Genomic DNA, 230,686 nt, shown 5'->3' with positions numbered 1-230,686 from the left:
TAACATATCCTTAGGATATACCATACCGTTTGAAAAAATAACTTTACGAGCCTCTTTAATTGGACAAAATTTATTTACAATTACCAATTACACAGGATTAGATCCTGAAATATCAAGTGGTATTGACAACAATGTTTATCCTAAGCCAAGAATATTCTCTTTGGGATTAAATTTTAATTTTAAATAAAAAAATGAACTATAAAAGAAAAAAATTATGTTAAACAATTTTAAAAAAGTAGTGTTTTTGTTTTGTTGTGTTTCTTTCATTGTTTCATGTACAAGTGAAATTGATGATTTAAAACCAATAAATCAAGAAACATCTGTTTCGGTTTTTGATAATCCGGACTCCTATAAATCTTTTTTAGCTAAAATTTATGCGGGTATTTCCATAAGCGGTCAGCAAGGACCTGCGGGAAATCCTGACCTAGCTGGATTAGATGAAGGTTTCTCCAATTATTTACGTTTATATTGGAAACTGCAAGAACTAACAACGGATGAAGCCGTTATAGGCTGGAATGATGGAACCATAAAAGATCTTCATTACCAAAACTGGACCCCCGGAAACGAATTTATTAGAACCATGTATGATAGAATTTTGTATCAAATTGGTTTAGTAAATGAATTTTTAAGACAAACCTCTGATGATAATTTAAATGAAAGAGGTGTAGATGCAAGCTTAAGAGAAGACATTCAAACGTTTAGAGCTGAAGCTCGATTTATGAGAGCACTTAGTTATTATCATGCCTTAGATTTTTACCGTAATATTCCATTCACAACGGAAGCAGATCCTATTGGAGCGTTCTTACCAAAGCAAACTAATGCCCAAGATTTATTTACTTATATAGAATCTGAATTAATAGCGATTGATAGTGAGTTAGTTCCGGCAGGCCTAAATGAATATGGACGTGCCGATCAAGCAGCTGGGTGGATGTTATTATCTAAATTATATCTAAATGCTGAAGTTTACCTTGGCACTGGAAATGGAAGATATGCAGATGCGAGAATTCAGGCAGAAAAAGTAATCAACTCAAATGTTTTTAGTTTAGAACCTAATTATGAATATTTATTCTTAGCTGACAATGATCTTTCCAATGAAATTATTTTTCCAATTCTATTTGACGGATTATATACACAAGCTTATGGCGGTATGACCTTTTTAGTGCACGCTCCTGTTGGTGGTAGTATGTCACCAAGTGATTTTGGAGTAAGTGGTGGATGGGCCGGTGTTAGAACCACCAGCGCTTTTGTTCAAAAATTTCCTGGAATGGAAAATTCGGCTGATGGTAGAGAATTATTTTACGCCGCTGGACAAACTTTAGAAATTGAGAATATTTCTAAATTTACAGATGGTTACGCCATTGCAAAATATAAAAATGTAGACAGATCAGGGAGTGCTGGTTCTGACCCATCTGGTGAATTTCCAGATACAGATTTCCCTTTATTCAGACTCGCTGAAGCCTACTTGATTTATGCGGAAGCTAGTTTACCCTCAAGAGGTGGGGGTGGTGATGCCAATACAGCTCGTGATTATATCAATCTATTAAGAGTTAGAGCTTATGGAGATACCTCCGGTAATATATCAACCTCTGATTTAACAGAAGATTTTATTTTAGATGAAAGAGCCCGTGAATTGTATTGGGAATGCCACAGACGAACAGATTTAGTTCGATTTGGAAAATTCACAACAAATTCAATTTGGCCTTGGAAAGGAAATGTACCTGGAGGAACAACAACAGAAGCTTTTAGAAATATTTTCCCCATTCCAACTTCGGATTTAAGTGCCAATCCAAACTTAAAACAAAACCCTGGTTATTAATTTTAAAAAAAATACAATGAAAAAAATAAAAATTTTATTAGTCTTGATTGTAGCTGTTTTAGGCTTCAATTCTTGTGAAAAAGATGAATTAGTATTCACGGCTAAGGCTCCTGGTGAGTTCGCCTTTACTAACAATTTTTTACCACAATATGTTTTAACTTCTGCAACCTCAGCTAATATTGGTGAGCGTTTTACTTGGGAATCGCAAAATTTTGAAGTACCTACTGCCGTAAATTATGAATTACAAGGGTCTGTTTCTGGAGATTTCACAGATTTAATTGTCATTGGAAGTACTTCTGGAAATGATCAAGCAGTTACTGTTGGGAAATTATTATCAATGGCTGCTGATGCAGGGCTTGATAACGACCCAAATACTGAAGACCCAAATACTGGAGATGTGTATTTTAGATTAAGAGCCTATTCTGGCGCCAATGCCATTGAAACTCTATCATCAGTTCAAACCTTAACTTTATTCTTACCAGAAATTGTTGATACTGGTGGAGGATTTGCTATTTCTTCATGGGGCGTTGTTGGTTCTGGTTATAATGATTGGGGCGGTGCTGGACCTGATGGAACATTCTACACAACAGCAGCGGCAGGAGTTATAGTTTCATACGTTAATTTGGTGACTGGAGATATTAAATTTCGTGAAAATAACGAATGGGTAGGTGATGTAGGTGATGCTAACTTAGATGGTATTTTAGATTCAGATCCAGACAATAATATTGCTGTAACTGCCGGAGATTATAAAATAACAATAGACACCAATGACATGTCTTATACCATTGAACCATTCTCATGGGGTGTTGTAGGTTCTGGTTATAATGATTGGGGTAATGCTGGTGATGATGCTAAGTTTCATTATGATTATACTACAGATACATTTAAAGTAGGGGTACAACTCATTGATGGTGATATCAAAATAAGACCTTTAAATACCTGGTCTGGCGATTTAGGTGATGCTAATTTAGATGGCATTTTAGATGCAGATGCCGACAATAACATAGCTGTAACTGCTGGTCATTATCTTATAACAATGGACCTTAAAGATAATTCATATTCTATCGTTGCTGCACCTGTTTGGGGAGTAGTTGGTTCTGGCTATAATGATTGGGGTAATGCTGGTGCAGATGCTGCACTAACTGAAATACAGCCTGGAGTAATGTTTGGAGATGATATCACTTTAATAGATGGTGAAATTAAATTTAGAGCTGATAATACTTGGGATGGCGATTTAGGTGATAACGCCCCAGCAGATGGTATTTTAGAGGCAGGTGATAACATCCCTGTGACCGCTGGAAACTATGTGATCTCAATTGATTTTAACGACCCGGATGGTCCTAGATATCATTTAACTAAAAGATAATTCTTTTAATTTTAAGATTCAAAAGGAGTTGTACTTATTTGAACAACTCCTTTTTTCCTATTTAATAAATACCCGTTATGAAAAAACTTTTACTTATACTTTCCTTAGCTTTATTTTCTATTCCCAACTATGCCCAAATATCCTGGCAAGGAGGCTCTATCCCGGAAGAAACAAATCCTGCTACCATATTATTTGATAAAACAGGAACGGGTTTAGAATCATATTCAGGTACCATTTACGCTCATACTGGTGTAACCATTGATGATAATATAGCCTGGCAAAATGTTATAGGTACTTGGGGTAACAATGCTACACAACCCGTACTAGAATTAGTTTCTGGTAATATTTATAAACTAGATTTAACGTCTTCAATAAAAGACTATTATAGCTATAGCGGTACAGGTGCTATAACTGCTATAAATATGGTATTAAGAAGTGCTGATGGACTTCAACAAACAGGTGATTTAGACTTACCTGTAGGTGCTTTTCAATTAATATTAAACAGCCCTGCTCAAAACTCGACAACTTTAATAAATTCAGGTGAATCACTCAATGTTTCCGCCTCTAATACAGGTGGCAATGCTAATTATGTTTTAACCGCAAATGGCACGGTAATAAACACTCAAAATAATACCTCATCCTACACATATACCCACTCTAATATTACTCAATATCAACATTATGAGCTTCAAGTCACTCTTGTGGGAACAGGTGTAAAAACCAAAAACTTTGATGTTTTAATTAATCAAACCACTGCCACGGCTATTATGCCAACATCCTATCAAGATGGAATTACCTATTTAAGTGATACGGAGGCTGTATTAGTGCTTTATGCTCCTGGCAAGGATTATATATATGTGGCGGGCAGTTTTAATAACTGGCAACCAAATTCAAGCTATGCCATGAAGTATGATTTTACAAGAGGTAAACACTGGATTACTTTGTCTGGCTTAACATCTGGGCAAATTGAAACCTATCAGTATTGGGTGGTTAAAAAAGAACCATCTGGCTCAGCCTTATCATTAGTTAAAGTAGCCGATCCTTACTCAACTTTGATTTTAGACCCTAATGACGACCAATACATTCCAGCGTCAACCTATCCTAATTTACCAGCCTATCCTTCAGGTCAGAAATATGCGGTATCTGTTTTACAAACGAATCAAGCAGCCTATAATTGGCAGGTCAGCAATTTTAATAAACCCAAAAAAGAAGATTTAGTAGTTTATGAAGTTTTATTGCGGGATTTTGATGCCGATAGGAATTTCCAAGACCTCATTGATAGAATATCTTATTTTAAAAATTTAAATATTAATGCCATTGAACTCATGCCTGTTATGGAATTTGAAGGTAATGAAAGCTGGGGCTATAACACCTCTTTTCATTTGGCTTTAGATAAATATTATGGCACAAAAGATAAATTTAAAGAACTGGTTGATGTTTGTCATCAAAACGGGATTGCCGTTATTTTAGACCTTGCTCTTAATCATGCCTTTGGCCAAAATTCCATGGTTAGAATGTGGAATGACAACCGATATGGTGACAGTTATGGAGAACCTACAAGTGAAAACCCATATTTTAATACGGTTGCAAAACACACTTACAGTGTGGGTAATGACTTTAATCATCAAAGAACTGCTACCCAAAATTACACCAAACGTGTCATCAAGCAATGGATTGAAGAATTCAAAATTGATGGTTTTAGATGGGATTTAACCAAAGGATTTACCCAAAATTGTACAGACAGCAATTATTCTTGTACAGATAGCTACCAGGCTGATAGAGTAGCTGTTTTAAAATCTTATGCTGATTATTCTTGGAGCTTAGACCCAAATCATTATGTCATTTTTGAACATTTAGGTAGTGATGCCGAAGAACAAGAATGGGCTAATTATAAAATTAATGAAGGAAAAGGGGTTATGATGTGGAGCGAAATGTGGAACAGTTACAAAGAACTTGCCAACGGTAATGCCAGTTCTTTTGACAGAATGGGACATGTTGCTCATGGTTTTACAGAAAAACGCACTCTGGGTTATCCTGAAAGTCATGATAAAGACAGAATCATGTATGAGATGACCACTTTTGGCAAAACCGGAACCGAATATGATATTAAAGATTTAAATACGGCCTTAGCAAGAATGTCAGCTTTAGGTGCCGTGACCTTAACAATTCCTGGCCCTAAAATGCTGTGGCATTTTGCTGATTTAGGCATGGATGATTCTATCTGGTTATGTTCAGATGGTGTTACTGTAAACTCTGATTATGATGCTACCCCTGGCGATTGCAAGTTAAGTACCAAACCACAGCCTCAATGGTCTGAAAACTGGCTTGGAAATCCCAACAGAAAACAAGTATATGATGACTGGTCCAGACTCATTCAATTAAAAACACAGGAAGCGGTTTTTGAAGGTGATTACACCATAGATTCAGGAACCTTAACTCCTAAAATTTATATTTTTGATGATACGCTTCCTACTTCAAGTTTAAAGAATGTGGTGATACTGGCTAACTTTGATGTGATAGCGCAAAACATCACACCAAATTTCCCTTACCCTGGAACATGGTATGATTTAATGGATGAGACCGGAGGCACTTCGATTACGGTAAGCAATACCCCAGCAGCAATCAATCTTCCTGCCGGGGCATTTAAAATCTATGGAAATAAAGCATCTACGCTTTCGGTTTCTGATATTGAAAAACATTTATTTGCAATATATCCAAACCCAACTTCAACCAGTTTTAAATTAAACAATGCCGTTAATGATTTGAGAATATATAATATCACGGGTAAAATGGTTAAATCATTTAATGGAAATTTCCAAAAAGGATTTTCTTTTAATGTCTCAAACCTGAATCAAGGCATTTATATTATTAAAATTAAAAACCAATTAGGCCAATCTTTGACCTCTAAACTTGTAAAATTATAATTGTATAGAATCCCATCTTTTAAAAAGCTCCTTAAGTTTTATTTAAGGAGTTTTTTAATTACTACTAATTCGTTATTTCAAACTTACACTAATAATAGCTATTCCATGAGAATCAAGAAGCTCTTCCTTTGGAATTTCTGGACCAATAGAAAACTGAAGGCTTTCTACTCTACTCATATCAAAACCTGATGCAATATTATGTTCTAAATAATAAGGCAAAAAACTTGGATAAGGTCTTGGCAAAGTCACCGTTTTAACCGGCTTTAAATCATTTAAATTTAAAAAATAGTCTTTACTATCAGTCCCAATATCAACAACATGACCATAAGCAGATCCATCATCTAAAACAAAGGCTATTTGTAGTTTACAAGGTTTATTATTTAAAGCACGTCCTTTAAAAACTAAAGTCTTTTTTGAATCCAAATCTTCACTTCTGGCTGTTACTTTATCAATAATAAAATGTTTGAATGAATAATCATAAATGGGATTTGCATTCAAGTTTTCCTGATCAGGAACAAATAATTTATCAATATTCATTTGGTATTCTGCTTCTCCAAAATTTTCAGTAGGAACTAATTTAAATGAGCGCCTCCATGGCCTTACTAAATCGTCTGAATCCTTGGCAGCATTAAATAAATTTATAGGACTTTCTTTTGAGACAACAGCCACTTTGTAAGGTGTTCTGTCATAAAAATCCCAAGCATACAAATTGCCTTTCTTTCCTGTAGGAAAAGTCATTTCATGACCATCCTTTAGCTTTACAATAATATTATAGTTTAAATAGCCCTTTTGAATAAATTTAGATTCGATGATTGCTTGATATTTATAATTCCCTACATAGTTAAACTTTAAATTAAAATATTGACCATTATTAGATCCTGTTAAGGTTAATGCTTCTGGCATTTTTGAATCAATACATTGAACCTCTATAATTAAGTCCATATTTTCAGTAACTATTTCTGAAGGATCATGTTTAAAATATAATTTGTCCACGTTTGATTCTGGAGCATAAAAGTCCTTTAGTTTATATGTATTAAAATCATCAGTCTCTGACCATTTTTTCTGAAGGCCTTTTTTACTAACTATATAAGTTCCTGGCCTAATTTGAAAGGTGTTTTTATTCACTTCAGAAATAAATTCATTGCCCTCATTTATAGCTTCAATATTAAAACCATCGCCCAAATCTTTTAAATTAATTTGCATTAAATAAGTTTCCCAATTAATAACTGCCACCTTTTTACTTGGACTATTTCTTCCAAATAAATTATCTACCCAAACAGCATCAGGCATCACTTCCAATCGCCAAACACCTACAGCTATTTTATCCAAAAAATACGCTCCTAAACCATCATATTTTATTACTGATGAGTTACCAAAACCAGCAATTTCTTTGAGTTTTGTTTCATTTTTTACCGAAGCATTTGTTGAATTTGTATAATAGAATTTAGATGCTGTATTATATTCAGCTAAATCGTTATTATAGTCAACCTTAAACGCTCCAAAAGAGGTGTTTTTTGGATACGTACCAGAATTAGAATACATAGGGACTTCATGAAATACTTCTGAAGATATTTTTAATGCCAGGGCTTTTTGAGGGGCATAATTCAAATTCATATAATGCGTATTATACTCAGTATTAACAGGCGCCAAAAAAGTCGGATCATACGCAAAATGCGTTCCTATTTGAATCCCTGCAACTCTAAAACTTCTCGCTATAGCGGGATATATGTAAGATTTACTCACATCAGCGGCATCAAATTCATACACTAATTTAGCCCCTTGATACTTCTTAAATACAGTCTCAAACGGCATATCATAATCATTTACATTAGGAAGCAAGTTACCCGACAGCTCTTTACCATAGCCTAAGCCCGTTGGATACCATTGAAACGTTCCTCCTTGTACATCGCCTTTAAAATAATCATCCATATACTGAACCGCATGACTCATATTGTAAAATACCGGCTTTTTGGTTCCCGTTTTTCTTATAGCCTGAACCATTCCTTTTACAAATTCAGTCACTTTTTGTGCTTCACCTCTGTGATGAGGCTCATTACTGATTTCAAAGGCTATCATATTGGGATCATCTTTATACCCCAATCCGGTATATGGATTTACATGATTTATAAATTGTTCCAAATAGTTGTGTTGTGCCTTAATAGCATCAGGGTTTGTTAAACATTCCACTTTTCCATATTTATTGGAAAACCCGGGAGATTTAGTATCAGGCTCAGGCCATCCGTTTCCCCAAAAAGCAATGGGTGTAATGACATAATTAATCTTTGCCTTTTTTAACTTCCATAATAAATAATCAAAGGCATCCAAATGTTCATTTTCTAACAAATTACCAAGTGAATCACTTATTTCAGTATCCCAAACATGAATTCTATATAAATCAAATCCTAATCTGGAAAAATGATACACATCATTATCAATGACTTTTTTAAAATCAATGCCCATTCTTTTAGCAGAACGATAGGCATGAGCAAAAGGCACCGTATAATTTACTCCAAAACCTTTTACCTCTTCTTTTGAATTTTCCCAGCGCATAACGCCTTCACTATCAATTATAACATCTCCTTTAATTTTGCTCTGAGACAATACAGTGTTTACAAAAAAAAAGAATACTAAAAAACCAAATATAGATGTATGTATTTGTTTCATTTTCCGTGTTTAAAGTTGTAGATAATTTAATGAAATTATTAGACAATCTTCGCGTTAAATTGATTATTTTAATAGAACAAAATAGGCCTAACATAAAAATGAAAATTTTACCTTTTCTATTCATCTTATCTTTGATAGTTTCATGTTCTTCTGGCAATGACACATCAAATGAAAAAGAAGAAACACCAATTCCAGATGCGCCTATTACATTTTATTATGGAGCCGATTTATCTTATGTAAATGAAATGGAAGATTGTGGCGCCTCATATAAAGATGCTAATAGTGCTACAAAAGATCCCTACGCTATTTTCAAAGAGGCAGGCACCAATTTAATTAGAATACGTTTATGGCATAACCCTACCTGGACTAATTATTCGAATTATAATGATGTAAAAAAATCCATTCAACGTGCTAAAGTTCTAAATATAAAAGTCTTGCTCGATTTTCATTATTCAGACACCTGGGCAGACCCCAGTCAACAACAAATTCCTTCCGCCTGGCTGAGTTCAATTAATGATACGCCGGCGTTAGGTGACTTATTATATGACTACACATATAACACATTGAATGAATTATCCAGATCGAATTTACTGCCTGACATTGTTCAGATTGGTAATGAAATAAACCCTATGATCCTTCAAGACGGGGCTTTACAATGGCCCATTGACTGGGTTAGAAATTCATCGCTCTTAAATAAAGGCATTACAGCTGTTAGAGATATTTCAACTGCAAAAAATAAAAATATTGACGTTATGTTGCACATAGCACAACCTGAAAATGGCTTATGGTGGTTTGATCAGGCAACAAAAAATGGCGTTACGGATTTTGACTGGATTGGACTTTCTTATTATCCTATCTGGTCAGATTATAATTTAAATAACTTAGCGACACCTTTATCCACTTTAATAAATACTTATAAAAAGCGCTTAATGATTGTTGAAACAGCTTATCCGTTTACACTAATAAATGCTGATAGTGCCGGCAATATATTAGGTAGTGACGCGCTTATTGATGGGGATCCAGCCACTCAGCAAGGTCAATTAAATTATCTGAACAAATTAAAAACGATTATTGAAAACGCTGGTGGAGAAGGTTTAATTTATTGGGAACCGGCCTGGGTCTCAACAGGCTGCAGTACTCTTTGGGGTCAAGGTTCACATTGGGATAACGCCACCCTTTTCGATAATGACAATAAAGCCACTCTTGGTATGCAATTTTATAAAGGATCATTACAATAATAACTCATGAGATATTTTAAGCATATATTATTTCTTCTCTGCATTATAACTTCTTTCGGAACGCTGAAAGCACAAACCAGAGACATCATCACACTAAAAAAAGGATGGAAATTTAATAAGGGAAACCACCCTGAAGCCATAAAAAGTAACTTTGATGATTCTCATTGGGAAGATATTACGGTTCCTCATGATTGGGCCATTTACGGTCCCTTTGATAAAAATATTGATAAACAGGTTGTTGCCATTGAACAAAATGGTGAAGAGGTCGCTACAGAAAAAACAGGAAGAACTGGCGCTTTACCATATATTGGAGAAGCCTGGTATAGACATACGTTTTCTTTACCAAATTTCAATACCAATAAAAAAGCGATTATTCTATTTGAAGGTGCCATGAGCCAGCCAGAAGTATTTATAAATGGTCAAAAAGTTGGGGAGTGGAAATATGGTTATGCCTATTTTTATTTTGATATTACTGATTATATATCAACCACTCAAGAAAATACATTAGCTGTAAAGTTGTCCAATCAAGGGGAGTCTTCAAGATGGTACCCAGGAGCAGGTTTATATAGAAACGTTAGCATTATTATAAAAAACAAGGAAAGCATTGACCAATGGGGAACTTTTATTACAACACCCTTAATTACTCAAGAAATAGCTAAAGTTAATATTAAAACCAGAGTCTCTGGAAAAGATTTAAGACTAGTGACTGCCATTCTTGATGCTGATGGTAAACAGGTTAATTCTAATGAAACAGTTCAACTTTTCAACAATGAATTCGACCAAAATATAGCTATTAATAATCCAAATCTTTGGAGTCCGGAATCCCCGTATCTATACACATCTGTTTCTCGATTATATGCCGGAAACGACTTAAAAGATGAGATAACAAATCGTTTTGGTATTAGACAAATTGAATACAACCAAAAGACCGGATTTAGTTTAAACGGAGAGATTACTAAGTTTAAAGGCGTTTGCTTACACCATGATTTGGGACCACTTGGTACCGCTGTCAACAAATCTGCTTTAAGACGTCAATTACGCATTTTAAAAGATATGGGTTGCAATGCGATACGAAGCTCTCATAACATGCCATCTATCGAACAATTAGAGCTTTGTGATGAAATGGGTTTTATGTTTTTAGCTGAAAGTTTTGACGAATGGGCAAAACCAAAAGTAAAAAATGGCTATAACCTTTATTTTGATACATACGCTGAAAAAGATGTTGTTAATTTAGTGAGAGCTACCCGAAATCATCCATGTATTGTTATGTGGAGTTCCGGTAATGAAGTTCCAGACCAATGGGGAGCCGAAGGTGTCAAACGTGCCAAATGGTTACAGGATATTTTCCATAATGAAGACCCTACTAGACCTGTTACGGTTGGTATGGATCAAGTAAAAGCGACTATGGAGTCCGGATTTGGAGCTTTACTGGATGTTCCTGGTCTCAATTATCGCGTACATCTTTATGAGGAAGCCTATAATAAATTTCCCCAAGGGTTTATTTTAGGATCAGAAACCGCTTCTACTGTTAGTTCACGTGGTATTTATAAGTTTCCTGTTGAAAAAGCCAGCATGAAAACCTATGATGACTTTCAGTCATCGTCTTACGATTTAGAATATTGTAGCTGGTCCAACTTACCAGATGATGATTTTGTGTTACAAGATGATAAACCTTGGGTGATTGGTGAATTTATTTGGACAGGTTTTGATTACTTAGGAGAACCTACACCTTATGATGAAGCTTGGCCTTCTCGAAGCTCCTATTTTGGCATCAATGACTTGGCAGGTTTACCTAAAGACAGATACTATTTATATCGAAGTCGATGGAATACTAAAGACGAAACCTTACATATATTACCGCATTGGAATTGGGATGGTCGCGAAGGTAAGACAACACCCGTTTTTGTTTATACAAGCTATGATAGTGCCGAATTATTTTTGAATGGAAAGAGTCTGGGTGTACAAAAGAAAAATAATGACACCAAACAGAATAGATATCGCCTAATGTGGATGGATGTAAGATATGAAACAGGAACATTAAAGGTTATTGCTTTTGATAAAGATGGTAATCCCGCTTCTGAAAAAGAAATTAAAACTGCTGGAAAACCTCATCAAATAGTTCTTGATACTGATGTAAAAACCATTAAAGCGAATGGTGAAGATTTAAGTTATGTAACGGTTTCGGTAGTCGACAAAAACGGCATTCCGTGTCCAACGGCTACAAATCAATTAACATTCAAAGTAAAAGGAGAAGGCACGTATAGAGCTGCTTGTAACGGTGATGCTACCTCTCTTGAATTATTCCATTTACCAACCATGAAATTATTTAGCGGTAAACTGGTAATACTTATTCAATCTACCGAGAACGCAGGTAATATTGAATTATCTGTTTCTGGTAAAGGATTAAAAAAAGGAAACATTTCTTTGAGCTCTTTTAAATAAAAAAGCCTCTTGTTTCCAAGAAGCTCCTTTTTTATGAACTCAGAAATTTTTATGATTCATCAATCAATTGTTTTTCCAATTCTTCTAAAGTGATCCCTTTGGTTTCTGGCATCACATAAATCACCCAAATGAGTTGAAATATCATCATAACCGCAAATATCATAAACATAGCACCCGCACCAATATTCGCAATTAAAAGCGGCACAGAAGCGGGAATAATAAAGGCAAGTACCCAATGTGTTGAGGTTCCAATAGACTGGCCGTAAGACCGCACATGGTTAGGAAAAATTTCTGATATAAATACCCAAATCACCGAACCTTGTCCAATGGCATGAGCACCAATAAACACAAATAAAGAAATTGGCACTACCATACCAGACCAATTATAAAAGAACGCCAGAGACACAAAAAGCAATGAAATAATATAACCTATTGAACCGATGATCATTAATTTTTTTCTTCCTATTCTGTCAATAAAATACATTCCTAAAAGCGTGAATATTAAATTGGCCACACCTATTCCTATACTTCCTAAAAGCGCCGCTTGATCAGCTAATCCTGCTTCAACAAAAATGCGCTTTGAATAATAGAGAAAGGCATTAATTCCTGAAAATTGATTAAAAAGGGCAATAGCAAATGCTAACAATATGATATGCTGATACTTTTTTTGAAAAACGGATTCCTTAGGTTTACTTTTATCCAATGCCAAAATATTGGCAATCACCTCATCCGGATTTGAATCTGGATTAATGAGTTTAATGATTTTTCTTGCCTCTTCGGTTCTGTTTTTTATAATGAGCCATCTAGGGCTTTTAGGCACCATAAACACCATAATTGTATAAATAAAAGCAGGAACTGCTTCAATTCCTATCATCCATCTCCAACTATTATTTTCAATATAAATACTTATTAAATAGTTCGAGACAAAAGCTACTAGGATACCAAAAACAATATTAAACTGATAAGTAGCCACAAGTTTTCCTCTGTTTTTTGCTGAAGCAATTTCCGAAATATAAGCAGGTGCGGCTATTGTGGAGGCCCCAACACCTAAGCCACCAATAAATCTAAAAACTCCAAACACCCATGGATCATTAGCTAACCCAGAACCAATTGCGGATATTGTATATAGTATTCCAATCCATATTAAGGTGTTTTTTCTGCCAATCATACTGGTTGGATAACCCCCTAAAAGGGCTCCGAAAATGGTTCCGAAAAGTGCAGAACCAACTACTATGTATCCATGAAAATAATCATTACTACCAAAGAGCTCATAACTACCCCACATTTTTTGAAGTGTCTGCTCTGCACCACTGATAACAATGGTATCAAATCCAAATAAAAAGCCTGCAAGCGCCACTGTAATTGACCATACAATTATTTTGTTATTCATGATTTAATTTGGATTAGTTGGTTCGTATTCAACTTAAAAAAGCGCTTCAGGAGGCATCAGATTATTGAGTTTTTCTCTATAACTATTATGTAATAATGATAAACCATATTGGTAAGAGGCATTCATCCACCCAAATCCTTCCTGAGTAATATATTCAAAATCAGTCCCAACATTACCATATTCAGCAAAGACCTTATGGGTAGCTTCTACTACATCATATTTTTCAGGTATGGTTCCATTATAATCCACTGCATTTTTGGTAATCATGAATAGCCATCTATAAATTAATTCTTGTGCTTCATTAATATAGCCATAGTTAAACAGCCCTTTCCAAATCATCATTTGATGTGGTGCCCATCCATTAGGATAATCCCATTGCCGCTGTGGTCTGTTTTCACTAATTTCACCTCTACTTCGTTTTGTGCTTCCAGCAATTCCTCCCCTTTCCTTTAACATAGGGATTGCTTTATAAATAAGCCTTTCCGCTTGTTCTTCAGAACATAGTTTAGCCCATAAAGGTGCCAGAGTTGTTGCCGCTATAAAAAGAGATTGTGATTTTGTCTTTACATTATAATCAAAATACAATCCTTCTTCTTCATTCCAAAGATATTTATCCACAGCATTTCGTCTTACCTTTGATTTTTCTTCCCAATAAGATGGAGTATAACCTTCAAAAAGACCATTAAATTCGTGTTTAATGACTTCTTCAAAATCTGTTTCATATTTGTATAACATGGCATTGAGTTCCACAACATTTAAATCCGCACAAATCTTTTCAATTCTATAAGAAGTATCATGACCCGATTCACGTACTGTCCTGTCATGAACAAAATAGGCATCCAACTCCTTATTTATTATTTGCCCTTCAGCATAAGCCTTCTCAAAATGACGAATAGACATATCAACTTCATCAGCATAAGGTTTTAATATGGAGTCAAAATGACCAACCTCACATTCCGGTGGAAAACCTATACCTTCTGCAAGATATCTATTCAGACCATTTTCAGTCAGACGGTTTCCCTGTACCATCCAAACCGTTTCATATTCTTTAATAGCGGTTTTTAGATGATTTTTCAACCATATTTTATCCTGAGTTATTTCGAAAACTTCTCTGATCAAGCTGGAATAAAATGGTGGTTGTGTTCGGGTTAAATAATAGGATCTGTTAGCATTTAAAATTTTACCGTAATGTTCAATTTCATATTGAAAATTATCAGCCATGCCTTTAGCCAAATCTACTTTACCATCAATTAACAGTCCAATAGATTCAAAATAACTGTCCCAACCATACATTTCATTAAATCGTCCGCCAGGAACCACAAAAGGAACCCCTATAGTTTTATCTCCTGCCGAATCTAATTTTAATGATAAAATCCCAGGTTGAATATTAATAGACTTTACAAAGGCTGGCGTTATAGCTTCTGGAAGTTTAAACGTTTCAATAGGCAATTTAGCCTCTAACCCTTTATAATAATGATACGCGAACAGATCATTAAAAGGCACATAAATACGCAGTTTATCAGATGCTAAAGACTCATTTTTAGTATCATGAATAAGACTTACAATCCCTTTTTCATCCATCGTTCTGGTGAGTCCATTCCAATAATAGTTCTTAATCATTTGTGAAACTCTCTCTACCGGTCTTTCTTCAATAACCTCTGTATTTAATGAGGCTATTTTCAAGCCATTATTTTTAGCAATGACCAATTCCTGCAGTAAATTAGAAAGGTGATAGGTACCTGCTACAGTATATGATTCTCCTGAAATAGATGCCAGATTAAAAGTTTTTGGTCCTTTATCTTCAATAGTAATTTTTTTATCCTGATCCGTATCTTCCTGAGCAAGAAGCTGGTTTAAACAGATATCAATATTAACTTTTAAAATCATGATTCCTTTAAGGCATTTTTCTTTGAAATTTTATCAATTAACAACACAAAGATTATTAATAGCAGCATTGGAATTAAAAGAAAATAAAAAGCTTTGGCGCCTCCAATACTTTCAAATAATTCACCTACAATTCTGGAACCTATAGTTCCTCCTAGGGCAGAAAATATGATAATTAAACCTGACATTGGTGAATGCAAGTTTTTTGGTAATGAACTTAGAACTGTTGAATTTAACAATGGATAAATAGGCGCAATAAACAACCCGATTAAGGGCAAAATATAGCCCAACAAGGGCACATCTGCTAAACTTTTTATTTCAACTAAAGAATCTATTTCAACTTTTAATTGGGGCAACACGCTCAATAAAATACCTCCCGAAATGACAATACAGATGATAACAAGCGTCACCCATGACATAAATTTTGATAAATATCCAGCCAAAAATCTTCCCAAGGCTAATGACAAAGCTAAAATACTTGCCATTTGAACACTCAGAGTTACGCTGAATTTAAATATCTTTTCATTGAATCTTGGCAGCCAGGTCATGATACCCTGTTCTATCATTACAAAAAAGAAGGCTGAAGCTAAAAACACTAAAACTAATGGTACAATGATGAGTTTTAAAGATCGCGTTAAATCTTCCTTTAGGCTTGACCCAATAGCTTCTACTTCATATTCAATTTTAGAAAAAAGTAAGAAAATGAATGAAATTACAATTAAGCCAGAAAGCAAATAATATACATTTAACCAGGCATTTTCGTCTGTATCAGAATAGAATGCTGGAAACAAAAAATATGCAGAAGCAATACCCACCATAAAAAATCCTTCTATAGAACTCATCAAGGAAGAATGCTCTTTTTTTGACGAGGTTACAACGCCAATTAGAGAATACACTGATAATTTTATCAAAGCAAAACTGATCCCAATGGATAAGAACAATATCTTGGTATAAACGAACGAATTTCCAAAAATCATTACTAAACACCCAAAGAACACAAGTGCCAAACCACTTAACATGGCCTTTTTATAACCAAATCTTGGCAAAAATGAGGCTACTAGAAATGATACAATAGCAATTGGTAAATCTTTAAAAGCCTCAAGAAGCGACGCTTGAGATTCACTCACATGATAAACATTGATTGATTTGGCTATCACTATTCCCACACTATTGAGTAAAATAGCAAACACAAAATAGTTTAAAAAGATAGATATTTTGATTCCCAGATTCTTCATTTTTCCTGTTTTTAAAAAATTAATGACCTCCGCCAGCCGGCATCACAGAATGATCTCCATTATCTGATTTCGGTTCCTTCAAACGCAGCGCTAAAACCCCGGAAATAATAAAAAATACCCCTCCTAATAAAATAGCATTTACCGCACTATTCCCTAAAAGATTTTTTACAATCGGGCCAAAAGTTATGGTTTGAATGCCCATAGGAATTACGATCATCATATTTAATATCCCCATATATACGCCTCTTCTTTCCTGAGGCACAATTTTAGACACCATAGAATAGGGAATACCCATCATTGCGGCCCAACCAACACCAAATAAGATCATGGGTAATATCACTAAAAACGGATCTTGAATATGAGGTATGGATAACATGGCAATACCAGTTAAAAACAAACTGAACACATAAACCTTTTTACCTCCAAATTTCAACGCTAAAGGCACTAAAGCAAGTGCAACAACAATAGTAGACACATTATAAGTCGTATTCATTTTTGCGGCCTGACTCAAAGCCTGCGATTTATCAAAATTCATAGTTTCCTCAAATAAGGGCGCTATAAATTGCCAATAAACAAATAATGCGTACCATTGAAACAAATAAACCCCGGATAACTTCCACATAAAATTGGGCATTTCTTTAATGGCATCCACAATTTCAAAAAAAGGTGTCTTAATTCTATCTACAAATGGTAGGGCATTGTGCCTGTTTATATCTTTCAATTCTTCATCCGAAGGTGGTATTTCAGGTGTTTTTAATACCGACCACAATATGGTAGAAACAGACAATATTGCTCCAATAAAGAACGAATAATATAACCAGGTCGGTATCTTATCTGTAGCTTCAGCACCTCCTTCGCCAAACCAGTCCTGAAATAAAAATATAGACGCATTCGCTAAAACAATTCCGGCACCTACAAAAAGACTTTGCATTTGGTATCCAAAACTCAATTGCATATTTGGTAATTTATCACCAACAAATGCGCGATATGGCTCCATCGCCATGTTATTCCCTACATCTAAAATCCATAAAAGACCTACTGCAAACCATAATGCCGGGCTAAAAGGAAAGGCAAACAAACATAAACTTCCAATGATGGCCCCTATCATAAAAAAAGGTTTTCTTCTACCCCAACGAGGCGACCAAGTTTTATCTGAAATAGCTCCAATAATAGGCTGAATAATTAAACCAGTTACTGGTCCCGCCAAATTTAATAACGGTAAATCCTCATGATGAGCCCCTAAAAAAGAAAAAATTGGATTTACAGCCGTTTGTTGCAATCCAAAACTAAATTGGATTCCTAGAAATCCGACATTCATATTCCAGATTTGCCAAAAAGATAAGGTTGGTTTAGTTAACTTCATAGTCTATATTTTTCCTGTTTTAATATTTAGTTCGCTATCAATAATCATGGTTGAAAGTTTACAATGTTCCTAATATATCTGTACTTTTTTGAAAACTGAATAATAAGTTAACTTTTCCCCAATCATGGGCTTAAATAAGGCGCTATCTTTTTTTATATAAAATATTATAATTTAAGTTTTTCAGCTTCAAAATGCCCCAAAGCTTTTCCTTGTTTTAATCCATTTTCAATAGCTGCACGATAATGTATTCCTCCGTACAGACGGCTAATTGCCGCTTCACTTGACGCATTATAAAACGATTTAAAATTTCTGACAGGTAATCCAAAGGGTAATTCAGTATCATCTTCAAAATAGAAATTATCTCCAAATATTTCTGTTAAAACAACAGAGGCCGCTCCAGAAACGACAGAATGCCCGCTGGTATATTCAGGAAATGGTGGTGTTTGTAAAATGGGCAACCAATCCGGATCTATATTTTGATTGATAATAGTTTCTGGTCGTATCAAATTACTTCTATATTTTTCATCCCAACAACTAATAAAAGCATCCGCAATGGCTATAGATGTTTTTGTATACGCATTTACTGTTTCTTCAACATTTGAATTTGTTTTTCTTGACGCTATTTTTGTAATTCCTATCCAATGAGCGCCCGGAGATATTTTTTTGGTTGCAAACATAAAGTGTCCTCTGGTAACTGAAACAAAAGGATTACAATCCCAAAATCTTGCAATAGCAATTTCTTCTGATTCATCCCCGTTTTTAGTAATTTCTTGACTCACATTATACACCTCCATTAACTCTTCAAAGAATTTTGTCCCTTTCTTCAAAGAAAATTCAGGATGTGGTTCTGGTTTAAATTGTTGTGCAGAATCTAATAAAAAGGGTCTAATCTCATTCCAATGTGGCTCAATACCATCCATATAAGAAGGCGGTGTTGGTTGCCAGCGAGAAGGATCATCCGTGTCTACTGTAAATTTAGACATAGTACGGGTTTGATTGTAGTTGTCTTTAGCCATATATTTTTTCATATGATCTACTACCTCAAAGGCATATGCTTTTGATTGATCAAACTCTTGTTTGTTAGTTGTTCCCCAAGCCAAATACAAACTATCTTGTAAGGAAGACATTTTTTCTTCTGAAAAAATTAAGTTTTTACTGATTTCCATATGAGCTATGATAGCCGCTAATTCTAAATTAACCTCTTTAGATTTATCAACTTGAGGGATGGATTCAAACCCATTCAAAGTTCCTACAAGCGTTTTAAATTTGGTGCTTTTTTTTGCTAATATTTCATAGGCCGCAATGTTAGGATACACAAATATTCTACTGGCCACCGGAGGTGAAAAAATATCATGGATCTGAATTTCCATAACCCTGTCTATTGCCTGATGAAATAGTTCTGGGGATACTTTTATATGTTCTGCAGGTTTGCTACAACTAGCAAAAACAATAATAATCAGTAATAGATAAATTTTAGTTTTTAAATGGTTCATTGTATTCGTCTCTAATGTTTTATTCTTATTATATCCTATTTACTAATTTTCGCTAATACTTTGAGGGGTATTCACCTATTTAGTAAAATAAGTCTCTGTTTAGTTTATTGGCATATATATTTCTGTAACCCATTGAAGTTCATCTCCTCCATAAAATGGATTTGTATAGAAAAATTCAATAGGTCGATTGTTAATACTAATATCATGTCTTTTGGCATATTCATATAATCCAAACCAACCTCTATCAGAAGTCACATAATTCCCATTATATATAGCTTTCAGCGCAAGTTTTGATTTTTTAATCTTACCATATTTTATCTCTTCATTTAAAGGTAAAGAATCTCTTTCGTTAATAGGAAAACAAAATTTAAAATCAATTTGGTTGTTATTTAGATCCCAATTATTAACCATAACAAAAGGGTACTCTCCTTTTTTAAGATTATGCTCATTTAAAAAATTCATGAAAAACGAATTGCTATTCATCATTTCTTTAGCCTTATCTTCCATTTTTACATGCTTCAAATTGATATAAGCATATGATAATTCAGGAATCGTATCTAGGCCATAGATTTTAACCTTAAACTTATTTTTTAATTGATAGTCAATCCATTTCCTATAATCTTGTATTAAATCAATAGATTTCTTCCTAAAGGGGGTTTTAATGAAAGGTGCCGTTAAACGATTATAAATTGAACGACCCTTCTCTGTAATCCCAACCTTTACTTCAGAAATAGTATCGTCAAGAGCTTCAATTTTCCAATCTAGTTGTAATTTTAATTTATTGGCTTCAACAGTTTCTTCAAAAGACTCAAAAGGTTTTTTATCGTTTAAAACATAATTAAATGAATCTGTTTTTTGATTTATTATATTCCACTCTTCCAACCCTCTAAACAGCGTTCCAGGAGAAGTTTCGGCTTTAAATCTCACGATATAATCATGCGGTTTTATTAATAAATACCAAATTAACCCCCCTGAAAGAACTAAAACTATTATGTATTTGGTTTTCTTTAATTGCATCTATTAAAGTTTATTTTTTTAAGTTGCTTAATTCTGGATTTTGTAAATCTCCATTTTATCATTATTGATTGTTACTAATAAATAGTTTTGCCCTTTGAAGGAGATGATATTTAAACCTCTAACTGATTTTTGGGAAAGATCAATACCTAATTGCTCTGCTGGAATGTACCCTCCATTACTTTGTATAATGGCCCCTGAAAAACTATCAAATCTTCCTTGAAAAGGGATTACACCAAAATAATTACCTGCTAATAAAATATCATCTTTCCCATCAGCATTAAAATCAAATTTTAAAATTTCTGTAATAGGGGCTAACTGCAATTCAACTTCCGTAAATGGTTGAAATGAAAAGATTCCATGGTCATTTTTTAAATATCCAGATGCTAGTGTATTTACGGTTAATATATTTGCTTTTTTTAAAGCCTTAACACCAAAAATTTCTTCAACTGTTTGGCCTGCAAAATCCTTATAGGAGGTATATTTTTTTTTCAAATAATTTAATTGGCCAGCTAATTCATCCAACCCGTATAGAGTAAAATATTTTTTGTTTTTTTCAATAGCTACTATAGTTTCTATTGATTTATTGTTATCAAAATCACTAACGTACATTTTCATTGGAAACTTTTCAGTGGCTTTAAACTTTGAATTCAATCCAAAGTTACCCAATATATAATCTTCATCTCCATCATTATCAATATCAAAAGCGGCGATACTTTGCCATAACCCGTTCAAACTTTCTTTTAGTACCGTTGAAGAAATATCTGTAAAAGCACCATTTTTGTTTTTTAAGAACGTAGGATGCATCCACTCACCAACTAAAATCAGGTCGGTTAGACCATCGTTATTAAAATCTGTTGCAATAGCATCTGTAACCATTCCAAATTTACCCATTTGTGTTAAGGTAAAATGCCCTTTCTCATTGGTTAAAATATATGAATTTGGTAATTCTCCAAAATTTAATGCGTCGGCATGACCCCCAATAAAAACATCCAAATCGCCATCATTATCAATATCAATAGTCTTAACAACGGAGGCGTTTTCATAAAAGTTCGGCAACTTCACATTTTCAAAACTCAAATCTCCTTTATTTTGGTAAAGTACATCTTGCAATGGTTCGGCCTCATTATAAAATTCGCCACCAGCCGTGGCTATAAATAGATCATTTAACCCATCCTTATTAAAATCTGCTATAGATGCAGAAACATCTTCATTTAACTTTTTACTTTCAAAAACAGAAAGATCCTTTTTCACAAAACCATCATCTGTTTGAACAAACAATTCTGATGGTTGGTTCCGGGAACTTCCGAAGAAAATATCTTCCTTTCCATCATTATTTAAATCACCTACAGCCGTGGCAGGACCACGATCTGAAATTTGATATGGAATCAACTTATGACGGTTAAAATCAATATAATTATTTTCAACATGTCTAAAATGCAACCCATTTATACTATCTACTTTTGTTAACCAAGTCTTTATTTTTGTAGATAATTTGGAATAGTTAAACGCAAAACGCTTGGTAACAGGCTCCATTGTTAATGTTTGATTTACTTTGATATTTACAGCCGTTTGAAAAGTATTATCTGGCCAAATAATAGTCATAGAATCTACTATTTTAGTGTCACCATAACCAAAATGAATAATCGGTTCTGAAGAAGATTGAAACCCTTTTGTTGTAAATAATTGCTTATATTGTTTTATACCTTTATGATAGGATATCACCTTAGTACCTATACCAAAATTATTACCCTTATTATACTTGAATTTAAGTTTTAAATAATTTGAAGTAGAATCTATGTTATTTTGATAAAAGCTAGCAGGTGCGTTGATGTTGTTTGTAACAATATCTAAATCTCCATCATTATCTAAATCGGCATAAGCACTTCCATTAGAAATCAAAGTATCCTTTGAAATCCAAATCCCAGATTGATCCTTGAATGATAGATTTTTTCGACCTTCAAAAATACAGTTGGCAACTGCACCCGAAGGCATTAAATTTAGAGCTTCCTTATCTAGTTTATGAGATTGGTTCAGTGTTGCTTTTATTTCATCATTAGAAGTAAACTTTATATAATCTAAATCATTAGGCCTTTTTGGAATTCCGTTTGAAATAAACACATCCTGTTCACCATCCTGGTTAAAATCACTGAACAATGCTGACCAACTCCAATCAGTGGCTGATAAACCACTAAACAAAGCAGTTTCATAAAATTTTGTGCCATTATTTATCTGTAACATATTACGGGCATACTGATAATGGTACCCTAAATACTTTGTTCTCATGTTTAGCATGTCTACAGATTCATCACCCATTGAAGATTTTAAAACCTTTTCATCAGCAGGTTCCATATCCAAAGTTAAAATATCGGTGAAGCCATCGTGATTTAAATCAGCTACATCACTCCCCATTGAAAAACGGCTCGTTTTTCCAAATTTTTCTTTAAGCCGTTCTGTAAAAGTTCCATCTCCATTATTAAGATAATAATAATCATCCTCATGAAAATCATTACTAATGTATAAATCTACATAGCCATCATTATTAAAATCTTGAGTTGCAATACCAAGCCCATACCCATTTGCTCCACCAAAAATTCCTGCTTGTTCACTTACATCTGAAAATGTATCACCATCATTTCTTAACAATTTATCTCCACTTTTTAGATCTCGTTTATAGCGAATATCAACCTTGCCAAATGAGTTTTGGCTATGAACTGCATGGTTGAGCAAATACATATCGAGATCCCCATCATTATCGTAGTCACAAAAGGATGCCGTTGTACTGTAATTTTTAAAATTAAGTCCATACTTTGCAGCTTCTTCTTTAAACGTATTATCCCCGTTATTTATATAGAGCTCATTAGCTCCTTTAAGTCCATGAAGCCCTACAACAGCACATACATAAATATCCAAAAACCCATCTCCATTAACATCAGCCATCACGGTACCCGTGTTCCAGTCAGAATTACCTAGAACACCTGCTTTTTCAGAAATATCCTCAAAAACAAAATTTCCTTTGTTAATGTAAAGCTTATTTTTACCTTGATTTGCAGTAAAAAACACATCAACCAGATTATCATTATTAACATCTCCTAAAGCTACACCTCCCCCATTATAATAGTATAGATAATCTAGAATATTAAAATTATTATTTGGTTCTAATTTATTAACAAACTCTACTTTAGTGTGTTCTTTTTCTATACGCGAAAGCAGTTTTGGTGCTTCATTTTTGGAGCAACCAAACCCCAGCACCAAAACAATAATATACATGACTTTTTTAGTCATTTACCTTGAATATTTTTGGTTGTTCATTATTAATACCAACTAGTAAATAGCGTTTTCCTGATGTATTTGTTACCCACGCCATTTCTTTAATTTCACCATTAACCTTAAAACCTGTTTTAGATTGTTTAGTAAAACTTCCATCTTGATGTCCAAATAATATTAAACCTTGAATAGCATCTAAACGTGAAAATTGTGGTTTAAAACTAAAATTGTTTCCTCCTAGAATTAAATCGGTAATACCGTCTTTATTAACATCATCACATATAATCTTACAAATGCATGATAATTGTGCTTCGCTTGGAAGCCCTCTAACAGTAAAGTTTCCGTTGCCATTATTATAGGCTACATAACTTGAAAACATAGTTATATTTTTTACGCTAGAACTAGAAATAATATCTTTTGGAAAAAGTTCTTGAATTGATTTTGTAGCGTATTCACTATATTTTAAATTTTGCTTTTTTAATGACGTTATTTGACCTGTTAATTCTTTTTTAAGATGAATTGGTTTATCTTTTCCATCTACTGTTTGTGTAAAAATCTGCTCAATGGTTCCATTTGAATCAAAATCATTCACAAACATTTTAGCAGGATTCTCTTTATCGGCTTTGTAAATTGAATTTAAACCTCTATTTCCAAATATTAAATCAATATCTCCATCATTGTCTAAATCTTTAGCTTCTACAGTATTATACCAACCTGAATATTCTTTTAAATTAGTCTCAATCTCTTTAAAAACTGATCCATTATACTTGAATAGTCTGGGAGACATCCACTCTCCAACTACAATTAAATCTTTTATATTATCTTTATCAATATCTGCCCATATTGCACTAGTTGTCATCCCAATAGATTTAAGTTTTGGAGCTTTAGCTGAAGTCACATTATTAAAGTTTCCTTTTCCATCATTCTCTAAAAGTAAATTTTCCGGATTTACTCCATAAGTTCCAACAACACTCAAGCTTCCTACAAAAAGATCTACATCGCCATCATTATCAAAATCATTTGGTGCTATGGTCGAGATATTAGTATTCGTGCGTTCTACAATTTTATAGTCACTAAAATTTCCCTTACCATCATTTATATAAGCTCTAACACCCGTTCTGGCTTCTTGAAAATTTCCTCCCGAACCTACTAATAAATCCTTATCACCATCATTATCAATATCAACAAAGACGGCACAAGTATCTTCAAAAAGTGCATCGGTCGTAAATTTTGATGGTGTTAGTTTGCCTTTACTATTTTGTAAATACAATTGGCCTGTTTGTTTGAACGCACCGCCAATAAAAACATCGTCATTACCATCATTATTGACATCTCCAACGGCAAGTGCAGGACCTTCTCTAGACTGCATTTTTGGAATTAATCCTTCATAATTAAAGTCTATATAAGAATCTTCATGATGCGTTATTAAATCATTTTGAATTTCTTCAAAATATGTTATTGGTACTTTTTGCTCTTTAAAATTATAATGCTCCTGCGCTTGGTTTAAACTAAATTTTAATGATTGATTCGATTTAGTTTCTCCAATACGATGTACTTTTTTATTTGGCCAAATAATTTTTAGAGAATCTGCCTTTTGATTATTACCTAAACCAAAAGTCATTACATAATCCATTGACGACTGAAAACCTCTAGACGGGATAAGTTCTTGTCTAATAATTTGTTTATTTACATATACTTCAACAACAGTTCCAATAGCGAAGGTATTTGGAGCTTCTCCTATTAATTTTATTTTTAAATAATTATTTTTTGTATTATTTCTATAGACAAATGAGGGCATATTTAAATTATTGACTATGAGATCGAGGTCTCCATCATTATCTAAATCACCATAAGCTGCTCCATTAGAGAAACTAGGAACCTTAAACCCCCAATTATCGGTTTCATTTTTAAAGGTTAAGTCCATATTGTTTTTATATGCATAATTAGTTATTGGATTACTTGGCATACTATTTATAATGGAATCTTGTGATGTTTTAATACCAGAAATAGCCATGCCTTGGTATATTTCATTAGCAAAAAAATCTATAAAATCTTGATTTGTTAAATCGTGAACTATTCCATTTGAAATGTACAAATCCTTAAAACCGTCGTTATCCATATCAAAAAGCAAGGCTCCCCAAGACCAATCAGTTTGTGCAATACCACTAAAAAAAGCTACCTCTGAAAAAGAGTTGTCTCCATTATTTAACTGAAGTGTGTTTTGCATATATTGATTGTAAAAATCCCGATCTTTTTTAAGCTTGTAAACATCGTATCTTTCAAAATCACTTGTGTTTTTTAAACGTTCATCACTTTCAGGTAACATATCGGTGACAAATATTTCCGGCCTGCCATCGTTATTAATATCTGCCATATCTGATCCCATTGAAGATAAACTTAAATGAGACATTCTGTTTTTTATATCCTCTTTATAGGTTCCATCTCCATTATTAATATACAGATAATCGTGCTCATAAAAATCGTTTGACACATAGATATCTGGAAGTAAATCAGCATTAACATCTCCAACACTAACACCCAATCCAAAACCTATTAAACTACCATAAATTCCGGCTTCTTCACTTACATCAACAAATTTGCCATTATCATTTCTCATTAGCTTATCACCACCTCCTTTAAAAATTTCAGGTAAATCCCAGTCTTCCCCTCTCAGCTCTCTCTTATTTACATATCCCAAACTATTAACAGGTATGAAACTATTGTTTAAAATATAGGCGTCTAGATCGCCATCGCCATCATAATCAAAAAATGCTGTGTGTGTTGTAAATCCGCTATCTGCAAGATTATACTCTTCTGCTTTTTCTGTAAAAGTTAAATCGCCATTATTAATAAATAATTCATTTTTCTGATCATCACCTTGTATGTTTCCTGCGTTACAAACATATATATCTAACCAACCATCGGCATTGATATCTACCATGACAACACCTGTTGACCATGATTTGTTTCCTGCTGCATTTGAGGTTATTGAAATATCTTCAAACTTAAAATCTCCTTTATTTAGATACAGTTTGTTTTTAGTTCTATTTGCGGTTAAATAGACATCTGCAAGTCCATCATTATTGATGTCCCCGATAGCAACGCCACCTCCGTTATAAAAATTCCTGTATTTAAAAATGTTAAAATCACTTTCATTCTCAACTTTATTAATAAAATCAATTCCTGTTTCACTTGGTTTAGTTAAAACAAATAATTTATTTTTTAATTCATCTTCTAAAGATTGAGTTTTATTAGATTCATTGCAGGATATAACACTAAAACTTGCAATAATGATAAGTGAAAATTTGATCTGTTTAAAAAAATTTATCATTTCTAAGGTATTAATAATCGTTTGTTCTTTACTGTAAAATAAACATCAATTAGGACCGCATATTTTATAATAATCAATATTTATTTGCATCAAGAAGTTTAAAAAACAAATGAGATACAAAATAAAATATGGGTTACTTTTTAAAATCTATTTCAAATTATTAAAACAATTTGACTTTGACTAATAGTAACCCACATTTATTATATAACCAAACAAAGAGGATTGAAAAACGTCCTCTTTGTATTAGATTAAAACTTTAAAACCTCAATTAATATCCAGGATTCTGTTCTAAATTAGGGTTTGATAATATTGCATTTGTTGGTATTGGGAACAATCTTCTAGTATCATCCGTATTATCTTTAAATTCCCATGTAGCAGAAAACTTATTAAAGCGAATTAAGTCCGTTCTTCTTACATGTTCATCATATAATTCTCTACCTCGTTCTTCTAACATTTCACTTTCAGAAACACTTCCTAATTCGGCAGCACCTCTAAGCGATCTTAAGATATTTACCATACCTGTAACATCATTTCCGCTGCGCATCATAGCTTCAGCTTTCATCAAATAAGCATCAGAATATCTAAAAAGTAATAATCCAGAGTAATAAGCTCCGTTAGCGGGATCATTAGCTGGTGAATACTTCAACACACGAATACCAGTAACATCACTATTACCTATAAGTCCTGGTAGTTCTCTTGTAAATACCAATGGCGCATTTTTTCTGGCAATAAGAGGTGAGCCAGAAGCATTGTACTGTTGTCCAATTAAGAATCCATAACCAAAACCATTATTATCAGAATTAGCTGTTGACGCATCTGGAACCCAACCTCTGCGTTCTTCTTGACCATCACCAACATAATTTGAATTTGGATTACCTTCAAATAAATCATAGAAAGAGGCCAATGTTGTAAACCCATTCCAACCACCACCTGCATTTTGAGGGTGACCTTGGCTGTAGTGTAAGCCTTTCCACATTCTGCTTCCTACACCTGCATCACAATAGAAAATACGCTCATTGTTTGCAGTACCATCAAATAATTCAAAATAGCCATCTTGTAAACTATAACCCTGAGCTGTTATAGCATCTACTGCTGCAATAACTCCTGGCATATCTCCTGCTTCAGGACTAGTACCTCCTCTGTAAATACCCGCATTTAACAATACTCTTGCTTTTAAGAAGTATGCCGCCGCTTTATTGGCTTTATTTGTAGCTCCATTTGGACCTACTGATGGCAAGTCTGGAATAGCTGCCTCTAAATCTGCCAATATAAAATCTAAAGCTTCTGTATTACTTAGGACTCTAGGGCTAATTTCCGGACCTTCATCTACATCTCTAAAAGGGACTTTACCAAAATTATCTAAAATCACCCACATAGCATAAGCTCTTACAAATTTAGCTTCAGCAACCTGTTGGGCAGTAGAGTTACTTCTAGCGTCTATAACCTCATTACAATTGAATGACATTTGATTAAATGAGTTCCACGTATCCAATATGAATTTGTGTGTTGGATCCCAAGAATGCAAATGTAATTGTCTCCAAATACCATTGTCTCCCCAGTCTGTTCCACGAGTCGGAACCAAATATTCATCAGAAGTCACTTCAGCTAATGCATAAACATTTTCTTGACCTCCGTAAATACCATTAAATTGACCATAAATGTTACCCAAACTGGCAGCTGGGTCAGCTACACCAGAAAACCCTTCTCCGGTATCTGGCGATATAATTGAATCATCTGCGATCAATTCTAAATCTGTACAAGATGATAGTGCTACGATAGCCAAAAGGCTAAAAAGCAAGTTAATATTAATTGATATTTTTTTCATTTTTATTTTTTTTTAAAATTTAGCGAATAATCCTAAAGTGAATGTTCTTGGGTTAGGATAAGATACATAATCAATTCCTGCTGTAGGCAGACCATTCAATGGACCTTGTCCCTGAGTACTAACCTCAGGATCTGGGCCACTATAAGGTGTAACAACGAATAAATTCTGACCTGTCAATGATAAACGCAGCATTTTTAATTTGGCGTTCTCTTTTAGTTTGAAGTTATATCCTAAAGACATATTTTGTAAACGAACAAAATCACCACTTTCCAAGAATCTTGTTGACACCGCAGCTTCAGCCGCACCAGACTCACCAGAAGTTAAAACGTCTGGAGTGACATTACGTTGACCAGCAATAGCACCAGCCGTAAAGAATGCATTTCTTGTGTTATTGTAGATATATGCTCCAAATTGTCCAGAAAAATAAGCTGAAAAATCCCAGTTTTTATAAGATAAATTGGTTGATAATCCTCCAACAAAATCAGGTAATGCCGATTTACCGACAAACTTTTGAACATCCCCTATAGGTTGTCCATTGGAATCAAACCCTTCAAACTCTCTTAAAAAGTAAGAAAATAATGGTTGACCTTCAGCAAGCATTTGAGCGAAGGCATTACTTAAACCTTGACCAAAAATAGTTCCTGCTTGAACTTGCCCTTTAAAATTTTGCAATTCATTTTTGTTATAAGAAACATTAAAACTAGCATCCCAAGAAAAATCTTCTTGCTCAATGATACCATAGTTAATAGCAAATTCAACACCTTGATTTAATACCGTAGCATCTAAATTTTGAAAGAAGAATGGTTGAGGCGATGGTTGTGCAGCTGTAATTGATAACAATAAATCATTAGTTTCTTTTCTGTAAACATCTATACTACCACTTAAGCGGTCATTACCAAATCCAAAATCCAGACCAACACCATAAGACACTGTTTCTTCCCATTTTAAATCTGGGTTAGCAAACGCAACATTCACCAAGCCTGGGTTGTTGATATTTCCTCCATCTTGGATGTTTAGTGATCCGTAACGTTCTCTACGCAAATAATTACCATACCCTAAACCATCTTGGTTCCCTGTGATACCAGCACTAAGACGTAATTTAAGCGTTGAGAATGTATCACCCATAAAATCTTCTTCGTTAATTTTCCATGCAAATGCTCCTGAAGGGAAATATCCATATTGGTTATCTTTAGAAAAACGTGAAGATCCATCAGCTCTAATAGTTGCTGTAAATAAATATTTATTCGCTATGGTATAGTTAACTCGGGCAAAATATGACTGTATTTCATCAGTAGTATCAAAAAAATCACCATAAATACTAGTTACACCCAGATTTGATGGAGTAGTTAAATTATCTGTAGCAGGAGTAGGAAACAATCTATTAACAAAATTACCATTTGGTGCTATTGCATATTGTTGGTAACTACCAGTAAGGCCCGATTCAATTAAATCTGAAGCATTATTAACCACATCATACATCTCTGCAATTCCAGTGACATTAAATCCACGTGCTAAAACATTTTTCCCGCTTCTGTTAAAATCTTGGAATGAATATCCTGCTAATACATCTAATTTAGAATTACCAAACTCCTTATTGTAATTTAGTGTAGCCTCTAACAAATGGTTTTTAGAATCTACAGTTCCAAGAAAGCCTCTTCCAGCACCAGTAATATCATTTGCAAGATTTCTACCAAGCGAACTAGCTGCAATATTTCTGTCTGAGTTAGATTGGTCATATCCCAAGTTAACTTTTGCTGTTAATTCTGGAATTATTTTATATTCAGCATATCCATTTAAAAGAAATCTATTAACATAGGTTCTGTTTTTTACATAAGTAGCAAAAGCTGCTGGTGTAGCTAATCCTGCTGGATCTGCATAATCTGGATCTGTAGGCCATGTTGGGTTTGCAGAATAAGCAGCCCCTATAAGATCTCCACGGTAACCTGCACTTGAGCTTAAACCTGGCCCTCTATTATTTTCAAAAGAATATGTAGTTTGAATTCCTAATTTCAGTTTATTATCAAAAAGACGATGTTCAGCATTTAATCGAGAAGTAAATCTTTCTAAACCAGAACCATTAACAACACCTTTTTGATCACCATAGCTAACAGTGGCTCTTACTGAACCATTATCATAATTGCTATTGAATGCCAAATTGTTTGTAATTGATATGGCATCTCTAAAAATATAGTCTTGCCAATCTGTATCAGCTCCAGCATCTGCTGCTTCTGAATCACCACCAAATTGGTCAACTGCATCTAAAAACTGATCTCTTTTTAATAGTGTATATGTTTCTCTTATAGATGACACGCTAACATTAGAAGAATACTCCCATGATTGCCCTTGAACACCCTTTCCTGTCTTAGTTGTAATAATTACTACTCCATTTGCTCCTCTAGATCCATAGATAGCTGTAGAAGAAGCATCCTTCAAAACACTAATACTTTCAATATCATTTGGGTTAAGGAAATTTAAAGGGTTTGAAGCTCCTTTAGATCCAAATCCTAAATCTGCCGAACCAGCTGATGTATCATCACCTGCTAAAGGAACACCATCCACAACGAAGAGTGGATTGTTGTTAGAGCGGATAGAAGCCGTACCTCTGATACGTATGTTAATTCCTGCTCCAGGCTCACCACTCGTCTGAGCTATTTGAATACCAGCAGTCTTTCCTTGAATTAATTGTTCTGGAGACGAAATAACCCCTCTGTTAAAGTCTTCTGATCTAACTGAACTAACAGCACCAGTAGCATCTTTAACAGTAGTTGTTCCATAACCTATAACCACAACTTCATCAAGTTGCGCCGCATCTTCCGATAGAGTCACATTAAGGGTTGAACCAGAAACAACGATTTCTCGAGTTGAGTATCCAATAAAAGAAAACACCAATGTAGCACCGCTATTTGCAGTAATGGTGTAATTTCCATCAAAATCTGTTACGGTTCCAACAGACGTGCCTTTAACCAGCACGTTTACCCCTGGCAGTGGTCCTGATGCATCAGATACTGTCCCAGTAACTGTCTGCGCGTAAATAAAGCTTCCCAATAGCAAAGCCAGCGGAAGCAAAAGCTTCTTAAGTAATTTGTTTTTCATTTTGAGTTAGTTGATAAAATTAGTTTATTAATTATTTGACATTTAAGATAGTGTTAAAATAAAGTTAACTAAAGGGCGAATATGTCATTTTTTAAACAGAAAAAAAAAAAAAAGAGAGGAAAAACCCGCTTTTTTTTACCGAAATCGTTTTCGGAACATGTTAAATTATGAAAATGAGCCCCATATGGTTATCATTAATGGAAATATCATGCTAAGTAATTACTAATTATACAATTTCAACTTAATAAATCAATAATTTGACAATAGCCTTTTAGAAAATACATAATTCTTATGCAAAAAAAAAAGTCTTTTCATCTTCCTTTTTTAAAAAATTGTAACGTATTTTTATGCACACTTGAATCTACCAAAGTTTTATTTATTTAACCATAAGATGCCTAAAACCACATTAAAAAAATTAGCCGCAATTTTAGGATTATCGACAGCAACGGTGTCTAAAGCATTAAAGAATTATCCTGACATTAATGAAAACACAAAAAAAAGAGTTGTGGATCTGGCAACTAGTTTAAACTATCAGCCTAATTCTTTGGCTCAAGGGTTGAGGAACCAAGAATCTAAACTTATTGGTTTAATCATTCCTGAAATTGTTCATCATTTTTTTTCAAATATCATTTCTGGTTGTATCAAAGCTGCTGAAAAAAGAGGTTATTTGGTCATTGTGCTTCAAACCAACGAATCTTTTGAACAAGAAAAAAATCATTTAAAATTACTCATGAACAAAAATGTTGATGGTATTTTATTATCACTTTCTGATGATACTACGCAACACAAACATATTAAACAAGTTATTGACAAAGGGATTCCGATCGTGTTATACGATAAAATTTCAAAATTAATTAAATCATCAAAAGTCATTATTGATGATCAAAAAGCTGCTTTTAATGCCACTCAATACCTTATTGACTCTGGGTGCAAAAAAATTGCACATATTAGAGGTGATTTAAAGCCTCAAACTACCATTGATAGATTTATAGGTTATAAAAAAGCCTTGGCAAAAAATAATATCCCATTTGACAACGCTTTAGTTTATAGATGCAAAAACTTGACATATGGAGAAGGTTTTAGACTTGCTAAAAAAATAATCCAGGATCATGAAGATGTTGACGGTGTTTTTGCTTTTACAGATTTATTGGCCACTGGTGTTTTAAAGAGATTTAATGAACTTAAAGTTCCTGTTCCAGAACAGGTTTCTGTAATGGGTTTTAGTGATTGGTTTTTAACAAAAATTACCACACCCACATTATCGTCAGTGCATCAGCCAGGGTTTGAAATGGGGCAACAAGCTTTTGAACTTTTGTATAAAGATATTTGTACCTTAAAAAAAGGAGAGGAAATCATTCCCCAAATAATTGAAATACCTACCTATATTGTTCCCAGAAATTCTACCAGAAAATTAACAAAACAAACTAAATAATCTTTAATCTTTAATCTAAACCGAAAACGTTATCGGTTTATTATTCACTCTTTTTTAGGTATTTTATTTACCAATTCAGAAAAATATTATGAAATTGTTTTCGTATTTATCTGCTTTATAAAAAAAGCTTATTTACTTATTGTTACCCTAATTAGTGTTTAAACTTTTCAATAACAAAATAATGAAAAATATATTGATTAATTTTTTGATTGTATTAGTAATTATGGGATGTTCAAATAATAAACAAAAAGAAAAATCAATAGTTCCTGATAAAGCCTGGTGGAAAGAAGGTGTTGTATATCAGATTTACCCTAGAAGTTTTAAAGATTCTAATGGAGATGGAGTTGGCGATTTAAATGGTATCATAGAAAAACTAGACTATATAAAAAGTTTAGGAGTAAACATGATTTGGTTAAATCCAATCTATGATTCACCCAATGACGACAATGGCTACGATATAAGTGATTACAGAGCTATCATGAAAGAATTTGGCAGCATGGAAGACTTTGATAATTTACTAAAAGGAATACATGACAGAGGTATTAAATTTGTTATGGATGTGGTAGTCAATCACAGTAGTGATGAACATGAATGGTTTAAGCAATCACGTAGTTCAAGAGATAACCCCTATAGAGATTACTACCATTGGTGGCCAGCAGAAAATGGAAAACCTAATTACCGCTGGAGCTTTTTTGACGAAAAAGGTGAAGCCTGGAAATATGACTCAATAACTAATGCTTATTATTTGCATTATTTTTCACAAAAGCAACCCGACTTAAACTGGGAAAATCCAAAAGTTAGACAAGAGGTTTATGACATTATGAAATTCTGGGCAGATAAAGGAGTTGACGGTTTCCGTTTAGATGCTTTTCAATTTGTAAGCAAAGACACAACCTTTCCAAAGTTACCGGAAGGTTATCAGAAAGAAATCATTAAGTATTATGGTATGGGACCAAATTTGCACTCTTATTTAAAAGAAATGTATAATCAAGTTCTTAGTAAATATGATGTTTTCGCCGTTTCAGAAGGTGCTGGCAGCACTTTAAAAGACGCGCATGATCTTGTTGATGCCAGTAGAAATGAACTGCAAATGGCCTACCATTTTGAAAGTGTTGATTTAGTCAATTCACTAGATGGTTACAACTTAGCCAATTTAAAAGAAGTATTTACAAAATGGGATACATCATTTGCTAAAAACGGATGGATTTCCATATTTCTTTCCAATCATGATGTTGCGCGTATAGTCAGCAGATTTGGAAATGATAGTCCAGAATTTAGAGACGTTTCGGCAAAAATGCTTAATACTTTTTTATTAAGTATGAGAGGCACACCATACATATACTATGGAGATGAAATTGGAATGACCAACATTAATTTTGATTCTATTTCGCAATACAAAGATATTGCAGCGCTCAACGGATATAAAAAAGCGCTTTCCGATGGTGAAGACATGGCGTTATTTATGAAAAAACTCAACTTTCTTTCTCGAGATAATGGCAGAACTCCTATGCAATGGGATGATTCAAAAAATTCAGGATTTACTTCAGGAGAACCTTGGCTACCTGTTAATGACAATTATAAAGACATAAATGTTTCAGCGCAGAATAAAGACCCAAATAGTGTGCTCAATCACTTTATAAAAATGGTGAAACTCAGAAAAGAAAATGAGGTTCTAGTTTATGGCAAATATGACCTATTACAAGCCGAACACCCGGATATTTATGCCTACACCAGAACTTTAAATACTGAAAAAATACTCGTGTTGCTTAATTTTACGAATCACGAATCAAAAATTGAATTACCGGAAATTAAAATGATTCTTGAACCCTTAATAAATAATTATAAAACCGTTGATGCTACTGAAAACACGATCAGTCTTAAACCCTATCAAGCCATACTATTTAAGCTAAATTAATTTGAAATTATTTGAATTAGTCCAAATTAAACTTAAATAAAAAAAGCCAAGATTTCCATCCTGGCTTTTTCCTTTTTGGTGCGGGCGGGGAGACTCGAACTCCCACACCTCACGGCACTAGATCCTAAGTCTAGCGTGTCTACCAATTCCACCACGCCCGCAAAAGGATTGCAAATATAATCAAGATTTTTAAATTGCAAACACATACCTCTTAAAAACCTTCAAATTTTATTACTTTTGAAATAAATACCATTTTAAACATGAAAAACATAAAATCATACCTTCAAGAACATCAAGAGCGTTTTTTAAATGAACTTGTTGAGCTTCTTAAAATTCCATCAATAAGCGCTGATTCAGCCTATAAAAATGATGTTTTAAAAACTGCTGAAGCTGTAAAAATCAGTCTTGAAAAGGCCGGTTGTGACCATGTGGAAATTTGTAAAACTGAAGGGTACCCTATTGTTTATGGTGAAAAAATTATTGATAAAAACTTGCCAACTATTTTGGTTTATGGACATTATGATGTGCAACCAGCAGACCCATTAGAGCTCTGGACTTCTCCGCCATTTGAACCAGTGATTAAAAAAACGGACTCACATCCGCAAGGTGCCATATTTGCCAGAGGCGCTTGTGATGATAAAGGCCAGATGTATATGCATGTTAAAGCGCTGGAGTTTATGACAAAAACCAATCAGCTTCCATGTAATGTAAAGTTTATGATTGAAGGTGAGGAAGAAGTTGGAAGTGTCAATCTTTCAAAATTTGTGAAATCCAATCAGGAAAAACTTAAAAATGATATCATTCTAATTTCAGATACAGGAATGATTGCCAATGATGTGCCTTCTATAACGACTGGTTTACGCGGATTAAGTTATGTTGAAGTAGAGGTTACAGGACCCAATAGGGATTTACATTCTGGATTATATGGCGGTGCTGTGGCAAATCCAATTAACGTATTAACAAAAATGATTGCTTCACTACATGATGAAAATAATCATATTACCATCCCCGGATTTTATGATAAGGTAGAAAATCTTACTCAAGAAGAGCGGGCAGAAATGGCTAAAGCGCCGTTTTCATTAGAAAACTATAAAAAAGCTTTAGATATAGAGTCTGTTTACGGAGAAGCCGGTTATACAACCAACGAACGTAATTCCATAAGACCAACACTAGATGTTAATGGTATTTGGGGCGGTTATATTGGAGAGGGTGCGAAAACCGTCATTGCCAGTAAAGCACATGCCAAAATATCTATGCGTTTAGTACCACATCAAGACTGGGAAGAAATTACTAAGCTTTTTGCAAAACACTTTGAAAGTATCGCTCCAAAAGGCGTCAAAGTAAAAGTAACGCCACATCACGGCGGTCAGGGTTATGTGACGCCTATTGATAACATTGGTTACCAGGCGGCATCCATGGCTTATGAGGCAACCTTTGGAAAAAAACCAATTCCACAGCGAAGTGGCGGCAGTATTCCTATTGTTGCTTTATTTGAACAAGAACTTAAAAGTAAAACCATTTTAATGGGATTTGGATTAGATAGCGATGCCATTCATTCACCTAACGAACATTTTGGAGTTTTCAATTTTTATAAAGGCATTGAAACCATTCCATATTTCTATAAGTATTATGCTGAGCTTTCTAAATAAATGAAAAACCAGCATACCAACCACCTTCTTGAACTATTAATAGGCACCCTATTTATAAGTACTTCGGGCGTATTAGGTAAATTTATTGATTTACCTACACCAGTAATCATTTGGTGTAGAAGTGCTTTAGGAGGTTTGTTTCTCTATTTATTTTGCAGATACCGAAAGTTCGACATTAAAATTAAATCAAAAAAAGACTTTTCAACTATCCTATTAAGTGCGGTTCTTTTAGGAACGCATTGGATCACCTATTTCTATGCTTTAAAAATGTCAAATGTGGCTTTAGGCATGCTTTCCCTTTTTACGTTTCCTGTTATTACCGCTTTATTGGAACCATTATTTATTAAAACTAAACTAAATATTATTCATGTGTTTTTAGGCATTATTGTTTTAATAGGTATTTATATTCTCGCACCTAAATTTGACTTTGAAAGCAGTCAAGTAAAAGGCATTTTATTAGGTCTTTTTTCGGCCCTATGTTACGCTTTGCGGAATCTTACTTTGAAACGTCATATAAGTCAGTACAGTGGGACAGCGCTTATGATGCACCAAATTTTGATTTTATCCGTATTACTAATTCCATTTATGCTGACTATGGATATCAGTAATATCACCACCCAATACCCTTATGTTATTTTATTAGCATTAATCACGACGGCTATTGGTCATTCTATGTTTATTCATAGTTTAAAATACTTTTCGGTGAGTACCGCCAGTATCATTAATAGTTTACAACCCGTTTTAGGCATTATAATGGCTTACTTTTTCCTGAAAGAAATCCCTACTTGGAATACTTTTTTTGGTGGTTCATTAATACTAGTAACAGTTGTAATTGAAAGTATTCGATCTAAAAAAGCATAAGTTTTTATTTTAATCTTTACTCTACATTTGTAGAATTAAACTATTTGTTCTATGTTTGTAGAGTTAATTCTAATAATGTAGAAATGCAACTATCAAAAACTGAGGAAGATTTAATGAACTATTTATGGAAGCTTGAAAAAGCTTTTATGAAAGATTTACTTGATGCCTATCCAGAACCAAAACCAGCAACAACAACCGTAGCGACTCTTTTAAAACGCATGACGGATAAGGGTTTTATTGCCTATAAATTATATGGAAATTCTAGAGAATATTATCCGCTAGTTAAAAAGAAAGATTATTTCTCCAAGCATGTAAACGGTCTTATAAAAAACTTTTTTAATGATAGTGCTTCTCAGTTTGCATCATTTTTTACCAAAGAAACCAATCTCACAAAAGAAGAATTGGAAGACTTAAAAACTCTAATAGACAACCAACTTAAAAACAAATAAATATGGAAATCTATATATTAAAATCTGGTTTGTGCTTAGCTGTCTTTTACGGTTTCTATAAATTATTGTTGGAAAAAGAAAGTTTTCACAACTTTAAGCGCTTTTATTTAATAGCATCTTTAGTTTTAGCATTTGTCATTCCTTTAATTACATTTACAGAATATAGAGAGATTATCCCTCAAGAAGCACCTTTATTTTCTACTGAAATACCTCAAAATACAATAACAAAAACAACACTGGCAGCTTACTTACCCATTGTTTTATGGAGTATTTATGGTTTGGGCGTTTTCCTTTTTGGTTTCAAGTTTTTAAAAAACTTATTGGAACTAGTTATTAAAATTAAACGGAATCCTAAATTTAAAAACGAAAGTCTCATTAATGTTCTGCTACAAGATTTAGTAATTCCGCATACATTTTTCAGTTACATTTTTTTAAATAAACAGAAGTTTGAATCGCATCAAATACCTATAGAAGTTTTATTGCATGAAGAAACCCATGCAAAACAGAAACATAGTATAGATGTCGTGTTTATTGAAATATTCCAAATACTATTTTGGTTTAATCCGTTCATCTATTTAATAAAGCGTAGCATTAAATTAAACCATGAATTTTTAGCAGACCAATCCGTTTTAAATAAGGGTGTTATACCTTCTAAATATCAACAAATTTTATTGGCATTCTCATCAAATGCATCTGAAACCCAATTGGCAAATGCCATTAATTATTCATCAATCAAAAAACGATTTACAATTATGAAAACACAAACATCAAAACAGAGCTTATGGATTAAAAGTTTTATCCTATTACCGTTATTAGTTATTTTAACCTTTAGTTTTAGCAATAAACAAATTGTAACACATCAACAAAAAGCCACTCTTATAGAAATTACTGAATATAACCAACTTGCAAAAAAGTACAATTTAATGTCAGAAAGTAATGAGTTCATTGTGAAAAAAGAAGAAAAAGAGCGCTTAAACTATCTATATAACAAGATGTCTGTTACCCAACGAAAAACGGCTGAGCTCTTTCCTGTCTTTCCACCACCCCCACCTGCTCCAACAGCTCCCAGAGTGGTGCAAGGTGATGTTATGGATCTTCCACCACCGCCGCCACCATTCCCACATGAACCAAATAATCCTTCAAAAGGATTATTAGAAGCCAAGAAAAATTATGATGAAAAAGTAAAAACATATGCTGAAGCCATGCAAATTTATTTTAAAGAAAAAAAAGGAAACCTTCACGATCTTAGGAAAATGTATGACGACACAATGATTCTTTATAATAAATATTCAGACTTAGCTAAAAAAGAATTAGAACTTTCAAAAGATTAGAAAAATACAGCATTTAAAAAAACAGCCAAGTTTAGCTTGGCTGTTTTTTTATCAATTCATGTAACAAATCTCATACTTTAACGTTCTAATAGACAATCAATCAAAAATCAATCAAGTTATGTTAAAGCAATTTTTTATTGTCTGCTCAGGCTCTGACACCCAAATTTTAGAAAACTGTTCTGTTGGAGAACAAAATAAATACGCAGGTATAGGTGCTACTGTTTTTTTTACGGCTTTGATGGCCTTTATTGCTGCAAGCTATGCGCTTTACACTGTTTTTGACAATCTCTATACCGCCATTTTCTTTGGACTTATTTGGGGTTTACTCATTTTTAATTTAGATAGATTTATAGTCTCAACCATTAAAAAAACGGGGAATGTAATTGATGAACTGATACAAGCATCTCCAAGAATTTTATTGGCAATAATCATTGCTGTCGTTATTGCAAAACCTCTTGAATTAAAGATTTTTGAAAAAGAAATTAATCAGGTTTTATTAGAACAAAAAAACAACTTAACCCTTGCTAATAAGAATCAAATTGCCAATCAGTTCAATCCATCCATAGAAAATTTATATAAAGAAATTACTGCTTTACAACAACAAATTGAAGTAAAAGAAGCTGAAGTTAACGCCCTTTATGACACTTATATAGCTGAAGCAGAAGGCACTGCAGGTACGAAATTACTGGGAAAAGGCCCTGTTTATAAAGAAAAGAGAGAAAAGCATGATGCTTTATTAGCAGAATTACAACAATTAAAGATTGAGAATAAAGCTAAAATTACTTCGGCAGAAGCACAGATTGCCGCACTTAAAGGAGATTATGAAGTGCAGGTTGTAAATACACAACCCATCATTAATAATTTTGATGGTTTAATGGCGCGCGTTAATGCATTGGATAAACTTCCTTGGTTACCCTCGTTTTTTATTTTTCTGCTATTTTTAGCCATTGAAACCTCACCAATATTAGCTAAATTATTATCTCCTAAAAGCTCTTATGACTTTAAATTAGAAGATCAGGAAACAGCTATAAAAACCAATGTGCTTCAAAACAAACACCAAAGAGAGGCTATGCTTAAAGCTGACTATGCCATAAACGACCGCATTTATACTGATATAGAAAATGAAGACGAATTATATAACTACAAAAGGAAAAAAGCACGTGAGCTTATGCAATTACAGGCAGACGCTTTTTATAAACATCAAAAAAACGCTTTTTAATTAGGCGGTTGTTTGATATTTAAAATGATCATATAAATCTCTGCAACCCATACCAATAATAGATAATTTTTTGTTTTTAGAGATCGCCTCATTATGAAGTTCGGTCATAGCTTTTACGCCATAACGGTCCATCCATTCAACTTCTTCAATACTGATGGTAAGAGAATTTTCTCTGTCGAAGATATCATTGAATTCTCTATAAAATAAGGATAAATTTTTTCGATCTAGAATGCCTTTCAATTTAAAAAAATTGTTGCAGTGGGTAATTTTGAGGTTCATAATAACATAAATTAAAATGGTTAAACGATAAACTTGGGCTATTAATCATTTGACAACTAAGTAAATATATAAACTACAAATCGCTTAGCACTATTTAATCGATGAATAGAAATGAACTTTAGTTAAAAAAATATTAGTTGTCAAAATAATCGACGTTTAACATTTTTAAAATAAGATTTTGCTATTTTTACTCACATTAAAAAATAAATACAACCTCATTATAGCCATTAAAATCCATGAAAAAATATATTTTAGTTATTTGTACACTTATTTTAAGCCACGCAAGTTTTTCTCAAACTACAGAACAAGAAGATAAAGAGGCTATAATGGCTGTACTGAAGGCGCAACGCTTAGCCTGGTCTGAAAATAATATAGAAGCGTTTATGGAAGGGTACTGGAAAAGTGATTCTCTTAAATTTTATGGAAGTAACGGCGTTACTTATGGTTGGGAAAATACCTTAGACCGATATAAACAGGCTTATCCAACACCAGACCATACAGGCATTTTAAGTTTTAAAATAAACGATATTTCAAAAATAACAGATGAAGCTTATTATGTCATGGGAGAATACCATTTAAAGCGCACTGTTGGTAATGCCACAGGGATCTTTATGATTATTTTTAAAAGAATTGAGGGTGAATGGAAAATAATTGCAGATACCTCTAGTTAATCACTATGCATTATATCGCCAGAAAAGCTATTTTAAAAGATGTCCCCGCCTTACTAGATTTTGAACAAGGGGTCATTGAAGCCGAAAGGCCTTTTGACCCCACTATTAAAGAGGGTCCTATTACATATTACAATATTTCAGATTTGATCAATAATGAGGAATCCGAAGTCTTTGTTGTTGAACAAGACCAGCTTATTGTTGCATCGGGATATGCAAAAATAAAAGGTGACAGGCATTATTTAAAACATGATAAAATTGGCTATCTGGGATTTATGTTTGTGCATAAAGCCCATAGAGGTCAAGGATTAAACCAGTTGATCATCAATGAACTGTTGAAATGGTGCAAGGAAAGAAAGGTCTATGAAATGAGGTTAGATGTTTATGACGAGAACTTAGCGGCTATCAAAGCCTATGAAAAAGCTGGATTTAAAAAGCACATGATCAATATGAGGTTTAATATTAATGATTCATTTTAGGAAATTTAATATGAAAACTAAAACAATTAACTGGGGCATTATTGGCGTTGGCGATGTTTGCGAAATAAAAAGTGGTCCTGCTTATCAAAAAACGGAAGGATTCGTTTTAAAAGCCGTCATGCGACGTGATTTTGATAAAGCCAAAGATTTTGCAACACGACATGGTATTGAAAAGTATTTTAGTAATGCCGATGAGTTAATTAAATCTCCAGATATTGACGCCATTTATATTGCCACACCCCCTGACACGCATTTGGAATATGCCTTAAAAGTGGCAAATGCCGGCAAAATTTGCTGTGTTGAAAAACCAATGGCCGTAAGCTATCAAGAATGCCAAACCATGTTTTCTGCTTTTAAGGAAAGGAATCTCCCGCTTTTTGTAGCCTATTATCGGAGAAACCTGCCCAGATTTAATCAAATAAAAACTTGGATTGACACATATAAAATAGGCGATATCAGACATATTCACTGGTCATTAAAAAAACAAACAAACCACATTGATTTAACTAAAACCTACAATTGGAGAACGGATAAACACATTGCTCTTGGTGGTTATTTTGATGATTTAGCGTCTCACGGACTGGATTTCTTTCACTATATCTTAGGTGAGTTTGAATCCGTTTCTGGGCACAGTGCCAACCAGCAAAATTTATATTCTGCTAAAGATGCTATCTCAGCCTCCTGGAGACATAAAAACGGCGTAACCGGTTCTGCCTTTTGGAATTTCGGATCTTGGGAAAGAGAAGATACAGTAGAAATAATTGGGAACAAAGGGTCTATTAAATTCTCTGTATTTGATGACAACCCTATTCAGCTCATTAATGCGAAGGAAACCATCAGCTTGACTATTGCGCATCCAGAAAACATTCAGTTGTATCACGTTCAGGCCATGAAAGATCATTTGAATGGTTTAGAAACGCATCCATCCACTGGAAAAACAGGGCTTCATACTGCCTGGATCATGGATAAAATTCTTAATAGAATAAGTTAAAACCTTCTGTCTGGCTGAAACATATCCAAAGACATTGATAGCTTTTTATTTGAAATAATCTCAGAAACCAATTTACCGGTGGCGGTCCCCATACTCCATCCCATCATGGCATGACCAGTAGCAATCGTGAGATTATCACATTTTGAAGATTTACCAATATACGGTAAACCATCTGGTGACACTGGGCGTAATCCGCAAGTAGCCATACTTTTCTCTTCTGAAGTCAGATTGATATTAGGATAATATCTGGTCACTGCATTTGAAATGGCTTCAACCCGTTCTTTCCTGATTAGGTGATTAATTCCTGCTATTTCCATAGTGCCAGCAAAACGCGTGAATCCATGCATAGGTGTTACCGCTGCTTTGGCCTCCGCTAAAATGGCTGGAATTGAAATCCCTGTGTTTTGAGCGCAATTAATACGATACCCTTTTCCTGCCTGGAGCAATAATTTTAATCCTAATTTTTTACTTAACAAAGCACTCCAAGAACCTGCTGCCAACACAAACTCATCTGCTTCAAGCCTTTGTTTATCAGTTTCTATCGCCGTGATTTTGCCATTAGCAACTTCTAAATCTTCAACTTTTTCGTTGGGATAAAAAGAAACACCTACATTTTTTAAATAAGAAATCATCTCTTCCATAAATTCACCAGGAGTTGAATGAGAATCGCACTTAAAATAAGTGGCACCCTTAGCTTCTATTTCAACGATAGGCTCTAAAACTTTAAGCTCTTCTCTGTTAATTTCAATAACATCTAGTCCTTCCTGTTTGGCTAGATTAGCCATTTTGACCTCTTCTTCCAACATTCTCTCTGTTTGACAAAGCATCAATAAGCCTTTCTTCTCATAATGAGATTTGAACCTTTCTGTTTTATGAATATCTTCATACAAATCCTGACTCAACAACGAAATTTCCTTAATAACTGGAATTGCTTTATTGACGTGATTGGTATTACAAGACTTATTAAAAGCGAATGTCCATTGCAAAAAATCTAAGTCCAGTCGTGGTTTAATATATAGCGGACTCGCTGAATTAAACATCCATTTCAGGCCTTTTTTCATGACACCTGGGGCAGAAAGAGGAATGATATGACTGGGTGATAGGTACCCCGCATTTACATAAGAGGCTCCGGCATCCATATTTGACTGATCTACAACCCTTACCTGATGTCCCTCTTTATGAAGGTAATAAGCAGCACTTAAACCTATAATGCCACCACCAATAATAATGATATTTTTTGCCATATTAAATTACTTGAAAACCATATGCATAAGGATCATCTTCATCATCAATCGTAATGATGTTATGACCATATATTTTTGCCCAACCTTTAATACTTGGGATAATCGCTAACTTTCCATCTAAGATAGTTTCTTCTTCAACACGTCCAATAAATTTACTACCAATAATGCTTTCATGTATAAAATCTTCTCCTTTTTTTAGCTTGCCTTTGGCATATAATTGGGCTAACCTTGCAGAAGTACCTGTGCCACATGGGCTTCTATCTATAGCTTTATCGCCATAGAAGACAGCATTTCTACCCGAAGATGTTGGATCTATAGGTGTTCCTGTCCACAGCATGTGAGACACATCTCTGATGGTCTCATTTTCAGGATGGATAAAAAGGTTTGGGTATTTTTCGTTAATGCGCTGCCTAACGACCTGTGAATATTGAATGATTTTAGACGCCGAAAAATCTTGTACTCCAGAAAAATTTTTCTGGGGATCAACAATAGCATAAAAATTTCCGCCGTAGGCTACATCAAAAGAAATATCTCCTAATTCAGGACATGCTACTGTTAAATTTTCAGCCGCTAAATAGCTTTTTACATTGGTCAATTTTACCCAATCAACCTTTTTTCCTGTTTGCTGGTATTCAATTTCAACCAAGCCTGCAGGTGCCTCCATCTTAATCTTTCCTGGAATTTTTGGAGTAATTAAGCCTTCCTCTATGGCAATGGTAATGGTTCCAATAGTACCATGCCCGCACATGGGCAAACAACCTGAAGTTTCAATAAATAATATAGCAAAATCATTCTCCGGATTATGTGGCGGAAACAAGATACTGCCGCTCATCATATCATGCCCACGAGGTTCGAACATGAGGCCTTTTCGAATCCAGTCATATTCTTTTAAAAAATGTTGACGTTTCTCACTCATGGTACTCCCGATCAACTCTGGACCACCTTCTTTGATAACTCTTACCGGATTACCACATGTATGGGCATCAATACACACAAATGTACTAAGGGCCATTGCCTAGATTTTATCTTTAGTTAACATATTGTTCACTTGTCTTAATATTCTTAGTGGGTTTTCGTCTTTAAGTTCCTGAGGCAATAATTCATTTGGCCAATCCTGATAACTAAATGGTCTTACCCATCGTTTTATTGAATTAATACCAACGGCGGTAAAACGGCTATCTGTTGAGGCCGGATAAGGACCCCCATGAACCATAGACGGACACACCTCAACACCAGTAGGTACCCCATTAAAAATGATACGTCCTACTCTGTTTTGAAGTGCAGAAATAATCCTTGAATAATCATGCGCTTCCTCTTTCTCCTCGGCGATTAAGGTCGCTGTTAACTGTCCTTCTAATTTAGAAATGATCAATTCTAACTGATTGGCATCTTTACATTGTACAACCATTGAAAAGGGTCCAAAAACTTCTTGATGTAAATTGGTGTTTTCTAAAAATGTATGTCCTTCTACCGTGGTAATGGCTTGTCGTGCATAATTAGCATTCACTTCTTTTTTAACATCTGAAACTACGGTTAAACCTTTTTGAGCCATCATTTTAGACTTATTACTTTCATAGGCACCAATGATATTAGGATGCAACATACATGATGGTTCGATCTTAGCGATTTCATTAGCCAATTCTGAAACAAAATTTGATAATGCCTCACTTTTAATCGCTAATAATAGGCCTGGATTGGTACAAAACTGACCAGTTCCTAATGTAATGGAACCTGCATACGTTTTTGCTAAAGCTGCACCTCTATTCTTTAAAGCATTTGGTAATATGACTACCGGATTAACACTACCCATTTCTGCAAATACGGGTATAGGTTCTTCACGTTGTGCTGCTAAATCATATAAAGCGCGTCCTCCTCGAATACTTCCTGTAAACCCAACGGCTTTTATTTGAGGATGTTTTACTAATTTCGTTCCTACTTCAATACCACTACTGTTTAAATTTGAAAATACGCCGTTAGGCATGCCTGTTTTTTCAGCAGCTTTAATAATTGCTGAAGCAACCAATTCACCAGTTCCTGCATGCATAGGATGTGATTTAACAATCACCGGACAACCTGCAGCAAAGGCGGCGGCGGTGTCACCACCAGCCGTTGAATAGGCTAAGGGAAAATTACTGGCACCAAAAACGACAACAGGTCCTAATGGAATTAATAATTTACGTAGATCCGGTTTTGGCAAAGGTTCTCTATCTGGTTGCGCTGTATCAATGGAGGCTTCAACCCAAGACCCTTCTTTAACTAAATCTGCAAAAGAACGCAACTGAAAAACAGTCCTTCCCCGCTCTCCTTTAGCTCTGCCTTCTGGCAAACCGGATTCCATGCAATAGGTTTGAATAAGTTCATCATCCAAGGCTAAAATCTCATCGGCAATAGCATTAAGAAATAGCGCCTTTTGTTCACCAGAAACCGTTCTGAATGTTTTAAAGGCTTCTGAAGCTAAATATACGGCTTCATCAATTTCTTGCGGTGTAGCCTCAGTAAAAAGTATTTCATTTTCTCTGTTTAATTGCGGATTGAAGGTTTTATAGTTTTTACTTCCTTGTGCTGATTGCTTATTTCCAATATAGTTTTTTCCTATCATCATATTTTTTTGTGTTAGGGATTTCTCATAGATTTCTATTTTAATAAATTGGAAATCGTGAAAGCTCCACATTTGAGGTTTTGTTTGAGCTCTCCGCATAAGCGGAAGCGAGTACCGAAAGCCCGACCGCGCCAAAGCGTGGTAACTCCCTAATTATTTACATTTTTTTATACGCTGGCAACGTTGGTCTTGTTTTTAAACCATCTTCAATAATTTTTATGATGGTTTTACGTTCTTCGCCTTCTAATACCAACCGAGGAGCTCTTACATATTCTGAGCCTATTTTAGTGTATGCCGAAGCCAGTTTAATATATTGTACTAATTTAGGGTTTATATCTAACTCTAGCAATGGCATAAACCATCTATAAATAGCAATAGCTTCTTTTATTCTGCCCGCCTTTTGCAGTTCATAAATAGCCACAGTTTCTGCAGGAAAAGCATCAACCAAACCAGCAACCCAACCATCAGCACCCAAAATTAAACTCTCCAAAGCCAAGGTATCTACACCGGTCATAATGGCTAAGCGGTCTCCGAATCGGTTTTTTATTCTGGTAATGTTAGTCGTATCTCTTGTAGATTCTTTTACCGCTTGAATATTTGGACAAGTTTTAAGCAACTCAGCAAACATATCTAAAGTTACTTCAATTTTATAATCGACCGGATTGTTATAAATCATGATGGGTAATGATGTGCTATTAGCTACGGCTTTAAAATATTCCACTACTTCGGCGTCACTGGCTTTATAACGCATGGGCGGCAGCATCATCAATCCTTTGGCGCCATCTTCTTCGGCTGTTTTGGCCAAATTGATCGCAGCTTTGGTAGTTTGCTCGGCAATATTCATAAGTACTGGAACTTTACCTTTAACAAAGGCTACTGTTTCTCTTGTTAAAATACGTCGTTCATCATCAGTTAAAGTACTAGCTTCCCCAAGTGTACCACCTAAAACAATACCGTGCACGCCAGCATCCAGTTGTGCTTTGATATTTACTTTAAACAGCTCTAAATCCAATTCATCATTTGCTGTGAATTGCGTTGTAACAGCAGGCATGACGCCTTCCCATTTTATACTCATACTATTTCATTTTTATTTATGTAAAAATACTTTTAGTTAAACAATTTTAAACAGCTATTCTTATCCTATTTTAATACTATATTATCCTATATTTACATTTTATTAATTTATATGAATAGTATTCGTGAAAGTTTATCCTTTTAAAATACCAAAACCATTACATGATTCCTTAATATACCAGGTAGATCATGATATTATTTTTTACGATAAATTGCATCAGCATGAAGACATTCAATTAAGTTATATTGTTGAAGGTGAAGGGACTTTAATAGTGGGAGACAAAGTGAACCAATATCAAAAAAATGACATTGTTGTTATTGGAAGCCATTTACCTCATGTGTTTAAGAGCAACATAAATTATGGCAAAAAGTCACATATGCTCACCCTTTTTTTTGCTAAAGATTCTTTTGGAAAAGACTTTTTTGAACTTGAAGAATTAAAAGAGCTTACCGCTTTTTTTAAAAGAGCTGCTCATGGTTTTAAAGTAACCTCTTCTAAAAAAGCCATTGCCCTGTTGTTTATGCAGCTTGAAAATGCCTCAAAATTATCTCGGTTTTTAATTTTACTGGAATTATTAAAAAAAGCGTCCGTTTGTAATTACATAAGCTTATCATCCTTCATTTATGATAAAAAATATAAAGAAACAGAAGGCAAACGCATGCAGGAAGTTTTTGACTATACCATGTCCCATTTTAAGAATGACATTACATTAGAATCTATTTCAGAAGTCGCTAACATGACCAAGAATGCCTTTTGTAAATATTTTAAAAAACGGACTAATAAAACCTATTTTAGGTTTTTAAATGAATTGCGCGTTGAACATACCTGCAAATTATTAATTGATAAAAATGATTCTTCAATTGAAGACCTTGCTTATGAAAGTGGTTTTAGAAATATATCCAACTTTAACAGACAATTTAAAATCATAAAAAACATGTCTCCTAATAATTTCAGAAAAAGAACCGTATAATATGAAACCTAAATATCTTTATACAATTTTAATAATATCCCTTATAATTACAATAATAGGGATTGTGACAGGAAAATTCTTTTTTCTCCTTTTGATTTTACCAATTAGCTTTGGATTATTTAAAAAAGACAAAAATTCAAAATCAGATTAAGTCTTCTTAACGTACTTTGTAATGATTACTATTTGCTGTCCATCTACTTTTCCTTCTATATATTCAGCATTTTCAGGGTCCAAGCGAATGTTTCTAACGGCGGTTCCTTGTTTTGCCACCATACTGGAACCTTTAACCTTTAAATCTTTAATTAAAACAACAGAGTCCCCAACTTCTAAATTCACCCCATTAACATCTCTGTGAATAATTTTACTGGATTCATCTTCATGTTCTCCGGTTGCTCTTGCCAAGGCTATCGCCTCATCATCTAAATACATCATATCCAATAAGTCTTTTGGCCAGCCTTCATTGCGCAAGCGCTGGAGCATTCTCCAAGACATGATTTGTACTGCTACAAACTCACTCCACATGCTGTCATTTAAACAACGCCAGTGATTTGGTTCCATTTCTGATTCACCTTCAATCTGACTTAAACAGTTACTACAAACCAGTAAGCTGTTATCTACACTTTCATTTAATGAAGGTGGTATAACGTATTGTAACAAGCCTTCAAAAGAAGTACATAATTCGCAAGTGCTGTTACTTCTTTCTTGTAATGTTTGTAAAACGCTCATTGTTTAAAGTTTTAATTTTGGTGAAAGTACATTTTTATTAAATGCTCTACAAATAGAATATTGGCAATAAAAAAAGGGTGCCAGAAGGCACCCTTTAATAATGGGTTTATTATAAATATTATAATTTAATGGAAGTATAGACAGCGTCTCCATGACTTCTAAAGTATTTTCCAAAAGCTTTGCTTTCCTCTTCTGTAAAAGCTGCTTTTGATAACTCACTGTTTTTTTCAAACATTTTATCTAAATCGCCTAATGAATCAATCATAAAAAACTCAATAAAATCTCTTTTATCGTGACCCCATCCATGGACACCTGGCCAATAACCAATGATTAAATCATTCTTGTTGATTACATTTTCAATGTATTTTTTGTTTAATTCATCATATTCTTTATTATTGCCATCTTCTGGATAAGCCATCTTATTAGTTCTCATATAAAGAATCATATCTTTTGACATTTCTCCTTTTGGTTGTTTTGCGCCTGGTAAAGTAGCATAAATTTCATCTGAATGATAAGATGCATAGGCTGAATTCATTTTTTCTAAGAAGGTCTTTCTTGCATCGGCATCTGGCCATGCTTCTTTTTCAAGTTCAGCACTTCTTGCAGCAGCTTTATCTATGTCCTCCCACGTTGGATAGACTTGTATATACATAATCTCATTACTGTTCGGCGTTAACAAATGAGTATGGTAACTAGATCCCATAATATGCTCATTTTTTTTCGTTACTTTCTCCATGTATTCCTTTTCCGCAGCTTTCCATTCAGCCATAGAAGCATTATAATCTTTATTCCAGTACATGGTTGTCACTGACACATAATCTGGCCTGTCATCCTCTTGTGAGAAAGAAGGCATACTAATTAACAATGCCGAAACAGCTATTGCAGTAAAAAATCGGTTGGTTGTTTTCATCATTTTTAAAAATTTAAAGTTATTATATTGGTTAAAATTAAAATACGTATTACAGATTTGAGGTCATGAATACTTTATTCTTTTAAGATTTGGGAAATCTTATGACGCTATTATTTAATTTAAATATGGGAAACTTTTGATGAAATATACAATAAATTAATTAATTCTCTACCTTCAAGATATTTATGTCTATGATAATTTTTCGCGAAGTTTTTTCGTCATTCCCTTTATAACCATGTCATAAGAATGATCTATAAGGTCCAGAATAAATTGAAGCTGTAATTCACTTTTGTAAATAGCAACCGTATTCCAATGCTTATTACTTACATAGGGTCCAGCATAAATGCTTTCATATTGTTCTCTTAATTCGATGGTATAATCTGGATCACATTTTATAGTAACAGAGGCTTCACCAATGTCCCATTTATCTAAAGGAGCCATAACAAATATTTTACCCAATACTTTAAAAACCAACGTGTGTTCATCAAAAGGAAACTCTTCTGTAACGCCTTTCTTTTTTAGACAGTATTCGCGAAGTTGTTCAATATTCATAATAAATGTTGATGTTATTAAAAATAATAAAACGGATTCTAATTTTTAATCTAATAGAGATTTATTAAATTGGTATACTCTTGACTATGAAATATAAAAGATTCCATATCATACTTATTGCAATTTCAATACTATTGCTCATTCCTTTTGCCCAATAGCTAGCGGTTAAAAAATGATGAATTACTTCAACTTGAAGTTTACTTTTATCAGTAGAAATCTGAATCATTCCATTATTTTATATAAAACCGGCTTACTTGGCGTTGCGTCATTTTCAAAAGGGGCAATTTGAAGATTTAAAAAATAAGTACCGTCATCAACAGTATTAGGTACAAAAATAAACTCAGTAATGGTAGCCTCCATTCTTAGTTTTCCGGAAGTATTCCAAAAGGCGTTATGCGCTAATAACTCGCACTCATCTTTTTCTTTATCAACGCTCGGCAAATCTATAAGTAAATGATTGACCCCTTTTTCTTTTAAATAGATAGCAGCTTCTTCTAGTAAGTAGGTTGGATTTGTATTTGAGTATTGCATTGATAATTTATCCTTCATATTAGGAATGGTTCTGATTACAACGGCATCCCTTTTTTTGTTTCCTAAGGCAAATTGAATTTGTTTTTTTGAAATCACAAAATCACCTTTAAGTTTTTCAGGAGCTACGGTAATAACCTCCGCTAAAAAGAAAAACTGTTTTAAATTTTGATTGATAGAATGTACTTTTTCAGTAATATGACCAACACATTCTGTATGGGTTCCATGCGCATGCGGATTAAAAAAAATGTTGTTAAAATTAATACATGCGCCATCTTTTACAGTTGCAATCCATTCTCCATCTTTTACAGGCTCTATTATTGGAGGATCCACATACCAGGCATTTACGTTGCTTTTTGAAGCACGCATTGGAATAGAAATATCAAGAGATTGCGATAAATCAATTTGATATTTTTTTGAATTGTATTGTATTGTTGCAATCATTATAAATTTATTTTAAATAGATCTGAAGCTATACCATCACTCAAAAATTTGCCTTTTTTGGTGACTAATAATTTGTGATCTTTAAGATACAACAAATCATTTTTTAAATGAATAGTTGCCTGTTCTAAAAGATAGTTTTTATAGTTTACCCCAAAATCTCGTTCTACTTTTATAATAGAAACGCCCCAAATAGTGCGTAAACCCGTCATAACATACTCATTATACTTATCTGTCCTTGATAAGGTCTCTATTTCAATAGGCAATCTGTTTTCTTGTAAAGCTTTTATGTATTTTGCATTATTTCTAACATTCCAACCGCGTTCATTTCCATTAAAAGAATGTGCTGAAGGACCAATACCCAAATATGATTTTCCTTGCCAATAAGCCGAATTGTTTTTACTGAAATAAGCCACTTTTCCAAAATTTGACAATTCATAATGTACAAATCCTTTAGCTTCCAATTTTTCAATTAACATATAAAATTGTTGCTCGGCTAAATCGTCATCAACATTTGGAATAATGCCTTTTTTAATAAAACTATCCAATGCCGTTTTTGGCTCTACCGTTAAAGCATAACTGGATATATGTGGAATATTATATGATAAAACCGTATCAATATTTTCTAACCAGCGTTTATGACTCAAGCCCGGAATACCGTAAATTAAATCGAGAGAAATATTATCAAAATATTTTGTAGCTTCTTCTAAACATTCTTTCGCCTCAATAACGTTATGAGCGCGATTCATGAGTTTTAAATCATCTTCAAAAAAAGATTGGATGCCTATACTTAATCTGTTAATAGGTGTATTTGATAATCCCTTAATTCTAATCCCGGACAAATCATCTGGATTGGCTTCTAAAGTAATTTCCGGATTTTCTGAAACCTTATAATTTTTAAAAACGGCATCTATTAATAACTGTAATTCAGAATTAGATAAAAGACTCGGCGTTCCACCTCCAAAATAGATGGTTTCAACTGGTTGATTTTTAAATTCATCCTTTCTTAGCCCTAATTCTTTTACCAAAGCTAAAACCAGTTCATCTTTCTTTTTTAATGAGGTTGAAAAATGAAAATCACAATAGTGGCAAGCTTGCTTACAAAAAGGGATATGAATATAAATACCAGACATTACTTTTTAACTCTGCTTTCGTTTTGCTTAACAAAGGCACTCCAACCTGTATAGCTTTTACCAATCTCAACACGTCCTTCATTATAAAAATGACAAACCGCAGCCGCCAAACCATCAGTTGCATCTAAATTTTTAGGCAAGGTTTTCAAGTTTAATACACTTTGCAACATTTTAGCAACCTGCTCTTTACTGGCATTTCCGTTTCCAGTAATGGCCATTTTAATCTTTTTAGGAGAATATTCTGTGATGGGTATTTCTCTACTTAAACCGGCGGCCATTGCCACCCCCTGAGCTCTTCCTAATTTGAGCATACTTTGCACATTCTTACCAAAAAAAGGAGCCTCTATGGCAATTTCGTCGGGGTGATGCGTATCAATCAATTCAATAGTTCGCTCAAAAATCAGCTTTAATTTTAAGTAATGATCTTCATATTTTTTTAAATCCAGTTCATTGAGTTGCATAAATTGCATCGTTTTTCCAACTACTTTTATGAGTCCAAACCCCATAATAGTCGTTCCTGGATCAATCCCTAATATAATTTTTTCTTTACTCATAAATTACAGTATTGACATCCATTTAGTGATATCGAAATACCTAATGCAACATACATTAAATCATCGTTAAACGAAAAACCATCAACATTAAAATCATATTTGTTATTACCTGCTAAAGAATAGGCATAACCAAAATCCCCGTAAATTGATAAAGAATTTGAAAGTCCATAATGGATTTCCATTCCACCCAAAACGTTAGGATAGGTGTTTTTGTTTTCACGAAAATCACCTAAAGGTTGACTAAAACTTATTCCCGGTCCGGCATGTGCAACGGCCGTAATTCGTTCAGGTAAAAAGCTAAGTAATGATCTAAGGTTATAAACAATTTGAGCGTTCACACGCGTATAATTTAACTTAAACTCATTGGTAGACTGAATACCTTCAGAAGCCCTATTAAAACCAACATCTAGTTTGGCCCCTAGGCTTTCCGAAAACATATGCTGAATCCCTAAATTAACTGTTGGAAAATTTATATAATGTGTCCAATAGCCCGGATTTTCACCCGTATCAATAGGATTATTTACACCTACTGCTAATTGTAATTTCCATTTTTCTGCATTAGTCTGAGAAAAACCAAATGCTGTAAATAAAACTATTATGATCAATAACAGTTTTATATTTTGTTTTTTAAAATTGAACGTCATAAAATAATTATTGATTTAATTTGCACTATGTATTTCGAAGGTCTTTCATACAAAAATAAACAATTCTTTTTTGCACTTATTAAAATAAGCCTAGTTGTTATTGCTATTTATTTTATTTATCAAAAACTGACAAAAAACAGCACATTAGAGTTTTCTCATTTTATCCAAATTTTGTCAAAAAATAAGGCATTTACTATTAATACCGTGGTGTTTTTAATGAGTTTAACTTGTTTTAACTGGTTTTTTGAGATTTTAAAATGGCGACAATTAGTATCAGCCGTGCAGAAAATAAGTTTTAAAAAATCGCTTGAACAATGTTTAGGATCCTTAACTGTTTCGCTATTCACTCCCAACCGAATTGGAGAATATGGCGCAAAGGCTTTATACTTTCGTTCTACTTTCAGAAAACGCGTTCTATTAATTAATGTAATAAACAATTTAATTCAAATGCTTATTACGGTTATATTTGGACTCATAGGAATGCTCTTGCTTTCACAAAGTCAAAACCTTCAAATTAATGGATTAAAATTTATTAAAATACTGCTCATTGGTATTTCATTTTGTACATTAATTATATTAATTTTTAGAAAAACAAATATCAAGATCAGAGGGTTTTCATTAGAAAGCTTAAAATTATTCTTATTTAAATTTCCTAAAAAAATTATTACACTTGGTCTGTTATTTTCATTATTTCGTTATCTCATTTTTTCATTCCAATTCTTTTATTTATTGCTATTATTTGGAGTTGAGATCGGCTATCTTGAAGCAATGAAATTTATTACAAGTATGTATTTTTTAGCTTCCATTATACCTTCTATATTTTTATTTGATGTGGTCATAAAAGGAAGTGTGGCTTTATATCTATTCTCTCTTCTTGGTATTAATGAACTGGTTATTTTAAGTATTGTTACTTGTATGTGGATTTTAAATTTTGTGACTCCAAGTATAATAGGTAGTTTTTATGTATTACATTTTAAATTTCCTAAAAACAAAGACTGTTAATGACCCTAGTTATATCCATCATTACAATTATGTACTTGCTTTTAATAGCAGGTTTTATTTATGGGTTTGAAAAAGTAAAAGAATTCAAACTGGCCAATCTTCAATCAAAGACAACATTTTCAGTTATTATCCCATTTAGAAATGAAGCGAAGAATCTCCCTCAACTTTTAGATTCTATCCAATCATTAAAATATCCAAAACATTTATTTGAAGTTATTTTTGTTAATGATTTTTCAGAAGACGATTCTGTTAATATTATAAATTCAAATCTTTCTAATAAACCATCAAATGGCATTCATTTTTCAATAATAAATAATATTTCAAAGACCAATTCTCCAAAAAAAGACGCCATTACTGCAGCCATCGATCTGGCAAAATATGAATGGATAATCACTACTGATGCTGATTGCATGCTTCCAGAATACTGGCTTGAAAGCTTTGATGAATTCATTCAAAAAAACACGCTAAAATGTGTGGCAGCACCAGTTACTTATCACATAAAAACCACCTTTTTAAACAGATTTCAAATGCTTGATATACTAAGTTTACAAGGAGCTACCCTAGGAGGTTTTGGAATAAAAAAACCTTTTTTATGCAATGGCGCCAATTTTGCCTACCAAAAGGAAGCTTTTTTAGAAGTAAAAGGATTTGACGGGAATACTACCATTGCAAGTGGCGATGATATTTTTTTACTTGAAAAAATGGTGTATCGATACCCTGATCATGTGCAATTTTTAAAATGTCAACAAGCTATTGTAATCACAAATTCAGAAAATTCCTGGGAACAATTAATAACTCAACGTATTCGATGGGCCGCTAAGACAAGTAGTTATAATAATGGCTTTGGGAAAGTTACTGGATTTATTGTTTTACTTATGAACTTTATAGTTCTTTTAAGTTTATTAGGGTCTATTTTTGGTCTTTTAAAAACAAACATCTTACTTTATATTGTTTTTATTAAATTTAATATTGATATCTTATTAATATATAAAACCGCCACTTTTTTTAATCAAAAAGGAGTATTAAGAAGTTTTTTATTGGGCTTTTTATTATATCCTTTTTTCAGTGTTTATATTGCCTTTCTTTCTCTGTTTAAAGGTTATAAATGGAAAGATAGAAGCTATAAAAAATAACAACTTTTCTATGGAATTTATGATAGCTCCAATTTTATATATACCTTAATTTACAGATATAATTACCGGTAATTTGAATTCTGTTTTAACCTGCTGACCACGCTTTATGGCTGGAAATATTTTAGGCAAAGAGTCCAGTCCATGTAATAATAAGTCTTTTATATTTGGTATTTCCTGACTTGTTAGAGAGTCTACTTTTATATGTAACACTGATAACTCCCCTTTTTCAGATATTTGAAGCTGAAGTAATAAGGTGTCTTCAATATTTTGAGTCACTACAATAGTATCCTTTTGTAAAAACCTTGTGATATGTGTTGTTAAAACATATTCAAAACATTGTTTTCTTTTTTGTTTTGAAATGGCAGAATCACATTCTGGAAAGGAAGGATATTCATCTACTTCATTCCAATTAAAAGTTTGTAATTCCTCTTTTAAAATAGCATCAGAAGATGTTTTTTTTACATTAAAATACTCACATGACATGAGTATTAAAAAACCTAGAAAAACACAAATTTGTTTCATTAATGACAACTGAGACCGAAAAGTACAATTTTTTTATATTTTAATAACTTTTAAAATATAAAATGGAAGCGTTTTAATTAGTAATTTGTAACAATCACACTTAACTTTAGACCAATTTAAGTAGTATTTATAAATTCCTATGGACGTTATTCTGGTAATTCTTTCAGCTTTATTTATTGTAGTAGGTTTGTTTGGTAGTGTATTGCCCATTCTTCCAGGCCCCCCTTTAAGTTGGTTGGGTTTATTAATATTGCATCTTACAAAGACCGTTCAAATGAGCAGCAGCTTATTAATTATAACTGGAATCATTGCTGCTATAATATTTATTATGGATTATATGATCCCTGCCATGGGAGCCAAAAAATTTGGTGGCAGCAAATCTGGTATGATAGGAACTACCATCGGCCTGGCAGTTGGTCTGATAAGTCCTATTCCGGGCGGTATTATTATAGGTCCCTTTTTGGGTGCTTTTATTGGAGAAATGTTGAATAAAAATAATTCAAAAACCGCCTTTAAGGCCGCTATTGGTTCCTTTATAGGATTTTTAGCCAGCACCTTTATCAAATTTATTGTTTCAGTAATTTACCTAGGAATTTATATCAGTACGCTTTGGCAATATAAACATGAGTTGTTTACTTTTTAAAAATAAGCGACCCCATGGGTCTCTCACCTCCATGGGGTCAATGTAAATTGCTATTTTGTCAACAATAAATTGAGGGATTAATTAATTTGAAGAGTTGACAATACAAATTTATAAAGATACATTTAAACTGAGGTGCGGTAAAACCGTAAACCAATGAAATCAGTTATATTTTTGCGTAATTTCTGCTAAATAATCTATTTAAGGCGATGAAAATATTACATTTAAAAAAATGAATTTACAATATAAAACCTCTTTTTCTGGCCTCGTTAATGAGGGTCTCATCCTGACCATCATCCACTAAGAAAATTTCCTTTAAATGCTTTTTACGCTTTTCAATTGCGCTTAATGAAATATCCAAATGAGACGCAAGACTCTTATTTTTGGCTCCTTGCGACAGCAAATACAGTATCTTTCTGTTTTTATCATCAATGACAATATCACTTTCATTAGTTTTTCTTAAGTGGCTATTAACAGTCCCACTGTAAAATGGCGGATTATGAAGCACTGCCTGAAACGCGCTTGCCAGTTCACTTGAAGTTAAATCACTTTTAATTAAAAACCCTTCTGGGTCTATCGTTTTTACTATGTTATGAATCCGGTATGATTCATCAAACATGGTTAAAATGATAATTTTTGCTTTTGGTAAAATTTTACGTGCATAAATAGCTAAATCTTCTCCGGAATTCATCACACCGTCTTTAGACGGTGGCAAACTTATGTCGACAAACAGCACCTGATACGGCCTTTCTGTCTTAACAGATTTATTCATAAACGCAACAGCTTCATCACAGTTGTTAGCTATATTAATATCTAAAATCTGACTTTCCTTCTTTGTAAATTGAAGCGTATTTTGATATCCTTCAATAATCATAGGATGATCATCAATCATCAATATTCTTATAGTTTCAGTCATACCATTTAAAGTTAAATTGGAACTTGTATCTCTACCGTTGTTCCTTCTCCTTTTTTAGAATTAATTCTGATCTCTCCATTTATTTCATTAACTCTTGAGTTAATGTTTTTTAATCCAATTCCAGATTTAGCTTTGTTGACATCAAATCCAGAACCGTCATCTGTTATGCTTAATAAAATTACATTATTTTTTAAACGAATCCCAATCTTTATATAATTAGCATTGGCATGTTTATAAATATTATGTAAGGATTCTTGTATTATTCTATATAAATGTATTTTCTTTTTATTGGAAATATCTTCCCAATTAATGGCATCATCATGATTAAACTCATAATTTAATTTATAGGCCATGGTTTGACTATCTAATAATGTTTTTATAATATCTAAGAACCCTGAGCCGCCAATAAAATCGGCATTCAATTCATGAGAAACTTTTCGAATATCCTCTTCAATTTTCTTAAGATCCTGAATATATTTTGCTCTTGTTGTAATGGCTTCCTCACTTGCCGCCATATTTAAACTATCTAGACTCAATCTGGTTCCGAATAAGCGTCCTAAAACACCATCATGCAGCTCTTGTGAAATATTTTTCTTTTCTAAGACTCTTGCTTCTTCAATTTTTTCTTGCTGTGAAAGCATCAAATTATAAATTTCTTCGTTGGCTTCCTGCTGCTTTTGAACAAACCGAAGCTCATTGTTTTTTGAACGTTGGGTGATGATGATATAGATCAATAAAGCTGAAATCAATAAAATAATTGAAATAATAGTGAGCCATAATTTTTCTCTTGCAAATTGAATATTTTTCTGTTCAATTTCTTTGGTTTCAAAACGTATACGGGCAAATTTATTTCTTACATTTCTTTCATTTTTAACTAAACTATCATTTAGCTTAATGTATTTATTATAATATAATACTGCTAAACTATCTTCCTCTATTTTAGAAAGCAAAAGTAATGAGGTTAATAGTTCGTCGTTGTGATAATTTTCTGCAATATTTTTTGCTTTATGTGCATAATACTTAGCAGAATCAATATTTTTTATATCATAATAATACTCCGCTAAATGTTGATTAATTATAATAGAATTATAATTAGCGCCTATGCTATCACAAATTTTTAGAGCCTTTAAAAATAAATCTGGAAGCTCAGTCAAATCTTTTGCTAGATATAATGTATGTGCATAATTATCTATAACTAAAGCATAAAAGTCTGGACGTTCAATAATCAAATTTTTATCCTTTAAAATTTGACTATAACTAGCTATTGCCAAGTCATATTGACCTGATTTTTTATATGAAAGCGCTAGATTATTTTTAGAATTGTCTAATGTACGCTTATTATTTCCATTTAACTTTTCTTTTAATTCTATTGCTTTTTTATAATATAGAATTGATTCATTAAATTGTTCCAATTCTCCAAAAACAAGACCCAGATTATTATAAATAAATGATTTGCACTCATTAACATCATTTGTTTCCTTTAATTGATCTAGTAAGGACAATGCTTCTATTGATGTAACCTCACTTCCTGTAAAATCCTTTTCATTACATTGTATAACTGCTATTCCGTAAAATGTTTTTGCTAATTGGTATTGAAGATTTTTTCTTTTAAAAACTTTCTCAGCTTTATGATAATAAGCATAAGCACTATCCGCAACCAAAGAGTATCTATATAATTCTCCAATAGTATAATTAGCAATAGCTATTGTAAGTGAATCTTTATTAGGCTTGCTTAAAACATGCCTTTGAATAGAATCTATTTTTATAAAATTATCTTTTACTTGCCCCAAGACAGAACACAAGCTTAACAATATAAAAAAATAGGTGAGATTAAATTTCAAACTAAAGACATTAGAGACTAATACCTCAAATGTATTTAATATTTTTTAATTACCACAAAATAAAAAACTCTTTACTTAAAGTAAAGAGTTTTAGTGTATCAATTACTAATTCAATTATTAGTCATGTACTCCACCTCCAGTAAAAAGTGTTTCATTACTAGTTGGTGCTACTAACACATCATCTTCATTTAAATCTTGTTTAGTGCAAGAAGTAAAGGTTGCTAAAAACAAAGCTACTATTAAAGTAATTTTTAAGGCTTTCATATCTATTCGGTTTTAAGGTTATACAAATTTTTCTCTATAATTATTTTTAAATAATACAATTCATGTCAAGACTTTGAAACCAAAATCTTAATGAGGGAAAAAATGGATAATTAATTTAAAATCGAATGCACAAAAGCGCACGCGTGTTTTTCTATTTATTTTTTTGAGGGATATGACATTGCTGTCAATGAATGGATTAATTTTCTTAAAAAGCAGAGGGAATATAAATGCGCCTAATAAGAGCTGCTAATATAGGTTAAAACGCACTACTAAAAAAAAAATAAACGACAAAATGTCATTTTTTATCGATAAAAAGTAAATTATGTTTGATTAATTATCAAAATAATCGACGAAATACACAAAAACATCCCTTTAAAAAACTTAGGATAAAGTTGACCCACCATGTATTAAACTCGTTTTTATGATTTTAGTTGAATAATCCACGTCATTCAATGATTTGTTTTGAAGTCTTTTTATGAGTAATTGTGCAGCACAGGCACCAATATCTTTCGCATGCTGACGTATGGTTGTTAATCTAGGAATACAATGATTAGACATGGATTTACTGGTATACCCAATAACCGAGAGGTCTTTAGGGACTTTAAGTCCAAAACTTAGGGCTGTATTTATTGCAATAATACCTGATGAATTGTCCGCAGAAATGATACCGTCAATAGACCTATTTCCCTTTAGAAACTCGCTAATTTTTTGTTGCCCATCATCTAATCGATTTATTTTTAAAACAGACCCTTTTACCTTAGATTCTTCATTAATCGCCTTTAAAAAACCCTTTTCTCTTAACTTACCAACACTCAAATCATCTATGTTACTGATAAAAGCAATATGTCTTCTGTTTTCAACAATTAATTTTTTTGTAGCATGATAAGTAGCTTCAAAATCATCCACAATTACCTTATCACATAAAACATCATTGGCAACTCTGTCAAACATCACAATAGGTAGCCCTTGACTAATTGTTTTTACAAAATGCGCTGTTTCGTTCTTAACCTGTGTTTCTTTAGCAACGGCCAAAATAAATCCATCAACACTGCCATTTGCCAGTAATTGCAAACTACTGATTTCCTTTTCTAATGATTCATTAGAGATACAGGTAATAATGTTATAACCCTGCTCTGTGGCTTCTCTTTCTATTCCGAACAATACTTTAGCTAAAAAATGGTTCAAGACGTCTGGAATGATAACGCCTATGGTTTTTGTTTTGTTCTGTTTTAAACTCAAGGCCACTTTATTTGGTTTGTAGTTATATAAAGCGGCAAGCTCCTTAACGCGTTTAACAGTCTCTACCCCAATCTCCTCACTGTTATTAAGAGCTTTAGAAACAGTAGATATTGAAACGTTTAACTCTTTTGCTAATTGTTTTAATGTAACCATACTATTAACGCATTGATTTCCTGTGTGCAATTTACGAAAATAGCGGTTAAATAATTAAACGCAAAATTTTAAAATAATAATACCTAGGTTTTTAAAAAATGACTACAAAAAAAAGACGCTTAACTTATTAAGAAAGCGCCTTTTAGCTATTAATCATTTTGAGACTGACAGTCTATAACCAACCACTACAAAGGTAAAATCTTAATCATTAACAATGCGTAACAAATGTTACATAAGAGAAGTTAAATAGCTAGTTGATAATTAGCCTTTTATAAATCAGTCGTTTATCGGTTTCCGATGGTATAATATATATTTTTTTGTTGGTATCAATATTTTCAAGAGGAAGAAAAGTTTATTTTTAAAATAACTAAAAACTAGTGTCATAGTATTTAAACCATACACTTGATTCTATTTATGATTCCACAATGAGTTTTTTAATTTCTTTAATTCTCCTTTCCTTCGATGGTTGTCTGTGTTTTTTTGCAAAGTCAGTATGATATTTATGAGCCTCCAGAAATTTAATTTGAGCCTTATTCCAATCATTTTTATTAGAAATTACGGAAACCGCTTTCAATTCCTTATATAATCGATCACTGATTTCGTAAAAATCCTTTCTACCTAAATAATCTAAATCTGAATCACACATGATATGTTCTAATTCATTATTTGGAGACTGAGGTATCCGCGTTGCTCTAATGAGACCTTGAACAATCTTGATGTCATTCTTTGAAAAACCACAATCTAGCATTAATTCTTCTGCCATTTCCACGCTTTTTTCTTCATGTTCTACATTCGTCTCTGTAAACCCTAAATCATGCAGTAATGCGGCTATTCTGAGCAGGAAGGCGCTTTGTTTATCGATATTTTTTCTCCTGATATACTGATTCACTACCTTAACAACATCTAAGGTGTGTTCAACATTATGATAATAAAGTTTTTTTGATAATCTAGATTTTAAAATGCCTAAAGCTTTTCTTCTAAGTTTTAAATATCCTTTCATATTAATGACCATCTATTAATATGAGAGTGTTATTAACCAATATCCAATTATTAAAACAACAAAAACAAAACTTAATCCAAAAAAGAAAATGGACTTGTGGACGCATTTAAATTTAGCTTCAATAATTTTGCTTTCTACATGTATTTGTTCTCCAAGTTGTTCAAACAATTCCTCTTCTGTAGTGCAAACTTCAATTAATTTTTTGGTATATTCTTCTGCTGTACCAAAGGCATTCACTGCATCCCCAAAAAAGAACACGTTTTTTTTATATTTCAATTCTATTTGTGGCTTAAAACATTTAAAACAATAAAAAACAGAAAAAATTACACATACAAACCATAAAACAGTAAGGATCACAAAAACAGGACTTGATTGCAACAGCCCCTCAAGTTCTTCGAACCGGTCAAAGAATAGACCTAAAACAAGACCATGGAAAGAAAAAATAACACCTGCCTTAAGCTCTGAAGCACGAATGAGTTTTTCGAGTCTTTCCAATTGTTCCCAATAATTATTTGGATCATGAATAAGTGTCATGGCGTTTTTATTTTCAATTCAACATTTTAAATATAAAAATAAATATACAATTAATATTTATGTGTTTACGTTTTGAAATTGAAGTTGATCTAAATAGGCTTGGTTCTTTATGCCGTTTACAAAATACATTTTCATCATTCCTCTGTTTTTAACTTCAATTTCTCCGCGGTATTTGCATTGAAATACATCCTTGACCAGTTCATAAGTGTTTTCTGAGATATTTATTCTACCTGGGTTTGAAAGTGTTTCCATTCTTGAGGCCACATTGACTGTATCTCCCCAAATGTCGTATGCAAATTTATGTATCCCAACCACACCCGCCACAATAGGACCTGTATTGACACCTATGCGAATATCAAAATGAGTGATGTCCTTCTCCTCATTTTGCTTTGATTCTTCAATAAATTGCACTATTTCAAAAGCGGCCAATATCATTTTAAAAGGATGGTCATTTGTTTGAAATGGTAAACCCCCGGCAGCCATATAGGCATCTCCAATAGTTTTAATTTTTTCCATCCCATATTTTTCCATTATTTCATCAAACTTAGAGAAATAGTAATCCACACTATTCACTAATTCTTCCGGAGATAAGTTTTTTGCATATTCCGTAAATCCTTTAAAATCAGTAAATAGAACGGTTACCGAATCAAATTTTTTCGCCTGAACTTTACCATTTTGTTTTAACTCAAGAGCCGTTTCCTCGGGTAGAATGTTATGCAATAAACTTTCTGATCTATTTTTTTCTTCTTCAATGATGCGATTGGTTTGTCTAATAAAATTATAACGCCTATACAACCCTAATGCAAAAAGAAATACTAAAAATATCGCAATTACAGAAGCATAAATAATATCCTGCTGCTTCTTTTCTTTAAGTTGTTGTATTTGTGACTCCTTTTCTAAAAGACCAATTTGATCTTCTTTCTTTTCTAAATCAAAATCAAATTGAAGCCCACGTATTTTATCGTCTGTTGCCAAATTAAATAAGGAGTCTTTTTGCGCTACATAAAGCTCTTTATACTTATAGGCATTTTTATAATCTTTATTCAAGGCATAAGCCTTTGATAAACCTTGATAAATATCTCTTAATTCATCATTGGCCTTAATTTCCTTGGCAAGACTTTCTGCTTCGCTATAAGATTTTTGAGCCTTTTCAAAATTATCCTGAATATAAACCTCTCCAAGACCTTCCAAAGCCTGAACCATCTGAAGTTGTTGATTATTTAATTTTGCTATTTGATAAGCTTCATTAAGATATTTTATGGAGTTTTGTTTGTTATTTTTCTTTAAAAGTACCTTACTTAATTTAATTAAGTTATCTGCTCTATTCGTAATAATCTGATTGCTTGCTAATGCTTCCTGATAATAATTTAAGGCCTCATCATAAAGACCTTTTTTAAAATAAACTTCTCCAACGCCCTTTAAGTAACTATTGGTAGTTTGGGAATCATTTAAATCATTACGGTAATCGTTAAATTTATTATAATATTCCAAAGCCTTGTCATAATTGTTCATTTCAGCATATAAGCCTCCAATATTCAATAGCACTGAAGATATTCTCAGTGGATCCTTTGATTTTTCTGAAATATTTAAAGAACGTAAATAATAATCAAGAGCTTTGACATTACTACCTTGGCTGTAATAGATTGCACCCAAATTATTAACCAAATTGGCAATTCCAATAGTGTCATGTATCGATTCAAACTCTTTTAAAGATTGTGTCCATGAATCGAGTACATTTAAATAATCCCCTTGGTAATATTGTGCAAGACCTATATTTTTTAAAGAATATGCTTTCCCCCTCGTATATTTTAATTGAATAGCCAATGTATTAGCTTTTCTTGCATATTCTATCGATTGTTTAATGTCTTCTGTATTTAGAACTTCCTTACTAAGTTCATTTAACGCAACCACCATTGAGGTGTCTTTAACGCCTGTTTCAACAATTCTTTTTAAACTATCTATCTTATTGTTTTGCGCAAACATAAGACTTGATAGCATTCCAAAAAACGCAACTATAATTAAAGATACCTTACGGTTTATACTCATGAAAACATTATTCTTTTAAAATATTATAGGTTCGAACATCTGTGCTGCTGGTTATCCTAACAATATAAATACCGGTTGACAAACCGGACATATTTATTTCTTTTGTTGAAAACGGTTCAGCAAAGGTGCCTGCGTTAATAACTACAAAGCCATACATGTTTAAAACCAAAACGGACACATTATTTTCAACAACATTTTGTTTAATATTTAAAATCGTCTTTACCGGATTAGGATAAATTGAATAGGCTCCGTCAAGTTTCGCATCACACTTGCCGCTTTCACTGGTTGTAGCAGAAGAAATGGAACTTTTATGAGTACCATCATATGTTGTTAAACTCCACACTAATTGTTGACCATCAAATCTAATTTCAAAAGTGCCACTACCAGGCATAAAAACAGTTGGTAATTGTCCTTTAAACTGTGTTCCTGTTAAAAAATTATCTGGGCCATCATTAACATAAACCGGGTACTCATTATCATTCTCATATCTAAAAACGGCAGTATATATTAAACCGTCGATAGCATTTGGATTATAACTCACACAGTCAGCATAAGAGCGTACTTTTTTAGCATTTTCATCAGCAGGATTAATAAATAAATGAGCTTCATTAGATATAATGGTATAATTTTTCGGATCTGTTATTTGCACGTAATATGCACCAGGTAGGGTTGTGTCATAATATGCTACGCCATAATCATCAACAAAGTAATAAGGAATACCATTTTCAAAAACGGTAGTTCTATTTTCATCATTATATGCAAATGCTCCAAACTCAAATGAAAAAGCAACTGGTTCTCCTTGACCCACAATAACTGAGGTAGGCGAAATGGTCACACTTAATTCGGCAGGTACAATTCTTAATCTACTATGATTGGAACCATAACTATTAATCACATAATTTTGAGTTCCTTCTATCAATATATTGTAATCACCCACACTTAATTTATCACCTACTTCATAATATAGACCATCCTTTTCAAAAGAATATATAACACCATTTGGGTAGACATCAAATGCCGTTTCATCATAGGCAAAGCCTCCAAAATCAGTCACTAAATTATTGACATTAAAACTTCCATAAGGCGTTTCGTAATAATCAGTTTCAGGATGTAGTTCTTTTGGATCAATAGTTAATATGCCATGGTCATCTGCATAAGCTATCTCATAGTTTTCAGGAGCCATAACTTGAATAGCATACACTCCAATTGACTTCACATCATTAATATTGTAAGCAATATTATTCTCATCAATAAATAAATAAGGAATAGCGTTTCCAAAAACAGAGGTTATGGATTCATCATAAGCGAAACCGGAAATTTCAGTAGTAATAGTATTACTGATATTATCACCATACTCAAGATCTAGAGGTCCTGTTTTAATAGTCAAGAGCGCTTCAGAAATGGTTAATTTGCCTCTGTTAGGATCGTTTTCAATGATGTAATTATCGCCGTCAACATCTTCAATAAAGATATCATATTCACCAACACCCATTTTTAAAGCACCATTGATAGTATACTTTTCAACATCCCCTGCTTTCATAAAATAATAAGGAATAATTCCATTACTATCATTTAAAACATCTTGGTTTTCAACATCTGGATAGGCAAAACTTCCAAAATTTGGAACTATTACCGGCGTTTCTCCATATTTAACAATAACCGGATCAGGATTAAATGATAAGGTTGCTGGTATAATTTTTAATGTCCCATGAGTATCATCATTCGCGCTATTTATTAAATAGTTTTTAGGATTTCTAATCTTTATCTCATAATCTCCAAGTTCTTTCAGTTCAGATAGCTCAAATTCCACATCGTTTTTAACAAAATAGAACGGTACACCATCCGGGAAAACAACGTCCACAGATTCTTGAAATTCACCTTCAAAGGCCCATCCATCAAAGGTTGTCAATTCTAAAAGCTGAGCTTCAGTGATTGCCTCACCATAAGGAAGAATAATATTATTAGTACTTACACTTAAATCCTTTGGATTAATCACCACACGTCCTACACCATAGGTAATATTGAAATTTGCTGACATTGCATTTAAAAAGGCCCCAGGATATACATAATGTCTGTCCTCTTCAGAACCTGTTACATCAATTCCCGTTAGCATATTTAATGCATAAATCTCTGATATAACCCGCTCATTATCTGAACCATCCTCCGGTGGTGCATCTTCAGCATCAATAATTGTAAATACGTCTGCATAATCTTTGAATGGTCTCTCCGGATCATCACCGTTAACTATTGCTTGAAACTTATTCACAATCGCTTGAAACTTATTTTCTATACCTAATTCTACATCTCCTTTAAACAAATCTTCTGAATTAACTATTGCTTGAAACTTGTTCACAATTGCTTGGAATTTACTGGTTGTTCCATCATCAAAATTCTGACGGGCAGAGATATAGTTTGTGAAATTTTCATTATCTAAATTTACTATGTTCATACCATTAACAATCGCTTGAAACTTATTTTGAATAGTGCGCTCTGAGGCACTCCAACTACCACCATTTAAAAAACTTAAATCATAATCATTAACAATAGCCTGAAATTTGTTGACAATGGCTTGAAACTTATTAGGTATCCCATCTTTAAAGTCATTGGCATGTGTTTGATCAATTAGTGATCTAAAACTCGCTTCATCAGAAATTCCTGTGGAATCAAAAGCATAATTAAATGAGACATCTATTGGATCTCCATAAGAATAAACAACCTCAGGAGGCGTAATTGTTAAATCTTTTTTAGTAATTGTTAAATACCCGATTTTACCAATTTCTGGATTAGAGTCTACATAACCAGAAATAAAATTCACCTGATATTTATCAAATAGCTCTTGTGATAATGGTTCAGCAAATGAAGGTGTTACTACATAATCAAAAACAATAGGATAACCACCTTCAGCCAGTTTAGCGTCTGCACCAGAACTTAATTTTACTTCTGGAAATCCTAAAGACGCCATAATTTCAGCATACGTGAGCGATGTATCAATCTCTTCTGGAGGCAATCCTTGTACAAAATAAGATAAGCTAATATCTTGCCCGTATTCAAAAACCGCATTATTAGGGACAATATTAATCGCATATTTCCCGTCTGGTAATATTTTAACCGGATCAGAAAAACCACCATTACCCTCGGTTCCAGGCTTTGGTTGGGTATAAATAGTCACCTCCGGATTTCCTGTAAATTCAGGAATGGTTGCAATAATTTCCGTATCAGACACCACCTGAATATTGGTAAGCTCTTTACCATCAAAATAGACTTTCGCCGGATATGGTTCTGAATTTTGAGCAGGGAAAAACTCTCCAATAATAGATACCGAAATTGGTTCTGCACCCACGTTCCCACTTAAAATAGTTAAGGACGTAATTTTAGCCGTTTGTGCTGCAAGACTCTTAAAAGCATTTAACGTATTGATGAATTGTCCATTGGATCCATCGCGAGCAGTAAAATTAACAGAGGTATTTTTGAATTTTTCCAGTGTTTGATCTGCAGTAAATATGGTAGATCCTGAACCATCCGGATACCAGTATGGTAAAGCAGACCTTAATAAAGCCATAGCTGCTGCTGCATGAGGTGCCGCCGCCGAAGTACCATAAAAATTGAGTTTATCATCTTTATCACAGGTTTCACAGGTAGCTAATTGCCCAATGGTTGTTGAAGCCGTATTACCTCCATCAGGGGCATACAGGTCAACTAGAAGATTTGTTTGGTCCTTTAATAAGCCTCCATAACTTGAAAATGCTTCTGCTATTGGATTTGTTGCATACCGATAATCTACAGCTCCTACAGTAACAGATTCTGGAGTCATAGCATGTCCACTTACTGTTGGCACTCCATTGCCAAAATATTCAGGAAATTTAAGCCCATCAGGTGTTCCACCTTCTGCTGATGTTCTGAAGGCTATATATCTAAACGGCACATTAGTAGCTCCTGTTGCATTGGTAATTAAAATATTGGCATCGCCAGTTCCTGTAGACTTAAATACAATTATTTCAGTAGGATCACCGTTAACATTCACACGATTATTCCCAACCAATAATCGCCCTGCATTATCAACTACGTAAATATCTAAATCATTGCTGGCACCAACCTGATTTTGTTGTGAAGCAGCGTATTCCTTCCATTGTAATACTAATAAATAAGTACCGGGAACCACACTTATTTTTTGAAGATAATCTTGAGATCCATCTGCATTAGTTCCGAATACATGAGCGCGTGTTGGACTTCCGGCAGTAATAAAATTAGTTACCGGTAAACTTGAGGAACTATTAAAAGTAGCCTGATATCCCTTATTCGCGATATTACCGGCAGAGGTATAGTGAAATTTACCTGATTGACTCACATAAGATTGTATCTCTTCAGAAATTCGACCAATTCCAAAAAACGGCTCGGTAATAAATGTAATATCATCCACAATAATGTCACACCCTACCTCTTTTAATGCTTTAAATCCTACTTCAAATTGTCGCGGAGAAGCAGTCGCAGTATGAAAAGCCATTGCTGCACCCGGGGCCACATCATGAATAATTTGCATCATAGCCCTTCCTTCATCTGAGGATTTATATAAATTATCTTTTAAAACCTCTACTGCCTCGGGTAATTCACCATTGGCGATATCTAAGGCAGCAAAACCAGGAACACCCAAAGCCATATCATAGCTATCTGACAAAACACCTACTTTGATTCCTGAACCATCAACAGGAACAATATTACCATCACTTTTTATCACTCTAAAGGATTCACGCACCGTGTTTGATGTTTGGGCAGCATCACCTTGCGTAGACACTCCTCCAGAATTATTATAGGCGGGATATACAGGTCTAGCAAAATTGATAATATTGGCGTAATTGTTTAAAATACAAAGATCTTGGGGTTTAAAATAAACATCAATTGCTGCTAAATTAGTATACTCTGAAATATTAAGTAAAAAATCGGAAACTGCAATATTAAAAGGAGCGCCTTGTAATAAGTTAAGAACATTTTGCATTTGCCCCTCCTTAGGAACGATCTCAACAAGAACCTTACCTGCAGCTATTTGAAAAATTAATTCTGAAGGGGTCTCTCCTGCTACATTATCACAAAGAGAAGATAACTCCTGACCAATAAGATTGTAAGACTTTCCATTGTTCCCAATGACTGGAAAAATAAAACCGTCATTTGCTGAGCATTTTGCTGAATTTGCATTGGCATAAACAGTATGCACATTACCATTACTAATAATGGTCCACTCAACATAATCGTTCGGACCAAATTCTTTAGTAAAAACCTTATTAACGGAACCTGGTTTGAATATATTTAAACCTTTAGCTACTTTTTTTCCGTTATTATATTTTATCGTGCTGGCAGATTCATCTATAACAACCTCTTTATTTGAAGGGTTATAATAACTAAACGTTGCTTGATAAATTCCATTGCCTAAATCCTTTACACAATAAAGTACGGGCTCAATATCTTTACTTTTTTGTGCAAACGACTGCATTGAAATAAAAAAAAGAAACAAAATAACAAATAAGCCTGGGTAATTAGCGTGGTTGGTTTTCATAACGTGGTTGGTTTTCATAATTTCATAATGAGAGTAATAAAATTTTACAAAAAATCACTCTTATTTCTGGCCTTATTGCATAAGTAACAAACCAGAAATACTAAATCAAAAGAATCGTAATTTATAATCCCTTTGAAGCGCTATTAAAAAAATCAGAGATAGGCAAATGTATATTTTTAATTTGAGATAAAAAAATATTTATTAAAATATTGTTTTTCAACAATTTAGCAACAAATAACATATATAAAAAATGAAAAATTCGGTTTATTTTATCATAGAAGTTAATAAAAAATCTCCAATTTAAAATTACCAACATCATCCAAGAAGCAGGTTTTTTTATAGATTTAAAAACAAGTAGAAAAATTTATCTCAACAACGAATATTACCAAACTTGATATTTGTCATATTTTATTTAATTAAATAACAATAAATTTATGAATTTTCTAATAAGAAGTTAATATCAACCCTTAATATTATCAATATGGCAAAAGTTCAAGGCGCTATAGCAGTCAATACAGAAGTCTGTAAAGGATGTGAGGTTTGCATACCTGTTTGTGCTGAAGATGTAATCGGGATGTCTGATAATGTCAATCGCAAAGGTTATCATTATGCCTATATGAAAAATCCCGAAGCTTGCACAGGCTGCACAAATTGTGGCATTGTTTGCCCAGACAGAGCAATATCAGTGTATAGAATTAAAGTATCTGCTTAATTTTTTAAAAACTAAAAAATGTCAGAATTAAAGTTAATGAAAGGTAATGAAGCATTGGCTGAAGCGGCTATTAGAGCTGGAGCTGATGCTTATTTTGGTTATCCAATAACACCTCAATCTGAAGTCATTGAATATCTAATGACTGAACAACCTGAAAAAAGAACAGGTATGGTTGTTTTACAGGCGGAGAGTGAAATTGCAGCTATCAATATGGTCTATGGTGCGGCAAGTACCGGCAAAAAAGTATTAACCTCATCTTCAAGCCCAGGGATTTCTTTAAAATTAGAAGGGATTTCTTATATAGCCGGAGCTGAATTACCCGCGGTCATAGTTAATGTGGTTCGTGGCGGACCAGGACTTGGAACTATTCAACCTTCTCAAGCAGATTATTTTCAATCAGTAAAAGGTGGCGGTCATGGTGATTATAAATTATATGTATTAGCACCTGCATCAGTCCAAGAAATGTCAGATTTTGTTGAGGACGCTTTTAATATTGCCTTTAAATACAGGGCCCCGGTATTAATTCTTTCTGATGGATTGATTGGTCAAATGATGGAAAAAGTGAATTTAAAAGAACAAATTCCGCGTTTAACCAATGATGAAATCATTGAAAAATATGGAAGTTGGGCTGTTACTGGTAAAAAAAACAGAGAGCGAAATATTATTACTTCATTGGATTTACAATCTGAAAAAATGGAGGCCAGAGTTCATAGATTAATGAAAAAATATGAACAAATGGAAAAGGAAGATTTAAGATATGAAAAAATCCTATGTGATGATGCTGAATATTTAATTGTGGCATACGGATCAAGTGCGCGAATTAGCCAAAAAGCCATAGAATTAGCAAGGAAAAAAGGCATAAAAGCGGGCCTTTTAAGACCCATAACATTATTTCCATATCCAAAACAGGTATTGTTTGAATTAGCCGATCAGGTTAAAGGTATTTTAAGTGTTGAATTAAATGCCGGTCAAATGGTTGAAGATGTTAGACTTTCGGTAGAACACAAAGTGCCTGTAGAACATTTTGGCAGAACTGGTGGTATTATTCATACACCTGAAGAAGTATTGGAAGCCTTAGAACAAAAAATTATTAAAAATGGAAATCTTAGATATCATAAAACCAGAGAATCAAGTATTCTGTAAGACCAAATTAATGACGGACACTGCGTTGTCGTATTGTCCTGGTTGTGGCCATGGAACCGCACATAATCTTACCATGGAAGTTATTGATGAAATGGGTATTGTAGAAGACACTATAGGGGTTGCTCCAGTAGGCTGCTCTGTTTTAGCATATGACTTTATGAATATTGACATGACTCAGGCTGCACATGGGAGAGCACCAGCTGTAGCAACAGCCATTGCCAGAACTTGGCCAGAAAAATATGTTTTTACCTATCAGGGCGACGGCGATTTAGCAGCGATTGGAACAGCAGAAACCATTCATGCCTGTAACAGAGGTGAAAATATCGTAATTATATTTGTTAATAATGGTATTTATGGAATGACGGGTGGTCAAATGGCTCCCACCACGTTAGAAGGCATGATCTCATCAACTTCCCCTTATGGCAGAGAAATAAAATCTATGGGGTCTCCATTAAAAATGACAGAACTGGTTGCCAATTTACCAGGAGTTTATTACGTGACAAGGCAATCTGTACATACACATAAACACGCCAGAAAAGCTAAAAAGGCCATTCAAAAAGCGTTTGAAAATACCCGATTAAAAAAAGGATTGTCTTTTATTGAAATCGTATCCAACTGCAATTCTGGTTGGAAAATGACACCAAATGAATCTAACATTTGGATGGAAGAAAATATGTTTAAATATTTTCCGTTAGGGGATATAAAAGTTGATGGAATATTAAAACAATAGTTATGACAGAAGAAATTATTATCGCAGGTTTTGGAGGTCAAGGTGTACTTTCAATGGGGAAAATATTAGCTTATTCTGGCATTATGGAAGATCAGGAAGTAAGCTGGATGCCATCATATGGGCCAGAAATGAGAGGCGGAACAGCTAATGTGACCGTCATTTTAAGTGATGAAAGAATCAGTTCACCTTATTTAAAACTTTTTGACACGGCTATTATTTTAAATCAACAATCAATGGATAAGTTTGAGAACAGCGTAAAACCTGGCGGCTTATTAATTTATGATCCTAATGGTATTTCTCATCATCCTACTAGAAATGATATACAGATTTTTCAAATTGAAGGGACAAAAATAGCCGCTGAAATGGAAAATAAAAAAATATTCAATATGGTTATTCTTGGAGGGTTTTTAAAGAAAAAGCCTATTGTAAAAATAGAAAATGTTATAGCGGGTTTGAAAAAATCACTTTCAGAACGTTACCATCACCTCATTCCTTTAAACGAGAAAGCGATTCATGTAGGCATGGAAAATATTCATCCATATCAAACGCTAGTCATCTGATCAAGTAGTTGCAATACAATTAATAAATTTAGCTACAAATATATCGGGGATAAATACACGGTATTTATTATTATTTTGATTTATGGTAGGTGCGAAGAAAAAACCATAACCTTTAAAACAAAGAACTGAATCATGGAATTTTTTAGAAAAATAAACCTAAAAACGACTGAACAACAGATACAAAAATCTCTAACATTAAGTAATCTTTCAGAAATTAGTAACGAGATTTTCAATTTAAATGAACCCAATGATACAGAAGCAAATATTGGCGGAATATGGGGTGAGTTTACATTAATTCGAAGTGAAATAAGAGGGGGTATCCGCTTTGCTTTGTTAGAATGCCCTAATGCATTATGCTGGACTATCACTGCGGGATTTCCTCCAGATGCTGAATCAGCCATCATTCATTTAACCATAAATCAACAAAAAAGGAATCAAGATTTTGTTGAAGAAATTGAAGAATTTTTAGAGGACATGAGTCAATGCTTAATACGTTTTTTAAAAGTTTAACAAGCTATAAATGATAGTAAAACTTCAAAACGCCGATTTAGCGATTGCTACCAAAATACGTTCCGTTTTTCAAGTGTCTTATGCTATTGAAGCTGAAATTTTAAAGGCTGTTGATTTTCCGCCTTTAAAAAGAAATCTCGAAAGTTTTTTAAGTAGCTCCAACGCTTTTTATGGATATCTAACGAATGAAGAACTTGTCGCAGTTGCAGAAATAGATAATACTAATAAGGCTATACATATTCAAAGTTTAGTAGTAGACCCCGCCTTTTTTAGACAAGGCATAGCCAGTAAATTAGTTGAATTTATATTAAATTCTTATGATTCCAAATTGTTTACCGTTGAAACCGGTTTAGAAAATAAGCCCGCTATTACTTTATATAAAAAGTTTAATTTCAAGGAAATTAAACAATGGGATACAGACCATGGTGTTAGAAAAATACGCTTTGAAAGAAAAATACTTAAGTAATCACACTCATAAAATTCTTTATCATTTGTTTTTATTTCAGGTAATCAATGCATAAAATATCGTACTTTTAATATCGCCGTTTGTACAGCTCAACCAAATAAATTAAACATAATATCATCAATAAATTAACGATTATTTTAGTTGATAATAAGTATTTTGATTGCTCTTTTAACGCCCTAAAACAATTAACTGATGATACAATCTTATAAGCAAAACCCGCAATTACAAGCAACTTATGATACTATTATTATAGGTTCAGGAATGGGTGGCCTATCTACAGCAGCTATTTTATCTAAAGAAGGCCAAAAGGTTTTAGTGTTAGAAAGACACTACACTGCTGGTGGTTTTACCCATATCTTTAAAAGAAAAGGTTATGAATGGGATGTGGGCATTCATTATATAGGTGAAGTACAACGAGAAAACAGCCTATTAAAAAAACTGTTTGATTATGTTACGGACCATCAATTAAAATGGGCTGACATGGGTGAGGTTTATGACCGCATTATTATTGGGGATCAGCGTTTTGATTTAGTAAAAGGGGTTAAAAACTTTAAGAAGCAAATGACCGCTTATTTCCCTGAGGAAGAGCAGGCTATCAATACCTATGTTGATTTAGTTTTTAAAGCAGTAAAAACAAGTAAGAACTATTATATCAGTAAGGCCATTTCACCCTTCTTAAATACATTAATAGGAAGATTCCTGAAAAACCCTTTTTACAAATTCTCAGATAAAACCACAGATGAAGTGCTCCGCTCATTAACACAAAATGAAACTTTAATAAAAGTACTGACCGGCCAATATGGCGATTACGGTTTACCCCCAAAACAAAGTAGCTTTTCCATGCATGCCTCAGTGGCAAGACATTATTTTGACGGCGGCAGTTTCCCAATCGGAGGTTCTTCACAAATAGTAAAAACCATAGATCCGGTAATAGAAGCCGCTGGCGGTACTATTTTGGTAAGCGCAGAAGTTGAGCAAGTTATTATTGAAAACAATACGGCTGTAGGAGTCAGGATGAAAGACGGTAAAATAATACGGGCTAAAAACATAGTAAGTAATGCCGGCATTATGACCACCTACAATAAACTGTTGCCATCTGAAACCGTTAAAAAACACCATTTGAAAGCACAGTTACAAAAAGTAAAACCATCAGTAGCTCATGCCAGCTTATATATTGGTTTAGAAGGCTCTCCTAAAGAACTGCAACTACCAAAAACAAATTATTGGATCTATCCCGAAAAAGGAGATCATGACACTTGTGTTGAAAACTATTTAAATGATTTGTCACAGCCTTTTCCTGTGGTTTACCTTTCCTTTCCATCAGCCAAAGACCCAGACTGGCCTAATCGTTACCCAGGTAAAAGTTCCATTGATATCATCACCTTATTACCCTATGAACCATTTAAAAAATGGTCTGACACTTCCTGGAAGAAAAGAGGCGAAAAGTATGAGGCTATGAAAAAGGAAATTACTGACCGCTTGTTTAGGGAGCTATACAAACAATTACCCCATCTTGAAGGCAAGGTTAATTGCCATGAATTGTCAACACCGCTTACTACACAACATTTTGTTAATTATGAAAAAGGAGAAGTATATGGGTTAAACCATGGACCTTCAAGGTTTAGACAAGCTTTTTTAAAACCAAGAACACCCATCAAAAACTTTTATTTAACGGGTCAGGATATTGTAACGGCAGGTGTAGGTGGAGCATTATTCTCAGGTGTTTTAACGGCTATGGCCATTAGCGGTAAAAATATTTTAAAAAAGGTTTAGATTTTATGACTGTTTTTATTTAAATAAAACATGTATCCTATTGAAATTAAAATCTGGTAAAAGGACAATGAATAAGAAGAATAAAAATTTTATTTCCTGCAAAAATTCAATGTGATTTATGGAGGTTTTTGAATACAAAAATATAATTATAGGAGGTGGATTAGCTGGAATATCGTGCGCCATTGAGCTTCTTGATAATAATAAGCAGGTTCTCATTATTGAAAGAGACATTGAAAATAATTTCGGAGGATTAGCAAAAAAATCTTTTGGTGGAATTTTGTTTTCCGGAACACCACAACAAAAAAGAGCAGGCATTAATGATTCAGCTGTATTACTCTATGACGACTGGATGCGTTTTGGCGCATTTACCGAGAATGATGGCTTAGGAGCAAAATGGGCAAAATTTTATTCAGAACATTCTATTTCTTTAATTTATGATTGGCTCATTAACAAAAAAGTTGAATTTCTTCCGGTTGTTAATTGGCCTGAAAGAGGCATGCATATAAAAGGTAATTCAGTTCCCAGATGGCATATAACCTGGGGTACTGGATATGATTTATCTAATAAAGTAGTCAACTATTTATTAAATCATCCAAATAAAGAAAAGTTAGAAATAAAATTTCAACACAAAGTAGAATCTGTTATTATAGAAAACAAAAAGGCTGTTGGAGTTGAAGTTTTTGATGAAGTTTCTAAAAAAAATCTACTTATAAATTCAGAAAATATAATCATTGCCTCGGGAGGTATTACAGGAGGTAATTTGGAGCTGGTGAAGAAACATTGGCCTAATCACAGTACGCCACCAGAGACCTTATTAAACGGGTCGCATAAATATGCAGATGGGACATTGCATTTAGATCTGGATAAAAAAGGAATACCTTCTACCCACTTAAATAAGCAATGGCACTATGCCGCAGGAATTCCTGCTCCAAACCCTGAAAAAGGTAAAATCAGCGATGGTCTGAGTTTAGTTCCACCTAGATCTGCAATATGGGTTGACGCTACAGGAAAGCGGTTTGATCCTCCCTTAATTGCTTATACTGACACGTCGTTTTTTGTTGAAAACATTCTAAAAACAAAACATCAGTACTCATGGAGTATCATGAACTGGAAAATCGCCATTAAAGAATTAGCTGTTTCCGGATCAGAGTATATGAGCGCCTTCAGGAATAAGGATAAATTCAAAATGATAAAAGAGGTATTGCTTGGCAATAAAACATTAATAAACAGATTAATTGATGAATCAGATCACTTTGTTGTTGCTGATAATATTGAAGAACTCGTAAAAAAAATGAATCAACAATGTCATAATGATTTAGTAGATCTGGAGATTCTGAAAAAGAATTTACAAAATTATGATACTGAAATTGATAGAGGAAAATCGTATTTTAATGATGAACAACTGAGACGATTAATTCATTTCAGACTGTATAGAGGAGATAAAATAAGAACCTCAAAATTTCAAAAAATATTAGACCCAAAAGCAGGTCCGTTAATTGCAGTAAAACAATATATTTTGAGCAGAAAAAGTTTGGGAGGCATCCCTACAAATCTGAATTCACAGGTTATAAATAAAGATGGTGAAGTTATCACCGGTCTATATGCTGTGGGAGAGTCTGCCGGTTTTGGAGGCGGAGGCATTCACGGCTCCAGATCCTTAGAGGGTACCTTTTTAGGGTCTTGTATCTTAACAGGAAGAATGGCAGCAGCAAACATATCAGCAATAAAACTTTAGAATTAAAATTTATGAAAAAAACAGGCGCATGGTTAGTAGTTAACGCATTGGAGCAATTACCTATATCACATACATTTGGTGTTCCGGGAGTCCATAATACGGAGATTTATGACGAATTAAATAAATCGACAAAAATCACACCCATATTAGTGACTCATGAAGGCGGTGGTGCGTTTATGGCAGATGCGGTAAGTCGTACTTCAGGTAATATTGGTACCTTGGTTATTGTACCAGCAGCGGGAATTACACATGCTTTAAGTGGCATAGGAGAAGCCTTTTTAGATGGCATACCCATGCTTATTATCTCAGGCGGCATTAGAACAGATATCCATAAAAGTTATCAGCTTCATGAATGGGATATGCATACTGTATTAAGTGGGATTACTAAGAAGACTTTCAAAATAAAAAGCCATCAAGAGATCATGCCCAGTATTTTTGATGCTTATAATATTGCGGTATCCGGAAATCCAGGCCCGGTTTTTATAGAGATACCTGCAAATATTCAATTATTTAAAGGCGAAGTTTTAGAAATAGTATCTTTTAAAAAGTCTGAAATTAAACCAGAAATCCTGGATACTCAAATAGATCAAGCTATTCAAATTATTTCTGAATCAAAAAAAGTGGGTTTGTTTTTAGGATGGGGTGCTAAAGAGGCTACAGATATAAGTGTACAAATTGCAGAAAGGTTAAATGCACCGGTATCAACCACATTGCAAGGATTTAGTGTGTTTCCAGGCAATCACGGATTGTTTACAGGGATGGGATTTAGTGCCGCAGCAGTCCCTGCTGCAGAAAACGCTTTTAAAGATGTTGATTGTTTAATTGCAGTAGGCACAAGATTTGCAGAAATACCAACCGGAAGTTATGGAGCCAAAGTTCCTGAAAACCTTATTCATATAGATATTGATAAAAATGTTTTCGATAAAAATTATCAAAGCAAACTGGCTATAGAAGGGGATGCAAAACAGGTTTTAGAAGGTTTGCTACTGGCCCTTACAAAAAGAAATATAGAAAAAACCACCCCTCATTTATTAAATACTATTGAGAAAGATAAACAGGCGTATTATAAGGAGTGGTCAGATCATAAATTCGATAAAGTAAATCCTTATAATTTCTTTAAAAGTTTAAGACACCATCTTGATAATGATGCTATTACGGTTGTGGATGATGGTAATCACACGTTCCTAACCGTAGAATTATTTCAGAATCTGAGAAGCAAACATTTTATTAGTCCCACAGATTTCAATTGCATGGGGTACTGTGTACCAGCAGCTATAGGGGCTAAATTAGCTAATCCAGACAAGCAGGTGATAGGAATTGTTGGTGATGGTGCTTTTTTAATGACAGGTCTGGAGTTGTTAACCGCAAAAAGAAATCATTTAGGCATTGTGATTTTTGTCTTCCACGATGGTGAACTTTCTCAGATATCTCAAGGACAAGAAATTCCCTATAACAGAAAAACATCTACAGAGTTAGGTGATTTTAAATTAGAAGGGATTGCAAACGCCGTTGGTGCTGAATACTTAGTGATAGAAAATGACTCTCAGATCAATGAAACGATTAGCACCGCGCTTAAAGAGGCAAAAAATGATAAAATTGTATTGGTTGATGTAAACATTGATTATCAAAAACGAACAAGATTTACAAAAGGAGTGGTAAAAACGGTCTTAGAAAATTTTCCTTTTAACGATAAAGTACGATTTATTGGCAGAGCTATAAAAAGAAAGATTTTTGGATAAATAATAGTCATTATGAAAAATTCAATTTAGAAATGAAACACTTGGAGCAAAAATTAGTATTGATAACGGGCGGAGCCTCTGGCATTGGGAAAATTATGGTCCGTTTAATGTTGGAACGGAATGCCAAGGTTATTATTTGGGATATAGACCAGTCAAAAATTGATGACACCCTCTTAGAATTTAAGAGTAAAGGAGCTGTTTTTGGATTTAAGGTAGATGTTTCAGACACCAAACAAATTCAAGAAAATGCCAAAAAGATAAAGGGTGAATTTGGAGCTATTGATGTACTTATCAATAATGCCGGAATCATTGTTGGCAAATATTTTCACGAACATTCTGCCGCAGACGTTGTAAAAACTATGGAGATCAATGCCAATGCCCCCATTTTAATTACCAAGGAATTTCTGGGAGATATGTTAAAAAGAAATTCTGGTCATATCTGTAACATAGCTTCTTCAGGAGGTCTTATTTCAAACCCAAAAATGTCAGTTTATGTAGGTAGTAAATGGTCAGTTATAGGCTGGTCTGATAGTTTGCGTATAGAAATGAAACAAATGAATAAAAATATTGGCATTACCACGGTAATGCCCTATTACATTAACACAGGCATGTTTGATGGTGTGCGTTCAAAAATACCCATTCTCAATCCCGAGTCAGTCGCGCTAAAAATTATTAAAGCCATTGAAAAAAACAAAAAAATGCTCACTATACCTGGATATATCTATAGACTAACCAGACTTGGACAAGCCATTATGCCTATTAATCTATTTGATTGGTTTACAGGAAGTGTCATGGGAATATATAAAACAATGGAACATTTCACAGGTCGGAAAAAGTAGGATTTAATATATCTTATTTATTTTTATAGAATAGAGGTTCTGTTGAATTTTAAACCAGGAAAAAATAATAAAAAGAGGAACAAAAAATGTTGTTATCCAGTAAATTACAGAGGATAAAATGTATATTTATTATATATATAAAATGAAGGCATTAGAACCAATTAGAACTCATATTGACTCAAAGAATTAGTATTTTAGGATGTGGTTGGCTTGGATTAACTTTAGCGGTTAAACTAATAGGCAAAGGATATAGAGTTTATGGGTCAAACACATCTAATGTCAAAGTAAAGGAGCTTGAAGCTAAAGGTATCATCCCATTTGTTATTGACATAAACGACAATCATATTAATATTTCCGATTTTTTATTCTCTGACATTTTAATTATAGCTATTCCATCAAAAAATATCAGTGCTTTTAAAAACCTAATAAAAAAAGTTGAAAAATCTGAAGTGTGTAAGGTATTATTTGTTAGCTCAACTTCCGTTTATCCTAATACAAACGGAATAGTTACTGAAGAAACCGTTACAAATAATTCTCCTCTTGCTCATATTGAAAACTTATTTAGAACAAATGCTTTTTTTGAATCCACCATAATAAGGTTTGGAGGTCTATTTGGTTATGATAGAAAACCTGGAAATTTCATTAAATCTGGTAAAAAAATAGACAATCCTGAAGGCTTTATAAACTTTATACACAGAGATGATTGCATTGGAATTATTGAACAAATTATTACAGGAAATGCCTGGAACAACGTTTTAAATGCCTGCGCCGATAGCCATCCCACAAGACGAGAATTTTACTTGAAAGAATCTGAAAAATTAGGGAATTCCATGGTTGTCTTTAATGAAAAGTCAGAAAACAACTATAAGATAGTAACTAGCCAAAAAATGAAAAGCTTACTGAATTATGAGTTTAAATATCCTAACCTTATGAATTATTAAAAAATATAGATGACATGAAACACCTTATATAATTAATTACTTGCGCAAGCTTACCTGCGAAATTCCTAAGGACTTTCTACTAATTCACTCGATTTTTATTAAGTCAGTTACTCCCGATACAACTTTCCTTTCAATTAGACCTTGTAGTACAGATCAAAATGACTTTGGAAAAATTGAACAAAGTATCCGAAATAACATTAATCTTCTGGTTAATGAAAATTGTAGCCACAACTCTAGGCGAGACATTGGGAGATTATTTGTAAATGACTTTAAATCTTGGTTATTTGACAGGAATTCTAATCACAGTTATTTTCTTTTTAGTGGTGCTTTCCATCCAGTTATTTACAAAAAAATATATTCCTGTTTTTTACTGGTTGGTAGTTATAGCAACAACAACCTTAGGCACTGAAATATCTGATTTTCTCGATAGAAGTTTACACTTAGGATATACCTTGGGTAGTTTAGTTTTATTCTCCGGACTCATTCTAGCCTTAATTCTATGGAACAAAAAATTTAAGTCTTTAAGTGTATACCCTATTTTTATAAGGAAAAAGAAATTTATTACTGGATTGCCATCCTGTTTTCTAACAGTTTAGGAACTGCCTTTGGAGATTATTCAAGTGAAGTGGTTGGATTAAGTTATCTTAATGGCGCCATGGTTACAGCTGGAATAATTTTGATGGTAGTCTTACTACATTATCAGACAAAAATAAATCACGTCATACTTTTTTGGATTGCTTTTATTTTCACCAGACCATTTGGTGCAACATTTGCAGATTTCTTGACAAAACCACTTATTAAAGGAGGTTTAGACCTAGGAACATTGAATTCTTCTATTGTTTCAATAATACTAATGACACTACTAATAATCATATGGCATAGAAAATTAAAACCTACATAAAACAAAAAAGTATCCCAATTTTCGGTAAAGAAAAAAGGATAGCTTTCAATTAGTAAAATATCTTTATTTTTGTAGCTAAAAATAAAGTTTGATGAAATCAAAAGGACTATTATTTATTGGAATTATTTTATTAGTATTTGGTATAGTACTAAAAAAGTCAACCCAAATGGATACCCTTGGCCTAGCTTCAATTATAACTGGTGTAACATTGAAGTCAATCTACATATTGTCTAAAGTTAGAAGTGGTGAATATAAACCCGGGAAAGAAGTTCTTTTTTTAATCGTTGGGTTAATTTTGTTTTTTACGGGCTTATACCTTCGAAATATTAATCAAACACATATCAAACCGATCTATTTGATAATTTGTGGAATTACTTTTAAACTTATTTTTATTATTAGATTTATTCAAATAGTTAAATCTGCAAAAAAATTGAATTGATCCTTCAGACCTTTATAAACAAAAACACCCCAAAAACAAAAAAGCATCCCAATTTTCGGTAAAGAAAAAAGGAAAGCTTTCCATCGGTTTAACTACTTAAACCCCTGATATACTACTACATATATCAGACAACACAACGTCTTAAGTTTAAAAAAAAAGCCCTAATTTCTTAGAGCATTTTTGCAACTTTGCGGTCTGGACGGGACTCGAACCCGCGACCTCCGCCGTGACAGGGCGGCATTCTAACCAACTGAACTACCAGACCGTTGCTTTATTGCGGTTGCAAATATACACGGCTTTTTTTATATCTCAAATGTTTTTCACTGTTTTTTAAATAAAATTTAATTACAAAAACTTTTGACGTTCTATCATGTAGGTTGTGAGGATGTTATTAAAATCCTTATTAATATCAGCCTCTTCATATTTTATTTTGTACTGGGCACATTTTAATTTTAAAGATTCAAAATAATGACTTACCGCTGCATGATAATTTTCTTTAACCGTATCAGCATATAAATTAATGTGCTCTCCAGTCTCTACATCAACAAATCGCCTTGGCTTGTTATCAAAATCAAAGACCAGCTCCTTTTCTTTATCAATAACATGAAATAAGACCACTTCATGCTTATTATACTTTAAATGCCTTAATGCCTCGAATAATTTGGCCTCTTTAACAGATGATTGAAACATATCTGTAAATAAAAATATTAAGGAGCGTCTATGGATCTTCTCTGCTATTTCATGGAGATATTTATAAGTTTCTGTAGTTTGATTTAACGCTTTTGGAATGACCACTTTATTAAGTTCATTTAATAGCATCTGGTGATGACGTTCACTTCCTTTTTCGGGAGCGTAATAGTCATAGGTATCACTATATATACTCAACCCAATGGCATCTCTTTGTTTTTTTAAAATATGCATCAATGAGGCTGAAGCAAGCGCAGAAAAAGCAATTTTATTAAGATGATCAATGCTAAAAGTATCCATTTTTGGATAATGCATAGAACTGCTATTATCAATAATTATGTGGCATCTTAAATTGGTTTCATCATCATAACGCTTGGTGTACAACTTATCTGTTTTAGCAAATAACTTCCAGTCAATATGCCGCGTACTCTCACCTTGATTATAAATTTTGTGTTCTGAAAATTCAGCCGAAAAACCATGAAATGGACTTTTATGCATGCCTGCAATAAAGCCTTCAACCACTTGCTTGGCAAGCAGTTCAAGATTTTTAAACCCACTGGCTTTATCTAATTCCTTCTGAACATCCATTCAATTACTTCAAACTTATTCAATAATTTTATCAACAATACCATAGGCTACAGATTCTTCTGCTCCCATCCAATGATCACGGTTAAAGTCTTTCATTACTTTTTCTATGGTTTGCCCACAATTTTCAGCCAAAAGCTTTGCGCTCAATTCTTTTGTTTTTATAATTTCTTTAGCAGTAATCTCAATATCACTTGCTGGACCCTGAGCACCACCACTAGGCTGATGAATCATGACTCTGGCATGGGGCTGAATAAAACGTTTGCCTTTTTTTCCTGCAGATAATATTATGGAACCCATAGAGGCAGCATAGCCTGTACAGATTGTTGACACATCACTTTTTAATGACTTCATACAATCATAAATAGAAAAACCGGAAGTTACATAACCACCCGGACTATTAATAAATAAATGAATATCTTTTGTTTCCAATGCATCTAAATACATCAATCGATCTATAACGTGTTTTGCAGATTTATCATCAACCTGACCCCAAAGAAACACTTTTCTTTCTTCGATTAATTTTCTGTCTATAGCATCTTGAATTTTTGATTTCTCACTCATGATTTTACCTTTTCGGTCGTTAAAGTTTTATTGTTTTTTTAAAATTCTTAAATAAAGATAATTTTAAAAATTTATTAATTTTCGTATCGTCTAAAATAAAAAAAAGGTTTGCCATAACAGCAAACCTTTATCATATTCTTTTTCAATTTATTTTATAAAAGAGAGTCTATCGCTTCTGTATACGCATTTTTAGGGGCTACACCAACTTGACGCCCTACTACTTCTCCATTTTGGAAAACTAATACCGTTGGTATGTTTCGCACACCATATTTAGCAGCATACTCTTGATTTGCATCAACATCTACTTTACCAACCACTGCTTTACCTTCGTATTCTTTACTTATTTCTTCAATAATTGGTCCAACCATTCTACAAGGTCCGCACCATGCTGCCCAAAAGTCAACCAAAACAGGTTTGTCACTTTTTAAAACAGTTTCTTCAAATGATGCATCTGTTATTTCTAATGCCATAATATTTAATTTAATTGTTTTTTACTTTCATTTAATACAAAATTAGTCAAAAATATCTCTAAAGCTTACAAGCCAGCTATTTGTTTTACTTATAATCTTATTGTTTAGCTCAATAGTTCTTTGTTTTTTATTCTTTTAGATTAAGTGATCGTCTTATTGGACTTATTAAAATATTAATTCAATTTATAGTAAACCTCTTGATTTTCTAATTCCTGCAACAACTCTTGTGATATTTTCACCTTTTTCTTCCTGCTTGGCATATTAAGTTTTATACTTTCTTCATGATCATAAATCACAAAATTCAGGATTTGATTTCCCGGGTGCATTCTAATCAAATCTTTTAAATTGTTGATTTTTTCTGCTTGAATATCTTTAATGTTTAATTGTATGGATAACTTTTTAGCATAGTTCTCCATCACATCATGTAACAATTGAAAGCTATTAAATTGTAAACGAGCGTCTCCCTTTTTTTGAGTTTCCTTATTGATCCATCCTTCCTTTACATATACTTTAACGTAAACAAAACTGTTTTTCAATAAAAAATGTCTGAATTTAAGATATTCTTCACCAAAAATGCGAAACTCAAAACTATCGGTATAATCTTCCACTGAAAAGATGGCCCATCCTTTCCCTTGCTTGGTAACGCGGTGTTGAACCTCAGTCACCACGCCTCCAAAAGCAAGTTCCTTATTAACGCAAGACTCCAAATCTCTAAACAAGGCTAAACTGGCATTACAAAAGGTATTCATTTCAGTTTTAAAATCATCTAAGGGATGCCCCGAAATATAAATCCCAACTACCTCTTTCTCTCTTGCCAGTTTCTCCATAGTTCCCCAGGACTCACATGGCGGCACTAATGGTTCTGCAATTTGAATGTCACTGGCATCACCAAACAGACTTACTTGCGCTGAATTTTCATTTTCCTGATGTTTACTTCCATACCTGATAGCTTTTTCTAAAAAAGTAATGCCATCACCTTCATCTTGAAAATATTGTGCCCGATGCGTTTCAGTAAAACAATCAAAACCACCAGCTAGCGCCAGATTTTCAAATGCTTTTTTATTAGCGGCACGCAAATCGATTCGTTTTGTTAAATCAAAAATGGACTTGTAATGTCCGTTTTCCTTTCTGTTTTCAACAATGGTTTTTACAGCACCATGACCAACGCCCTTTACAGCACCCATTCCAAACCTCACGGCGTTCGCTTTATTTACTGAAAATTTGTAATATGATTCATTAACATCTGGCCCAAGAACATTTAATTTCATGCGTTTACATTCTTCCATAAAGAAAGTAACTTGCTTAATGTCATTCATGTTGTTAGAAAGCACGGCTGCCATATATTCTGCCGGATAATGGGCTTTTAAATAAGCGGTTTGATAGGCTATCCAGGCGTAACAAGTGGAATGCGATTTATTAAAGGCATAACTGGCAAAGGCTTCCCAATCTTTCCATATTTTTTCTAATTTAACCTTATCGTGTCCTTTAGCGCCTGCCTGCTCAATAAATTTTGGTTTCATTTTATCAAGAACGGCAATTTGCTTTTTTCCCATGGCCTTTCTTAAAACATCGGCCTCACCTTTAGTGAAATCGGCCAGTTTTTGAGAAAGCAACATCACTTGCTCCTGATATACCGTAATACCGTAGGTTTCTTTTAAATATTCTTCCATGGCAGGAAGATCATAATCAATAGTCTCTTCACCGTGTTTACGCTTAACAAAACTGGGGATATATTCCATGGGTCCCGGACGATATAGCGCATTCATAGCGATCAAATCATCAAAAACCGTTGGTTTTAAATCTTTTAAATGTTTTTGCATTCCCGGGGATTCGTACTGAAAAACCCCGACCGTTTCTCCCTTTTGAAAAAGCTCATAGGTCTTTTCATCATCTAATGGAAAATTATCCGGATCCAGTAAAATACCGTGTTTCGCTTTTACAATTTTTACGGTATCTTTAATTAAGGTTAATGTTTTTAAGCCCAAGAAATCCATCTTTAACAACCCGGCTTCTTCAACCACCGAGTTATCAAACTGCGTAACATAAAGATCGGAATCTTTCGCCGTCGCCACCGGCACAAAGTCTGTAATATCACTTGGTGTAATGATGACACCGCAGGCGTGAATACCTGTATTTCTTAAAGAACCCTCTAAAGTTCGAGCTAAGTTGACCGTTTCTGACTCTAAATCATCGCCTTCAGATATATTTAAAAGCTGATTGACCTTTTCTAGATCTTCTGCCCTAAACGTACTGTTCAATTCCTTGTCACTGAGCCCAAATATTTTGTGGAGTTTAGACATGGTTGGAATCAGCTTGGCAATTCTGTCTGCATCAAACAAAGGCAAATCTAAAACCCTTGCGGTATCACGAATAGAAGACTTTGCGGCCATGGTACCATAAGTGATAATTTGAGCCACCTGATTGCTACCGTATTTATTGATCACATAATCCATCACACGCCCACGGCCTTCATCATCAAAATCAATATCAATATCGGGCATACTGATACGGTCTGGATTTAAAAAACGCTCAAAAAGCAAATCATACTTTAACGGATCAATATTGGTTATCCAAAGACAGTAAGCCACCACAGAACCTGCTGCAGAACCACGACCCGGCCCAACGGACACATCCATGTTTCTTGCTTCTCTGATAAAATCTTCAACAATTAAGAAATAGCCCGGATACCCCGTATTTTTAATAACTTCCAGTTCAAAATCAATACGCTCCCTAATTTCTGGAGTAAGGTCCTTATATCGCTTTTCTGCACCCAGATAGGTTATGTGACGCAAATAGTCATCTTCATTATCAAAAGTCTCTGGTATTTCAAATTTTGGCAGTAAGACTTCGCGCGATAATTGATAGTCTTCTATTTTGTCTACAACTTCCTGAATGTTTGAAATAGCTTGAGGCAAGTCTTTAAACAAGCTTTTCATAGCATCTGATGACTTGAAATAGTATTCCTTATTGGGCATACCATACCGATAACCTCTTCCTCTACCTATAGGCGTCGCTTGTTTTTCACCATCTTTTACACATAATAAAATATCATGGGCATTGGCATCTATCTGTTCTGCATAATAAGTGTTATTAGAAGCTACAATTTTAATATTATGCTTTTCTGCCAGCTTGACTAAAGTTGGATTGACACGCTTTTCATCTTCCTGGTTATGGCGCATAATTTCAACATACAGATCTTCTTGAAATTGTTCTTTCCACCACAACAAGGCTTCTTCTGCCTGATTTTCTCCAATATTTAATACTTTACTTGGTACTTCACCATATAAATTACCCGTGAGCACAATTAAATCTTCTTTATATTGTTGAATTAATTCTCGGTCAATTCTGGGAACATAATAAAATCCATCTATATAGGCAATTGATGATAGTTTAGCCAGATTATGGTAGCCCTTTTTATTTTTTGCAAGAAGGACAATCTGGTAGCCATTATCCTTTCTGGTTTTATCTAAATGATTCTCACAAACAAAAAACTCACATCCCAAAATGGGTTTGATTTCTTTTGCAGTAGGTAATTCTCCTTTAGCGAGAGCTTCCTCATTTTTTGCCTTCACATTTTTATTGTGCAGCGTCACTTCCTTTACAAAATGAAACGCACCCATCATATTACCGTGATCGGTCAATGCCACAGCAGGCATGTTATACTTGGCAGCTGAAGCCACTAATTTTTTAATACTGATCGTGGACTGTAAAATGGAAAACTGCGAGTGGTTATGTAAATGCACAAAATCAACATCTGCCAGTTCAGCAATATTTTCTATAATCTCTTCGGAAGAAATAGTAGTCGTATCAGCCTTTTTTATTTGCTCACGTATCTTGGCACTTTCATTTTTTAAGTTGATATGCTTTACACCTAAAAGCTGAATTTCTTTTGGGTTGGCAACATTAAATTCTCTGAAATAATCCTGAGAAACATCTAATTGTTCTTTGGTGAATTCCGCCAATCGAATCAATTCAAAAAAGCAGCGCGTAGTCGCTTCCACATCAGCGGTGGCATTATGAGCTTCTATAAAACGCTCATTAAATAAAAACTCATGTAATTCAGAAAGTGTTGGCAGTTTGAACTTTCCATATCTTCCGCCGGGTAATTGGCATAAAGCTGCTGTATGCTCGGTACAGGTATCTAAAACAGGTAGTTCCTGTAAAACATTACTTATGCCTTCTCTAATAAACTCAGCACCCATAATATTCAAGTCAAATTTCACATTTTGACCCACTACAAACTTTGTTTTATTTAAGGCTTCATTAAATTTTTGCAGGGCTTCAACCAAAGAAATCCCTTTTTGATGTGCTAATTCTGTAGAAATACCATGAATTTTTTCAGCATCAAAAGGAATATTAAATCCTTCTGGTTTTATCAAATAATCTTGATGCTCAATACAATTCCCAAAAGCATCATGCAACTGCCAAGCAATTTGTATGCATCTAGGCCAGTTATCAGTATCACTAATAGGCGCATCCCATCGCTTTGGCAACCCAGTGGTTTCAGTATCAAAGATTAAGTACATAAATATTTTTTTGAATATAAATAAGAAGGATAAAAATACTAATAAATACTTTTTTTAAAATGTTAATTTATCAGCACTTATAAACAAAAAACTTAATCATAATAATATTTTCAAGAATTTTTAAAATATTTTGATATATGACAAAAATCATATTTAGTGTAACACTTGTTACATAATTTTACACCAAGATTTTAAATAAAATATCAAATACAGTTATTATGAAAAATTTCAAATTAATACTAAACTTGGTCATGGTTGTATCAAGTTTTATGTTTTTCCAATGTACGAGTGAATATACTCCCATTGCGGGAATAGATGGAAAAGACGGCATTAACGGCGTTGATGGCATCAACGGCTCAGACGCCGATGCCGCCCTTTGTATTCAGTGTCACGCTTCAACACATCGTGACCCAATCATCAATGCTTATGCCACGTCAGGACATGCTACAGGTAGCTCTTGGGGAAGAGGAACCGGTTCAAGTTGCGCACAGTGTCACAACAATGAAGGTTACATAGATTATTTATCTGGTAATTTTTATCAAACAATCACAGACCCTTTAAGTCCTGATTTTGGTGATTTAATTCTAGACGTCAATGGAGACCCTATTCCAATGCCAAACCCTGACGGGTATTTGGTTTCAAACCCAATTAATTGTACTGGTTGTCATGACTCCCACAGATCCTTTGATTTTACAAATGATGGTAATGATTATGCCTTAAGAAACATTGATCCTGTAAAATTAGTTATTGACCCTACAGTAACTGTTGACTTAGCCAACGCTACTGATGCCTTAGGTTTAAGTAATGCTTGTGTGACTTGTCACCAACCTAGACCTAGTTATCCGGTTCCTGCTGGAACGGCTGATGTAACTATTACTAGTTCAAGATTTGGCCCTCACCATGGTCCACAATCAACAATGTTTGAAGGTATTATGGGCGCCAATATAGTTGGTTCTACTGCCTATCCAGGCGCTGGAGCTAATGGAGATAATGGTCATAGAAAAGGCACTTCTTGTACAGCTTGTCATATGGGTGAATCTACAGTAGCTACTGAAGGAGGACACACATGGGTGCCTAGTTTAGACGCTTGTGTAACTTGTCATACTTCTATGACTTCAATTCCTGAAGCAACAAGTTCTTTTGCTACCAATTTCCCAATTTTACATGATTTGTTAGTCGCTAAAGGTTATATTACTTCATCAGGTAGTGTTGTTGCTAGTAGTAGCAATCCACTTGTTGTTCCTGTAAAAGATGCCCAAGCCATTTGGAATTATAAAACATTAGAAGAAGATCAAAGTAATGGTATACATAATCCTAAATATACTGACGCCTTACTTAAAAATTCAATTGAATACTTACAACAATAATAGCTAGATATTTTAAATAGCTCAGGAGTTTAGCTCCTGAGCTATTATAAAATGTACGATGCTAAATTTTAAAATAGCTAACAAAATTTCGTAAAGAAATTTAAGTTAAAAGTTCAAAATTAAAATAAAATGAAATGAAAAAACTATTAAAAATAGTTCTCGTTAGCAGTATAACTTTGTTGTTTTTTTCATGTTATTATGATGAATTCCCTGAAGACATTCCAGTAGATATTCCGGAAGGTACAGTGGTTTCATTTGCAGATGACATTACACCAATATTTGTAAACTACAACTGCACACAATGCCATAATGCCTCTGGACAAAACCCAGATTTAACTGCTGGCGGTGAATACAGCAACCTAGTACCAGCCTATGTTAGCGCTGGAAACAGTGCTGGCAGCAGCCTGTATACAAAGTTAGCTGGAGGTCACAGAAGTGTAGACGCTACTTCACTGGCTTTGATTGAAAAGTGGATAAATGATGGCGCAGAAAATAACTAATAATAAAGACGTTAGAAATGAAAAATTATAAAATATTACTGTTTATATTCTTAATGGCTCCTTTGTTTACTTTTTCACAAGAAAAAGTAAAGGATTCAGTTGTAGAAAAACCAGAACGTCCTGCGTTTGAAAGTTCAAGTCTTATAGACAACCAAACCAATGTGTTATTTAACAAAAACACCTTAGAAGTCATGATGCAACACCGGTTTGGTGCTATTGACGGCGAAAATACTTTACTTGGTATTTACGGTGCTTCCAATATAAGAATAGGAGCTACTTATTCTATTTTAGACTGGCTTACTGTAGGTTATGGCATCACTAAAAAGAATATCACTAGCGACTTTAGCTTAAAAGTTGGATTATTAAACCAAACCCGCTCTGGAAGCATCCCTTTAAGTATCACTTATTATGGAAATGCAGCCATTGATGGCCGCTCAGGAAAGAATGGAGATAATGCTGGATTCTTAACAAAGCAAGACAGATACTCTTATTTCCATCAATTGATTTTTGCTAAACGCTTTAGTCCAGATTTCTCATTCCAAATAGCACCAAGTATGACACACTACAATGCTGCTGATTTTGGAAATGAAAATGACCGTTTTGCCGTTGCTTTTGGCGGACGTTATAAAATAAGTCCTAATACCTCTTTAATTCTTGATTATAGTCAACCTATAACAAAACTTAATGATAATAGTAATAATGATCCTGGAATTAGTTTAGGTGCAGAATTTTCAACTTCTGGACATGCTTTCCAAGTATTTATCGCTAATTACAATGGCATATTACCACAATATAACAACATGAACGATGCCAATGATTTCTTTAGTAAAGGAGGCATTTTAATTGGATTTAACATTACAAGACGATATAGTTTCTAATTTAAATAACAAAATAACATGAAAGACCAACCATCTAGAAAAGAGGAAAAAATATCAAGAAGAAGCATATTACCATTACTAGGAAGCGGATTACTTATTCCCTTCCTAGGATTTGGTAAAACAGAAGATGCTATTGATACTACAACAGCAGAAGATGAGGAGTATAAAATCTTATTAAAGCCAGACGGTACCACCGTTAAAGTTAAGGCAAGTGCCATAAAAAACTCAAAAGTTATTAAGAAAAACGTATCAAACGCATCGTTTCTTTCATGGCTAAATAAAAAATTATAATTCCTGTTAACCACCAATAAATATGGAAGATAACAACAAAAATTCAAGACGTAAATTTCTTGATAAAGGACTCAAATTGGGCCTTGCCACCGCCATTGGCGGGATGGCCATTTCAAAAATTTCCAAATTAAATGCAAAGTCAAACACCAATACCGGTGAATTTGTAGAATTAATGACTACAGATGGCACTTTGATCCAAGTGGATGCATCAGAAGTTGTTGAAGTTGTTGAGACTTGTGATACTGATAAAAAATACAATGTTAGGGAAGGCATGCCTAACAGAAAATTTGTAATGGTTATAGATTTAGCCAAATGCAAAAATGCTTTAAAATGTCAGACTGCTTGTAACAAGCATCACTATATAACAGGTGAGCATGCTTGGCTTAAGGTATATCAAATGCAGGAAGATGAAGATACGGCACCTTACTGGATGCCAACTACCTGTATGCATTGTGATCATCCTGCCTGTGTGACCGTTTGCCCGGTTGACGCTACTTTTAAACGCAGAGACGGATTGGTGTTAATTGATAATGAACGTTGTATTGGTTGTCGTTTTTGTATGGCGGCGTGCCCATATTCAACACGTGTTTTCAATTGGAGTGAACCCAATCAAGGGAACATGGAAATGGAAATGGAAATGGAAGGAGCTTGTCACTCTTCACCAGAATTTGCAGGTTTACCTAGTGTAAAAGGTACCGTAGATAAGTGTGATTTCTGTCCGCATTCTATAGATAAAGGAGAACTACCACACTGTGTAACTGCGTGTCCAAATGGTGTTTTCTATTTTGGTGACAAGTATGAAGATACCGTTACTAATGGAGACGAAACCGTTCGGTTAAGCAAATTATTAAGAGATAAAAGCGGTTATAGGCTCATGGAAGGCTTAGGTACCAAACCTAGCGTTTACTATTTGCCTCCTGTAAACAGATTAGTCGATTTTGAAGAAGGATTAGAATATTTTACAGAATTTAAATCTGTTGAAAACCCTGAAAAATCATGAAAAATTACGATACTTTATTGAACGATTTAGCGCCACAGAAATTTGGCAGAAAAGGCGTTATTTGGACGACCCTTTTAGTAGTTGTAAGCATTGCTGGAATTATAGCATATATAGATCAAGTCATTCAAGGTCAGGTGGTCACCAACATGAGTGATTATGCTTTATGGGGAGTTTACATCTCAAACTTTGTGTTTTTTGTAGCTACTAGTTTTGTGAGTACCATCACGGTTGCTGTTTTAAGGCTTACAAAGAATGCCTGGAGAACTCCTATTGTTAGAATTGCCGAAATTATTTCTGTAGCCGCTATCATTATGGCTGGACTTACTATCATGATTGATATGGGTAGACCAGACCGGTTGTTGTATTTATTTATTCACGGCAGAATGCAATCGCCAATTATCTGGGATGTTATCATCATTCCAACATTTATGGCCATATCCCTATTATTATTATATTTTCCATTATTACCTGATTTCGCTCTGCTAAAAAAACATTTTAAAAACACAAAACCGAAACTTAGCAAGTGGTATGGAATGTTATCACTTAATTGGACAGGAAGTGATGCTCAAAAATCCATTCATATAAAATCCATTCATTTAATTTCACTATTAATTATTCCAGCAGGTTTTATGCTACAAACCGTTGACGCCTGGTTGTTTTCAACTTTATTTAGAGTGGGTTGGGATAGCACCAATATGGGGGCCTATTTTATTTCAGGAGCCGCTGTTGCAGGTATAGGAGCCCTTATTACCGTTGTATACGTTATTAGAAGAGCTTATAATTTGGAGAATTATATAACTGACTTTCATTTTGATAAATTAGGTAAGTTTTTAGCATTAACCTGTTTAATTTACTTATACTTTAATATCAATGAATATTTAATACCAGAATTTACTTCTAAAAAAGAAGAAATCACCCATTTAAATGTACTGGTTACTGGTGAATATGCTCCTTTATTCTGGTTTGTTATTGTTGGTGGATTAGTGATACCTATCATCGTTTTATTTTTCAAAAAAGGAAGAAGCCCTCTAGCCATATTTTGGGTTAGTATCCTTGTTGTTTTAGGTTCTTGGTGGAAACGTTACCTTATTGTTACCCCAACGTTATTGCATCCCTTTTTACCAATACAAGGTGTTCCAGAAGCTTGGCGCCACTATTTTCCAAGCCTCCATGAATGGTTAATTACGGCTGCAACATTAGCCATGTGCTTGTTGATTATAACCATTTTAGTTAGGTACTTACCTGTCATTCCTATTCAAAGAACAGCTGATGAACAAGAAGAATTAGAAACTGCTAAAAACATTAAATCATGAAAATAACTATAAACTTACGTTTCGTTTTTCTGATAATAATCAGTGGTTATTTCTTAGGTCTTAATGTACAAAATGTCTACTCACAAGATCCTCCGAAAAAAAACACCATCAGGTTAAAAGCAGATTATATAAAAACCATGAACAAAGAAATAGCTTTTAATTTAAGAGCTTCTTCAAAAGTTGATGGATCAAACATAGATGTTGCAAATATTGAACTAACTGTTTTTAATGAATATAATGATGATAGCGTTAAGTTAGGAAGTGCCATTACAGACTCAGAGGGCAAAAGCACATTTGTCGTTAATGACTTGAATCTAATAAAACCAGATTCAACAGGTTTATATAATATATTAGTCTCATTTAAAGGAAATGATGCCTATAAACGGGCCTCAAAAAGTTTAAGCTATAAAGACGCTACTATTGAAGCAAAAATAATTAGCAAAGATAGTGTTAACTATATTACAGCAACTCTGAAAGATACTGCTACAGATAGTGTATTGAGTGATCAGATATTAAATGTACAAGTGCAACGCTTATTCAGACCTTTAAGAATTGGCCCAGAATTTAATAGCACAGATGAGTCTGGCACCATTATTGTACCTATAGAAGAAGGAATACCTGGTGTAGATGGGATGTTAACTTTTGAAGTGGTTCTTAAGGATAATGATGATTACGGAACCGTAAAAGCACAAGTTACCGCACCTCTAGGAGTCCCAGTAGTTGATGAATCAACTTTTGATGAAAGAACTATGTGGTCTCCAAGAAATAAAACTCCCTTATTCTTACTTATAGTTCCTAATTTAATTACTTTAGGAATTTGGGGAATAATTATATATTTAATATTAAATTTAATTAAAATAAAAAAATTATAAACTAAAATTAGAACAATGAAAACAATTAAAATTTTTACAATAGCAGGAGCCTTTGCTTTTATCTTCTTTTCTTTCACTACTATTATGCAAGACAAATGGGTAGTACCTGCAAAATATGTAACAATGAAAAATCCAGTTCCTGCAAAAACAGACGCAGCAATTGGAAAATCATTATATGACAAACATTGCAAATCTTGCCATGGAAAAGAAGGTTACGGAGACGGACCAAAAGCAGATGGTTTAAAAGGTAATTTAGGAGATTTTTCAACAGCAGAATACCATAAACAAACCGATGGTGAGTTATTTTATAAAACTACCTTTGGAAGAGATGATATGCCTGAGTTTGCAAAAAAATTACCAGATGATGAAGACAGATGGTTAATAGTAAACTACATGAGAACTTTAAAAGAATAACTTATTGAATTGATATAATCTTAAAAAAACCGAACCTTTTGTTCGGTTTTTTTTGCTTTAAACAGTGGGCAGCCGACAAGTTCATTTTAGACTTTATTTTTAACAGACAAATAATGACTGTAAGTGCAGTTATTATTAAAAAAACGCTTCCCGTCGTCTGGCTCATAGCAGGCTATAACCTCTTACAACGACGTTTATAGTTTTTATTCTCGATTCATGACATTATAAAGCATAAATCATGTAAGTTATATTAGCAATTGTATAACCGTTACGAACTTAAAATAATTATATTGTAATAAATAAAACTTAGTACAATGAAAAAAACATTCATACTTGGAACACTGCTGGTAATATTTGTTCTTTCCAGTTGTAAAAATAAAGACACACAACCCCAAGAAATAGTGGTTCCTGAAAAAACAAACCCAAAAGTTTTAAAAGAAACAGACACTAGCATTCAGATCAGTCCTTTTAAAAAGGATGTTGAAAAAAATGAAGCTGAAGTATTATCACCTAATAAAAATGTAACAGAAGTCAATAAAACTACTTCAGCACCTGTAAAAGTTGAAACCACAACTAAAACAGTGACTAAGCCCATTATAGAAAAGGAAAATGAAGTAATAACTAAGGCTCCAGTTGTAACAAAAACTGAAACTAAGACTGAGGTCATAATGGATGCCCCAGTTGAAACAAAAACGGAACCTAAAGTTACAGAAGCTCCTACAAATACTGACTCAAATGCTTGGAAGGTACCATCTAAATATGTAACCATGAAAAATCCTATACCGACTAAACAAGATGCGGCTATTGGAAAATCATTATATGATAAACACTGCAAGTCCTGCCATGGAAAAGAAGGTTACGGAGACGGGCCAAAAGCAGCTGATTTAAAAGGTGATTTAGGAGATTTTTCAACAGCAAAATTCCAAAAACAAACGGACGGTGAGTTGTTTTATAAAACGACCTTTGGAAGAGATGATATGCCTGAGTTTACAAAAAAATTACCAGATGATGAAGACCGTTGGTTAATAGTAAACTATATGAGAACTTTAAAATAATAACTTATTATTTTATTTAAAATTGAAAAAAACCGAACATAATGTTCGGTTTTTTTATGCCTATAAGTTTTAATTAATACAATTAACTCTAATAAAAAGGATGAAAACTGTTGTTTTTGTTGTGTAACATATATTACTAGCTACCTCATTAAATTTTTGTATTAATATTTCAATTCACATGACTTTTGTCATAGGAATATCTGTTGTTGCTTTATAATTTTAGGCATCCTTCCAGTAGTACAAATCTCTAGTTTCTTATATTATGAATAATCACGACTCTGAAAAAAGGAGTACTAACAGACGGAAATTCTTAAAATTAGGATTAATGTCCAGTGTTACTGCCCTAGCAGGTACTTCATTAATATCAAATTTTGCTTCTGAAGAAGAAAAAAATCCATCAGGAGAGAAAATAAGACTATTAACTCCAGAAGGAAAAATAGTTGAAGTTGATGCCACTAATATTAACAAATATCCAGAGGCACTCATAACGCCTGAGGAATCCAGAAAGGGAATTCCTGACAGGAAATTTGTAATGGTAATTGATTTAGCCAGATGTAAAAATGCAAGAAAATGCGTTGAAACTTGCCAGAAAGCACATCAATTAGATTACAATCAGGAATTTATGAAAATTCAACTGCTTCAAGACAATGAAAATGTTTCACCTCATTGGTTTCCAAAACCTTGTTTTCACTGTGACGAACCGCCTTGCGTAACGGTATGTCCAACAGGAGCTACTTTTAAAAGAGAAGACGGCATTGTTTTAATTGATAATCAACGATGTATTGGATGTAAATTCTGTATTACCAGTTGCCCTTATTCTGCACGTATTTTTAATTGGGGGCATAAAGATAAATTTGAAAATAAAGAGATTCCTTATTCTCCAGAAACGCAGATCCCAGCGGCAGAAGGAACGGTCATGAAATGCGATTTTTGTCCAGATATGTTAAGACAGGGTAAATTACCGCATTGTGCACAATCCTGCCCAATGGGAGTTATCTATTTTGGAGACAAAAATGAAGATATTGTCACTAACGGCGAAGAAACGGTCAGCTTTTCTGAATTAATTAATAATCGTGGTGGCTACCGCTATTTAGAACATTTAGGAACTAAACCTAATGTGTATTATTTACCGGCTGTGAACAGACAATTCCCTTTAGAACGCGGGTTTGATGTAGATGAAGATATCATTGACAGATATAACAAGGTTCCCTACGTTAAAGATTTAAAAGCACAAGGTAAAATTTAACCTAAAATGACTCTTCATTATGGATACAAATAGTAGAAAAAGAGAATTAGTTAAAGAATTTTCGCCAATGTTAGTAAAATCCAGTTTCCTATCAAATATTTGGATTCTAACGTTGATTGCAATAATAGCAGTTGGCCTGTACGCCTTTTATTTACAGTTAACTCAAGGTCATGAAATTACCGGCATGAGGGATAATGTTGTATGGGGCGTATATATTATAAATTTTATATTTTTTGTAGGTTTAAGCTACTCTGGCGCCTTTATTTCGGGAATATTACATTTTTTTAAAACTCCTTGGAAAAATTCTGTGACAAGAATTGTTGAAATTATAACCATTTTATCAATAATTGTTGGTCCTATTTTTATTTTATTATGTATTGGAAGATTAGATAGATTATATTATCTGTTTCTATATCCAAGAATTCAATCACCCATTACCTGGGATATTATTGCCATAATCACAGATATTTTCGGATGTTTTTTGTATCTGTATTTAACTTTTATTCCTGACTTTGCTATTCTAAGAGATAATACCGATTTAAAGCTTCCTAACTGGAGAAAAAAATTGTATCGGGTCTTAGCAATTAATTATCAGGATACTGAATCACAACGTGAAAGGTTGCACAAAATAACCAGTATTATGTCTAAAATGATAATTGCTATGGCTATAGTAGCCTATACAGTACTTGCATGGATTTTTAGCTTAACACTTCAACCTGGTTGGAACAGTACCATCTTTGCGCCTGATTTTATTTTCTCCGGTCTATACTCAGGTGTAGGCGTTATAATCATAGCCATGTATATCATTAGAAAATATTATAAATTAGAAAAATATATCATTCACTCTCATTTTGTAATGGCTGGCTATGTATTATTAGTACTATCCTTATTATTTGGGTACTTTACATTTAGTGATTACTTTGCAAAATGGTTTAGTCATAAACCGGCAGACATCAGTCTGTTAAACACTTTATTTGGTCATTATTTCTGGCAATTCATTCTCGCTAATTATATAGGCGTTATAGTTCCTTTATTCTTTTTGTCAATTAAAAAAATCAGAACTATCAAATCGATAACTTTTGCCGCTTTAATTGCCGTTTGCGGTTTATGGTTAAACAGGTATTTAGTGGTTGTACCAACTTTAGAAACCCCCTATATCCCTATTCAAGATACCAGACTAGAATTTGTTCATTATAACGCAACTTGGATAGAGTGGTCTTTAAGTTTTGCAGGAATAGCTGCCTTTATATTGTTCTTCCTTTTAATAATGAGATTAGTACCGGTCATTTCTATGTCTGAAATTGTGCAACATGAAAGAGGTTTAGAAACTAAACAAGATCCATCACTTAAAAAATAAAAAATTATGAGAACTAAAATCACACAACATATAGCAATCATAATAGCCATGGGGTTCTTATTTAATTTTCAAAGTTATGCCCAAGAAAACGACGCAGAAAACTACCGAATTCGTTTTGGATTAAGCACAAAAAAACAACCAGATAATTCCCGTGTTTTAGAAGCCAGTTTTATTGGAACCCATAAAAAAGACAGAAAAGACAGGGTGCCAGTTTATAATGCCGATATCAACTTTTATAACGTTACTGAAGATGGTGACCTTCTTTTAGGAACTGTAAAAACGGATCAAGAAGGTACCGCTCAATTAACGATGCCTGGAAATCAAAAGTATATAACTAATGAAGAAGGATATATAAATTTTAAAGCCGTTTTTGATGGTACTGATGACTTAGATGGTGAAGAAAGTGAACTTGCTGTTAAAGATATTTTAATGGAATTGAATTTAGAAGTCATTGATAGTGTCAAGACTGTTATTATAAATGCCTTTACATTAGATAGTATAAACACCAAAATACCTGTTGAAGACGCAGCTATAAAAGTTGCTATTGGTGGTTATCTTTCAAACATGCCCATACAAGAAGGCACTATAGAAGGTGGTGAATTTCAATTTAAATTTCCTGAAAATATCTCAGGAGATAAAAACGGAAATATTGTTGTTATAGCTTCTATTTTAGATAGTGATGAGTTTGGCAATGTTGTGCAGAAAAAAAACATCAATTGGGGCGTTAATAAGAAAATAGAAATTGAATCTCATAAACTATGGTCAAGTGCCGCTCCTATCTGGATGTATATTGTATTGTCAATTTTATTAATTGGTGTTTGGGCCAATTATGTATATAGTATTATAAACCTCATGAATATTAGGAAAGAAGGCAAAGAACTTGATTTAAAAATTAAAAAATAACCATTAAAATTAATTAAAATGAAAACAGTAAAACGAGTAATGATTATTGGCGTAATAAGTTTGGCTCTTTTAGCTTTTACAAAAGTAGAGCAAGACAAATGGGTAGTTCCTGCAAAGTATAAAACTATGAAAAACCCAACAGACGCAAAAGTTGACATATCAATTGGCAAGTCGCTCTACGAAAAACATTGTAAATCTTGTCATGGTAAAGAAGGTTATGGTGACGGTACAAAAGCGGATGGATTGAAAGGTGATTTAGGTGATTTCTCTTCTGAAGAATACCAAAAACAAACCGATGGTGAATTATTCTATAAAACTTCTTTTGGTAGAGATGATATGCCGGAATACACTAAAAAAATACCAAATGATGAAGACCGTTGGTTAATAGTAAATTACATGAGAACCTTGAAAGAATAATTTAATTTATATTTCAAATAAAAAAGCCGAACCATATGGTTCGGCTTTTTTATTTAGTTTATTATACTAACCATACGATTAAATAAACTCATATGAAATAGGCCTTTTATACTTATTCATGGTAAGCTATTTTTTTCCAAGGAGGCATGAGCCATAAAAAAAAGCTTAAAATGAGCAATGGTAAAATTAGCCAAACAGCTGCCATAACAGACCCTTCCATTCCAGAATAAACAGTTTTAAATGATGTAAAGCCACTTAAACTTTTTGAGAATAACTGTCCGCCAATAACCACGTTCCATCTCATAAAGAAAATCCCAACTAACACCATCCCTCCTATTACAAAATAGAAAAATTGCCGTACTCTTTCTGATGGCTTATAAAATTGAAATAGTCCTAATACACTTAATGGAAAAATGGTTCCGAAGCCCACCTGCATAACAAGCAAGGTAATATTCAATTTACCACTTACTAAAACACTAATAATATCAAAGGACTCTTCAGCTTCATAAATTCTATGTATTTGATCTAATGATTCTAATGTAAAATCAATAATTAAAATAAAGAGCAAATACCTGGCTATGGTATCCAAACATTTCATGTCAATATCAACTTTTCTCACCCAACTTACTACCATATAGATCAGCATAACCAATGCCACTCCAGAAACCATGGCTGAAAAAAGAAATATGATAGGCATTAATACGGTTGACCACCAAGGATTAGCCTTTATGGAGCCAAAAATAAAACCAACATAACCGTGTAATAAAAAGGCAGATGGAATACCAATAACGGTAATAAAATATCCCAATCGATCATCCAGTTTCGCAGATTTTTCATCAGTATCATTGATTCCTAAGGTTATTAATTGATAGAATAATTTTTTAAACCCTTTACTGGTTTTAGACCAAATCACAAAATCGCGTCTATAGTCAAACCAAATCTCTAATAGCAACACGGCCATTAAATACCATAGATAAACAAACCCAAAAATAGCCATGGCAGAGGTTGAATTAGGTGTCATAAAAATTTCATAGGATCTAAAAGGATGCTGTAAGTGACTAACCAGCGGCATAGTTGCAACCAGTAAAAAAGCTAAGGCAGTTAAAAGTGCTAATCCATAGGTAGGTTTTAGCACCTTGACATGAAAAACACGTTCAAGAGACGCTAAAATAAAAGCTCCTGCTACTAATCCTGTAATATAAGGATACAGAACAATCATCAATCCCCAATGTAAATCAATTTCATTTGGGTAAATGTAGCCATCTACTTGAGATAAGGCTTGGTATAAATGTTGAAAATGCTCTTCCATAATTATCTGACTTCTGAACTTAATCCGTTATAAAATACTCTAGATTTTGTATTTAGATGAGGCTTTAAGATTTCGGTTGGGTTTTCCTGTAAAAATTTAACCAAGTCACTCTTCTTATCATGCAAATCTCCAAATATGCGCGCATCTGTTGGACACACTTCAACACATGCCGGTTGCAAACCCTCTGAAATTCTGTGATAACAAAAAGTACATTTATCAGCCACTTTAGTAACCGGATTCATAAAACGCGCACCATACGGGCAGGCCTGAATGCAATAGCTACAACCAATACAATAAGAGTCATCTACCAAAACAACACCTTCAGGACTAATATAGGTGGCTCCGACAGGACAGGCCTGAACACAAGGTGCATTTGTACAGTGATTGCATAATTTTGGTACCATAAATGATTTAAAAATATCTTCATCAGGTACTGATTGTTTTAAACCACCAATACCACCATTGGGAGATTCAATTTTAACCTCACCATCATTTTTAACGGTGTATTGTTCAATCCAAGTCCTAAAATAAAAGGGCTCCTTGGGTACATTATTTTCAATTTTACAAGCCTCCGCACATTTTCCGCATCCCACGCATTTTTCAATATCAACTCCCATTCCCCAAAGAGGTAACTTATCCTTGTCTTTAGGATTATCATCGCTATCTGTTTGAGCCATTAACCCAAGTGGCTTCATAATAGAAACCGCAATGGTTCCACCAATTAAAGCTGCAGAAGCCTTAAAAAATTTTCTTCTATTATTTATTCCGTTAGTTCCCATGGTGCATGTGCATTATGACATTCTATACAATTTTGATCTCCTTTATGTTCTTCAATATTTAATTGCGGAACACCTTTATCTATTCTACCTGCGTTCATCTTATGACACTGCGCGCAGAATTCAATAGTACCCTCAACTTTTGGAGGCATAACTTTACATTCTGTGTAAGCATCAATTTTTGGAGGATGACACGATTCACAGCTAATTTCTGAATGTAAATCAGAAAATTGCAAATCATAAATATCTTGATGGCAGGAAGCACATTTTTCTGTCCCCTTATAATATGGAACTCTAGCTTTATTGTCTTCAAGTGAGTTGGCCCTGTAATGACCCAATTTTCCAAAAGAATCTGGAATCACTAATTGCCTAATGGCAATAAAAGCAGTTACAAAAACAATAAAAGACAATAATAATCGAAAAATAATCTTTGACATATTATATAAATTTAAGGTCGTAAAAAAAAATAATTTATTAAACTGTCAATTCTTTTTTACAGGTTTTCTATTCCAAATATTATTAATCAAAATAGCAGGAATAATTGCAAAAATTAATGCTGTAAAAATGGGAACATATTTCATGTTATCTACTCCTAAATACATGTATAAGCCATAGCCCAAAACAAAAACAGCAATAATGAAAATCGTCAGGAAATTTTTTTTAGTTGAGTGAGTCATAATTTATGATTTTAAGATTAATAAAAAACACATTACAACTTGGGGGTACTATTTAAAAGCAAGAACTACTTTGTACTGATAATCCAAACTAACAAAACTTCGTAACAAAAAGCATGACAAAAGTCATGTTTTTGAAAAATCAATCCAATGTTTTTAATTTAAGCCTTAATTAAGGCATTATCAGATAATTAAAACCCGTTTTTTAGTCTTTAATTTTTGATTAATATTCAGTAATATTATTTAAATAATTAAATATGTAACATATGTTACAAAACATGATAAATGTCATTATCTATCTAATGTTGCGTTACTACCTTTGAATAATTATTGCATCCATTGCTATAGTTTTTTGAAGATTTTTGAGCTAAAGACCATTATGAATAAATCATACCGCTACATAAGTATTTCCCATAAAACGGCTAATACTAAAGAACGAGAAAAATATCATATTTCTGAAGAAGAAAAAGAGCAATTAAGCAATGTTTTAAGTACTTCCTTTAAGGATATTACAGGCTTGTTTATATTGGCTACTTGCAATAGAACAGAAATTTATTTTGAATCTGTTTCTACAAAGTCAATTACTATTATTGATTTCTTAATTGACTTTAAATCCATAAAAAATACAGCTTCTGAAAAATCTTTGTTCCTGTCAAGTGATGATACTGAATTGTCTATAAAACATCTGTTAGAAGTTTCTTCTGGTTTAGAATCACTTGTTTTTGGTGATGCTGAAATTATTTCACAGATTAAAAAGGCACATCAGTTTTCAATGGCTCATAAATTACAAGGATCATTACTTGAAAGATCCTTACAAGCTGTTTTTAAAACTCATAAACGTATTAGTAATGAAACCGATTTTAGAGATGGCACGACCTCTGTAGCTTACAAATCTTTAAAGGTCATCAGACAGTCTTTTGATAAAGACCTAGTGAAATCAGTAAATATTTTATTTATCGGCGCCGGTGATATCGTAAAACAATTATTTAAATACAATTCAAAGTTCAACTACAATAACATATACATTAGCAACCGAAGTGAGGAAAAGGCTATTATTTTATCACAAACCAACAACTGTAAAACCTATCCCTGGGCAAATGTGATTTCAAATAATTTTGACGATTTTGATGTGATTATTAGTGCGGCGAGCAACTGTCCTAATTTAATCAAAAACATATCTAATGTTGATAAAAAAATATTGCTAATAGATCTTGCTGTTCCATGCAATATTGAAAAAACGTTAGCTCAAAATAACAAAATAATCTTCCATGATTTAGATTCTATTTCTGTGGAGTTAGAAGAAACCAAAGAGCACCGCTTAGCGGCGACTGATCAGGTTAACCTCATCATTTCAGAAGAGATTGAGGCTTATAAAGAATGGCTTGAAGGAGCGCCTTTAAGAGCGCTTTTAGCAGAGTTGAAAATATCTATAAACAATAAGGTTAAAACGTATTTTGAAACCAAAATAGAAGAGCCAAATATTAAATTAGTCACTAACCAAGTTATGAAAAAAGTAATGGCTAATCATGAATTCTCAATAGATTCAATTGACTTAGACGAATTAATTTCAGAAGAGATTGCTTCATTAAATGCTTAATTTTAATTCTTTTTAATAAGAGAATTTAGTCAAAAAATAGTTTAAAATATCATACTTTTAATGAGTTAATCATTTACGTTATGAATTTTAAACTATTTTTTTTATGTCTTATGGTGAGTCTTATAGATTGTAATGCCCAGAGCATACCGTTATATACTGGAACCTATACTGATGGTGATAGTCAGGGCATATATCAGGCTACATTTAATACTGAAACCGGTAAATTGGGTCATTTTAAATTAGCCGCTAAAACTCAAAACCCTTCTTATATTGCCTATTCACCAAACAAAAAGTTTATTTATGCCGTGGGAGAAGGTGGCGAAGGAACTGTTTCTTCTTTTAAAGTAAAAGAAAATGGAACTCTTGAATTTTTAAATACCGTATCAAGTAATGGCGGCGCACCTTGCCATATATCAATAAATCCTGCAGGAGATAAAGCTGTTGTGTCTAATTATGTTGGTGGGAATGTCTCTCTTTACGAAATTAAAGATGACGGAACTTTAAATCCTGCCTATCAGGTCTTTGAATATAACACAACAAAAAAAACATCTCATGCCCATTCGGCTCAGTTTTTTAAATCTAATTTGTTTGTTTCAGATTTAGGAATGGATGCTTTATATATATACATATTAAATAATGACGGTAAAACTTATGATTTAGTATCATCGTCTTCTGTTTCAATTCAAGAAAAAGCTGGTCCTAGACATTTTGTGATAACCAAAGATGGTAATTTTATTTATAATATTAATGAATATGCCAGTACCATAACCGCCTCAAAAAAAGAGATCAATGGTTTTTTACTTATTGACCATTACTCAACCTTAGCAAAAGATTATAAAGGGGCCAATTCATGTGCAGACATTCATTTATCAAAAAACGAAAACTATTTATACGGCTCAAACAGAGGAGAAAATACCATTGTAGTATTTAAAAGAAACACTTTAGATGGTACATTAACCCAAATTCAAAATATTGATGTTGAAGGTGAATGGCCAAGAAATTTTACAATAGATCCTTCTGGTAAATTTCTTTTGGTGGCCAATCAAAAAAGCAATAACATCTCTGTCTTTAAGATCAACTCAGAAAATGGAACCCTTTCTTATTTAAGCAGTGTAAAAACACCCTCTCCAGTCTGTCTTATGTTTTAAAAATAAATTCAAAATAAGCTGTTAATTCATTTACAAATAAAATATTGTAAATAAAAAAAATATAGTATCTTTGCGCTCTTATTAATAACCGAGGTCGAGAACCTCATTAATTAATCATTATGCCAGTAAAAATTAGATTACAAAGACACGGTAAAAAAGGGAAACCTTTCTATTGGATTGTTGCAGCTGATGCACGTTCAAAAAGAGATGGTAAATACTTAGAAAAATTAGGTATTTATAATCCAAACACAAACCCAGCAACTATTGAATTAAACGTTGATGGTGCAGTTACATGGTTACAAAACGGTGCACAACCAACTGACACTGCAAAAGCAATTTTATCTTATAAAGGAGCCTTATTAAAAAACCATCTAGCTGGTGGTGTTAGAAAAGGTGCTTTAACTGAAGAACAAGCTGAAACAAAATTCAATGCTTGGTTGGATGAAAAAGGTTCAAGAGTTGTCTCAAAAACAGATGGATTAGCAAAAGCTCAAGCTGATGCTAAAGCTAAAGCCTTAGAAGCTGAAAAAGCTGTAAATGAAGCAAGAACTGCTGCGGCAGCTGTTGTTGAAGAAACAGTGGAGGAAGTTGAAGTTGCTGTTGAAACGGCTGAAGAAGTTGTTGAAACTGAAACTGCTGCTGAAATTGTTGAGGACGTTGTTGAAGAACCTGCAGAACCTGCAGTTGAAGAAACTCCTGAAACTAAAAAAGAAGAATAAAAATAATATTTTTTATACTTTTAAACTCCGATAGCTCTATCGGAGTTTTTTATTTCTAAGATCATGAAAATTGAAGATTGCTTTTATTTAGGAAAAATAGTGAGAAAGTACAGTTTCCATGGAGAACTACTCATTAAACTAGATACGGACCAGCCCGAACTCTATGAAAATTTAGAAGCTGTGTTTATTGATTATAAAAACACGTTTATACCCTTTTTTATTGAAAGCTCTCAATTACATAAATCTGATTTGTTACGTGTCCAATTTGAAGATGTCCATACCGAAGCTGAAGCAGACAGTTTATTAAAAAGTGATGTTTATTTACCACTAGAATTTTTACCTAAACTGGAAGGAAATAAGTTTTATTTTCATGAGGTTATTGGTTTTAGCATTGAAGATGTCAATTTTGGAAAAGTTGGAATTATAAAAGGCATTAATGATTCAACTGCCCAAGCCTTATTTGAAATAGATAAAGATGGTAAAGAAATTTTGATTCCTGTGAATGACCAATTTATTGTAAAAGTAGACAGAACAAAAAAAACCGTCATTGTAGACACTCCAGAAGGATTGATTGATTTATACCTAAGTTAATCGTGTCTCAAAAGCCCTTTGTTTTCAAAGAATTTAGTGTAAACCAAGACCGCTGCGCCATGAAAATTGGAACGGATGCCGTATTATTAGGCGCATGGACTTCTTTACAAAATAAGCCCTCTTCTATTTTAGATATTGGTGCCGGAACCGGTGTTTTAGCTTTAATATTAGCTCAACGCAGTAAGGCAGAACTCATTGATGCCATCGAAATTGATGATGACGCCTATGAGCAATGTGTTGAGAATTTTGAAAATGCACCTTGGAGCGATCGATTATTTTGCTACCATGCCTCTCTGGATGAGTTTTCAGATGAAATAGAAGAGACATATGACCTCATTATTTCAAATCCACCATTCTATTCAGAGAATTATAAAACATCCAGTAATCAACGCGATACAGCCAGGTTTTCTGAAGCTTTACCTTTTGATCAGCTACTTAAAAGTGTTTCAAAATTACTTTCAGAAAACGGGTCATTTTCTGTTATCATTCCATTTAAAGAAGAACAATCTTTCATTGTATTAGCTTCAAATTTCAATTTGTTTCCGAGCAAAATTTGTCATGTTAAAGGCCATCCGAATTCAGAAATAAAGCGAAGTCTTTTAGAGTTTTCATTTAGCGAAAGCAATGTTCAAATTGAGGACCTTATTATTGAAACAGAAAGGCATCAATACACACAAAAATACATGAATCTTACCAAAGATTTTTATTTGAAAATGTAACTAATTATTGGTACTCGCAAACGTTTTAGTTACTTTTGTTCTTCAATTAAAACAACCTTATGAAACCAGATTTATTTCAAGCGCCAGATTATTATAATCTTGATGATCTTTTAACTGAAGAACATAAATTAGTTCGTGATGCAGCCAGAGAATGGGTGAAACGTGAAGTATCACCAATTATTGAAGATTATGCGCAAAAAGCAGAATTTCCAAAACAGATTGTAAATGGATTAGCAGAAATTGGTGCTTTTGGCCCTTATATTCCAGTGGAGTATGGTGGTGCTGGTTTAGACCAGATTTCTTATGGATTAATCATGCAAGAAATAGAACGTGGTGATTCGGGTGTAAGAAGCACAGCTTCTGTACAATCTTCACTGGTAATGTATCCTATCTGGAAATATGGAAATGAAGCTCAACGTCAAAAATACTTACCAAAATTGGCAAGTGGTGAATGGATGGGTTGTTTTGGATTAACCGAACCCGACCATGGCAGCAACCCAGCAGGAATGGTAACCAATTTTAAGGATATGGGAGACCATTATTTATTAAACGGTGCCAAAATGTGGATTTCAAATGCGCCGTTTGCTCAAGTAGCTATTGTTTGGGCTAAAGACGAGAGCGGGCGTATTCATGGATTAATTGTTGAACGTGGTATGCCAGGCTTTACAACTCCTGAAACTCACAACAAATGGTCACTTCGCGCCAGTGCCACCGGTGAACTGATATTTGATAATGTCAAAGTTCCTAAAGAAAATTTATTGCCCAACAAATCAGGCTTAGGCGCTCCTCTTGGCTGCTTAGATTCTGCCAGATATGGTATTGCCTGGGGTGCCATTGGTGCCGCTATGGATTGCTATGATACGGCTTTACGTTATAGTAAAGAACGTATGCAGTTTGGAAAACCTATTGGTCAGTTTCAATTACAACAAAAAAAATTAGCTGAAATGATTACAGAAATCACCAAAGCACAATTATTAACCTGGCGTTTAGGTGTTTTGCGTAATGAAGGCAGAGCCACATCAGCACAAATATCTATGGCAAAACGAAATAATGTGGATATGGCTATTCACATTGCTCGTGAAGCCAGACAAATGTTAGGCGGTATGGGAATTACCGGTGAATACAGCATCATGCGCCATTCTATGAACCTGGAAAGCGTGATTACTTATGAAGGCACTCACGATATTCATTTATTAATTACAGGTTTAGATATTACAGGTTTAAATGCCTTCAAATAAATAACTTAATAGAAAAAATTGATACAAATGCTTCTCTGTTTTGAGAGGCATTTTTTATTTTTAAATAAAAATACTGAAATTGAAAAAAATCATTTACTTAAAACTCTTTACGCTTAGCATTGTAACCTTGTTTTTAGCTTGTTCTACAAGCGATGATTCCTATCAAAATACTTCAACTCCTATTAATGAATCATTAAACAACAATGGTTCTAATAACGATTCCAATAGCGGATCTAGTGACAACAATCCCAACACGAATAATCAAAATTTGAAACTTTTATCACTTGGTGATAGTTATACCATTGGGCAGAGTGTTTGTGAAACCTGCAGGTTTCCAGAACAATTAAAAGATAAATTAACAACTCAATTTAGTTCTGACATTAATTTTGAATTAAAAATTATAGCCAGAACTGGCTGGACGACTTCAAATCTCATCAACGCCATCAAAACTGAAAATTTGCCTTACAACTATGACTTAGTAACCCTTCTAATTGGCGTTAACAATCAGTACCAGGGGCAAGCCTTTTCTTTATACGAGACAGAATTTCCTCAGCTTGTAAACACCGCCATATTATTGGCTAAAGGAGATAAAACCAATGTCATTGTTGTATCAATTCCTGATTATGCATTTACCCCTTATGGGAATGGTAATGAATACATATCAAAAGACATAGACAAATACAACGAGTTTGCCCAAGCGTATTGCACCAATAATCACATAAGCTTTGTTAATATCACAGATATTACAAGACAAGGATTAGAAAACCCAAAATTAGTAGCTTCAGATGGACTTCACCCTTCAAGCTTGGCTTATTCATTTTTTGTTGAAAGAATTCTTCCTATAGCCGTTGATAAATTAAAATATTAGAATTGCTTTTTTTGTTACATTTACTTTATGCTTACATCAAAAAAACGACTAGATAAGGCTTATAAAACGGCTAAAGTTATTGAGTTTAATAACCGCTCAAAATTCATTTTATTTAGTGATTGTCACAGAGGTGATAATAGTTTTGCCGATGATTTTGCAAACAACCGAAACATCTATTTCCACGCCTTAAAACATTATTATAATAATGGGTTTATCTATTGTGAAGTGGGTGATGGTGATGAACTCTGGGAAAATCTTTTTTTCAAATCTATCTTTGAGGCTCATAAAAATGTCTATCTGTTAATGAAACAATTCTACACTGAAAACAGATTGCATTTAATTTGGGGCAATCATGATATGGTTTACAAGAACCCTAATTACGTAAAAAAGAATTTATCAACCTATTTTGATGAAAAAACGGGTGAAAATGTAGAATTATTTAACGGTATCACCTACAACGAAGGCATCATTTTAAAAAATACAGAAACAAATCAGGAATTATTTTTAACTCATGGTCATCAGGCAGACTGGTGGAATTATTTGTTCTGGAAATGGAGCCGGTTTATGGTAAGGGTTCTTTGGAAACCCTTAAATGTTATGGGCATTGCAGACCCAACAAGTCCCGCAAAAAACTACAAAGAGCTCATTAAAGTAGAACGCAGAACCAAAAAATGGATTGCAGACAACAACAATATAATTACTATTATTGGTCATACGCACAGACCCCGTTTTCCTGAGCCAGGTGATATTGCTTTTTTTAATGATGGCAGTTGTGTGCATCCCAGAAGTATCACAGGTATTGAAATTGAAAATGGAGAAATCGCATTGATCAAATGGCAAATTTCAACAAAAGAAGATGGTACTCTTCAAATTATAAGAGACCTTCTTGAAGGACCACGAAAACTAATTGATTATAAAATAGATTAACTCTCTGGCGCTAACTCCACTTCCAAGCCATGAATATTTGGTGTAATAGGAATTTGACAACCCAACCTGCTATTTTGCTTTACATAAAATGCCTCTGAAAGCATGGCGTCTTCTTCATCCTGCATTATTGGTAATTCAGTATTACTCAGAATATAACATTGACACGAAGCACACATAGCCATACCACCGCAAACACCAATAGTTCCTTCAGGAGCCAATTCATAAGATCGTACTACTTCCATAAGGTTCATGGCCATATCAGTTGGTGCCAACACCTGATGTTGAGTGCCATTTCTGTCCGTTATTTTTATAGTAATATCTTTCATTAAACGCCGTTATTCAAGGTTATGTTCATTTCTAGATTTATCATTTCTTAGAAACAATAAGAAACAGCGGCAAAAATAATATTAAATCGCTAACAACAATATATAATCCTATAAAATTAATAGGAAATAAAAATATTAATTAATACGAAAAAATAAATGAGATGGTATTCTCTCTCTTAATCAGAGGAAATAATAATTGAACACTGCAAAAGAATTAAGGACTCTACTTTTTGCCGTTATTCCAATAATGTGGATTGGTGTCTTCGGAACGTTGTTCCCAATAAGCCTGATTTACCTTATGACCATCAAAAGTTTTCAATTTTCTCTCATACACCCAAATGGTAGGATTAAAAACCATATCTGTTACAGCCACGGTGTATAGTTGAGGGTCTTCTTCTGCCTTCTTTTTATCTTCCTGAATAATAACCTCAAAACCATTATGCTCAAGCAGTCTTTTTAAAAAGTCTCTGCGTTCTTCAGAAACGCCTTTTTCAACAAACGTAACTCTTGTTTCCTCAATACTTCCAAACATATGACTTCCTGATAATGGCATAACGTCTTAATTTAAATTTTTACTTAATTCAAAAATATAATCATATAAAGGGCTGTAAAGACCTATAACTAAAATCCCAACAACCGTTACCAAAAGGCCTAATCTCATGTATAATTTATTTTTAAAATATGGAATGGCCTGATCACTGGTTCTTAAAAACATTGCTCTTACAACCAACAAGTAATAATATAATGAAATAGTCACATTAACAACAGCTAAAAACACCAAAAGATAATACCCTTCACTTGCAGCCGCTGTAAATAAGAAAAACTTGCCAAAAAATCCAGCTACCGGAGGAATTCCGGCCAGTGAAAACAGCGCCAACATCATGACTAAACTTAAGTTAGGGTTGGTTCTGTATAAACCTTCATAATCATTCATATTTTCTTTACCCGTTTTTAAAGAAATGGCTTGAACCACACCAAAAGCGGCTAAATTTGAAAAGATATAAATCATTACAAAGTAAACAATAGTAGCTGTTCCTAATTGGTTTCCTGTCATTAATCCTAGTAGGATAAATCCAGCCTGAGCTATTGATGAGAATGCCAAAAAACGTTTCATGTTTTGTTGTCTCAGTGCAAATAAATTACCCGTAAACATGGTTGCTAAAGCGACCACATAAATGATATTCTCCCAAACGTGCATTAAGGTTTTAAAAACGGTAAAAAATAAAATCATAAGTATAAAAACCGCAGCCCCTTTTGAAATAACAGATAAATAGGATGCCACACTAATAGGCGCTCCTTCATAAACATCAGCCGTCCAGAAATGAAATGGCACTAATGATATTTTGAAAGCCAATCCAGCAAAGAACAAGACAAATCCCAATATGGTTAAGTTTGAGGATGAAATCACTGTGATAATATCATCAAAATAAATAGATCCAGATGTAGCATATAACATAGAGATCCCAAACAAGGAAACTCCTGAAGCTAATCCAGCAGACAAAATAAATTTAATTCCTGCTTCACTTGAAATTCTCTTAGTCACTTCAAAAGCAGCCAAAGCAGCCACGGGTAATGTTGAAAGCTCCAATCCTAAATAAAACATTAAGAAATCGCCTGCAGAAATTATAAAATACATTCCTAATAAAGAAGAAAATAAAAGGATAAAAAACTCTGTTCCTTTATGCTCATCTACCACCTTTTCCTGCAACCAGTCTGCTGACTGGAGCAATAAAATAAAAACACCCACATTAAGAACATTCTTAAAGAAATGAATCAAATTATTGGTATGAAACATGCCTCCAAACAGACTACTTGTTTCTATAGTAAAAAACCCTACTATGGTATGAATTCCAAATAAGAAAATAGCCAAATGAACAATACTTTGTTTTTTGGATTGTGAAATTGAAATTTCAGCAACTACTAACAACAATATAATTGTTAGAAGTAAAATCTCTTGCCGCATCAATAAAAAGCTACTAAAATTCATTTAGTCAGTTATTTAAATATTATAATACTCCTTGAATGAAAGGTTCTAAACTTTTCATAATCATATCACTTAACCAGAAAGGAGCTACCCCTATCCCAATTACAGGTAACATTAATAATAAGATCCCTGTCTTTTCATACCAGGTTGCCCTTGGTAAATCTGTAACCCCATTTGTTTCTAATGGTCCCATCATTATTTTTCCAACCAATCTTAAAATATACACTGAAGTCACAACAATAGAAGATACTACCAAAATAGTCAGCACTCTATTGAAGGTATCTGCATTCTGTTGAAATGCCCCAACAAAAATGTTCATTTCCGCTACAAATCCACTAAAACCAGGTAATCCTAAATAAGCTAAACCTGTGATGACATAAATAGCCCCAATAAAGGGTAATATTTTCATCATTCCACCAAGTTTAGTGATATCTCTGGTATGTGTTCTGCCGTAAATCATGCCTATAAGAGCAAAAAACAAGGCTGTTAACAACCCATGTGATAAAGATTGAATGATGGCTCCGTTCCATGCTATTTTATTAAGAGTCAAAAGCGCAAATAAAACCAATCCTAAGTGACTCACAGAAGCATAGGCATTAATATATTTTAAATCGGTTTGCCTAATAGCAGAGAAGGCGCCATAAACCACACCAATAGCTGCTAAAATAATAAAGAACCAGGACCAATGTAAAGCCCCAGCAGGCAATAAAAACATAGCCACTCTAAACACGCCATAACCTCCTAATTTCATTAAAACTCCTGCGTGTAACATAGACACCGCAGTTGGCGCCGAAGCATGACCGTCTGGTGACCAGGTATGAAATGGAAATAAAGCACTTATTACCGCAAATCCTATAAACACGAATGGGAAAAATAATTTTTGAGCTGCCAATGGAATATGAACCTGAGCAATATCTAATATATTAAAAGTTAAAGCGCCGCCATCTGCATTAGAATTGAAGTAGATCCCTAAAATTCCAACTAATAAAACAGCAGAAGCGCCCATTAACATCAGTGTTAATTTCATCGCTGAATATTCTCTTGGACCGGAACCCCAAATACCAATCAATAAATACATTGGTATAACAGCTATTTCAAAGAAAACAAATAATGTAAATAAATCTATTGATATGAATACGCCATAAACTCCGAGTGAAAGGACAATGAGGGATATGAAAAATTCCTTAGGTAATTCGCTTGTTTTCCAAGAAATAAAAACGCCAGCCAAAACCACAATGGCCGTTAATAATATTAAGGCCACTGAAATGCCGTCAACGCCTATATTATAATGAATATTAAAACTTTTAAACCACACAAGGTCTTTGGTAAACACCATGATATCTGTATTGACGGCTCGTTCTTTAAAATAGGCAAACATTAAATTGATAGCCATTCCCAGTTGAATGATGCTCCCTATCATAGAAACAAGGCGCGACCGTTCCAGACCTTTTGAAAAAACTAAGGCTATAATGGTTATTATAGGTACGATTATAAAAAGAGTTAGAATATCCATATTAATTTAGTTTGTCCATAAATAAATAAACACTAATGCGATGATGACTGCTCCCATGACAAATGAAAAGGCATAATCTTGGAATTTACCAGATTGCAGACCTTTAATTTTACCCGACAATAAGACTGTTTTATTTCCGATGCCTTCCATGGTGCCATCGACATATTTTTTATCAAATTTTGCAATTGGTGCCGATATAAGGTTGAAAATAATTTTCTTTGTGATGAATAAATAAATCTCATCAAAGTAAAATTTATCACTTGCCCATTTATAAAAAGGGCCAAAGGCTAAGGCAAATCTATCAGATAAACTATTTTCATTTTTATAAAACATCCAAGCAAGCACAATTCCTGTTAAACCAACGCCTGTTGCAATAGCTGCGAGTGGGTAATTTAAATGTGCTTCAAACCCAGCTTTATCTGGTGATATGAATTCACTAAAAGGAATAAACCCTCCTACAATACTTAAGAGCGCCAAAACTATTAAAGGAATGGTCATTGACAATGGCGATTCATGAGGTGTATGTTCATAGGTTTTATCTTTACCCCAGAATATGCCAAAGTAAATTCTAAACATATAAAAAGCTGTTAATCCAGCCACAAATACCCCGATATAATAAATAAGTTTGTTATGTTCAAAAGCAGCTACTAAGATTTCATCCTTACTCCAGAATCCAGCAAACGGCGGCACACCCGCAATAGCTAGAGCTGCAATTAAAAAAGTGATATTGGTTATAGGCATATATTTGCGCAAACCGCCCATATCTTTCAAATAATTACTATGCACAGCATGTATTACAGATCCGGCACCTAAAAACAACAAGGCTTTAAACATGGCATGCGTGAACAAATGGAACATGGAAGCCATATAACCAACGCCTTCATGACCATCATAGCCAGAAACGCCTAAGGCCAGCATCATATAACCCAGTTGAGACATGGTTGAAAAGGCTAATACGCGTTTGATATCTGTTTGAGTAATGGCAATAATGGCTGCAAAAAGCGCCGAAAAAGCACCGACATAGGCCACAATATTTAAGGCAAACCCATTTTCAACAAAATAGAACATTGGAAATAATCGGGCTACTAAAAAAACACCAGCTACAACCATGGTTGCAGCATGTATTAATGCTGAAACAGGTGTTGGTCCTTCCATAGCATCTGGTAACCAAATATGCAATGGAAACATGGCCGATTTACCTGCACCACCCATAAATATTAATATTAATGCCCAGGTGATGACTGAAAGCCCCATAAACGATGTCGAAGCCCAGTTTAAAATAACACTGCCTTCAGGGTTATTTAAAGTTTCAAAATCGTAGGTTCCTGCAAAATAGCCCATGATTAAAATACCTATAAGGAATCCTAAATCAGCAAAACGAGTCACAATAAAGGCCTTTTTCGCAGCTGAAACTGCAGAAGGTTTCGTGTAATAATATCCAATCAATAAAAAGGAAGACACCCCTACCAATTCCCAAAAAATATAAATCTGAAATAAATTAGTTGCTAATACCAAACCATACATTGAAAACGTAAACAGCGAAAGAAATGAGAAAAACCTTGTATAGCCATCATCTCCTTTCATATACCCTCTGCTATAAATATGTACCATTAAGGAGACTATAGAAACAATAACAAGCATCATAACAGATATAGGATCAATAAGAATACCCATATCAATATGCAGAGTATCCGTAAAGTTCATCCAAACTGATTTATTGACAAAAGTCTGGTAGACACCATCCACTTTCCCATCTACCAAAAAATACTGGTAGGCGGTATAAAATGAAAGTGCTGCAGAAACAGACAATCCAAGAACACCTATATATCCGGAGATTGCTGGTTTGATTTTTTGACTATTAAGCCCTAGCAATAAAAATACTGCTAAAGGAACTAAGGGAATTAATACAATGTAACTAATATTCATAATTCGAAATATTAATATTTCATGACTTCAGTGTCTTTAACCTCAACAGAGCTTATTTGCCTGTAAAGATTAATAATAATGGAAACTGCCAGGGCTGTTTCTGCCGCAGCAACTGCTATAATAAAAATTGAAAAAACAACGCCTTGCAGCATATCTGGATATAAATACTTATTGACTACCACAAAATTTATCACAGAGGCATTCAATATTAATTCAATAGAAATCAATACCGAAATCAAATTTTTTCTAGTAATAAAACCGTAAATCCCAATAAAAAACAAAATGGATGTTACTGTTAAAATCTCGTATATACTAATACCTGCTATCATAGGGCTTCTTCGTTTTTATCAGTTAGTTTTCTACCTTTTGCTATAACTATAGCTCCAATCATGGCGGCTAATAACAAGACACTCACTATTTCAAATGGTAAAATAAATCCTCCTGCATCATAGCTTAACAGTTTTGACCCTATATCAGCTGTAGAAGTGGTAAGACTATTTTCAACAACATTAAAGTCATTGTTATAAATAGTATATAAGAAAACGCCTAAACCTAATAAGCACAATAAGCCAGTAAGTACTTTTCTAAATGGGTTTGCCATTTCGAGTTCCATTTCAATGTGATGTACAAGAAGCACTGAAAATATAATCAATACTATAATACCTCCTGCATAAACAGTCAGTTGAATAGCTGCTAAAAAATTATAATCAATCAAGAAATAAATACCTGCTATTCCGCACAAAACAAACAACAAGTAAATAACAGAACGAAGCATTTTGCGACTGCTTACTGAAGCCACTGCAAATACTATAATTATAACCGATAAAATGTAAAATATATATTTTTCCATATCCTTAATCTTCTATACCAGCTTTAACTTTTGATCCGGGTCTGTTCAATACCTTCGTTAATTGTGTTCTGTCATAAGTTGAGTTCTCATAATTTTGAGCCCATACAATGGCATCAGTAGGACAAGCTTCAATACACAAACCACACATGGTACATAATCCTAAATGATAAATATGTTTATCAATAAACTTTTTCTTTTTGCCTGTTGCTTCATCAATACCTCTATCCCAGATTATTTCTATACTTCCATTAGGGCAGGCTAACTCACATTTTTGACAACCGGTACATTGGTGTTCATTATTTTCGTCGTGTGGCATGACTACCTCTCCCCGAAAACGTTCAAACATTTTTAAAGTGTCACGGTTATCAGGATACTGTTGTGTAATGGCTCCTTTATGTGAGGTTAAAAAATACTTTCCGGTAACACTCATACCGGTAAGTAGTGTCTTTATTCCTTTATATATATCTGAAAAATAACTCATGTGTCTAAAATTTAATTGTTAAGTTCAACCAAACAATTATGGCCATTATCAAAATGTTAACTAAGTTGATTGGTAACAAATATTTCCATTCCAGAGTTAACAATTGATCCACTCTTAAACGTGGAAAAGTCCATCTAAACCACATCATTAAAAAGACCAGTATCAATGTTTTTCCCAAGAACCAAAAAACGCCAAGCCAAGGTAAAGATTCAGTAATTCCGAAAGGTGATAACCAAGCTCCAAAAAACACCGTTGTTGCAATAGCTGCAATAATGAACATGTTTATAAACTCCGCTAAAAAGAAATAGGCAAATTTCATTCCTGAATATTCTGTGTGGAAACCTGCTCCTAATTCAGATTCGGCCTCAACCATATCAAAAGGCGCTCGGTTGGTTTCTGCTGTTCCGGCAATCATATAAACCATAAAGGCTATAATAGCAGGCACATGTCCTTGTAAAATAAGCCAACCCTCTTTTTGTGATTCAACAATTTCTGATAATTGTAAACTCCCTGTTAATAATACCATGGTTAGTAATGACAGTCCAACAGACAATTCATAGCTTATGGTTTGAATACCACTACGCATGGCTCCGATAAGAGCAAACTTGTTGTTACTGCTCCAACCTCCAAGTAATATACCAATGACACCAACTGATGAAATAGCTATTAAAAAGAAGATACCTATATTAATATCGAAAGCCTGAAATTCCTTTGTAAAAGGGAAAACCGCTAAAGCCATTAATGATGAAACGATTACAAAATAAGGTGCTAAATTGTATAAAAATTTATCCGCTTTAATAGTTCCTGTTAACTCCTTTGAAACCAATTTTAAGGCATCAGCCATGGTTTGTAATAAGCCCCAATATCCAACTCTGTTTGGTCCAATTCGCAATTGAAACCAGGCCGCAACTTTACGTTCAAGAAGCACCAAATACAATCCTGCAACAGCAAAAATTACTAAATATATTAAGGCTACTAATACCATCGCAGCAATACTTGCAGCGCCTTCTGGCATCATACTCATGAGCCATTCTTGAATTGTTTCTGTTATATTTAAAGATATATTCATTGTGCTCATTTTATCTGTCAATATCAGGTATTACAAGGTCAAGGGTCGCCATAGAGGCCACTAAATCTCCAATTTTTCCACCAACCGCAATATGATTTAATAAGGATAAGTTTGAAAATCCTGGTGAGCGGAATTTGACACGGTATGGGTTTTTCGTCCCTGTACTAATGATATAAACTCCTAATTCTCCTCGCGCTGTTTCTACCTTTTGATAGTACTCTCCTTTTGGTAATTTGATGACGGCGTTGGTTGCTACTTGCACATCCCCTTCAGGAATGTTGTCAATTAACTGTTCTATGATTGCCATAGATTCCCACATTTCCTGAATTCTAACTTGATATCTTGCAAAGGTGTCACCTTTGGTTTTTAGAGCTTCATTAAATGTTACTTTATCATAAGCGCTATACGGATGATGTTTTCTAACATCGCAAGAATATCCTGAAGCACGTCCCACTGGTCCTGACGCTCCAAATGAAATAGCATCTTCTTTAGTTAAAATACCAACTCCCTTTGTCCTTTTTTGAAATATAACGTTACCTGTTAGTAAGGTATCATACTCCGGTAATTTTGTTTTAAAATGCTTAATGAAATCCTTAGTTCTTTGCACAAAGTTTGGATGAATATCAAACATCAATCCTCCGGGTATATTATAATTCATGGTTAATCGTGCACCACAAGTTTCTTCGAAGATATCGTTAATCAATTCCCGGTCTCTGAAACCATAAAAATAGGTGGTAAGAGCACCAACATCCATTCCCATAACGCCCCACCATAACGTGTGAGAAGCTATTCTAGTAAGCTCTCCAAGTATAGTTCTAATTACTTTTACACGGTCTGGAATTTCTAATTGAAGTGCATTTTCAACTGTTAAACAAACGGCTTCATTATTTATATGAGAAGACAAATAATCCATTCTGTCTGTAAGATGAACTATTTGCTGATAGCTATCTCGCTCACACATTTTCTCAATAGAACGATGGATATAGCCTAAATCTGGCTCCACTTTTTTAATTATTTCACCGTCTATGGTCAACAACAAACGCAACACACCATGTGTAGCAGGATGCTGAGGCCCCATATTAATGAAATATTCTTCTGATTTAAAATTGCTTTTAACTAAAGGTGTTTCCATAATCGCCTATTTAATAACCATGTTAATTTCATCTTCATAGTCCTTTCTTAACGGGAAACCTTCCCATTCTTCAGTTAAGAATAAACGTTTTAAATTAGGATGATTATTGAATTTTATTCCGAAGAAATCATAAACCTCTCTTTCATGAAATTCAGCTGTTTTCCAGATATCACATACGGTGTCTAAAGTTGGATTTTCCCTGTCAGCTGTTTTTACTTTTACAACAATAATATGTCTGTGGGTAGTTGACTCTAAATGATATACAACCCCTAGTTCTGTTTGCCAGTCTACACCACTTAAACAGAATAAATAATCAAAACTTGTCTCCTTATTAGACTTCAAGTCTGACATTAATTGATGAAGATTTTCAGGGGTAACTGTAATATTTAAAAACTGAGATTCTTCTTCAGAAAACTCTAATTCCGGAATCCAGTCATTTAGTAAATTTTGTAAGGCTTCATTAGTCATAACTTGTTATTTAAATACCTTCATCAAACCCATCAACAGGATTCTCTTTATGTTTCATGTTTTCAGTTCTAATTTTATCCTGAAGCATCAACATCCCTTGCAATAAAGCTTCTGGGCGGGGTGGACAACCTGGAACATAAACATCAACTGGAATGACGTGATCGGCACCTTTAACCACCGAATAGGAGTTATAAAAGAACGGACCTCCAGAAATAGCACATGCACCCATGGCAATCACATATTTTGGTTCTGCCATCTGATCATATAATCGTCTTAAAACAGGCGCCATTTTATTGACAATAGTTCCTGCAATAATGATTAAATCTGCCTGACGTGGTGAAGGGCGGGCCACTTCAAAACCAAACCGTGAATAATCATGTCTGGCCGCTCCCGTTTGCATCATTTCAATGGCGCAACAACTGGTACCAAAATAAAGCGACCAAAGTGAATTTGATCGTCCCCAATTGATTATTTTGTCTAATGAAGTAACAATCACGTTAGCTCCATTACCCGCGGGAATAACTTTTCCCGGGAAATCTTCAGTGAATTTGTGATCTCTATCCTGAACTTCAGAGATGTATCTTTTTTTATCTTCTACTCCCATTTCAACGCGCCTTTTTTCCATGCATAAATTAACCCTAATCCTAATATCAATAAGAATACAAATATTTCTATTAAAGCGACCGCTCCAAAATCTTTAAAAACAACAGCCCAAGGCACCAAAAAGGCCACCTCAACATCAAAGATTAAAAACAGGATGGCGAACAAATAATAGCCCACTTTAAACTGAACCCAAGTAGGTCCAATAGTGGTCATACCACTCTCATAAGGCTCTCGTTTTTGAGCGTTATCTGATTTGTGCGAAATTAAATTTGATAAGAAATTTGCTCCTGCTACTAAAACAATTCCGGCTAGTAAAAATACAATGATAGCTTCAGACCCCATTTTAAGTATTCAATATTATTAATTCAAAATTAGTAGTAAATATCTGCGTGTTTACTGATATAAGTCAGTTTTTAAGAATTTATTTTACCATATATATTTCTCCAGAAAAGAACAAATCATTGGTTTTAGTAAACTTGGAATTTTTCTTAACCTGTCTAGTTAAATCATCTTCACGCTCTTCAAGTGTTACATCATCAAAACTTCTGATAATTCCTGTTGCTACTGGGTATTGTAACCTCACTAACATTTGATGCATAGTCGGATCTTTCTCCTTGGCGTCATGCACTAAAATATCCTCTTCAGTGATGCCATTTTCTCCAATAGTCACAACTTCCAGCTTAAGCTTGTTTAAGACCAATCCTTTATCCCGGTTTTTACCAAAAATCATAGGTTTTCCGTGTTCTAAATAAATCTGCTTGTCTTCCTTTACATCTTTGTTCGTAATATTACTGTAACAGCCGTCATTGAAAATCACGCAGTTCTGTAATACTTCAATAAGCGAAGTGCCTTTAAAATTATGTGCTTGTATGAGCATTTGAGAAATATCTTTAGGAACATTTCCTCCTATTCTTCCAAAAAATCTTGCATTAGCACCTATGGCCAATTCTCCAGGATTAAACGGAGGTTGTGTATTGCCATATGGTGAGGATTTTGTTTTTTGTCCAACTATTGAGGTCGGAGAAAATTGTCCTTTAGTTAAACCATAAATCTCATTATTAAACAACACAATGTTTAGATTTATATTTCTTCTTAGCACATGAATGAAATGATTACCACCAATGGCCATAGCGTCTCCATCGCCTGTCATAACCCATACACTTAAATTTGGGTTTGCCAGTTTAACGCCAGTCGCAATAGCTGGAGCTCTACCATGTATAGAGTGCATACCATAAGTATTCATATAATATGGAAACCGAGATGAACACCCAATACCAGAAATAAATACGACCTCTTCTCTTTTAACACCCATTTCTGGAAGTGCCTTTTGCATAGAGCGTAAAATAACATAGTCATCACATCCAGGACACCATCTTACTTCCTGATCACTTTCAAAATCCTTGTAAGTATATTTTTTTTCAAGAGTTGCTTCCATAATTATTTTACTAGTTTTTTAAATTCATCTATCAGTTCATTATTTCCAAATGGTAATCCTTGAATCTTATTAAATTGTAAAAACTCAAAACCACTAAAATTAATTCTTAAAACTTTGGCAAACTGTCCATTGTTTAATTCACAAACCACAATTTTTTTGAATTTTTTTAATAAGTCTTCTGTATTTTTTGGTAATGGATTTAAATAATTAAATTGAGCAAATCCAATATTTTTATAACCTTCTTTATTAATTTGTTTTACGGCTGAATGTAAAGAACCATAAGTTCCTCCCCAGCCTATTACCAATAAATCTCCTGACTCAGCAAATTCGGTTTTAATTTCAGGAATATAATTTTGAACACGCTTCACCTTTTCTGCCCGAATTTTAGTCATTTTTTCATGATTCTCTGGCGCTTGATTCACATTACCAGTAACACTATCTTTCTCTAAACCACCTACTCGATGTTCAAATCCAGGAGTTCCAGGTATTCCCCAGTTTCTGGCTAAAGTATCTTCGTTTCTTGTATACGGGTGCCAGTTTTCAACTGAGCCTTTTGAAATATTATTCTTAATCTCTGGGAGATCTTCAATACTTTCAATTTTCCAAGGAGCCGAGCCATTGGCAATATATCCATCCGTTAATAATATAACAGGGGTCATGTGCTCTAAAGCCAGTTTTGCCGCCTGAAATGCATAATTAAAACAATTACTTGGTGTACTTGCCGCAATAACTATGACGGGACTTTCACCATTTCTGCCATACATGGCTTGTAATAAATCTGACTGTTCTGTTTTAGTAGGTAATCCAGTTGAAGGGCCGCCCCGTTGCACATTTACTACCACCAAGGGTAATTCTATCATCATGGCCAATCCTAAGGCCTCTCCTTTTAGAGCTAATCCAGGACCTGAAGTAGTAGTAATTGCTAAATCTCCAGCAAAGGCAGCACCGATTGCTGATGAAATACCTGCAATTTCATCTTCTGCCTGAAATGCTTTAACACCAAAATGTTTATGCTTCACCAATTCATGTAAAATATCTGTTGCAGGAGTAATCGGGTAAGATCCTAAAAACAGTTCCAGACCAGATTTTTCAGCAGCTGCTAAAAATCCCCAAGCAGTAGCTGTGTTACCCATAATAACTCTATAGGTTCCAGAAGGCATTTTTGCCGGTGATATGGTATAGGCATTAGGGATTAATTCTAAAGTTTCAGCAAAATAATAACCTGCATTAAGAACCTTAGTATTCGCTTCAATTAAATGGGGGCTTGATTTAAACTTTTTATTAAAAAACTCAATTGTGTGTTCTTTGGCTCTGCCATACATCCAATATACCATTCCTAAAGCAAACATATTTTTGCTTCTTGTGATCGCCTTATTGTCTAAACCTTCTACATCTTTTAAGGCTTCTTTTGTCAAAGAGGTCATATCTGCCTGAATCACTCTATAGTTATCTAAACTATGATCTTCAAGCGGATTGGTTTCATATTGTGCCTTTTCTAGGTTCTTTTTGTTAAAGGCATTTGAATCAACAATAATGGTGTGTCCCGGCTTTAAAGCATATAAGTTGGTTTTTAAACCAGCCGGATTCATAGCTACTAATAGGTCTAAATTATCTCCAGGTGTGCTTACCTCAACACTTCCAATGTGAACTTGAAACCCCGAAACCCCATACAAACTACCTTGAGGAGCCCTAATTTCTGAAGGATAATTAGGAAATGTTGCAATATCATTACCAAACATAGCAGAAGTATCTGAAAACTGAGTACCGGTTAATTGCATTCCGTCACCAGAATCTCCAACAAAGCGAATCACCACAGCTTCTAAAACTTCAGGATGGACTTCCATTTTATCTGTTACCATAATTTAAACCATTATTAATTCATGAAAAATGACTTAGCGTCATTATATTTAATGTGACCAAAGATAATTTCACTTTTTAATATGAAATATGATTTTTATCATTTAATGAAAGTCTAATTAAGTTTAATATTGTACCATATTATTATTATAAAATTTTAAAATTATGGCTATAATTATAACTGATGAATGCATAAACTGTGATGCTTGTGTTTCTGAATGCCCAAACAATGCTATCTATGAGCCAGATCAAAACTGGTCTTACTCAGATGAAACTGCTTTAAAAGGAATTGTTACAACACCTTATGGAAAAGAGGTTGATGCAGATGCTGAAAATGATCCGATTTCTGATGAATTCTACTTTATTGTTTCAGATAAATGTACTGAATGTAAAGGATTCCATGATGAACCACAGTGTGCTTCTGTTTGCCCGGTAGATTGTTGTATTCTTGATGAAAACCATGTTGAAACTGAAGACGTTCTTTTAGCTAAAAAAGCTTGGTTACACGGCGAATAATTATGTAATTATTAAATCCAATAAATTACAGTAATATATTGTTTTTAATAATCTTACTTAAATATCTTTAATATACTTTTTTATTCAATTAAGTATATTAAAAAGGTATAGACTAATTAATTGTCTATACCTTTTTTTTGTTTAAAATCAATCCTTTAAACAAATATGATTTATATCATATTCCGCCAAAATTGCTTTTTTTCTTTTACTGACATATGTCATAGAATTAGTGATTCAATGTTTATAATTTCACCCCACTTATTTAATATATTTTACAATAACAAATTATAAGTATTATGGAAAAAGGATTTGAAAAGCTCATATGTGACGCCAATGAAGCTGTAGCAAGAGTAGCACATAAAACAAACGAGGTTTGTGCTATTTATCCAATAACACCTGCGTCTCCTATGGGTGAACATGTAGATGTTTATAGCTCAAAAGAACAAAAAAATATTTGGAACAATATTCCTAGAATTGTTGAAATGCAAAGTGAAGGCGGCGCCGCAGGAGCTGTTCATGGTTCATTACAAGCGGGAGCATTAACTACTACATTTACAGCATCACAAGGGTTACTCCTTATGATTCCAAACATGTACAAAATAGCAGGAGAACTATTACCCAATGTTATTCATGTAGCTGCAAGAACCATTGCAACCCACGCTTTATCAATTTTTGGAGATCATTCAGATGTCATGGCTACAAGACAAACAGGCTACTCCATGTTATTTGGTAGCTCTGTACAAGAAGCACAGGATTTTGCATTGATTTCGCAAGTGGCAACCTTAAAATCAAGAGTGCCATTTTTAAACATTTTTGATGGTTTCAGAACGTCTCATGAAATTTCTAAAATTGATGCTATTCCTGATAGTATTATTAAAGCCATGATGCCAGAAGATAAGATCATGGATCACAAAAAACGTTCATTAGATCCAGACCATCCAGTGATAAGAGGAACTTCTCAAAACCCTGATGTATTTTTCCAAGCACGTGAAGCCGCAAATACATTTTATGCCAACGTTCCTGGGATTGTTCAAACCACAATGGATGAGTTTTACACACATACAGGTCGTAGATATAATTTATTTGACTATATAGGACATCCTGAAGCAGAGCGCATCATCATTATAATGGGCTCTGGTGAAGGTGCCGTGAAAGAAACGGTTAATGAATTAATTGAAAGAGGTGAAAAAGTAGGTGCTCTTTTAGTTAGATTATATAGACCATTCTCCATTGAAAATTTCATACATGCTATTCCTGAAACTGTTAAGAAAATAGCTGTTTTAGATAGAACTAAAGAACCAGGAAGTATTGGTGAACCATTATATTTAGACGTAATTTCAGCCATCTCCGAAAGTGATAGAGCCATGCCAACAGTAGTTGGTGGTCGTTACGGATTATCATCTAAAGAATTTAACCCTAAAATGGTTAAAGGTGTGTATGACGAATTATTAAAAGCAAAACCTAAAAATCATTTTACCGTTGGTATTTATGACGATGTCACTCATACTAACTTAGAAATTGATGATTACTTTACTATTAAGCGCACAACTATCAACTGTATGTTTTATGGTTTAGGTTCAGATGGTACTGTTGGAGCTAACAAAAACTCCATTAAAATTATTGGTGATACAACTGATAATTATGTTCAGGGATATTTTGTTTATGACTCTAAAAAAGCAGGTGCACAAACTATTTCTCACTTGCGTTTTGGTCCAGATCCAATACACTCAACATATTTAATAGAAAAAGCAGATTTCATTGCGAGCCATCAATTTAATTTTATTGAAAAATATAATATGTTAACTGACCTAAAATTAGGCGGGACATTTTTATTGAATTCACCTTTCTCTAAAGAAGAAATTTGGGATCAATTACCTAAAAAACTTCAAAAAGAGATTATTGAAAAAGAGGCTGAATTCTATATCATAGATGCAAGTAGAGTGGCTCAAGAAGCCAATCTAGGTAAACGTGCTAACACTGTTTTACAAACTTGTTTCTTTGCTATTTCCGGAATTTTACCTAAAGATGAAGCTATTCAAAAAATTAAAGATGCCATTGTAAAATCTTATTCTCATAAAGGAGAAAAAGTGGTAAAAATGAACTTTAATGCGGTGGATAAATCTCTTGAAAATTTAGAGAAAGTAGAATATCCAAAAGAGTCAAGTAGTGAAAAACCGTTATTATCAGCTATGACAAATGCCCCTGACGGATTTGTAAAAGAAGTTTTAGAAAAAATATTAGCTGGTGCTGGAGATGAACTTCCTGTAAGTGCCTTCCCAGTAGATGGCACATTCCCTACAGGAACCACACAATATGAAAAACGTGGTATTGCAGATTTTATTCCTATTTGGGATGATGCTGACTTATGTACACAATGTAATAAGTGTGTGGCAATTTGTCCTCATGCCGCTATTAGGTCAAAAGTAGTTAATAATGATATGTTGGTAGGTGCTCCGTCATCATTGAAACATGTTCCTGCAAAAGGAAGACCATTTGACACTGCGACAGAATCTTATGTGTTACAAGTATCCCCAGAAGATTGTACTGGATGCGACCTTTGTGTTGCTGTTTGTCCTGCGGTAAGTAAAGAGATAGATGATTTTAAATCTATCAACATGAGGAAAATACTTGATAACAAAACAGATGAAGTTAATAACTGGGATTACTTTGTAAACCTGCCTTATTATGACAGAAACGAACTTCAAATTACCAATGTAAAAGGCTCTCAATTCTTAGAACCTTTATTTGAATTCTCCGGTGCTTGCTCTGGTTGTGGTGAAACACCATATATTAAATTGTTAACACAATTATATGGAGACAGTATATTAATAGCGAACGCTACTGGTTGTTCTTCAATTTATGGAGGAAATTTACCAACCACACCATACAAAACCAATGCATTTGGAAGAGGACCAGCTTGGGCTAATTCACTGTTTGAAGATAATGCTGAGTTTGGTTTAGGTATGCGATTAGCATTAACCAAAAAACAAGAAATAGCGGTTGATCTATTAAAATCTTTAGAGTTTTTAGTTGGAAGCGAAATAGTAGACGCTATCTTGTCTAATCCAGAAAGTACTGAAACAGAAAAATCTAAAAAAATAGCAGATATTGAAGAACTCAAGCAAACTTTAAAAGTTCTTGACAACAATGATGACGCTATTAAACTGAGCAACCTGACCGAATATTTACGTAAAAAAGCGGTTTGGATATTAGGTGGCGACGGTTGGGCATATGATATAGGTTATGGTGGTGTAGATCACGTATTAGCTTCTGGTGAAGATATCAATATTATGATTTTAGATACCGAAGTCTATTCAAATACAGGAGGTCAAACCTCTAAAGCCACACCATTAGGCGCAAGTGCTAAATTCTCAGTTTCTGGAAAACGAACCAGTAAGAAAAATTTAGCTTTACAAGCGGTATCCTATCAAAATGTTTATGTAGCGCAAATCGCTATAGGAGCTAAAGATTTACAAACTTTAAAAGCTATTGAAGAAGCGGCTGCTTATCCGGGACCATCGGTAATTATTGCTTATTCTCATTGTGGTGAACATGGTTATGATTTAAAACATGGTGCTGAACAACAAGAGAAAGCTGTTGAATCTGGTTACTGGCCATTATTTAGATTTGACCCACAACAACCAAAAGGGAAAAAATTTAGATTAGATTCTAAAAAACCAACAATTCCGTTAAGTGACTTCATGTATAATGAAACTCGATTTACAAGAGTAGTGAAAGACGATGCAGTATTAGGTAAGCAATTACTTGATCAAGCGCAGGAAGAAGTTAATTCACAATGGGAACGTTTAGAGATATATAGAGATATGTAATTCTAAAGAATCTAAAGGTTTAAAATGAATACCTTAAAGTTATATTCTAAATGTCAAATTACATTGGCATTTAGAATTAACTTTTTACAATAATAAACTTTAAATTCATTCATCATGGGAACAAAATCCAAAGATCATTTTGCAACTGCCCAAGAAAAACTAAATGAAGCTAAAAAAGAGTTATTCAGACCGGAAGAAGATATAGTTTCTTATTTAGTTTGCAAGAATTCGCAGCATGCTATTGAAAGTTATTTAAAAGGTTATCTTTTAAAAAATGGTGTAGATGTTGAAGACTGTAACACAATAGATAGTCTTTACAATCAATGTCTGGTAATTAATAAGAATTTTGAAAAGGTTGATTTGTCAGATTTTCAATGTAAAGCTCACGATATCAATTCTAGATATTGTACCGAAATACCAGTAGTTACCAACTGTTTTGATGCGGCTGATAACTTAGATACCTTTCTTAGAAAAGAAAAAATCATTTAAACACCTCAAGTTTTATCAATAAAAAAAGAGTTGTTCTATTATAGGACCGCTCTTTTTTTATTTTATATTTTAAATCTCTATTTACAAAACGTTTACTACCGTTTCAATTTGAGGTGCATACTTTTTTATAGTCATTTCAACACCAGATTTTAAGGTCATTTGATTCACACTGCAACCCACACAGGCTCCTTTTAATTGAACCTTTACATGTTTATCATCTTCTATTGAAATTAGAGAAATATCGCCTCCATCACTTTGCAAAAATGGACGAATCTCATCTAATGCCTTTTCAATATTTTCTCTTAATTCTTCAGTGTTCATGGATTACTTTTTAGGGGCAGCACATCCTGCCATGGTGGTAATTTTTATAGCTTCTGTTGGCGGCAAGGCCTCATTTCTATTAACAACTTCCTGAACCACATTTTGAGTAATAGATTTAAACGCCTCAGATAACGGCGTGTCTATTTGCAACGCAGCAGGACTGCCTACATCACCAGACTCACGAATACTTTGTACTAAAGGGATGGCTCCTAAAAATTTAACACCTAAATCATCTGCAAGATTTTTTGCACCATCTTTTCCAAAAATATAGTATTTATAATTTGGTAATTCATTAGGTGTAAAATAGGCCATGTTCTCAATAATACCTAAAACTGGCACATTGATACTTTCTTGTTGAAACATGGCAACTCCTTTTTTAGCATCTGCTAAAGCTACTACTTGAGGGGTACTAACAATAACGGCCCCTGTAATAGGAAGCGATTGCATAATACTTAAATGAATATCACCAGTTCCTGGAGGCAAGTCAATCAACAAGAAATCTATTTCTCCCCAATGCGCATCAAATATCATTTGATTTAATGCTTTAGCTGCCATAGGGCCACGCCATACTACTGCCTGATCTGGTTGGGTAAAGAATCCTATGGAAAGCACTTTAACTCCGTAGCTTTCTATAGGTCTCATTTTAGATTTACCATTAATATCAACAGCTAAAGGACGTTCCTTTTCAACATCAAACATAATAGGAATAGACGGTCCATAAATATCTGCATCTAATATCCCCACCTTAAATCCCATTTTTTGTAAGGATACGGCCAGGTTTGCTGTAACAGTTGACTTCCCAACACCTCCTTTTCCCGAAGCGACTGCAATAATGTTTTGAATGCCTGGTATGGCATTACCTTTAATGACATTCACTTTTGGAGTTGCTGGTGCATCTACTTTTACATTAACCGTTATTTTTGCCTTTTCATAAACCTGCTCATGAATGGTCTTTAAAATATCGACCTCAGTGCGTTTTTTTGCCTGTAAACTAGGATTTGTAATTGTAATATCTACAATGACTTCATCGCCAAAAGTCATGACGTTTTTTACAGCTCCAGTTTCAACCATATTTCCTCCTTCTCCGGGAACAGAAATTGTTTCGAGAGCTTTAAGGATATCTTGTTTGCTTAATTTCATGTGTTTAAATTTATTTTTTGTTTTCTGTCACATGTTACATTCATACCATCCTTTCTTTGTTCAACTAAATTCTTAGTCATGAATGTTTCATTTGTTATTGTTTAATTTGAATTTCAAATCATTGCCATAAACCTAATTTATTTGAAGTAATTTAGATTTATTCTAAAGTACAAATATACACTGAAAAGTTAATATTTTAAAGCAGATTTATTGAAATGATTTATAAAGATATATGCTTTAGCTATTATATAAACTGATTTAAATCATATCCATAAAAAACACAAAAAAAGCGCTTCTTAAAGCCATGATTTTAATTTATAATTCCTTAGACGGGTTCCAGAAAATAGCCTCAAAATCTTGAATTTGATTCTCTATAACTTTTATGCCTTCGCTTTCTAAAAGCTGTTGCATTAAGTTGGTACCCTCAAAATGATGTTTTCCTGTTAAAAGCCCCTTTCGGTTAACCACTCTATGTGCCGGAATATGTTCCATGTTGTGAGAGGCGTTCATAGCATAACCAACCATTCGTGCACTTCTTGAAGCACCAAGATAATTAGCAATTGCCCCATAACTGGTCACCCTTCCATAAGGAATTAATTTTGCAACTTCATAAACCTGATTAAAGAAATTTAATGACTCCGCCTTCATCTTTTATAATTCTTTGATAATATTTATCAAGGTAATTATTGATATGACCCCAGTTATACCTCCTATAAGATAATTCATGCTCTTTTGTGATGAAATAGACTTATTTTTTATTTTATCAAAAAAGAAAATATAAAAATAAAGCATGACAAAAGTGCCCATACCGGCCCCGGCAACATAACTAATAATACTGGTCATATTAAAATCAAGCCAGCCAAAAGACGCTAAAGTAATGGTCATATATGCCTGATAAGGTATCGGAAAAACGTTTAAACTGGACAAAAACATCCCTTGAAAAAAGCGACTGTGCTTACTTCTTATTTGAGGTACTATTTGAGGTTTGGCTTGTTTTTTTGCAATAAACAAATAATAAATAGTAATTAATACAAAAATAACGAAAGCGACCCGCTGCAAAATTTCAATAACCTCAACATGATTGGACAAATATCTCGCAAAAATAGAAGCTAGATAGGTTTGCATAAAAACGATGACACAAACGCCTATGGAAAACATAATGCCTCTAACATGTCCCTCTTTTAGGCTAATCTTTGCAGCAGACATATTTAATAAGCCCGGAGGCACAACCCCAATTAATGCGACTATTAGACCTAAAAAAAAGATAAAAGTGATGTTCAATATTATTTAATTTTAAACCTAATATACGTAATTGCTTTGTTTTGCTCTAAATATTGTGATTCATAAAAAGTCTGAATACTTGTCACTTCTTCCGGACTTCCTTCTTGTTTGTATACATTATGATTTGAATACAGTACTTCATGCCCTTCGCCATGAAGTAATCCTAGGGTATAGCCATGCATAAACTCACTATCCGTTTTTAAATTAACCACCCCTTCCGGTTTTAAAATGGCTTTATATTTTTTTAAAAAGGAGGCATTGGTCATACGGTGTTTTGTTCTCTTATATTTTATTTGCGGATCAGGAAAGGTAATCCATATTTCATCTACTTCCTTCTGAGAAAAAGCATAATCTATCAATTCAATTTGCGTCCTTAAAAACGCCACATTTTTAAGTTCTTCTTCAACTGCAGTCTTTGCGCCTCTCCAAAAACGAGCGCCTTTAATATCGACGCCAATAAAATTTTTATTAGGGTATTTTTTTGCCAGAGCAACCGTATATTCTCCTTTGCCGCAACCTAATTCTAAAATTAAAGGATTGTCATTTTTAAAATATACTTCATTCCAACTTCCCTTTATTAGGAATTGATTGTTAACTAGGTCATCTCTTGTTGGTTGAAAGACGTTTTTAAATGTTTCGTTTTCTCTAAATCTTTTAAGTTTATTTTTACTACCCACGCTTTTTAAAAATTTTGGTAAAATTAAGGAAACAAATTAGCTTTATCTTTGTTTTTTATGAAATGCCTATTAACAAATTCAACAAACCAACCGAAATGTTTATAAAGGCTATGCGTCTGACCTCTAAATCAATCTTATACCACTGATGAAACCCAAAAAGCGAATCTTAGTTGTACCGTTAAATTGGGGATTGGGACATGCCACCAGATGCATTCCCATTATTAAGGCTTTAATGGCTGAACAATTTGAACCCATTATTGCATGTGATGGTGCCTCTTTAAACTTGCTTAAAAAAGAATTTTCCAACTTGACTTGTATAGAGCTTCCATCCTATAATATCAGCTATTCAAAACATGGTTTTTTATTGCAATGGCAACTTTTTAAATCCATTCCCAAATTACTAAAAGTGATTCGGGAAGAACATAAACAAATTCAAAGCATTATTAAAACACATCAGATTGAAGGCCTCATTTCTGATAACCGCTTTGGGGTATATTCTATAAATGTGCCATCCGTTTATATCACCCATCAATTAACTGTTTTTAGTGGTTATCTTACTTCTTGGTTAACCTCAAAAATACATCAACAAATCATAAAAAAACATCAAGAATGTTGGATTCCTGATTTTGAAAATAATCCGAATTTAAGTGGAAAACTAGGTCATATCAAGGCCGGTAAATTCAATTTAATATATTTAGGCCCCTTAAGCCGATTTACTAAAACCAAATCAAAGGCATGCTATGATGTCATGGTTTTATTATCTGGCCCTGAACCTCAGCGTAGTCTTTTAGAACAAAAAATGTTTTCAGAATTAAAATCGTTTCAAGGAAAAGCAATACTAGTTAAAGGATTGGTAGAAACAATTCAAACTAAAGCACAAAACAATCATATTACTATTTACAACTTTATGACCAGCAATGAATTAGAAGCAGTGATTCAAAACACTAAGGTCATTATTTCACGTTCCGGCTATACTTCTATTATGGATTTAGCTAAGCTTGAGAAAAAAGTGTTTTTTATACCAACTCCGGGACAAAGAGAACAACAATATTTAGCCAAAAGGTTTAACAATTTAAAAATTGCCCCCTATTGTCAACAGTCAGATTTTGATTTAGAGAAACTAAAGAATCTTGATAATTATTCCGGATTTATTGCCTTCAAAAATGAAACTGATTATAAAACTCTATTCAGCCTTTTCAAGCGTGAATGAAAATTCACTGCCAACACCATATTCACTTTCAACATAAATTTTTTCATGGTGGGCTTCAATAATATGTTTTACTATAGAAAGCCCTAATCCAGAGCCCCCTTCAGTTCTGGAACCACTTTTATCTACTCTATAAAAGCGCTCGAACAAACGAGGTAGATGATTTTTTCCAATACCTATGCCATTATCAGTAACACGAACAATAACCTTGTTTTTTATAAGATTTTCAATACTCACTTCAGTAGTGCCTTTCTCTCTGCCGTATTTAATGGAGTTGATTATAAGATTTATTAGCACTTGCTGTATGCGTTCCTTATCAGCTTTAACCATAATAGGCTTTGGATAGTCCATATCAAAAGTTAAGGTGATCCTTTTGTCATTAGCACGCATTTCAAACATCTCAAATACGTTTTTTACTAATTTTACAATATCAAAACTTTCTATATTTAAACTTAAATCTCCAATTTCCAATTTGGTAATCATGTCGAGATCATTCACAATGTAAACCAATCTTTCTACGCCTTTACTGGCTCTTTCCAGATATTTTTTGCGAATATTTTCATCATTCATGGCGCCATCAAGCAAGGTTAAAATATAACCCTGTACCGTAAACAAAGGCGTTTTTAACTCATGCGAAACATTGCCGAAAAATTCTTTTCTATATTGTTCACGCACCTTTAAAGTTTCTATTTCCAGTTTTTTGTCTCTGGCAAACTTATCAATTTCTTGAATGAGTGTTCCCATATCAGTCGTTATGGGGCTACGTGACAAGTTTGTAGACTCAAGAAGCGTTAAATCGTCATATATCTTTTTAACCCGTTTATAAATAAAACGCTCCGCTCTAAACTGAATGACCATAAAAGAAAAAACATAGGTCAGAACCGCAAATACTAAAAATAACCACCAATTAAGTGTATAAAAAACATATAAAAAAATACCCATTAAGAGCGTTATAAAAAACGTTAAATACAATGCTGTTTTAATAGCAAACTTATATGTTTTTTTAAATTTCAACTGCATCAATCAACAAACTTATAGCCAACGCCTTTTATTGTTTTAAAACTATCATCCCCTATTTTTTCGCGTAATTTTCGAATGTGCACGTCAATCGTTCTTCCGCCAACAATAACTTCATTTCCCCAAACTTTATCTAAAATCTCCTCGCGCTTAAACACTTTTCCAGGTTTTGAAGCTAATAGAGACAGTAATTCAAACTCTTTTCTAGGAAGCACCATTTCTGCTCCGTCTAAAATTATTTTATATTCTTCTCTGTTAATAACCAGATTACCAATTTTCACATTCTCGTTTTCAACTTCCTGCTCTTTAAAACGTCTTAAAAGCGCCTTCACTTTACTAACCAATACTTTTGGTTTTATAGGTTTTGTGATATAATCATCTGCCCCTGCATCAAACCCAGCTAATTGCGAATAATCTTCGCCTCTGGCCGTTAAAAAGGTAATAAGAGTGTCTTTTAAATCAGGATTTTTTCTAATAATTTCGCAGGCCTCAATACCATCCATTTCCGGCATCATCACATCAAGAATAATAAGATGTGGCAGTTCTTTTTTTGCTTTTTTGACCGCTTCAATACCATTTTCAGCGGTTAAGACCTGATATCCCTCGCTTGAGAGATTATAGCCAACAATTTCCAAAATATCTGGTTCATCATCAACCAATAAAATTTTAATGTCTTTATTATTCATCTGTTAGTGCTTATTTTTTTGGAAGTCAGATGCAATGCCCAAATTATAATTTTGGTTAATATTCTAATGATGGGTTTTGAGTATGTCATATTTAAAATATGCTTAGAAAATTATTTCCATGAGTAAAGATAAAATTAATAACAAAGCATACCCTTAAAAATAATATAATTAACCTTAAGGTAACATACAGTTAACCATGTTTTTACCATTCGATGTATAACAGAAACTTTTAACAATACTTTGGTACAACTTTTGAAGTAATTTATTAATTTTACTAAACATAACGACCTACTATGAAAAAAAACTACATAGTCTTATTTATTTTTATGTTTTTGTTTTTGAGTGCTTTTAATGGGTACTCTCAATCAATCTCAGAAAATATGCCTCAGCAAGAACATATTGAAGGTCTTTCAATATATCCGAACCCCGTTAGTAATGGCAGGCTATTTGTTTACATTACTACTCATAAGAATCTTTCTAAAAAAGTAGCAATCTTCAATGTTTTAGGAAAGCAAATTTATGCCACAGATTTATACGGTCAAGAATTAAATGTAGAACAACTAAGCACTGGTGTTTATATCTTAAAAATCACTGAAAATAATATTAGTGAAACCAGAAAATTGGTTATAAAATAATCCGATGTATTTCATCGATTAAAAACAACCTCTTAGATTGTTTTTTTCTTTAATGACTTAGTTTTAATTAATTTAAAGGACTATTTAATCCTTTATTATTATGAAAAAACTTTACATTTTAATTTTTAGTATTTTAATTTCTGGCCTTTCTTTTGGGCAGACTGTATTTATTAATGAAATTCATTACGATAATACTGGTAGTGACCTCAATGAAGGTGTTGAAATTGCTGGGCCGGCAGGTACTGATTTAACCGGTTATACCATTACCCCATATAATGGAAATGGAGGAGCAACATACACTCCAATAACTTCATTATCCGGAATAATTCCGGATGAAGGAGGAACCGGTTATGGCACCATTTGGTTTCCTATTGGACCTCTTCAAAATGGTGCTCCAGACGGAATTGCACTAGATAATAGTGGGTCTTTAATTCAATTTATAAGTTATGAAGGCTCCTTCACGGCAACAAATGGTGTAGCCTCTGGAGTAACTTCTACAGATATTGTTGTTTCAGAAGCTGGTACTGTTGAAGGTTCATCTTTACAATTAACTGGAACAGGTTCAACATATACAAACTTTTCTTGGGCAACTGAAGCAACAGCAACACCTGGAACAATAAATTCTGGGCAAACCTTTGGTGGCACTCCTGTTCCAACACTAACCATAGTTGATGGTCCGGCAAATGGGTCCAGTATTGAACTTCCTTCACTTGAAGCTAGTGGAGATATTATTTGGTCTCCAATCAATTTTAATGTGGATACACAGGCCAACGGCGGTGATGGTTATATTTCATTTACTGTAACAGATGACGATACTGCAGTTGTTATTAATAATGTAGATGTATTTGACATAACAATACCAACACTTTTTGGCCCTCTCACTCCTGAGCATACTTATTCTTTCGTTGCAGAATTACTGAACTATGATGGCTCTCCACTAGACCCAGCAGTTATATATGATGTTACAGTAACGGTGTTGTTACCGCCTACAAATTCTATGGTAATTACGGGTGTTTTTGATGTTCAAAATAATTCTACACCGAAAGGGATCGAACTATATGTTCTTCAAAATATTCCTGATTTGAGTTCATTTGGTGTTGGAAGCGCAAATAATGGCGGAGGTACAGATGGCGAAGAGTTTACTTTTCCAGCAGTCGCAGCGAATCAAGGAGATTATATTTACATTGTTGGATCAGGGCAAGGAACTGATTTTAATGCATTTTTTGAAAATTCCATTACAGTTTATGAATCCGGAGCAATGTTTATTAATGGTGATGATGCTATCGAATTGTTTGAGAGCAATCAAGTTATTGATGTATTCGGCGATATTAATTTTGCTGGCACAGGAACAGCATGGGATTATGTCGATGGTTGGGCCTATCGAAATGATGCAACCGGTCCAGACGGTAATAATTTTGAGATAAGTAATTGGTCCTTTAGCGGTACTGTGAACTTAGATGGAACGACAAATTCTGCTTCTACGCAACCCTTCCCAATTGGAACTTATTCAACAATTCTAAATACTGACCCAACCATAGCTATTTTTGAAGGTCCATCAAGTGGCTCAACAATTGATTTAAGTCCAGAAGAACTCAGTGGATCCTTGGAATTTGTTGTTACAAATTTTAATGTTGACACACAAGGAAATGGTGGAGATGGCTACATTGTTTGGACAGTAATAAATACAACCACTTCAACCGCACATGATGAGGGTGGGCCACTTTATGACTTTACACCAGATCCGTTCATTCCATTAGAATCAAATAACAGTTATTATTTTGTTGCTCAATTAATCAGTTACACTACAAGTAATGTAGTAGCTGAATATACTTTGAACATTAATGCTTTGGGTTATACTGATGTTTCAAGTGTAGCTGAATTGAGAGCAGTAACTGATGACGGCTATTACAGACTTACTAATGAAGCCTTATTAACTTTCCAACAATCATTTAGAGGTCAAAAATTTATTCAGGATGCTACAGGTGGAATTTTAATAGATGATAATAATGGAAGAATCAGTTCGATTTATGATATTAATGATGGTATTACGAACATTCGTGGCCAAGTATCAGAGTTTAGTGGTATGAAACAGCTAATACCTAGTGCAGATTATGGGGCTCCTTCTTCAACAGGCAATACTATTACTCCTCAAACCGTTACACTTGCTGATTTAACAGCAAACGCCGAGCAATATGAATCAGAATTGGTTCAGGTAATATCAGTAACCATTGACAATTCAGTAAATACGACATTTCTTAATGGCACTGAATACGCCATGACACAAAGTTCTGATAATTTCAACTTTAGAACTACATTTTACGATGTTGATTACATTTCTGCCACAGTCCCAATAACAGCAACTGATATAGTTGGTATAGTTAACGAGAGGTCTGGTAGCCTTTATTACCTAACGGCAAGAAATGCAAATGATTTCAGTGTTGATATTTTATCGAATGACACTTTTGAAGCTAATAATTTTAAATTTTACCCTAACCCAACCAATTTAGGTTATATAAATATTTCTAGTAAAAATAGTGCCAGAATGGATGTTGCTGTTTTTGATATTTTAGGTAAGCAAGTCCTTAATAAAACAGTTCGTAATAACACCCTTGATGTTTCTGGTTTAACCTCAGGTATTTATATTATGAAAGTATCTCAGGATAATGCCAGTATCACTAAAAAATTAGTGATTCAATAAGCATTATACTTTAATAAATTTTAAAAGCGTTGCTACTGGCAACGCTTTTTTATTTTAGTACTTTTGTGTTATGTTCTCGATACAAAAATTGTATCACAATTTTCACTCGAACTGACCATTTTTTAATGATAGATATCAATGCCATTTTTAATATTCAATCTGAACAGGAGTTCAGCACTATCGCATTGGAGGTTTTTAACTATCAGTTTGAAAATAACCAAGTCTACCGTTCGTTTTGTGATTTGCTTTATATGCATCCCAGTGATGTGAAATCCATTAAAGAGATCCCCTTTTTACCCATTCAATTTTTTAAATCACATCCCGTTTTAAGTTCGAATGAGCCTATTCAAAGGACCTTTACCAGTTCCGGCACTACAGGAAGTGCAACCAGCAATCATTTTATTACAGATTTAAATATTTATGAAACCAGTTTTAGAAAAGGATTTGAAGGTTTTTATGGGCCCATTGAAGATCATGTGGTTTTGGCCTTGCTCCCTTCATATTTAGAACGTGAAGGTTCTTCATTGGTTTATATGGTTGATGCTTTTATAAAGCAGTCTAACCACCCTGAAAGTGGTTTTTACCTCAACAATTTAACTGAATTAAAAGACACCTTAATTCATTTGGATTCTTTAGGGAAAAAAGTTTTGCTCATTGGTGTGTCATTTGCGCTTTTAGATTTGGTTGAAACCTACCAATTCAACTTAAAACAGACCATAATTATGGAAACAGGCGGTATGAAAGGGCGACGTAAGGAACTGATACGTGAAGCACTTCATAAACAATTAAAACAAGGGTTTGGGGTTGACACCATCCATAGTGAATATGGCATGACTGAATTATTGAGTCAGGCCTATTCTAAAGGGCATGGTGTTTTTAATTGCCCAAGCTGGATGCGCATTTTAACCCGTGATACTGAAGATGCTTTGAGTATTCAACCTATTGGAAAAACAGGTGGAATCAATGTTATTGATTTAGCTAACATCAACTCATGCTCATTTATTGCGACACAAGATCTGGGTCGCGTTTATAATAATGGTTCTTTTGAAGTGATTGGACGATTTGACCATTCAGATATTCGCGGTTGTAATTTAATGGTCCTATAATTTTATTATTATCCTCATTGCGAATGAAACGAAGCAATCTCAACATGTGAACTCCAATTAAACAAATTACTTCGTCGCTTTGCTCCTCGTAATGACGACCTATTAAATCCAAAAAAAACATTTTTTGTTGTAAGGTTTCTATAATTTATCGACAAAAAACCAGCTATGAAAAAGAAATTTTTTATAAGCTGGTTGGTTAGTTTTTAAAGCCTGATATTCCCTGTCAGGCTTTTTTATTTAACACATAATACAAAGTAATTTTTCTTACCTCTTTGAAGTAATACAAATTTGTTGTTAATCAAATCTGTCGTAGCGATTTTAAAATCTTCACCAACCTTTTCCTTATTTACAGAAATGGAGTTTTCTTTTAATGCTCTTCTGGCTTCACCGTTTGATTTTAAAAATCCCGTTTGTTCTGCTAACGCACCAATGATATCCAATCCGTTTTCAATATCAGCCATTGATACTTCGGCTTGTGGCACCCCATCAAAAACATCCAAAAACGTTTGCTCACTAAGCTTTTTCAAGTCATCGCTTGTTGAATTTCCAAACAAAATATTGCTGGCTTTTATGGCATTTTCCAAATCCTCTTTTGAATGTACCATGGTAGTAATTTCTTCAGCCAATCGCTTTTGTAATACACGCATATGAGGCGCTTCCTGATGCTCTGCAATTAAAGCATTTATCTCTGATTCGCTTAAAAACGTAAATATTTTAATATACCTTTCAGCATCTTCATCACTGGAATTTAACCAGTACTGGTAGAATTTATAAGGTGAAGTTCTGTTGGCATCTAACCAAACATTTCCGCCTTCAGATTTTCCAAACTTAGAACCATCAGACTTAGTAATTAATGGGCAGGTTATTGCATATCCTTTGCCATTACCTATCCTTCTGATTAATTCTGTTCCAGTAGTAATATTTCCCCACTGGTCACTACCACCCATTTGAATGGTACAATTCTTATCATTATATAAATGCAAAAAATCATAGCCTTGAACTAATTGATACGTAAACTCAGTAAAACTCATACCTTCTGAAGCATCTGAAGAAATTCTGTTTTTCACGGAATCTTTAGCCATCATATAGTTTACGGTAATATGTTTACCCACATCTCTAATGAATTCAAGAAATGAAAAATTCTTCATCCAGTCATAATTATTAACTAAAATAGCGGCGTTTTCTGCATTACTTTCAAAATCTAAAAAGTGTGCCAGCTGTTTCTTTATAGCTTCCTGATTATGTCGTAAAGTCTTTTCATCTAATAAATTGCGCTCATTGGATTTTCCTGAAGGATCACCAATCATACCCGTAGCACCACCAACTAAAGCGACAGGGCGATGCCCACAGCGTTGGTAATGCGCTAATAACATGATAGGCACCAAATTTCCAATATGTAAAGAATCAGCCGTTGGGTCAAAACCCACATAAGCACTGCGCATGCCCTCCAATAAATGTTCTTCTGCACCCGGCATTACAGTATGTATCATACCTCTCCAAGTCAATTCTTCTACAAAATTCTTTATCATTTCATTATATTTTTCGTAAACTAGGGCAAAGATAAAAATCAATGCATAATTACTCATGTTTAATGAATATTTCTTTACATTAGAGATATGATTTTAGTTACAGGAAGTACAGGTTTACTTGGCTCACATTTACTTTACAAATTGACAAGTAATGGCGAAAAAGTGAGGGCCCTTTATAGAAGTGAGCGCAAATTAGAAAACGTAAAAAATGTGTTCTCTTGTTATACAGATAATTACATGTCGCTTTATGAATCTATTGAATGGGTTCAGGCTGATATTATTGATATTTCAACTTTATCTGACGCCTTTAATGGCGTCACTTATGTGTATCATTGCGCAGCATTTGTTTCATTTGAACCTGACAAATATCAACTCTTAAGAAGAACCAATATTGAAGGAACAGCCAACATAGTTAACTTTTGTATTTCAAATGACATAAAAAAATTATGCTATGTGAGTTCTATAGCTACTATTGGAATTCCTTCTAAAGAGATCACCATCACTGAAGAGACTGAATGGAATCCTGAAGCCAACAACAGTGTCTATGCCATTACAAAATATGGGGCAGAAATGGAGGTTTGGCGAGCATCTCAAGAAGGCCTCAATGTAGTCATTGTAAATCCTGGGGTCATTCTAGGTGCCGGCATTTGGCGTTATGGAAGTGCGGGTTTATTTAAAAAAGCCCATAGAGGTATTAAATATTACACTTCAGGCTCTATTGGCTTGGTAGATGTACAGGATGTAGTGTCTGCTATGATTTCACTAACTAAAAGTAGTATTAAAAATGAACGTTTTATTCTAATAGCAGAAAACTGGAAGTATAAAGATTTTTTACAAAACATGGCCAGATCAGTCAACACCTCTCCTCCTGAAAAAATGGCCTCTCCCTTATTACTTCAAATTGCCTGGAGATTGGACTGGCTAGACCATAAATTGAGAGGCAAACGTCGTCAGTTAACCAGACAATTAGTCACGTCTTTATCAACTGATAAATCATATGATAATACTAAAATAAAAACTTATATGGACTTTGAATTTAAGAAGGTAAACCAGAGTATTATTGAGATTGGGCAGCTTTATCTGAAACAGGCTCAATAAGTTTTGATTTTATTTTATTTTTTCGTTTTATATTTAAAAGTGAATCTTCATTTTTGAATATTCTTATGGAATCTTTGTTTTTTAGTAAGTCTAAAGAATCTCTTTTCCTAAGATTATTAATAGAATCTGTTTTTCTTTTTTCGTCTTCTTCTTGAATAACCAATGCATCCAAATTCTCTTTCAATAGCTCTAAACTATCTTTAACCTTAGTATAAATGTCATCGTAATCTTCAACATAATAAGCATAATAATTATTACTTAAGGCAAAAGTCAAACTGTCAATTTTATATTTCTTAAACACATATTCTTCAGAATAGACGCCCTTTTCCTGCAGTACTTTTTGATTGGATCCATTAGCTGAGGCCAACAACCTTAAATCAAGAATAATGTTAACCATGTCCTTTTTTGAAATTAAATGCTTTGGCTTCTCAGGTTTCTGAAATGAATAACAAGACAGCATTAAAAATATTGGAAAGAAATAGATTGAAATTCGTTTCAGCATTATCTGTTAAAAGTTAATCGTTTTGCAAATTTATCATTATGGAATTTAGAATTTTCAAAGGCCAAATTACCATTAATAAAAGTGTGCGTAATTCTAGATTTAAAAGTAGTTCCTTCAAATGGTGACCAACCACATTTATATAAAATATTTTCTTTTTTTACAGTAAATGGATTATTTAAATCTACTAAGACCAAATCAGCAAAATAACCCTCCTTAATAAATCCTCTTTTTTCAATTTGGAATAATATCGCTGGATTGTGACACATTTTTTCAACCACTTTTTCTATTGAAATTTTACCTCTATGGTACATTTCTAACATGGCAGGTAAAGCGTGTTGCACTAATGGCCCACCAGAAGGTGCTTTAGTATACACATTTTTCTTTTCTTCTAAAGTATGTGGTGCATGGTCTGTAGCTATAACATCAATCCGGTCATCAAGCAATGCTTCCCAAAGTTGATCTTTATCTTTTTTTGATTTAATAGCAGGGTTCCATTTAATTAAAGTGCCTTTTTTATCATAATCTTCATCAGTAAACCATAAATGATGGATGCACACTTCAGATGTGATTTTCTTATCCTTTAATGGTGTATTGCTGAATAATTCTGTTTCTTTTCCTGTTGACAAATGAAACACATGTAATCTAGCCCCTGTTTTTTTTGCTAGTTCAATAGCTTTAGAGGAAGATAAATAGCAGGCTTCTGCACTGCGTATTGCGGGATGATACTTTATTGGAATATCTTCACCATACTCTGAAATATACGTTTCAAGATTCGCTTTAATAGTTGTTTCATCTTCACAATGAACAGAAATCAACAAATTAGTGTTTTTAAAAATATTCTCTAATACTTTTGGATCATCAACCAACATATTCCCTGTAGAAGATCCCAAAAATAATTTTAACCCAGCTACTTGAGTTACATCAACTTTTAAAATTTCATCTAAATTATCATTAGTTCCTCCAAACATAAAAGAATAATTGGCATAAGATGCTTTTGAAGCTATTTTAAATTTCTCTTCTAATTTTTCAATGGTAGTAGTCTGTGGATTCGTATTAGGCATTTCAATAAAAGAAGTAATTCCTCCTGAAATAGCAGCCTTAGATTCCGTTTCTATTGTGCCTTTATGGGTTAATCCCGGCTCTCTAAAATGCACCTGATCATCAATAACCCCTGGCAAAAGGTATTTACCTTCTGCATGAATCACATGCACATCTGATGATTTTGCACTAATTGATTCACTTATTTCCTTTATAAATTCTCCCTCTATTAATATATCTCCACTAAATATTGCGCCTTCATTGACAATATTTGCGTTCTTAATGAGTATTGTTTTTAACTTCATGGTTCCTTCTACTTTTTAAAAATGCTCTTAATTTTCATTGAAATAACTCCAAATATAGCTTCAGAAATTATGCCAGAACTTAATTTCGATTCGCCTTTTGTTCTGTCAGTAAAAATAACTGGAACTTCAACAATATTAAAATTCTTTATATAAGCTTTAAATTTCATTTCAATTTGAAACGCATAACCAATAAATTTAATTTTATTTAAATCTAAAGTTTCTAAAACGTGCCTTTTGTAACAAACAAATCCTGCTGTTGTATCATGAATTTTCATGCCCGTAATAATTCGAACATATATGGAGGCTATATAAGATATTAACACACGATTCATGGGCCAATTAACTACATTAACCCCCGTAATATATCTCGAACCAATGGCAACATCAGCCGTTCCTTTATCACAACATTCATATAATTTAATCAGGTCTTTTGGGTCATGAGAAAAATCAGCATCCATTTCAAAAATATAGTCATACCCTTTATTCAAAGCCCATTTAAAGCCATGAATATAGGCCGTTCCGAGTCCGGACTTTAGTTTTCTTACTTCTAAAAATAACCTGTCCTGAAACTCATCTTGGAGTTCTTTAACCCTTAAGGCTGTTAAATCAGGAGAATTATCATCAACTATAAGAATATGAATTAAATCTGACTCAGAAAATACAGCTCTAATAATTGCTTCTATATTTTCAATTTCATTATATGTTGGTATTATTACTAAAGCATTTTTCATGAAAATCCTGCGTATGTTTTAATCTTTTTATCTTAAATATCCCATAAAAACATTAAAAGCAAATAATTTTCAGCAAATGTACATTATTTAGAAGATACTTTTTTTTAAATAATACTAATAATTAGAAGCAGATATTATAATTTATAATAATTTTATGGCATGCTACGAAACGTGCCTACATATGAATTATTTACTGTTCTTATAGTTGTAAGTTTATTATTTATAACCCTAGCAAAAGCGTTTTATCCCAAACGATTCAATGATTTTGTTTCGGTTATAGGAAGCTCAAAATACCTTAAAATTTATCTTAGAGAGCAAAAATTCTTCGATAGATTTGACGCCCTATTATTTGTGAATTTAATCCTATCTGTAGCCATTTTTAGTTATATATGCTTTCATTATGATAATGCCGTATTAAACCCATCAAATGATGATTTATTTAAGTTAATCATGGGAATCGGGATTTTTGTTCTGATAAAAGTTCTTTTAGAGCGATTGATTGGGAGCCTTTTTGAAATAGATAAATTAATTGATGAATATCTTTTTCAAAAAATAAGTTATAAGAATTTTTTAGGTCTCTTATTGTTTCCAATAAATTTATTTCTAATCTACAGTTTTAAACCAAACCTGACTATTATATACATTCTTATAATAATTCTTTTAATTATAAACGTTTTAGGCTTAATTACTACAATTAAAACAAATCAAAGTTTAATAAAACAAAACTTATTTTATTTTATTTTGTATCTTTGCGCACTTGAAATTGCTCCATATATTATAATATATAAGGTGTTTATTTCATAATTAAAGACCTAATTATTTGTGCCCTATGAAAGTGAAAACAATTCTAGTATCACAGCCAGAACCTAAAATAGAAAATTCTCCTTATTTTGATCTTCAAGAGAAACAAAAGGTGAAAATTGACTTCAGACCCTTTATTCATGTTGAAGGTGTATCAGCTAAAGATATTAGGCTACAAAAAGTTGATTTAAATAACTACACAGCTATTATTTTAACCAGTAGAAATTCTGTTGATCATTATTTTAGAGTTGCAGAAGAAATGCGCTTTAAGGTGCCTGATACTATGAAATATTTTTGCCAGTCAGAAGCAGTTGCTTTTTATTTGCAAAAATACGTTGTTTACAGAAAACGAAAAATTTATGTTGGGAAACGTTCATTTTCAGAGCTTTCTCCTTTAATTAAAAAATACAAGGACGAAAAATTTCTGTTACCAAATACAGATAAGGTAAAATCAGAAGTTTCAGAGACTATGAACGCTTTAGGAGTTAACTGGAAACTAGCTACATTTTATAAAACAGTGATTAGTGATCTTTCAGATTTGGCCGATGTATACTATGATGTGCTTGTATTTTTCAGCCCATCCGGTATAGATTCATTATTCCATAATTTTCCAGATTTTAAGCAAAATAATACGCGCATAGCAGTGTTTGGAGATACCACTATTAAAGCCGTTGAAGAAAAAGGGTTACGGGTTGATATTGCAGCACCTACCAAAGAAACCCCTTCAATGACTATGGCTTTAGAAAAGTATATAGATAAAGTTAATAAAGCAAAATAACTGAACTTATATAAAATTAAAAGAGCGACTCAAATAAGTCGCTCTTTTTTTTATTCTTAAAAGGCGTATCGTTGGGGACCGCCTCGACGTATTTCTTCACTGGCAAAAGCTTCATATTTCTTAAAGTTTTCTCTAAAGGCATTTGTTAATTTAAATGCTGTTTTATAATACGCTTCATCATTGTTCCAAGTGGCTCTCGGACTTAAAACACTTGTAGGAACCCCCGGACATTCTCTTGGTTGAGCTACTCCAAACACAGAATGAATATGATAATTATCGTACGTGTACAAACCTAAATCACCATTCAAAACGGCATTAATCATAGCTCGCGTATATTTTAATTTCATTCTGGTACCAACTCCATAAGGACCTCCAGTCCATCCAGTATTTACCAACCAAACATTAACACCTGCTTCTTTCATTTTTTTGCTTAACATTTCAGCATATTTAGCTGGATGTAATGGCATAAAAGGCGCCCCAAAACAAGCTGAAAAGGAAGGTTGAGGCTCTATTACACCTGCTTCTGTACCAGCAACTTTTGCCGTATATCCAGAGATAAAGTGATAGGCAGCCTGACTCGGTGTTAATTTAGATATTGGAGGTAAAACTCCAAAAGCATCTGCTGTTAAGAAGAAAATGTTTTTGGGATTTTTACCAATAGAAGGCACTTGAATATTCTCTATATGATTTAAAGGATAACTTACTCTAGTATTTTGTGTAATAGAGGCATCTTCAAAAGCTACATGCCCATTTTTATCTAAAACAACATTCTCTAAAATGGCTCCTGCCCTTATTGCTTCAAATATTTCAGGTTCATTTTCAGCAGAAAGATTAATGACTTTAGCATAACAACCTCCTTCAAAATTGAAAATAGCATTTTCCTTTGTCCACCCATGCTCATCATCACCTATCAAACTTCTATTTGGATCGGTTGAAAGTGTTGTTTTTCCTGTTCCAGAAAGGCCAAAGAAAATAGCGGTATCACCATCTTTACCAACATTAGCACTGCAATGCATAGGCAAAGTGTTTTTGAAAACAGGTAATATAAAATTTAATGCTGAAAAAATACCTTTTTTAATTTCTCCGGTATACCCAGTTCCTCCTATAAGCGCAATTTTTCTAGTGAAATCTAAAATCGCAAAATTATGCTGACGTGTTCCGTCTTCAGCAGGATCTGCCATAAAGCCAGGGGCATTTACAACTAGCCATTCCGGATCAAACCCATTTAACTCTTCTGCTGTTGGCCGCAGAAACATATTATAAGCAAATTGATTACTCCAAGGATATTCATTAATTACTCTAATATTAAGTTTATAATTATCGTCTGCACAAGCATAACAATCTCTAACAAAAAGTTCCTTGTTTGAAAGATAGTCAACTACTTTGTTATATAATTTTTCAAATTTATCCGGAGCAAATGGAATATTAATATTTCCCCACCAAACTTTATTATTGGTGATATCATCTTGAACAATAAAACGGTCTTGTGGTGAACGTCCTGTAAATTCTCCTGTATGAACTGCTAAGGCTCCAGAAGACGCTTCAACACCCTGGCCTTTTTCAATAGCAATATCATGTAATTCTTTAGCTGAAAGTTGATACTTTACTTTGGCGTTTTTTATCCCGTAATTTTCCAACTCAATCGTTTTCGTAATTTGGCCCTGCTTCGTCATATTTTTTGATAAAAATGATTATTCAGCAAAATTAAAACAATATTTTAATGTAATCACAAATAATATTTAATTCTCAACCTTTATTTTTATGAAATTCACAAATAATAAAATCCAGGAGATGATGAGGCATAAACCCCCTATTGGCGTCACAAATGCAATTGATTTAAAATCAAAATTTGTTAATAAATTAGTCGCCAAACCATAAATAGACCCAGAAAATAATAACAACCCAATCATGACCAAATAGAATATTTGTTTTTTTACTTTAATTGAAACATACGTTGTACTTCCTATAAAAAGCAGAAAGAGTGCATGATACATTTGATATCTCACACCGGTTTCAAAAGTTTGAACAGATTCCGGAGCAATTAATTCTTTTAAACCATGGGCTGCAAAAGCTCCTAAAACAATCCCTGTCATACCTAATAAAGCTCCTGAAATTAATATTGTTTTGTTCATATTTATCACTGATTTGGGTTTATAAAACCTTTTGTATTTAGTACATTAGTCATCACAAAATTACTCAACAAAATTCATTATGCGAAAGATTTTGGTTATTGGTTCAGGAAAATCAACTTCCTATTTAATAAAATATCTACTAGATAAATCAGAGACTGAAAAGCTGTTTATAACTATTGGAGATATCAATATTAACCATGCAAACCATCTAATTAAAAACCATAGAAATGCAAAAGCCGTTTTATTAGATGTTTTTGACGCCAATTCACGAAAGGAAGCCATAAAGGATGCCGATATTATTATTTCAATGTTACCAGCACGTTTTCATATTGATGTTGCTAAGGATTGTATTTTGTATGGAAAAAACATGGTTACCGCATCCTATATAAGCCCTGAAATGGAAGCTTTAAACCAAGAGGCTATAGCTAAAGGACTCATTTTTATGAATGAAATTGGCGTTGATCCTGGAATTGACCATATGAGCGCCATGCAAGTGATTGACCGCATTAGGGCTAAAGGTGGAAAAATGATTCTATTTGAATCGTTTACCGGCGGATTAGTTGCTCCTGAAAGTGACAATAATCTTTGGAATTATAAATTTACCTGGAACCCGAGAAACGTTGTGGTTGCAGGACAAGGAGGTGCTGCAAAATTTTTGCAGGAAGGCACTTTTAAGTACATCCCTTACCATAGATTATTTAGAAGAACAGAATTTTTAGAAATTGACGGATTCGGAAGATTTGAAGTTTATGCCAATCGGGACTCTTTAAAATACCAAAGTGTTTATGGTTTAGATGCTATAAAAACCTTATATCGTGGAACCATGCGGCGTGTTGGTTTTAGCAGAGCCTGGAATATGTTTGTTACACTTGGCATGACCGATGATAGCTATGTTATAGACGACAGTGAAAACATGAGTTATAGAGATTTTGTAAATGCCTTTTTGGCTTACAGTCCGTCTGATTCGGTAGAATTGAAATTTAGGCATGCACTAAAAATTGACCAGGACGATATCGTTTGGGATAAATTATTAGAACTTGATATTTTCAATCCTAATAAAATGGTGGAACTTAAAAAAGCAACGCCTGCTCAAATACTCCAAAAAATATTAATGGATAGCTGGACACTTGCTGAAGATGATAAAGATATGCTTGTCATGTACCATAAATTTGGTTACGAACTCAATGGCAAAAAACATCAAATAGAGTCAACCATGGTCACACTAGGGGAAGATCAAACCTATACGGCTATGGCTAAAACGGTAGGCCTACCGGTTGCTATAGCGACGCTTGCTATTTTGAATGGAAAAATTAAAACACCAGGCGTTCAAATGCCTATCACTAAAGAAGTTTATGAGCCTATTTTAAAAGAGCTAACCAACTTTGGTATTACTTTCAAAGAAAAAGAAGTTCCATACTTAGGGTATAATCCTTTAAGCATTTAAATAGACGCTTTATTCATAGACCCCTTTTTGTTTTCAATTTGCCAGATTTAAGAGACGATATTTATTCTAAAGTCTGGCTTATACTTTTGAATTAAAATCAATTTATTACATTTATACTTCTGTTTTAAACCATATGGGCCATGAAGATTACAAATCAAAACTTAGAAATAGACGGTATTGACAAAAAGATCCTCAGAGCTCTTATGGAGGATGCCAGAACACCTATTCTTGAAATTGCCCGTAGCGTTGGCATTTCAGGTGCGGCCATTCATCAGCGCCTTAGAAAGCTTGAAAAATCAGGTTTGATTTCCGGATCAAAATTTATAATCAATCCAAAAATATTAGGTTATACAACCATGGCATTTATTGGTATTTATTTAGATAAAGCGATAAGTAATCCTGAAGCCGTAAAGCAATTGAAAAAAATACCTGAGGTTCTGGAGTGTCATTATACCACAGGAAACTGGAGCGTATTCATTAAGATACTCTGTAAAGATAATGCCCATTTAATGCATTTACTAAATAAAGAAATTCAATCTATTGAAGGTGTTTCACGTACAGAAACTTTTATTTCATTGGACCAGCAAATTGACAGACAGATAAGCATCTAAAAAAGATCACACCAATGCATTGGCGTGATTTTTTTTTTATAATATGCGTTGTGAATTACATTTTCATTAACCAAGAACGCATGTCTACCTCTTGTTTTATGAGGTCTCTTAAAGCTTCGATTTTAACGCGTTCCTGAAGCATCGTATCTCTGTGACGAATAGTGACCGTGTTATCTTCTAAAGTGTCATGATCTACAGTAATACAAAAAGGCGTTCCATTGGCATCTTGTCTTCTATAGCGTCTTCCAACAGCATCCTTTTCATCATAAACCACGTTAAAATCCCATTTTAGCTCGTCTATAATTTGTTGTGCTATTTCAGGTAGTCCGTCCTTTTTAACTAATGGAAATACGGCCGCTTTTACTGGTGCTAATACACTAGGCAAAGCTAAAACCGTTCTTGTACTGCCATCTTCAAGGGTTTCTTCCTTCAAAGAATTTGAAAATACCGCTAAAAACATTCTATCTAATCCAATAGAGGTTTCCACAACATACGGCACATAACTTAAATTCTCTTCATGATCAAAATACTGTAATTTCTTCCCAGAAAATTTTTCATGCTGACTTAAATCAAAATCAGTACGAGAATGTATCCCTTCTAATTCTTTAAATCCGAACGGAAATTTAAATTCAATATCAGCCGCAGCATCTGCGTAATGAGCCAATTTTTCATGGTCATGAAAACGATAATTTTCTGCTCCCAACCCTAATGACATATGCCATTTAAGTCTGGTTTGCTTCCATTGCTCATACCATTCTTTTTGTGTCCCAGGTTTTATAAAATACTGCATTTCCATCTGTTCAAACTCACGCATTCTAAAAATGAATTGTCTGGCAACAATTTCATTTCTAAAAGCCTTTCCTGTTTGCGCTATCCCAAAAGGAATTTTCAGACGACTTGTTTTTTGAACATTTAAAAAGTTAACAAAAATACCCTGAGCAGTTTCTGGACGTAAATATAAATCCATCGCATTTTCAGCAGATGCACCCAACTTAGTGCCAAACATCAGGTTGAATTGTTTAACGTCTGTCCAATTTCTTGATCCAGTTAAAGGATCTGCTATTTCCAATTCCTCAATAAGTGCCTTTACATCTGCTAAATCTTCCTTTTCTAAAGATCTAGCCATTCTTGTAAGAGTGGTGTTTATTTTTTCCTGATATTCAACAACTCGTGTATTGGTTGCTAAAAACTGTGCTTTATCAAAACTATCTCCAAATCTCTTCGCTGCCTTTTCAACTTCCTTATCAATTTTAGCCTCAATTTTAGCACAATAGTCTTCAATTAATACATCGGCTCGATATCTTTTTTTTGAGTCTTTATTATCAATTAACGGATCATTAAAGGCATCAACATGTCCTGATGCTTTCCAGGTAGTTGGGTGCATAAAAATAGCAGCATCTATTCCCACAATATTATCATTCATTTGCACCATGGCTTTCCACCAGTACTCACGAATATTTTTCTTTAATTCGGCTCCATTTTGCGCATAATCATACACAGCACTTAAACCATCATATATCTCACTACTTTGAAACACATATCCATACTCCTTAGCATGTGATATTACTTTCTTAAATTGATCGTCTTGATTTGTCATGCTGCAAAAATAAAAAAGCGATTCAAACAAATGGAATTGTTTGTTAAAAATTATGCGTCAGATTCATATATTTTTTAGTTAAGTTTACATAAGAACCTATTTGTTTTGAAATGTTTGAAGCGATTATAGATTTATTCTTTCCAAAAGTATGCTCTGCCTGTCATGAAGTATTAAATGATCATGAACAAGACATCTGCACTAATTGCAGAAATGATTTACCTGTAACCAATTTTCATTTCAATCAAGACCACAATGTTTTAAAAGTGTTTTACGCAAGAGTAAAAGTGGAAAATGGCACCGCATTATTGCGTTTTGAAAAAAAAGGCCTTGTGCAACAACTTATTCACAACTTAAAATATAAAGGGCAAGAATCTATTGGTGTTTTTTTAGGTGACTGGCTGGGCGGAGAGCTAAAAACTGTCAAAGAGTATTCAGAAATTGATATAGTGATTCCGGTACCTCTTCATAAAAACAAACTTAAAAAAAGAGGTTATAATCAAGTGGCCAAATTTGCAAAGCATATTGCCATAGCCTTAAACGTGCAATATGTTGATAATGTACTTTTAAAAGTTACTAATACAGGTTCTCAGGTTCTCAAAAGTCGTTTTGCCCGTTGGACTAATAATGAGGAGCTTTTTACGCTTCAGAACAAAAATGCTATTGCCAATAAACATATCCTTTTGGTTGATGACTTAATTACAACAGGTGCCACCTTGGAAGCCTGTATTAATGTTTTAAATCAAGCTGAAAATATAAAAATAAGTGTGGCTTGCATGGCAATTGCTCAGTGAGTTTGTCGTTATTTCTGCAAAATTATGTAGGTTTGCTTAAATTTAATTTTGGTAATGAATAAAACACTTTCAAATTTTATTTTCATATTCTTTATTGCTTTGATTTTTATTAATTGTGCCAATAGAGGAACCCCGCAGGGTGGCGAAAAAGACATCACACCGCCAAGTATTGTTAAGTCAGAACCAGTAAATTTTAATACTAATTTTAATCAGAAAGAAATAAGAATCTATTTTGATGAATATATAAAAATTAAAGATATTCAAAAACAACTGATTATTTCACCACCAATGAAAACACAGCCTGAAATTACCCCTTTAGGTAATGCCAGTAAATATATATCAATAAAAATATTCGATACCCTTCAACCTAATACTACCTATGCTTTTAACTTTGGGAATAGCATTTCAGACAATAATGAGGATAACCCATTCCCCTATTACAGATACGTTTTTTCTACAGGTGATTATATAGATTCCTTAAGCGTAAATGGACAAATTTTTGATGCCATAAACAGAAAACCAGACACTTTTGTTTCCGTAGGATTATATGAAGTAGACTCCACATTTAATGACTCCATTATTTATAAACAAAGCCCAAAATACATTACCAATACATTAGATAGTGTCACTACCTTTTCTATTGAAAATATAAAAGCAGGGACTTATATGCTCTATGCCTTAAAAGATGGTAATAGCGATAATAAATTTCAACAAAAAACGGATAAAATAGCTTTTTATAAGCAATTTGTTACAGTCCCTACAGATTCCTTATATGATTTAAAGTTATTTAGTGAAGACCTAGACTTTAAGTCTATCAGACCACTATTAATGGCTGGAGAAAAAATAGTGTTTGGCTATGAAGGTGATTACAAAAACATGAAGATTAATTTACTGTCAGAAGTTCCTGATAATTTTCAATCCAGAATCACCAAAGACACCAAAACAGATTCACTTTATTATTGGTATACTCCAAAATTAGAATTGGATTCATTAGTTTTTAAAGTAACAAATATTGAATATGAAAAAGATTACACTTTAAAATTACGGGACATGAAGCGTGATTCTTTAACCATCAAACCAATTACTGTTGGATCGATTGGTATTGATGAAGATTTTAAAATTAACGCGAGCATTCCTTTTAAATCATTTGACGCTTCAAAAATGGCTATGATGGATAAGGATTCTACTTTGATAGATTTCACGGCATCTTTGGATACTATAAATAACAATTACGTTTATAATTTTAAAAAGACGGCAGAAAACATTTATAAAATTCAAATTTTGCCTGAAGGGTTTACTGATTTGTTTGGCAACAGTAACGATACCTTAAACTATAATCTGAGAACAAAAAAAGAATCAGATTTTGGTTATGCCCGTTTTACTTTAATTAATGCCACTTACCCCATTATTTTACAGTTAACAAATGATAAAGATGAAGTCAAATTTGAACAATATTCATCAAAATTCGAAGCCATTGATTTTTTAAATTTGGCACCCGGAAAATATTTTATAAGAGTTGTTTGGGACACCAACGGCAATAAAAAGTTTGACACCGGAAATTATTTAAATAAGATACAACCTGAACGGGTTAGCTTTTTTAAAGAAATTGAAATTCGCGCAGATTGGGGAATCTCTGAAATTTTAGAATTTAAAGAAGAGTAAACGCGTCTTTATCATTCAAAAATTTAAGTTTGTTCCTATAAAAATTAATGTGGTTTCTATCTAAAGTTACCACTTCAATTTGTTCTCTGTTTGGCTTCATATTGGTTATGGCATTCCCTAATACATCATAAACCGCACAATTACCGGAATATTCATTTTGACCTTCATCAATTCCAATCCTATTCACTCCAATACAATAACACATGTTTTCAATAGCTCTGGCCTTTAATAAGGCATCCCAGGCCAAAATTCTTGGTTTTGGCCAATTGGCAACATACATTAAAACATCATAATCTTCAGTGTTTCTAGCCCAAACAGGGAAACGTAAATCATAGCATATTAAAGGACAGATTTTCCATCCTTTATAGTCAATAATTATTTTTTTAGTACCTGAAGCATATATTTTATGTTCTCCCGCTAAAGTAAAAGTATGCCTTTTATCGTAATGGTGAATACTGCCCGAAGGCTCCACAAATAACAAGCGATTATAGAATTTTTTATGTTCAGAAATAATTAAACTACCAACCACTGCCGCATTTGTTTGTAAGGCCATGTCTTTCATCCATTCAATGGTTTTTCCATCCATATCTTCTGCTACCGCAGTAGCATTCATGGTGAATCCGGTTGAAAACATTTCAGGAAGCACAATAAGGTCCACCGCCTCAGTAATAGTCTCAATTTTTTCTTTAAAGTGTTTTCGATTCTTTTTAGGGTTTTCCCAAACCAAATCAGATTGAATAAGAGCAATTTTAAGATGATCTTGCATAATTAAATAGCGTTTAAAATTTCGGCTGCTTCTTTTAAGGTATCATTCGTTTTTGCAAAGCAAAATCGCAATACTTTATTGTCTAAATTATTACTGTTAAAAACGGATAATGGAATGGCTGCAATACCATATTCAATGACCAATCGTTTAGCAAATGCCACATCATTTTCTTTAGTGATTTCTGAATAATCTAACACCTGAAAATAGGTTCCCTTTGAAGGTGTAAACTTAAATCTTGAGGGCTTAATAAGATTTAAAAACAAATCTCTTTTTTCCTGATAAAATTGTGAAAGTTCAAGATAATGACTGGGTTCTTTAAGATATTCGGCCAATCCTTTTTGAACCGGATGATTCACACAAAACACATTAAATTGGTGCACTTTCCTAAATTCTTCCGTAAGCTCTTTTGGAGCACAGCAATAGCCTGTTTTCCAGCCTGTGTTATGAAACGTTTTTCCAAAAGAAGCCACAACCAAACTTCTTGATTTTAAATCAGGAAACAAACACGCACTTTGATGTTTTTCGTTATCAAAAATAATGTGTTCATACACCTCATCACTGAGCACTAAAATATTGGTCCCTTTGGTTAGCTCTTGAAGCTTTAACATATCATTTTTAGAAAAAATACGCCCACTTGGGTTTTGTGGTGTATTTATAATAATCATTTTGGTGCGCGAATTAATTTTTTGTTTGACTAATTCCCAATTGATAGAATACAGCGGTGCCTCAAGTTGTATTGCTATAGTTTTTCCGCCATTCAATTCAACAAATGGCTCATAACAATCATAAGCCGGCTTAAAAATAATAACTTCATCATGATGGTTTACAAAAGCCGTAATAATACATGAAATAGCTTGTGTGGCTCCTGCTGTAATCGTGATTTCTGTTTCAGGATGATATGTTGATCGATATAATCTATCAAATTTTTTAGCAATTTCTTCACGCAACTCAATTATTCCAGGCATAGGCGCATACTGATTGTAGCCATCTTTCATTGCCTTATAAACTAAATCAATTAAATACTGATCGCTTTTGAAATTTGGAAATCCTTGAGATAAGTTTAAAGCTTTATATTGCGAAGCAAAAGAGCCCATCACCGTAAAAATATTGGTTCCAATTTGAGGTAATTTTGATTTGTGTTGCATACTTATAAAGATAACAACTTATTGAGATAAATTATATTGGGAGCTCCATAAATAATTTAAATAATATCCATCTTTTTTAATAAAAAAGAGGCGTTCATATTTTTACAAACACCTTGTTTTAAAGTATAGTCAAAATAAAGTTCATCATTAATGATTTCAGCATCAAAAAAATAATTTTTCACTTCATTCAACTCCTTTTCAATTTCGCACAAACTTAAGTCATGTGTTGCAATAATACCTGTCGCCTTTGAGGCTACTAATTTTTCGACAAATTTCTTAGAACCAATAGCTTTATCTGTACTGTTAGTTCCTTTTAAAATTTCATCTAATACAATAAAATAAGGCTCTTTCTTGATAGCATCTACAATATATTTGAGACGTTTTAATTCTGAAAAGAAATACGAACTGTCATCTGATAATGAATCATTAGTCCGCATACTCGTTATTAACTTGACAGGAAAATATTGACTACTTTTTGCACAGACCGGTAAGCCCACATTTGCCATTACTATATGTAAAGAAACAGTTCTTAAAAAAGTACTTTTTCCAGCCATATTGGCGCCTGTTACTATAAAAAATTGTTCGCTGTCAATTAATAAATCACTATCCACGCGCTTTGTTTTATTTAATAAGGGGTGCCCTAATTGTGTGGCACTAATAATAGGTCCGTTTTTGATAATTTCCGGAAAAACAAACTCAGGATGATTAAAGGCGAAATTACCCAGAGAATTATAGGCATCAAAAAAGGAAACGACTTCAAACCAATCAGATACTTTATTGGCATGTTGTGAAATCCATTTTTCAACTTTGTAACTGTTTTTTAAATCCAGAAGGAATAACCCATTTCCAAAAATGGCTGAAATCAAGTTGTTTCTGTTATCTAGTGCGTCTAAACTTTTTGAAAATTCTTTAAATATGATTGATGCCTTTTTACCATTTGATTTAATTTGATTTTGTTTTTCCTGCAGTTCCCTTGAAGAAAAGTTTTCATTTTCAATTTGCTTCAAAAGTGAGGCATATTGACGAAAGGTTTCCTTTACCTTATCACAATTTGAAGATAGTTCATTAATCTTTTTAAGATATATTCCAGTCACGGCTAATCCAACAAGCAACCAGTAACCAATCCAAGATTGATCAACCCTGTTAAATATGGTCAAGCCTAATATCACTAAAGAGATGATGCTAAAACTGATGGGCAGCCATCGCATTATTCCTGGTAAAAAAGGTTTATGCTCTAACAACCAGGAGATAATATTTTGAGCTGAAGTCTCCACTTTAACAAGACTTGACGTAGCAGCATAATATTGTCGCCATTTTGGTTTTGCACCTAACTCTTGAATAGCCTCTTGTCGAAGTTGAATATTAGATATATCATTCACTTTTAAAGCTTCCGCGAGCTTCTCAGTGCCTTCTGAAATGGTTGTTCTGTTGATGTATTGAAAAAAAGACCCATGACCAAACAGATCAATATCTATGCTATAAAAGTGATTTACCTCTTGAAATTCCAAGCCTTTATTTCTATGATGGAAACTACCTCTAAGAATGGTTATTTCCTCTTCATTAATTTTGATGAGTTCTTTATAAAACGCTCTTTGATTCTTAACATTTGAATATTTAGACAGCAAATAGGCAAATAGTATAACACTTATCAAACCAATTATAGTGGCTAACTGCCAATAATCAAACAACATATATATTGCAACTACAGTGGCTATAAACACCAATACTCTAAGGGTACTTAAAAGCATTATTTGTTTGCCCCTTTTTTGTTCTTCTTGCTGATAGGCTTCTAATTGTCTTGTATAATATGTTAAAGGCTCGTTCATAAGTGATTCTGATTGATAAATAAAGAAACAAAAAAGCCCTGAAACCATTCAGAGCTTTCTATATAAAATTCAATGTTTTTTTAATCTCTTCCTCCAAATACTTGAAGTGCCCAATATAAAAGGTTTGCTAAGGCACCAATTGCCGCTACCAAATAGGTTCTTGCAGCCCATTTAAGAGCATCTTCAGAACCCACATATTCATCAGGGCTTAACATGTTTTTATTTTTTAACCAAGCCAATGCACGGTTACTGGCATCATATTCAACAGGTAAGGTTATAAAACTAAAAACTGTAGCAAATCCCATTAATAATACGCCTGCTGCTGCCACATACCAACCAAGGCCGAGGCCCGCTGCGCCACCAAGTACTAACCCACCAATGATCAACCATTGAGACATTCCTGAGGTTACACTCACCACTGGCACTAAAGCAGAACGCATTTCTAACCACTGGTATGCTTTGGCATGTTGCACAGCATGTCCACATTCATGCGCAGCCACTGCCGCAGAGGCCGCATTTCTTTGGTTATAAACAGATTCACTTAAGTTTACTGTTTTATTTTTCGGGTTGTAGTGGTCTGTTAATTGTCCGGGTGTAGAAATAACTTCCACGTCATAAATACCATTGTCTGAAAGCATTTTTTCAGCAATTTCTTTTCCGCTCATGCCATTACGCAATTGCACTTTTGAATACTTTTCAAATTTACGTTTCAAGGTGCTACTTACTAACCAACTAACTAAAGCTATGGCACCTATTAATATATAATATCCTATCATTTTTTTTTGTCTTTAAAATTTAAATTAAATGTAACAAAAATAACGCCACTTTTTAAAAGTGAAATTTTGTCAGTTTCTATTTATTATGGTATTTGATTTTGAAATATACTAATATAAATGAAGACACTAAAGTAATTGAATTTGCAAAAATCAATGAAGGACTGTCTTTTAAAAGTCCATAAACCAACCAAGCTAAAATACCGACAAAAAACATAGCCAGCATAGGTAATGACAATCCAGTAACATCTTTAGTTTTCCAGGTTTTATAAACCTGAGGTAAAAAGGCTGCTGTTGTTAAAAACGCTGCCACAAACCCTATGATTTCAATATAACTATCCAACTATGTTTACAATTTTACCAGGAACAATAATTACTTTTTTAGGTGTTCTGCCTTGTAATTGTTCCTGTGTTTTTTCATGTGCCATAACCGCCGCTTCTATTTCCTGTTGTGACAAATCTAAAGACAGCTCTAAAGTAAATCGCATTTTTCCATTAAAAGAAATAGGGTAATTTTTAGTGCTTTCTACCAAATAACTGGCATCAAATGTTGGAAATGACGCTATTGAAATAGATTGCTTATGCCCTAATTGATTCCACAATTCTTCAGCAATATGGGGTGCATATGGGGATAATAGAATTAATAAGGGTTCAAGAATGTCCTTACTCGTGCATTTTTGAGCGGTTAACTCATTCACAGCAATCATAAACGTAGACACCGAGGTATTGAATGAGAAATTCTCAATGTCTTCTTCTACTTTTTTAATGGTTTTATGAAGGGTTTTAAGATTGTCTTTTGAAGGTTCTACATCATTTACAAGTAATCCATTTTCACCAACATATAATTTCCACATTTTTTTAAGGAAAGAATGCACACCAGTAATCCCAGCGGTATTCCAAGGTTTGTATTGCTCTAAAGGCCCCAAAAACATTTCATATAAACGCAAACTGTCTGCACCATAATCAACACAAATCTGGTCTGGATTGACCACATTGTATTTGGATTTGGACATTTTTTCAACGTCTCTACCCACTTTGTAAATACCATTTTCTAAAACAAATTCAGCCTCTTTAAATTCTTCTCTCCAATTTATAAAAGCTTCAATATCTAATTCATCTGACGCATTGACAAAAGAGACATCTGTATGAATTGCTTGAACATTTTTACCTTCGATTAGCCCTTTTGATAAAAACTTATTTTCTCCATCAACTCTATAAACAAAGGCACTCGTCCCTAAAATCATTCCCTGATTAATCAATTTTTTTGCATACTCATCAACAGGCACCAAGCCTTTATCAAACATAAATTTTTGCCAGAAACGAGAGTATAATAAATGCCCTGTGGCATGCTCGCTACCGCCTATGTACAAGTCTACTTGTTGCCAATAGTTAATCGCTTTCTGGGAGAAAATCTCTTCGTCATTATGAGGATCCATATAGCGATTAAAATACTGCGAGCTTCCAGCCCAACCTGGCATGGTATTCAATTCTAACGGGAATACCGTTTTATGATCAATCAAATCATTTGAAACCACTTCATTCTTATCAGTATTCCAAGCCCAAACAGTGGCGTTTCCTAATGGTGGCTCGCCTGTTTCAGTTGGTAAGTATTTTTCAACTTCAGGCAAGCGTATTGGTAAATACTTCGCATCAATCATTTGCGGCATACCTTTTATATAATACACCGGAAAAGGTTCTCCCCAATAACGTTGACGAGAAAATACCGCATCACGCAAACGGTAATTTGTTTTTCCTTGTCCTTGGCCCAATTTTTCCAGTGCTTCAATGATTTTCTTAGTTGCTTCCTTATAATTTAGTCCGTTTAAGAAATCGCTGTTAGCAATGACGGTTCTGTCTTTATCAGCAAAGGCTTCTGCTGTAATATCAGCCCCTTCGAAAATATTAGGAATCGGGATCTTAAAGTGTTTAGCAAAATCATAATCACGCTGATCTCCACATGGCACTGACATCACGGCTCCCGTTCCATAACCTGCCAACACATAATCACCAATCCAAACCGGAACGGGTTGTTTTGTAAACGGATGCTCTACATAAGCGCCTGTAAAAGCGCCTGTAATGGTTTTTACATCGGCCATTCTATCACGTTCACTACGTTTAGCCGTTGCTAATATATAAGCTTCCACCTCAGCTTTTTGTTCAGGGGTTGTAATTTTTGACACCAGTTCGTGCTCAGGAGCCAAGGTCATAAAGCTCACCCCAAAAATAGTGTCAGGACGTGTTGTAAACACATCTATAACATGAGATTGCTTTGCTTCGCTCGCAATGACGTTGAAAGAGACCGATGCTCCAACTGATTTTCCAATCCAGTTACGCTGACTTTCTTTTAAAGAATCTGTCCAATCAATAGTCTCTAATCCTTGAAGCAAACGTTCTGCATAGGCAGATATTCGCATACTCCATTGGGTCATTTTTTTTCGAATCACCGGATGGCCTCCCCGCTCTGAAACGCCATTGACAATTTCATCATTTGCTAAAACAGTTCCTAAGGCAGGACACCAGTTCACTTCTGTTTCCGCTAAATAAGTGAGTCTATATTGTAATAAGATTTGTTGTTGTTTTACAGCATCAAAAGTCTTCCATTCTGATGCAGAAAATATTTGGATGTTATCATCACATACGGCATTAACATTTGCATTTCCTTCAGAAGTAAAAATTGTCACTAATTCTGAAATGTCTTCCGCTTTATTCGCATTATTATTATACCAAGAATTAAACAATTGAATAAAAATCCATTGTGTCCATTTATAATAACTTGGGTCCGAAGTACGTACTTCTCTGCTCCAGTCAAATGAAAACCCAATCTGATCTAACTGACGACGATAGGTTTTTATATTTTCTTCTGTAGTTAAAGCCGGATGTTGCCCGGTTTGAATAGCATATTGTTCAGCAGGCAATCCAAAACTATCATAGCCTTGAGGATGCAATACATTAAAACCTTTATGGCGTTTGTAACGGGCGTAAATATCTGAAGCAATATATCCAAGAGGATGTCCAACATGCAAACCCGCACCACTTGGATAAGGGAACATGTCTAATACATAATACTTTGGTTTTTCTGAATAATTTTCAGCTTTAAACGTTTGATTTTCTGCCCAGTATTTTTGCCATTTGGCCTCTATCTCGTTGAAATGGTACTTCATTCTATATTATAACTATTAACGTCACTTGAGAACAAAGTGAAGTAATCTGTTAATTTCAAAAGATTACTATGTTGTTTCACTCCTCGTTTTGACGGAATTTGAAGCGCAAAGTTACGTTTTAAAAAGAAAAAACTAAAAGCTATTTCAATTACTTCAAGGTATTTTTTATAATTGTATCTTTATTGTACTTTATAATTAAATTATTATGAATGAAGAAATTGGCTTAGTTCTATCTGGTGGTGGTGTTCGGGCAATTGCACATATTGGTTTAATAAAAGTTTTATTAGAAAATGGAATTGTCCCAACTCAGGTTTCTGGAACAAGTGCTGGGGCATTAGTTTGTGCTTTATATGCTGCTGGATATAACACAGATGAAATGATTCAGTTTTTTAAGCAAACGCCTATTTTAGATTTCTCATTATACGCCCTCAATAAACCTGGGATTTTAGATAGTGGTAAGTACGAGAAATTCTTTAAAACCTTTTTTTCTGAAAATTCATTTGAAAAATTAAAATATCCATTAACAACAACAGCAACCAATTTGCTGTCTGGCAGATTAGAATATTTCAGTAAAGGCGAATTGATAAAACCCTTAATCGCCTCTTGTGCTTTACCTCCCTTATTTTCTCCTTTAAAAATTAATGATAAGCTATATTCTGATGGTGGTATTTTAAATAATTTCCCGGTTGAACCGTTAAAAAAACAAAAAATCCCTAAAATAATTGGCAGTTTTGTAAATCCGATAACTCCTATTAAAGAATCAGAAATTAACAGCTCCTTAAAATTAGTTTATCGGGTCTATCATCTTGGTTTAGAAATGAATAATATCAAGAAATTTAAACTGTGTAATTATGTTTTTGAACCAAAAGCCATAGATAAAATTGGCACCTTAGAAACTAAAGGTATTGATACTGCTTTTGAAATTGGTTACAATCAAGCCAAAAAAGAAATAAACGAAATTCTCATTTCTTTAGAAAAATGAAAAAATCAATTTAAAATTTCTACTTTCGCATTCATATAAAAATTTTTTGAAAAACAACATATTTAAAGCGCATCTTGCCTTATTAGGCGCCAACCTCATTTATGGTGCTAATTTTATGATTGCCAAAGGCATCATGCCTAATAAAATTGGCCCTTCTGCTTTAGTTGTTTTTAGACTTATTGGCGCTGGTCTTTTATTCTGGATTATTAAACGATTTGTAAAAGAATCCATTGATAAAAAGGATTATCCCATGATTATACTTTGTGCCATACTTGGTGCTGCAGTCAATATGCTCCTGTTTTTTCACGGGTTAAGTTTAACCTCTCCTATTGATGCCTCTATTATTAGTACTTCCATTCCTGTAATGGTATTAATTTTTAGCGCTTTTATTTTAAAAGAAAAAATCACTAATTATAAGTTATTAGGCATCGCTATTGGTGGTCTTGGTGCCTTTTTATTGGTTTGGTATGGCAATAAAACTGAAGGTACCAGTTCTTTATTAGGTAATGTTCTCGTATTCATAAATACCTGCTCGTATGCGCTTTATCTTGTTTTAATAAAACCTTTGATGATGAAATACAACCCAATTACCATCATAAGTTGGGTATTCTTATTAGGGTTTATTTTTGTATTACCATTTGGGATTAACGATGTGATCCATACCGACTATGAAGCATTTACTTTACAAACCTATTTAAGTATTGGTTTTGTGGTTATCGGTACTACTTTTTTAACCTACCTTTTTAATATTTACGCCTTGCAGCATGTGGCACCATCTATTGCCGGAAGTTACGTGTATCTTCAACCCGCTATCAGTTTTGTGCTCGTTTTGATTTCGGCACTACTATTAGGGTATGACACCTATAAAGCGGACATTAATTTTGTAAAAATAATCAGCTGTTTACTCGTTGTTTCTGGTGTATATCTGGTAAGTAAAAAACAAAATCCTTAACTCCTGGCTTTCATTTCCTGTGGCAACAAGCAATGGTAAATAAAGGCATTTGTTGGCGTTTCTATTCCTAACCGTTTACCTTGATTAACAATATATCCATTAAAATTTTCAAGTTCGCTAGGCTTGCCTTCCATCATATCTCTCTGCATAGATGCCGTTGTATTTGGTACTGAATTAATAAATGCCTGCATTGAAAACTCTATGTCTTGTTTTTTTAATGGAATTCCTTTTGCATTGGCAACGGAAACAACTTCTTCACCCGTTTTCCATATGATCTCTTTTATTTGGTCACTTTGTTGTAAATATTTATAAGTGACTCTGGTTATAGCACCTATGCCACTTACCATAGTTATAAACAGAAATTTGCGCCAGATATCAAGTTGAATATCTTTCGAAATCGAGTTTTTAAAACCTGCCTTGTCAAAAACCGCCTTTACTTCTTTAACTCGCTCAGTCTCTTCGCTATTATATTCCGCAAAGATAATTTCAGGCTCGAAAGCAAAGTGATTAATAACACCAGGTGATTCTACCTTACTCACAATTTTACTTAAACCCGCTAAAACATTCTCTTTTGGTAAAACAGACAACAAAGTATTAGCATTATCAGCGCCATTTTGAAGTGGTAACACCATAGTTCTAGGCGTAATAACTGATTTTAATTCTTTTGCAACTCCTAAAACCTGCCAAGATTTAACACCAAGAATCACAAGATCCGGATTTTTAATCTCACCAATGTTATCCGTCGCTTTTGCGTGTACTATGAAGTCCCCCAAAATACTTTTTACTTGTAAACCCTTTTCTTTTATAGCTTCCAGGTGTTTCCCGCGCGCAATAAAAGTAACCTCAAAACCAGCTTTCGCTAATTTTCCCCCAAAATAACCGCCTACACCACCAGTACCAATTACAACAATGTTCATATGTTTTAGTTTATATAAATACAGATTAAATATACTTTATTATTTTTACATCATTAATCCATTTTTATGAGTGCATCATTTGAAAATCTCCAAAAGCGTCGTCTTATTTCCTCCTACTTTTCTGTGGTGTTAAGTATTGCTTTGGTTTTGTTTTTATTAGGCTTATTAGGCTTGCTGGTACTGAATGCTAAAAAAGTATCTGATCATTTTAAAGAACAGGTCGTTTTAACCATCTATTTGAAGGACACTGCCAAGGAGGTTGAAATTAAGCAGCTGGAAAAAAGTTTAGCCATGGCAGACTATGTTAAAACCACTGAATATGTTTCAAAAGAGCAAGCTGCTGAGTTTATGAAGGAAGAAAATGGTGAAGATTTCATGGATTTTGTTGGGTATAACCCTTTACAAAATTCTATTGACGTGCATTTGAAAGCAGACTTTGTAACTTCTGATCAATTGGGGAAAATTTCTGAAGACGCCTTAAGTAAAAACTTTGTTGATGAAGTGACTTACGATAATGACTTAGTTACTTTAATGAATAACAATGTTAAGAAAATAAGTTTCTGGGTATTGGTGATTAGTGGCATTTTTACTTTAATCGCTGTTTTACTTATTAATAGTTCCATTCGCCTTGCTGTTTACTCCAAAAGGTTTACTATTAAAACCATGCAAATGGTAGGGGCTACCAAGCAATTTATTAGAAGACCCTTTGTTTGGAAAAGTGTTCGATTAGGAATTATTGGAGGTGTTTTAGCTCTTTTTGGAATGGCGATTGTTTTATTTTATCTCAACAAAACATTCCCTGAACTTGAATTATTAAGTAATCCTATTCTTGTTGCGCTCTTGTTTATTTTTGTGTTTACTCTGGGTATCGTTATTACCTGGATAAGCACACATATTGCCACACAACGCTTTTTAAATTTAAAAACAGATCAGTTGTATTATTAAATTTGAGCGTTACCACAAGGGTCGGGCTTTCCGCTTTATCTTTTTTGCTTTTAAAAGTAAAAAAGGATGCCGCTGCAATCCCTAACGCAATACACAACCAAAAGAATAAAACGAACAATTTATAATAGCGTTAACGTATAGTTTTTAAATAATTATGTTAATTTGCATTATTACTTTTAAATAATTATGGGAGAAAAAAAACGTAAAGAAGTTTCAGAGAGCGTATTTATCTTTGGAAAAAAAAACTATAAGTTTATGTTTATAGGGATTGCTTGTATTGCCCTGGGCTATATTTTAATGGCAGGAGGCGGTAGTGATGACCCTAATGTTTTTAACCCTGAAATATTTAGTTTTCGCAGAATTCGTTTGGCACCTATGTTAGTCCTTTTAGGTTTTGGAATCCAGATTTATGCTATTTTATTGAATCCTGATAAAAAGTAATGAACAACATTGACGCTATTATTTTAGCCGTTATTGAAGGTATTACAGAATACCTTCCAATTTCTTCTACAGGACACATGATAATAGCCTCATCACTTATGAAAATAGCTGGTGACGATTTTACAAAACTGTTTACTATAGTTATACAATTAGGGGCTATCTTATCCGTATTAGTATTATATTGGAAACGCTTTTTTCAAAGTTTAGATTTTTATTTTAAACTTTTAGTGGCCTTTATTCCTGCCGTTTTTTTTGGTTTATTATTAAATAATGTTATTGATGAATTATTAGAAAGCCCGTTAGTAGTTGCTATAACCTTAGTGTTAGGTGGATTTATCTTGTTAAAAGTTGATGACTGGTTTAAAGCAAACGAAGTTTATGATGAGGCTAATCCGCAAGCGCACACTCAAATAAGTTATAGTACCGCTTTAAAAATTGGTTTATTCCAATGTTTAGCAATGGTGCCAGGAACCTCTCGCAGTGGTGCCAGCATTATTGGAGGCATGACTCAAAAACTTAACCGAAAAACGGCGGCTGAATTTTCGTTTTTTCTCGCAGTTCCAACTATGTTTGGGGCAACAGCTAAAAAGTTATACGACTACTATCAGGCAGGTTTTGTCTTAAACAGTGACCAAATAAATTATTTAATTATAGGGAATGTAGTCGCCTTTATAGTGGCTTTAATCGCCATCAAATCTTTCATAGATTATTTAAGTAAGAGAGGTTTTAAAATTTTTGGGTATTATCGTATTATTTTGGGCGTTAGTTTATTACTTATCCATTATTTTATTTATCCCTTAACAATTGTTTAATGTTAACCGCTGAAGATTATCTATCTGGTCAAATACTCTTAATTGACAAACCCTTGCATTGGACCTCTTTTCAGGTAGTCAATAAGTTGCGTTACGAAATAAAAAAGGCCTTTAATATCAAAAAAATAAAGGTTGGACACGCAGGAACACTTGATCCTTTAGCTACAGGCTTATTGGTGATTTGTACTGGTAAAATGACCAAGCAAATTGACTCATTTCAAGGACAAATTAAAGAATACACGGGCACCCTCGTTTTAGGAAGTACAACACCTTCCTTTGATTTAGAAACTGGAATAAATGAAACCTTTTCAACCAGTCATATTACTCAAGATTTAATACACCAAACCACCAAACAATTTATTGGTGAAATTGCGCAGGTTCCACCTGTTTTTTCAGCATTAAAACAAGATGGTAAAAGATTGTATCAATTCGCCAGAGCCGGAGAAGAAGTTGAAATTAAGTCCAGAAAGGTAACCATTCAAGCATTTGAAATCACTAAAATAGAGGAGTTAAACGTTGAGTTTAGAATTGTTTGTAGTAAAGGGACCTATATTCGATCAATAGCAAATGACTTTGGAAAAGCGCTGCAATCTGGGGCTCACCTTTCTGCATTAAGGCGGACAAAAATTGGTGATTTTAATGTAAATACTGCAGAAACTGTAGATGATTTTTTAAAAAACTTACCTTCGGAATAATTTTTGAAAATTGATTTTTAATAAATCAACACCTATGAAACTTACCAAAATTCTCATTCTTTGCCTGTTTTTTACATCTCATTATTTCTATTCACAAACAGACATACAAAAAACCAGTGGTATTTTTTATAAATTTTCATTAGCTACCACTTTAGGAATAAATGAAGAATATGTCGCTTTTGATGATAGTGATGAGACCCTTATTAACCCAAGTGCCCTTTTTGTCAATAACACCATAGGTTTTCAATTTGATAAACGCACCTTATTAGGTTTAAACTTTGAATACAACTGGCATTCACAACAAGGACTGCATTTTTTTCCAGCCTATTTAAGTTTTCAATATAGTTTAAATAAGAATATTGAAAATTCGGCATTCTTTGCAAGATTTGGATATGGAACGTTGTTAGGTATCTCAAATGATTTTGAAAAAGGGAATATGTACAAGTTTGGACTTGGTGGTCAGTTTTTTTCAGAGAATGGTAATTCCTTCTTAATAGGATTGGATTTCAGCCGAAAACGCTTTGGTTATAAAACACTTGAAGGCTTATCAAGTGTTTCAATTTTTCTAGAATTTATGGTATTTTAAACTTTTTATCTTAATTTGGCGTATATATAGTAATATTCGTTAAAATAATACTCTTTGTATTTTAGTAATCAACAAAAAGCCCTATTAATTACTTTCCTGCTTTCAGGAACAGTGGTGCTTTCTGTTTTTAATTTAAACATCAAAAAACAAAACGAATTAGTTTCGGAAAGCTACTATGAAATGGAGCCTGAAAAAGAACTGACTGAAGAAGAAATTAAAGTTCTTGAAGCTTTAGAAAATTTGAATAACGAGAAAGCTGAAACCAATAAAGCCTATAACGAAACAGTAAAAGAAAAGTCCTTTTCTGAAGCTTATAAACCAATAGCTCCCCCTGAAGACTATGTGAAGCCTGAGTTTAATGAAAACGAAGAGACAAACGAAGCCTCAAATAGCAATAATAATGAAATCTCTGATTTGAATCATGAAGAAATTTCTTCGTTTTCAAAAGTAAAAGACATTTTAAATAAGACTACCAAAAAAAAGGAGGCTCCAAAAAGCACTAATAGAAAAAGTACCATTAGATATTCTTTAGTAGACAGAACTGATGAGTATTTACCTATCCCCATTTATCTATGTGAAGATGGTGGTAAAATTGTTATCAATATCACCGTAGATGATAATGGAAATGTGATTGATACGTATGTCAATAATTCATCAAATTCAGACAATCAATGTTTAATTGATAGCGCATTAGAATATGCCAAAAAAGCCAAATTTAATGCCAGTCCGGGCAAAAAAACACAATTAGGCTCTATTACTTTTAATTTTGTTGGCAAATACTAGGTTCTAATTTGCAAAGCAATTCAGTAATATCATTAACAATATTTTGCCCTTTATCTTTATTGTACCAAAGTTGTAAGTCTTCTTTAAATTCTGGAGTAATAACACCATGCTTTGCTTTATAATCAAGTACCAATTGAGTTGCTTCACTAGGTCTAGGGCCAAAAGTATTTAAAACTTCTCCTGTTACATTATCTATCATAATTAATTTAGGCACTGCTCTAGCTCCGTTGGTTAAAAACAGATCCATCAATTCAAGATTTTCATCTCTCAGTACCACTCTAAAATTAATATTAATATGCTCTGCTATTTTATATAAAACCGGAACAATATGTGCCGCATCTCCGCACCAGCTCTCCGTTATAACAAGCCATGTTATATTACTATTAAAAAAGGATAATTTCAATTGAGACTCTGCAGATATTTTTAATGTTTTATCCCAACGATTCATACGTTTATCATTAAGAACCGTGTAGTTTGCTAAATCTTCATTTTTTTCAATACCACTATTTGACTTTTCTTCAACCAATATTTTTACCAGATTTCTATAGGTGGAATAGGACATACTACCCTGTAAACTATCTTTTATTACCGTGTTCATAATCTTACTTTTTGAAGAAACAAAATTACAATCTTGATGTTTCTTTTTAGATGATATTTGTCATACTTTTATAGAAATACTTACAATACATATGGAAAAACATAGATGTCAATGGTGTTTAGGTGATGCCCTATACGAAGCCTATCATGACCAGGAATGGGGTGTGCCTGTTTATGATGACGCGACGTTATTTGAATTTTTAATATTAGAAACATTTCAGGCAGGCTTAAGCTGGATAACCATTTTACGCAAAAGGGAAAATTTTAGAGCTGCCTTTGATAATTTTGACTATAAAAAGATTGCGCTTTACCAGGAAGTTAAATTTGATTCTCTGCTACAGGATGCCGGTATTATCCGTAATAAGCTCAAAATAAAAGCAACTATTACGAATGCACAAGCTTTTATGAAAGTTCAAAATGAATTTGGAAGTTTCTCTAAATACATTTGGGCATTTGTTGACGGTAAGCCAATTAAAAACTCACGTAAAAACATTCAAGATTTACCGGCCACTACAAGTGTCAGTGATACTTTAAGTAAAGACCTGAAAAAACGCGGTTTTAAATTTGTAGGGAGCACGGTTATTTATGCCCATATGCAAGCTATAGGCATGGTAAACGACCATGAGATTGGTTGTTTTAGGTATCATGAAGTGTAATTTTTAAAATTACTTTAACGCTTTGATACGGGATATTTTACTTCTGCACTATTCTCTTTAAAGTTTCGAAATCAATTAAGTTTAAATATTCCTTTCTGTTAGCTTCTAATAACCCATATTCAAAGAAAGGATTAACAGGTTCTATATTTTTTCCAATCTGATTATTTTTTGACAATATACCAACTCCAAAATCTGAATCTATGCAACAAGAGTTTATTGAAGGGTTAAAACGCCATTTTAAAAATGCTTTCCAAGTTGTTCCGTTCCAATATCTTTGTGCTGGAGATTTTTTATATTTAAAAGTTTCTCTTGCATGCCATTCAGAAGGAGGATTACAATCGTGCAGCACTATGAAACCATCATCTTTAATATAGCTGACCGCATTTTTTATATCTCTATCTACCTGAGGTGCTAGATGCAAACCATCAATAAAAATAACATCAAATTTTATTTCATCAGATAATATTTCATTAGCAGAAAGTTTCTCAAAAAACGCATCACTGGTCATTTTGAAATTGACAGGGTTGCCCTTAAACTCAACACCAGGGTCCACGCTGTATTTTGTGCCTGCTTTGATATGGTTGTAGTTGTCTTCGGGATTGCGAACACCTATTTCTAAATAAGTAGTCTCTTCTTGATATAATGATAATAAGAAATTAATAATTTCTGTCCGTGAAGGGCTTTTTGAAATTTCCTGATTGTTTTTTATTTGTGTATCTCTATGATACGGGTCACTAAAAAAAGACTTCATCGGCTTTATATTTAATAGTTTCTTAATATTAAAAAACTCTTACAAGTTACAATGTTAATATATTTTCTAAAGAATTAAACGAAGTTAGCTAACTAAGAGCAAATATAATAACGTACAGATCCTTAAAATTGCAAATCTTTGCTAAAAAAATTCAGGTATTAGTTATTAAATTTTTTTCTGCCTATAAATCTAATAACTTTCGCCTTTCCCTGGTGAAAAATTCCTTCGTCAAGTTCAACCTCTACTTCCTCAAGTTTAATGATCTCAAAATCTGGAAAATCTCTTGTTATAGTTTTTTTTGAAAACAACATTTCCAAATTTTTTGGTCCGCCGGCTTTTGGATTATTTTTTTGAAATTCTATATGATTTTCACTAAACCCTTCTAATATGACAAGGCCATTCGGCTTTAATAATTCTGTTATCTTTTTATGATAATCAGATACAATATCTGGCGTAAAATGGGCAAAAATCAATACCACCGCATCAAATTTTTCTTTGAGTAATTCAAGACTATAAAAATCTCCAACTTCATAATTAATGGTCACATTGTTTTCTTTAGCAAGCTTCATGGCTTTTTTCTTACCTTCTGTGCTTGTATCAAAAGCGTAAACGTCAAAACCCTTTTTTGCGGCATAAACAGCATTACGTCCTTCGCCTTCAGCAGGTAACAAAAGTTTTCCTTCAACATTATAGGTGTCAATGACACTTTTAAAAAAGGCGTTTGGCAAAGTACCGTAAGCATATTCCTTTTGGCCAAATCTTGTATCCCATAAGTTTTCCATTTTAGTCGTTTTTTAAATATTTCATAAATTCCTCTCTAGCAATATCTTCAGCACCTAAGCTTTCTAAATGCTGTGTGTAAACTTGGCAATCTATAAGCTTGTAATTGCTGTTCTCAATAAAAGTTATAAAACCCACTTTACTGGCATTGCTTTCTTTAGTAAACATGCTTTCACCGCAAAATACCCCATTGTTTAAATCAACACCGTAAAGTCCGGCTACTAATTTACCTTTTTTCCAAACCTCAACTGATTTGGCATATCCCAAATTATATAATTGCACATAAGCTTCCAACATATTATTTGTAATCCATGTACCTTCCTGACTGGCGCGTTTCATTAAAGAACATGCTGTTATGACTGCTTTAAAGTCTTTATTAACAGTCACTTCATAATCTGTATTACGAAGTATTTGTTTCATGCTTTTTGAAACCTTTAAGTTTTTAGGAAACAATACAAAACGTGGATCTGGAGACCACCATAAGATGGGCTCATTTTCTGAAAACCAAGGAAATATACCCAATCTATAGGCTTCTAATAATCTATCAACCGATAAATCTCCACCAATAGCCAATAGTCCTTCTTCTGAAGCTTCAGAAACATCTGGAAACGGCCTATTATTGATTAGATATTTCATAGAAAGGTATAAAAATAATAAACCTCAATGTTTATTATCACATTGAGGTTTATTTTAATGTATTCCTTTTTTCAAGTCTTTATTATACAATTTTAAAAAGGTAAATCATCGTGATCCTCTTCGTTTAAATCACCAGCTGGCTCAAAAGCATCCATTGGTGGTACAGGTGGCAAACTAGCATCTCCTGATTCTGCCTGTAAAGCTTCAATTCTCCATCCTTGAATTGAGTTAAAATATTTGGTTTCACCTTGAGGGTTTACCCATTCTCTGCCACGTAAGTTAATACTGATTTTAACTTGCTGACCTTCTTTATAATTGTTTAGTAAATCAGTTTTATCCTGAACAAATTCCACCATAATATGTTGTGGATACTGCTCATCAGTAGTTACAACCACTTCTCTTTTTCTAAACCCATTTCCCCCAAAGGTTTGAGTTTCTCCAATCATTTTAATTCTTCCTTGAACTTCCATTAATTTTAATTTTAATCTATTAATTACTTTATTTTAACTCAACAATATTTTCCACGCACTTTCAACATCTCCAAAACTCAAATAATTACGAGCTAATTTATGCTTTTCTCTATGCGAAACATTTTTAATATTAGGATGATTTTCTCCTAAATTTTTTATAAACTCATTCACCATTTTTTTACTTGGTAGGGCTTTCACATTAGCCAACATGCCTAAATCATTTCCCGTTAAAACCATGCTGTTTCTAACTTCTTCTGGCAAATTATCTACCCCTATTCCTAAAGCTGATAACGGTTTTGGAACTTCAAAAAATCCTTTATTAGCTCTGCTATAAAAATTACCTCCGGCTCTTGCAACTAAATCCAATTTTTTTTGATTGATGCTATTGTCTTTATCCAGAACATCCTTTGAAATGTGAAATTTAACAACTTCGCAAATAATTAAATTTCCTGCGCCACCTTCCGTTCCTAATTTAATAATATCATTGACCTTACATTCAAATTGAACAGGAGATTCTGCCACTCTAAATGGTTTTACTAGATCTGATTTCAGCATGGTCAATCCCGATTTTTCAAATTCATTCACACCTTCTGGATATTCGGTACTTGATAAGGACATTTGCTGCACTATATCATAATTGACCACATTGATCACTACTTCTTTTGTGGCTTCTGCATTAACTAATGTGTGTTTTACAGAATTGTCCCTCACTCTTCTTGATGGCGAAAATACCAAAATAGGAGGATTTGAACTAAACACATTAAAAAAACTAAAAGGTGACAGATTTGGTTTCCCATGCTCATCTACCGTACTTGCAAAAGCTATAGGCCTTGGTGCAACAGCACTCAATAAATAGCCATGCAAAATATTGGTTGGAAGATTTTTAGGATCAAATGAGGTCATTAAATTTTATATTTTCACAAATGTAACCATTCTGTTATTGAACTAAAAACCGATTTACTAACATCTTGAACAATAATATTAACAGATTTGCATTATATTCATATTAAATATTCTTTTTAATGATTTTCACAAAATATAAAAACACTTTTAGATGGGTAATGATCGTGTTATCATTTATAATAATTTCCCTAATCCTATGGAATACTTATGTGTTTTTTCAAAATTTTAAAGCCGAAGAGCGCACTAAAATGGATATTTGGGCGGAAGCTCAAAGTGATTTTATAAATAGTGATACCAATGCCAATTTAGATCTTACCTTAAAAATATTAAGCAGCAACCAGACGACACCGATGATTGTTATTAATAAAGATGGCAGTGTAGGTAGTTTTAGCAACATTGATGAATCTAAAGTTTCTGATTCTATGTATGTTAGTAAACTGATTTTAAAATTTAAAAATGAAAACAAACCTATTGAAATACGTTATGAAAACGACGTATTAGCCAACATCTATTATGGCAATTCTGAGTTGCTGAATAAGTTAAAGTACTATCCACTGGCATTATTACTTATCATTTTTCTTTTTGGAGCCGTTGTATTCTTCTTTTATAAAAGCAATAAAAATGCTACTGAAAATAAATTGTGGTCTGGTATGGCAAAAGAAACAGCTCACCAAATAGGAACGCCCTTATCTTCTTTAATTGGTTGGACTGAAATATTAAAAAGTGAAAATGTTAATCCAGATTATATTAGTGAGATTGAAAAAGATGTAGACAGACTTCAAACCATCACTGAAAGGTTTAGTAAAATTGGTTCAGTTCCAACATTAGAGCCTCTTGATATTATAAAAGAAACTATTGATTCATATAGTTACTTAAAAACACGGTCTTCAAAACTTGTAGAGTTTGAAATTAAAACACCAAACACAGAAATTCTTGTAAACCTCAACAAACAACTTTATAGTTGGACCATAGAAAATTTGGTGAAAAATGCTATTGACGCTATGAAAGGAAGAGGTAAAATCACAGTTGAAATTTCTGAGCTTGAGAATGATATCAAAGTGAGTATTACTGATACTGGAAAAGGGATTCCAAAAAATAAATTCAATACCGTTTTTGAACCGGGATATACCACAAAAAAAAGGGGCTGGGGTTTAGGCTTATCATTAACAAAACGTATTATTGAAGAGTTTCACAATGGCAAAATAAAAGTTATACATTCTGAAATTGACAAAGGCACCACCTTCCAAATAGCACTAAAACGCGCTATAAATTAGCATGAATGGCTTTAGCCAAGGCTTCAAATTCCAGATTTGACATTTTTGTTTTTTGAATAAAACGCGCATCTTCCATGCTGTGTAAAGGAATTAAATGTACATGTACATGAGGCACTTCTAAGCCAATAACGGTCATTCCAATGCGTTTACAAGGCACTGTTTTTTCAAGAGCTTTTGCTACTTTTCTTGTAAAACTCATTAACCTACTATACTCATCCTCCTCTAAATCAAAAATCTTATTGATTTCCCGTTTAGGAATGCATAGTGTATGTCCTTTACTATTGGGTTCAATATCAAGAAAGGCCAAAAACTCATCGGTTTCAGCAATTTTATAACAAGGAATTTCTCCGTTAACTATTTTAGTAAAAATTGAAGCCATAAGATTTTAAAATTATTGGTTATGTAAATATAAAAAGATTCCTAATTTGAAATACCAGGAATCCTTTTATAACTTTTATAATTGAGGGTTTTTATCTCGAAATTTCTAAAACTTCAAATTTTAAGACACCGTTAGGTACTTGTATCTCAGCAATATCACCCAGTGATTTACCAAGTAAGCCTTTACCAATTGGAGAATTTACAGAAATTTTTCCTGCTGCTAAGTTGGCTTCACCATCTGCTACCAAGGTATAATTCATGATCATACCGTTGGTTTGGTTTTTAATCTTAACTTTTGACAGCACTAATATTTTAGAGACATCTAATTGAGATTCATCAATCAATCTGGCATTAGACAACACTTCTTCTAATTTAGAAATTTTCATTTCAAGCATGCCTTGTGCTTCTTTTGCTGCATCATACTCAGCATTTTCACTTAAATCTCCTTTATCTCTTGCTTCCCCAATAGCCTGTGACGCTTTTGGGCGCTCAATATCTCTTAAGTAATTTAATTCGTCTTTTAATTTTTTTAATCCTTCCGGTGTATAGTAAGATACTTTACTCATAACTTCATCGTTTACTTAATAAAAAGATTCCGAAACAGGTTCGGAATAAAAAAATCCCGTATACACGAGATTCTACAACAAATATACAAAATATTTAACTCAATTTGCTTTTTATTGTAAATTGCAACCTAATTATAGCATACCAATGAGATCATTCTTTCTGATAATTTCCTTTGTTTTTTTAACTACTTGTAGTGGGGATTCCGTTAATAATCCAAATTGCAGATTTTTACTTGATGTTCCGGTAAATATACCTTTGAATTTAAACTTGCCAGAATATCAAAATCTAAATTCAATAGGCAATTCTATTTATATTAATGATATAAATGCAGGTAATGCAGGAATTATAGTCACTAATGCGGGTACGGGCTTTTTAGCCTGGGATGCTAGTGACCCAAACCACATCCCAAGCAATTGTTCTGCAGTAATAGGATCCGGTTTAGAGGGCACTTGCGGATGCGGGGATGGAAATACCTATAGTTTTATAAATGGTCAACCTTTAGGTCGTTTATTGCCAAATGGTGATATTGAACCTGACTCAGGGCTTTTGTGCGGTTTGAAATTTTACAGGGTTGAACAAAGTGGTAATAACCTTTTGATTTCAAATTAAAATATAAAAAAAGCGACCTAAAATAGGTCGCTCTTCTCCCTCAATTTAATTGACAACTAAAATTTTAAAGTTACCCCTAATAAAAAGTTAGTAGTAGCCTGCGGATAATACCCCGCACCTTCTATAGTATTAATTTGGTTTGGATCAGACCAGGTATCATCATACGTGTAATAATATCCGTTGGAGACGTATTTTTCTCCAAATATGTTATTAACTAAAGCCGATAATAAAATGGTCTTGAATATAGTGTTTGGTTTTATTTCATAAGTAACATTTAAATCATTCACAAAATAACTCTCCAGTTTTGAGGCCTCAGAATCTGTGTTTCCCATATATTGCTCACCAACATACTTACTCAAAAAAGAAAGTTGTAAGTTACTTATAGGCTGATATATTAAAGCATTGGCAGCTACCAGATCAGGTGAAAATGAAATATTTGTTTTTCCTAAATCAACTAGTTCTCCATCTATCTGAGCAAGGGTTGATTTGTTTTTATTTGAACTAAAAGTAACATTTGGTTGAACAGCCAACTTCTTAGATATCTGCAGGGTTGCTTCAACTTCTAATCCCAGTCTATAGCTATCACCACTATTTGTTCTAATAGGCGCCCCTGTATTATCTATGGCACCTGAAAGTACCAACTGCTCGTTATAAAGCATATAATAAAGATTAGTATTTATTACTAATGCCTTTGCGTTGTGCCTCCAACCTAATTCAAAATCGTTTAATTGTTCTGGTTTTATATTCGGGTTACTTTCAAAATCACTCCTACTTGGTTCTCTGTTGGCCCTAGCATAAGAGAAATATAAATTATTTTCAGGGTTTAATTTATAGGTAATCCCAGCCTTAGGATTGAAAAAATTATAATTTTCGTCAATTAACATATTGACTCTATCAGAGGTTAAACCCGAAGTTTTATAATTTACGTAACGCATTTGTAAATCTCCAAATAAACTTATTGTACTATTTAATCTGTATGTGGCTTTGGTGAAAACACTGAAGTCTTTCTTTTTACCTAAACCATTATAATACTGGTCTCCTATTTCAGAATCACTCGCAAATCGCGCCCAAATGATTTCTCCAAAATGATTCCCGGTATAGGTGTTATAGGATGTTCCAAATGTCAAATTAATGACCTCATTTTTATAATTGGCATTCGCATTAAAGACATAAAAATCATTGTCCAGCCAACGTCTGCGAATCAAATCAGTTGTGTTTATTGTTTCCCCTCCAATTGAAATATCTGATAAATCATAATCCGCAAAATTTTCATCTTCTTTATATTGCTCAAAATAACCTCTGCCATAAGTATAATTCAACCCTATATTGGTGGTCCAATTAGGATTATAGCGCTCATTCCAGTGTAATTGATAATGATCTTGTTTATAATTATCTTCTTCATTTTCATAAAACTGAAGCATCCCATTTTCATCAGTATACATTCCGGAAGGATTAAAGGTTCTGTCAGTTGCCAAAGTTTCAGCATCTATACCATTCCATGCCTGATAGGTAACTTCATGACCTCCAAAGGTGATTGCTTTTATGAGGGTATTATCATCAATATAAGAAGCCTGCAGGAAATAGGATTTTAAATCTGAGCTTGCTCTGTCAATATAGCCATCTGAATTAATTTGCGACATGCGACCAGCAATTTCAAAATGATCATTTAAAGTGCCTGTACTAAACTTTACATTATGTTTTCTTGTATTATAACTTCCAAAAGTATTCGATATTTCAGCATTTGCTTTTTCTGCAATAGCATCAGTGAGAATGTTTATACTGGCGCCAAAAGCACCAGAGCCGTTTGTTGAAGTCCCAATACCCCTTTGTAACTGCAGGCTTTCTACTGAAGACGCAAAATCAGGTAAATCAACCCAATACGTGCCTAAAGATTCAGCGTCATTATAAGGAATACCATTCACTGTAATATTGGTGGATTGGGCGCTAATACCACGTACCCTAATTCCGGTATAACCCACCCCAGCGCCTGCATCACTTGTAGTAACAACAGAGGGCAGAAAGTTTAATAAAATGGGTAAGTCCTGACCTAGATTCCTCCTTTCAAGTGCTTCCTTTTTAATATTTGAATGGGTAATTGGTGAATCGGCATTCACCCGTATGGCCTTCACTAGCACTTCATCTAAAACTTCTATTTTTGTTGAATCCTGCTGTTTGTCTTGTGAATATAAATTGCCTGCGAGCAAGGCCAGTGATAAGGTTGTGAAAAGTATTTTCATTCGATAAATAAATTTATTCGAATAAAAAGAGGTAATTATTCTGGTTAAAATTAATTCAATTGGCTTTTTCGCCGTCCCTTAGCAGCATTACCTGCTCAGGTTCATTGGGTGTGATCTCAGCCGTTTTAGGCACCCCTTTTATGAGAACAGTACAAATGTATAAACAAAAAACAATTTGCTGCTTATAATTAAAATTATTTTTATTCTAAATCCGGCTTTTTTCTTGTGGCCTTTTTTACTGAAAGATTACGTTTGTTTTTAAGTCTTTTTCTTATGACGCTTTTTGGGATTTTAGTTGGAACACGTTTTTTATCCTGTTTCAAACCTTCTTTTATAAGGCCTAAAAAACGTTTTATAATCAGCTCCTTATTTTTATGCTGACTTCGGCTTTCATCGCACTGGAGCAAAAGCACATGTTCCTTTGTTAATCTGTGACTTAACTTGGTCATTAATCTCTCTTTTTCCTCGTCATTTAAGGCTTCAGATTCTGACAAGTTAAAAGCTAATTCCATTTTAGAAGCTACTTTATTCACGTTTTGACCACCGCTGCCCGAACTTCTAATAGCTTTGAACTTAAGTTCTGATATTAAGGTGTCTTCATTAATCATTTGTACGCTTGGTGTGCACTTCTTAAAAGGTCGTTTACCGTTTTCACAGGATTAAAAGTACTTAAAGGCACTTCAACAAATATAGAATTCCAATAAGCCATACTACCATTCCAAAGACCCGGTAATTCAAGTGCTTTAATGTTGGTTCCTTCCTGAGTTTTATTAGTTATAAAGGCCGCATTATGATCAACATATTTCATCAAATCAAAAGGCTCTCCTTTATAATTTTTAATGCCGCATACTAAATCGGTAGGATTGAAATGAGTGGCATTATCAACAATATTTTTTTGTTCAGGATTTGAAATATCAATCTGTGCAAACTCAATAATTTGCAATGAAACTGTTCCCTTTTTATCTGTTACCCAAAAAGGGCCACCACCGGGCTCGCCTTCATTTTTAACCATGCCACACACACGAATGGGACGATTTAATTTATCTTTCAGGTAAAATATCTTGGAATCAATTGAAGATGATTCAAAATCTGGTGAAATCAAAATATTTAATCTTGTCATTAAAAATTTGGTTATACTTTGAACTTCATTTTCATCAAGATTATTCGTGTCAAGTAATCTTAAATATTTGAAAATTTCTTTCTGAGTCTCTAACAAAATACCCGCTAATATTTTTCTGTAATTACAAACCTCTTCAAGCCGATCTCTTACTACTAAGTTGTCTATGTTTTTTATAAATGCGATATCAAAATCTAATTCATTCAAATTTTCAAGCAAGGCCCCATGGCCAGAAGGCCTGAATAAAATACCACCGTCTGATGCTCTAAAAAGCGCATCATCCAAAGTAAGAGCAATCGTATCAGTAGCTGATTTTTGATACGAAAAGTCAATATAAAATGTTTTACCTGTTAACTCTTCAATCTCCTCTTGTATATAATTTAACTCTTGATTGAAGTTTTTATGATGTGTTTCGGAAATAGTGAAATGTAAACTTGCCTTATTTTTTGTCGATGCATAAAAGGCCGCTTCAAATAAATGTTCTTCAAAGGCAGTAGAAACATGATTTTTATATTTATGAAATGGCAATAAACCTTTTGGGTAAAAACTATAATTCAAACGGTCTTCGTCTAACATGGTCTTTACGAACTGAAAACATCGTTCATTATAAGTTAAGTCATTATAATTTGGAATGATTTTATGAATTTCATGAACTACTTCTTCAAAAAAAGGTGATTTTTCAAGTGAATTTAAAAAAACTTCTAAATCCTTGTTCCCTGTCCTTTTTATATAATCCTGAATTGTTTCTTGACTAATATTGTAATCATTTAAAAACTCAAATAAAAATTTAAACATTCTGGTTGCTGCACCTGAAGCTGGAACAAACTTCACTATTGAAAGATCGGGACTTCTCTGATCGAACAAATCTATATAATAGGTTTCTTGAGGCGTTTTAAGTTTTAGAATACCATTTCCAATTGTAGCAGCTTCCTTTAAATTAGAAAATACCATTCCTGATTGAATTGAAGCTATTTGAGCTTTTACTTGATCAACCGTTAATCCATGGTTTTTTATTTGAAAAATGTCTTTTTCAGAAAACATTATTTTTTGTTTTTTAATAATTCATTAATATGCTTTACTGCCAGATCCAAACGTTCCTTTTTACTTCCTTTTAACAAAACATAAGGTCTTTTATATTTTATTAAAGCATCCTGAAAAGCTTTAAACATAAGCTCTCTTTCGTGAGGTTTATCCCTTAAATCATCCGCTTCCCATGGTGTGTCAATATACGTTAAAAAGTATAAATCGTAGGTGTTTTCTATAGCGTGTTTTTCTAAAATCGGATCACATGAACCCGTATAATAAGTTTCAGAATACACCTTTGTTTCCAACAAATCGGTGTCGCAAATTAAAACAGAATCTGTTTTTTTTGACAGTTTATTTTCTAAATTCATTTGTCCTATAGCAATAGGAATCAAATCATCAGCTTCACATGTTTTTCGTTCTTCATTCCATTTGTTTTGAAGATACTCTCTGGCATATTCCGGAACCCAAACAGAATTATAATATCTTGCCAAGTGAATAGATAAGGTTGTTTTTCCTGTTGATTCAGGTCCAAACAAGACAATTTTCACGCAATTTGACGGTTGTTGTTTAAGATTTTCTTCCATTGTTTATATGCTAGAATTGCAAGAATTAAAAAAATAAAATATTGAATGCCTGTAAAACCATATCCTTTTACAAAATATAAAGGGATGGAGGCTATATTGCCAATAATCCACAAAGTCCAGTTTTCAATTTTTTTAAGAGCCATGAGCCACATAGCTGCAAAAAATATTCCGGTTGTAAAGGTATCTATAAAAGGAGTAGCCAGTCTAAATTTCTCCAAATTCCCGGAAGTTAAATTTGAAAATGCAAAATGCACACTTTCATTAAAACTTAAATCATTCGGCATGACGTTATAGTAACGATAGACTATGATTACAAATATAGAGGTTGACAAAAATATACCTATGGCTTTTAATTTATCCCTTGTATTTGTTCGTGTAATTGGAATGTGGTTCATTTTATCATCAATAACTTTACTCCACATATACCAACCAAAAAGGCTCATTAAGGTATAATAAATATTGATAATTAAATCTCCATATAAGTTCCATTGAGATAGTAGGTAAACATATAATGCGGTACTTATTATTCCAGTTGGATACACTAGAATATTTTCTCTTTTAGCAAACAAAACACTTACAACTCCAAATAAGGCAGCAATAAACTCTAAAATAATATTTAAAGTGGAGGCTGTTTTATATGGTTCCAGTAAAAAGTCTACTATTTGATTCAATGTTCTTGTTTTAACTGTTCAAAAAATGAGTAATCCTCTTCTAAAGCGGTTCCAATTACTACTAAATCAGCACCTGAATTATAAGCATTTTCTAATTGTCCAATAGTTCTTATACCTCCACCAACAATCAGAGGAATATTCAATTCTCTCTTAACAGAGCGAATAATATCGCTTGTAATAGGTTCTATTGCACCACTTCCCGCTTCTAAATAAATCAGTTTCATGCCTAATAATTCTCCTGCTTTAGCGGTATTGACAATACATTGAATATTATCTCTTGAAATAGGTTTTGTATGAGTTACCCTTTCAACAGAAGTTTGTTTTCCGTTTTCAACAAGAACATATCCCGTTGGAATAACTTCTAAATTGGTTCCCTTCAGTTTTGATACAGAATCTACATGTTTACCTATAAGATATTCGGGGTTTCTTCCAGAAATTAAGGATAAAAATAATAGCGCATCTGCATTATTGGATATTTGTGTGATATCTCCAGGAAATAAGACGATTGGTAATGGAGTAAACCTTTTTATTTCTTTGATTAACTTGTCCGTTTTATTGTCATCAACAATACTACCACCCACAAAAATATGCGTCGCTATGGACCGATTTATTTTGTCTATAAAAACAGAGATTTTGTTTACTGAAGTCTTATCTGGATCAATCAAAACAGCGAATAACCTGTCTTGCCTTTTTATTGATGCCCTTATATTTTTATAGATAGTTGTCATTTAAGATATGGCGTAGGCACAAGTAAAGCCTTCAAACTCTAAAAAATTTATATTGTAGCGCTGTTTTCTGTTTTTGTAATCAATCCAGGCCACGGTCGTTTCATCATTAATTGAAAAAGGAATCACTAAACAATGCTTTTTAAAACTTAATCCAGGTGTTGCAAATAATTTATATAATGATTCTTTCACACACCAAATAGCCGTAAGTTTTTTCATATAATCAACATCGACTTCCGTTAAATAATTGAACTCATAATCAATAAATTTATGAGCTATCATGGTTATTTTATCACGTTGCTGTTCAATATCAATACCAACCATGCTTTCACTTATAATGACTGCAGCAAACGTAAAGGAATGTGTGATAGAAATATGTTTACCATCTTTTAAATGTGGCTTACCATTTTCATCATAAAACAAATCAGCATCTTTATAACCAAAGGCAAGTAGTAAACATCTGACACTTAAAAAGCCACGCTGATGTAATTCACTTTTCATACCTAAAACACGAATTGCATTTTCCGGTTTTAAAGAAATAGAAGCCATCAACTCATCATAAGACTCGGTAATCTTCCAGATTTTAACAGTAGTTTGTGAGTTTGGTGTAATGGATTTGTAAAGAGGCATTTAATTTTCTCAAAGTTATTAGTTATCTTTGCAGGCAAAAATTGTTAAATACAAATATACTAATATGAACACAAAAACAGTTGCTTACGTTCCTAATAAGGTAAAAGATATCTCACTTGCCGCTTGGGGAAGAAAAGAGATGGAATTAGCCGAAGCTGAAATGCCTGGTTTAATGAGTCTTCGTGAAGAATACAAAAATTCACAACCTCTTAAGGGAGCAAGAATAGCTGGTTGTTTGCACATGACTATTCAAACAGCGGTATTAATTGAAACTTTACAAGCTCTTGGGGCGGAAGTCACTTGGAGCTCTTGTAATATTTTCTCAACTCAAGATCAAGCTGCAGCTGCCATTGCTGCTGCCGGAACTGCTGTTTATGCATGGAAAGATATGACTGAAGAAGAGTTTGACTGGTGCATTGAACAAACCCTTTTCTTCGGTGAAGAACGTAAACCACTTAATATGATATTAGATGATGGTGGGGATTTAACCAATATGGTTTTAGACCGTTACCCAGAATTAATTTCAGGTATTAAAGGATTAAGTGAAGAAACCACTACTGGAGTTCACAGATTATATGAAAGAATGAAAGCTGGCACTTTACCAATGCCTGCTATTAATGTCAATGATTCCGTAACAAAAAGTAAATTTGATAATAAATACGGTTGTAAAGAAAGTGCTGTAGATGCTATAAGAAGAGCTACAGATTTGATGCTTGCTGGTAAGCGTGTTGTTGTTTGTGGCTATGGAGATGTTGGTAAAGGTACTGCAGCCTCTTTTAAAGGAGCTGGAAGTATTGTAACCGTTACTGAAATTGACCCGATTTGTGCCTTACAAGCAGCTATGGATGGTTTTGAAGTTAAGCGTTTAGAAACCGTGATTGGAAATGCAGATATTGTTATTACAACTACTGGCAATAAAGACATTGTTCGTCCCGAACACTTTAAAGCTGTAAAAGACAAAACTATTATTTGTAACATTGGACATTTTGATAATGAAATTGATATGGCCTGGTTAAATAAAAACTACGGTCACACAAAAAACACTATAAAACCTCAAGTTGACAAATATACTATTGATGGGAAAGACCTTATCATTTTAGCGGAAGGTAGATTAGTGAATTTAGGTTGCGCTACAGGTCACCCAAGTTTTGTAATGAGTAACTCGTTTACGAACCAAACATTAGCACAAATTGAATTGTGGACTAATAGTGAGGCTTACGGAAATGAAGTATACATGTTGCCTAAACATTTAGATGAAAAAGTAGCTAAGTTACACTTGGAAAAAATTGGTGTTGAATTGACTGAACTTAGTAACGACCAAGCCGATTATATTGGTGTTACGGTTGAAGGCCCATTTAAGCCAGAATATTATAGATATTAAAAGTGTTTTACTTTTAATTTGAATAAATAAACCCTTGCAGAAATGTGAGGGTTTTCCTTTTAATAGATAATTTCAAACTATTGAGTCACAAAAAAACCTTTCTGTTTCCAGAAAGGTTTTAATTCTTTTTATAGAAAATTATTTCTTAAACCTCAAAAGGCTCAATGGAAACATAAGATTTGTTATCTTTTTTCTTTGTAAATTTTACAACACCATCAACATAAGCGTGTAATGTATGATCTTTTGAAGAATAAACATTTTCACCTGGGTGATGTGTATTTCCTCTTTGTCTAACGATAATATTTCCAGCTATTGCAGCTTGACCACCAAAAATCTTTACACCTAAGCGTTTTGATTCTGATTCTCTACCGTTTTTCGAACTTCCGACTCCTTTTTTATGTGCCATTTTATTTCGATTTTATTTTTTTTAAAATTAACTTAAAGCAGCAATTAAATCAGCTTTTTTCATTGAAGAAATTCCTTCAATCCCTTTAGCTTTTGCCATTTCCTTTAATTCAGCAACTGTAAGTGTGCTTAAATCTTTAGTAGCTTTTGCTTTTGGTGCAACTGGTTTCACTTCTGCTTTTGGTGCAGCAGCTTCAACTTTAGTTTCTGCCTTTTTTGTTGCTTTTACAGATGCCACTTTTTCAACTTTGGCAACTTTTTTAGCTCCCGAAGCAGCAATACTTTCAATAATGATTTCAGTTAAAGATTGACGGTGACCATTTTTTACACGGTATCCTTTACGTCTTTTCTTTTTGAAAACTATAACTTTATCACCTTTTAGGTGCTTTAAGACTTTTGCTCCTACTTGAGCTCCGTCTATAGCTGGGGCGCCTACAGTTACTTTATCACCATCACCAATAAGAAGAACATTATCAAAAGCAACTTGCTTTCCTTCTTCAGTTTGTAAACGGTGAACAAAAACTTTCTGGTCTTTTACAACTTTAAATTGTTGCCCTGCTATCTCTACAATTGCGTACATAGCGTAACGTTTTATTAATTAAATTATTTAAAAATGAGTGCAAATATACTGCTAATAAATTAATTTACAAACGTTTTATTCTTTTAGAGCAATATTTGCACTCATTTTTAAAAAATTGGATAATCTAAACTATGTAGATAAAGTAATTCACATACACCTTCTTATTGCATAGATCTTTTATTTTTAATAAAAATGTTAAATTTCTGCCATACACTGTTTGTAGGATTTTTATTTATTATTTTTAGCATTGATTTATAAAAACAATCATAAAAATCAACTTGCAATCATTAATTATTAATTAAATAAGAGTAAAATGAAAAGAAGCTTTTTAAGTCTGGCTCTTTTGCTGTTTGTGGTTCATTCGGCATTAGCACAGAAAGTGAATTTTGAAGAATTTGATTTAGATAACGGCTTACATGTTATCTTACATCAAGACAATACCGCCCCGGTTGTTATTACTTCTGTGATGTATGATGTTGGAGGAAAAGATGGAGACAGAGAACGCACGGGCTTTGCCCACTTTTTTGAACATTTATTATTTGAAGGTTCAGAAAATATAGGTCGTGGGGAGTTTATGAAAATTATTCCTGCTAATGGAGGAACGTTTAATGCAAACACTTCTCAGGACAGAACTTATTATTACGAAATCTTCCCTTCCAATAAAATAGAATTAGGCTTATGGTTAGAATCTGAACGCATGTTACACCCTGTAATTGACCAAGTTGGTGTAGATACTCAAAATGAGGTTGTAAAAGAAGAAAGACGCCAAAGCTATGATAACAGACCTTATGGACAAATTTTAAGCGCCATTGGAGAAAATCTTTTTAAAGTACACCCTTATAAAGATGAAAATATTGGCAAAATGGAACACTTAGATGCTGCCACATTAGAAGAATTTAACACTTATTTTAATACGTATTACGTGCCAAACAATGCTGTTTTAATCGTTGCTGGTGATATTGATAAGGAAAAAACAAAAACCTTAGTAAAACAATATTTTAGTGAAGTAAAGCGTGGACCAGATGTCGTTCGTGATTTCCCAAAAGAGGAACCTATCAACGAAACTATCAAGGCTCAAAAATACGACAAAAATATTCAAATCCCTGCAATAATTGCAGCTTATAGATTACCTGGGCAAGCCACAAGAGACGCTTATATATTAGACATGATTTCTACTTATTTAAGTGATGGAAAAAGCTCAATCTTATATAAAAAACTAATTGATGAGCAAAAGCAGGCTTTAGGTGTTCAAGCGGTAAACTTAGGGCAAGTAGATTATAATATCTTCGCCTTATTTGCCTTACCATTAGGCGATGTTCCTTTAGATACTTTACTTAGCGAAATGGATGAAGAAATATCAAAAATGCAAAACGAATTAATTTCTGAGCGCGATTACCAAAAACTGCTTAATCAATTCGAAAATCGGTTTGTAAATTCTAATTCTAGTGTCGCTGGTATCGCGAGTTCTTTAGCAACCTACTATTTGTTATATGGCGATGTAAATTTAATAAATACACAATTAGATTTATACAGATCTATAACAAGAGAGGAGATTAAAGATGTAGCTAAAAAATATCTAAGCCCGAATCAACGCGTAGAGATTCAGTATTTACCTAAAAAAGATGAACAATAAGATGAAAACATTAAGATTAAAAATATCGGCCTTTATAGCTGTTGCATTAATAACTTTAGGTGTAAACGCACAAATAGACAGGTCACAAATGCCTGTACCAGGGCCAGAACCTAAAATTTCACTGGAAAAACCAGATGAATTCCAGTTAAAAAATGGCATTACTGTAATGGTTGTAGAAAACAACAAACTTCCTAGAGTCTCATATCAATTAAGCATAGAAAACAAACCAGTTGTTGAAGGTGAAAAAGCTGGTGTATTAGATTTATTGTCTGCAATGTTAGGAAATGGAACAAAAAATATTTCTAAAGATGACTTTAATGAAGAAGTTGATTTTCTTGGTGCCAACATAAATTTTAGTTCAAGTGGAGGATTTGCAAGTTCATTGTCTAAATATTCTGATCGTATAATAGAATTAATGGCTGATGCTACAATCAATCCTTTACTGACAAAAGAGGAGTTTGATAAAGAAAAAGATAAATTGTTAGAAGGCTTAAAGGCAGACGAAAAAAGTGTTGATGCAGCTGCAGGCCGAGTCGTTAGTGCTTTAGCTTACGGTAAAAACCATGCTTATGGGGAGTTTGTTACTAAAGAAACTGTAAATAACGTTACGTTTCAAGATGTTTTAGATTTTTATAAGATGCGTTTTGCGCCAAACAATGCGTATATCGTTGTTGTTGGCGATATTGATACTAAAACAGTCAAGAAGCAGATTAACAAATATTTCGGTAAATGGCAAAAAGCAGATTTACAAGATTTACCTTCTCCACAATTGCCTGCCAATGTAGTAACCACAGAGATTAACTTTGTTGATATGCCAAATGCCGTGCAATCTAATATTTCGGTAACTAATAATGTAAATTTAAAACAAAACGAAAGTGATTATTTTGCAGCATTAATGGCAAATAACATCCTTGGTGGTGGCGGTGAAGGCTACTTATTTAAAAACTTACGTGAAGATAAAGGCTATACTTATGGTGCGTATTCTAGTTTAGGAGCTGACAGATACGGTGTATCTCGTTTTAATGCCAGCGCCAAAGTACGAAATGCAGTAACAGATAGTGCCGTTGTTGAATTCTTAAAAGAGATAAAACGTATTAGAACTGAACCTGTAGATCCTCAAACTTTAAAAGATGCTAAAGCTAAATATATAGGTAATTTTGTAATGGCTTTAGAGCGTCCACAGACCATAGCCAACTACGCGCTAAATATTAAGCTTAATAATTTACCTGAAGATTTTTATACAAATTATCTAGAGAATATCAATAAGGTATCCGAAGAAGACGTACAACGTGTCGCTAATAAGTATTTTCAATTAGAAAATGCAAGAATAGTAGTTGTAGGCAAAGGAAGTGATGTTTTAGATAATCTTGAAAAAACAGGAATACCAATTAAATATTACGATAAATATGCTAACGCAACCGAAAAACCAGAGTTTTCAAAACCAATTCCGGCCGGTGTTACAGTGCAAACCATTATTGATAATTATTTTAATGCCATTGGCGGAAAAGAAAAAGCAATGTCTGTAAAATCAACTTTAACCAAAGCAACCATTAGTGGTTTAGCTCCCTTTCCCCTTAATGCAGAATTAAAAGGAATGGCACCAAATAAGGAGTCTATGGAATTAAGTGCTGAAGGTATGGGTGTTATAATGACACAAAAATGGAATGGCGAAACCGGTTATGCTGAACAACAAGGTCAAAAAAGAGAAATGTCTGCTGAAGAAATAGCTCAAAAGAAAGATGAAAAATCCCTTTTTCCTGAATTATATTATGATGCTTCAAATTTAAACTTAGAAAGTTTGACTACTATTGATGGCGAAGATGTGTATAAAATAAAAGTTAATAACGGTGAAACAGCCTCTTACAGGTTTTATAATGTGAAAACAGGATTATTAACTCGTTCTGAAAGCACTAATAAAACAGCGGGACAAGAAGTCACATCTGTTGTTGATTATGGAAGTTATACTGCTGTTGAAGGCATACAATTCCCTTATTCTATGAAAGTAACTGCTGGACCACAAGTTATTCCATTTGTTATAAATAGTATTGAAGTAAATAAAGGCGTTACAGATGCCGATTTTGAATAACTATTCGAGAAATTAATTAAAAAACTCGGGGTTTTATTACTTCGAGTTTTTTTATCACTCAATTTAAGGTTTCATCTCAAATGAAATTAATTATTACTTTAATTAAACTCAGAATCCCGTCAATATCTTCATTATAAAATCATAAAACCTTATTTAAAAAAAGATTAAATCACAATATTTTGTAATTTTGTAAAAAATTTTTTTAATACTTATAAATAATGAATATCATTAAAAACGCCCTAACAATTTTAGTTTTAGCCTTCATTTCGTTTAGTTGTAAAAACGAAGCTAGGCCAGAAGTTAAAACCGTTGAAATTGAAAATGCTTCACAAACTACAAAAGAAGTTGACCCTAATGCTACTTATGCCAAAGCGGAATTTACTATTGAAGGAATGACATGTGCTATTGGCTGTGCAAAAACGATTGAAAAGAAAATTGCCGGAATGGATGGCGTAAAATCAGCAACTGTTGATTTTGACCGCAAATTGGCAATGGTTGAGTATAATGACACTAAAGTGTCTCCTGTATCTCTTGAAGAAACAGTGACAAAAGTAGCTGATGTTTACAAGGTAAGCGATATGAAAACAGTTGATGATTTCTCAACTGTTACTAAAGAATGTGTTGCAAAATGTAAACCAGACTGCACTAAAAAAGATTGTCCTGATTGTAAGGCAAAAACTGAAGCCTGCCAAGCTAAATGCGCTAATAAAACCGAGGCTCAGAAAATGGCTTGTGCAAAAGACTGTCAAAAACCTTGTTGCGCTAATAAATCTAAAGCATAAAATTATTATCACTTGTAAAAAAGCTTCTCGAAATGAGAAGCTTTTTTATTTCCACTTTACAGTTTCCATAATATGCTTGATGTCTTTCTCTAAATATTTTGCGGCCGGAAGGATAGAATCATAATTAGGTTTGGCATAAAAATATAAGGAGCCTGTTAAAAAATGTTCCGTGCTATCAGTAACATAGAATTGTGATTGTGAAGCCGCATTTCCTCCTACTTCATAGAACATCCCATACACTTTATTAAGCTTATTTATATACTCCTTCTCTTTTATTTCATCTGCTTTTGCGGTATGTTTTTGGGTGAAATTTTGAGCATCTTTTAGAAAATCAATTAAGTTTTTTTGGTCGTTATTGATTGATTTATACGTTAAATAAATGGTTCCTTTTAATGTTGGATATTCAATATTTAAAGCATAACTTTCTGTTGTGCTTGTTATTTTTTTTGATGATATTTTATTGGCCAATGTGTTAGATTCAAAAGAAAAAGGGACGCCATCAACATTTGTGTTAATGTAATTCGCTACAGGATATTCTAAGCGCAAATAACCCTTTGGCTTAGGCACTACCTCATCATTGCAGGCAAAGCAAAAAAATACAATTATCCCTAAATAATAAAACTGTCTCATTCTGTTTTGGTGAATTTTACAAACTTAATACGCTTTTTATCTAAGGCTTCAATAGTAAAAACATAGGTTTTAAAATGTATTTTACTGTTTAATTTTGGGAAATTCTTAGAAATCTCAAGAACAAAACCTGCTACTGTTTCAGCCTCTCCTTTATTCTCTTCAAAAGCCATTTCGTCCTCAACCTTAACTATTTTATAAAAATCCTTAAGCGCTGTTTTTCCTTCAAACACATAATTATGATCATCTAATTTTGAGTATTTCAAATCTTCATCATCAAACTCATCACTAATGTCACCCACAATTTCTTCAATAATATCCTCTAAAGATATCAACCCAGAAGTTCCGCCATACTCATCAACCACGACGGCCAGATGGACCTTTTTCTCTTGAAATTCAGCCATTAAATCATCCAGTTTTTTGTTTTCAGGAACGAAAAAAGGTTCTCGTAATAAGGTTGTCCAATCAAATTGCTTCCTGTCTATATATGGTAATAAATCCTTTACATAGAGAATGCCTTCAATTTTATCAATATTCTCTCTATATACGGGAATACGGGAATAGCCGTTTTCAACAATTTCTTCCATTATTTCCGTATATTTTTGATCTACACTTAGTGCAAAAATATCTATTCGTGGGCGCATGACCTGTTTAGTATCTGTATTTCCAAAAGACACAATACCTTCCAATATTTTTTGCTCTTCTTTAGAAGTATGCTCTTCGCTTGTTAGTGATAATGCCTGTGATAATTGGTCTACACTTAAATTAGACTTTTGTTTTCCCAATTTATTATGGATGGCTATGGTTATACTGCGCATTGGCAAGCTCAAAGGCGATAATAATACATCTAAAACATTTAATGGATGCGCCATAAATGTTGCAAACTTAACTCTATTCCTATTGGCATATATTTTTGGCAGAATTTCTCCAAACAATAAAATTAAAAAAGTGACAATAACAACCTCAACAATAAACCTCAATACAGGAGAAGTCATGCTTTCAAAAACAGTTTCACCCAAATAGGCAAACAAAATAACAATACCAATGTTTATAAAATTGTTTGCAACCAGGATTGTTGCTAATAATTTTTTTGGACGCTCTAAAAGTCTTGAAATAATTTGGATTCGCTTAGATTTTTGCTCTAATCCTTCCTCTATATCGGTTCTTGTAAGAGAAAATAAGGCTACTTCAGCACCAGAGATAAGAGCTGAAAAAAATAATAATAAAAACAAAAGCACAAAGCCTGTTACAATTGATGGGTCAATTGCTATAAATAATGCCTTAAAACTCGGGGGACCAGGATCCAAATATTACAATATTAGTTAAACAATTAGAATGGAAGGTCATCATCCTCTTCTCCAATAGGCTCATTAGCCATTTGTTGATTATCAATTGATTTTTTGGGATCCATCTTATTCGAGGCTTGCCCTTCACTTTCCTTTTTAGTAGTTAAAAAGGTGAAATCAGTACATTGAATTTCAGTGGAATAACGTTCATTCCCACTATCATCCTGCCACTTTCTTGTTTTTAATCTACCTTCAACATAAATTCTATCGCCTTTGCTCAAATATTTTTCACAAATTTCAGCAGCCTTGTTTCTAACCACTATATTATGCCATTCTGTATTTGTTACCCGCTCATTAGTTTGCTTACTCACGTACGTTTCATTAGTAGCTAAAGGAAACCTTCCAACACAACCACCGCCCTCAAAATAATGCATTTTTACTTCATCACCTAAATGACCAATGAGCATTACTTTATTTAGTGTTCCAGACATAATTTTTTTTGTATTTAAAAAGCAAAATTAACTATTTACTACTCATTTTTTTAAAATTAATAAAAAAATGTCATTTACATGCCAAACGGTTAAAAATTAAAATCATCAATAAAATTACTAATTAGAATAGGAACCGGATAATTATGGATGTCATTCACAGAAATTCCTTCCCGTTTAATTTCATCAACAGAAATAATCCAAAATTTAGTAAATAAATGTTGATGGGTTAATTTATGGAGGATAGCTGTTTCATTAAATAATGAAACTTCAAAGATATTACCTTTCAAAAATTCATGATCCTTCAGTGCTACTATAATCTCTTTATGGACTAATTCCTTTTTACTTTCAATTAAAGGAAATTGATATAGGTTTTGCCATATCCCTTTTCCTTGGCGTTTCTCCAAAATAGTTTTTTGGTCTTTTGATAGAATGACTAAGAAATTAAAGTGTTTCTTAGAGGCCTTATTAAGTTTATTTTTTACAGGTAATTGATGTATCATTTTCCTATCAAATGCCACACAACTTGATTGAAACGGACAACTTTCACAATCAGGGTTTTGCGGCTTACATTGTGTTGCTCCGAATTCCATAATGCCCTGATTAAAGGTTGCTGGGTCTTTTTGATCAATAATTTCTTGCGCTAATTGTTTAAACTCTTTTGCCCCTTTTGATGAGTTTATTGGGGTGTCTATTCCAAAATACCGAGAAAGCACTCTGTACACATTCCCATCAACCACTGCTGTCACTTCATTAAAACAAATGGATGCAATAGCACTGGCTGTATAGTCACCAACGCCTTTTAGTTTTAGTAAATCTTTATAATTGTTAGGAAACTGTCCGTTTAAAACTTTAACAATATATTTAGCAGTAACATGTAAATTTCTGGCTCTGGAATAATATCCTAAGCCCTGCCATAATTTTAAAACCTTGCTTTCTTCAGCCTTTGCCAAATCAAAAACAGTAGGAAATTCTTCTATGAAAGACATGTAATAAGGTAGCCCTTGGCTAACTTGTGTTTGTTGTAATATGATTTCAGAAAGCCAAATAAAATATGGGTTATTGGTTTGTCTCCAGGGAAGCTCTCTCTTATTATTTGAATACCAGCGATTTAATATTTTTGAAAATATCATTATTGAATTTATACGAAGCGCAAAAATAAACGTTTATAATCTTAAATTTTAATGAATTAGGTTTGAAATATTGAATTTTAAATTCCTATATTTGCATCCCTTTTAAACTTATATAGTAACTAAAATAAAATATTAAAAATGACTAAGGCTGATTTAGTAGCAAAAATTTCTGAAAAATTAGGAATAGAAAAAGGTGATGTTCAAGCAACTGTTGAATCATTTATGGACGAAGTAAAAACTTCGTTAGAAAGTGGAGACAATGTGTACTTGAGAGGATTTGGTAGCTTCATCATCAAAACAAGAGCAGAAAAAACTGGTAGAAATATTTCAAAAAATACTACTATTAAAATTCCTGCACACAACATTCCTTCTTTTAAACCGGCAAAAGTATTTGTTGAAGGCGTAAAAACTAATGTAGACGTTAAGTAAAAACATTATAATTAAATATTAATTTAAAAAACATAATTTATGCCAAGCGGTAAAAAACGTAAAAGACATAAGGTTGCAACGCACAAACGTAAAAAACGTGCTCGCGCTAATCGTCACAAAAAGAAAAAATAAACCAGAAAAAGTAGTTCTAGAGCTACTTTTTTTTGGTCGGTAAAAAACGTTCTTTGAAATGAGTTCATCAAAATTTTAAACACTTTTTGTGTTTTTTGAACTCCACGGATGTTAAAAATCCTGTGAAAATAATGTATAATCCATCTGTACTTAATTGTACGGATAAAAATTAACTTAATGGATAAAGAATTGATCATTCGATCTAGTTCAGAAGATGTTGATTTTGCCTTATTAAAAGATGGAAAACTTATTGAATTACAGAAAGATGAAGAAAGTAATGACTTTTCTGTTGGTGATGTGTTTATAGCCAAAATAAGAAAAGCTGTTCCTGGACTAAATGCTGCATTTGTTAATGTGGGTTATGAGAAAGATGCTTTTTTGCATTATCATGATTTAGGTCCAAAGCTGCCTTCGCTTTTAAAATTCACAAAACGTGTAAGCACAGGTAAACTAAAAGATTTTTCTTTAAAAAATTTCCCATTTGAAAAAGATATTGATAAAGACGGAAGCATTGCCGATGTCTTAAAATCAAATCAATCGCTATTAGTACAAATAGTAAAAGAACCCATATCAACTAAAGGCCCAAGAATAAGTTCTGAGTTGTCTATAGCTGGTAGATATATTGTTTTAGTTCCTTTTTCTGACCGTATTTCTATTTCTCAAAAAATAGAAAGTAAAGAAGAAAAAGACAGATTAAAACGATTGGTGAAAAGTATTACACCACAAGGTTTTGGAATTATTGTTCGTACGGTGGCAGAAGGCAAAAAAGTAGCCGAACTAGATAAAGATTTACAGAATTTGCTTAGTCGTTGGACGGCAATGTGTAAAAAACTTAATAAAGCCCATCATCCAAGTAAAGTATTAGGAGAAATGAATAAAGCCTCGTCTATGTTACGAGACATATTTAATGACACCTTTACAAGTATTCATGTTGATGATGAAACCCTTTATTATCAAATTAAAGATTATGTGCAAGAAATTGCACCAAATAAAGAATCAATAGTTAAATTGTATCAAGCAAATGTTCCCATTTTTGAAAAATTTGGGATAGAAAGACAAATTAAAACCTCCTTTGGTAAAACCGTTTCTATGGCTAAAGGTGCCTATTTAATTATAGAGCATACAGAAGCTTTACATGTAATAGATGTAAATAGTGGTAACCGGTCAAACAAAGCAAACAACCAAGAGGATACAGCCTTAGAAGTCAATATTATTGCTGCTACTGAAATTGCTCGCCAATTGCGTTTACGCGATATGGGTGGCATCATTGTAGTGGACTTTATAGATATGACAAGTGCTGACAACAGGCAACAGCTTTTTAATCACCTTCGTGATGAAATGAAGGATGACAGAGCAAAGCACAAAATATTGCCGCCAAGTAAATTTGGTTTGATACAAATTACAAGACAACGTGTTCGCCCAGAAATGAACATTAAAACTCAGGAAGAAAACCCTGATGATATCATTAATGGTTCTGAGGTAGACGCTCCAATAGGAATTGTGCCAAAAATAACGCACGACCTAGAACAACTATTTAAAAAAGACTATAAAAAGCTGACTTTAAACACACACCCTTTTATAGCAGCCTTTTTAACTAAAGGTTTTCCATCAACACGTTCAAAATGGTTTTTTGAACACAAAAAATGGGTTAAAGTTTTACCAAGAGATGCTTACACATATTTAGAATATCATTTTTTCGATAAAAATGGTAAACAAATTAAATAATTAAAAAAGCCTAACTTTTTAAAAAGTTAGGCTTTTTTGTTTCATGCTTATCTCTAATTTATGGAGCTGGATTAGGAATCTCAGCGTGTACTGCATTTATTTGGTCTAATATCTCCTCATTTAATATTACATTAATACTACCAATATTCTCTTTTAATTGCTCCATTTTGGTGGCTCCAATAATATTACTTGTAAGAAATGGTTGTTGGTTTACAAATGCTAATGACATTTGTGCCAAAGTCAAGTTATTGTCTTCTGCAATTTTCAAATAACGTCTCGTAGCTTCTGTGGATTGTTTGCTACTATATCTGGCAAACCTCGGAAACAAGGTTAACCTGGCATCTGCCTCTGCAGTTCCTTTTATATACTTGCCAGAAAGCACACCAAATGCCATTGGGGAATAGGCCAATAAACCGATATTTTCTCTTAATGAAACCTCAGCCATATCCCCTTCAAAAACTCTGTTTATTAAGGAATAAGCATTTTGAATGGTTATCATCCTTGGTAAATCATGGGCTTTAGATTCTTCCATATAGCGCATAGCACCCCATGCTTTTTCATTGGACATGCCTATGTGGCGAATTTTACCCGCTTTTATCATCGCTTCTAGACCTTGTAGTACTTCATTAAAATTGTCTTTCCAAGAATCATCAGGATCATGCTTGTAATCTCTAACTCCAAAAGTGTTAGTAAGCCTTTCCGGCCAATGGATTTGATACAAATCAATATAATCAGTCTGTAATCGTTTTAATTCAGCATCTAAAGCAAGTGTAATGGCATTTAAGCTTAACCCTGTCGTTCTTATATGTGCCGTATAATCACTTGGACGACCCACAATCTTACTTGCTAAAATAATTTTCTCTCTGTTACCTGTCTTTTTAAACCAGGACCCAATAATCTTACTCGTTCTACCCTGTGTTTCCGGACTTGCAGGCACAGGATACATTTCTGCGGTGTCGAAAAAATTCACCCCCTGATCAAATGCATAATCCATTTGGGCATGACCTTCGGCTTCGGTATTTTGATTGCCCCAGGTCATGGTACCTAAGCATATTTTACTGACTTTTGTATTGGTGTTTGGCAGTGTTGTATATTTCATTTCAATTGACTTTTGAAGCTTTTTTTTAAAAGTTTAAAGATAAAAAAACCTTTCAGTTATAAAGAAACTGAAAGGTTTAATACTTTGTTAAGATTTTAGATTAATTATCCTTTAGTAATTTAGATAGTTCATCTAACTTAGGCGTTAAAATCACTTCAATACGTCTGTTTTTCGCTTTACCTTCTGGTGTACTATTAGTGGCCACAGGTGCATACTCTCCGCGACCGGCAGCCGTTAAGTTTTCCGGGTTAATAGCTGCATTTTCTCTTAAAATATTAACAATAGCTGTAGCGCGTTTGGTAGATAAATCCCAGTTTCCACTTAACTGAGCATTACCCTGATAAGGCACATTGTCTGTATGTCCTTCAATCAACACAGCAATATCTGGATTTTGACCCAATACGCTGCCCAATTGTTGTACGGCCCTTCTTCCTTCTGTGCCAACAGCCCAGCTTCCTGAACTAAATAGTAACTTGTTTTCCATAGAAACATAGACTTTTCCATCACGTTGCTCAACCGTTAAGCCTTTGCCTTCAAAATCAGTTAAAGCTCTTGAAATGGCGTCTTTTAAAGCAGTCATTGCGGCATCTTTATCTGCAATCACTTTTTCAAGTTCAGCAACTCTGTTAGAACGATCTTCCAGTGCTTTTTTAAGACTTTCTAATCTCGCATTTTCAGCAGCCAAGGCTTGTTCCTTAGCTTCTAATTGTGCTAATAATTCTCTGTTCTTTTGGGAATTAGCAGCAATAGCAGCGGAACTATTCTTCTCTAAGGCATCATAGGATGCTTTTAAATTATCCAAACTCGCTTTAGTGGCATTATAATCGCTCTGCAGTCTATCACGCTCTGCTACAGCAGCAGTATAAGCTGATTGCAATTGTTTTACTTCATTTTCTGCGGCTGTTTTAGCACTTAATAGGGCCTCGTTCTCATCAGAAAGTTTTCTGTTCTCCTGTTTTAAGTCGGTATACTTACTTTCTAATTCCTTATAAACTTTTGGTGAAACACAAGAGGACACAAAAGCAATAGTTACAAATACCAATAAAAGTTTTTTTATCATTTTTTAAAATTTTGTTAGGTTTATTTTTCTATTTCAACTAAAATGGGACAGTGGTCACTATGCACTGCTTCAGACAATATAACGGCTCTTTTTATTTTTTCTTGTAATGGTTTTGAAACCATGGCATAATCTAGGCGCCAACCTTTATTATTTGCCCTCGCATTAGCACGATAACTCCACCATGTATAGTTATGAGGCTCATTGTTTAAATGTCTGAAAGAGTCAATAAAGCCACTGTCAATAAAATTACCTATCCATTTGCGCTCTACTGGTAAAAATCCTGAAGTATTACTAAGTCCTTTTGGGTTATGAATATCAATTTCTTCATGGCAAATATTATAATCACCACAAATAATTAAATTTGGTAAATCTGTTTTAAGTGAATTTATATACTCTTGAAACATATCCATATATTCCAATTTATGGTCTAATCTATCGTCATTTGTTCCAGAAGGTAAATATAGGCTCATCACAGAAAAACCATCAAAATCGGCTCTAATGTTTCTACCTTCAAAATCCATAGAGGCAATACCCGTACCGTATTCTACATGTTTTGGCTCTGTTTTACTTAATATAGCCACTCCGCTGTATCCTTTCTTTTGTGCACTAAACCAATAGTTGTATTTATAACCAGCTTCAGCAAAAATATCTAAATCTAATTGTTCTTTTAAGGCTTTAATTTCCTGTAAGCAAATAACATCTGGATTGGCACTTTTTGACCAATCCATAAACCCTTTATTTATTGCAGCTCTGATGCCATTAACGTTATATGATATTATCTTCATGTAATAGATTAAGAATTTTAGCTAAAATAAATAATGCGTTACTTTTACACTATTATTTTATAGCACTTTTAACGAAAACTATTAACAAAATATTTTAAACTATTTTTAGTTTAAGTATCAGATGAAATTTATAGCCTTTCCTTTTATCTTTTTTTTTGGCTTTTGTGCTTTCGCTCAAAACCAGAATTCTAACTATAGAACTAAAAAAGTTGCTGTAAATGATTCTATTATTATTGATAGTGTAAGCATCAATTCGAGTTATTTTTTTATTAAAAGAAAAGATTTTACGGCAATTGATTCATCATTCTATAGCATTGATTTCCCAAAAGCTATTATAGTCTTTAAAAAGCCTGTTGAAACTGATTCTATTATTATAAATTATTTGAGATTCCCGGAATTTTTAACAAAAACCTATAAACAATTAGACGAGAAGATTATTGTTGAAAACAATGATAATATACAAACGCTCTACAAACTTACGCAAAGCAATCAAGACTTTGATTTTATCCCTTTTGACGGATTAACAACTTCCGGAAGTATTTCGCGTGGGGTTACCATTGGGAATAATCAAAATTCGGTATTAAATAGTGAATTAGACCTTCAAATTACTGGTAAGTTAAACGATAAAGTATCGCTACGAGCCTCCATACAAGACGCCAATATTCCTTTACAAGAAAGCGGGTATTCACAGAGATTAGATGAATTTGATCAGGTTTTTATTGAGTTAATGAGTGATAAATGGAATGTGCGCGCAGGTGACATTGATTTAATAAATACCACCTCTTATTTTGGCAATTTCTCTAAACGGGTGCAGGGGTTATTGTTAAATGTGAATTTTGATAAAGAGAATTCTAAAACTAATTTGTTTGCGGCTGGTGCTTTGGTTAGAGGACAGTTTACGCGCAGTCAATTTAATGCCCAAGAAGGCAATCAAGGCCCTTATAAATTGCAAGGGCAAAATGGTGAATTATATGTACTCATAGTTTCCGGGAGTGAAACGGTTTATGTTAATGGCATTGCCCTAAGACGTGGTGAAGACGCTGATTATATTATTGACTATAACGCCGGTGAAATTATATTTAACTCAACATTTCCTATCACAAGTGAAATGCGTATTACGGTAGATTATCAATATAGTGAACGCAATTATTCACGCTTAGTGGCCTATGGTGGTGGACGACTTGATAGTGAAAAACTAAAAATAGGAGTTTCCGTGTATTCTGAAAATGATGCCAAAAACCAGCCATTACAACAAAACTTATCTCAAGAACAAGTTGAAATACTTTCAAATGCCGGTAATGACACTTCCTTAATGGTATCGCCTTCTGAGGTTTTAGACACCTATAGCGATAATCGCATTTTATATAAAAAAGAACTGATCAATGGTTTGGAGGCTTTTGTTTTTTCAAACAATCCAGACGATGAATTGTACCGAGTCACATTCAGTGCTGTTGGCGCCAATCAAGGTGATTATGTTTTAAGCAGTATCAATGCCATTAGTAAAATATACGAATACGTTGGGCCAATTTTAGGGATTCCACAAGGAAATTTTGCGCCTATTGTTCAGCTTATTGCCCCAAAAAAACTTCAAATGGCCATTATTAATGGGAGCTATAACCCCTCTGAAAAAACTGCCATTAATTTTGAAGTAGCAGGAAGTAAAAATGATCAAAACCTTTTTTCAAACATTGATGATGAAAACAATAACGGTTTTGCAACCAAGCTTAAAATATCTCAAAGCATTATTAAAAATGATAGTCTTTGGAGCTTAAATGCTGTTGCAGATGTTGATTATATAGAAAAGAATTTTAAAACTATAGAGCGTCTTTATAACGCTGAGTTTTCAAGAGACTGGAATATTGAAAAACCAATTGGTAATCAAGAACTTTTTAAAACGGGTTTGCAATTATTACATCCGGAAAAAGGGGTCGCTTCTTATCAGTTTGAACATTTAGGATATTCAGAAAATTTTACAGGAAACAGGCATGTTGCTAATATTAATCTGCTTTTTAACAAATTCAACATTGTTTCCTTTTCTAGTTTTTTAAACGCTACATCTGACCTAAATACGTCTACCTTTTTAAGGTCATCCAACAGAATAACTTACGGTATGGACAAGAGCTGGGTAGGTACAAAAATAGCTATTGAAGATAATGAACAAAAAGACAAAATTACCTCAGTATTGACCCCCTTAAGTCAAAAATTTAAATCTTACGAAGTTTTTTACGGTATTGGAGATAGCACACAGATATTTGCTGAAGTGGGTTATAAAAGCAGGGTAAACGACAGTATAAGAAACAATGAATTACAAAAAGTAAATACCTCAAACACCTTTTATTTAGATTCCAGACTTATTCAAAATAACACTACCAATTTATCCCTTTATATTAATTACAGAACCCTTAAAAATACTGACCAAGCCCTTGATGATGAACAATCCATTAACTCCAGACTACAATACAATCAAAAGTTTATTAAACAGCTTATACAATGGAATACCGTTTTTGAAACCAACTCTGGCGCCATAGCACAACAGGATTTTACCTATGTTGAAGTAGAAGCAGGACAAGGCACATTTACTTGGATTGATTATAATAACAACGGCATTCAAGAATTAGAAGAGTTTGAAATTGCACAATTTCAAGATCAGGGAAAATATATAAGAGTATTGCTCCCTAATCAGGTTTTTGTAAAAACACATCAAAACAGACTGAGTCAAACACTAACCATAAATCCACAACAATGGTCAGTCAGTGAAAAGAAGTCTGAAAATTTTTGGTCCCATTTTTACAATCAAACCAGCTACTTAATTGATAGAAAAATAAAACGTGATGGCAACAATTTTAATATTAATCCCTTTGAATCAGATGCCAAGAATCAATTAGGATTGCAATTAAATTTAAGAAATGTTTTATTTTTTAATAGAGGTAAACAGCATTATACGTCCTCCTATACCTATTTATCCAATAAATCTCAAAACGTTTTATCTATCGGGTTTATTAAGAACAATTTAAAAAGTCATCAACTTAATTTTAATCATAAAATTGAAGAATCCTGGCTAGTTGACTTACTTGCTTCTTTTGACAACAACGAAAGTGCCAGTGAAAATTATTCAACGAAAAACTATAACTTCAATAAACAACGATATAATCCAAAACTGTCTTATTTGTTTAATGATAATACGCGTTTTGATGTGTTCTATCAATACGCTTCAACCAACAATACCATTGGCAATTTAGAGTCTTTAAAGCAACATAAATATGGCGCTTCATTTACCTTTTCCAGCAGTCAAAAAGGGGCCATAAACGGGGAATTTAATTATTTCTCAAACAACTTTGTTGGAAATCCAAACGCCCCTGTTTCTTATCAAATGCTTGAAGGTTTGCAACCGGGTAAAAACTTTACATGGAGTTTGATCGCACAAAAAAAACTAACCAAGTTTTTAGATTTAAATCTGAGTTATTTTGGAAGAAAAACGGAAACAAGTAAAACGATACACACAGGAACCATTCAGTTAAAGGCGTATTTTTAAAAATTCATTGTATCAATCTTGTTAAAAACCGCAATAATTAACTTTACAGATTCCTTATAAAATTCTGGTTGAATATTTTCGTAATCGTCATTTGGTGTATGATAATCCTCGTGGTCATCAACACCAAAGTATAAAAACGGCACTCCCTTTTTATGAAATGAAGCGTGATCAGAAGAATAGACCCAATTTTCAAGGCCATCTTCACCATCATGGCCAACCACCATTTTCACAGTTTCAGATTGATCGAAATTTGTAATGACTTGCTTAAGGGTATTATTAAATCTTGTGCCAACAGCAAATAATTCATTTGTTTCACTTCGGCTGATCATATCCATGTTAAGATTAAGCACGATTTTATTTAAGGACACAATAGAATTATTTACAAAATATTTAGAGCCTTCAAGACCTAATTCTTCCGCATCAAAAGCCGCTAAAACTACTGAATGTTTAGGTGGATTATTTTTGAAATACTCAGCAAAACTAATTAAAGCTCCTATTCCAGAAGCATCATCATCTGCACCATTATATATTAAACCTTCTTTTATACCTTCATGATCATAATGCGCACTAATAACGATGTATCTTTCTGGATTCTCTGTTCCTTTAATCAGGCCCAAGATATTAGTGCCGTTATAGTTTTTCCTCTTAGTAAAAAAAGAGAATTTCTGCTCATAATTAGTGTTAAAAGGCAACACATTAAGTATATGAAATTGATCGATTATATATTCTTTTGCTTTGTCCGCCCCTTTAGTGCCGGTGCGTCTTCCTTCAAAATCATCAGAAGATAAAGTTTTTATGTTTTGTAGTAAAGCATCTTCATTAAAAAACGGGTAGAACTCGTTTTGCTTTAGTGCATTCTGACTAAAACAAAGTGTATAAAATAAAATTAAAAAAAAAGTGAGTAACCTACATTTATTAAACATTAAGTTCCATATTTAGGTGGGCTAATCTAAATAAAAAAAACATCAAGATGCATTAACAAATGTTAATATATATTGGCTTTCATTAGTTCTCGATTCATTCTGGCAATATTATCTAATGAAATCCCTTTCGGGCATTCTATTTCGCAAGCACCCGTATTGGTACAATTACCAAATCCTTCTAAGTCCATTTGAGCTACCATGTTTCTTACACGATCGGCAGCTTCAATTTGCCCTTGTGGTAATAATGCATATTGCGACACTTTAGCGCCTACAAATAACATGGCAGATGAGTTTTTACAGGTTGCTACACAGGCACCGCAACCAATGCAAGTAGCGGCATCCATTGCGGTATCCGCTGCATATTTTGAAATTAAAGTACCATTGGCATCTTGTGTATTTCCTGAAGTATTGACAGAAATAAAACCGCCGGCTTGTTGAATGCGATCAAAGGCACTTCTATCTACTATTAAATCCTTAATTACCGGAAAAGCCGCCGCACGCCAAGGTTCAATATAAATGGTATCACCATCTTTAAAACTTCTCATATGCAATTGACAAACCGTTATACTTCTATCCGGTCCGTGAGCACGTCCATTAATATACATTGAGCACATACCACAAATACCTTCACGACAATCATGATCAAATGCTATGGGCTCTTCGTTTTTATCTATAAGATCTTGATTTAATACATCAAGCATTTCAAGAAAAGACATATCTGAAGAAACATCATCAACCTTATAATCAACAAGTTTTCCTTTATCGCTTGCGTTTTTTTGACGCCAAATTTTTAATGTTAATTTCATAACCAATCTGTTATTTGTAACTTCTTTCTTTTACTTCAATATTTTCGTATTCTAATGCTTCTTTGTGTAAAACGGCATCCTTAGGTTCTCCTTTATATTCCCAGGCAGAAACATATTGAAACTCTTTTCTACGCATTGCTTCACCTTCAGGTGTTTGATATTCGTCTCTAAAATGACCTCCAGCTGATTCTTCTCTTTGTAAAGCATCTTTTGCAAATAACTCACCTAATTCTAAGAAATCGGCAACACGGCCAGCTTTAGCAAGCTCTTCATTATATTCATCGGCGCCACCAGGAACTTTAACATCTTTCCAGAACTCTTTTCTTAATTCTGCTATTTCTGTAATAGCTTCTTTTAAATCTTTTTCATTTCTTGCCATTCCACATTTATTCCACATTATTTTACCTAACTTTTTGTGGAAATAATCTACAGAATGCGTTCCCTTATTATTAACTAATGCATCGATAGTCGCTTTAACCTGTTTTTCTGCTTCTTCAAATTCTTTTGAATCCGTTGAAATTTTTCCGGTACGAATATCATGAGATAAGTAATCTCCAATGGTATAAGGCAATACAAAATAGCCATCAGCAAGTCCCTGCATTAGTGCAGAAGCCCCAAGTCTGTTAGCTCCATGATCAGAAAAATTCGCTTCTCCAATAGCGTATAATCCGGGAACCGTAGTCATTAAATTATAGTCTACCCAGATACCTCCCATAGTATAGTGTACTGCTGGATAAATCATCATTGGGGTTTCGTATGGGTTCTGATCTACGATTTTTTCATACATCTGAAACAAGTTGCCATACTTCGCTTTAATAATATCTTTACCTAATTTTGTAACAACCCCTTTATCATTTTCATCTAAGCCTTTAACATGTGCCTGTTCTTTTCCATATCGCTGAATGGCCGCTGCAAAATCTAAATAAACGGCTTCTCCTGTTTTATTGACGCCATAGCCGGCATCACAACGCTCTTTAGCGGCTCTTGAAGCGACATCTCGTGGTACTAAATTTCCAAAAGCAGGATAACGACGTTCTAAATAATAATCGCGGTCTTCTTCAGCTATCTCAACTGGTTTTAATTTACCTTCTCTAATTGCCAAAACATCTTCCATGTTTTTTGGCACCCAAATCCTGCCATCATTTCTCAAGGATTCAGACATCAGTGTTAATTTTGATTGATGGTCTCCTGAAACCGGAATACAGGTTGGGTGAATTTGTGTAAAACAAGGATTTGCAAAAAAGGCACCTCTTTTGTGTGCTTTCCAGGCAGCGGTAACATTGCTTCCCATAGCATAAGTTGACAAGTAAAACGCATTACCATAACCACCAGTTCCTAATACTACCGCATGGGCTGAATGACGTTCAATCTCTCCTGTCACCAGATTTCGCGCAATAATTCCTCTTGCTTTTCCATCAACAATCACAACATCTAACATTTCATGGCGATTGTACATTTTAATTTTACCACGACCTATTTGACGATTCATTGCTGAATAAGCACCTAACAATAATTGCTGCCCTGTTTGTCCTTTTGCATAAAAAGTTCTGGAAACTAATACCCCACCAAATGAACGGTTGTCTAATAATCCGCCATAATCACGTGCAAAAGGTACTCCTTGTGCCACACATTGATCAATGATATTGGTTGAAACTTCTGCCAATCGATAGACGTTGGCTTCACGAGAACGATAATCGCCTCCTTTTACGGTATCATAAAATAAACGGTATGTTGAATCTCCATCACCTTGATAATTCTTAGCGGCATTAATACCTCCTTGAGCTGCAATAGAGTGTGCTCTCCTTGGGGAATCTTGGAAACAAAATGATTTTACATTATAACCAAGCTCTGCCAAGGTTGCAGCTGCCGATCCACCTGCTAAACCAGTACCTACTATGATGACATCAATAAGACGTTTATTAGCTGGATTTACTAAATTGATTTTATCTTTATAATTTGTCCATTTATCTTTAATTGGACCTTCTGGTACTCTTGAATTTAAAGCCATGCGTATTTAAGATTAATGGTTAAAATGATGATAAAGTGCAATAAAAATAAATCCTAGAGGAATTATAATTGAATAGGCTTTACCTATTGATTGTAAGGTTTTCTTTCTGCCCGCAGTAATTCCAAGAGACTGGAATGCTGAGGTAAATCCATGAGCCAAATGAAGCCCAAGCAATATAAATGCAACAACATAAATAGCAACGCGAACCGGACTTATAAACTTCTCTTTAAGCTCTTCATAATAACGATATCCCGAATCTAAATTGTCTGGATCTATCAGCCCTGTCATATCGCCACCAACATATTTAATCGTGATTTCATGCACCCAGAAATCATAGAAGTGAAGACCTAAAAATGCCAGTATCACAACGCCGCTTAAAACCATATTTCTGCTCATCCATGTGGAGTTTGCAGCACCATTATTCTTAGCATAAGAAACTCCCAAGGCTTTTTTGTTTTTAATTTCCAATACAAATCCCATGATAAAATGGAATACTACACCAAAAATTAAAACTGGTTGCATAATAAATTGAACCAGCAAATTTGTTCCCATAAAATGCGAAGCCTCATTAAAACTGTCTGGACTAACAACAGATAATAAATTTATAGAAACGTGCATTACTAAGAAAAACATTAGAAAGAAAGCTGAAAGCGCCATGGCTACCTTTCTTCCAATCGAAGATTTAAAAAATCCGCTCATTTTTTTGAAGATATTTAGATACGTACAAAAATACACTTCAAGAACATTATAGACAAAAACAAAGACACTTAAATATCTATTTGGAATGATTTTAAATAATTTGTGTTCAACAAATTAAAAAGGGCCTTTTACAGGCCCCTTCTTGTTTCATTTTTGACATCAATAATATTATTCTAAAATTATTTTTTTAGTTACAAAAGCATGATCAGAATGGATATTAACCAGATACATCCCTTTTGCCATACCTGTTAGATTAATAGTGCTTGTTTCTGAAGCACCCGAAAGATTTATTTCAGAAATCAATCTGCCACTCATATCATAAACAGTGGCTTTTTGTAAATTCAAATTTAAATCATTCTTGATATAAAATGTCCCATTTGATGGGTTCGGATAAATTTTTACGGCAAGTTTAAATATATCATCTTCCACACTTAAACTACAGGGTCCAGAATAATCGGTCATAGGAGGTTTTACGCAAACAGAAGTTGAGGTACTTCTATCTTGTATATCTGTTGCACCAGCAATATCATCACTATTTAAGGCTCTTTGGTCTTCATTAAAAGAAAGCGCATAATGCATAACTGCATCCGTATCAATAACATGACCTAATTGATGCCCATGGCCTAACTCATGAAGTGCTACGGTTTCAAAATCATATTCTCCTAAAACGGTAGTTGGTCCTGGGCCAAAATTCCAATCAGTTGTCCCTCCAGCATCAAAAACAATATCTAATTCTGAAACAAACCAACTTAAATTTGGATAACTACCACAACCATTATACCAAGAATAACAAGTCCCTAAAACACCACTATCAAGTTCATTAACGTTATCAAATCTAATAACATTAGTATCGTCACTAGCTACAACATCAATTACAGTTGGAACATTTTTTATAGTCCAATTAATTTTTGTTGTACATCTCCAGGTTTCAAAAGCTCTTTCAAAAGCCGCTCTAGCTCCGGAATACTCACTGTCATTAAAAAATTGGGTTTGCATTTCCCATTCATAGCCCCCACTGGTTTGCCCGTAATGTTGCACGGGATAGGCATATGGCTTTAAAGGTCCGTTTGTAGGAGGAACATCATTTGGTTTATCATCTGGGTCATAAACAACATTAATCTCAGAATAAGAAATGGTCAAATTTCCTGAAGAAGTACCCATTGCAGATGCGGCATCAGTAACTCGAATTTTTCCTGTGCCTGCTCCAGAAGGAATTTCAACTACAATTTGGGTATTACCCCATGATACTATTTGAGTTTCTAAAGCATCTGTGTAACTACCTTTACCGCCTTCATCGGCATCAGCAAAACTCACTTTTCCCATGGTTGTCCCAAAGCCTGTTCCGTTGATAGTAAGTCTCGTTTTAGTACCCGCTGTAGCTGTAGTTGGATTAAAGTTTGAAATAATTGGCGCTAAAGCACTTTTTTGATTTAATGATCTATTCAGTTCAACCGTATTAAAAGATGAAACTTCCACATAATTATTGCCCGTAGCAGAGATGATTTCTTTATAAAAATTTAAAGAAATACCCTGCTTTTTGTTGAAAGGATTTACAGCAACATCACTATAAACATCGTACTTATAAAACCCTTGAATGGCTCCAAAAGGTTGAAACTGATTAACTAATATTTTATTTGTAGCGGCGTTATTAACATCGCTTTTCTGAAGCATAAAAACACCTACATTACCTTTATATAATTTTAAACCAGTAGACACTACTAATGCTGTGAGTTCAACCGTTCCTCCTAAAGTTATAACTTCAATAGTTGAAACAGGCGTTCCCTTAAAAACCTTATATACCTGAACCGTATTAGAAGTGTAAATTAAATTATTACTCCAAAATGATGTTTTAGATATCACTTCTCCTTCAACAACCAAGGCTGACCTATCAATCTGCTCCTTTAATGTGATCTCCCGCAGCATTACTTGAGCATATAACCCATTAAAACTGATAAAAAACAGAATGATAGTAATTGTTAATCTATTCGTTTTCATTTTCAAAATTTTAACCCAATATTAAATACCTAATAAATGGGCTTTGACCAAAGTTAAAGAATTATGAACAAAGTTTTAATAGTTTTTGTAATTTTATAGTTAAATCACAATTCAATGAAATATCATCCTATAAAACAAAGTTTATTCATTCAAAACCGAAAAAATTTTAAAGCCAAAATGCTTCCTAACAGTTTAGCTGTTTTTAATTCAAATGACATTTACCCCATTAGTGCTGATAGCACCATGCCATTTGAACAACACCGCGATATATTTTATTTAAGTGGAGTTGATCAGGAAGAAAGTGTTTTAGTTTTGTTTCCTGATTGCCCAAAAGAAAAGCATAGAGAAATTCTGTTTTTAAAAGAAACCAACGATCATATAGCCGTTTGGGAAGGTGAAAAACTAACCAAGGAAGCTGCTTTTGAAACCAGTGGCATAAAAACGGTTTATTGGCTTCAAGAAATGGAAAAAATCATGTTTGAGTTAATGACCCAATGTGATACCGTATACATCAACACTAATGAACATTACAGAGCCAACGTTCAAACAGAAACTAGAGAAGACCGTTTTACAAAATGGTTAAAGAATAAATATCCTGCTCATGCCGTTGCGAAAAGCAACCCCATATTACAGCGTTTAAGATCTGTAAAAAATCAGATTGAACTGGACTTAATGCAACAAGCTTGTGACATTACTGAAAAAGGTTTTCGACGTGTTTTAAATTTCACAAAACCGGGTGTTTGGGAATATGAAATTGAAGCTGAATTTATGCATGAATTTTTAAGAAACAGATCTAAAAAATTTGCATATACCCCTATTATTGCCTCTGGAAATAATGCCAACGTACTCCATTATGTTGAGAATAATCAACAATGTAAAAAAGGCGATTTAATTTTATTAGATGTCGGTGCAGAGTATGCAAACTATTCCAGTGATATGACCAGAACCATACCTGTTTCTGGAAAATTTTCAGATAGGCAAAAGGCGGTTTATAATGCTGTAAATCGCGTAAAAAATGAGGCTACAAAAATGCTGGTACCCGGCACAGATTGGGCTTCTTATCATGTGGAAGTTGGAAAACTTATGACCTCTGAATTATTAGGTCTTAAACTATTGGATAAAGCCGATGTGAAAAATGAAAATCCTGATTGGCCAGCCTACAAAAAGTACTTTATGCATGGTACTTCTCACCATATGGGATTAGATACGCATGATTATGGTATTTTAACTGAACCCATGAAAGCCAATATGGTGTTTACTGTGGAGCCGGGAATTTATATTCCGGCAGAAGGATTTGGAATTCGTTTAGAAGATGATGTCGTTATTCAAAAAACAGGAGAACCTTTTAATTTAATGCGCAACATCCCTATTGAAGTGGAAGAAATTGAAGACCTTATGAATTAATCTGGTTTTATAGTCAACAATTAATTAAAAATAAAAAAAGGGTCATTTAAAATGACCCTTTTTGCTAACCTGACTAAATTAAATTTTACCCTTAAACAGTGACCAATTCAAATAAATAATTATTTAGTTTACCTAGCGTATTAATTTTATCATTAGAATTGACTAATAGTGAAATATTATTTCTGCTTCCGCCATAAGAAATCATCCTGATTTTAACGTCTTGTAAAATCTGAAATAATTTATAGGTATCCTGATGGTTTACAATAGAGTGTCCCACCAGACAAATAATGGTTTGGTTTTTATCAACCTCAACAGCTGAAAACTTTTCAAGAGCCGTAATAATTTTGTCTAAATTTCTGTCGTCATCAATGGTCAGTGAAATAGCCACTTCAGAAGTCGTAATCATATCTATAGCTGTTTCATAAACTTCAAATATTTCAAATACCTTTCTTAAAAAACCATGTGCCAAGAGCATACGCCCGGATTTTATTTTGATAGCAGTAATATTATCTTTTGCCGCAATTGCTTTTACCCCATTTTCACTATGACTTTCATTGATCAAGGTGCCGTATGCTTCAGGATTCATAGTATTTTTTAAACGCACAGGAATGTTTAGTTCTCTCACCGGAGTTACCGTTTGTGGGTGCAAAATTTTTGCTCCAAAATAGGCTAATTCAGCGGCTTCATCAAAGGACAAATTTGAAATAGGTCTGGTGTTTTCAACATATCTTGGATCGTTGTTATGCATTCCATCTATGTCTGTCCAAATTTCAACTTCTTCAGCCTTTATTACCGCCCCAATAATTGTAGCTGTATAATCACTGCCCCCACGTTGCAAATTTGAAATATTTCCGTCTTCATCTAAACAAATAAACCCTTGTGTAATATAAATTGGTGCTTCAGGCGTTTCTTTAAAAAGAATATCTAAATCTTGTTTAATATAAAACAGATCTGGCTCATTATTTTTATCAATTCGCATAAAACTTAAAGCCGGAAGTAAAGCAGATTTTATGCCTTCTTGCTTTAGGTAATTATGAAACATATATGTAGAGAGAAGTTCGCCTTGGGCTACTATATTGTTTTCTAAGTTAAGTGAATATTCTTGATAGGTGCATTCCACCAAAAAGTTAAAAATCTCAGTGATATAATTTTTAACATCTGCATTTAAAGACTCATCACCAAGTAATTTATCAATAGTGTTAAAATATGTTTCATGTAATTTATTGATCTTTTCAACAGCCTCATTAGGCATGTTGTTGGAAATATTACTAGCTATTGCTACTAAAGTATTTGTGGTTCCGGACATAGCTGACAAAACCACAATTTTTTTCTTTCCATCATTAATAATGTTTTTAACATTACTCATGTTTTCAACGGATCCTACCGAAGTTCCTCCAAACTTTAATACTTTCATTTTTTATTAATTTATGGAACGAAAGTAGACTAGATAACTCTAAATAAGATATTTATTAAAAAAAAAGATTATTTTTGCACAAATTGTTAAATATTTAACATGAAAACAGTGTCCAATTGTGTCGAAGATATTTTAATCGCCCAACCTTACTTAGAAGAGGCGCTCTCAAGAAATATTATAAACTTTAGTGCTTTAGCCATTGAATTGACTGAGCCAATAAGTAAGATGTTGAAAAAGGAGGTAAAGCCAGGGGCTATTATGATGGCTTTACGCCGTTATAATCCGCCGGTTGCATTAACCAATTCAATTAAAATGAAAAAGGTGATTCAGAATTTGGGAGATATTACTGTGAGGTCAAACTTAACTGATTTTACAGTAAAAAATTCTGAGACTTTAATTCATAATCACGCCCAATTATTGCAGAAAATTAACGAAGAATCTAAACTGTTTTACACATTTACAAGAGGTATTCATGAAAGCAATATTATAGTGTCAAGTAGTTTGAACGATTATGTGAATACACATTTTAAAAATGAAATTTTTATTGCGATTCAAGAAGGTTTAACAGCCATTAGTATAAGCTTACCTGAAGACAATTCAAAAATAGCCGGATTATATTATCACTTTTTTAAACGCTTAGCCTGGGAAGGTGTTGTACTTTACGAGGTTATTTCAACAACTAATGAATTTACCATTTTGGTTGAAGAAGAATATGTTGACAATGCCTTTTTAGCAATAAAACGATTCAAAAATTAAGTTTGTAATCTTTTATTATGTGTTAATTTTTGAAAAATATTCACTAAAATAAAAGTTGTTAAAGCGGGTAAAACCCATCCTAAATTTTGTTGAGCGAAAGGAATCATTTTTATAATAGGTTCCAGTTTTTCAATAGGCATAATAAAATTCAAAAAATCAGGAATACTAAACATAAAAGTTACAACAACCACCCACCTAAAAACCAATTGAGTAGCATATGTTTCTGAAATCGCATTCAATAATATAAGGACTATACAAAGCGGATAAATAAGCATTAAAGATGGCAACGCCACTTTAATAATATAGGACACTTCAAATTGACCAACCAGTATTCCCACGATACAACAAACTATTGTTGTTATGACATAGGCTGTTTTAGAGTCTTTAAAAAGGGCTTTAAAAAAATCTGCGGTACTCATAATAATACCCACCGCAGTTGTAAAACAAGCTAATCCAACCAAAACACTTAAAAAAACAGCACCCATATTACCTAAAGTTTTTGAAGCTAAACCTGCAAGTAAATTAGTCCTTGAAATATCAACTGGAAACTCTGAATTGTACAAAGCACCTAAAGCAATCAAACCAGCATAAATAATGAATAACCCAACCATAGCTATCAGTCCGGATTTTGCAATCATTATCTTTTTATCTTTAAAAGACATGGCATCATTAAAATTGTTTATTGAAATGATCACAATACCTCCCATAACCATTCCTGCAATGGCATCGTAGGTTTGATAGCCTTCCAATAACCCACTAACTAAAGGCGTATCTAAATTTGATATGTTCATTGGGCTTACGTTTACAGAAACACCAACCACAATAATAGCCAGTAATATGAGTACAATAATGGGCGTTAAATATTTGCCCAGTATTTCTAAAGCATTATTTCTGTTAATTACAAAAACAAAAGCCAGTGAAAAATAAATAAAGCTGGTAGTTAATGAACTTGTATTAAAGAATGGTGCAATGGCAATTTCATGGGTCACTGCAGCGGTACGAGGACATGGTAATGCAATAATTATCACATAAATACAAAGACAAAATATTAAACTAAACAAAGGCGACACCTTGTTACCAAAAGCCAACATGGTACCTTGTAATTTAGCATGTCCAAATAAAGCTAATAGCGGAATAATAGTCGCTGATATGATAAACCCAATGGTAACTAACCACCAATCAGGCCCAGAATTAAAACCCAATAAAGGTGGCAAAATTAAATTTCCTGCACCAAAAAATCCGGCAAATAAAGCAAATCCAAATACAAAAGTTTGTTTAGTTTTATTCATTATTCAATGATATCTTTGACTAATATAGTTTAAATATGATTTTACAACACAAAGGCATAAACATTTTTTACACTGACAAGGGTACGGGTGTTCCGGTAGTTTTGCTTCATGGCTTTTTAGAAAACTCCACTATGTGGGACGCTTTTATACCCGTCCTTTCAAAAAAAAACAGAATTATCTGTATTGATTTACTGGGTCATGGCCAAACAGACTGTTTAGGATATATTCATTCAATGGAATTAATGGCTGAAATTGTTAAGGCGGTCCTAAATCATTTAAACATTAGTCAGACCATTCTAATTGGGCATTCAATGGGCGGTTATGTGGCACTCGCTTTTGCTGAGAACAATCCAAAAAATGTTATTGGTCTTTGTTTAATGAATTCAACTGCAAATGCAGATAGCAGTGAACGCAAAAAAAATAGAGATAGAGCCATTATCGCTGTCAAACAAAATCATAAAACCTTTGTAAGAATAGCGGTTGTCAATTTATTTAGACCTAAAAACAGAAAGATTTTTGCTAATCAAATTAAACTTATAAAAGAACAGGCTTTAAAAATACCCGTTCAGGGTATAGTCGCTGCTCTGGAAGGCATGAAAATCAGAAAAGACAGAGAACAATTTTTTAAAAATGCTGCTTTTGAAAAATTAATGATTATAAGCAAGAAAGATCCTGTTTTAGCTTTTAAATCTCTTATTAAGCAAACGAAAAACTCCAATATAAAAGTAGTAGAATTTCCTGACGGACATATGAGTCATGTTGAAAACGAAACCTTATTCTTACGTACAATTGTGCATTTCATCGAAAAAATATAGCTTTTCGTCGTTTTATTCATTTTTTGTTTTATATTTATACTGTTCTAAATCTGAAACTTATGGAAAAAGCTACTAAAAAGACCTCATTCCTTCCAAATGTATACTGCAATGTCTTTGGTCATGATTTTGAGGTAACCAAAAAAGTCACCTATTACGTAAAAGAATATACTTGTACGCATTGTAAAAAACAGTTGACCACTAACGGAAATGGACACCTAATTGAACTAACCCCAAAATTTAAAGAAATAAATACCATTTTAGAGCGAATTCACAACGTGAGAATTCAACGTTCAAAGGAAAAATTAATCACTTCATCGATTTAATAACCCTATGTTAAAATCATAAAAAACGTTTTTATATCTTAACAGTCTCTCACTGATTAATTAAGGCAAAACATTTTTTTTGATGAAACATCTTCACTGCAAGGTCTTTGGTCATGATTTTAAAGTTACCAGAAAAGTAACCTATCATGTAAAGGAATATACCTGTAAAAATTGCAAAAAGCAATTAACTACCAATGGCAATGGCCATTTAATTGAACTTTCTCCTAAGTTTAAAGAAATAAACGACGTTTTAGAACGTATCCATGAAAAAAGGAACAAAAAATTAATGGAGAAAAACCCCTTTAAAAACTTATTAGTTTTTAAGCATTAAAATTTTTCCAGCCTTGGGCTTTTATTGGAATTTTAGTTTCGGCTCGTGTAACTAAATGTATTCCCGATTCTTTTTCTTTGATAAAACCAATCACTGTTAAACTAGGATTTGCTTTTATTTTAGGAAAATCTTCCTGTGAAACAGTTAATAACAACTCATAATCTTCACCACCATTTAAGGCCACAGTAGTGCTATCAATATTAAATTCCTCACAAGTAGAAATAACCACAGGATCTAAAGGTAATTTTTCTTCAAACAAATCGCAGCCTACTTCACTTTGTTTACAAATATGCATTATTTCAGAAGATAAGCCATCACTAATATCAATCATGGATGTAGGTTTAACATCTAAATCCTTTAATAATTTAATGATATCCTTTCTAGCTTCTGGCTTTAATTGACGCTCTATAATATAACTGTAAGGTTCTAAATCTGGTTGATTATTAGGGTTTACTTTATAAACTTCCTTCTCTCTTTCTAAAATTTGCAATCCTAAATAGGCGCCCCCTAAATCTCCCGAAACAACCAGCAAATCATTTGGTTTAGCACCATGTCTGTAAACTTCATTGTCGCCATCAATAGTTCCAATAGCCGTAATTGAAATTAACAAACCCGTTGTTGATGAGGTAGTATCTCCTCCAACTACATCAATATTATAAATAGAAGCAGCAGTTTCAATTCCTGCATAAAGTTCTTCTAAAGCTTCCAAAGGAAACCGGTTTGAAACTGCAATAGACACCGTAATCTGTGTTGGGGTCGCATTCATTGCACAAACATCAGATAAATTAACAACAACAGATTTATAACCTAAATGCTTTAAAGGCATATAACTCAAATCAAAATGAACACCTTCCACTAATAAATCAGTAGTAACTACTATTTTGTTGTCTTTAAAATCCAATACAGCGGCATCATCACCAATACCTTTAATAGTGGACTTATGATTCATTTTAAAATTCTTAGTTAAATGATCTATTAATCCAAATTCTCCTAAATCACTTAATTCAGTTCGTTGTATATTTTTATCTTCTATCATGCTGCAAAAATAACAACCTTATTTTGATAATTCAACATTAGTATCATAATAACACTTTTGAACTTTAACATAAAAACAATTAGAAAACCCACTTTATAATTTATATTGTTCACTTGTTATAATTTTCACCACTTATATAATAAAACTAAGCATACAATAGTTTTATACAGTGAATTCAAAAAAACTATGAGAAATTTATTTAAACCTTTTTTTTCAAAATCAATAAATTACTTTTCTTTCTTACTTTTCTTATGTCTTCTTGCAATTGCATTTCAAAATTGCTCTGACGAAAAGGTTGAAAGTTTGCTAATTGCAGACAGTGATAATGTTGATTCTGCTGTAGCTCTTGCCTATTGCGACAACGGATTTGCTGATATTTTCCCGTGTAATGACTATGATTTAATGGCCTGGATCCCTTTAAATACATTCGGAGTTACTGCAGGAAACGATTGCTGGGGATGGACAGATTCTGCAACTGGAAAAGAATATGCATTAATGGGAACAAATTCCAGCACTGCCTTTGTAGATATTACTGACACTGAAAACCCTGTTTATTTAGGAAAACTTCCAACAGCTTCAGTAAATAGTTCCTGGCGTGATATTAAAATTTATAATGATTACGCTTTTATCATTGCCGATAATGCTGGAAATCATGGTATGCAAGTGTTTGATTTAACTCGTTTACGCAATATATCCAATCCTCCTGAAACCTTTAATTCAGATGGTAATTATTCTGGTTTTGGAAGTGCTCATAATATTGTAATTAATGAATCTACAGGGTATGCCTATATCGTGGGAACCACTAAAAGCGGCCCGTTTACTGGTGCTACCTTATTCATTAATATTCAAGATCCAGCAAATCCAGTCTATGAAGGTAATTTTCAAATTGGCGGTTATTCACATGACGCGCAAGTTGTGACCTATAATGGGGCTGATACAGACTATACTGGTCGTGAAATTTTAATTGGAAGTAATGAAAACGCGGTGATAATTGCCGATGTTACAGATAAAGCCAACCCAACAATTATTAGCACAGTAAATTATAGTAATACAGGGTATACACATCAAGGGTGGTTAACGGCAGATATGAAATATTTCATACTTGGTGACGAAGTTGATGAACTTTCTTTTGGTAATAATACCAGAACCGTAATCTTTGATTTTACGGATTTAGATAATCCAACTTATGGTTTTGATTATTCTGGGCCTACACTAGCCATAGATCATAATGGATATGTAAAAAATAACACTTTTTATCTTGCTAATTATAGAGCCGGAGTGCGAATCATTGATATCGCTCAAATAGAAAATAAATCAATGAATGAAATTGGTTATTTTGATTCGTATCCAGAAAACAACAATGCTGCCTTTGATGGTGCATGGAGTGTATTTCCGTTTTTTGAAAGTGGCAATATTATCATTAGTGATATTAATAGAGGCCTTTTTGTGATAAGAAAAAGTGGCACTTAATTAAAAGATCATGTTCCTTCAAAATATAAAAGTTCTCATATTTAAACTCTTTTTTCTTTCATTGCTATGGAGTTGTTCGTCAATTAATGAAACGCCTCCAAACAATCCAATACAGATAGAATTTATTAAAACTTTTGGAGGTTCAAATAATGAAAGCGCCAAATCTATTACCAAAACTTCTGATCGTGGTTATGCCATTTTAGGATATACACAAAGTATGGATGGTGATGTTATTAATAAGGTAAATAACTCTTATGATTACTGGCTTCTAAAGTTTGACCAAAACAATAATTTACAATGGCAGAAAACTTATGGTGGTTCAGGAGATGACCGCGGTAATGAGGTCATTCAAACAACTGACGGAGGGTATGCCATATTAGGATATAGTCAAAGTAATGATGGTGACATGAGTGAAAATTTTGGGTTTAGTGACTATTGGGTATCAAAACTAGATGCTTCAGGTAATATCCTTTGGAAAAAATCTTTGGGTTATGCCGGAACTGATACCGGTATTTCTATAATAGAAACCAATGACCTGGGTTTTCTGTTGACCGGAGTTCTTGACGTGACCGCTTCAGAGGGCAATGGGAATAGTAAAAACACCAAAATTAATCACGCTGGAGGAGATTACTGGGTGATTAAATTAAATATATCAGGTGAAAAACAATGGAGTAAATATTATGGTGGATCCTTTACAGACACGCCTTATGATGTCATTCAAACTGAAGATAATGGCTATATCATTGTAGGCTCCTCTGATAGTGCAGATGTTGATATTTCCAGTAACCAAGGCACTTATGATTTCTGGGTCATCAAGATTGATAACACCGGCACATTGGTTTGGGAAAAATCATTTGGAGGATCAGAAATAGATGAAGCTTTCAGCATCGTTAAATCATCTGATGGTAATTATATTATAGTGGGTGATACCAGAAGTAATGATAAAGACATTTCACAAAACAATGGGGCTTCAGATTTATGGGTTGTTAAAATAACCCCTTCAGGAAATTTACTCTGGGAAAAAACATTTGGAGGAACCAGCTTTGATGCAGGACGCTCAATTTCAAATACCTCAGACAATGGTTTTTTAATATCTGGCAGTTCCAGAAGTATGGATGGTGATTTAACTACCAATCAAGGACAAAATGACGTTTGGGTCTTAAAAATAGATTTTAATGGAAGTCTCCTTTGGCAAAAGTCTTTCGGTGGAAGCAACATTGATTTTGCCTATGGCGCCCTAGAACTTGAGGACAATAGTTTTATTATTATTGGTGAATCAAGCAGTGCAGACAAAGATATTCCAGAAAACAAAGGGTTTACAGATTTAATAATTGCTAAATTAAAATAATGAAAAAATTAATTGCTGTTTCCTTTTTTATGATCGCACTATTGGCATGTCAATCAGATGATCAAGCAATAAAATCTGAAGCAACTATCAGTTTTAATTTTAGTCATAATTGGGATGGAACAATGGTTTCAAATTCAGATTTCAACAACATACAATACACCAATGCCCATGGAGACATTTTAAGCATTGAAAGACTGAGATATCTCATTTCAAAAATCACCTTTCACAAATCAAATGGAGAAAAAATAGTCCTGGACGGATATAACTTAGTGGATGTTACCAATGGAACTCATTTGTCATTTTCTTCAAAGACAACCATACCAACAGGTAATTACAGTAATGTCTCTTTTCTTTTTGGTTTTGATAATGAAGACAATATAAGTGGTGCCTATCCCGATTTAAATTCTGCTTCCTGGAATGTTCCAGAAATGCTAGGTGGCGGCTATCACTTTATGCAATTAGAAGGGAAGTATATCAATGAACAGAGTGAAGAAATTGGGTATGCCTATCATGCTATTAGAGCCGTAGATAATTCAGACCCTGATAATTTAATTTTTCAAGATACTTTCATAGAGGTTAATTTAGGTTCAGTTATGATTTCCAATGATACCTCATTTAATATTGAAATGAATATAGCCGAATGGTTTAAAAACCCAAACACATGGGATTTAAACCTTTTATACAACTCATTAATGCCAAATTTTAATGCACAAGTGATGATGTATGAAAATGGTAAAAATGCATTTAGTTTAGAATCTGTTAGCCCTGAAAATGATTAAAAAAAAGGTTTTACATATTGTCTTTTTATTTCTAATAGTGTCATGTACTAATGAAACCGTTGAAAAGTTTATTTATGAGCCAACCCCGGCACCTTTAAATATTCCACTTCTTTTTGAACAAAACATTTTAGCTCCCATAATTCCTTTTAATAATCCTCAAACTGTTGAAGGCATTGCTTTAGGGAAAAAATTGTTTTTTGATCCAATTTTATCGGCTAATAATACACGGGCCTGTGCAGATTGCCACACACCAGAAAAGGCCTTTACGGATGCGAATCGTTTTAGTGAAGGTATTGATGGGATTTTGGGACACAGAAACTCTATGCCTCTTTTTAATCTCGCATGGAATTATGATGAAAATTTCTTTTGGGACGGCCGTGTTTTTAGTTTAGAGCATCAGGCCTTTGAGCCTGTTACAAACCCTATTGAAATGCATAATACCTGGAAAAAAGTAGTAGAAAAATTACAAGCCCATCAGGATTATCCCAAATTATTTAATGAAGCCTTTGGACCTTCAGCTATAGACTCAACTTTGGTCACCAAGGCCATTGCACAATTTGAAAGAACTTTAATTTCTGCAAACTCAAAATTCGATAAATATCTTTTGGAAGAAGGAGTATTAACAACCCAAGAACTGAATGGGTTTAATGTTTTTATGGATGAAACAAAAGGAGATTGTTTTCATTGCCATGGTAATGCCAACAATCCTTTATGGACAGATAATTTATTCCATAATAATGGTCTGGATGCAGTTATTACTGATTTGGGTTTAGGAAAAGTGACTGGTGATCCGGCTGATAACGGCAAGTTCAGATCACCTTCATTGCGCAACCTTGCTTTTACTGCACCCTATATGCATGATGGCAGATTTACAACCCTCGAAGAAGTTATCAGTCACTACAGTGAAGGATTACAAAACTCTCCTACTATTGACCCCTTAATGAAAAAGGTTTCTCAAGGAGGTGTCAATTTAACTGAGGAAGATAAAACGGATTTAAAAGCCTTCTTATTATCACTTTCTGACGAAACATTTATATCTAATCCTGCCTTCTTAAATCAATAAGAAAAACTTATAAAAGCATATGCTAATATAATGTTAGAATGTATGGAAATCCATAACTTATATTGTATATTTGTAGCTTATTTAGAAACTGTCTTAATAATGGTGGTTAAAAAATAACAGAAAAACAAAGTAAAACTATTTTAATAATTATGATTAAAGTTTCTGAAACTGCTAAGAAAAAAGTCATCGAACTTATGCAAGAAGACGGCTATAATCCATCAACGGATTTTGTACGTGTAGGTGTAAAAAGCGGTGGTTGTTCTGGCTTATCATACGATTTAAAGTTTGACAAAGAAAATCAAGAAGGCGACAAAGTTTTTGTTGATAATGAAGTAAAAATTATAGTAGACAAAAAAAGCTTTTTATATTTAATAGGTACAACGCTTGAATATTCAGGTGGGCTTAACGGAACAGGGTTTGTATTTAACAACCCTAATGCCAATAGAACTTGTGGCTGTGGTGAATCTTTTTCACTTTAAACAATCTACAGAAGAACAAAACAATGAATAAATATACTGAAGACGATTTAAGAGAAGAGCTTAAAACCAAGGAATATGAATACGGTTTTTATACTGACATTGCCTCTGACACATTTCCAAACGGTTTAAATGAAGATATTGTTAGAGCTATTTCTCTTAAAAAAGAAGAGCCGCAATGGATGACTGATTGGCGACTTGAAGCGTTTAGAGCCTGGAAAGAAATGACTGAACCCGAATGGGCCAATGTACATTATCAAAAACCAGATTTTCAAGCTATTTCTTACTATTCTGCACCAAACAGCAAGCCTAAATACAATAGTCTTGATGAAGTAGATCCAGAATTATTAGCCACTTTTGCAAAGCTGGGAATATCCATCGATGAGCAAAAAAAGCTGAGTAACGTTGCCATGGATGTGGTTGTTGATTCCGTTTCGGTAGCCACCACTTTCAAAAAGACTTTGGGTGAAAAAGGCATTATTTTTATGAGCATCTCTGAAGCTATCAGAGAACATCCAGAACTTGTAAAAAAATATATAGGCACTGTGGTGCCTCAAAAAGATAATTTTTATGCGGCCCTTAACAGTGCTGTGTTTAGTGACGGGTCCTTTTGTTATATACCAAAAGGTGTTCGTTGTCCTATGGAACTTTCCACTTATTTTAGAATCAATCAGGCAGGGACCGGTCAGTTTGAAAGAACACTTGTTATTGCAGATGAAGGCAGTTATGTTAGCTATCTTGAAGGCTGTACAGCCCCTAGTAGAGATGAGAACCAGTTACATGCGGCAGTCGTTGAGCTGATTGCACTTGATAATGCTGAAATAAAATATTCAACCGTTCAAAACTGGTACCCAGGTAATGCTGAAGGTAAAGGAGGAGTTTATAATTTTGTTACTAAGCGCGGACTTTGTGAAACCAATGCAAAAATTTCCTGGACACAAGTAGAAACAGGAAGTGCTGTAACCTGGAAATATCCAAGTTGTGTATTAAAAGGCGACAATTCTGTCGGCGAATTTTATTCAATTGCGGTAACCAATAATCATCAACAAGCTGATACAGGAACTAAAATGATTCATTTGGGGAAAAACACCAGATCAACCATTATTTCAAAAGGTATTTCAGCCGGAAAATCTCAAAACAGTTATCGTGGCCTGGTTAAAATAAGCCCAAATGCCGATAATGCCCGTAATTTTTCACAATGTGACAGTTTACTTATGGGTAATGAATGTGGCGCCCATACGTTTCCATACATTGAGGCAAAAAATAAAACCGCCAGAATTGAGCATGAAGCTACCACCAGTAAAATTGGTGAAGACCAAATTTTTTATTGCAACCAACGTGGCATACCAACAGAAAAAGCCATTGCTTTAATTGTAAACGGTTTTAGTAAAGATGTACTTAATAAACTGCCTATGGAGTTTGCTGTAGAAGCTCAAAAATTACTTGAGATAAGCTTAGAAGGATCTGTAGGTTAATAAAAAAAGAATAAAAACAAATAGTCTCGATTTTAAATAATAATATGTTAAAAATTAAAAATTTACACGCAAGTGTTGAAGACAAATCAATATTAAAAGGTATTAATCTTGAAATTAAGCCTGGAGAGGTTCACGCTATTATGGGGCCAAACGGATCTGGTAAAAGCACCTTGGCGTCAGTCATTGCAGGGAAAGAAGATTATGAAGTCACTGATGGTGACATATTTTTTGAAGGAGAAGATATCAATGAAATGGCAACTGAAGAGCGTGCCCATAAAGGCATCTTTTTATCATTTCAATATCCGGTTGAAATACCTGGAGTATCAGTAACCAATTTCATGAAAACGGCCATCAATGAAACACGCAAGGCTAAAGGGCTTGAAGATATGCCTGCTAAAGACATGTTGAAACTCATTCGTGAGAAGGCCGAGTTATTAGAAATTGACAGAAAGTTTTTATCTCGTTCTTTAAATGAAGGCTTTTCCGGAGGTGAGAAAAAGCGTAATGAAATTTTTCAAATGGCCATGTTAGAACCCAAATTAGCCATCTTAGACGAAACCGATTCAGGTCTTGATATTGACGCACTTCGCATTGTAGCTAATGGGGTAAATAAACTTAAAAGCAAGAACAACGCGGTCTTAGTGATTACCCATTACCAAAGATTATTAGAATACATTGTACCTGATTTTGTACATGTATTATATAATGGAAGAATCGTGAAGTCTGGGACTAAAGAACTGGCTCATGAGCTTGAAGAAAAAGGTTACGACTGGATTAAAGAAGAAGTTAACGCATAATTAATTTTCAGTTTGAGCGGTTCAGCCACTTTTACTAACAATTGAAAAATGGATTTAAAAGAAAAACTCATATCATCCTTTTGGGCATTTGAAAACCATCAAGACGAGGATACTTATTTGCATAACATAAGAACCGAAGCTATAAAAACATTTGAGCATCATGGGTTTCCTTCCAAAAAAGAAGAAGCCTGGAAATACACCTCCCTAAACAGTGTTTTAAAAAATGACTTTAGTGTGTTCCCAAAGCAGGAAAATGCCATTGAATACAATGATGTTAAAAAATATTTCATTCATGACATCGACACTTATAAAATTGTTTTTATTGATGGGAAATATTCTTCTCATCTCTCACAGACAACGCATGATGGGATGGATATCTGTTTAATGTCTTCGGCATTAACAAAACCAAAATACCGGATTCTTATAGAGAACTATTTTAATAAAATTGCGAAAAACGATAGTTTAACCTCATTAAATACAGCCTTTTCAAGTGAAGGAGCTTACATTCATATTCCTAAGAATAAAATGGTGGCAAAACCAATTCAAATCATCCATTTTTCAACAGGAAATGAATCAGCCATCATGTTACAACCACGTAATTTAATTGTGGTTGATGAAAATTCGCATTTGCAAATTATTGAAAGACATCAAAGTTTAACTGAAAATCCTGTTTTAACCAATAGCGTTACAGAATTATTTGTCAATAAACGCGCCATTGTTGATTATTATAAAGTGCAAAATGACCATTCAAACGCTTCATTAATTGACAACTCATATATCAATCAAAAGCAAGAAAGTATTTGTTCGGTTCATACCTTTTCTTTTGGAGGGAAATTAACTCGAAATAATCTTAATTTCTATCAACATGGCGAAGGTATTAACTCCATTTTAAAAGGCATCACCATTATTGGTGATAAACAGCATGTGGACCATAATACCTTAGTTCATCATATAGAACCAAATTGTGAAAGTCATCAGGATTACAAAGGTGTTTTCGGCGAAAACTCCACGGGTGTTTTCAATGGAAAAATAATTGTTAATAAGGAAGCCCAAAAAACCAATGCCTTTCAGTCAAATAAAAACATATTAATAAGCGATAAAGCCACTATTAACACCAAACCGCAATTAGAGATTTTTGCTGATGATGTGAAATGTTCACATGGTTGTACCATAGGTCAGTTAGACGAAAGTGCGCTGTTTTATTTGCGCTCTAGAGGTATTCCCGAAAAAGAAGCGAAGGCATTACTTATGTATGCGTTTAGTAATAACGTGTTAAGCTCAGTTAAAATTCCTGAAATTAAACAACGCATCAATAAAATTATAGCTAATAAATTAGGCGTTGATATCGGTTTTGATCTATAAAATTATTTGAAGCTATTTCCCGCTATCCGCTCTATCTTTTTTACATGAATAAAGGAAAAAAGGATGCCGCTACTATCGGGGCTATTTTAAAAAACAACTATGTTTAACGTAGAAGATATAAGAAAAGATTTTCCCATACTTTCAAGACAAGTCAACGGAAAACCATTGGTATATTTGGACAATGCAGCAACCTCTCAAACACCTCAGCAGGTTATTGATACTATTGTAGATTATTATTCAAATTATAATGCCAATATTCATCGTGGTGTGCATACGTTAAGTCAGGAAGCTACAGATAAATATGAGCAAGCGCGACATAAAATTCAAAAGCACTTTAATGCTCAATTTGCACATGAAATTATTTTTACGTCGGGTACGACGCATAGTATTAATTTAGTAGCTAATGGGTTTTCTTCCATCCTTAAAAAGGGTGATGAAATCATCGTATCTGCCTTAGAGCATCACAGCAATATTGTGCCTTGGCAAATGCTTTGTGAGCGCACTGGAGCCATATTAAAAGTAATCCCCATGAATCAAGAGGGTGAATTAATCATGTCTGAGTATGACAAGCTCCTCTCCAATAAAACCAAATTAGTTTTTGTAAATCACATTTCAAATGCTTTAGGCACCATTAATCCTATTGAATATATTATAGAAAAAGCGCACCAAATTGGCGCAGCCATATTAGTTGATGGCGCACAGGCCAGTCCGCATTTAAAACCAGATGTTCAAGCTTTGAATGTTGATTTTTATGTAGCCTCCGCCCATAAAATGTGCGGCCCAACAGGCGAGGGAATGCTATACGGTAAAGAAGAATGGCTTAAAAAATTACCACCTTACCAAGGTGGAGGTGAAATGATTGCGGAAGTCACTTTTGAAAAAACCACTTACGCCGAATTACCTCATAAATTTGAGGCAGGAACCCCTAATATTTGTGGAGGTATTGCCTTTGGTGCAGCCATTGATTATATAAACGCCATTGGATTTGATGCCATTTCTAAATATGAACATGAACTTTTAGAATATGCTACACAAAAACTAATTGAAATAGAAGGTTTAAAAATTTACGGGACTTCAAAAAATAAAACATCCGTTATTTCCTTTAATTTAGAAGGCATTCATCCTTATGATGTAGGCAGTATTCTTGATAAAATGGGCATTGCTGTTAGAACCGGCCATCATTGTGCGCAACCCATCATGGATTATTATAAAATACCTGGTACTATAAGAGCTTCTTTTTCTTTTTACAACACTAAAGCAGAAATTGATAGTTTAGTTGCAGGAGTAAGGAAGGCGCAATTCATGCTTTCTTAAGTATTATCTTATTTCTTTTAGACTTTATATTAAATAAAAATTGTTATTTACCTAACAATCACATGCTTTTTGTCGAATATTTAACAAAAATTATTAATAAATAATAAGAAGTTTAAAAATATTTTATACTTTCCTCAACACTAATTCTTAATTAACAACTATTATGAAAAAATTATTTTTTGGTTTGGCTTCAATAGCCTTATTATTTTCGGCATGTAACAACGATACAAAAGAGATTACTTTAGATCAAGAAATTGATATGAGCGATTTTTACGTTTACACGGATTCTGCTGATGACTTAACCAATAAGTCAAATACCGGTAAGGAAATCAACAAAACATGTGGAACCATGTCTAATTTAAACAGATTACTGGCTGAAAACCCAGGATTAGAGAAAAAAATGTTTGACATTGAGTACCATACCAGAAAATTGATCAATGCCAAAGGAAAACCAGTAGGTAACCCTGGTGGTGGTGGCAGCGATGGCGGTGAACCTGATATTGATGTGTTGCGAATTGAGGATAATTTAAATATTGTGATCCCTGTATATTTTCATATTATATTGCCAAATGCCAATGATGTTAGCAATGCTCAAATTCAATCTCAATTGAATGTTCTTAATGACGATTTTAGTAAATTAAATACTAACCT

At 33.6% G+C, this 230,686-nt stretch carries 209 protein-coding genes and 2 tRNA genes (2 of these 211 only partly in view); 101 read left to right on the top strand and 110 right to left on the bottom strand.

Annotated features, from left to right (window positions below; genetic code table 11):
* The 4 genes from V8G56_RS03595 to V8G56_RS03580 form a co-directional block, all read left to right on the top strand.
* On the top strand, positions 1–187 hold the 3' portion of the coding sequence (locus tag V8G56_RS03595) for a SusC/RagA family TonB-linked outer membrane protein (protein WP_395437089.1). 2,720 nt of this gene lie to the left of the window's left edge; the window shows 187 of its 2,907 coding nt (coding positions 2,721–2,907); the start codon falls outside the window, past its left edge; the stop codon is at positions 185–187.
* A gap of 27 nt (positions 188–214) precedes the next feature.
* A complete protein-coding gene (locus V8G56_RS03590) occupies positions 215–1,816 on the top strand; it encodes a RagB/SusD family nutrient uptake outer membrane protein (protein WP_395437088.1) in 1,602 nt (533 codons plus the stop codon).
* Between the two features lie 16 nt (positions 1,817–1,832).
* On the top strand, positions 1,833–3,182 hold the full coding sequence (locus V8G56_RS03585; RefSeq protein WP_395437087.1) for a SusE domain-containing protein: 1,350 nt from the start codon (positions 1,833–1,835) through the stop codon (positions 3,180–3,182).
* Positions 3,183–3,259: 77 nt separating this feature from the next.
* Positions 3,260–6,106 carry an alpha-amylase family glycosyl hydrolase gene (locus V8G56_RS03580; protein ID WP_395437086.1) on the top strand — a complete coding sequence of 949 codons (2,847 nt, stop codon included), beginning with the start codon at positions 3,260–3,262 and terminating at the stop codon, positions 6,104–6,106.
* A 72-nt stretch (positions 6,107–6,178) separates the two neighbouring features.
* Here the strand turns inward: V8G56_RS03580 and V8G56_RS03575 are convergent, their stop codons facing one another.
* Positions 6,179–8,770 carry a glycoside hydrolase 5 family protein gene (locus V8G56_RS03575; RefSeq protein WP_395437085.1) on the bottom strand — a complete coding sequence of 864 codons (2,592 nt, stop codon included), beginning with the start codon at positions 8,768–8,770 and terminating at the stop codon, positions 6,179–6,181.
* Positions 8,771–8,868: 98 nt separating this feature from the next.
* Between V8G56_RS03575 and V8G56_RS03570 the strand changes: the two genes are divergently transcribed.
* Together V8G56_RS03570 and V8G56_RS03565 are read left to right on the top strand one after the other, a co-directional pair.
* Positions 8,869–10,008, top strand: a complete 1,140-nt coding sequence (locus tag V8G56_RS03570) for a glycoside hydrolase family 53 protein (protein WP_395437084.1) — start codon at positions 8,869–8,871, stop codon at positions 10,006–10,008.
* Between the two features lie 6 nt (positions 10,009–10,014).
* Complete coding sequence (locus tag V8G56_RS03565) at positions 10,015–12,450, top strand: DUF4982 domain-containing protein (protein ID WP_395437083.1); 2,436 nt, start codon at positions 10,015–10,017, stop codon at positions 12,448–12,450.
* A gap of 49 nt (positions 12,451–12,499) precedes the next feature.
* Here the strand turns inward: V8G56_RS03565 and V8G56_RS03560 are convergent, their stop codons facing one another.
* From V8G56_RS03560 to V8G56_RS03515, 10 genes are all read right to left on the bottom strand, one after another.
* Complete coding sequence (locus V8G56_RS03560) at positions 12,500–13,840, bottom strand: sugar porter family MFS transporter (protein WP_395437082.1); 1,341 nt, start codon at positions 13,838–13,840, stop codon at positions 12,500–12,502.
* A gap of 33 nt (positions 13,841–13,873) precedes the next feature.
* Entirely contained in the window at positions 13,874–15,727 is a 1,854-nt protein-coding gene (locus V8G56_RS03555) for a trehalase family glycosidase (protein ID WP_395437081.1), read from the bottom strand.
* Positions 15,724–16,959, bottom strand: coding sequence for an MFS transporter (locus tag V8G56_RS03550; protein ID WP_395437080.1), 1,236 nt, complete (start codon positions 16,957–16,959; stop codon positions 15,724–15,726). Before V8G56_RS03550 ends, V8G56_RS03555 begins: the two co-directional genes overlap by 4 nt.
* Before the next feature lie 19 nt (positions 16,960–16,978).
* A complete protein-coding gene (locus V8G56_RS03545; RefSeq protein ID WP_395437079.1) occupies positions 16,979–18,322 on the bottom strand; it encodes an MFS transporter in 1,344 nt (447 codons plus the stop codon).
* A 164-nt stretch (positions 18,323–18,486) separates the two neighbouring features.
* A complete protein-coding gene (locus V8G56_RS03540) occupies positions 18,487–19,815 on the bottom strand; it encodes a vanadium-dependent haloperoxidase (protein WP_395437078.1) in 1,329 nt (442 codons plus the stop codon).
* Positions 19,816–19,914: 99 nt separating this feature from the next.
* Positions 19,915–20,832 carry an AraC family transcriptional regulator gene (locus V8G56_RS03535; protein WP_395437077.1) on the bottom strand — a complete coding sequence of 306 codons (918 nt, stop codon included), beginning with the start codon at positions 20,830–20,832 and terminating at the stop codon, positions 19,915–19,917.
* A gap of 27 nt (positions 20,833–20,859) precedes the next feature.
* Positions 20,860–24,114: a VCBS repeat-containing protein gene (locus V8G56_RS03530; protein WP_395437076.1), complete on the bottom strand. Its 3,255-nt coding sequence runs from the start codon at positions 24,112–24,114 to the stop codon at positions 20,860–20,862.
* The gene (locus V8G56_RS03525) at positions 24,107–27,427 is read right to left on the bottom strand and encodes a VCBS repeat-containing protein (RefSeq protein ID WP_395437075.1); all 3,321 of its coding nucleotides are present in this window, start codon (positions 27,425–27,427) and stop codon (positions 24,107–24,109) included. The genes V8G56_RS03530 and V8G56_RS03525 overlap by 8 nt, the downstream gene beginning before the upstream one ends.
* A gap of 268 nt (positions 27,428–27,695) precedes the next feature.
* Positions 27,696–29,252 (bottom strand): RagB/SusD family nutrient uptake outer membrane protein, encoded by a 1,557-nt coding sequence (locus V8G56_RS03520; RefSeq protein ID WP_395437074.1) that lies wholly within the window; start codon positions 29,250–29,252, stop codon positions 27,696–27,698.
* A gap of 12 nt (positions 29,253–29,264) precedes the next feature.
* Positions 29,265–32,345: a SusC/RagA family TonB-linked outer membrane protein gene (locus V8G56_RS03515; RefSeq protein ID WP_395437073.1), complete on the bottom strand. Its 3,081-nt coding sequence runs from the start codon at positions 32,343–32,345 to the stop codon at positions 29,265–29,267.
* A gap of 391 nt (positions 32,346–32,736) precedes the next feature.
* On the opposite strand from V8G56_RS03515, the gene V8G56_RS03510 reads away from it, so the two are divergent.
* Both V8G56_RS03510 and V8G56_RS03505 read left to right on the top strand, forming a co-directional pair.
* Complete coding sequence (locus V8G56_RS03510; protein ID WP_395437072.1) at positions 32,737–33,777, top strand: LacI family DNA-binding transcriptional regulator; 1,041 nt, start codon at positions 32,737–32,739, stop codon at positions 33,775–33,777.
* Between the two features lie 181 nt (positions 33,778–33,958).
* Positions 33,959–35,692: a glycoside hydrolase family 13 protein gene (locus V8G56_RS03505; protein WP_395437071.1), complete on the top strand. Its 1,734-nt coding sequence runs from the start codon at positions 33,959–33,961 to the stop codon at positions 35,690–35,692.
* A gap of 76 nt (positions 35,693–35,768) precedes the next feature.
* Here the strand turns inward: V8G56_RS03505 and V8G56_RS03500 are convergent.
* Positions 35,769–35,853, bottom strand: a tRNA-Leu gene (locus tag V8G56_RS03500).
* A 99-nt stretch (positions 35,854–35,952) separates the two neighbouring features.
* On the opposite strand from V8G56_RS03500, the gene V8G56_RS03495 reads away from it, so the two are divergent.
* From V8G56_RS03495 to V8G56_RS03475, 5 genes are all read left to right on the top strand, one after another.
* A complete protein-coding gene (locus V8G56_RS03495) occupies positions 35,953–37,341 on the top strand; it encodes a dipeptidase (protein ID WP_395437070.1) in 1,389 nt (462 codons plus the stop codon).
* On the top strand, positions 37,342–38,202 hold the full coding sequence (locus V8G56_RS03490) for a DMT family transporter (RefSeq protein ID WP_395437069.1): 861 nt from the start codon (positions 37,342–37,344) through the stop codon (positions 38,200–38,202). It begins immediately after the preceding gene.
* Between the two features lie 83 nt (positions 38,203–38,285).
* On the top strand, positions 38,286–38,651 hold the full coding sequence (locus V8G56_RS03485) for a BlaI/MecI/CopY family transcriptional regulator (protein WP_395437068.1): 366 nt from the start codon (positions 38,286–38,288) through the stop codon (positions 38,649–38,651).
* Positions 38,652–38,653: 2 nt separating this feature from the next.
* Positions 38,654–39,982 carry a M56 family metallopeptidase gene (locus tag V8G56_RS03480; RefSeq protein ID WP_395437067.1) on the top strand — a complete coding sequence of 443 codons (1,329 nt, stop codon included), beginning with the start codon at positions 38,654–38,656 and terminating at the stop codon, positions 39,980–39,982.
* A 118-nt stretch (positions 39,983–40,100) separates the two neighbouring features.
* Entirely contained in the window at positions 40,101–41,201 is a 1,101-nt protein-coding gene (locus V8G56_RS03475) for a DUF4407 domain-containing protein (protein ID WP_395437066.1), read from the top strand.
* Here the strand turns inward: V8G56_RS03475 and V8G56_RS03470 are convergent, their stop codons facing one another.
* The gene (locus V8G56_RS03470) at positions 41,202–41,480 is read right to left on the bottom strand and encodes a hypothetical protein (protein ID WP_395437065.1); all 279 of its coding nucleotides are present in this window, start codon (positions 41,478–41,480) and stop codon (positions 41,202–41,204) included.
* Positions 41,481–41,716: 236 nt separating this feature from the next.
* On the opposite strand from V8G56_RS03470, the gene V8G56_RS03465 reads away from it, so the two are divergent.
* From V8G56_RS03465 to V8G56_RS03455, 3 genes are read left to right on the top strand one after another with little or no spacing between them, the layout of a single operon-like run.
* Positions 41,717–42,151, top strand: coding sequence for a YybH family protein (locus tag V8G56_RS03465; RefSeq protein ID WP_395437064.1), 435 nt, complete (start codon positions 41,717–41,719; stop codon positions 42,149–42,151).
* Positions 42,152–42,156: 5 nt separating this feature from the next.
* Entirely contained in the window at positions 42,157–42,627 is a 471-nt protein-coding gene (locus tag V8G56_RS03460; RefSeq protein ID WP_395437063.1) for a GNAT family N-acetyltransferase, read from the top strand.
* 10 nt (positions 42,628–42,637) lie between these two features.
* Positions 42,638–43,618, top strand: a complete 981-nt coding sequence (locus V8G56_RS03455; protein WP_395437062.1) for a Gfo/Idh/MocA family protein — start codon at positions 42,638–42,640, stop codon at positions 43,616–43,618.
* Here V8G56_RS03455 and V8G56_RS03450 read toward each other — a convergent pair.
* From V8G56_RS03450 to V8G56_RS03435, 4 genes are all read right to left on the bottom strand, one after another.
* Complete coding sequence (locus V8G56_RS03450; protein WP_395437061.1) at positions 43,615–44,862, bottom strand: NAD(P)/FAD-dependent oxidoreductase; 1,248 nt, start codon at positions 44,860–44,862, stop codon at positions 43,615–43,617. The genes V8G56_RS03455 and V8G56_RS03450 overlap by 4 nt on opposite strands.
* A gap of 1 nt (position 44,863) precedes the next feature.
* Positions 44,864–45,874 carry a 4-hydroxyproline epimerase gene (locus tag V8G56_RS03445; protein ID WP_395437060.1) on the bottom strand — a complete coding sequence of 337 codons (1,011 nt, stop codon included), beginning with the start codon at positions 45,872–45,874 and terminating at the stop codon, positions 44,864–44,866.
* 3 nt (positions 45,875–45,877) lie between these two features.
* Entirely contained in the window at positions 45,878–47,464 is a 1,587-nt protein-coding gene (locus V8G56_RS03440) for an aldehyde dehydrogenase (NADP(+)) (RefSeq protein WP_395437059.1), read from the bottom strand.
* A 154-nt stretch (positions 47,465–47,618) separates the two neighbouring features.
* Positions 47,619–48,536, bottom strand: coding sequence for a dihydrodipicolinate synthase family protein (locus V8G56_RS03435; RefSeq protein WP_395437058.1), 918 nt, complete (start codon positions 48,534–48,536; stop codon positions 47,619–47,621).
* Positions 48,537–48,660: 124 nt separating this feature from the next.
* Here V8G56_RS03435 and V8G56_RS03430 point away from each other — a divergent pair, with 124 nt between their 5' ends.
* Positions 48,661–49,506 carry an AraC family transcriptional regulator gene (locus V8G56_RS03430; protein WP_395437057.1) on the top strand — a complete coding sequence of 282 codons (846 nt, stop codon included), beginning with the start codon at positions 48,661–48,663 and terminating at the stop codon, positions 49,504–49,506.
* 147 nt (positions 49,507–49,653) lie between these two features.
* Here V8G56_RS03430 and V8G56_RS03425 read toward each other — a convergent pair whose 3' ends face one another.
* From V8G56_RS03425 to V8G56_RS03395, 7 genes are all read right to left on the bottom strand, one after another.
* Positions 49,654–50,232: a PhnA domain-containing protein gene (locus tag V8G56_RS03425; RefSeq protein ID WP_395437056.1), complete on the bottom strand. Its 579-nt coding sequence runs from the start codon at positions 50,230–50,232 to the stop codon at positions 49,654–49,656.
* 118 nt (positions 50,233–50,350) lie between these two features.
* Positions 50,351–51,145: a hypothetical protein gene (locus tag V8G56_RS03420; RefSeq protein ID WP_395437055.1), complete on the bottom strand. Its 795-nt coding sequence runs from the start codon at positions 51,143–51,145 to the stop codon at positions 50,351–50,353.
* A gap of 186 nt (positions 51,146–51,331) precedes the next feature.
* The gene (locus V8G56_RS03415; RefSeq protein WP_395437054.1) at positions 51,332–51,694 is read right to left on the bottom strand and encodes an MmcQ/YjbR family DNA-binding protein; all 363 of its coding nucleotides are present in this window, start codon (positions 51,692–51,694) and stop codon (positions 51,332–51,334) included.
* 222 nt (positions 51,695–51,916) lie between these two features.
* Positions 51,917–52,666 carry a cyclase family protein gene (locus V8G56_RS03410; RefSeq protein ID WP_395437053.1) on the bottom strand — a complete coding sequence of 250 codons (750 nt, stop codon included), beginning with the start codon at positions 52,664–52,666 and terminating at the stop codon, positions 51,917–51,919.
* Complete coding sequence (hemW, locus tag V8G56_RS03405; RefSeq protein WP_395437052.1) at positions 52,666–53,796, bottom strand: radical SAM family heme chaperone HemW; 1,131 nt, start codon at positions 53,794–53,796, stop codon at positions 52,666–52,668. The genes V8G56_RS03410 and hemW overlap by 1 nt, the downstream gene beginning before the upstream one ends.
* Positions 53,796–54,350: a crossover junction endodeoxyribonuclease RuvC gene (gene ruvC, locus V8G56_RS03400; RefSeq protein WP_331631458.1), complete on the bottom strand. Its 555-nt coding sequence runs from the start codon at positions 54,348–54,350 to the stop codon at positions 53,796–53,798. The genes hemW and ruvC overlap by 1 nt, the downstream gene beginning before the upstream one ends.
* Positions 54,347–54,994 carry a cell envelope biogenesis protein OmpA gene (locus tag V8G56_RS03395; protein ID WP_395437051.1) on the bottom strand — a complete coding sequence of 216 codons (648 nt, stop codon included), beginning with the start codon at positions 54,992–54,994 and terminating at the stop codon, positions 54,347–54,349. Before V8G56_RS03395 ends, ruvC begins: the two co-directional genes overlap by 4 nt.
* Positions 54,995–55,165: 171 nt before the next feature.
* Between V8G56_RS03395 and V8G56_RS03390 the strand changes: the two genes are divergently transcribed.
* On the top strand, positions 55,166–55,996 hold the full coding sequence (locus tag V8G56_RS03390; protein WP_395437050.1) for a lysylphosphatidylglycerol synthase domain-containing protein: 831 nt from the start codon (positions 55,166–55,168) through the stop codon (positions 55,994–55,996).
* Positions 55,996–57,129: a glycosyltransferase family 2 protein gene (locus V8G56_RS03385; protein WP_395437049.1), complete on the top strand. Its 1,134-nt coding sequence runs from the start codon at positions 55,996–55,998 to the stop codon at positions 57,127–57,129. The genes V8G56_RS03390 and V8G56_RS03385 overlap by 1 nt, the downstream gene beginning before the upstream one ends.
* Before the next feature lie 45 nt (positions 57,130–57,174).
* Here V8G56_RS03385 and V8G56_RS03380 read toward each other — a convergent pair whose 3' ends face one another.
* Positions 57,175–57,651: a hypothetical protein gene (locus V8G56_RS03380; RefSeq protein WP_395437048.1), complete on the bottom strand. Its 477-nt coding sequence runs from the start codon at positions 57,649–57,651 to the stop codon at positions 57,175–57,177.
* 139 nt (positions 57,652–57,790) lie between these two features.
* On the opposite strand from V8G56_RS03380, the gene V8G56_RS03375 reads away from it, so the two are divergent.
* Positions 57,791–58,294: a DUF456 domain-containing protein gene (locus V8G56_RS03375; protein ID WP_395437047.1), complete on the top strand. Its 504-nt coding sequence runs from the start codon at positions 57,791–57,793 to the stop codon at positions 58,292–58,294.
* A gap of 235 nt (positions 58,295–58,529) precedes the next feature.
* On the opposite strand, the gene V8G56_RS03370 is transcribed toward V8G56_RS03375, so the two are convergent.
* The 8 genes from V8G56_RS03370 to V8G56_RS03335 form a co-directional block, all read right to left on the bottom strand.
* Positions 58,530–59,207 (bottom strand): DNA-binding response regulator, encoded by a 678-nt coding sequence (locus V8G56_RS03370; RefSeq protein ID WP_395437046.1) that lies wholly within the window; start codon positions 59,205–59,207, stop codon positions 58,530–58,532.
* An 11-nt stretch (positions 59,208–59,218) separates the two neighbouring features.
* Positions 59,219–60,997: a tetratricopeptide repeat-containing sensor histidine kinase gene (locus V8G56_RS03365; protein ID WP_395437045.1), complete on the bottom strand. Its 1,779-nt coding sequence runs from the start codon at positions 60,995–60,997 to the stop codon at positions 59,219–59,221.
* Between the two features lie 168 nt (positions 60,998–61,165).
* Complete coding sequence (locus tag V8G56_RS03360) at positions 61,166–61,312, bottom strand: hypothetical protein (protein ID WP_395437044.1); 147 nt, start codon at positions 61,310–61,312, stop codon at positions 61,166–61,168.
* A 381-nt stretch (positions 61,313–61,693) separates the two neighbouring features.
* Positions 61,694–62,704 (bottom strand): LacI family DNA-binding transcriptional regulator, encoded by a 1,011-nt coding sequence (locus V8G56_RS03355; RefSeq protein ID WP_395437043.1) that lies wholly within the window; start codon positions 62,702–62,704, stop codon positions 61,694–61,696.
* Between the two features lie 412 nt (positions 62,705–63,116).
* Positions 63,117–63,704 carry an HD domain-containing protein gene (locus tag V8G56_RS03350; protein WP_395437042.1) on the bottom strand — a complete coding sequence of 196 codons (588 nt, stop codon included), beginning with the start codon at positions 63,702–63,704 and terminating at the stop codon, positions 63,117–63,119.
* Between the two features lie 15 nt (positions 63,705–63,719).
* On the bottom strand, positions 63,720–64,238 hold the full coding sequence (locus V8G56_RS03345; RefSeq protein ID WP_395437041.1) for a Pycsar system effector family protein: 519 nt from the start codon (positions 64,236–64,238) through the stop codon (positions 63,720–63,722).
* Between the two features lie 57 nt (positions 64,239–64,295).
* Positions 64,296–66,284 (bottom strand): adenylate/guanylate cyclase domain-containing protein, encoded by a 1,989-nt coding sequence (locus V8G56_RS03340; RefSeq protein ID WP_395437040.1) that lies wholly within the window; start codon positions 66,282–66,284, stop codon positions 64,296–64,298.
* A gap of 7 nt (positions 66,285–66,291) precedes the next feature.
* Positions 66,292–71,829, bottom strand: a complete 5,538-nt coding sequence (locus V8G56_RS03335; RefSeq protein WP_395437039.1) for a S8/S53 family peptidase — start codon at positions 71,827–71,829, stop codon at positions 66,292–66,294.
* 481 nt (positions 71,830–72,310) lie between these two features.
* Between V8G56_RS03335 and V8G56_RS03330 the strand changes: the two genes are divergently transcribed.
* From V8G56_RS03330 to V8G56_RS03270, 13 genes are all read left to right on the top strand, one after another.
* Positions 72,311–72,541, top strand: a complete 231-nt coding sequence (locus V8G56_RS03330; RefSeq protein ID WP_395437038.1) for a 4Fe-4S dicluster domain-containing protein — start codon at positions 72,311–72,313, stop codon at positions 72,539–72,541.
* Positions 72,542–72,559: 18 nt separating this feature from the next.
* Positions 72,560–73,684, top strand: coding sequence for a 3-methyl-2-oxobutanoate dehydrogenase subunit VorB (locus V8G56_RS03325; protein ID WP_395437037.1), 1,125 nt, complete (start codon positions 72,560–72,562; stop codon positions 73,682–73,684).
* The gene (locus tag V8G56_RS03320) at positions 73,638–74,414 is read left to right on the top strand and encodes a thiamine pyrophosphate-dependent enzyme (protein ID WP_395437036.1); all 777 of its coding nucleotides are present in this window, start codon (positions 73,638–73,640) and stop codon (positions 74,412–74,414) included. Before V8G56_RS03325 ends, V8G56_RS03320 begins: the two co-directional genes overlap by 47 nt.
* 2 nt (positions 74,415–74,416) lie before the next feature.
* Positions 74,417–74,974 (top strand): 2-oxoacid:acceptor oxidoreductase family protein, encoded by a 558-nt coding sequence (locus V8G56_RS03315; RefSeq protein ID WP_395437035.1) that lies wholly within the window; start codon positions 74,417–74,419, stop codon positions 74,972–74,974.
* Between the two features lie 132 nt (positions 74,975–75,106).
* Positions 75,107–75,484, top strand: a complete 378-nt coding sequence (locus V8G56_RS03310; protein ID WP_395437034.1) for a hypothetical protein — start codon at positions 75,107–75,109, stop codon at positions 75,482–75,484.
* A gap of 10 nt (positions 75,485–75,494) precedes the next feature.
* A complete protein-coding gene (locus V8G56_RS03305; RefSeq protein WP_395437033.1) occupies positions 75,495–75,950 on the top strand; it encodes a GNAT family N-acetyltransferase in 456 nt (151 codons plus the stop codon).
* Positions 75,951–76,142: 192 nt separating this feature from the next.
* Complete coding sequence (locus tag V8G56_RS03300; RefSeq protein WP_395437032.1) at positions 76,143–77,723, top strand: phytoene desaturase family protein; 1,581 nt, start codon at positions 76,143–76,145, stop codon at positions 77,721–77,723.
* A gap of 118 nt (positions 77,724–77,841) precedes the next feature.
* Complete coding sequence (locus V8G56_RS03295) at positions 77,842–79,458, top strand: FAD-binding protein (RefSeq protein ID WP_395437031.1); 1,617 nt, start codon at positions 77,842–77,844, stop codon at positions 79,456–79,458.
* A gap of 11 nt (positions 79,459–79,469) precedes the next feature.
* Positions 79,470–81,197 carry a thiamine pyrophosphate-binding protein gene (locus V8G56_RS03290; protein ID WP_395437030.1) on the top strand — a complete coding sequence of 576 codons (1,728 nt, stop codon included), beginning with the start codon at positions 79,470–79,472 and terminating at the stop codon, positions 81,195–81,197.
* A gap of 32 nt (positions 81,198–81,229) precedes the next feature.
* Positions 81,230–82,036, top strand: a complete 807-nt coding sequence (locus tag V8G56_RS03285; RefSeq protein ID WP_395437029.1) for an SDR family oxidoreductase — start codon at positions 81,230–81,232, stop codon at positions 82,034–82,036.
* Positions 82,037–82,209: 173 nt separating this feature from the next.
* Entirely contained in the window at positions 82,210–82,977 is a 768-nt protein-coding gene (locus V8G56_RS03280) for an NAD(P)-binding domain-containing protein (RefSeq protein WP_395437028.1), read from the top strand.
* Between the two features lie 284 nt (positions 82,978–83,261).
* Positions 83,262–83,573 carry a hypothetical protein gene (locus tag V8G56_RS03275; protein ID WP_395437027.1) on the top strand — a complete coding sequence of 104 codons (312 nt, stop codon included), beginning with the start codon at positions 83,262–83,264 and terminating at the stop codon, positions 83,571–83,573.
* Positions 83,507–83,878, top strand: a complete 372-nt coding sequence (locus V8G56_RS03270; RefSeq protein WP_395437600.1) for a COG4705 family protein — start codon at positions 83,507–83,509, stop codon at positions 83,876–83,878. Before V8G56_RS03275 ends, V8G56_RS03270 begins: the two co-directional genes overlap by 67 nt.
* A 630-nt stretch (positions 83,879–84,508) precedes the next feature.
* On the opposite strand, the gene V8G56_RS03265 is transcribed toward V8G56_RS03270, so the two are convergent.
* From V8G56_RS03265 to dnaE, 5 genes are all read right to left on the bottom strand, one after another.
* Positions 84,509–84,582: transfer RNA gene (locus V8G56_RS03265), tRNA-Asp, on the bottom strand.
* 80 nt (positions 84,583–84,662) lie between these two features.
* Complete coding sequence (locus V8G56_RS03260; protein WP_395437026.1) at positions 84,663–85,592, bottom strand: DUF58 domain-containing protein; 930 nt, start codon at positions 85,590–85,592, stop codon at positions 84,663–84,665.
* A 15-nt stretch (positions 85,593–85,607) separates the two neighbouring features.
* Complete coding sequence (locus V8G56_RS03255) at positions 85,608–86,153, bottom strand: ClpP family protease (protein WP_395437025.1); 546 nt, start codon at positions 86,151–86,153, stop codon at positions 85,608–85,610.
* A 152-nt stretch (positions 86,154–86,305) separates the two neighbouring features.
* Positions 86,306–86,623, bottom strand: a complete 318-nt coding sequence (gene trxA, locus V8G56_RS03250) for a thioredoxin (protein ID WP_395437024.1) — start codon at positions 86,621–86,623, stop codon at positions 86,306–86,308.
* A gap of 173 nt (positions 86,624–86,796) precedes the next feature.
* The gene (gene dnaE, locus V8G56_RS03245; RefSeq protein WP_395437023.1) at positions 86,797–91,149 is read right to left on the bottom strand and encodes a DNA polymerase III subunit alpha; all 4,353 of its coding nucleotides are present in this window, start codon (positions 91,147–91,149) and stop codon (positions 86,797–86,799) included.
* Between the two features lie 218 nt (positions 91,150–91,367).
* Here dnaE and V8G56_RS03240 point away from each other — a divergent pair, with 218 nt between their 5' ends.
* The 13 genes from V8G56_RS03240 (at position 91,368) to V8G56_RS03180 (ending at position 102,762) form a co-directional block, all read left to right on the top strand.
* On the top strand, positions 91,368–92,516 hold the full coding sequence (locus tag V8G56_RS03240; protein WP_395437022.1) for a hypothetical protein: 1,149 nt from the start codon (positions 91,368–91,370) through the stop codon (positions 92,514–92,516).
* A 134-nt stretch (positions 92,517–92,650) separates the two neighbouring features.
* A complete protein-coding gene (locus V8G56_RS03235) occupies positions 92,651–93,016 on the top strand; it encodes a hypothetical protein (RefSeq protein WP_395437021.1) in 366 nt (121 codons plus the stop codon).
* A 17-nt stretch (positions 93,017–93,033) separates the two neighbouring features.
* A complete protein-coding gene (locus tag V8G56_RS03230; protein WP_395437020.1) occupies positions 93,034–93,894 on the top strand; it encodes a DUF5777 family beta-barrel protein in 861 nt (286 codons plus the stop codon).
* An 18-nt stretch (positions 93,895–93,912) separates the two neighbouring features.
* Entirely contained in the window at positions 93,913–94,185 is a 273-nt protein-coding gene (locus tag V8G56_RS03225; protein WP_395437019.1) for a hypothetical protein, read from the top strand.
* A gap of 22 nt (positions 94,186–94,207) precedes the next feature.
* Complete coding sequence (locus tag V8G56_RS03220; protein WP_395437018.1) at positions 94,208–95,185, top strand: 4Fe-4S dicluster domain-containing protein; 978 nt, start codon at positions 94,208–94,210, stop codon at positions 95,183–95,185.
* Positions 95,182–96,498: an NrfD/PsrC family molybdoenzyme membrane anchor subunit gene (gene nrfD / locus V8G56_RS03215; RefSeq protein ID WP_395437017.1), complete on the top strand. Its 1,317-nt coding sequence runs from the start codon at positions 95,182–95,184 to the stop codon at positions 96,496–96,498. The genes V8G56_RS03220 and nrfD (V8G56_RS03215) overlap by 4 nt, the downstream gene beginning before the upstream one ends.
* Positions 96,495–97,370: a hypothetical protein gene (locus V8G56_RS03210; protein WP_395437016.1), complete on the top strand. Its 876-nt coding sequence runs from the start codon at positions 96,495–96,497 to the stop codon at positions 97,368–97,370. Before nrfD (V8G56_RS03215) ends, V8G56_RS03210 begins: the two co-directional genes overlap by 4 nt.
* Before the next feature lie 15 nt (positions 97,371–97,385).
* Entirely contained in the window at positions 97,386–97,784 is a 399-nt protein-coding gene (locus V8G56_RS03205; RefSeq protein WP_395437015.1) for a c-type cytochrome, read from the top strand.
* 314 nt (positions 97,785–98,098) lie between these two features.
* Positions 98,099–98,839: a c-type cytochrome gene (locus V8G56_RS03200; protein ID WP_395437014.1), complete on the top strand. Its 741-nt coding sequence runs from the start codon at positions 98,099–98,101 to the stop codon at positions 98,837–98,839.
* Positions 98,840–99,101: 262 nt separating this feature from the next.
* Complete coding sequence (locus tag V8G56_RS03195) at positions 99,102–100,085, top strand: 4Fe-4S dicluster domain-containing protein (RefSeq protein WP_395437013.1); 984 nt, start codon at positions 99,102–99,104, stop codon at positions 100,083–100,085.
* A 19-nt stretch (positions 100,086–100,104) separates the two neighbouring features.
* Positions 100,105–101,442 carry an NrfD/PsrC family molybdoenzyme membrane anchor subunit gene (gene nrfD / locus V8G56_RS03190; RefSeq protein WP_395437012.1) on the top strand — a complete coding sequence of 446 codons (1,338 nt, stop codon included), beginning with the start codon at positions 100,105–100,107 and terminating at the stop codon, positions 101,440–101,442.
* 6 nt (positions 101,443–101,448) lie between these two features.
* Positions 101,449–102,345, top strand: coding sequence for a hypothetical protein (locus V8G56_RS03185; RefSeq protein WP_395437011.1), 897 nt, complete (start codon positions 101,449–101,451; stop codon positions 102,343–102,345).
* Positions 102,346–102,363: 18 nt separating this feature from the next.
* Positions 102,364–102,762: a c-type cytochrome gene (locus V8G56_RS03180; RefSeq protein WP_395437010.1), complete on the top strand. Its 399-nt coding sequence runs from the start codon at positions 102,364–102,366 to the stop codon at positions 102,760–102,762.
* A gap of 112 nt (positions 102,763–102,874) precedes the next feature.
* On the opposite strand, the gene nrfD (V8G56_RS03175) is transcribed toward V8G56_RS03180, so the two are convergent.
* Genes nrfD (V8G56_RS03175) through V8G56_RS03160 form a run of 4 tightly spaced genes read right to left on the bottom strand, consistent with a single transcriptional unit; the run spans position 102,875 to position 105,524 of the window.
* Positions 102,875–104,071 carry an NrfD/PsrC family molybdoenzyme membrane anchor subunit gene (nrfD, locus tag V8G56_RS03175; protein WP_395437009.1) on the bottom strand — a complete coding sequence of 399 codons (1,197 nt, stop codon included), beginning with the start codon at positions 104,069–104,071 and terminating at the stop codon, positions 102,875–102,877.
* A gap of 2 nt (positions 104,072–104,073) precedes the next feature.
* Positions 104,074–104,850 carry a 4Fe-4S dicluster domain-containing protein gene (locus tag V8G56_RS03170; RefSeq protein WP_395437008.1) on the bottom strand — a complete coding sequence of 259 codons (777 nt, stop codon included), beginning with the start codon at positions 104,848–104,850 and terminating at the stop codon, positions 104,074–104,076.
* Positions 104,832–105,284, bottom strand: coding sequence for a hypothetical protein (locus V8G56_RS03165; RefSeq protein ID WP_395437007.1), 453 nt, complete (start codon positions 105,282–105,284; stop codon positions 104,832–104,834). The genes V8G56_RS03170 and V8G56_RS03165 overlap by 19 nt, the downstream gene beginning before the upstream one ends.
* Positions 105,285–105,329: 45 nt before the next feature.
* Positions 105,330–105,524: a hypothetical protein gene (locus V8G56_RS03160; RefSeq protein ID WP_395437006.1), complete on the bottom strand. Its 195-nt coding sequence runs from the start codon at positions 105,522–105,524 to the stop codon at positions 105,330–105,332.
* A gap of 376 nt (positions 105,525–105,900) precedes the next feature.
* On the opposite strand from V8G56_RS03160, the gene V8G56_RS03155 reads away from it, so the two are divergent.
* The 8 genes from V8G56_RS03155 to V8G56_RS03120 all read left to right on the top strand — a co-directional run bounded on the left by V8G56_RS03155 (position 105,901) and on the right by V8G56_RS03120 (position 113,328).
* Positions 105,901–107,118, top strand: a complete 1,218-nt coding sequence (locus V8G56_RS03155) for a glutamyl-tRNA reductase (protein ID WP_395437005.1) — start codon at positions 105,901–105,903, stop codon at positions 107,116–107,118.
* Positions 107,119–107,198: 80 nt separating this feature from the next.
* The gene (locus V8G56_RS03150) at positions 107,199–108,266 is read left to right on the top strand and encodes a lactonase family protein (protein ID WP_395437004.1); all 1,068 of its coding nucleotides are present in this window, start codon (positions 107,199–107,201) and stop codon (positions 108,264–108,266) included.
* Positions 108,267–108,385: 119 nt separating this feature from the next.
* Positions 108,386–108,985, top strand: coding sequence for a 30S ribosomal protein S16 (locus V8G56_RS03145; RefSeq protein WP_395437003.1), 600 nt, complete (start codon positions 108,386–108,388; stop codon positions 108,983–108,985).
* 63 nt (positions 108,986–109,048) lie between these two features.
* Complete coding sequence (gene rimM, locus V8G56_RS03140) at positions 109,049–109,576, top strand: ribosome maturation factor RimM (RefSeq protein WP_395437002.1); 528 nt, start codon at positions 109,049–109,051, stop codon at positions 109,574–109,576.
* A 59-nt stretch (positions 109,577–109,635) separates the two neighbouring features.
* Complete coding sequence (locus V8G56_RS03135; protein ID WP_395437001.1) at positions 109,636–110,295, top strand: tRNA1(Val) (adenine(37)-N6)-methyltransferase; 660 nt, start codon at positions 109,636–109,638, stop codon at positions 110,293–110,295.
* A gap of 59 nt (positions 110,296–110,354) precedes the next feature.
* Positions 110,355–111,533: an acyl-CoA dehydrogenase family protein gene (locus V8G56_RS03130; protein WP_395437000.1), complete on the top strand. Its 1,179-nt coding sequence runs from the start codon at positions 110,355–110,357 to the stop codon at positions 111,531–111,533.
* 79 nt (positions 111,534–111,612) lie between these two features.
* Complete coding sequence (locus tag V8G56_RS03125; RefSeq protein ID WP_395436999.1) at positions 111,613–112,401, top strand: SGNH/GDSL hydrolase family protein; 789 nt, start codon at positions 111,613–111,615, stop codon at positions 112,399–112,401.
* A gap of 27 nt (positions 112,402–112,428) precedes the next feature.
* Complete coding sequence (locus tag V8G56_RS03120; protein ID WP_395436998.1) at positions 112,429–113,328, top strand: metallophosphoesterase; 900 nt, start codon at positions 112,429–112,431, stop codon at positions 113,326–113,328.
* On the opposite strand, the gene V8G56_RS03115 is transcribed toward V8G56_RS03120, so the two are convergent.
* The 15 genes from V8G56_RS03115 to V8G56_RS03045 form a co-directional block, all read right to left on the bottom strand.
* Positions 113,325–113,654: a 2Fe-2S iron-sulfur cluster-binding family protein gene (locus tag V8G56_RS03115; protein WP_331629707.1), complete on the bottom strand. Its 330-nt coding sequence runs from the start codon at positions 113,652–113,654 to the stop codon at positions 113,325–113,327. The two genes, V8G56_RS03120 and V8G56_RS03115, sit on opposite strands and share 4 nt — an antisense overlap.
* 223 nt (positions 113,655–113,877) lie before the next feature.
* A complete protein-coding gene (locus tag V8G56_RS03110; protein WP_395436997.1) occupies positions 113,878–114,207 on the bottom strand; it encodes a hypothetical protein in 330 nt (109 codons plus the stop codon).
* Positions 114,208–114,213: 6 nt separating this feature from the next.
* Positions 114,214–115,641: an NADH-quinone oxidoreductase subunit N gene (locus tag V8G56_RS03105; RefSeq protein WP_395436996.1), complete on the bottom strand. Its 1,428-nt coding sequence runs from the start codon at positions 115,639–115,641 to the stop codon at positions 114,214–114,216.
* Between the two features lie 19 nt (positions 115,642–115,660).
* Positions 115,661–117,151, bottom strand: coding sequence for a complex I subunit 4 family protein (locus V8G56_RS03100; protein WP_395436995.1), 1,491 nt, complete (start codon positions 117,149–117,151; stop codon positions 115,661–115,663).
* Between the two features lie 6 nt (positions 117,152–117,157).
* On the bottom strand, positions 117,158–119,077 hold the full coding sequence (gene nuoL, locus V8G56_RS03095; protein WP_395436994.1) for an NADH-quinone oxidoreductase subunit L: 1,920 nt from the start codon (positions 119,075–119,077) through the stop codon (positions 117,158–117,160).
* An 11-nt stretch (positions 119,078–119,088) separates the two neighbouring features.
* Complete coding sequence (gene nuoK, locus V8G56_RS03090) at positions 119,089–119,406, bottom strand: NADH-quinone oxidoreductase subunit NuoK (RefSeq protein WP_395436993.1); 318 nt, start codon at positions 119,404–119,406, stop codon at positions 119,089–119,091.
* Positions 119,403–119,927 (bottom strand): NADH-quinone oxidoreductase subunit J family protein, encoded by a 525-nt coding sequence (locus V8G56_RS03085; RefSeq protein WP_395436992.1) that lies wholly within the window; start codon positions 119,925–119,927, stop codon positions 119,403–119,405. Before V8G56_RS03085 ends, nuoK begins: the two co-directional genes overlap by 4 nt.
* A gap of 4 nt (positions 119,928–119,931) precedes the next feature.
* Positions 119,932–120,408: a 4Fe-4S binding protein gene (locus tag V8G56_RS03080; protein WP_395436991.1), complete on the bottom strand. Its 477-nt coding sequence runs from the start codon at positions 120,406–120,408 to the stop codon at positions 119,932–119,934.
* Positions 120,409–120,412: 4 nt separating this feature from the next.
* A complete protein-coding gene (nuoH, locus tag V8G56_RS03075) occupies positions 120,413–121,477 on the bottom strand; it encodes an NADH-quinone oxidoreductase subunit NuoH (RefSeq protein ID WP_395436990.1) in 1,065 nt (354 codons plus the stop codon).
* Positions 121,478–121,487: 10 nt separating this feature from the next.
* A complete protein-coding gene (locus V8G56_RS03070; RefSeq protein WP_395436989.1) occupies positions 121,488–122,609 on the bottom strand; it encodes an NADH-quinone oxidoreductase subunit D in 1,122 nt (373 codons plus the stop codon).
* A 6-nt stretch (positions 122,610–122,615) separates the two neighbouring features.
* The gene (locus V8G56_RS03065) at positions 122,616–123,077 is read right to left on the bottom strand and encodes an NADH-quinone oxidoreductase subunit C (protein WP_395436988.1); all 462 of its coding nucleotides are present in this window, start codon (positions 123,075–123,077) and stop codon (positions 122,616–122,618) included.
* A gap of 10 nt (positions 123,078–123,087) precedes the next feature.
* Complete coding sequence (locus V8G56_RS03060; RefSeq protein ID WP_449528516.1) at positions 123,088–123,702, bottom strand: NADH-quinone oxidoreductase subunit B; 615 nt, start codon at positions 123,700–123,702, stop codon at positions 123,088–123,090.
* A complete protein-coding gene (locus V8G56_RS03055; protein WP_331630713.1) occupies positions 123,672–124,022 on the bottom strand; it encodes an NADH-quinone oxidoreductase subunit A in 351 nt (116 codons plus the stop codon). The genes V8G56_RS03060 and V8G56_RS03055 overlap by 31 nt, the downstream gene beginning before the upstream one ends.
* A 79-nt stretch (positions 124,023–124,101) precedes the next feature.
* On the bottom strand, positions 124,102–125,115 hold the full coding sequence (locus V8G56_RS03050) for a 2-oxoacid:ferredoxin oxidoreductase subunit beta (protein ID WP_395436987.1): 1,014 nt from the start codon (positions 125,113–125,115) through the stop codon (positions 124,102–124,104).
* Between the two features lie 2 nt (positions 125,116–125,117).
* Positions 125,118–126,974, bottom strand: a complete 1,857-nt coding sequence (locus V8G56_RS03045; protein WP_395436986.1) for a 2-oxoacid:acceptor oxidoreductase subunit alpha — start codon at positions 126,972–126,974, stop codon at positions 125,118–125,120.
* 163 nt (positions 126,975–127,137) lie between these two features.
* Between V8G56_RS03045 and V8G56_RS03040 the strand changes: the two genes are divergently transcribed.
* From V8G56_RS03040 to V8G56_RS03030, 3 genes are all read left to right on the top strand, one after another.
* Positions 127,138–127,488, top strand: a complete 351-nt coding sequence (locus tag V8G56_RS03040) for a 4Fe-4S dicluster domain-containing protein (RefSeq protein WP_395436985.1) — start codon at positions 127,138–127,140, stop codon at positions 127,486–127,488.
* Between the two features lie 296 nt (positions 127,489–127,784).
* On the top strand, positions 127,785–131,318 hold the full coding sequence (nifJ, locus tag V8G56_RS03035) for a pyruvate:ferredoxin (flavodoxin) oxidoreductase (protein ID WP_395436984.1): 3,534 nt from the start codon (positions 127,785–127,787) through the stop codon (positions 131,316–131,318).
* Positions 131,319–131,432: 114 nt separating this feature from the next.
* Positions 131,433–131,807, top strand: coding sequence for a HEPN domain-containing protein (locus V8G56_RS03030; RefSeq protein ID WP_395436983.1), 375 nt, complete (start codon positions 131,433–131,435; stop codon positions 131,805–131,807).
* 81 nt (positions 131,808–131,888) lie between these two features.
* On the opposite strand, the gene V8G56_RS03025 is transcribed toward V8G56_RS03030, so the two are convergent.
* The 5 genes from V8G56_RS03025 to trmB form a co-directional block, all read right to left on the bottom strand.
* On the bottom strand, positions 131,889–132,128 hold the full coding sequence (locus V8G56_RS03025) for a NifU family protein (protein ID WP_331630725.1): 240 nt from the start codon (positions 132,126–132,128) through the stop codon (positions 131,889–131,891).
* A 3-nt stretch (positions 132,129–132,131) separates the two neighbouring features.
* Positions 132,132–133,268 carry an Mrp/NBP35 family ATP-binding protein gene (locus V8G56_RS03020; RefSeq protein ID WP_395436982.1) on the bottom strand — a complete coding sequence of 379 codons (1,137 nt, stop codon included), beginning with the start codon at positions 133,266–133,268 and terminating at the stop codon, positions 132,132–132,134.
* A 315-nt stretch (positions 133,269–133,583) separates the two neighbouring features.
* Positions 133,584–133,916: an MGMT family protein gene (locus tag V8G56_RS03015; RefSeq protein WP_395436981.1), complete on the bottom strand. Its 333-nt coding sequence runs from the start codon at positions 133,914–133,916 to the stop codon at positions 133,584–133,586.
* A 3-nt stretch (positions 133,917–133,919) separates the two neighbouring features.
* Positions 133,920–134,549 (bottom strand): lysine transporter LysE, encoded by a 630-nt coding sequence (locus V8G56_RS03010; protein WP_395436980.1) that lies wholly within the window; start codon positions 134,547–134,549, stop codon positions 133,920–133,922.
* 2 nt (positions 134,550–134,551) lie between these two features.
* Positions 134,552–135,226, bottom strand: coding sequence for a tRNA (guanosine(46)-N7)-methyltransferase TrmB (trmB, locus tag V8G56_RS03005; RefSeq protein ID WP_395436979.1), 675 nt, complete (start codon positions 135,224–135,226; stop codon positions 134,552–134,554).
* 145 nt (positions 135,227–135,371) lie between these two features.
* On the opposite strand from trmB, the gene V8G56_RS03000 reads away from it, so the two are divergent.
* Positions 135,372–136,436: a glycosyltransferase gene (locus V8G56_RS03000; protein ID WP_395436978.1), complete on the top strand. Its 1,065-nt coding sequence runs from the start codon at positions 135,372–135,374 to the stop codon at positions 136,434–136,436.
* Here V8G56_RS03000 and V8G56_RS02995 read toward each other — a convergent pair.
* Together V8G56_RS02995 and V8G56_RS02990 are read right to left on the bottom strand one after the other, a co-directional pair.
* Positions 136,410–137,453: a sensor histidine kinase gene (locus tag V8G56_RS02995; RefSeq protein ID WP_395436977.1), complete on the bottom strand. Its 1,044-nt coding sequence runs from the start codon at positions 137,451–137,453 to the stop codon at positions 136,410–136,412. The two genes, V8G56_RS03000 and V8G56_RS02995, sit on opposite strands and share 27 nt — an antisense overlap.
* Complete coding sequence (locus V8G56_RS02990) at positions 137,453–138,136, bottom strand: response regulator transcription factor (protein WP_395436976.1); 684 nt, start codon at positions 138,134–138,136, stop codon at positions 137,453–137,455. The genes V8G56_RS02995 and V8G56_RS02990 overlap by 1 nt, the downstream gene beginning before the upstream one ends.
* A gap of 293 nt (positions 138,137–138,429) precedes the next feature.
* Between V8G56_RS02990 and V8G56_RS02985 the strand changes: the two genes are divergently transcribed.
* The 3 genes from V8G56_RS02985 (at position 138,430) to V8G56_RS02975 (ending at position 142,575) form a co-directional block, all read left to right on the top strand.
* Positions 138,430–138,771, top strand: coding sequence for a T9SS type A sorting domain-containing protein (locus tag V8G56_RS02985; protein WP_395436975.1), 342 nt, complete (start codon positions 138,430–138,432; stop codon positions 138,769–138,771).
* A 100-nt stretch (positions 138,772–138,871) separates the two neighbouring features.
* On the top strand, positions 138,872–141,469 hold the full coding sequence (locus V8G56_RS02980; protein ID WP_395436974.1) for a T9SS type A sorting domain-containing protein: 2,598 nt from the start codon (positions 138,872–138,874) through the stop codon (positions 141,467–141,469).
* Positions 141,470–141,594: 125 nt separating this feature from the next.
* A complete protein-coding gene (locus tag V8G56_RS02975; RefSeq protein WP_395436973.1) occupies positions 141,595–142,575 on the top strand; it encodes a LuxE/PaaK family acyltransferase in 981 nt (326 codons plus the stop codon).
* Between the two features lie 233 nt (positions 142,576–142,808).
* Here the strand turns inward: V8G56_RS02975 and tyrS are convergent, their stop codons facing one another.
* A complete protein-coding gene (tyrS, locus tag V8G56_RS02970; protein WP_395436972.1) occupies positions 142,809–144,104 on the bottom strand; it encodes a tyrosine--tRNA ligase in 1,296 nt (431 codons plus the stop codon).
* Between the two features lie 87 nt (positions 144,105–144,191).
* On the opposite strand from tyrS, the gene V8G56_RS02965 reads away from it, so the two are divergent.
* On the top strand, positions 144,192–145,202 hold the full coding sequence (locus V8G56_RS02965) for an NAD-dependent epimerase/dehydratase family protein (protein ID WP_395436971.1): 1,011 nt from the start codon (positions 144,192–144,194) through the stop codon (positions 145,200–145,202).
* Here V8G56_RS02965 and V8G56_RS02960 read toward each other — a convergent pair.
* The 3 genes from V8G56_RS02960 to V8G56_RS02950 are packed head-to-tail and all read right to left on the bottom strand — an operon-like array spanning position 145,162 to position 147,778.
* Positions 145,162–145,704, bottom strand: a complete 543-nt coding sequence (locus tag V8G56_RS02960; protein ID WP_395436970.1) for a DUF4296 domain-containing protein — start codon at positions 145,702–145,704, stop codon at positions 145,162–145,164. The two genes, V8G56_RS02965 and V8G56_RS02960, sit on opposite strands and share 41 nt — an antisense overlap.
* Positions 145,704–147,047: a dihydroorotase gene (locus V8G56_RS02955; RefSeq protein ID WP_395436969.1), complete on the bottom strand. Its 1,344-nt coding sequence runs from the start codon at positions 147,045–147,047 to the stop codon at positions 145,704–145,706. The genes V8G56_RS02960 and V8G56_RS02955 overlap by 1 nt, the downstream gene beginning before the upstream one ends.
* 8 nt (positions 147,048–147,055) lie before the next feature.
* Positions 147,056–147,778: a polyprenol monophosphomannose synthase gene (locus V8G56_RS02950; RefSeq protein ID WP_395436968.1), complete on the bottom strand. Its 723-nt coding sequence runs from the start codon at positions 147,776–147,778 to the stop codon at positions 147,056–147,058.
* A gap of 159 nt (positions 147,779–147,937) precedes the next feature.
* Here V8G56_RS02950 and V8G56_RS02945 point away from each other — a divergent pair, with 159 nt between their 5' ends.
* Positions 147,938–148,582, top strand: coding sequence for a DUF4271 domain-containing protein (locus V8G56_RS02945; RefSeq protein WP_395436967.1), 645 nt, complete (start codon positions 147,938–147,940; stop codon positions 148,580–148,582).
* Between the two features lie 25 nt (positions 148,583–148,607).
* Positions 148,608–149,357, top strand: a complete 750-nt coding sequence (locus tag V8G56_RS02940; protein WP_331630756.1) for a uroporphyrinogen-III synthase — start codon at positions 148,608–148,610, stop codon at positions 149,355–149,357.
* 56 nt (positions 149,358–149,413) lie between these two features.
* On the opposite strand, the gene pckA is transcribed toward V8G56_RS02940, so the two are convergent.
* Together pckA and V8G56_RS02930 are read right to left on the bottom strand one after the other, a co-directional pair.
* The gene (pckA, locus tag V8G56_RS02935; RefSeq protein ID WP_395436966.1) at positions 149,414–151,030 is read right to left on the bottom strand and encodes a phosphoenolpyruvate carboxykinase (ATP); all 1,617 of its coding nucleotides are present in this window, start codon (positions 151,028–151,030) and stop codon (positions 149,414–149,416) included.
* 66 nt (positions 151,031–151,096) lie between these two features.
* The gene (locus V8G56_RS02930; RefSeq protein WP_395436965.1) at positions 151,097–151,489 is read right to left on the bottom strand and encodes a DUF423 domain-containing protein; all 393 of its coding nucleotides are present in this window, start codon (positions 151,487–151,489) and stop codon (positions 151,097–151,099) included.
* A 79-nt stretch (positions 151,490–151,568) separates the two neighbouring features.
* On the opposite strand from V8G56_RS02930, the gene V8G56_RS02925 reads away from it, so the two are divergent.
* Together V8G56_RS02925 and V8G56_RS02920 are read left to right on the top strand one after the other, a co-directional pair.
* On the top strand, positions 151,569–152,933 hold the full coding sequence (locus tag V8G56_RS02925) for a saccharopine dehydrogenase family protein (protein WP_395436964.1): 1,365 nt from the start codon (positions 151,569–151,571) through the stop codon (positions 152,931–152,933).
* A 140-nt stretch (positions 152,934–153,073) separates the two neighbouring features.
* Positions 153,074–153,544, top strand: coding sequence for an Lrp/AsnC ligand binding domain-containing protein (locus V8G56_RS02920; protein ID WP_395436963.1), 471 nt, complete (start codon positions 153,074–153,076; stop codon positions 153,542–153,544).
* A gap of 55 nt (positions 153,545–153,599) precedes the next feature.
* Here V8G56_RS02920 and V8G56_RS02915 read toward each other — a convergent pair whose 3' ends face one another.
* Positions 153,600–155,141, bottom strand: coding sequence for a glycine--tRNA ligase (locus tag V8G56_RS02915; protein WP_395436962.1), 1,542 nt, complete (start codon positions 155,139–155,141; stop codon positions 153,600–153,602).
* 110 nt (positions 155,142–155,251) lie between these two features.
* Between V8G56_RS02915 and V8G56_RS02910 the strand changes: the two genes are divergently transcribed.
* Together V8G56_RS02910 and V8G56_RS02905 are read left to right on the top strand one after the other, a co-directional pair.
* Positions 155,252–155,932: a ComF family protein gene (locus V8G56_RS02910; protein WP_395436961.1), complete on the top strand. Its 681-nt coding sequence runs from the start codon at positions 155,252–155,254 to the stop codon at positions 155,930–155,932.
* Positions 155,933–155,986: 54 nt separating this feature from the next.
* Positions 155,987–157,594, top strand: a complete 1,608-nt coding sequence (locus V8G56_RS02905; RefSeq protein ID WP_395436960.1) for an Ig-like domain-containing protein — start codon at positions 155,987–155,989, stop codon at positions 157,592–157,594.
* Here V8G56_RS02905 and V8G56_RS02900 read toward each other — a convergent pair.
* The 6 genes from V8G56_RS02900 to leuS form a co-directional block, all read right to left on the bottom strand.
* Positions 157,581–158,360 (bottom strand): amidohydrolase, encoded by a 780-nt coding sequence (locus tag V8G56_RS02900; protein ID WP_395436959.1) that lies wholly within the window; start codon positions 158,358–158,360, stop codon positions 157,581–157,583. The genes V8G56_RS02905 and V8G56_RS02900 overlap by 14 nt on opposite strands.
* 2 nt (positions 158,361–158,362) lie before the next feature.
* On the bottom strand, positions 158,363–159,505 hold the full coding sequence (locus tag V8G56_RS02895; RefSeq protein ID WP_395436958.1) for a methionine aminotransferase: 1,143 nt from the start codon (positions 159,503–159,505) through the stop codon (positions 158,363–158,365).
* A 56-nt stretch (positions 159,506–159,561) separates the two neighbouring features.
* Complete coding sequence (locus tag V8G56_RS02890; RefSeq protein ID WP_395436957.1) at positions 159,562–161,331, bottom strand: MutS-related protein; 1,770 nt, start codon at positions 161,329–161,331, stop codon at positions 159,562–159,564.
* A gap of 80 nt (positions 161,332–161,411) precedes the next feature.
* On the bottom strand, positions 161,412–162,107 hold the full coding sequence (locus V8G56_RS02885; protein WP_395436956.1) for a zinc metallopeptidase: 696 nt from the start codon (positions 162,105–162,107) through the stop codon (positions 161,412–161,414).
* A gap of 76 nt (positions 162,108–162,183) precedes the next feature.
* Positions 162,184–162,447, bottom strand: coding sequence for a SemiSWEET family sugar transporter (locus V8G56_RS02880; protein ID WP_395436955.1), 264 nt, complete (start codon positions 162,445–162,447; stop codon positions 162,184–162,186).
* On the bottom strand, positions 162,440–165,265 hold the full coding sequence (gene leuS, locus V8G56_RS02875) for a leucine--tRNA ligase (RefSeq protein WP_395436954.1): 2,826 nt from the start codon (positions 165,263–165,265) through the stop codon (positions 162,440–162,442). The genes V8G56_RS02880 and leuS overlap by 8 nt, the downstream gene beginning before the upstream one ends.
* A 205-nt stretch (positions 165,266–165,470) precedes the next feature.
* Here leuS and V8G56_RS02870 point away from each other — a divergent pair, with 205 nt between their 5' ends.
* Both V8G56_RS02870 and V8G56_RS02865 read left to right on the top strand, forming a co-directional pair.
* Entirely contained in the window at positions 165,471–166,247 is a 777-nt protein-coding gene (locus V8G56_RS02870) for a patatin-like phospholipase family protein (RefSeq protein WP_395436953.1), read from the top strand.
* 46 nt (positions 166,248–166,293) lie between these two features.
* A complete protein-coding gene (locus V8G56_RS02865) occupies positions 166,294–167,199 on the top strand; it encodes a DMT family transporter (protein WP_395436952.1) in 906 nt (301 codons plus the stop codon).
* Here V8G56_RS02865 and V8G56_RS02860 read toward each other — a convergent pair.
* Complete coding sequence (locus V8G56_RS02860) at positions 167,196–168,116, bottom strand: ketopantoate reductase family protein (protein ID WP_395436951.1); 921 nt, start codon at positions 168,114–168,116, stop codon at positions 167,196–167,198. The genes V8G56_RS02865 and V8G56_RS02860 overlap by 4 nt on opposite strands.
* A gap of 66 nt (positions 168,117–168,182) precedes the next feature.
* On the opposite strand from V8G56_RS02860, the gene V8G56_RS02855 reads away from it, so the two are divergent.
* The 6 genes from V8G56_RS02855 to V8G56_RS02830 all read left to right on the top strand — a co-directional run bounded on the left by V8G56_RS02855 (position 168,183) and on the right by V8G56_RS02830 (position 172,378).
* Positions 168,183–169,061, top strand: a complete 879-nt coding sequence (locus V8G56_RS02855; RefSeq protein ID WP_395436950.1) for a cell division protein FtsX — start codon at positions 168,183–168,185, stop codon at positions 169,059–169,061.
* A 186-nt stretch (positions 169,062–169,247) separates the two neighbouring features.
* Positions 169,248–169,502 carry a DUF3098 domain-containing protein gene (locus tag V8G56_RS02850; protein WP_395436949.1) on the top strand — a complete coding sequence of 85 codons (255 nt, stop codon included), beginning with the start codon at positions 169,248–169,250 and terminating at the stop codon, positions 169,500–169,502.
* A complete protein-coding gene (locus V8G56_RS02845) occupies positions 169,502–170,314 on the top strand; it encodes an undecaprenyl-diphosphate phosphatase (RefSeq protein ID WP_395436948.1) in 813 nt (270 codons plus the stop codon). The genes V8G56_RS02850 and V8G56_RS02845 overlap by 1 nt, the downstream gene beginning before the upstream one ends.
* Entirely contained in the window at positions 170,314–171,009 is a 696-nt protein-coding gene (truB, locus tag V8G56_RS02840; protein WP_395436947.1) for a tRNA pseudouridine(55) synthase TruB, read from the top strand. The genes V8G56_RS02845 and truB overlap by 1 nt, the downstream gene beginning before the upstream one ends.
* A gap of 34 nt (positions 171,010–171,043) precedes the next feature.
* Complete coding sequence (locus V8G56_RS02835) at positions 171,044–171,595, top strand: hypothetical protein (RefSeq protein ID WP_395436946.1); 552 nt, start codon at positions 171,044–171,046, stop codon at positions 171,593–171,595.
* Between the two features lie 54 nt (positions 171,596–171,649).
* Positions 171,650–172,378 (top strand): TonB family protein, encoded by a 729-nt coding sequence (locus tag V8G56_RS02830; protein ID WP_395436945.1) that lies wholly within the window; start codon positions 171,650–171,652, stop codon positions 172,376–172,378.
* On the opposite strand, the gene V8G56_RS02825 is transcribed toward V8G56_RS02830, so the two are convergent.
* The gene (locus tag V8G56_RS02825) at positions 172,356–172,976 is read right to left on the bottom strand and encodes a thioredoxin family protein (protein WP_395436944.1); all 621 of its coding nucleotides are present in this window, start codon (positions 172,974–172,976) and stop codon (positions 172,356–172,358) included. The genes V8G56_RS02830 and V8G56_RS02825 overlap by 23 nt on opposite strands.
* A gap of 91 nt (positions 172,977–173,067) precedes the next feature.
* Here V8G56_RS02825 and V8G56_RS02820 point away from each other — a divergent pair, with 91 nt between their 5' ends.
* Positions 173,068–173,631, top strand: coding sequence for a DNA-3-methyladenine glycosylase I (locus tag V8G56_RS02820; RefSeq protein WP_395436943.1), 564 nt, complete (start codon positions 173,068–173,070; stop codon positions 173,629–173,631).
* Between the two features lie 37 nt (positions 173,632–173,668).
* Here V8G56_RS02820 and V8G56_RS02815 read toward each other — a convergent pair whose 3' ends face one another.
* The 5 genes from V8G56_RS02815 to V8G56_RS02795 all read right to left on the bottom strand — a co-directional run bounded on the left by V8G56_RS02815 (position 173,669) and on the right by V8G56_RS02795 (position 177,171).
* The gene (locus V8G56_RS02815) at positions 173,669–174,382 is read right to left on the bottom strand and encodes a class I SAM-dependent methyltransferase (RefSeq protein ID WP_395436942.1); all 714 of its coding nucleotides are present in this window, start codon (positions 174,380–174,382) and stop codon (positions 173,669–173,671) included.
* Positions 174,383–174,540: 158 nt separating this feature from the next.
* A complete protein-coding gene (locus V8G56_RS02810) occupies positions 174,541–175,164 on the bottom strand; it encodes a class I SAM-dependent methyltransferase (protein WP_395436941.1) in 624 nt (207 codons plus the stop codon).
* Between the two features lies 1 nt (position 175,165).
* On the bottom strand, positions 175,166–175,798 hold the full coding sequence (aat, locus tag V8G56_RS02805) for a leucyl/phenylalanyl-tRNA--protein transferase (RefSeq protein WP_395436940.1): 633 nt from the start codon (positions 175,796–175,798) through the stop codon (positions 175,166–175,168).
* A gap of 92 nt (positions 175,799–175,890) precedes the next feature.
* Positions 175,891–176,268: a DUF3127 domain-containing protein gene (locus V8G56_RS02800; protein WP_395436939.1), complete on the bottom strand. Its 378-nt coding sequence runs from the start codon at positions 176,266–176,268 to the stop codon at positions 175,891–175,893.
* A gap of 33 nt (positions 176,269–176,301) precedes the next feature.
* Positions 176,302–177,171, bottom strand: a complete 870-nt coding sequence (locus V8G56_RS02795) for a flavin reductase family protein (protein WP_395436938.1) — start codon at positions 177,169–177,171, stop codon at positions 176,302–176,304.
* Positions 177,172–177,290: 119 nt separating this feature from the next.
* Between V8G56_RS02795 and V8G56_RS02790 the strand changes: the two genes are divergently transcribed.
* On the top strand, positions 177,291–178,445 hold the full coding sequence (locus V8G56_RS02790) for a sensor histidine kinase (protein ID WP_395436937.1): 1,155 nt from the start codon (positions 177,291–177,293) through the stop codon (positions 178,443–178,445).
* Here V8G56_RS02790 and V8G56_RS02785 read toward each other — a convergent pair.
* Complete coding sequence (locus V8G56_RS02785; protein WP_395436936.1) at positions 178,435–178,824, bottom strand: HIT family protein; 390 nt, start codon at positions 178,822–178,824, stop codon at positions 178,435–178,437. The two genes, V8G56_RS02790 and V8G56_RS02785, sit on opposite strands and share 11 nt — an antisense overlap.
* A gap of 91 nt (positions 178,825–178,915) precedes the next feature.
* The gene (greA, locus tag V8G56_RS02780; protein WP_395436935.1) at positions 178,916–179,389 is read right to left on the bottom strand and encodes a transcription elongation factor GreA; all 474 of its coding nucleotides are present in this window, start codon (positions 179,387–179,389) and stop codon (positions 178,916–178,918) included.
* Positions 179,390–179,534: 145 nt separating this feature from the next.
* On the opposite strand from greA, the gene V8G56_RS02775 reads away from it, so the two are divergent.
* A complete protein-coding gene (locus V8G56_RS02775; protein ID WP_395436934.1) occupies positions 179,535–179,999 on the top strand; it encodes a hypothetical protein in 465 nt (154 codons plus the stop codon).
* A 56-nt stretch (positions 180,000–180,055) separates the two neighbouring features.
* Here the strand turns inward: V8G56_RS02775 and V8G56_RS02770 are convergent, their stop codons facing one another.
* The 7 genes from V8G56_RS02770 to V8G56_RS02740 all read right to left on the bottom strand — a co-directional run bounded on the left by V8G56_RS02770 (position 180,056) and on the right by V8G56_RS02740 (position 186,989).
* Positions 180,056–182,236, bottom strand: coding sequence for a TonB-dependent receptor (locus V8G56_RS02770; protein WP_395436933.1), 2,181 nt, complete (start codon positions 182,234–182,236; stop codon positions 180,056–180,058).
* A 200-nt stretch (positions 182,237–182,436) separates the two neighbouring features.
* On the bottom strand, positions 182,437–182,844 hold the full coding sequence (gene arfB, locus V8G56_RS02765; RefSeq protein ID WP_395436932.1) for an alternative ribosome rescue aminoacyl-tRNA hydrolase ArfB: 408 nt from the start codon (positions 182,842–182,844) through the stop codon (positions 182,437–182,439).
* Positions 182,841–184,394 (bottom strand): DUF4301 family protein, encoded by a 1,554-nt coding sequence (locus tag V8G56_RS02760; protein ID WP_395436931.1) that lies wholly within the window; start codon positions 184,392–184,394, stop codon positions 182,841–182,843. The genes arfB and V8G56_RS02760 overlap by 4 nt, the downstream gene beginning before the upstream one ends.
* Positions 184,394–184,963: an AAA family ATPase gene (locus V8G56_RS02755; RefSeq protein WP_395436930.1), complete on the bottom strand. Its 570-nt coding sequence runs from the start codon at positions 184,961–184,963 to the stop codon at positions 184,394–184,396. Before V8G56_RS02755 ends, V8G56_RS02760 begins: the two co-directional genes overlap by 1 nt.
* Positions 184,924–185,634, bottom strand: coding sequence for a nicotinamide riboside transporter PnuC (gene pnuC, locus V8G56_RS02750; protein ID WP_395436929.1), 711 nt, complete (start codon positions 185,632–185,634; stop codon positions 184,924–184,926). Before pnuC ends, V8G56_RS02755 begins: the two co-directional genes overlap by 40 nt.
* Positions 185,631–186,362 (bottom strand): geranylgeranylglyceryl/heptaprenylglyceryl phosphate synthase, encoded by a 732-nt coding sequence (locus V8G56_RS02745; RefSeq protein ID WP_395436928.1) that lies wholly within the window; start codon positions 186,360–186,362, stop codon positions 185,631–185,633. The genes pnuC and V8G56_RS02745 overlap by 4 nt, the downstream gene beginning before the upstream one ends.
* Positions 186,363–186,989 (bottom strand): 4'-phosphopantetheinyl transferase family protein, encoded by a 627-nt coding sequence (locus V8G56_RS02740; protein ID WP_395436927.1) that lies wholly within the window; start codon positions 186,987–186,989, stop codon positions 186,363–186,365.
* A gap of 64 nt (positions 186,990–187,053) precedes the next feature.
* On the opposite strand from V8G56_RS02740, the gene ahcY reads away from it, so the two are divergent.
* Complete coding sequence (gene ahcY / locus V8G56_RS02735; protein WP_395436926.1) at positions 187,054–188,370, top strand: adenosylhomocysteinase; 1,317 nt, start codon at positions 187,054–187,056, stop codon at positions 188,368–188,370.
* Between the two features lie 145 nt (positions 188,371–188,515).
* On the opposite strand, the gene rpmA is transcribed toward ahcY, so the two are convergent.
* Positions 188,516–188,776 carry a 50S ribosomal protein L27 gene (gene rpmA, locus V8G56_RS02730; protein WP_106660099.1) on the bottom strand — a complete coding sequence of 87 codons (261 nt, stop codon included), beginning with the start codon at positions 188,774–188,776 and terminating at the stop codon, positions 188,516–188,518.
* 27 nt (positions 188,777–188,803) lie between these two features.
* Positions 188,804–189,355: a 50S ribosomal protein L21 gene (rplU, locus tag V8G56_RS02725; RefSeq protein WP_395436925.1), complete on the bottom strand. Its 552-nt coding sequence runs from the start codon at positions 189,353–189,355 to the stop codon at positions 188,804–188,806.
* A 313-nt stretch (positions 189,356–189,668) separates the two neighbouring features.
* On the opposite strand from rplU, the gene V8G56_RS02720 reads away from it, so the two are divergent.
* From V8G56_RS02720 to V8G56_RS02710, 3 genes are all read left to right on the top strand, one after another.
* On the top strand, positions 189,669–190,988 hold the full coding sequence (locus V8G56_RS02720; protein WP_395436924.1) for a M16 family metallopeptidase: 1,320 nt from the start codon (positions 189,669–189,671) through the stop codon (positions 190,986–190,988).
* A 1-nt stretch (position 190,989) separates the two neighbouring features.
* Positions 190,990–193,074, top strand: a complete 2,085-nt coding sequence (locus tag V8G56_RS02715) for a M16 family metallopeptidase (protein WP_395436923.1) — start codon at positions 190,990–190,992, stop codon at positions 193,072–193,074.
* A gap of 218 nt (positions 193,075–193,292) precedes the next feature.
* Entirely contained in the window at positions 193,293–193,856 is a 564-nt protein-coding gene (locus V8G56_RS02710) for a heavy-metal-associated domain-containing protein (RefSeq protein ID WP_395436922.1), read from the top strand.
* Between the two features lie 45 nt (positions 193,857–193,901).
* Here the strand turns inward: V8G56_RS02710 and gldD are convergent, their stop codons facing one another.
* From gldD to mutY, 4 genes are all read right to left on the bottom strand, one after another.
* Complete coding sequence (gldD, locus tag V8G56_RS02705; RefSeq protein ID WP_395436921.1) at positions 193,902–194,486, bottom strand: gliding motility lipoprotein GldD; 585 nt, start codon at positions 194,484–194,486, stop codon at positions 193,902–193,904.
* Positions 194,483–195,790: a gliding motility-associated protein GldE gene (locus V8G56_RS02700; protein WP_395436920.1), complete on the bottom strand. Its 1,308-nt coding sequence runs from the start codon at positions 195,788–195,790 to the stop codon at positions 194,483–194,485. Before V8G56_RS02700 ends, gldD begins: the two co-directional genes overlap by 4 nt.
* Before the next feature lie 23 nt (positions 195,791–195,813).
* Positions 195,814–196,260, bottom strand: a complete 447-nt coding sequence (locus tag V8G56_RS02695; protein WP_331632010.1) for a single-stranded DNA-binding protein — start codon at positions 196,258–196,260, stop codon at positions 195,814–195,816.
* 89 nt (positions 196,261–196,349) lie between these two features.
* Positions 196,350–197,390: an A/G-specific adenine glycosylase gene (gene mutY, locus V8G56_RS02690; protein WP_395436919.1), complete on the bottom strand. Its 1,041-nt coding sequence runs from the start codon at positions 197,388–197,390 to the stop codon at positions 196,350–196,352.
* Positions 197,391–197,528: 138 nt separating this feature from the next.
* Here mutY and V8G56_RS02685 point away from each other — a divergent pair, with 138 nt between their 5' ends.
* Together V8G56_RS02685 and V8G56_RS02680 are read left to right on the top strand one after the other, a co-directional pair.
* Positions 197,529–197,819, top strand: a complete 291-nt coding sequence (locus V8G56_RS02685; RefSeq protein ID WP_331632005.1) for an HU family DNA-binding protein — start codon at positions 197,529–197,531, stop codon at positions 197,817–197,819.
* Positions 197,820–198,128: 309 nt separating this feature from the next.
* Positions 198,129–199,676 (top strand): Rne/Rng family ribonuclease, encoded by a 1,548-nt coding sequence (locus tag V8G56_RS02680; protein WP_395436918.1) that lies wholly within the window; start codon positions 198,129–198,131, stop codon positions 199,674–199,676.
* A 58-nt stretch (positions 199,677–199,734) separates the two neighbouring features.
* Here V8G56_RS02680 and V8G56_RS02675 read toward each other — a convergent pair whose 3' ends face one another.
* The 3 genes from V8G56_RS02675 to V8G56_RS02665 form a co-directional block, all read right to left on the bottom strand.
* Positions 199,735–200,775 (bottom strand): NADP(H)-dependent aldo-keto reductase, encoded by a 1,041-nt coding sequence (locus V8G56_RS02675; protein ID WP_395436917.1) that lies wholly within the window; start codon positions 200,773–200,775, stop codon positions 199,735–199,737.
* Between the two features lie 100 nt (positions 200,776–200,875).
* A complete protein-coding gene (locus tag V8G56_RS02670) occupies positions 200,876–201,835 on the bottom strand; it encodes an OmpA family protein (RefSeq protein ID WP_395436916.1) in 960 nt (319 codons plus the stop codon).
* A 20-nt stretch (positions 201,836–201,855) separates the two neighbouring features.
* The gene (locus tag V8G56_RS02665) at positions 201,856–202,620 is read right to left on the bottom strand and encodes an exodeoxyribonuclease III (protein ID WP_395436915.1); all 765 of its coding nucleotides are present in this window, start codon (positions 202,618–202,620) and stop codon (positions 201,856–201,858) included.
* A 121-nt stretch (positions 202,621–202,741) separates the two neighbouring features.
* On the opposite strand from V8G56_RS02665, the gene V8G56_RS02660 reads away from it, so the two are divergent.
* Positions 202,742–206,152: a hypothetical protein gene (locus V8G56_RS02660; protein ID WP_395436914.1), complete on the top strand. Its 3,411-nt coding sequence runs from the start codon at positions 202,742–202,744 to the stop codon at positions 206,150–206,152.
* On the opposite strand, the gene V8G56_RS02655 is transcribed toward V8G56_RS02660, so the two are convergent.
* The 5 genes from V8G56_RS02655 to V8G56_RS02635 form a co-directional block, all read right to left on the bottom strand.
* On the bottom strand, positions 206,149–207,075 hold the full coding sequence (locus V8G56_RS02655; RefSeq protein WP_395436913.1) for a M28 family peptidase: 927 nt from the start codon (positions 207,073–207,075) through the stop codon (positions 206,149–206,151). The two genes, V8G56_RS02660 and V8G56_RS02655, sit on opposite strands and share 4 nt — an antisense overlap.
* Before the next feature lie 62 nt (positions 207,076–207,137).
* Complete coding sequence (locus V8G56_RS02650) at positions 207,138–207,881, bottom strand: succinate dehydrogenase/fumarate reductase iron-sulfur subunit (protein ID WP_395436912.1); 744 nt, start codon at positions 207,879–207,881, stop codon at positions 207,138–207,140.
* A 10-nt stretch (positions 207,882–207,891) separates the two neighbouring features.
* Entirely contained in the window at positions 207,892–209,889 is a 1,998-nt protein-coding gene (locus V8G56_RS02645; protein WP_395436911.1) for a fumarate reductase/succinate dehydrogenase flavoprotein subunit, read from the bottom strand.
* Positions 209,890–209,901: 12 nt separating this feature from the next.
* Positions 209,902–210,588: a succinate dehydrogenase cytochrome b subunit gene (locus V8G56_RS02640; RefSeq protein WP_395436910.1), complete on the bottom strand. Its 687-nt coding sequence runs from the start codon at positions 210,586–210,588 to the stop codon at positions 209,902–209,904.
* Between the two features lie 168 nt (positions 210,589–210,756).
* Positions 210,757–212,583 (bottom strand): T9SS type A sorting domain-containing protein, encoded by a 1,827-nt coding sequence (locus V8G56_RS02635; RefSeq protein ID WP_395436909.1) that lies wholly within the window; start codon positions 212,581–212,583, stop codon positions 210,757–210,759.
* Between the two features lie 114 nt (positions 212,584–212,697).
* Here V8G56_RS02635 and V8G56_RS02630 point away from each other — a divergent pair, with 114 nt between their 5' ends.
* Positions 212,698–213,987 carry an aminopeptidase P N-terminal domain-containing protein gene (locus tag V8G56_RS02630; protein ID WP_395436908.1) on the top strand — a complete coding sequence of 430 codons (1,290 nt, stop codon included), beginning with the start codon at positions 212,698–212,700 and terminating at the stop codon, positions 213,985–213,987.
* Positions 213,988–214,078: 91 nt separating this feature from the next.
* Here the strand turns inward: V8G56_RS02630 and V8G56_RS02625 are convergent, their stop codons facing one another.
* Positions 214,079–215,401, bottom strand: coding sequence for an aspartate kinase (locus V8G56_RS02625; protein ID WP_395436907.1), 1,323 nt, complete (start codon positions 215,399–215,401; stop codon positions 214,079–214,081).
* 99 nt (positions 215,402–215,500) lie between these two features.
* Here V8G56_RS02625 and V8G56_RS02620 point away from each other — a divergent pair, with 99 nt between their 5' ends.
* Positions 215,501–216,157 (top strand): hypothetical protein, encoded by a 657-nt coding sequence (locus tag V8G56_RS02620; RefSeq protein WP_395436906.1) that lies wholly within the window; start codon positions 215,501–215,503, stop codon positions 216,155–216,157.
* Here V8G56_RS02620 and brnQ read toward each other — a convergent pair.
* Positions 216,154–217,446: a branched-chain amino acid transport system II carrier protein gene (brnQ, locus tag V8G56_RS02615; RefSeq protein ID WP_395436905.1), complete on the bottom strand. Its 1,293-nt coding sequence runs from the start codon at positions 217,444–217,446 to the stop codon at positions 216,154–216,156. The two genes, V8G56_RS02620 and brnQ, sit on opposite strands and share 4 nt — an antisense overlap.
* Before the next feature lie 35 nt (positions 217,447–217,481).
* On the opposite strand from brnQ, the gene V8G56_RS02610 reads away from it, so the two are divergent.
* From V8G56_RS02610 to V8G56_RS02600, 3 genes are all read left to right on the top strand, one after another.
* Positions 217,482–218,261, top strand: coding sequence for an alpha/beta fold hydrolase (locus V8G56_RS02610; RefSeq protein ID WP_395436904.1), 780 nt, complete (start codon positions 217,482–217,484; stop codon positions 218,259–218,261).
* A gap of 59 nt (positions 218,262–218,320) precedes the next feature.
* Positions 218,321–218,584, top strand: a complete 264-nt coding sequence (locus V8G56_RS02605; protein WP_395436903.1) for a hypothetical protein — start codon at positions 218,321–218,323, stop codon at positions 218,582–218,584.
* A gap of 82 nt (positions 218,585–218,666) precedes the next feature.
* Positions 218,667–218,915, top strand: a complete 249-nt coding sequence (locus tag V8G56_RS02600; RefSeq protein ID WP_395436902.1) for a hypothetical protein — start codon at positions 218,667–218,669, stop codon at positions 218,913–218,915.
* On the opposite strand, the gene thiL is transcribed toward V8G56_RS02600, so the two are convergent.
* The gene (gene thiL, locus V8G56_RS02595) at positions 218,905–219,951 is read right to left on the bottom strand and encodes a thiamine-phosphate kinase (protein ID WP_395436901.1); all 1,047 of its coding nucleotides are present in this window, start codon (positions 219,949–219,951) and stop codon (positions 218,905–218,907) included. The two genes, V8G56_RS02600 and thiL, sit on opposite strands and share 11 nt — an antisense overlap.
* Before the next feature lie 303 nt (positions 219,952–220,254).
* On the opposite strand from thiL, the gene V8G56_RS02590 reads away from it, so the two are divergent.
* The 10 genes from V8G56_RS02590 to V8G56_RS02545 form a co-directional block, all read left to right on the top strand.
* The gene (locus V8G56_RS02590; protein ID WP_395436900.1) at positions 220,255–221,421 is read left to right on the top strand and encodes a choice-of-anchor B family protein; all 1,167 of its coding nucleotides are present in this window, start codon (positions 220,255–220,257) and stop codon (positions 221,419–221,421) included.
* 10 nt (positions 221,422–221,431) lie between these two features.
* Positions 221,432–222,769, top strand: a complete 1,338-nt coding sequence (locus tag V8G56_RS02585; RefSeq protein ID WP_395436899.1) for a hypothetical protein — start codon at positions 221,432–221,434, stop codon at positions 222,767–222,769.
* On the top strand, positions 222,769–223,548 hold the full coding sequence (locus V8G56_RS02580) for an MbnP family protein (RefSeq protein ID WP_395436898.1): 780 nt from the start codon (positions 222,769–222,771) through the stop codon (positions 223,546–223,548). The genes V8G56_RS02585 and V8G56_RS02580 overlap by 1 nt, the downstream gene beginning before the upstream one ends.
* Complete coding sequence (locus V8G56_RS02575; RefSeq protein ID WP_395436897.1) at positions 223,541–224,611, top strand: cytochrome-c peroxidase; 1,071 nt, start codon at positions 223,541–223,543, stop codon at positions 224,609–224,611. Before V8G56_RS02580 ends, V8G56_RS02575 begins: the two co-directional genes overlap by 8 nt.
* 149 nt (positions 224,612–224,760) lie before the next feature.
* On the top strand, positions 224,761–225,090 hold the full coding sequence (locus tag V8G56_RS02570) for a HesB/IscA family protein (RefSeq protein WP_331629102.1): 330 nt from the start codon (positions 224,761–224,763) through the stop codon (positions 225,088–225,090).
* A 23-nt stretch (positions 225,091–225,113) separates the two neighbouring features.
* Complete coding sequence (sufB, locus tag V8G56_RS02565) at positions 225,114–226,562, top strand: Fe-S cluster assembly protein SufB (protein WP_331629104.1); 1,449 nt, start codon at positions 225,114–225,116, stop codon at positions 226,560–226,562.
* Between the two features lie 44 nt (positions 226,563–226,606).
* Positions 226,607–227,359 carry a Fe-S cluster assembly ATPase SufC gene (gene sufC / locus V8G56_RS02560; RefSeq protein WP_395436896.1) on the top strand — a complete coding sequence of 251 codons (753 nt, stop codon included), beginning with the start codon at positions 226,607–226,609 and terminating at the stop codon, positions 227,357–227,359.
* A 48-nt stretch (positions 227,360–227,407) separates the two neighbouring features.
* Positions 227,408–228,721: a Fe-S cluster assembly protein SufD gene (gene sufD / locus V8G56_RS02555; RefSeq protein WP_395436895.1), complete on the top strand. Its 1,314-nt coding sequence runs from the start codon at positions 227,408–227,410 to the stop codon at positions 228,719–228,721.
* A gap of 99 nt (positions 228,722–228,820) precedes the next feature.
* Positions 228,821–230,035, top strand: a complete 1,215-nt coding sequence (locus V8G56_RS02550; RefSeq protein ID WP_395436894.1) for an aminotransferase class V-fold PLP-dependent enzyme — start codon at positions 228,821–228,823, stop codon at positions 230,033–230,035.
* A 163-nt stretch (positions 230,036–230,198) separates the two neighbouring features.
* Positions 230,199–230,686 carry the beginning of a zinc metalloprotease gene (locus V8G56_RS02545; RefSeq protein ID WP_395436893.1) on the top strand. 577 nt of this gene lie beyond the right edge of the window, so 488 of the gene's 1,065 nt are visible here — the first part of the coding sequence; the start codon lies at positions 230,199–230,201; the stop codon falls past the right edge of the window.

This window comes from Gaetbulibacter aquiaggeris (genome assembly GCF_044003965.1).
Taxonomy (GTDB): Bacteria; Bacteroidota; Bacteroidia; order Flavobacteriales; family Flavobacteriaceae; genus Yeosuana; species Yeosuana aquiaggeris.
The sequence above is the reverse complement of the archived record's forward strand: the minus strand, read 5'-3'. Positions and strand labels throughout refer to the sequence as shown.

Coding starts and splice junctions, on each gene's coding strand:
- V8G56_RS03575 (WP_395437085.1), bottom strand. CDS start 8,770: ATGAAACAAATACATACATCTATATTTGGTTTTTTAGTATTCTTTTTT.
- V8G56_RS02665 (WP_395436915.1), bottom strand. CDS start 202,620: ATGAAGATAATATCATATAACGTTAATGGCATCAGAGCTGCAATAAAT.
- V8G56_RS02605 (WP_395436903.1), top strand. CDS start 218,321: ATGGAAAAAGCTACTAAAAAGACCTCATTCCTTCCAAATGTATACTGC.
- V8G56_RS03295 (WP_395437031.1), top strand. CDS start 77,842: ATGGAGGTTTTTGAATACAAAAATATAATTATAGGAGGTGGATTAGCT.
- V8G56_RS02740 (WP_395436927.1), bottom strand. CDS start 186,989: ATGCCTCTTTACAAATCCATTACACCAAACTCACAAACTACTGTTAAA.
- V8G56_RS03135 (WP_395437001.1), top strand. CDS start 109,636: ATGAAAATTGGAACGGATGCCGTATTATTAGGCGCATGGACTTCTTTA.
- tyrS (WP_395436972.1), bottom strand. CDS start 144,104: ATGATAAAGAATTTTGTAGAAGAATTGACTTGGAGAGGTATGATACAT.
- V8G56_RS03460 (WP_395437063.1), top strand. CDS start 42,157: ATGCATTATATCGCCAGAAAAGCTATTTTAAAAGATGTCCCCGCCTTA.
- V8G56_RS03545 (WP_395437079.1), bottom strand. CDS start 18,322: ATGAAGTTAACTAAACCAACCTTATCTTTTTGGCAAATCTGGAATATG.
- V8G56_RS02660 (WP_395436914.1), top strand. CDS start 202,742: ATGAAATTTATAGCCTTTCCTTTTATCTTTTTTTTTGGCTTTTGTGCT.
- V8G56_RS03030 (WP_395436983.1), top strand. CDS start 131,433: ATGGGAACAAAATCCAAAGATCATTTTGCAACTGCCCAAGAAAAACTA.
- V8G56_RS03220 (WP_395437018.1), top strand. CDS start 94,208: ATGGAAGATAACAACAAAAATTCAAGACGTAAATTTCTTGATAAAGGA.
- V8G56_RS03530 (WP_395437076.1), bottom strand. CDS start 24,114: ATGACTAAAAAAGTCATGTATATTATTGTTTTGGTGCTGGGGTTTGGT.
- V8G56_RS03560 (WP_395437082.1), bottom strand. CDS start 13,840: ATGAATAACAAAATAATTGTATGGTCAATTACAGTGGCGCTTGCAGGC.
- pckA (WP_395436966.1), bottom strand. CDS start 151,030: ATGACGAAGCAGGGCCAAATTACGAAAACGATTGAGTTGGAAAATTAC.
- brnQ (WP_395436905.1), bottom strand. CDS start 217,446: ATGAATAAAACTAAACAAACTTTTGTATTTGGATTTGCTTTATTTGCC.
- V8G56_RS02975 (WP_395436973.1), top strand. CDS start 141,595: ATGATAGATATCAATGCCATTTTTAATATTCAATCTGAACAGGAGTTC.
- V8G56_RS02715 (WP_395436923.1), top strand. CDS start 190,990: ATGAAAACATTAAGATTAAAAATATCGGCCTTTATAGCTGTTGCATTA.
- V8G56_RS03525 (WP_395437075.1), bottom strand. CDS start 27,427: ATGATAAATTTTTTTAAACAGATCAAATTTTCACTTATCATTATTGCA.
- ruvC (WP_331631458.1), bottom strand. CDS start 54,350: ATGAGTAAAGAAAAAATTATATTAGGGATTGATCCAGGAACGACTATT.
- V8G56_RS03490 (WP_395437069.1), top strand. CDS start 37,342: ATGAAAAACCAGCATACCAACCACCTTCTTGAACTATTAATAGGCACC.
- V8G56_RS02950 (WP_395436968.1), bottom strand. CDS start 147,778: ATGAAAAATGCTTTAGTAATAATACCAACATATAATGAAATTGAAAAT.
- V8G56_RS02675 (WP_395436917.1), bottom strand. CDS start 200,775: ATGAAATATACAACACTGCCAAACACCAATACAAAAGTCAGTAAAATA.
- V8G56_RS02800 (WP_395436939.1), bottom strand. CDS start 176,268: ATGGAAGTTCAAGGAAGAATTAAAATGATTGGAGAAACTCAAACCTTT.
- V8G56_RS03445 (WP_395437060.1), bottom strand. CDS start 45,874: ATGGCCCTTAGTACATTTGTGTGTATTGATGCCCATACATGTGGTAAT.
- V8G56_RS02630 (WP_395436908.1), top strand. CDS start 212,698: ATGAAATATCATCCTATAAAACAAAGTTTATTCATTCAAAACCGAAAA.
- V8G56_RS02945 (WP_395436967.1), top strand. CDS start 147,938: ATGCTACGAAACGTGCCTACATATGAATTATTTACTGTTCTTATAGTT.
- V8G56_RS03225 (WP_395437019.1), top strand. CDS start 93,913: ATGAAAGACCAACCATCTAGAAAAGAGGAAAAAATATCAAGAAGAAGC.
- V8G56_RS03485 (WP_395437068.1), top strand. CDS start 38,286: ATGCAACTATCAAAAACTGAGGAAGATTTAATGAACTATTTATGGAAG.
- nrfD (WP_395437017.1), top strand. CDS start 95,182: ATGAAAAATTACGATACTTTATTGAACGATTTAGCGCCACAGAAATTT.
- rimM (WP_395437002.1), top strand. CDS start 109,049: ATGAAAATTGAAGATTGCTTTTATTTAGGAAAAATAGTGAGAAAGTAC.
- nuoH (WP_395436990.1), bottom strand. CDS start 121,477: ATGAATATATCTTTAAATATAACAGAAACAATTCAAGAATGGCTCATG.
- V8G56_RS03230 (WP_395437020.1), top strand. CDS start 93,034: ATGAAAAATTATAAAATATTACTGTTTATATTCTTAATGGCTCCTTTG.
- V8G56_RS02760 (WP_395436931.1), bottom strand. CDS start 184,394: ATGTTTTCTGAAAAAGACATTTTTCAAATAAAAAACCATGGATTAACG.
- V8G56_RS03360 (WP_395437044.1), bottom strand. CDS start 61,312: ATGAAAGCCTTAAAAATTACTTTAATAGTAGCTTTGTTTTTAGCAACC.
- V8G56_RS03050 (WP_395436987.1), bottom strand. CDS start 125,115: ATGGAAGCAACTCTTGAAAAAAAATATACTTACAAGGATTTTGAAAGT.
- V8G56_RS02645 (WP_395436911.1), bottom strand. CDS start 209,889: ATGGCTTTAAATTCAAGAGTACCAGAAGGTCCAATTAAAGATAAATGG.
- V8G56_RS03580 (WP_395437086.1), top strand. CDS start 3,260: ATGAAAAAACTTTTACTTATACTTTCCTTAGCTTTATTTTCTATTCCC.
- V8G56_RS03310 (WP_395437034.1), top strand. CDS start 75,107: ATGGAATTTTTTAGAAAAATAAACCTAAAAACGACTGAACAACAGATA.
- V8G56_RS03320 (WP_395437036.1), top strand. CDS start 73,638: ATGGAAATCTTAGATATCATAAAACCAGAGAATCAAGTATTCTGTAAG.
- greA (WP_395436935.1), bottom strand. CDS start 179,389: ATGAGTAAAGTATCTTACTATACACCGGAAGGATTAAAAAAATTAAAA.
- V8G56_RS02960 (WP_395436970.1), bottom strand. CDS start 145,704: ATGCTGAAACGAATTTCAATCTATTTCTTTCCAATATTTTTAATGCTG.
- V8G56_RS02900 (WP_395436959.1), bottom strand. CDS start 158,360: ATGCAAGATCATCTTAAAATTGCTCTTATTCAATCTGATTTGGTTTGG.
- V8G56_RS03025 (WP_331630725.1), bottom strand. CDS start 132,128: ATGAACACTGAAGAATTAAGAGAAAATATTGAAAAGGCATTAGATGAG.
- V8G56_RS02720 (WP_395436924.1), top strand. CDS start 189,669: ATGAAAAGAAGCTTTTTAAGTCTGGCTCTTTTGCTGTTTGTGGTTCAT.
- V8G56_RS03335 (WP_395437039.1), bottom strand. CDS start 71,829: ATGAAAACCAACCACGCTAATTACCCAGGCTTATTTGTTATTTTGTTT.
- ahcY (WP_395436926.1), top strand. CDS start 187,054: ATGAACACAAAAACAGTTGCTTACGTTCCTAATAAGGTAAAAGATATC.
- V8G56_RS03195 (WP_395437013.1), top strand. CDS start 99,102: ATGAATAATCACGACTCTGAAAAAAGGAGTACTAACAGACGGAAATTC.
- V8G56_RS03355 (WP_395437043.1), bottom strand. CDS start 62,704: ATGGTTACATTAAAACAATTAGCAAAAGAGTTAAACGTTTCAATATCT.
- V8G56_RS02995 (WP_395436977.1), bottom strand. CDS start 137,453: ATGCAGTTGAAATTTAAAAAAACATATAAGTTTGCTATTAAAACAGCA.
- V8G56_RS02965 (WP_395436971.1), top strand. CDS start 144,192: ATGATTTTAGTTACAGGAAGTACAGGTTTACTTGGCTCACATTTACTT.
- V8G56_RS03535 (WP_395437077.1), bottom strand. CDS start 20,832: ATGCAATTAAAGAAAACCAAATACATAATAGTTTTAGTTCTTTCAGGG.
- V8G56_RS03165 (WP_395437007.1), bottom strand. CDS start 105,284: ATGTCAAAGATTATTTTTCGATTATTATTGTCTTTTATTGTTTTTGTA.
- V8G56_RS03330 (WP_395437038.1), top strand. CDS start 72,311: ATGGCAAAAGTTCAAGGCGCTATAGCAGTCAATACAGAAGTCTGTAAA.
- V8G56_RS02940 (WP_331630756.1), top strand. CDS start 148,608: ATGAAAGTGAAAACAATTCTAGTATCACAGCCAGAACCTAAAATAGAA.
- V8G56_RS02680 (WP_395436918.1), top strand. CDS start 198,129: ATGGATAAAGAATTGATCATTCGATCTAGTTCAGAAGATGTTGATTTT.
- rplU (WP_395436925.1), bottom strand. CDS start 189,355: ATGTACGCAATTGTAGAGATAGCAGGGCAACAATTTAAAGTTGTAAAA.
- V8G56_RS03475 (WP_395437066.1), top strand. CDS start 40,101: ATGTTAAAGCAATTTTTTATTGTCTGCTCAGGCTCTGACACCCAAATT.
- V8G56_RS03200 (WP_395437014.1), top strand. CDS start 98,099: ATGAAAAAAACATTCATACTTGGAACACTGCTGGTAATATTTGTTCTT.
- leuS (WP_395436954.1), bottom strand. CDS start 165,265: ATGAAGTACCATTTCAACGAGATAGAGGCCAAATGGCAAAAATACTGG.
- V8G56_RS03550 (WP_395437080.1), bottom strand. CDS start 16,959: ATGAAGAATCTGGGAATCAAAATATCTATCTTTTTAAACTATTTTGTG.
- V8G56_RS03100 (WP_395436995.1), bottom strand. CDS start 117,151: ATGGATATTCTAACTCTTTTTATAATCGTACCTATAATAACCATTATA.
- V8G56_RS03380 (WP_395437048.1), bottom strand. CDS start 57,651: ATGAAACAAATTTGTGTTTTTCTAGGTTTTTTAATACTCATGTCATGT.
- V8G56_RS03385 (WP_395437049.1), top strand. CDS start 55,996: ATGACCCTAGTTATATCCATCATTACAATTATGTACTTGCTTTTAATA.
- V8G56_RS02910 (WP_395436961.1), top strand. CDS start 155,252: ATGTTTGAAGCGATTATAGATTTATTCTTTCCAAAAGTATGCTCTGCC.
- nrfD (WP_395437009.1), bottom strand. CDS start 104,071: ATGGAAGAGCATTTTCAACATTTATACCAAGCCTTATCTCAAGTAGAT.
- V8G56_RS03370 (WP_395437046.1), bottom strand. CDS start 59,207: ATGACTGAAACTATAAGAATATTGATGATTGATGATCATCCTATGATT.
- V8G56_RS03480 (WP_395437067.1), top strand. CDS start 38,654: ATGGAAATCTATATATTAAAATCTGGTTTGTGCTTAGCTGTCTTTTAC.
- hemW (WP_395437052.1), bottom strand. CDS start 53,796: ATGTCTGGTATTTATATTCATATCCCTTTTTGTAAGCAAGCTTGCCAC.
- mutY (WP_395436919.1), bottom strand. CDS start 197,390: ATGATATTTTCAAAAATATTAAATCGCTGGTATTCAAATAATAAGAGA.
- trxA (WP_395437024.1), bottom strand. CDS start 86,623: ATGGCATTAGAAATAACAGATGCATCATTTGAAGAAACTGTTTTAAAA.
- V8G56_RS03555 (WP_395437081.1), bottom strand. CDS start 15,727: ATGATTTTAAAAGTTAATATTGATATCTGTTTAAACCAGCTTCTTGCT.
- V8G56_RS03540 (WP_395437078.1), bottom strand. CDS start 19,815: ATGAACCATTTAAAAACTAAAATTTATCTATTACTGATTATTATTGTT.
- nuoK (WP_395436993.1), bottom strand. CDS start 119,406: ATGATAGCAGGTATTAGTATATACGAGATTTTAACAGTAACATCCATT.
- V8G56_RS03105 (WP_395436996.1), bottom strand. CDS start 115,641: ATGAATTTTAGTAGCTTTTTATTGATGCGGCAAGAGATTTTACTTCTA.
- V8G56_RS02815 (WP_395436942.1), bottom strand. CDS start 174,382: ATGAAGTCTTTTTTTAGTGACCCGTATCATAGAGATACACAAATAAAA.
- V8G56_RS03205 (WP_395437015.1), top strand. CDS start 97,386: ATGAAAACAATTAAAATTTTTACAATAGCAGGAGCCTTTGCTTTTATC.
- V8G56_RS02610 (WP_395436904.1), top strand. CDS start 217,482: ATGATTTTACAACACAAAGGCATAAACATTTTTTACACTGACAAGGGT.
- thiL (WP_395436901.1), bottom strand. CDS start 219,951: ATGATAGAAGATAAAAATATACAACGAACTGAATTAAGTGATTTAGGA.
- V8G56_RS03015 (WP_395436981.1), bottom strand. CDS start 133,916: ATGAAGGCGGAGTCATTAAATTTCTTTAATCAGGTTTATGAAGTTGCA.
- nrfD (WP_395437012.1), top strand. CDS start 100,105: ATGGATACAAATAGTAGAAAAAGAGAATTAGTTAAAGAATTTTCGCCA.
- V8G56_RS02655 (WP_395436913.1), bottom strand. CDS start 207,075: ATGTTTAATAAATGTAGGTTACTCACTTTTTTTTTAATTTTATTTTAT.
- V8G56_RS03415 (WP_395437054.1), bottom strand. CDS start 51,694: ATGAATATTGAACAACTTCGCGAATACTGTCTAAAAAAGAAAGGCGTT.
- dnaE (WP_395437023.1), bottom strand. CDS start 91,149: ATGTACTTAATCTTTGATACTGAAACCACTGGGTTGCCAAAGCGATGG.
- V8G56_RS03170 (WP_395437008.1), bottom strand. CDS start 104,850: ATGGGAACTAACGGAATAAATAATAGAAGAAAATTTTTTAAGGCTTCT.
- V8G56_RS02550 (WP_395436894.1), top strand. CDS start 228,821: ATGTTTAACGTAGAAGATATAAGAAAAGATTTTCCCATACTTTCAAGA.
- V8G56_RS03160 (WP_395437006.1), bottom strand. CDS start 105,524: ATGACTCACTCAACTAAAAAAAATTTCCTGACGATTTTCATTATTGCT.
- V8G56_RS02770 (WP_395436933.1), bottom strand. CDS start 182,236: ATGAAAATACTTTTCACAACCTTATCACTGGCCTTGCTCGCAGGCAAT.
- V8G56_RS02695 (WP_331632010.1), bottom strand. CDS start 196,260: ATGTCTGGAACACTAAATAAAGTAATGCTCATTGGTCATTTAGGTGAT.
- V8G56_RS03290 (WP_395437030.1), top strand. CDS start 79,470: ATGAAAAAAACAGGCGCATGGTTAGTAGTTAACGCATTGGAGCAATTA.
- V8G56_RS03340 (WP_395437040.1), bottom strand. CDS start 66,284: ATGAGTATAAACCGTAAGGTATCTTTAATTATAGTTGCGTTTTTTGGA.
- V8G56_RS02890 (WP_395436957.1), bottom strand. CDS start 161,331: ATGAACGAGCCTTTAACATATTATACAAGACAATTAGAAGCCTATCAG.
- V8G56_RS03020 (WP_395436982.1), bottom strand. CDS start 133,268: ATGAAATTAAGCAAACAAGATATCCTTAAAGCTCTCGAAACAATTTCT.
- V8G56_RS03495 (WP_395437070.1), top strand. CDS start 35,953: ATGAAAAACATAAAATCATACCTTCAAGAACATCAAGAGCGTTTTTTA.
- V8G56_RS03185 (WP_395437011.1), top strand. CDS start 101,449: ATGAGAACTAAAATCACACAACATATAGCAATCATAATAGCCATGGGG.
- V8G56_RS03590 (WP_395437088.1), top strand. CDS start 215: ATGTTAAACAATTTTAAAAAAGTAGTGTTTTTGTTTTGTTGTGTTTCT.
- V8G56_RS03425 (WP_395437056.1), bottom strand. CDS start 50,232: ATGAGCGTTTTACAAACATTACAAGAAAGAAGTAACAGCACTTGCGAA.
- V8G56_RS03155 (WP_395437005.1), top strand. CDS start 105,901: ATGAATAAATCATACCGCTACATAAGTATTTCCCATAAAACGGCTAAT.
- V8G56_RS03510 (WP_395437072.1), top strand. CDS start 32,737: ATGCCTAAAACCACATTAAAAAAATTAGCCGCAATTTTAGGATTATCG.
- V8G56_RS03420 (WP_395437055.1), bottom strand. CDS start 51,145: ATGATGAAAACAACCAACCGATTTTTTACTGCAATAGCTGTTTCGGCA.
- V8G56_RS02855 (WP_395436950.1), top strand. CDS start 168,183: ATGAGTGCATCATTTGAAAATCTCCAAAAGCGTCGTCTTATTTCCTCC.
- V8G56_RS02625 (WP_395436907.1), bottom strand. CDS start 215,401: ATGAAAGTATTAAAGTTTGGAGGAACTTCGGTAGGATCCGTTGAAAAC.
- V8G56_RS03260 (WP_395437026.1), bottom strand. CDS start 85,592: ATGGATGTTCAGAAGGAATTAGATAAAGCCAGTGGGTTTAAAAATCTT.
- V8G56_RS02825 (WP_395436944.1), bottom strand. CDS start 172,976: ATGAACACGGTAATAAAAGATAGTTTACAGGGTAGTATGTCCTATTCC.
- V8G56_RS03410 (WP_395437053.1), bottom strand. CDS start 52,666: ATGATTGCAACAATACAATACAATTCAAAAAAATATCAAATTGATTTA.
- V8G56_RS02870 (WP_395436953.1), top strand. CDS start 165,471: ATGAATGAAGAAATTGGCTTAGTTCTATCTGGTGGTGGTGTTCGGGCA.
- V8G56_RS02785 (WP_395436936.1), bottom strand. CDS start 178,824: ATGGCTTCAATTTTTACTAAAATAGTTAACGGAGAAATTCCTTGTTAT.
- V8G56_RS02990 (WP_395436976.1), bottom strand. CDS start 138,136: ATGAATAATAAAGACATTAAAATTTTATTGGTTGATGATGAACCAGAT.
- V8G56_RS03040 (WP_395436985.1), top strand. CDS start 127,138: ATGGCTATAATTATAACTGATGAATGCATAAACTGTGATGCTTGTGTT.
- nifJ (WP_395436984.1), top strand. CDS start 127,785: ATGGAAAAAGGATTTGAAAAGCTCATATGTGACGCCAATGAAGCTGTA.
- V8G56_RS03325 (WP_395437037.1), top strand. CDS start 72,560: ATGTCAGAATTAAAGTTAATGAAAGGTAATGAAGCATTGGCTGAAGCG.
- V8G56_RS02600 (WP_395436902.1), top strand. CDS start 218,667: ATGAAACATCTTCACTGCAAGGTCTTTGGTCATGATTTTAAAGTTACC.
- V8G56_RS02850 (WP_395436949.1), top strand. CDS start 169,248: ATGGGAGAAAAAAAACGTAAAGAAGTTTCAGAGAGCGTATTTATCTTT.
- V8G56_RS02790 (WP_395436937.1), top strand. CDS start 177,291: ATGATTTTCACAAAATATAAAAACACTTTTAGATGGGTAATGATCGTG.
- V8G56_RS03570 (WP_395437084.1), top strand. CDS start 8,869: ATGAAAATTTTACCTTTTCTATTCATCTTATCTTTGATAGTTTCATGT.
- sufC (WP_395436896.1), top strand. CDS start 226,607: ATGTTAAAAATTAAAAATTTACACGCAAGTGTTGAAGACAAATCAATA.
- V8G56_RS03435 (WP_395437058.1), bottom strand. CDS start 48,536: ATGAGTATAAAATGGGAAGGCGTCATGCCTGCTGTTACAACGCAATTC.
- V8G56_RS03055 (WP_331630713.1), bottom strand. CDS start 124,022: ATGGGGTCTGAAGCTATCATTGTATTTTTACTAGCCGGAATTGTTTTA.
- V8G56_RS02795 (WP_395436938.1), bottom strand. CDS start 177,171: ATGACCTCATTTGATCCTAAAAATCTTCCAACCAATATTTTGCATGGC.
- rpmA (WP_106660099.1), bottom strand. CDS start 188,776: ATGGCACATAAAAAAGGAGTCGGAAGTTCGAAAAACGGTAGAGAATCA.
- V8G56_RS03045 (WP_395436986.1), bottom strand. CDS start 126,974: ATGGTAACAGATAAAATGGAAGTCCATCCTGAAGTTTTAGAAGCTGTG.
- V8G56_RS03070 (WP_395436989.1), bottom strand. CDS start 122,609: ATGGAAACACCTTTAGTTAAAAGCAATTTTAAATCAGAAGAATATTTC.
- V8G56_RS02820 (WP_395436943.1), top strand. CDS start 173,068: ATGGAAAAACATAGATGTCAATGGTGTTTAGGTGATGCCCTATACGAA.
- V8G56_RS02885 (WP_395436956.1), bottom strand. CDS start 162,107: ATGATAGGATATTATATATTAATAGGTGCCATAGCTTTAGTTAGTTGG.
- V8G56_RS03145 (WP_395437003.1), top strand. CDS start 108,386: ATGCCAGTAAAAATTAGATTACAAAGACACGGTAAAAAAGGGAAACCT.
- V8G56_RS03210 (WP_395437016.1), top strand. CDS start 96,495: ATGAAAATAACTATAAACTTACGTTTCGTTTTTCTGATAATAATCAGT.
- V8G56_RS02755 (WP_395436930.1), bottom strand. CDS start 184,963: ATGGAAGAAAATCTTAAACAACAACCGTCAAATTGCGTGAAAATTGTC.
- V8G56_RS02710 (WP_395436922.1), top strand. CDS start 193,293: ATGAATATCATTAAAAACGCCCTAACAATTTTAGTTTTAGCCTTCATT.
- V8G56_RS02775 (WP_395436934.1), top strand. CDS start 179,535: ATGAGATCATTCTTTCTGATAATTTCCTTTGTTTTTTTAACTACTTGT.
- V8G56_RS02570 (WP_331629102.1), top strand. CDS start 224,761: ATGATTAAAGTTTCTGAAACTGCTAAGAAAAAAGTCATCGAACTTATG.
- V8G56_RS02810 (WP_395436941.1), bottom strand. CDS start 175,164: ATGGAAAACTTATGGGATACAAGATTTGGCCAAAAGGAATATGCTTAC.
- sufB (WP_331629104.1), top strand. CDS start 225,114: ATGAATAAATATACTGAAGACGATTTAAGAGAAGAGCTTAAAACCAAG.
- V8G56_RS03565 (WP_395437083.1), top strand. CDS start 10,015: ATGAGATATTTTAAGCATATATTATTTCTTCTCTGCATTATAACTTCT.
- aat (WP_395436940.1), bottom strand. CDS start 175,798: ATGAAATATCTAATCAATAATAGGCCGTTTCCAGATGTTTCTGAAGCT.
- V8G56_RS03065 (WP_395436988.1), bottom strand. CDS start 123,077: ATGACTAATGAAGCCTTACAAAATTTACTAAATGACTGGATTCCGGAA.
- V8G56_RS02925 (WP_395436964.1), top strand. CDS start 151,569: ATGCGAAAGATTTTGGTTATTGGTTCAGGAAAATCAACTTCCTATTTA.
- V8G56_RS03180 (WP_395437010.1), top strand. CDS start 102,364: ATGAAAACAGTAAAACGAGTAATGATTATTGGCGTAATAAGTTTGGCT.
- nuoL (WP_395436994.1), bottom strand. CDS start 119,077: ATGAATATTAGTTACATTGTATTAATTCCCTTAGTTCCTTTAGCAGTA.
- V8G56_RS03470 (WP_395437065.1), bottom strand. CDS start 41,480: ATGAACCTCAAAATTACCCACTGCAACAATTTTTTTAAATTGAAAGGC.
- V8G56_RS03080 (WP_395436991.1), bottom strand. CDS start 120,408: ATGAGTTATTTTTCAGATATATATAAAGGAATAAAGACACTACTTACC.
- V8G56_RS02955 (WP_395436969.1), bottom strand. CDS start 147,047: ATGAAGTTAAAAACAATACTCATTAAGAACGCAAATATTGTCAATGAA.
- V8G56_RS02640 (WP_395436910.1), bottom strand. CDS start 210,588: ATGAGCGGATTTTTTAAATCTTCGATTGGAAGAAAGGTAGCCATGGCG.
- sufD (WP_395436895.1), top strand. CDS start 227,408: ATGGATTTAAAAGAAAAACTCATATCATCCTTTTGGGCATTTGAAAAC.
- truB (WP_395436947.1), top strand. CDS start 170,314: ATGTTAACCGCTGAAGATTATCTATCTGGTCAAATACTCTTAATTGAC.
- V8G56_RS03585 (WP_395437087.1), top strand. CDS start 1,833: ATGAAAAAAATAAAAATTTTATTAGTCTTGATTGTAGCTGTTTTAGGC.
- V8G56_RS02985 (WP_395436975.1), top strand. CDS start 138,430: ATGAAAAAAAACTACATAGTCTTATTTATTTTTATGTTTTTGTTTTTG.
- V8G56_RS03235 (WP_395437021.1), top strand. CDS start 92,651: ATGAAAAAACTATTAAAAATAGTTCTCGTTAGCAGTATAACTTTGTTG.
- V8G56_RS02845 (WP_395436948.1), top strand. CDS start 169,502: ATGAACAACATTGACGCTATTATTTTAGCCGTTATTGAAGGTATTACA.
- V8G56_RS02670 (WP_395436916.1), bottom strand. CDS start 201,835: ATGATAAAAAAACTTTTATTGGTATTTGTAACTATTGCTTTTGTGTCC.
- V8G56_RS02580 (WP_395436898.1), top strand. CDS start 222,769: ATGAAAAAATTAATTGCTGTTTCCTTTTTTATGATCGCACTATTGGCA.
- V8G56_RS02895 (WP_395436958.1), bottom strand. CDS start 159,505: ATGCAACACAAATCAAAATTACCTCAAATTGGAACCAATATTTTTACG.
- V8G56_RS03505 (WP_395437071.1), top strand. CDS start 33,959: ATGAAAAATATATTGATTAATTTTTTGATTGTATTAGTAATTATGGGA.
- V8G56_RS03285 (WP_395437029.1), top strand. CDS start 81,230: ATGAAACACTTGGAGCAAAAATTAGTATTGATAACGGGCGGAGCCTCT.
- V8G56_RS03300 (WP_395437032.1), top strand. CDS start 76,143: ATGATACAATCTTATAAGCAAAACCCGCAATTACAAGCAACTTATGAT.
- V8G56_RS02920 (WP_395436963.1), top strand. CDS start 153,074: ATGAAGATTACAAATCAAAACTTAGAAATAGACGGTATTGACAAAAAG.
- V8G56_RS03520 (WP_395437074.1), bottom strand. CDS start 29,252: ATGAAAAAAATATCAATTAATATTAACTTGCTTTTTAGCCTTTTGGCT.
- V8G56_RS02915 (WP_395436962.1), bottom strand. CDS start 155,141: ATGACAAATCAAGACGATCAATTTAAGAAAGTAATATCACATGCTAAG.
- V8G56_RS02650 (WP_395436912.1), bottom strand. CDS start 207,881: ATGAAATTAACATTAAAAATTTGGCGTCAAAAAAACGCAAGCGATAAA.
- V8G56_RS02620 (WP_395436906.1), top strand. CDS start 215,501: ATGAAAACAGTGTCCAATTGTGTCGAAGATATTTTAATCGCCCAACCT.
- V8G56_RS03515 (WP_395437073.1), bottom strand. CDS start 32,345: ATGAAAAACAAATTACTTAAGAAGCTTTTGCTTCCGCTGGCTTTGCTA.
- V8G56_RS02835 (WP_395436946.1), top strand. CDS start 171,044: ATGAAACTTACCAAAATTCTCATTCTTTGCCTGTTTTTTACATCTCAT.
- V8G56_RS03315 (WP_395437035.1), top strand. CDS start 74,417: ATGACAGAAGAAATTATTATCGCAGGTTTTGGAGGTCAAGGTGTACTT.
- V8G56_RS03130 (WP_395437000.1), top strand. CDS start 110,355: ATGAAACCAGATTTATTTCAAGCGCCAGATTATTATAATCTTGATGAT.
- V8G56_RS02745 (WP_395436928.1), bottom strand. CDS start 186,362: ATGACAACTATCTATAAAAATATAAGGGCATCAATAAAAAGGCAAGAC.
- V8G56_RS03440 (WP_395437059.1), bottom strand. CDS start 47,464: ATGATGATAGGAAAAAACTATATTGGAAATAAGCAATCAGCACAAGGA.
- V8G56_RS03085 (WP_395436992.1), bottom strand. CDS start 119,927: ATGGAAAAATATATATTTTACATTTTATCGGTTATAATTATAGTATTT.
- V8G56_RS02860 (WP_395436951.1), bottom strand. CDS start 168,116: ATGAACATTGTTGTAATTGGTACTGGTGGTGTAGGCGGTTATTTTGGG.
- V8G56_RS03150 (WP_395437004.1), top strand. CDS start 107,199: ATGAATTTTAAACTATTTTTTTTATGTCTTATGGTGAGTCTTATAGAT.
- V8G56_RS03255 (WP_395437025.1), bottom strand. CDS start 86,153: ATGAGTGAGAAATCAAAAATTCAAGATGCTATAGACAGAAAATTAATC.
- V8G56_RS02635 (WP_395436909.1), bottom strand. CDS start 212,583: ATGAAAACGAATAGATTAACAATTACTATCATTCTGTTTTTTATCAGT.
- V8G56_RS03110 (WP_395436997.1), bottom strand. CDS start 114,207: ATGCCATTATCAGGAAGTCATATGTTTGGAAGTATTGAGGAAACAAGA.
- V8G56_RS03395 (WP_395437051.1), bottom strand. CDS start 54,994: ATGACGTTCAATTTTAAAAAACAAAATATAAAACTGTTATTGATCATA.
- V8G56_RS03120 (WP_395436998.1), top strand. CDS start 112,429: ATGCTTACATCAAAAAAACGACTAGATAAGGCTTATAAAACGGCTAAA.
- V8G56_RS02980 (WP_395436974.1), top strand. CDS start 138,872: ATGAAAAAACTTTACATTTTAATTTTTAGTATTTTAATTTCTGGCCTT.
- V8G56_RS03000 (WP_395436978.1), top strand. CDS start 135,372: ATGAAACCCAAAAAGCGAATCTTAGTTGTACCGTTAAATTGGGGATTG.
- arfB (WP_395436932.1), bottom strand. CDS start 182,844: ATGATTAATGAAGACACCTTAATATCAGAACTTAAGTTCAAAGCTATT.
- V8G56_RS02685 (WP_331632005.1), top strand. CDS start 197,529: ATGACTAAGGCTGATTTAGTAGCAAAAATTTCTGAAAAATTAGGAATA.
- V8G56_RS02905 (WP_395436960.1), top strand. CDS start 155,987: ATGAATAAAACACTTTCAAATTTTATTTTCATATTCTTTATTGCTTTG.
- V8G56_RS03350 (WP_395437042.1), bottom strand. CDS start 63,704: ATGAAAGGATATTTAAAACTTAGAAGAAAAGCTTTAGGCATTTTAAAA.
- V8G56_RS02930 (WP_395436965.1), bottom strand. CDS start 151,489: ATGAACAAAACAATATTAATTTCAGGAGCTTTATTAGGTATGACAGGG.
- V8G56_RS03375 (WP_395437047.1), top strand. CDS start 57,791: ATGGACGTTATTCTGGTAATTCTTTCAGCTTTATTTATTGTAGTAGGT.
- V8G56_RS03115 (WP_331629707.1), bottom strand. CDS start 113,654: ATGAAAGATATTACTATAAAAATAACGGACAGAAATGGCACTCAACAT.
- V8G56_RS02575 (WP_395436897.1), top strand. CDS start 223,541: ATGATTAAAAAAAAGGTTTTACATATTGTCTTTTTATTTCTAATAGTG.
- gldD (WP_395436921.1), bottom strand. CDS start 194,486: ATGAGACAGTTTTATTATTTAGGGATAATTGTATTTTTTTGCTTTGCC.
- V8G56_RS03455 (WP_395437062.1), top strand. CDS start 42,638: ATGAAAACTAAAACAATTAACTGGGGCATTATTGGCGTTGGCGATGTT.
- V8G56_RS03060 (WP_449528516.1), bottom strand. CDS start 123,702: ATGGAAAAAAGGCGCGTTGAAATGGGAGTAGAAGATAAAAAAAGATAC.
- V8G56_RS03450 (WP_395437061.1), bottom strand. CDS start 44,862: ATGGCAAAAAATATCATTATTATTGGTGGTGGCATTATAGGTTTAAGT.
- V8G56_RS02585 (WP_395436899.1), top strand. CDS start 221,432: ATGTTCCTTCAAAATATAAAAGTTCTCATATTTAAACTCTTTTTTCTT.
- V8G56_RS03305 (WP_395437033.1), top strand. CDS start 75,495: ATGATAGTAAAACTTCAAAACGCCGATTTAGCGATTGCTACCAAAATA.
- V8G56_RS03465 (WP_395437064.1), top strand. CDS start 41,717: ATGAAAAAATATATTTTAGTTATTTGTACACTTATTTTAAGCCACGCA.
- V8G56_RS03345 (WP_395437041.1), bottom strand. CDS start 64,238: ATGACACTTATTCATGATCCAAATAATTATTGGGAACAATTGGAAAGA.
- V8G56_RS03240 (WP_395437022.1), top strand. CDS start 91,368: ATGAAAAATTTCAAATTAATACTAAACTTGGTCATGGTTGTATCAAGT.